Annotated in this window: 202 protein-coding genes, 5 tRNA genes, 2 other RNA genes and 6 pseudogenes (2 of these 215 cut by a window edge); 90 read left to right on the forward strand and 125 right to left on the reverse strand. The window is 65.3% G+C overall.

What is annotated here, in order from left to right; all coding sequences use genetic code 11:
- The 5 genes from ACCQ03_RS09090 to ACCQ03_RS09110 form a co-directional block, all read right to left on the reverse strand.
- Positions 1-1,230 carry the 5' portion of a sialate O-acetylesterase gene (locus ACCQ03_RS09090; RefSeq protein ID WP_209226297.1) on the reverse strand. Its footprint begins 687 nt before the window's first position, so only the first 1,230 of its 1,917 coding nucleotides appear in the window; its start codon is at positions 1,228-1,230; its stop codon lies off the left edge, out of view.
- A gap of 88 nt (positions 1,231-1,318) precedes the next feature.
- Positions 1,319-3,574 (reverse strand): hypothetical protein, encoded by a 2,256-nt coding sequence (locus ACCQ03_RS09095; protein WP_057679921.1) that lies wholly within the window; start codon positions 3,572-3,574, stop codon positions 1,319-1,321.
- A 111-nt stretch (positions 3,575-3,685) separates the two neighbouring features.
- The gene (locus tag ACCQ03_RS09100) at positions 3,686-6,406 is read right to left on the reverse strand and encodes a TonB-dependent receptor (RefSeq protein ID WP_057679920.1); all 2,721 of its coding nucleotides are present in this window, start codon (positions 6,404-6,406) and stop codon (positions 3,686-3,688) included.
- A gap of 338 nt (positions 6,407-6,744) precedes the next feature.
- Entirely contained in the window at positions 6,745-9,681 is a 2,937-nt protein-coding gene (locus ACCQ03_RS09105; protein ID WP_057679919.1) for a TonB-dependent receptor, read from the reverse strand.
- 255 nt (positions 9,682-9,936) lie between these two features.
- Positions 9,937-10,908 (reverse strand): LysR family transcriptional regulator, encoded by a 972-nt coding sequence (locus ACCQ03_RS09110; RefSeq protein WP_003481928.1) that lies wholly within the window; start codon positions 10,906-10,908, stop codon positions 9,937-9,939.
- A gap of 415 nt (positions 10,909-11,323) precedes the next feature.
- Between ACCQ03_RS09110 and ACCQ03_RS09115 the strand changes: the two genes are divergently transcribed.
- The 5 genes from ACCQ03_RS09115 (at position 11,324) to fdxA (ending at position 15,288) form a co-directional block, all read left to right on the forward strand.
- Positions 11,324-11,956 (forward strand): 2-dehydro-3-deoxy-6-phosphogalactonate aldolase, encoded by a 633-nt coding sequence (locus ACCQ03_RS09115; protein WP_057679917.1) that lies wholly within the window; start codon positions 11,324-11,326, stop codon positions 11,954-11,956.
- Entirely contained in the window at positions 11,953-13,101 is a 1,149-nt protein-coding gene (gene dgoD, locus ACCQ03_RS09120) for a galactonate dehydratase (protein ID WP_057679916.1), read from the forward strand. Before ACCQ03_RS09115 ends, dgoD begins: the two co-directional genes overlap by 4 nt.
- The gene (locus tag ACCQ03_RS09125; protein WP_209226303.1) at positions 13,095-14,006 is read left to right on the forward strand and encodes an SMP-30/gluconolactonase/LRE family protein; all 912 of its coding nucleotides are present in this window, start codon (positions 13,095-13,097) and stop codon (positions 14,004-14,006) included. The genes dgoD and ACCQ03_RS09125 overlap by 7 nt, the downstream gene beginning before the upstream one ends.
- Positions 14,003-14,881 carry a 2-dehydro-3-deoxygalactonokinase gene (locus ACCQ03_RS09130; protein WP_209226306.1) on the forward strand — a complete coding sequence of 293 codons (879 nt, stop codon included), beginning with the start codon at positions 14,003-14,005 and terminating at the stop codon, positions 14,879-14,881. The genes ACCQ03_RS09125 and ACCQ03_RS09130 overlap by 4 nt, the downstream gene beginning before the upstream one ends.
- An 83-nt stretch (positions 14,882-14,964) precedes the next feature.
- Positions 14,965-15,288, forward strand: a complete 324-nt coding sequence (fdxA, locus tag ACCQ03_RS09135) for a ferredoxin FdxA (RefSeq protein ID WP_003481917.1) — start codon at positions 14,965-14,967, stop codon at positions 15,286-15,288.
- 131 nt (positions 15,289-15,419) lie between these two features.
- On the opposite strand, the gene ACCQ03_RS09140 is transcribed toward fdxA, so the two are convergent.
- Together ACCQ03_RS09140 and dapA are read right to left on the reverse strand one after the other, a co-directional pair.
- On the reverse strand, positions 15,420-15,938 hold the full coding sequence (locus tag ACCQ03_RS09140; RefSeq protein WP_209226311.1) for a hypothetical protein: 519 nt from the start codon (positions 15,936-15,938) through the stop codon (positions 15,420-15,422).
- 16 nt (positions 15,939-15,954) lie between these two features.
- The gene (gene dapA, locus ACCQ03_RS09145) at positions 15,955-16,863 is read right to left on the reverse strand and encodes a 4-hydroxy-tetrahydrodipicolinate synthase (protein ID WP_209226315.1); all 909 of its coding nucleotides are present in this window, start codon (positions 16,861-16,863) and stop codon (positions 15,955-15,957) included.
- A gap of 93 nt (positions 16,864-16,956) precedes the next feature.
- On the opposite strand from dapA, the gene ACCQ03_RS09150 reads away from it, so the two are divergent.
- The 10 genes from ACCQ03_RS09150 (at position 16,957) to ACCQ03_RS09195 (ending at position 23,118) form a co-directional block, all read left to right on the forward strand.
- On the forward strand, positions 16,957-17,583 hold the full coding sequence (locus tag ACCQ03_RS09150) for a glycine cleavage system transcriptional repressor (protein WP_002813792.1): 627 nt from the start codon (positions 16,957-16,959) through the stop codon (positions 17,581-17,583).
- Between the two features lie 11 nt (positions 17,584-17,594).
- The gene (locus tag ACCQ03_RS09155; protein WP_003481909.1) at positions 17,595-17,945 is read left to right on the forward strand and encodes a ribonuclease E inhibitor RraB; all 351 of its coding nucleotides are present in this window, start codon (positions 17,595-17,597) and stop codon (positions 17,943-17,945) included.
- A 37-nt stretch (positions 17,946-17,982) separates the two neighbouring features.
- Positions 17,983-18,465, forward strand: a complete 483-nt coding sequence (locus ACCQ03_RS09160) for a peroxiredoxin (RefSeq protein ID WP_057679911.1) — start codon at positions 17,983-17,985, stop codon at positions 18,463-18,465.
- Positions 18,466-18,547: 82 nt separating this feature from the next.
- Positions 18,548-19,945, forward strand: a complete 1,398-nt coding sequence (locus ACCQ03_RS09165) for a PhoH family protein (RefSeq protein WP_017155124.1) — start codon at positions 18,548-18,550, stop codon at positions 19,943-19,945.
- Positions 19,945-20,427 (forward strand): hypothetical protein, encoded by a 483-nt coding sequence (locus ACCQ03_RS09170; protein ID WP_150145839.1) that lies wholly within the window; start codon positions 19,945-19,947, stop codon positions 20,425-20,427. The genes ACCQ03_RS09165 and ACCQ03_RS09170 overlap by 1 nt, the downstream gene beginning before the upstream one ends.
- Before the next feature lie 5 nt (positions 20,428-20,432).
- Positions 20,433-21,104 (forward strand): YoaK family protein, encoded by a 672-nt coding sequence (locus ACCQ03_RS09175; protein ID WP_209226318.1) that lies wholly within the window; start codon positions 20,433-20,435, stop codon positions 21,102-21,104.
- 37 nt (positions 21,105-21,141) lie between these two features.
- Entirely contained in the window at positions 21,142-21,951 is an 810-nt protein-coding gene (thiD, locus tag ACCQ03_RS09180) for a bifunctional hydroxymethylpyrimidine kinase/phosphomethylpyrimidine kinase (RefSeq protein ID WP_057679909.1), read from the forward strand.
- Positions 21,948-22,829: an alpha/beta hydrolase family protein gene (locus ACCQ03_RS09185; RefSeq protein ID WP_057679908.1), complete on the forward strand. Its 882-nt coding sequence runs from the start codon at positions 21,948-21,950 to the stop codon at positions 22,827-22,829. The genes thiD and ACCQ03_RS09185 overlap by 4 nt, the downstream gene beginning before the upstream one ends.
- 40 nt (positions 22,830-22,869) lie before the next feature.
- Positions 22,870-22,946: transfer RNA gene (locus ACCQ03_RS09190), tRNA-Arg, on the forward strand.
- A 95-nt stretch (positions 22,947-23,041) separates the two neighbouring features.
- Positions 23,042-23,118, forward strand: a tRNA-Arg gene (locus ACCQ03_RS09195).
- Between the two features lie 159 nt (positions 23,119-23,277).
- Here the strand turns inward: ACCQ03_RS09195 and ACCQ03_RS09200 are convergent.
- The gene (locus ACCQ03_RS09200) at positions 23,278-24,270 is read right to left on the reverse strand and encodes a DedA family protein/thiosulfate sulfurtransferase GlpE (RefSeq protein WP_150145836.1); all 993 of its coding nucleotides are present in this window, start codon (positions 24,268-24,270) and stop codon (positions 23,278-23,280) included.
- A gap of 44 nt (positions 24,271-24,314) precedes the next feature.
- Positions 24,315-25,259, reverse strand: a complete 945-nt coding sequence (locus ACCQ03_RS09205) for a LysR substrate-binding domain-containing protein (RefSeq protein ID WP_209226324.1) — start codon at positions 25,257-25,259, stop codon at positions 24,315-24,317.
- Between the two features lie 133 nt (positions 25,260-25,392).
- On the opposite strand from ACCQ03_RS09205, the gene ACCQ03_RS09210 reads away from it, so the two are divergent.
- Positions 25,393-26,094: a pirin family protein gene (locus ACCQ03_RS09210; protein WP_057678228.1), complete on the forward strand. Its 702-nt coding sequence runs from the start codon at positions 25,393-25,395 to the stop codon at positions 26,092-26,094.
- 414 nt (positions 26,095-26,508) lie between these two features.
- Here ACCQ03_RS09210 and ACCQ03_RS09215 read toward each other — a convergent pair whose 3' ends face one another.
- The 15 genes from ACCQ03_RS09215 to rlmE all read right to left on the reverse strand — a co-directional run bounded on the left by ACCQ03_RS09215 (position 26,509) and on the right by rlmE (position 45,052).
- On the reverse strand, positions 26,509-28,467 hold the full coding sequence (locus ACCQ03_RS09215) for a methyl-accepting chemotaxis protein (RefSeq protein WP_150147602.1): 1,959 nt from the start codon (positions 28,465-28,467) through the stop codon (positions 26,509-26,511).
- A 1,195-nt stretch (positions 28,468-29,662) separates the two neighbouring features.
- Positions 29,663-29,755: transfer RNA gene (locus ACCQ03_RS09220), tRNA-Ser, on the reverse strand.
- Positions 29,756-29,838: 83 nt separating this feature from the next.
- A complete protein-coding gene (gene csrA / locus ACCQ03_RS09225) occupies positions 29,839-30,051 on the reverse strand; it encodes a carbon storage regulator CsrA (protein ID WP_003481884.1) in 213 nt (70 codons plus the stop codon).
- A gap of 139 nt (positions 30,052-30,190) precedes the next feature.
- Positions 30,191-32,839, reverse strand: coding sequence for an alanine--tRNA ligase (alaS, locus tag ACCQ03_RS09230; RefSeq protein ID WP_209226329.1), 2,649 nt, complete (start codon positions 32,837-32,839; stop codon positions 30,191-30,193).
- 101 nt (positions 32,840-32,940) lie between these two features.
- Positions 32,941-33,429, reverse strand: coding sequence for a recombination regulator RecX (recX, locus tag ACCQ03_RS09235; RefSeq protein WP_017155113.1), 489 nt, complete (start codon positions 33,427-33,429; stop codon positions 32,941-32,943).
- Between the two features lie 293 nt (positions 33,430-33,722).
- Positions 33,723-34,757, reverse strand: a complete 1,035-nt coding sequence (recA, locus tag ACCQ03_RS09240; RefSeq protein WP_008574635.1) for a recombinase RecA — start codon at positions 34,755-34,757, stop codon at positions 33,723-33,725.
- A 172-nt stretch (positions 34,758-34,929) separates the two neighbouring features.
- Positions 34,930-35,571 (reverse strand): transcriptional repressor LexA, encoded by a 642-nt coding sequence (gene lexA / locus ACCQ03_RS09245; RefSeq protein WP_057678231.1) that lies wholly within the window; start codon positions 35,569-35,571, stop codon positions 34,930-34,932.
- Between the two features lie 63 nt (positions 35,572-35,634).
- Entirely contained in the window at positions 35,635-37,335 is a 1,701-nt protein-coding gene (gene ubiB, locus ACCQ03_RS09250; RefSeq protein WP_209226333.1) for a 2-polyprenylphenol 6-hydroxylase, read from the reverse strand.
- A gap of 464 nt (positions 37,336-37,799) precedes the next feature.
- On the reverse strand, positions 37,800-38,294 hold the full coding sequence (locus ACCQ03_RS09255; RefSeq protein WP_003481865.1) for a CinA family protein: 495 nt from the start codon (positions 38,292-38,294) through the stop codon (positions 37,800-37,802).
- Between the two features lie 425 nt (positions 38,295-38,719).
- Positions 38,720-40,039, reverse strand: a complete 1,320-nt coding sequence (gene hflX, locus ACCQ03_RS09260) for a ribosome rescue GTPase HflX (protein ID WP_209226338.1) — start codon at positions 40,037-40,039, stop codon at positions 38,720-38,722.
- Between the two features lie 11 nt (positions 40,040-40,050).
- On the reverse strand, positions 40,051-40,329 hold the full coding sequence (gene hfq, locus ACCQ03_RS09265) for an RNA chaperone Hfq (RefSeq protein ID WP_005915027.1): 279 nt from the start codon (positions 40,327-40,329) through the stop codon (positions 40,051-40,053).
- Between the two features lie 77 nt (positions 40,330-40,406).
- Positions 40,407-41,390, reverse strand: a complete 984-nt coding sequence (gene miaA, locus ACCQ03_RS09270) for a tRNA (adenosine(37)-N6)-dimethylallyltransferase MiaA (RefSeq protein ID WP_057678233.1) — start codon at positions 41,388-41,390, stop codon at positions 40,407-40,409.
- The gene (gene folP / locus ACCQ03_RS09275) at positions 41,390-42,292 is read right to left on the reverse strand and encodes a dihydropteroate synthase (RefSeq protein WP_057678234.1); all 903 of its coding nucleotides are present in this window, start codon (positions 42,290-42,292) and stop codon (positions 41,390-41,392) included. The genes miaA and folP overlap by 1 nt, the downstream gene beginning before the upstream one ends.
- Positions 42,293-42,418: 126 nt before the next feature.
- The gene (gene ftsH, locus ACCQ03_RS09280; protein ID WP_003481854.1) at positions 42,419-44,359 is read right to left on the reverse strand and encodes an ATP-dependent zinc metalloprotease FtsH; all 1,941 of its coding nucleotides are present in this window, start codon (positions 44,357-44,359) and stop codon (positions 42,419-42,421) included.
- Between the two features lie 60 nt (positions 44,360-44,419).
- Positions 44,420-45,052 carry a 23S rRNA (uridine(2552)-2'-O)-methyltransferase RlmE gene (gene rlmE, locus ACCQ03_RS09285; protein ID WP_057678235.1) on the reverse strand — a complete coding sequence of 211 codons (633 nt, stop codon included), beginning with the start codon at positions 45,050-45,052 and terminating at the stop codon, positions 44,420-44,422.
- A gap of 65 nt (positions 45,053-45,117) precedes the next feature.
- On the opposite strand from rlmE, the gene yhbY reads away from it, so the two are divergent.
- Entirely contained in the window at positions 45,118-45,423 is a 306-nt protein-coding gene (gene yhbY, locus ACCQ03_RS09290) for a ribosome assembly RNA-binding protein YhbY (protein WP_005915020.1), read from the forward strand.
- Positions 45,424-45,438: 15 nt separating this feature from the next.
- Positions 45,439-45,813, forward strand: coding sequence for an Mth938-like domain-containing protein (locus tag ACCQ03_RS09295; RefSeq protein ID WP_057678236.1), 375 nt, complete (start codon positions 45,439-45,441; stop codon positions 45,811-45,813).
- Positions 45,814-45,997: 184 nt separating this feature from the next.
- On the opposite strand, the gene ACCQ03_RS09300 is transcribed toward ACCQ03_RS09295, so the two are convergent.
- The 4 genes from ACCQ03_RS09300 to surE are packed head-to-tail and all read right to left on the reverse strand — an operon-like array spanning position 45,998 to position 48,860.
- Positions 45,998-46,777, reverse strand: a complete 780-nt coding sequence (locus ACCQ03_RS09300; protein ID WP_057678248.1) for a peptidoglycan DD-metalloendopeptidase family protein — start codon at positions 46,775-46,777, stop codon at positions 45,998-46,000.
- Complete coding sequence (locus ACCQ03_RS09305; protein ID WP_150145834.1) at positions 46,774-47,388, reverse strand: YqaA family protein; 615 nt, start codon at positions 47,386-47,388, stop codon at positions 46,774-46,776. Before ACCQ03_RS09305 ends, ACCQ03_RS09300 begins: the two co-directional genes overlap by 4 nt.
- Before the next feature lie 18 nt (positions 47,389-47,406).
- Positions 47,407-48,084 carry a protein-L-isoaspartate(D-aspartate) O-methyltransferase gene (locus tag ACCQ03_RS09310; protein WP_057678238.1) on the reverse strand — a complete coding sequence of 226 codons (678 nt, stop codon included), beginning with the start codon at positions 48,082-48,084 and terminating at the stop codon, positions 47,407-47,409.
- Entirely contained in the window at positions 48,081-48,860 is a 780-nt protein-coding gene (surE, locus tag ACCQ03_RS09315; protein ID WP_017155102.1) for a 5'/3'-nucleotidase SurE, read from the reverse strand. Before surE ends, ACCQ03_RS09310 begins: the two co-directional genes overlap by 4 nt.
- A 99-nt stretch (positions 48,861-48,959) precedes the next feature.
- On the opposite strand from surE, the gene ACCQ03_RS09320 reads away from it, so the two are divergent.
- The gene (locus tag ACCQ03_RS09320) at positions 48,960-49,499 is read left to right on the forward strand and encodes a Smr/MutS family protein (RefSeq protein ID WP_017155101.1); all 540 of its coding nucleotides are present in this window, start codon (positions 48,960-48,962) and stop codon (positions 49,497-49,499) included.
- 253 nt (positions 49,500-49,752) lie between these two features.
- Here ACCQ03_RS09320 and truD read toward each other — a convergent pair whose 3' ends face one another.
- The 9 genes from truD to ACCQ03_RS09365 all read right to left on the reverse strand — a co-directional run bounded on the left by truD (position 49,753) and on the right by ACCQ03_RS09365 (position 57,928).
- Positions 49,753-50,862 carry a tRNA pseudouridine(13) synthase TruD gene (gene truD, locus ACCQ03_RS09325; RefSeq protein WP_150145832.1) on the reverse strand — a complete coding sequence of 370 codons (1,110 nt, stop codon included), beginning with the start codon at positions 50,860-50,862 and terminating at the stop codon, positions 49,753-49,755.
- Positions 50,863-50,983: 121 nt separating this feature from the next.
- Positions 50,984-51,475 carry a 2-C-methyl-D-erythritol 2,4-cyclodiphosphate synthase gene (gene ispF, locus ACCQ03_RS09330; protein ID WP_017155098.1) on the reverse strand — a complete coding sequence of 164 codons (492 nt, stop codon included), beginning with the start codon at positions 51,473-51,475 and terminating at the stop codon, positions 50,984-50,986.
- A 149-nt stretch (positions 51,476-51,624) separates the two neighbouring features.
- Positions 51,625-52,437: a 2-C-methyl-D-erythritol 4-phosphate cytidylyltransferase gene (gene ispD / locus ACCQ03_RS09335; RefSeq protein WP_039570092.1), complete on the reverse strand. Its 813-nt coding sequence runs from the start codon at positions 52,435-52,437 to the stop codon at positions 51,625-51,627.
- Positions 52,434-52,799: a cell division protein FtsB gene (gene ftsB / locus ACCQ03_RS09340; RefSeq protein ID WP_209226342.1), complete on the reverse strand. Its 366-nt coding sequence runs from the start codon at positions 52,797-52,799 to the stop codon at positions 52,434-52,436. Before ftsB ends, ispD begins: the two co-directional genes overlap by 4 nt.
- A 3-nt stretch (positions 52,800-52,802) precedes the next feature.
- Positions 52,803-54,095, reverse strand: coding sequence for a phosphopyruvate hydratase (gene eno / locus ACCQ03_RS09345; protein WP_209226348.1), 1,293 nt, complete (start codon positions 54,093-54,095; stop codon positions 52,803-52,805).
- Positions 54,096-54,220: 125 nt separating this feature from the next.
- Positions 54,221-54,463, reverse strand: coding sequence for a hypothetical protein (locus tag ACCQ03_RS09350; RefSeq protein ID WP_057678249.1), 243 nt, complete (start codon positions 54,461-54,463; stop codon positions 54,221-54,223).
- A 116-nt stretch (positions 54,464-54,579) separates the two neighbouring features.
- The gene (kdsA, locus tag ACCQ03_RS09355; protein WP_003481823.1) at positions 54,580-55,410 is read right to left on the reverse strand and encodes a 3-deoxy-8-phosphooctulonate synthase; all 831 of its coding nucleotides are present in this window, start codon (positions 55,408-55,410) and stop codon (positions 54,580-54,582) included.
- A gap of 305 nt (positions 55,411-55,715) precedes the next feature.
- Positions 55,716-57,380: a CTP synthase gene (pyrG, locus tag ACCQ03_RS09360; protein WP_039570086.1), complete on the reverse strand. Its 1,665-nt coding sequence runs from the start codon at positions 57,378-57,380 to the stop codon at positions 55,716-55,718.
- Between the two features lie 305 nt (positions 57,381-57,685).
- On the reverse strand, positions 57,686-57,928 hold the full coding sequence (locus ACCQ03_RS09365) for a hypothetical protein (RefSeq protein WP_008571226.1): 243 nt from the start codon (positions 57,926-57,928) through the stop codon (positions 57,686-57,688).
- A gap of 164 nt (positions 57,929-58,092) precedes the next feature.
- Between ACCQ03_RS09365 and parE the strand changes: the two genes are divergently transcribed.
- A complete protein-coding gene (gene parE, locus ACCQ03_RS09370; RefSeq protein WP_057678241.1) occupies positions 58,093-59,982 on the forward strand; it encodes a DNA topoisomerase IV subunit B in 1,890 nt (629 codons plus the stop codon).
- 444 nt (positions 59,983-60,426) lie between these two features.
- The gene (locus ACCQ03_RS09375) at positions 60,427-61,926 is read left to right on the forward strand and encodes a S10 family peptidase (RefSeq protein WP_209226351.1); all 1,500 of its coding nucleotides are present in this window, start codon (positions 60,427-60,429) and stop codon (positions 61,924-61,926) included.
- 193 nt (positions 61,927-62,119) lie between these two features.
- On the opposite strand, the gene ACCQ03_RS09380 is transcribed toward ACCQ03_RS09375, so the two are convergent.
- The 3 genes from ACCQ03_RS09380 to ACCQ03_RS09390 all read right to left on the reverse strand — a co-directional run bounded on the left by ACCQ03_RS09380 (position 62,120) and on the right by ACCQ03_RS09390 (position 64,751).
- Positions 62,120-62,881 (reverse strand): YdcF family protein, encoded by a 762-nt coding sequence (locus tag ACCQ03_RS09380; protein WP_209226356.1) that lies wholly within the window; start codon positions 62,879-62,881, stop codon positions 62,120-62,122.
- 106 nt (positions 62,882-62,987) lie between these two features.
- Positions 62,988-64,115: an inorganic phosphate transporter gene (locus ACCQ03_RS09385; RefSeq protein ID WP_057678243.1), complete on the reverse strand. Its 1,128-nt coding sequence runs from the start codon at positions 64,113-64,115 to the stop codon at positions 62,988-62,990.
- Positions 64,116-64,124: 9 nt separating this feature from the next.
- Positions 64,125-64,751: a DUF47 domain-containing protein gene (locus ACCQ03_RS09390; protein ID WP_017155088.1), complete on the reverse strand. Its 627-nt coding sequence runs from the start codon at positions 64,749-64,751 to the stop codon at positions 64,125-64,127.
- A gap of 272 nt (positions 64,752-65,023) precedes the next feature.
- Here ACCQ03_RS09390 and ACCQ03_RS09395 point away from each other — a divergent pair, with 272 nt between their 5' ends.
- Both ACCQ03_RS09395 and ACCQ03_RS09400 read left to right on the forward strand, forming a co-directional pair.
- The gene (locus ACCQ03_RS09395) at positions 65,024-66,364 is read left to right on the forward strand and encodes a hemolysin family protein (RefSeq protein WP_017155087.1); all 1,341 of its coding nucleotides are present in this window, start codon (positions 65,024-65,026) and stop codon (positions 66,362-66,364) included.
- Complete coding sequence (locus ACCQ03_RS09400; protein WP_039569354.1) at positions 66,348-67,016, forward strand: exopolysaccharide biosynthesis protein; 669 nt, start codon at positions 66,348-66,350, stop codon at positions 67,014-67,016. Before ACCQ03_RS09395 ends, ACCQ03_RS09400 begins: the two co-directional genes overlap by 17 nt.
- Before the next feature lie 34 nt (positions 67,017-67,050).
- Here the strand turns inward: ACCQ03_RS09400 and ACCQ03_RS09405 are convergent, their stop codons facing one another.
- Together ACCQ03_RS09405 and ACCQ03_RS09410 are read right to left on the reverse strand one after the other, a co-directional pair.
- Positions 67,051-67,551 carry a pyridoxamine 5'-phosphate oxidase family protein gene (locus tag ACCQ03_RS09405; RefSeq protein ID WP_150145830.1) on the reverse strand — a complete coding sequence of 167 codons (501 nt, stop codon included), beginning with the start codon at positions 67,549-67,551 and terminating at the stop codon, positions 67,051-67,053.
- 60 nt (positions 67,552-67,611) lie between these two features.
- On the reverse strand, positions 67,612-68,613 hold the full coding sequence (locus ACCQ03_RS09410) for an LLM class flavin-dependent oxidoreductase (RefSeq protein WP_007972294.1): 1,002 nt from the start codon (positions 68,611-68,613) through the stop codon (positions 67,612-67,614).
- Between the two features lie 349 nt (positions 68,614-68,962).
- Here ACCQ03_RS09410 and ACCQ03_RS09415 point away from each other — a divergent pair, with 349 nt between their 5' ends.
- Complete coding sequence (locus ACCQ03_RS09415) at positions 68,963-70,387, forward strand: MFS transporter (RefSeq protein ID WP_057678246.1); 1,425 nt, start codon at positions 68,963-68,965, stop codon at positions 70,385-70,387.
- 216 nt (positions 70,388-70,603) lie between these two features.
- Here the strand turns inward: ACCQ03_RS09415 and ACCQ03_RS09420 are convergent, their stop codons facing one another.
- Positions 70,604-72,322: an ATP-binding cassette domain-containing protein gene (locus tag ACCQ03_RS09420; RefSeq protein ID WP_057678247.1), complete on the reverse strand. Its 1,719-nt coding sequence runs from the start codon at positions 72,320-72,322 to the stop codon at positions 70,604-70,606.
- 93 nt (positions 72,323-72,415) lie between these two features.
- The gene (locus ACCQ03_RS09425; protein WP_209226359.1) at positions 72,416-73,474 is read right to left on the reverse strand and encodes a phosphoenolpyruvate carboxykinase (ATP); all 1,059 of its coding nucleotides are present in this window, start codon (positions 73,472-73,474) and stop codon (positions 72,416-72,418) included.
- A 131-nt stretch (positions 73,475-73,605) separates the two neighbouring features.
- On the opposite strand from ACCQ03_RS09425, the gene ACCQ03_RS09430 reads away from it, so the two are divergent.
- Both ACCQ03_RS09430 and ACCQ03_RS09435 read left to right on the forward strand, forming a co-directional pair.
- The gene (locus ACCQ03_RS09430; RefSeq protein WP_209226674.1) at positions 73,606-75,159 is read left to right on the forward strand and encodes a B12-binding domain-containing radical SAM protein; all 1,554 of its coding nucleotides are present in this window, start codon (positions 73,606-73,608) and stop codon (positions 75,157-75,159) included.
- 55 nt (positions 75,160-75,214) lie between these two features.
- The gene (locus tag ACCQ03_RS09435) at positions 75,215-76,429 is read left to right on the forward strand and encodes a nucleotidyltransferase family protein (protein ID WP_057678597.1); all 1,215 of its coding nucleotides are present in this window, start codon (positions 75,215-75,217) and stop codon (positions 76,427-76,429) included.
- A gap of 94 nt (positions 76,430-76,523) precedes the next feature.
- Here ACCQ03_RS09435 and ACCQ03_RS09440 read toward each other — a convergent pair whose 3' ends face one another.
- The 14 genes from ACCQ03_RS09440 to ACCQ03_RS09505 form a co-directional block, all read right to left on the reverse strand.
- A complete protein-coding gene (locus ACCQ03_RS09440) occupies positions 76,524-77,645 on the reverse strand; it encodes a glycosyltransferase family 4 protein (protein ID WP_057678596.1) in 1,122 nt (373 codons plus the stop codon).
- On the reverse strand, positions 77,642-78,772 hold the full coding sequence (locus tag ACCQ03_RS09445) for a glycosyltransferase family 4 protein (RefSeq protein ID WP_150145824.1): 1,131 nt from the start codon (positions 78,770-78,772) through the stop codon (positions 77,642-77,644). The genes ACCQ03_RS09440 and ACCQ03_RS09445 overlap by 4 nt, the downstream gene beginning before the upstream one ends.
- Before the next feature lie 124 nt (positions 78,773-78,896).
- Positions 78,897-79,595, reverse strand: coding sequence for a class I SAM-dependent methyltransferase (locus ACCQ03_RS09450; RefSeq protein WP_209226361.1), 699 nt, complete (start codon positions 79,593-79,595; stop codon positions 78,897-78,899).
- The gene (locus ACCQ03_RS09455) at positions 79,592-80,827 is read right to left on the reverse strand and encodes an amidohydrolase family protein (RefSeq protein ID WP_209226364.1); all 1,236 of its coding nucleotides are present in this window, start codon (positions 80,825-80,827) and stop codon (positions 79,592-79,594) included. Before ACCQ03_RS09455 ends, ACCQ03_RS09450 begins: the two co-directional genes overlap by 4 nt.
- 12 nt (positions 80,828-80,839) lie before the next feature.
- Positions 80,840-81,682, reverse strand: coding sequence for a class I SAM-dependent methyltransferase (locus ACCQ03_RS09460; RefSeq protein WP_057678592.1), 843 nt, complete (start codon positions 81,680-81,682; stop codon positions 80,840-80,842).
- 280 nt (positions 81,683-81,962) lie between these two features.
- On the reverse strand, positions 81,963-82,814 hold the full coding sequence (locus ACCQ03_RS09465; RefSeq protein WP_057678591.1) for a Wzz/FepE/Etk N-terminal domain-containing protein: 852 nt from the start codon (positions 82,812-82,814) through the stop codon (positions 81,963-81,965).
- Positions 82,815-82,857: 43 nt separating this feature from the next.
- Positions 82,858-83,991, reverse strand: a complete 1,134-nt coding sequence (locus ACCQ03_RS09470) for a hypothetical protein (protein WP_057678590.1) — start codon at positions 83,989-83,991, stop codon at positions 82,858-82,860.
- On the reverse strand, positions 83,988-84,938 hold the full coding sequence (locus ACCQ03_RS09475; RefSeq protein ID WP_057678589.1) for a glycosyltransferase: 951 nt from the start codon (positions 84,936-84,938) through the stop codon (positions 83,988-83,990). The genes ACCQ03_RS09470 and ACCQ03_RS09475 overlap by 4 nt, the downstream gene beginning before the upstream one ends.
- Complete coding sequence (locus ACCQ03_RS09480) at positions 84,935-86,188, reverse strand: O-antigen translocase (RefSeq protein WP_057678588.1); 1,254 nt, start codon at positions 86,186-86,188, stop codon at positions 84,935-84,937. Before ACCQ03_RS09480 ends, ACCQ03_RS09475 begins: the two co-directional genes overlap by 4 nt.
- Positions 86,185-87,309 (reverse strand): DegT/DnrJ/EryC1/StrS family aminotransferase, encoded by a 1,125-nt coding sequence (locus ACCQ03_RS09485; protein WP_081022790.1) that lies wholly within the window; start codon positions 87,307-87,309, stop codon positions 86,185-86,187. Before ACCQ03_RS09485 ends, ACCQ03_RS09480 begins: the two co-directional genes overlap by 4 nt.
- The gene (locus tag ACCQ03_RS09490) at positions 87,297-88,208 is read right to left on the reverse strand and encodes a GNAT family N-acetyltransferase (protein WP_081022791.1); all 912 of its coding nucleotides are present in this window, start codon (positions 88,206-88,208) and stop codon (positions 87,297-87,299) included. Before ACCQ03_RS09490 ends, ACCQ03_RS09485 begins: the two co-directional genes overlap by 13 nt.
- Before the next feature lie 7 nt (positions 88,209-88,215).
- Positions 88,216-89,169, reverse strand: coding sequence for a glycoside hydrolase family protein (locus ACCQ03_RS09495; protein WP_057678585.1), 954 nt, complete (start codon positions 89,167-89,169; stop codon positions 88,216-88,218).
- 3 nt (positions 89,170-89,172) lie between these two features.
- Complete coding sequence (locus tag ACCQ03_RS09500; protein ID WP_057678584.1) at positions 89,173-89,844, reverse strand: acetyltransferase; 672 nt, start codon at positions 89,842-89,844, stop codon at positions 89,173-89,175.
- Entirely contained in the window at positions 89,841-90,278 is a 438-nt protein-coding gene (locus ACCQ03_RS09505; RefSeq protein WP_057678583.1) for a sugar 3,4-ketoisomerase, read from the reverse strand. Before ACCQ03_RS09505 ends, ACCQ03_RS09500 begins: the two co-directional genes overlap by 4 nt.
- 305 nt (positions 90,279-90,583) lie before the next feature.
- Between ACCQ03_RS09505 and ACCQ03_RS09510 the strand changes: the two genes are divergently transcribed.
- The 14 genes from ACCQ03_RS09510 (at position 90,584) to ACCQ03_RS09575 (ending at position 102,144) form a co-directional block, all read left to right on the forward strand.
- Positions 90,584-91,204 (forward strand): cytochrome b, encoded by a 621-nt coding sequence (locus ACCQ03_RS09510; RefSeq protein ID WP_244664067.1) that lies wholly within the window; start codon positions 90,584-90,586, stop codon positions 91,202-91,204.
- Between the two features lie 83 nt (positions 91,205-91,287).
- Positions 91,288-92,631, forward strand: coding sequence for a hypothetical protein (locus ACCQ03_RS09515; RefSeq protein WP_017155064.1), 1,344 nt, complete (start codon positions 91,288-91,290; stop codon positions 92,629-92,631).
- A gap of 26 nt (positions 92,632-92,657) precedes the next feature.
- Complete coding sequence (locus ACCQ03_RS09520; protein ID WP_057678581.1) at positions 92,658-93,050, forward strand: c-type cytochrome; 393 nt, start codon at positions 92,658-92,660, stop codon at positions 93,048-93,050.
- Positions 93,051-93,567: 517 nt separating this feature from the next.
- On the forward strand, positions 93,568-94,290 hold the full coding sequence (locus tag ACCQ03_RS09525; RefSeq protein ID WP_209226368.1) for a TorF family putative porin: 723 nt from the start codon (positions 93,568-93,570) through the stop codon (positions 94,288-94,290).
- A 51-nt stretch (positions 94,291-94,341) separates the two neighbouring features.
- On the forward strand, positions 94,342-94,935 hold the full coding sequence (locus ACCQ03_RS09530; RefSeq protein ID WP_209226372.1) for a sigma-70 family RNA polymerase sigma factor: 594 nt from the start codon (positions 94,342-94,344) through the stop codon (positions 94,933-94,935).
- Positions 94,932-95,594, forward strand: a complete 663-nt coding sequence (locus tag ACCQ03_RS09535) for a zf-HC2 domain-containing protein (RefSeq protein WP_057678578.1) — start codon at positions 94,932-94,934, stop codon at positions 95,592-95,594. Before ACCQ03_RS09530 ends, ACCQ03_RS09535 begins: the two co-directional genes overlap by 4 nt.
- Positions 95,591-96,916, forward strand: a complete 1,326-nt coding sequence (locus ACCQ03_RS09540; protein WP_209226374.1) for a S8 family peptidase — start codon at positions 95,591-95,593, stop codon at positions 96,914-96,916. Before ACCQ03_RS09535 ends, ACCQ03_RS09540 begins: the two co-directional genes overlap by 4 nt.
- A 10-nt stretch (positions 96,917-96,926) precedes the next feature.
- Positions 96,927-97,685 carry a heme ABC transporter permease gene (locus tag ACCQ03_RS09545; RefSeq protein WP_057678576.1) on the forward strand — a complete coding sequence of 253 codons (759 nt, stop codon included), beginning with the start codon at positions 96,927-96,929 and terminating at the stop codon, positions 97,683-97,685.
- Positions 97,682-97,888, forward strand: coding sequence for a heme exporter protein CcmD (gene ccmD, locus ACCQ03_RS09550; protein WP_057678575.1), 207 nt, complete (start codon positions 97,682-97,684; stop codon positions 97,886-97,888). Before ACCQ03_RS09545 ends, ccmD begins: the two co-directional genes overlap by 4 nt.
- The gene (gene ccmE / locus ACCQ03_RS09555) at positions 97,885-98,355 is read left to right on the forward strand and encodes a cytochrome c maturation protein CcmE (RefSeq protein WP_057678574.1); all 471 of its coding nucleotides are present in this window, start codon (positions 97,885-97,887) and stop codon (positions 98,353-98,355) included. Before ccmD ends, ccmE begins: the two co-directional genes overlap by 4 nt.
- Positions 98,356-98,418: 63 nt before the next feature.
- A complete protein-coding gene (locus tag ACCQ03_RS09560; RefSeq protein ID WP_057678573.1) occupies positions 98,419-100,407 on the forward strand; it encodes a heme lyase CcmF/NrfE family subunit in 1,989 nt (662 codons plus the stop codon).
- Positions 100,404-100,946 carry a DsbE family thiol:disulfide interchange protein gene (locus ACCQ03_RS09565; RefSeq protein WP_057678572.1) on the forward strand — a complete coding sequence of 181 codons (543 nt, stop codon included), beginning with the start codon at positions 100,404-100,406 and terminating at the stop codon, positions 100,944-100,946. The genes ACCQ03_RS09560 and ACCQ03_RS09565 overlap by 4 nt, the downstream gene beginning before the upstream one ends.
- A complete protein-coding gene (locus ACCQ03_RS09570) occupies positions 100,946-101,443 on the forward strand; it encodes a cytochrome c-type biogenesis protein (RefSeq protein ID WP_057678571.1) in 498 nt (165 codons plus the stop codon). Before ACCQ03_RS09565 ends, ACCQ03_RS09570 begins: the two co-directional genes overlap by 1 nt.
- Positions 101,437-102,144: a tetratricopeptide repeat protein gene (locus ACCQ03_RS09575; RefSeq protein WP_209226379.1), complete on the forward strand. Its 708-nt coding sequence runs from the start codon at positions 101,437-101,439 to the stop codon at positions 102,142-102,144. Before ACCQ03_RS09570 ends, ACCQ03_RS09575 begins: the two co-directional genes overlap by 7 nt.
- Before the next feature lie 353 nt (positions 102,145-102,497).
- Here ACCQ03_RS09575 and ACCQ03_RS09580 read toward each other — a convergent pair whose 3' ends face one another.
- Together ACCQ03_RS09580 and ACCQ03_RS09585 are read right to left on the reverse strand one after the other, a co-directional pair.
- Positions 102,498-104,558 (reverse strand): PAS domain-containing protein, encoded by a 2,061-nt coding sequence (locus ACCQ03_RS09580; RefSeq protein ID WP_372359844.1) that lies wholly within the window; start codon positions 104,556-104,558, stop codon positions 102,498-102,500.
- Positions 104,545-106,062 carry an ATPase domain-containing protein gene (locus ACCQ03_RS09585; RefSeq protein ID WP_057678599.1) on the reverse strand — a complete coding sequence of 506 codons (1,518 nt, stop codon included), beginning with the start codon at positions 106,060-106,062 and terminating at the stop codon, positions 104,545-104,547. The genes ACCQ03_RS09580 and ACCQ03_RS09585 overlap by 14 nt, the downstream gene beginning before the upstream one ends.
- Before the next feature lie 298 nt (positions 106,063-106,360).
- Between ACCQ03_RS09585 and ACCQ03_RS09590 the strand changes: the two genes are divergently transcribed.
- On the forward strand, positions 106,361-106,705 hold the full coding sequence (locus ACCQ03_RS09590; RefSeq protein WP_017155051.1) for a response regulator: 345 nt from the start codon (positions 106,361-106,363) through the stop codon (positions 106,703-106,705).
- Positions 106,706-106,814: 109 nt separating this feature from the next.
- Here the strand turns inward: ACCQ03_RS09590 and ACCQ03_RS09595 are convergent, their stop codons facing one another.
- Positions 106,815-109,670 carry a hybrid sensor histidine kinase/response regulator gene (locus ACCQ03_RS09595; protein WP_150145812.1) on the reverse strand — a complete coding sequence of 952 codons (2,856 nt, stop codon included), beginning with the start codon at positions 109,668-109,670 and terminating at the stop codon, positions 106,815-106,817.
- A gap of 471 nt (positions 109,671-110,141) precedes the next feature.
- On the opposite strand from ACCQ03_RS09595, the gene ACCQ03_RS09600 reads away from it, so the two are divergent.
- From ACCQ03_RS09600 to ACCQ03_RS09610, 3 genes are all read left to right on the forward strand, one after another.
- Entirely contained in the window at positions 110,142-110,606 is a 465-nt protein-coding gene (locus tag ACCQ03_RS09600) for a MarR family winged helix-turn-helix transcriptional regulator (RefSeq protein WP_017155047.1), read from the forward strand.
- A gap of 35 nt (positions 110,607-110,641) precedes the next feature.
- The gene (locus ACCQ03_RS09605) at positions 110,642-111,832 is read left to right on the forward strand and encodes an FAD-dependent monooxygenase (RefSeq protein WP_057678566.1); all 1,191 of its coding nucleotides are present in this window, start codon (positions 110,642-110,644) and stop codon (positions 111,830-111,832) included.
- Positions 111,833-112,104: 272 nt separating this feature from the next.
- Complete coding sequence (locus tag ACCQ03_RS09610; RefSeq protein WP_057678565.1) at positions 112,105-114,216, forward strand: methyl-accepting chemotaxis protein; 2,112 nt, start codon at positions 112,105-112,107, stop codon at positions 114,214-114,216.
- Between the two features lie 73 nt (positions 114,217-114,289).
- On the opposite strand, the gene ACCQ03_RS09615 is transcribed toward ACCQ03_RS09610, so the two are convergent.
- The 3 genes from ACCQ03_RS09615 to ACCQ03_RS09625 form a co-directional block, all read right to left on the reverse strand.
- Positions 114,290-114,895, reverse strand: coding sequence for a DUF488 domain-containing protein (locus ACCQ03_RS09615; protein WP_057678564.1), 606 nt, complete (start codon positions 114,893-114,895; stop codon positions 114,290-114,292).
- Between the two features lie 351 nt (positions 114,896-115,246).
- A tRNA-Ser gene (locus ACCQ03_RS09620) sits at positions 115,247-115,336 on the reverse strand.
- A 378-nt stretch (positions 115,337-115,714) separates the two neighbouring features.
- Positions 115,715-116,731, reverse strand: a complete 1,017-nt coding sequence (locus tag ACCQ03_RS09625; protein WP_003485786.1) for a LysR family transcriptional regulator — start codon at positions 116,729-116,731, stop codon at positions 115,715-115,717.
- 100 nt (positions 116,732-116,831) lie between these two features.
- Here ACCQ03_RS09625 and ACCQ03_RS09630 point away from each other — a divergent pair, with 100 nt between their 5' ends.
- Positions 116,832-117,416, forward strand: a complete 585-nt coding sequence (locus tag ACCQ03_RS09630; RefSeq protein WP_057678563.1) for an FMN-dependent NADH-azoreductase — start codon at positions 116,832-116,834, stop codon at positions 117,414-117,416.
- Positions 117,417-117,742: 326 nt separating this feature from the next.
- On the opposite strand, the gene serS is transcribed toward ACCQ03_RS09630, so the two are convergent.
- The gene (serS, locus tag ACCQ03_RS09635) at positions 117,743-119,023 is read right to left on the reverse strand and encodes a serine--tRNA ligase (protein WP_057678562.1); all 1,281 of its coding nucleotides are present in this window, start codon (positions 119,021-119,023) and stop codon (positions 117,743-117,745) included.
- Positions 119,024-119,134: 111 nt separating this feature from the next.
- Here serS and ACCQ03_RS09640 point away from each other — a divergent pair, with 111 nt between their 5' ends.
- Positions 119,135-119,806, forward strand: a complete 672-nt coding sequence (locus ACCQ03_RS09640; protein WP_057678561.1) for an energy transducer TonB — start codon at positions 119,135-119,137, stop codon at positions 119,804-119,806.
- 356 nt (positions 119,807-120,162) lie between these two features.
- Entirely contained in the window at positions 120,163-120,630 is a 468-nt protein-coding gene (locus ACCQ03_RS09645; RefSeq protein WP_039569248.1) for an energy transducer TonB, read from the forward strand.
- A gap of 321 nt (positions 120,631-120,951) precedes the next feature.
- On the opposite strand, the gene aroA is transcribed toward ACCQ03_RS09645, so the two are convergent.
- From aroA to serC, 3 genes are all read right to left on the reverse strand, one after another.
- The gene (gene aroA, locus ACCQ03_RS09650; protein ID WP_057678560.1) at positions 120,952-122,274 is read right to left on the reverse strand and encodes a 3-phosphoshikimate 1-carboxyvinyltransferase; all 1,323 of its coding nucleotides are present in this window, start codon (positions 122,272-122,274) and stop codon (positions 120,952-120,954) included.
- Positions 122,275-122,397: 123 nt separating this feature from the next.
- Positions 122,398-123,606 carry a prephenate dehydratase gene (gene pheA, locus ACCQ03_RS09655; RefSeq protein ID WP_057678559.1) on the reverse strand — a complete coding sequence of 403 codons (1,209 nt, stop codon included), beginning with the start codon at positions 123,604-123,606 and terminating at the stop codon, positions 122,398-122,400.
- An 83-nt stretch (positions 123,607-123,689) separates the two neighbouring features.
- Positions 123,690-124,775: a 3-phosphoserine/phosphohydroxythreonine transaminase gene (gene serC, locus ACCQ03_RS09660; RefSeq protein ID WP_017158179.1), complete on the reverse strand. Its 1,086-nt coding sequence runs from the start codon at positions 124,773-124,775 to the stop codon at positions 123,690-123,692.
- 176 nt (positions 124,776-124,951) lie between these two features.
- On the opposite strand from serC, the gene msrP reads away from it, so the two are divergent.
- Both msrP and msrQ read left to right on the forward strand, forming a co-directional pair.
- Entirely contained in the window at positions 124,952-125,920 is a 969-nt protein-coding gene (msrP, locus tag ACCQ03_RS09665; protein WP_209226383.1) for a protein-methionine-sulfoxide reductase catalytic subunit MsrP, read from the forward strand.
- A 125-nt stretch (positions 125,921-126,045) separates the two neighbouring features.
- The gene (msrQ, locus tag ACCQ03_RS09670; RefSeq protein WP_057678557.1) at positions 126,046-126,702 is read left to right on the forward strand and encodes a protein-methionine-sulfoxide reductase heme-binding subunit MsrQ; all 657 of its coding nucleotides are present in this window, start codon (positions 126,046-126,048) and stop codon (positions 126,700-126,702) included.
- Here msrQ and ACCQ03_RS09675 read toward each other — a convergent pair.
- Positions 126,644-127,453: an FHA domain-containing protein gene (locus ACCQ03_RS09675; RefSeq protein ID WP_017158176.1), complete on the reverse strand. Its 810-nt coding sequence runs from the start codon at positions 127,451-127,453 to the stop codon at positions 126,644-126,646. The two genes, msrQ and ACCQ03_RS09675, sit on opposite strands and share 59 nt — an antisense overlap.
- A 237-nt stretch (positions 127,454-127,690) precedes the next feature.
- Between ACCQ03_RS09675 and ACCQ03_RS09680 the strand changes: the two genes are divergently transcribed.
- The 3 genes from ACCQ03_RS09680 (at position 127,691) to ACCQ03_RS09690 (ending at position 130,240) form a co-directional block, all read left to right on the forward strand.
- Positions 127,691-127,966, forward strand: coding sequence for a polyhydroxyalkanoic acid system family protein (locus ACCQ03_RS09680; RefSeq protein WP_017158175.1), 276 nt, complete (start codon positions 127,691-127,693; stop codon positions 127,964-127,966).
- A 162-nt stretch (positions 127,967-128,128) separates the two neighbouring features.
- The gene (locus tag ACCQ03_RS09685; protein ID WP_209226388.1) at positions 128,129-128,689 is read left to right on the forward strand and encodes a phasin family protein; all 561 of its coding nucleotides are present in this window, start codon (positions 128,129-128,131) and stop codon (positions 128,687-128,689) included.
- Between the two features lie 540 nt (positions 128,690-129,229).
- Positions 129,230-130,240, forward strand: a complete 1,011-nt coding sequence (locus ACCQ03_RS09690; RefSeq protein ID WP_209226393.1) for a restriction endonuclease — start codon at positions 129,230-129,232, stop codon at positions 130,238-130,240.
- 186 nt (positions 130,241-130,426) lie between these two features.
- Here ACCQ03_RS09690 and hutC read toward each other — a convergent pair whose 3' ends face one another.
- Genes hutC through ACCQ03_RS09705 form a run of 3 tightly spaced genes read right to left on the reverse strand, consistent with a single transcriptional unit; the run spans position 130,427 to position 132,851 of the window.
- On the reverse strand, positions 130,427-131,203 hold the full coding sequence (gene hutC, locus ACCQ03_RS09695; RefSeq protein ID WP_017158172.1) for a histidine utilization transcriptional repressor HutC: 777 nt from the start codon (positions 131,201-131,203) through the stop codon (positions 130,427-130,429).
- On the reverse strand, positions 131,193-131,420 hold the full coding sequence (locus ACCQ03_RS09700; protein WP_057678554.1) for a hypothetical protein: 228 nt from the start codon (positions 131,418-131,420) through the stop codon (positions 131,193-131,195). Before ACCQ03_RS09700 ends, hutC begins: the two co-directional genes overlap by 11 nt.
- Before the next feature lie 60 nt (positions 131,421-131,480).
- The gene (locus ACCQ03_RS09705) at positions 131,481-132,851 is read right to left on the reverse strand and encodes a formimidoylglutamate deiminase (protein WP_150145808.1); all 1,371 of its coding nucleotides are present in this window, start codon (positions 132,849-132,851) and stop codon (positions 131,481-131,483) included.
- Between the two features lie 60 nt (positions 132,852-132,911).
- Here ACCQ03_RS09705 and hutI point away from each other — a divergent pair, with 60 nt between their 5' ends.
- From hutI to ACCQ03_RS09730, 5 genes are all read left to right on the forward strand, one after another.
- Positions 132,912-134,117 (forward strand): imidazolonepropionase, encoded by a 1,206-nt coding sequence (hutI, locus tag ACCQ03_RS09710; protein ID WP_057678552.1) that lies wholly within the window; start codon positions 132,912-132,914, stop codon positions 134,115-134,117.
- A 13-nt stretch (positions 134,118-134,130) separates the two neighbouring features.
- Positions 134,131-135,672, forward strand: a complete 1,542-nt coding sequence (gene hutH / locus ACCQ03_RS09715; RefSeq protein WP_057678551.1) for a histidine ammonia-lyase — start codon at positions 134,131-134,133, stop codon at positions 135,670-135,672.
- 181 nt (positions 135,673-135,853) lie between these two features.
- Positions 135,854-136,711: an N-formylglutamate deformylase gene (gene hutG / locus ACCQ03_RS09720; RefSeq protein ID WP_209226395.1), complete on the forward strand. Its 858-nt coding sequence runs from the start codon at positions 135,854-135,856 to the stop codon at positions 136,709-136,711.
- A gap of 16 nt (positions 136,712-136,727) precedes the next feature.
- Positions 136,728-138,395 (forward strand): urocanate hydratase, encoded by a 1,668-nt coding sequence (hutU, locus tag ACCQ03_RS09725; RefSeq protein ID WP_057678549.1) that lies wholly within the window; start codon positions 136,728-136,730, stop codon positions 138,393-138,395.
- Positions 138,396-138,659: 264 nt separating this feature from the next.
- A complete protein-coding gene (locus ACCQ03_RS09730; RefSeq protein WP_017158165.1) occupies positions 138,660-139,388 on the forward strand; it encodes a hypothetical protein in 729 nt (242 codons plus the stop codon).
- Between the two features lie 612 nt (positions 139,389-140,000).
- Here ACCQ03_RS09730 and ACCQ03_RS09735 read toward each other — a convergent pair.
- From ACCQ03_RS09735 to ligA, 6 genes are all read right to left on the reverse strand, one after another.
- Positions 140,001-142,481: a membrane-bound PQQ-dependent dehydrogenase, glucose/quinate/shikimate family gene (locus ACCQ03_RS09735; protein WP_209226400.1), complete on the reverse strand. Its 2,481-nt coding sequence runs from the start codon at positions 142,479-142,481 to the stop codon at positions 140,001-140,003.
- A 224-nt stretch (positions 142,482-142,705) separates the two neighbouring features.
- Positions 142,706-145,399 (reverse strand): DNA gyrase subunit A, encoded by a 2,694-nt coding sequence (gene gyrA, locus ACCQ03_RS09740; protein WP_209226403.1) that lies wholly within the window; start codon positions 145,397-145,399, stop codon positions 142,706-142,708.
- Between the two features lie 209 nt (positions 145,400-145,608).
- Positions 145,609-146,673 carry an S-methyl-5-thioribose-1-phosphate isomerase gene (gene mtnA / locus ACCQ03_RS09745; RefSeq protein WP_057679895.1) on the reverse strand — a complete coding sequence of 355 codons (1,065 nt, stop codon included), beginning with the start codon at positions 146,671-146,673 and terminating at the stop codon, positions 145,609-145,611.
- Between the two features lie 183 nt (positions 146,674-146,856).
- Entirely contained in the window at positions 146,857-147,543 is a 687-nt protein-coding gene (locus ACCQ03_RS09750; RefSeq protein WP_005914882.1) for a DUF3011 domain-containing protein, read from the reverse strand.
- Positions 147,544-147,651: 108 nt separating this feature from the next.
- A complete protein-coding gene (gene epmA, locus ACCQ03_RS09755) occupies positions 147,652-148,614 on the reverse strand; it encodes an EF-P lysine aminoacylase EpmA (protein ID WP_209226405.1) in 963 nt (320 codons plus the stop codon).
- On the reverse strand, positions 148,611-151,115 hold the full coding sequence (ligA, locus tag ACCQ03_RS09760) for an NAD-dependent DNA ligase LigA (protein ID WP_209226409.1): 2,505 nt from the start codon (positions 151,113-151,115) through the stop codon (positions 148,611-148,613). Before ligA ends, epmA begins: the two co-directional genes overlap by 4 nt.
- A gap of 334 nt (positions 151,116-151,449) precedes the next feature.
- On the opposite strand from ligA, the gene ACCQ03_RS09765 reads away from it, so the two are divergent.
- Entirely contained in the window at positions 151,450-152,574 is a 1,125-nt protein-coding gene (locus ACCQ03_RS09765; protein ID WP_057680175.1) for a pyridoxal phosphate-dependent aminotransferase, read from the forward strand.
- A gap of 180 nt (positions 152,575-152,754) precedes the next feature.
- On the opposite strand, the gene ACCQ03_RS09770 is transcribed toward ACCQ03_RS09765, so the two are convergent.
- The 7 genes from ACCQ03_RS09770 to ACCQ03_RS09800 form a co-directional block, all read right to left on the reverse strand.
- Positions 152,755-153,138: a hypothetical protein gene (locus ACCQ03_RS09770; RefSeq protein WP_017158159.1), complete on the reverse strand. Its 384-nt coding sequence runs from the start codon at positions 153,136-153,138 to the stop codon at positions 152,755-152,757.
- A 6-nt stretch (positions 153,139-153,144) separates the two neighbouring features.
- Positions 153,145-153,876 carry a cell division protein ZipA gene (zipA, locus tag ACCQ03_RS09775; protein WP_057677730.1) on the reverse strand — a complete coding sequence of 244 codons (732 nt, stop codon included), beginning with the start codon at positions 153,874-153,876 and terminating at the stop codon, positions 153,145-153,147.
- Positions 153,877-153,932: 56 nt separating this feature from the next.
- Positions 153,933-157,436 (reverse strand): chromosome segregation protein SMC, encoded by a 3,504-nt coding sequence (smc, locus tag ACCQ03_RS09780; RefSeq protein ID WP_209226412.1) that lies wholly within the window; start codon positions 157,434-157,436, stop codon positions 153,933-153,935.
- A gap of 209 nt (positions 157,437-157,645) precedes the next feature.
- A complete protein-coding gene (rplI, locus tag ACCQ03_RS09785; RefSeq protein WP_010379584.1) occupies positions 157,646-158,095 on the reverse strand; it encodes a 50S ribosomal protein L9 in 450 nt (149 codons plus the stop codon).
- Between the two features lie 188 nt (positions 158,096-158,283).
- Complete coding sequence (rpsR, locus tag ACCQ03_RS09790) at positions 158,284-158,514, reverse strand: 30S ribosomal protein S18 (protein ID WP_002804494.1); 231 nt, start codon at positions 158,512-158,514, stop codon at positions 158,284-158,286.
- A gap of 11 nt (positions 158,515-158,525) precedes the next feature.
- Complete coding sequence (gene rpsF, locus ACCQ03_RS09795) at positions 158,526-158,957, reverse strand: 30S ribosomal protein S6 (protein WP_003485869.1); 432 nt, start codon at positions 158,955-158,957, stop codon at positions 158,526-158,528.
- A 457-nt stretch (positions 158,958-159,414) separates the two neighbouring features.
- Complete coding sequence (locus ACCQ03_RS09800) at positions 159,415-159,753, reverse strand: HesB/IscA family protein (RefSeq protein WP_007966300.1); 339 nt, start codon at positions 159,751-159,753, stop codon at positions 159,415-159,417.
- Positions 159,754-159,957: 204 nt separating this feature from the next.
- Here ACCQ03_RS09800 and asnS point away from each other — a divergent pair, with 204 nt between their 5' ends.
- From asnS to ACCQ03_RS09825, 5 genes are read left to right on the forward strand one after another with little or no spacing between them, the layout of a single operon-like run.
- Positions 159,958-161,352: an asparagine--tRNA ligase gene (gene asnS, locus ACCQ03_RS09805; protein WP_209226415.1), complete on the forward strand. Its 1,395-nt coding sequence runs from the start codon at positions 159,958-159,960 to the stop codon at positions 161,350-161,352.
- Positions 161,353-161,380: 28 nt separating this feature from the next.
- On the forward strand, positions 161,381-161,731 hold the full coding sequence (locus tag ACCQ03_RS09810) for a hypothetical protein (RefSeq protein ID WP_057677733.1): 351 nt from the start codon (positions 161,381-161,383) through the stop codon (positions 161,729-161,731).
- Positions 161,728-162,033, forward strand: a complete 306-nt coding sequence (locus ACCQ03_RS09815) for a hypothetical protein (RefSeq protein WP_017158153.1) — start codon at positions 161,728-161,730, stop codon at positions 162,031-162,033. The genes ACCQ03_RS09810 and ACCQ03_RS09815 overlap by 4 nt, the downstream gene beginning before the upstream one ends.
- Positions 162,030-162,356 carry a type 2 periplasmic-binding domain-containing protein gene (locus ACCQ03_RS09820; RefSeq protein ID WP_209226418.1) on the forward strand — a complete coding sequence of 109 codons (327 nt, stop codon included), beginning with the start codon at positions 162,030-162,032 and terminating at the stop codon, positions 162,354-162,356. The genes ACCQ03_RS09815 and ACCQ03_RS09820 overlap by 4 nt, the downstream gene beginning before the upstream one ends.
- A 1-nt stretch (position 162,357) precedes the next feature.
- A complete protein-coding gene (locus ACCQ03_RS09825) occupies positions 162,358-162,993 on the forward strand; it encodes an FMN-binding negative transcriptional regulator (RefSeq protein WP_057677727.1) in 636 nt (211 codons plus the stop codon).
- Between the two features lie 345 nt (positions 162,994-163,338).
- On the opposite strand, the gene ACCQ03_RS09830 is transcribed toward ACCQ03_RS09825, so the two are convergent.
- The 5 genes and pseudogenes from ACCQ03_RS09830 to ACCQ03_RS09850 all read right to left on the reverse strand — a co-directional run bounded on the left by ACCQ03_RS09830 (position 163,339) and on the right by ACCQ03_RS09850 (position 166,520).
- Positions 163,339-163,414, reverse strand: a non-coding RNA gene (locus ACCQ03_RS09830) — sX9 sRNA.
- A 113-nt stretch (positions 163,415-163,527) separates the two neighbouring features.
- Positions 163,528-163,723: pseudogene (locus ACCQ03_RS09835) on the reverse strand (hypothetical protein).
- On the reverse strand, positions 163,690-164,403 hold the full coding sequence (locus tag ACCQ03_RS09840; protein ID WP_017155885.1) for a response regulator: 714 nt from the start codon (positions 164,401-164,403) through the stop codon (positions 163,690-163,692). Before ACCQ03_RS09840 ends, ACCQ03_RS09835 begins: the two are co-directional and overlap by 34 nt.
- 372 nt (positions 164,404-164,775) lie before the next feature.
- A pseudogene (locus tag ACCQ03_RS09845) lies at positions 164,776-165,641 on the reverse strand (hypothetical protein).
- A 168-nt stretch (positions 165,642-165,809) separates the two neighbouring features.
- Complete coding sequence (locus ACCQ03_RS09850; RefSeq protein ID WP_057677725.1) at positions 165,810-166,520, reverse strand: hypothetical protein; 711 nt, start codon at positions 166,518-166,520, stop codon at positions 165,810-165,812.
- Positions 166,521-166,551: 31 nt separating this feature from the next.
- Here ACCQ03_RS09850 and ACCQ03_RS09855 point away from each other — a divergent pair, with 31 nt between their 5' ends.
- Positions 166,552-166,764 carry a hypothetical protein gene (locus tag ACCQ03_RS09855; protein ID WP_057677724.1) on the forward strand — a complete coding sequence of 71 codons (213 nt, stop codon included), beginning with the start codon at positions 166,552-166,554 and terminating at the stop codon, positions 166,762-166,764.
- Between the two features lie 8 nt (positions 166,765-166,772).
- Here ACCQ03_RS09855 and ACCQ03_RS09860 read toward each other — a convergent pair whose 3' ends face one another.
- The 5 genes and pseudogenes from ACCQ03_RS09860 to ACCQ03_RS09880 all read right to left on the reverse strand — a co-directional run bounded on the left by ACCQ03_RS09860 (position 166,773) and on the right by ACCQ03_RS09880 (position 169,330).
- Positions 166,773-167,246, reverse strand: a complete 474-nt coding sequence (locus ACCQ03_RS09860) for a hypothetical protein (RefSeq protein ID WP_150147599.1) — start codon at positions 167,244-167,246, stop codon at positions 166,773-166,775.
- A 3-nt stretch (positions 167,247-167,249) separates the two neighbouring features.
- A pseudogene (locus tag ACCQ03_RS09865) lies at positions 167,250-167,507 on the reverse strand (hypothetical protein); the annotation flags it as partial.
- A 46-nt stretch (positions 167,508-167,553) separates the two neighbouring features.
- Positions 167,554-168,171, reverse strand: a complete 618-nt coding sequence (locus tag ACCQ03_RS09870) for a DUF2589 domain-containing protein (protein ID WP_003485902.1) — start codon at positions 168,169-168,171, stop codon at positions 167,554-167,556.
- Positions 168,172-168,220: 49 nt separating this feature from the next.
- Entirely contained in the window at positions 168,221-168,751 is a 531-nt protein-coding gene (locus ACCQ03_RS09875; protein ID WP_017155879.1) for a DUF2589 domain-containing protein, read from the reverse strand.
- Between the two features lie 42 nt (positions 168,752-168,793).
- The gene (locus ACCQ03_RS09880; RefSeq protein WP_057677723.1) at positions 168,794-169,330 is read right to left on the reverse strand and encodes a glycoside hydrolase family 108 protein; all 537 of its coding nucleotides are present in this window, start codon (positions 169,328-169,330) and stop codon (positions 168,794-168,796) included.
- 155 nt (positions 169,331-169,485) lie between these two features.
- Here ACCQ03_RS09880 and can point away from each other — a divergent pair, with 155 nt between their 5' ends.
- The 5 genes and pseudogenes from can to ACCQ03_RS09905 all read left to right on the forward strand — a co-directional run bounded on the left by can (position 169,486) and on the right by ACCQ03_RS09905 (position 175,800).
- On the forward strand, positions 169,486-170,148 hold the full coding sequence (gene can, locus ACCQ03_RS09885; protein WP_007966275.1) for a carbonate dehydratase: 663 nt from the start codon (positions 169,486-169,488) through the stop codon (positions 170,146-170,148).
- Positions 170,149-170,233: 85 nt separating this feature from the next.
- A complete protein-coding gene (locus ACCQ03_RS09890; protein ID WP_007966273.1) occupies positions 170,234-170,764 on the forward strand; it encodes a 3-hydroxyanthranilate 3,4-dioxygenase in 531 nt (176 codons plus the stop codon).
- A 12-nt stretch (positions 170,765-170,776) separates the two neighbouring features.
- Positions 170,777-172,956 (forward strand): annotated as a pseudogene (locus ACCQ03_RS09895) (FUSC family protein).
- Between the two features lie 33 nt (positions 172,957-172,989).
- Complete coding sequence (kynU, locus tag ACCQ03_RS09900) at positions 172,990-174,261, forward strand: kynureninase (protein WP_057677721.1); 1,272 nt, start codon at positions 172,990-172,992, stop codon at positions 174,259-174,261.
- A gap of 171 nt (positions 174,262-174,432) precedes the next feature.
- Positions 174,433-175,800, forward strand: a complete 1,368-nt coding sequence (locus tag ACCQ03_RS09905) for an FAD-dependent oxidoreductase (RefSeq protein WP_057677720.1) — start codon at positions 174,433-174,435, stop codon at positions 175,798-175,800.
- A 227-nt stretch (positions 175,801-176,027) separates the two neighbouring features.
- Here ACCQ03_RS09905 and ACCQ03_RS09910 read toward each other — a convergent pair.
- A non-coding RNA gene (locus tag ACCQ03_RS09910) (sX9 sRNA) lies at positions 176,028-176,104 on the reverse strand.
- Positions 176,105-176,251: 147 nt separating this feature from the next.
- Between ACCQ03_RS09910 and sbcB the strand changes: the two genes are divergently transcribed.
- From sbcB to ACCQ03_RS09930, 4 genes are read left to right on the forward strand one after another with little or no spacing between them, the layout of a single operon-like run.
- The gene (gene sbcB, locus ACCQ03_RS09915; RefSeq protein WP_057677719.1) at positions 176,252-177,697 is read left to right on the forward strand and encodes an exodeoxyribonuclease I; all 1,446 of its coding nucleotides are present in this window, start codon (positions 176,252-176,254) and stop codon (positions 177,695-177,697) included.
- Positions 177,694-178,380, forward strand: coding sequence for a DUF2461 domain-containing protein (locus ACCQ03_RS09920; protein ID WP_209226422.1), 687 nt, complete (start codon positions 177,694-177,696; stop codon positions 178,378-178,380). The genes sbcB and ACCQ03_RS09920 overlap by 4 nt, the downstream gene beginning before the upstream one ends.
- On the forward strand, positions 178,380-179,372 hold the full coding sequence (locus tag ACCQ03_RS09925; protein ID WP_057677717.1) for an aldo/keto reductase: 993 nt from the start codon (positions 178,380-178,382) through the stop codon (positions 179,370-179,372). Before ACCQ03_RS09920 ends, ACCQ03_RS09925 begins: the two co-directional genes overlap by 1 nt.
- A gap of 41 nt (positions 179,373-179,413) precedes the next feature.
- Entirely contained in the window at positions 179,414-179,965 is a 552-nt protein-coding gene (locus ACCQ03_RS09930) for a DUF2939 domain-containing protein (RefSeq protein ID WP_017155869.1), read from the forward strand.
- A 30-nt stretch (positions 179,966-179,995) separates the two neighbouring features.
- Here ACCQ03_RS09930 and ACCQ03_RS09935 read toward each other — a convergent pair whose 3' ends face one another.
- The 8 genes from ACCQ03_RS09935 to ACCQ03_RS09970 all read right to left on the reverse strand — a co-directional run bounded on the left by ACCQ03_RS09935 (position 179,996) and on the right by ACCQ03_RS09970 (position 187,792).
- On the reverse strand, positions 179,996-180,952 hold the full coding sequence (locus ACCQ03_RS09935; RefSeq protein WP_007966260.1) for a 5'-nucleotidase: 957 nt from the start codon (positions 180,950-180,952) through the stop codon (positions 179,996-179,998).
- Between the two features lie 180 nt (positions 180,953-181,132).
- Positions 181,133-181,909 (reverse strand): NAD kinase, encoded by a 777-nt coding sequence (locus tag ACCQ03_RS09940; protein ID WP_209226427.1) that lies wholly within the window; start codon positions 181,907-181,909, stop codon positions 181,133-181,135.
- Between the two features lie 219 nt (positions 181,910-182,128).
- On the reverse strand, positions 182,129-184,264 hold the full coding sequence (gene rlmKL, locus ACCQ03_RS09945) for a bifunctional 23S rRNA (guanine(2069)-N(7))-methyltransferase RlmK/23S rRNA (guanine(2445)-N(2))-methyltransferase RlmL (protein WP_209226435.1): 2,136 nt from the start codon (positions 184,262-184,264) through the stop codon (positions 182,129-182,131).
- Positions 184,261-184,452: a hypothetical protein gene (locus tag ACCQ03_RS09950; protein WP_057677715.1), complete on the reverse strand. Its 192-nt coding sequence runs from the start codon at positions 184,450-184,452 to the stop codon at positions 184,261-184,263. Before ACCQ03_RS09950 ends, rlmKL begins: the two co-directional genes overlap by 4 nt.
- Entirely contained in the window at positions 184,431-186,044 is a 1,614-nt protein-coding gene (locus tag ACCQ03_RS09955) for an ABC-F family ATP-binding cassette domain-containing protein (protein WP_209226436.1), read from the reverse strand. Before ACCQ03_RS09955 ends, ACCQ03_RS09950 begins: the two co-directional genes overlap by 22 nt.
- Before the next feature lie 185 nt (positions 186,045-186,229).
- On the reverse strand, positions 186,230-186,736 hold the full coding sequence (locus ACCQ03_RS09960; protein WP_209226437.1) for a GNAT family N-acetyltransferase: 507 nt from the start codon (positions 186,734-186,736) through the stop codon (positions 186,230-186,232).
- Between the two features lie 40 nt (positions 186,737-186,776).
- Complete coding sequence (locus ACCQ03_RS09965; RefSeq protein WP_017159140.1) at positions 186,777-187,304, reverse strand: alpha/beta hydrolase; 528 nt, start codon at positions 187,302-187,304, stop codon at positions 186,777-186,779.
- Positions 187,301-187,792: an MOSC domain-containing protein gene (locus tag ACCQ03_RS09970; RefSeq protein WP_057677712.1), complete on the reverse strand. Its 492-nt coding sequence runs from the start codon at positions 187,790-187,792 to the stop codon at positions 187,301-187,303. Before ACCQ03_RS09970 ends, ACCQ03_RS09965 begins: the two co-directional genes overlap by 4 nt.
- 23 nt (positions 187,793-187,815) lie before the next feature.
- Here ACCQ03_RS09970 and ACCQ03_RS09975 point away from each other — a divergent pair, with 23 nt between their 5' ends.
- Positions 187,816-188,391, forward strand: a complete 576-nt coding sequence (locus tag ACCQ03_RS09975) for an N-acetylmuramoyl-L-alanine amidase (RefSeq protein WP_017155861.1) — start codon at positions 187,816-187,818, stop codon at positions 188,389-188,391.
- A 481-nt stretch (positions 188,392-188,872) separates the two neighbouring features.
- Here ACCQ03_RS09975 and ACCQ03_RS09980 read toward each other — a convergent pair whose 3' ends face one another.
- From ACCQ03_RS09980 to ACCQ03_RS09995, 4 genes are all read right to left on the reverse strand, one after another.
- On the reverse strand, positions 188,873-189,826 hold the full coding sequence (locus ACCQ03_RS09980) for a DUF1684 domain-containing protein (protein ID WP_209226438.1): 954 nt from the start codon (positions 189,824-189,826) through the stop codon (positions 188,873-188,875).
- 88 nt (positions 189,827-189,914) lie between these two features.
- The gene (locus ACCQ03_RS09985; protein ID WP_057677710.1) at positions 189,915-190,787 is read right to left on the reverse strand and encodes a sulfurtransferase; all 873 of its coding nucleotides are present in this window, start codon (positions 190,785-190,787) and stop codon (positions 189,915-189,917) included.
- A complete protein-coding gene (locus ACCQ03_RS09990) occupies positions 190,784-191,605 on the reverse strand; it encodes a CoA pyrophosphatase (protein ID WP_209226441.1) in 822 nt (273 codons plus the stop codon). Before ACCQ03_RS09990 ends, ACCQ03_RS09985 begins: the two co-directional genes overlap by 4 nt.
- Positions 191,606-191,717: 112 nt before the next feature.
- Positions 191,718-192,416 carry an FKBP-type peptidyl-prolyl cis-trans isomerase gene (locus ACCQ03_RS09995; RefSeq protein WP_209226446.1) on the reverse strand — a complete coding sequence of 233 codons (699 nt, stop codon included), beginning with the start codon at positions 192,414-192,416 and terminating at the stop codon, positions 191,718-191,720.
- 163 nt (positions 192,417-192,579) lie between these two features.
- Between ACCQ03_RS09995 and ACCQ03_RS10000 the strand changes: the two genes are divergently transcribed.
- The 3 genes from ACCQ03_RS10000 to nth are packed head-to-tail and all read left to right on the forward strand — an operon-like array spanning position 192,580 to position 194,457.
- Positions 192,580-193,362, forward strand: a complete 783-nt coding sequence (locus tag ACCQ03_RS10000; protein ID WP_057677708.1) for an enoyl-CoA hydratase-related protein — start codon at positions 192,580-192,582, stop codon at positions 193,360-193,362.
- Positions 193,363-193,369: 7 nt separating this feature from the next.
- Positions 193,370-193,750 (forward strand): hypothetical protein, encoded by a 381-nt coding sequence (locus ACCQ03_RS10005; RefSeq protein WP_057677707.1) that lies wholly within the window; start codon positions 193,370-193,372, stop codon positions 193,748-193,750.
- Positions 193,747-194,457, forward strand: a complete 711-nt coding sequence (gene nth / locus ACCQ03_RS10010; protein ID WP_057677706.1) for an endonuclease III — start codon at positions 193,747-193,749, stop codon at positions 194,455-194,457. The genes ACCQ03_RS10005 and nth overlap by 4 nt, the downstream gene beginning before the upstream one ends.
- Before the next feature lie 211 nt (positions 194,458-194,668).
- Here the strand turns inward: nth and ACCQ03_RS10015 are convergent, their stop codons facing one another.
- From ACCQ03_RS10015 to ACCQ03_RS10025, 3 genes are all read right to left on the reverse strand, one after another.
- Positions 194,669-196,237, reverse strand: coding sequence for a SulP family inorganic anion transporter (locus ACCQ03_RS10015; RefSeq protein WP_017155854.1), 1,569 nt, complete (start codon positions 196,235-196,237; stop codon positions 194,669-194,671).
- 11 nt (positions 196,238-196,248) lie between these two features.
- Positions 196,249-196,929, reverse strand: coding sequence for a carbonic anhydrase (locus ACCQ03_RS10020; protein ID WP_017155853.1), 681 nt, complete (start codon positions 196,927-196,929; stop codon positions 196,249-196,251).
- A gap of 114 nt (positions 196,930-197,043) precedes the next feature.
- A complete protein-coding gene (locus tag ACCQ03_RS10025) occupies positions 197,044-197,364 on the reverse strand; it encodes a hypothetical protein (RefSeq protein ID WP_017155852.1) in 321 nt (106 codons plus the stop codon).
- A 336-nt stretch (positions 197,365-197,700) separates the two neighbouring features.
- Between ACCQ03_RS10025 and ACCQ03_RS10030 the strand changes: the two genes are divergently transcribed.
- The 9 genes from ACCQ03_RS10030 to rnt all read left to right on the forward strand — a co-directional run bounded on the left by ACCQ03_RS10030 (position 197,701) and on the right by rnt (position 206,673).
- The gene (locus tag ACCQ03_RS10030) at positions 197,701-198,951 is read left to right on the forward strand and encodes an OprO/OprP family phosphate-selective porin (protein WP_209226452.1); all 1,251 of its coding nucleotides are present in this window, start codon (positions 197,701-197,703) and stop codon (positions 198,949-198,951) included.
- A 188-nt stretch (positions 198,952-199,139) separates the two neighbouring features.
- A complete protein-coding gene (gene pstS, locus ACCQ03_RS10035; RefSeq protein ID WP_057677704.1) occupies positions 199,140-200,159 on the forward strand; it encodes a phosphate ABC transporter substrate-binding protein PstS in 1,020 nt (339 codons plus the stop codon).
- A gap of 351 nt (positions 200,160-200,510) precedes the next feature.
- On the forward strand, positions 200,511-201,602 hold the full coding sequence (gene pstS, locus ACCQ03_RS10040) for a phosphate ABC transporter substrate-binding protein PstS (RefSeq protein ID WP_017155849.1): 1,092 nt from the start codon (positions 200,511-200,513) through the stop codon (positions 201,600-201,602).
- Positions 201,603-201,714: 112 nt separating this feature from the next.
- Positions 201,715-202,689, forward strand: coding sequence for a phosphate ABC transporter permease subunit PstC (gene pstC / locus ACCQ03_RS10045; RefSeq protein ID WP_003487154.1), 975 nt, complete (start codon positions 201,715-201,717; stop codon positions 202,687-202,689).
- On the forward strand, positions 202,689-203,558 hold the full coding sequence (gene pstA, locus ACCQ03_RS10050; protein ID WP_209226457.1) for a phosphate ABC transporter permease PstA: 870 nt from the start codon (positions 202,689-202,691) through the stop codon (positions 203,556-203,558). The genes pstC and pstA overlap by 1 nt, the downstream gene beginning before the upstream one ends.
- A 22-nt stretch (positions 203,559-203,580) precedes the next feature.
- Positions 203,581-204,411 carry a phosphate ABC transporter ATP-binding protein PstB gene (gene pstB, locus ACCQ03_RS10055; protein ID WP_209226460.1) on the forward strand — a complete coding sequence of 277 codons (831 nt, stop codon included), beginning with the start codon at positions 203,581-203,583 and terminating at the stop codon, positions 204,409-204,411.
- 128 nt (positions 204,412-204,539) lie between these two features.
- The gene (gene phoU / locus ACCQ03_RS10060) at positions 204,540-205,250 is read left to right on the forward strand and encodes a phosphate signaling complex protein PhoU (RefSeq protein ID WP_209226461.1); all 711 of its coding nucleotides are present in this window, start codon (positions 204,540-204,542) and stop codon (positions 205,248-205,250) included.
- Positions 205,251-205,364: 114 nt separating this feature from the next.
- Positions 205,365-205,772 carry an RcnB family protein gene (locus ACCQ03_RS10065; RefSeq protein ID WP_209228335.1) on the forward strand — a complete coding sequence of 136 codons (408 nt, stop codon included), beginning with the start codon at positions 205,365-205,367 and terminating at the stop codon, positions 205,770-205,772.
- A gap of 259 nt (positions 205,773-206,031) precedes the next feature.
- On the forward strand, positions 206,032-206,673 hold the full coding sequence (gene rnt, locus ACCQ03_RS10070; RefSeq protein ID WP_104620487.1) for a ribonuclease T: 642 nt from the start codon (positions 206,032-206,034) through the stop codon (positions 206,671-206,673).
- 232 nt (positions 206,674-206,905) lie between these two features.
- Here rnt and ACCQ03_RS10075 read toward each other — a convergent pair whose 3' ends face one another.
- The 4 genes from ACCQ03_RS10075 to rnr all read right to left on the reverse strand — a co-directional run bounded on the left by ACCQ03_RS10075 (position 206,906) and on the right by rnr (position 214,550).
- Complete coding sequence (locus tag ACCQ03_RS10075; RefSeq protein ID WP_209226468.1) at positions 206,906-209,941, reverse strand: ligand-binding sensor domain-containing diguanylate cyclase; 3,036 nt, start codon at positions 209,939-209,941, stop codon at positions 206,906-206,908.
- A gap of 264 nt (positions 209,942-210,205) precedes the next feature.
- A complete protein-coding gene (gene rlmB / locus ACCQ03_RS10080; protein WP_057677697.1) occupies positions 210,206-210,955 on the reverse strand; it encodes a 23S rRNA (guanosine(2251)-2'-O)-methyltransferase RlmB in 750 nt (249 codons plus the stop codon).
- A gap of 312 nt (positions 210,956-211,267) precedes the next feature.
- Positions 211,268-211,741, reverse strand: coding sequence for a GFA family protein (locus ACCQ03_RS10085; RefSeq protein ID WP_057677696.1), 474 nt, complete (start codon positions 211,739-211,741; stop codon positions 211,268-211,270).
- Positions 211,742-212,021: 280 nt separating this feature from the next.
- Positions 212,022-214,550, reverse strand: a complete 2,529-nt coding sequence (gene rnr, locus ACCQ03_RS10090; RefSeq protein ID WP_057677695.1) for a ribonuclease R — start codon at positions 214,548-214,550, stop codon at positions 212,022-212,024.
- 121 nt (positions 214,551-214,671) lie between these two features.
- On the opposite strand from rnr, the gene ACCQ03_RS10095 reads away from it, so the two are divergent.
- Positions 214,672-214,758, forward strand: a tRNA-Leu gene (locus tag ACCQ03_RS10095).
- A 351-nt stretch (positions 214,759-215,109) separates the two neighbouring features.
- On the opposite strand, the gene ACCQ03_RS10100 is transcribed toward ACCQ03_RS10095, so the two are convergent.
- The 5 genes and pseudogenes from ACCQ03_RS10100 to ACCQ03_RS10120 form a co-directional block, all read right to left on the reverse strand.
- Complete coding sequence (locus ACCQ03_RS10100) at positions 215,110-216,630, reverse strand: platelet-activating factor acetylhydrolase IB subunit (RefSeq protein WP_170922367.1); 1,521 nt, start codon at positions 216,628-216,630, stop codon at positions 215,110-215,112.
- Positions 216,631-217,015: 385 nt separating this feature from the next.
- Positions 217,016-217,102, reverse strand: a pseudogene (locus ACCQ03_RS10105) (acyl-CoA dehydrogenase family protein); the annotation flags it as partial.
- A gap of 51 nt (positions 217,103-217,153) precedes the next feature.
- Positions 217,154-217,297 carry an acyl-CoA dehydrogenase family protein gene (locus tag ACCQ03_RS10110; RefSeq protein WP_150147597.1) on the reverse strand — a complete coding sequence of 48 codons (144 nt, stop codon included), beginning with the start codon at positions 217,295-217,297 and terminating at the stop codon, positions 217,154-217,156.
- Positions 217,294-217,380 (reverse strand): annotated as a pseudogene (locus tag ACCQ03_RS10115) (acyl-CoA dehydrogenase family protein); the annotation flags it as partial. The pseudogene ACCQ03_RS10115 and the gene ACCQ03_RS10110, both read right to left, overlap by 4 nt.
- A 53-nt stretch (positions 217,381-217,433) precedes the next feature.
- A complete protein-coding gene (locus ACCQ03_RS10120; RefSeq protein ID WP_057677694.1) occupies positions 217,434-218,615 on the reverse strand; it encodes an acyl-CoA dehydrogenase family protein in 1,182 nt (393 codons plus the stop codon).
- An 88-nt stretch (positions 218,616-218,703) separates the two neighbouring features.
- Between ACCQ03_RS10120 and ACCQ03_RS10125 the strand changes: the two genes are divergently transcribed.
- The 3 genes from ACCQ03_RS10125 to metH all read left to right on the forward strand — a co-directional run bounded on the left by ACCQ03_RS10125 (position 218,704) and on the right by metH (position 223,896).
- On the forward strand, positions 218,704-219,699 hold the full coding sequence (locus ACCQ03_RS10125) for an ArsR/SmtB family transcription factor (protein ID WP_057685053.1): 996 nt from the start codon (positions 218,704-218,706) through the stop codon (positions 219,697-219,699).
- Positions 219,696-220,826: a homocysteine S-methyltransferase family protein gene (locus ACCQ03_RS10130; protein ID WP_150145784.1), complete on the forward strand. Its 1,131-nt coding sequence runs from the start codon at positions 219,696-219,698 to the stop codon at positions 220,824-220,826. The genes ACCQ03_RS10125 and ACCQ03_RS10130 overlap by 4 nt, the downstream gene beginning before the upstream one ends.
- 316 nt (positions 220,827-221,142) lie before the next feature.
- On the forward strand, positions 221,143-223,896 hold the full coding sequence (gene metH / locus ACCQ03_RS10135) for a methionine synthase (RefSeq protein ID WP_209226472.1): 2,754 nt from the start codon (positions 221,143-221,145) through the stop codon (positions 223,894-223,896).
- A 140-nt stretch (positions 223,897-224,036) separates the two neighbouring features.
- Here metH and ACCQ03_RS10140 read toward each other — a convergent pair whose 3' ends face one another.
- From ACCQ03_RS10140 to ACCQ03_RS10160, 5 genes are all read right to left on the reverse strand, one after another.
- Positions 224,037-225,242: an AGE family epimerase/isomerase gene (locus tag ACCQ03_RS10140; RefSeq protein ID WP_209226474.1), complete on the reverse strand. Its 1,206-nt coding sequence runs from the start codon at positions 225,240-225,242 to the stop codon at positions 224,037-224,039.
- Positions 225,239-226,225, reverse strand: coding sequence for a carbohydrate kinase family protein (locus ACCQ03_RS10145; protein WP_209226476.1), 987 nt, complete (start codon positions 226,223-226,225; stop codon positions 225,239-225,241). Before ACCQ03_RS10145 ends, ACCQ03_RS10140 begins: the two co-directional genes overlap by 4 nt.
- Positions 226,222-227,532, reverse strand: a complete 1,311-nt coding sequence (gene fucP / locus ACCQ03_RS10150; protein ID WP_033474070.1) for an L-fucose:H+ symporter permease — start codon at positions 227,530-227,532, stop codon at positions 226,222-226,224. The genes ACCQ03_RS10145 and fucP overlap by 4 nt, the downstream gene beginning before the upstream one ends.
- Positions 227,533-227,545: 13 nt before the next feature.
- Positions 227,546-228,721 (reverse strand): LacI family DNA-binding transcriptional regulator, encoded by a 1,176-nt coding sequence (locus tag ACCQ03_RS10155; protein WP_209226679.1) that lies wholly within the window; start codon positions 228,719-228,721, stop codon positions 227,546-227,548.
- Positions 228,722-228,857: 136 nt separating this feature from the next.
- Positions 228,858-229,431, reverse strand: partial view of a transporter gene (locus tag ACCQ03_RS10160; protein ID WP_209226479.1) — the 3' portion only. It continues 272 nt past the right edge of the window; only the last 574 of its 846 coding nucleotides appear in the window; its start codon lies off the right edge, out of view; its stop codon occupies positions 228,858-228,860.

The following is a 229,431-nucleotide window of genomic DNA, read 5'->3' on the forward strand; positions in this document are numbered from 1 at the left end:
CATCTGGTTGTACAGCAGCGTGGGCAGCTGATTCTTGTTGTCGGCCAACGACACCCGCACCGCAGCCGGGCGGAATTTCCAACCGCCCAGCGCACGCTTGGCACCGGTGCTGGTCTGCACGAAGCGCTGCTCATCCGGGCCATGCATGCCGCCACCGCCGCTGAGGTCTTCCACGCGGACCGCAATGTGGTTGACGCCGGCCTTGAGCGCCGCAGCCGGCACCGGATACACGCGTGGCAGGTTCCATTGCTTTTCGGTGCTGCCGACCTGCTGGCCGTTGACGTAGGTGGTATCCGAATCGTCGATCTGGCCCACGCCCAAGGTGATGCCGGCCTTGGCCTCGGCAGCGCTGAGCGTCAAGGTGGTGCGATACCAGGCGATGCCGTCCATGCCGTCGTAGCCGCTGGATTCCCATTGCTTGGTGACCGGGATGCTGTCCCAATCGCTGTCGTCGAACGCCGCTTGGCGCCATTGCGGCATCTCGCCCTCCACCTTGGGCCAGCGCGCGATGCGCTTGCCGGTGGCCGCCTGCGCTGCGGCGTCGCGTTGCTTGATCGCCTCGATCGCGCCCTGGTTCTGATCGGCACTCAGGCCCAATGACGCAGCGTCCATCCACGCTTCGATCGCGCTGCCGCCCCAGGTGCTGTTGACGATGCCGATCGGCACGCCGGTGCTGGCGCGCAGCTCCTTGGCGAAGAAATAGCCAACCGCGGTGAACTCACCGGCGCTTGCAGGCGTTGCGGCCTTCCACTCGCCACCGGTCAGGCGCGCCTGCGGCTGCACCGACCACGACTTGGGCACCTTGAAATGCCGCAGCTGCGCATCGTTGGCCGCGGCCACCGCTTGCGGGCCGTCGCTGGCCTGGGCCAACGGCCATTCCATGTTCGATTGCCCGCTGGCCAGCCACACATCGCCAACCAGCACATCGCGCACCTGCAGCTCGCCCCCGTCGCCCTGCACACGCAGCATGTAGGGGCCACCGGCTGCGTGCGCAGGCAGCTTGACCTTCCATTGCCCTGTTGCGTCGGCCTTGGCGGAGGCGCGCTTGCCGTCGAAGCTGACCGTGATCGCGGCATTGGGCGAAGACCAGCCCCACACCGGCATCGGCTGATCGCGCTGCAGCACCGCGCCATCGGCAAACAGCAGCGGCAGCGTCGGCACCGCCCAGGCGCACGGACTTGCCAGCACCAGGCCCAGCAAGCAGCCACGACGAACGAAAGAAGCGGTCATGCAGTGATCTCCAAAGTCGGCGCAGCCAGGCGGCGCACAGCGCCGTACACGGTAAGACAGCGCGATGACACGCGCAGCGATGCGACGCTCATCGTGGATCGCCATAGAAGATGCCACGGCCACCGGTGGCAAAGTACACGCGGCCGGCAATACGCGGGTCGCCGGTCACGCTATACGGCTTGCCGAAGCGATGGGCATCGTCGTTGAGACGTCGCCAATGCGCGCCCTCGTCATCGGAGCGGAAGATGCCATCCACGCCGGCTACGCGTCCGGCCAGATACAGGGCTGGCGGCGCGCCGGCACGCAGCGCCTTGCCGATGCCCAACGAGCGCGCTTCATCGGGTCTGGAAAGCGTGCGCAACTGGCCGTTGTGCCAGCGCATCACGCCCAGCGTCGGGCTGGCCAGATACACCACACCCGCACGCCATGGGTCGGGCCGCAGCTGCGGGCGCGCACGTTCATCGCGGGCCGGGCTGCCGACCTGCTGCCCGGTATCGCGAAAGCTGGCCGCGCCATCGCGGCTCTCGTACAGCCGCCCACTCACCCGATCGGCCGCGTACCAGCGCTGTGCATCGACGCGGTCGGCCACCACGACCGCGGTGTCGGGCAAGCCCTGCACGCGCTGCCAGTGCTTGCCGACATCGCCGGTGCGCCATACCCCGCCCTGCTCCGGTGCCCACACCACCTGGGCTGCATCGGCGGCGATGGCAATGGTGCCGGCCCCCTGCCCGCGCGGTGGTTCGCTGGCGAACGCGCTCCAGTGCGTGCCACCGTCCTGCGAATACAGCGCGCGGATCTCGTTGTTGCGGCGATCGCGCACGGTGCCGCTGCGCACCACCCACTGCGGCGCCTGGCCGGCGGCATCGAGACTCTCGCCGTTGGTCAGGCGCGGGCCCAGATACTGCAATTGTGCGGTGTCCAACGCGTCATGCCGGAAGCCATCGATATCGCCCAGCGCACTGAGCAGATGCGCGCCGGCCATCGGGCTGAGCAGATCCAGCGGCACGGTTTCTTCCAGCCCTCGGTCCTGGAACCACCACTGCAACGGCTGCTGCGTTGAAAACGTCTGCAGATTGCGCGAGGCCCAGATGCCATAGCCGGTGACGAACAAGGCGTGGTTGCTGGCGAACGGATCGATCGCCAACGCGCCTATCCAGTGCGGTGTTGCGTGCGCGGTCCACGGCGCGGCGCTGTGATCGAACTGCGCACCGGCCAGCAGCGGCGCCCAGCTACGCCCGCCATCGCGGCTGCGAAATATCTCATCGCGCGGCGTGCGGCGGCGGAACGTGCTGGCCAGCAGCACCTGCGGATGCTGCGGATCCACCGCCACCGCGCCCCAGCCGAAGCCATCGCCGCTGGCGGGTTGCGGGATCGGGCTGATCTCGCGCCAGCGGCTCTGCGCCGCATCGTAGTTCCACAGCGCGCCACCGGCCATCAGGTCCGGGCCGGGGTGATCGCCATAACTCACATACCACTGCCCAGCCTTGCCACCGACCATGTGGTTGGGGCGCAACCCTTTGGGTTGCCCGGCCACGGGCGACCAGGTGCGCCCCGCATCTTCGGAGACGTACAGGCTGGTCTGCGCAGTGGAAACGCCCACATAGATGCGGGGTGTCGCAGCGCCGGTCCGGCCGCTGGCGGCATCGAAGACCACGAAGGCGATGCCCACGGCCTGTTCGCTTCCCACATGGTTGCGCGCGGTGGCGCCTGCCAATGCATCGGTCGGAAACGTCTCCACCCGCGCCCAGTGCGCGCCACGATCGTCACTGCGCCACAGGCCTGCATCCCGCGAACCCAGCAACAGCACACGGCCGTCGTGCGGGTCCACCGCCAGCCGCTCGCCGTTGGCGCGGCCCAATTGATTGCCACCGAGCTTGAACGGCAACTCGGCGCGTTCGAAATGCTTACCGCGATCGAACGAACGCAACACCGCCGCATTGCCGGCGCGTTCGTGCATGTAGGTGCCGGCAGCCAGATACAGCGCGTTCGGGTCGGCAGGATCGACCGCGAAGGCGTCGATTCCCATCAGGTTCCAGTCGTCGGCCCCCAACCAGTCGGTCAGCGCAACCCACTGCTGCGCCTGCGCGTCCCAGCGATAGGCACCACCGACATCGGTGCGTGCATAGGCGAGATCGCGTTCGGCGGGATGAAACAGCACGCCGGTGACGAAGCCGCCCCCGCCGATGGCCACGCTGCGCCACTGGTACGGTTCTGGCGTGCCGGGCTCGTCCGCAGCGACGCTGGACGTCATGAACAGCACCACCAGCGTCAGGCAGACCGCAGTCAGCCACGCACGTGCTGCAGAAAAACGGCGCTTAGTAGGCGGATCGATCACGGCGATCATTCCTCCGGCTCCCCTCGCGATCGATGGCCTGGCCATCGATAGGAAAAACACCGGCCCAACGAGCTGCCTGCACAGCTCGCCGGACCGGCGACGCACTTCCTACGGCGCGTTCTACAGGCTGGCCCGCAACGTCAGGCCATACCGACGATCGTTGATCACGAAATCGCGGTAGCGCGACTCGACACCCAGGTAGCTCTCGCGGCGGGTATCGAGCAGATTCACGCCATCGAGCGAAATCGACCACACATCATTGATGTTGAAACGCAGCGAGGCATCCAGCTGGCCGAAGCCCTTGTTGTAGACCGGCAGGTTGCCGGTACCGTTGCCCGCGGTGGTCACCAGCCAGTCGCTGCGCCAGTTGTAGGCCACACGGCCCTGGAAGCGCGACGTTTCGTAGCTGAGGATCGCGTTGTAGCTGTTCTTGGACAGGCCCTCCAGCGGCACCGTCAGCGACTGGCCGTTGGTGTCGGTGGCCGTGGGGCTCGGCGCCTCGCTGTCGACGTAGGTGTAGTTGGTCTGCAGGCCGAAGCCGCTCAACCAGCCCGGCAGGAAGTCGAAGAACTGCGTGTAACCCAGTTCCGCGCCGCGAATCTTGCCCGAATCGCCATTGACCGGCCGAGTGATCTGCCACACCTGGCCGTCGTACACCTCGTTGAAGACGGCATTGGCGATGAAGCCTTCCACCTTCTTGTAGAACACGGTGCCGTACATCATCGAGCCCTGGCCGAAGTACCACTCCAGCGCGGTGTCGAACTGGTCGGCCTTGACCGCTTCCAGGCTCGGGTTACCTGCGGTGCCGGTGAAGGTCGAAGCGCCGTTGGAGGTGCCGGTGCTCAGGCTCAGGTTCGGGTTGAGCTTGTCGAAGGTGGGACGCGAGATGCCACGCGAGGCGGCAAAGCGCCACTGCAGCTGATCGCTCAGCATCCAGCGCAGGTTCAAGCTCGGCAGCACGTCGGTGTAGGTCTGCTGTGCATCCACCGGAATCAGACCGCCGCCTTCAGCGTCGGTGCCGGTGCGCACGCCCTGCGAGCCCACTTCGGTACGCACCACGCGCACGCCGATGTTGCCGTCAAACGGAATGTCGCCATCCACGCCGAAGCGCAGCACGCCGTAGGCCGCGTAGGTCTTCTCGTTCTGCGTATTGATGTTGTTGGGCGCAAATTCCAACGGGCTGGCACCGAAGGCGGCCAAGGTCTGCTGATAGTTTGCCACTGCCGCATCGGATGCCGTCAGGGTCGGCCCGAAGGCGTGACTCTGGCCGCGGAAGAAATCGGTGATCGGATTGGTCATCACACCGATGCCCGGGTACTGCGAAAACGGCGCGCCATTGCAGTTGTTGATGCACATGAAGCGATAAATGTTGCCCTTGGTCTCGGCATCGCGGTCGGTGTAACGCACACCGGCCTTGAAGCTGCGCACGAAGTCGCTGTCGAAGGCCAGATCCATATCCGAACGCCAGGCGAATTCGGTGCCCTTGTTGTCGTCCTTGTTGTCCAGGTGATAGCGCCAACCGTTGTAGTTGTTGACGTCGGCCAGATAGCCTTCCGCACCGCTGGCGTCGGTCACCGACAAGCGCGGCAGATCGCCACGGAAATCGACGTTGAACTGCGGGCTGGTGACCTGACCGGTGGACAGGATGTAGCGCGTGCCGGTGGTGGTGGCATCGACATACTGGAAGTCGGTGCTCAGGGTCAGCTTTTCGTTGACCGTCCACTTGGCGCCCAACGAATAATCGGTGGTCACCGAATGCCGCTCGGTCAGGCTGGTATTGGATTCGGTCGGCACGTTCTGGAACGAGCCGTTGACGAACTCGTTGCGGCTGTTGACCTGGATGCCGGGCAAGCCCTGCATCGGGTTGGCGCCGGTAAGCGCGAAGAACGAATAATCGTGCCAGCTGAAGTCGTAGTCCGAACGCAGCACCTGCGTATAGACCTCCACCGCATCGTTCGGACGCCACTGCATCGCAAACGCGCCGGTCTTGCGCTCGCGCTCGCCGACGGTGGTGTTGATGCCGGCGCCGTGCGGTACCGACACGCCCTGCCCTTCGTAGCCCGGCAGATCGGCCTGGGTGTACCACGGCTCGATCGAAATGGTGTCCTGACGGAACGGGCTCTTCTGCTGCGAGTAGTTCACCAGGATGCCGATCTCGCCGATGCCGGTCTGCCAGCGATCGCTGAACAGGCCCGAGAACGCCGGCTTGCCGTCGTCGGCGAGGTCGTAATAGTTGTACTGCACGCTACCGGCGATCTTGCGGCCGTCGTAGTCGAACGGCAGACGCGTGCGCAGGTCGACCGTACCGCCCAGGCCACCTTCGATCATGTCGGCAGACGGATTCTTGTAGACGTTGACGCCGCCGAGCAATTCGGCAGACACGTCTTCGAAGCTCAGCCCACGGCCGTCGTTGGCGGTAAAGATGTCGCGGCCATTGAGCTCGGTGCGCACCTGGGTGAGGCCGCGAATGGCGATCGAGCTGCCTTCGCCGTAGTTGCGCGAAATCTGGATGCCGGAAATGCGCTGCAGCGCTTCGGCCACGTTGTTGTCGGGCAGCTTGCCGATGTCTTCGGCAACGATGGAATCGACGATCTGCTCTGCGTTCTGCTTGACCAGCTGCGCCTTGGTCACGCTGCTGCGGGTGCCGGTGACCTGCACGGTGTCCAGCTGTTGCGTCGTCGCGTCAGATGCCGGCGCGGCAGTGGTGGTCGCATCCTGCGCATAGGCCTGCGCGCTCAGCAGCGTGGCCACACTGATGGCCATCACGGAGCGGCGGAAATCGCGGATCGAACGCTGACCCACAGTCCGGCCTGCCGGAATGTGGCGATGTTGCACTGACATGGTGCTCCCTCCCAGGACGCATGTACTTCTAGTTTTTAGCGGGCCGGTGCGCGAGCGCCCTACCCGTCGTTGGTGCTGGCTTGGCATCTGCCGACGGCAAGGCCGTGGCTGCGAAGATGCGGTGTAAACCCGAGCGGGCTTACGTGCTAGCTGCGGCCGGAGCATAGGGCCCGGCCGTCATGCCGGACCAATGAAATATTCCTGGAAAGGTATTCGCTAAACCTATAACAACCCTGGAAAACGCGGCAACTCTGGCATCGCAAGGTCATAGCACGGATTTGAACGTGGCGGGCTCAACTCTGAGAGCCCGCGCACGTCGCCTGCGTGATCGCCCGCACTTACCAGTTCATGCGCAGCACCAGCGAGTAACGCCGGTCGTTGACGAACCAGCTGCGCGTGTACAGATGGTTGTCCACCTCACCGTCGGTGTAGGACGTCGGCCCCATCAACACCTTGGTCACCCTATTGGTCAGGTTGTTGGCCTGCACGCCGAGTTGCACATGCGGATTGAAGCGGTAGAACGCCGAGGCGTCGAGCTGGCCATAATCGTCCGACCAGGTCGGCAACTTGGTCGACACGTCGCTGGCGGTGAGCAGGTAGCGCGAACGCCAGTTGTAGGCCAGGCGCAACGAAAGCGGTCCTTTCTCGTATATGCCGGCCAGGTTGTAGCTGCGCCGCGACAGGCCTTCCAGCGGCAGGCTCACACCGGTGACGGTGGTCTGGGTGTACGGGTCGGTGGCGGTGTTCACGCCGCCGCTGCTGTCGACGAAGGTGAAGTTGGCATTGACGCCGAACCCGCTCAGCCAACCCGGCCATGAATCGAAGAACTGCGTGTAGCCGTATTCGAAACCGCGGATGCGCCCCTTGTCCATGTTGTACGGACGCGTCACCAGCCAGTCCTGCCCGCCGTAGTTTTCGGTGACGGTCTGGTTGGAGAAGTAGTCTTTGACGCTCTTGTAGAACAACGTCAGGTACATCATGTCGCTGGTGTCGAAGTACCACTCCAGCGCGGTGTCGTACTGATTGGCCTTCATCGGCTGCAGATTCGGATTGCCGGCAGTACCGGTCCACCTGGACACCGTGCCGTTGGATTCGGTGTTTGCCGCGAGCAGCAGGTACGGCTGCAATTGCGTGTAGTCCGGGCGCGCCATCGCCTTGGACGCGGCGATACGCCACTGCAGCGCGTCGGAGAACTTGAAGCGCATGTTGAAGCTCGGCAGCACGTTGGTGTAGCTGCCCTTGGCGTTGTTGGCGAAGTACTGCCCGGTGTATTGCTCGCGCAGCTCCTCCGAACCCGCGCTTCCCGACAGGTCGGGGAACTGGCCGTAGCCATTGGCCTCGGTCTTGGTCTGCACGATGCGCACGCCGATATTGCCGTCTACCGGCACGCCCAGCGCTTCGTCGTTGCCGAAGTACATCACTGCGTAGGCGGCCTGGGTGCGTTCGAACTGGCGATTGATGTCCTGCAGCTGGTACTTGTCCGGCGCCCAGCCCGAGCCGCGCAGCGCCACGATCTGCTCGATCATCTTCGAGGTACCGGCGTAGTCCTTGACCGCGGCGTCGCTCGGAAAATACAGGCTGTTGGGCACATCGATCTTGCCGCGGAACAGATTGGAATACGAATACAGCTGCGAGGTGCCGGTCATGTAGGTGGCCAGATCGGCCAGTCCGGTCCCATTGGCGGTCCCGGGAATCTGCGCCCAGTTGTCGCTGATCACCCCCCAGTTATAGCCGGAGTTCTTGTTGATCTGGGTGCGGTCGGTGGCGCGGATGCCGGCACGGAAGGTCCGCAGCCAGGAACTGTCGTCGAATGCATACTCCAGGTCGAAGCGCGTGGCCAGCTCGCGGCCGCGATTCTTCGCCAGGTGGTCCATCGCCGCACTCCAGAAATAGTTGGAGGGGTTGCTGGTGTAGGTAGTGTTGGCAATCGCGACCGATGGATATTTGCCGCTCAGATCGAAGGTCAGGCCCGGCAGGTAGATCGAATCGAACAGGGTGAAGTCCAGCGAATCGCTTTCCGAGCGCACCAGCTGCATATCGCCGCGCACGGTGAGGTTGCTGGTGAGCTTGTGGGTAAAGCCACCGGACAAATCCGAGGTGGTCGTGCTCTGCTGTGCGTAGCGGTTGTTGGTGTAGAAGCGCACGCCATCGTTGCCGGTGACGTTGCCGCGCCAGGAACTGGAGGCCGGCGAGCCGCTGACGAAGCGGCCGTCGGCATCGTAGGTGAATTGCGTGCCGGGCGCCGGACCAATCGCGTTGGTGTCGTCGTTGAAGAACGCTGCGCGCTCCTGCCAGTTCATGTCGTAACTGGAACGCATGTACTGCACGTAGATTTCGGTGTCGTCGCTAGGCCGCCACTGGAACGCGCCGGCCACGCCATTGCGCTTGCGCTCGAAATCGAGCTGCCGCCAGTTGACGCCGCCGGGCACGTAGACCTTGTCGAAGCTGGTGCCTTCCAGCAGCGCCGCATCGGTGCGACGCACGAACGGCTCGACCTGGATGCCGTCGCTGCGGGTGGCCAGTTCCGAATGCGCCACATCCACCATCAAGCCCATCTCGCCGAGGCCGGTGTTCCAGCGATCGCTGAAGAGAAACGAACCCGATGGCTTGTAGGTCTTGCTGAAGTCGCCGTAGTTCACGTCGGCGGTCGCACCGATGACCCGGCCCGGCTGGTCGAACGGCATTCGCGTGCGCAGGTTGACCGTGCCACCCAGGCCGCCTTCGATGATCTCCGCCGACGGATTCTTGTAGACGTCCACGCCCGCCATCAGTTCGGCCGGCACATCCTCAAAGCTCAGACCGCGGCCACTGGCGGCGCTGAAGCTGTCGCGGCCATTGAGCTCGCCGCGCACCTGGGTCATGCCGCGAATCATCACGCCGCTGCCTTCGGCCGAGAAGTGGTCCGGATCGTTACGCGCCATGAAGTGATCGATGGTCACGCCGCTCACCCGTTGCAGGGTTTCGGTGACACTGCGGTCAGGCAGCGCACCGATGTCCTCGGCACTGACCGAATCGACGATCTGTTCGGCATCGTGCTTGATCGACTGCGACTTGATCAGGCTGGCGCGCACACCGCGCACTTCCACGGCGTCCAGGTCGGTGGCCTTGCTCGGGTTGCTCGAGGAGGCATTCTGGGACGACTGCGCCTGCTGCGCGTAGACCGGCGCAGCGAGCAAGAGCCCGATACTGACGGCCATGGCGGAACGGCGCAACGAAGGCAAACGACGGGCAAGCACGCCCGTACCTGCCGAGGCATGGCTGGAACACTGATACATCTGAATCCCTCCCAGGACGCAAGACGATTGAATCGGGTTGTCGCCGCGCAGACGCGCGGCGTGATCACGCAAAAAACGGGCGATGTCGCCCGTCAATTCCCTCCAGCAAGGCGGCTCGGCCGCCGATCGCGTGCCCGACGTTACGTGCGCTTCAGCGTGCGATCTGGTTCACACGTATAGGCGCACCGCGCAGCGCCAGCCAATGAAAATTTCACAGGCTGCTATTCCGCTGCGGAATAGCGATGGACGCACCGGTCAGGCAAGGGAGTCCGGCACGCGTAGCGCGGGATACAGACGTCGCGCAGTGGTGCGCAACGCCTGCAGAATGCGCTCGGCACCAGGCGGCAGGACGTAATCGCGGCGACGGATGATGCCGAACGATTCCATCCGCACGCCCAGTTCGATCGGCAGCACGGTGAGCAATTTCGCCTGGATCAACGGCGCCACCGATTCCACCGGCAGGGCGGTCAGCATGTCGGTGCCGCGCAGCAGGGTCGAGGTGACTGGCAGCGACGAGGTTTCGATGGCATTGGTCGGCGTCTGCACGCCGTGCTCCATGAACATCGAATCCAGGCGCGCGCGCAATACGCTGTCGGCGGGCGGCAAGATCCAGCCATGCCGTACCAGGTCCGCATGCTGCAGGCCGGCGCGGCTGGCCAGGGGGTGCCCGGCACGCGCAATCACCGAATGCGGCTCGTCGGCCAGCGGTTCGAACTCCAGCTCGCCCACCCCTTCCGGCCCCAGGATGCGCCCGATCACGATGTCCAATTGCCCGTCCAGCAACTTGGCCACCAGCGGACGGCTGTAGTCCATTTCCACACGCACCAGGATGTCCGGGAACTCGCGCTTGACCTCGGCGATGGCCTGCGGCACCAGATTGGTACCCGGATTGACCACCGTGCCGATCGAAGCCTGGCCCATGCGCCCGGCGCGTAGCGCGGCGATTTCTTCCTGCGCCCGCCCGATCTCCGACATTGCCGCACGCGCGCGCCGGATCAGCACGTGGCCATACCAGGTGGGTTCCACGCCACGGGCGTGTCGCTCGAACAGTTTCACTCCCAGCATGTCTTCCATTTCTGCCAGCAATTTGGACGCGGCCGGTTGCGTCATGCTGGCGGCCTCAGCCGCGCGCAGCACCGAGCGCTGTTCGTGCAAATGCAGCAGTAGCAAGAGCTGGCGCGTCTTGAGGCGGGCTGCGTTGAACCAGGGAGTACCGGAATTTGCCATAGCGTGCGGTTGCGGCCGTGTATTCGTCGGAGGAATAGAATATGCCGAAAATTTCATTTGCAGCACATATCTCCCCGCGCGAGGCTATCGAACGCCGCAGCAGGAGCCCCTACCTCCCGGGCGCGGTGAGAACAGACGTGACCCGCCCGTCCCCGGGTGGCAACACGCACGCCCTACACGCGGAGGTGGACGACGATGACGGCATCATGCCCGCCGATTGCAGGCCGTAGGACGGCGCATGCATGTACAGGCGGCACTCCCCCACCGCCGGAATCCATCGCCTTCGTCGTCACGCGTTCTCCTGCGATGGTGCGCGTCGGCCGTCATGCCACGACCCGCCGTCGCGCAGCCTCCCCCGACATCGCCAGCCACCCGGCCGCCAACCGCCGCTTTCCGCTCTATCGCGAGTAACCGCATGACTTCAGATATCACCGCCAGCCCGTTCGTCCTGCCCCTGGTCGCCATCCTGCGCGGCATCACGCCGGAGGAGACGCTCGACCATGTCGGCGCACTGATCGACGCCGGCTTCGATGCGATCGAAATCCCGCTCAACTCGCCGCGCTGGGAGCAGAGCATCGCGCTGGCGCAACGGACCTATGGCGAGCGCGCCTGGATCGGTGCCGGCACCGTGTTGCGCAACGAAGATGTCGACACCCTGGCCGAGATCGGCGCGCGCTTCATCGTCACCCCCAACACGCGGCCGTCGCTGATCCGTCATGCGGTATCGCGCGGTCTGACCGTGGTGGCGGGTTTCGCCACCGCCAGCGAGGCGTTCGACGCCATCGACGCCGGCGCCACCATCCTCAAGCTGTTCCCGGCAGCGACCTATGGCGCGGCGCATGTGCGCGCGCTGCGCTCGGTGCTGCCCACGCACATCCCGGTCTACGTGGTGGGCGGCGTCAGCCCGCAGACCCTGGCCGGCTTCATTGCCCAGGGCGCGGCCGGTGCCGGCATCGGTGGCGAACTGTACAAACCAGCGCAATCCCTCCAAACAACCCAAACCCACGCACGCGCCTTCGTGCAGGCCTACCAGGAACTGCAAGGATGAAGATCACCCGCCTCACCACCTACCACGCCGCGCCACGCTGGCTGTTCCTCAAGGTCGAGACCGACGAGGGCATCACCGGGTGGGGAGAGCCGGTCATCGAAGGACGCGCACGTTCGGTGGAGGCCGCCGTGCACGAACTGGCCGGCTATGTGGTCGGCAAGGATCCGGCGCGCATCAACGACCTGTGGCAAACCCTGTACCGCGCCGGCTTCTATCGTGGCGGCGCGATCCTGATGAGCGCCATCGCCGGCATCGACCAGGCGTTATGGGACATCAAGGGCAAGACGCTGGGCGTGCCGGTGTACGAGCTGCTGGGCGGGCTGGTGCGCGATCGCATGAAGACCTACCGCTGGGTCGGCGGCGACCGCCCGGGCGCCATCATCCAGCAGATCACCGACTACCGCGCGCTGGGCTTTGACACCTTCAAGTTCAACGGTACCGAAGAAATGAAGCTGATCGACAGCGCGCGCGCCGTCGATGCGGCGGTGGTCAAGGTGGCCGAAATCCGCGAAACCTTCGGCAACAGCATCGACTTCGGCATCGACTTCCACGGCCGTGTCGGCGCGCCGATGGCCAAGGCACTGCTGCGCGAGCTGGAACCGTTCAAGCCGTTGTTCGTCGAAGAACCGGTGCTGGCCGAACAGGCCGAGTATTACCCGCGCCTGGCCGCAAGTACCTCCATTCCGCTGGCGGCCGGCGAGCGCATGTTCTCGCGCTTCGAATTCAAGAACGTGCTGTGCGCCGGCGGTATCGGCATGGTGCAGCCGGACCTGTCGCATGCCGGCGGCATCACCGAATGCGTCAAGATCGCCGCGATGGCCGAAGCCTACGACGTCGGCTTCGCCCCGCACTGCCCGCTCGGCCCGATCGCACTCGCCGCGTGTCTGCACGTGGACTTCGTTTCGCACAACGCGGTGCTGCAGGAACAGAGCATCGGCATCCACTACAACGAAGGCGCGGACCTGCTCGACTACGTCATCAACAAAGACGATTTTCACTGCGTGGATGGCAGCATTGCGGCGCTGCCCAAACCCGGGCTCGGTGTGGAGATCGACGAAGAGATGCTCAAGCGCGCAAACGAAAATCCGCCCGACTGGCGCAACCCGGTGTGGCGCCACAGCGATGGCAGCATCGCCGAATGGTGAGCACGCCCGAACACACCGCCGTGCTGGCGGTCGACAGCCGCTGCACGCATGGCGAAGGCGTGTTGTGGTGCGAGCAGCGCCAGGCGCTGTACTGGGTCGACATCAGCGAAAAACGCCTGTGGCGGCATCATCCGTCCAGCGCGCAGACGCGCTACTGGACGCTGCCCGACCGACCCGGCTGCATCGGCCTGATGGACGACGGCCGCGTGCTTGTCGCACTGGCCAAGGCAATCGGCATTGTCGATCCGGACACCATCGAAGCAGACGCGCTGCCCTTCGAAAAGCTGGCCGACGTGGAAGCGGACAACCCGCTCACGCGCAGCAACGATGGTCGCGTCGACCGGCATGGCAACCTGGTGTTCGGCACCATGGACGAGCACGACAGCAAGGCCGCACGCGGTGCGTTCTACCAATTTTCGCTGAAGCACGGCTTGCGTGCCCTGCCGTTGCCGGGCGTTTCGATCCCCAATTCGATCTGCTTCAGCCTCGACGGCCGCACCATGTATTACTGCGATTCGGTGCGCCCGCAGATCCTGTGCTGCGATTACGACCCGCAGACGGCACAAACCAGCAAAACACGTGTGTTCACCACCCTCGATCGCGATGACGCCGAGCCGGACGGCTCGGTCATCGACAGCGAAGGCCACCTGTGGAATGCGCAATGGCGTGCGTCGCGGGTGGTGCGTTATCGCCCCGACGGCAGCGTGGAGCGCATCGTGCAGCTGCCGATCAAGCATCCTACCTGCAGCGCCTTCGGCGGCGCGGCACTGGATCGCCTGCACGTGATCAGCTCGCGCCTGGACCATAGCGCCGATGAGCTGGCCCGCATGCCCGAGGCCGGCAGCCTGTTCGCCTGCGATCTGGCCGTCGCCGGCCTGCCCGAAAACCGGGTAGCGGGCGCGTGATCGCCATCGACTGGGGCACCAGCAGCCTGCGCGGCTATCTGCTCGATGCCGACGGCACGGTCCGTGAACAGCGCCGCGGTAGCGACGGCATCCTGGCCTGCCAGGGCCGCTTCGACGACGTGCTGGCTGGCCTGATCGACGGCTGGGACGGCCCGCTGCTGCTCTCGGGCATGATCGGCAGCCGCAATGGCTGGGTCGAGCAACCTTACCTGCCCTGCCCGGCCGACACCGCCGCGCTCGCCCAGGCGATGCGCTGCTACGACGCCTTGTTGCCGGGCCGCGCACTGTGGTTCGTGCCCGGCGTCAGCAGCGGCGAACAGGCCGGCGTGCCCGATGTGATGCGTGGCGAAGAAACCCAACTGGTCGGGCTGATCGCCGCACTCGGCGACGGCGCGCATGTCGCCTGCCTGCCTGGCACGCACAGCAAATGGGCGCGGATCGACAACGGTCAGCTGACAGGCTTTGCGACGGTCATGACCGGCGAGTTGTACGCCGTGCTGCGTCAGCACAGCATCCTCGGCAAGCTGATGGACGACGATCATGCCGGGCTGGACGCTGACGCATTCCTGCAAGGTGTCGACCGCAGCAACGACCCCGGCGGCCTCAGCCACCACCTGTTCGGCACCCGCACGCTCGGCCTGTTCGAACGCCTGTCCTCCGCGGCGCTGCCGTCCTACCTCTCGGGCGTGCTGATCGGCCACGAACTGCGCGAGCACCGCGGCGGTCACGCCATCGTGCACCTGGTCGGCAGCCCTTCCTTGGCGCAACGCTACGCGTTGGCGCTGCAGCATCTGGGCATCGAAAGCCGGCAGCATCCGGAAGATCTGGCCGCGGCCGGGTTGCTCGCGCTGGCCAGGCAACGCGGACTGGCCTGACAGCCCGGCACCAAAAACGCCGACAACTCCACACCCATCACGCGACTGCTTTAGAATTGGAAGGCTAAACGCCGGATTCCGCCATGCCTTTTGTTGTCACCGAAAACTGCATCAAGTGCAAATACACCGACTGCGTCGAGGTTTGTCCGGTGGATTGCTTCCACGTCGGCCCGAACTTCCTGGTCATCGACCCGGACGAGTGCATCGACTGCACCCTGTGCGAGCCGGAATGCCCGGCCAACGCGATCTATCCCGAAGACGATGTGCCGGCGGGCCAGGAGGCCTTCGTGGCACTCAACGCCGAACTCGCCAAGGCCTGGCCCGTGCTGACCGTGCGCCAGGAGCCGGCGCCGGATGCTGCCGAATGGGATGGCAAGCCTAACAAGTTGCCGCTGCTGCAGCGTTGAGTTACGCGACCGGGTGCGGCCCGGAGCCACACCGCTGCACGCACCTCGCAATGCAGTTGCCATCGACTCCGCACTAATGCGAAACGGGCGCCCAGGGCGCCCGTTTCGCTATCCATCAAACCGAACCGGCCTCAGCCGCCCAGCTTGCTCTTCAGCAAGGAGATCACCGCCACCGGCGCGGCCGCCGTGGCCGGCATGCCGCGCGGGTCCACTGCCGACACATAGCTGCCCGCGTCGACCTTGACCACGCGCACCAGGAAGCTGGAACCCTCGTAGCTCACGTCGTAGGAGCCCAGCATCTGCGCCTTGCTGGCAATGGTCAGGCCCGGGATATCGGCCAGTGCCGCGCCCACCTTGGCAAATACCTCGTCGCGCTCGCCCGGCACGGTGAAACCGCTGTTGGCGCTCGCCGACGGCGGCGTGTTGCTGTTCTGCTGCGTGGTGGAGGCCAGGGTCGGCACCTTCATCGCACCGGAGGTGTCGGGCAGGTTCAGATCCGGCGGCACTTCCAGCGGGCGGGCTTCCGGTGCCAGCGCATAGTCGCCGCGCGCGCCCTTGTGAAACCAGCTGCAACCGCTCGTGGCGGCGACGGTGGCGGTCGCCAGCAACGCGAGCGACAGCACGCGGACGGGGGAAACGGAATGACGCATCGATAGATCTCCTGGGTCAGGCCGCGAGCATTTCGCGGCTGGAAAGTGCTTCCAACGCAATGGCGTCGGCGGCAAGGCGGTCGGCGGCAGGCTGGTGCGCCGCAGAAAGAGGCAGCAGCGGCAAGCGCAGGCCGTGACCGATCCCGGCGCGCTGCAGCAGCGCCTTGACCGGGATGGGATTGGATTCGATGCCGCAGAAGCTGTGGTATTCGCTCAGCCGCGCGTCCCAGGCAGTGGCAGCATCGCGCTGGCCGTCGCGGGCCAGATCGCACAGGCGCCGGTACGCCGCCGGCAAGACGTTGGAGGCCACCGAGATCAGCCCGGCAGCGCCGGACAACATCGCGTGCGCCGCGCTGCCATCGTCGCCGCTGAGCACTGCAAAACTGTCGCTGCGCAGCGCCACCAGCGCGGCGACGCGCTCGGGCTCGCTACGCGCTTCCTTGATGGCGACGATGTTCGGATGACCCACCAGCTCGGCCACCGTCTCCGGCAACAAGTCGCAACCAGTACGGCCCAGCACGTTGTACAGCACCACCGGCAGGCCGCCTTCGTTGGCCACCGCCAGGAAGTGCGCCTTCAAGCCGGCCTGGGTCGGACGCACGTACGGCGGCGTGACCACCAGCGCGTACTGCGCGCCCAGCGCCGCAGCGCGACGGGTTTGCGCAATGGTCTTCGCCGTCCCGGACAAGCCGGTGCCGGCCAGCACCGGCACACGGCCGGCCACCTGTGCCACCGCCGCGCGCAGCAGCGTGTCGTATTCGTCGTCGCTCAATGCCGCCGCTTCGCCGGTGGAGCCGGCAACCACGATTCCCTGCACGCCACCGTGCAACTGCTGCTCCAGCAGCCGCCGCCAGGCATCCAGGTCGAGTGCGCCATCGGGACCGAAGGGGGTCGCCAGCGCGGTGATGATGCCGGAAAGGGACAAGATTCTGCTGCTCTTACGTGACAGGAAAAGGCCCGCGCGCACGCGGGTTGCGACCGCCTGCATGTTACTTGCGGCGCGAAACCACGGGCAAGTATGCTGGTCACCGCCAGGGCGCCTGCCCGGGCGGCCATTCAGCCTGATGCAATGCCGGAAGCCCCTTTGACCGACTCTACACCCCGGCCTTCGCCGACCGAAAATCACCTCCTGATCAACGCCTACACGACGCATCCGGAGTCCCCCCTGTTGCCCGTCACTCGCCGCATCGCCGACAGCGGCTGCAATCTCGTGGACGCCCGTCTGGCAACGGTGGGGCGCGACGTCTCGGTCACCGCACTGGCCACCGGCTCCTGGGATTCGGTCGCCAAGCTCGAAGCCATGCTGACCCGGCTCGAACGCGAAGAAGGACTGAAACTGGTGTGGTACCGCACCGGCCCCAAGCAGACCCAGTCCAACCTGCTGCCCTACATCGTCGAAGTGATCGCCGCCGACAAGCCGGGCATCCTGTTCCAGCTCGCCGATTTCTTCGACCGCCAGGGCATCACCATCGAAAACCTGCAGAGCACGCGCTACCGCGCCATGCAGACCGGTGCGGAGATGTTTTCGGCGCAGGTGACGATCGGCGTGCCGGCCAACATGCACATCGCCGCATTGCGCGATGATTTCCTGGAATTCTGTGATCACCTCAATCTCGACGCGATCATGGATCCGATGAAGTTCTAAGGCACCCATCAATGGCCATCGCGATCTCTGCGCTAAAACAGATGTTCGACCACATCCGCTCCGAGACCGATTGGAATCTCGACGGCCCGCTGCGCTGGGAATACTTCTTCGCCGATCCTGCGCAGGAGCCGCTGCAGAAGCTCGCCGAGCAACTGACCCAGGACGGCTATCGCGTCATCGACATCTTCCTCGGCGAACGCGACGAAGACGATGGCGATGACGAAGAGTCGTACTTCCTGCATGTGGACAAGAAGGAACACCACACCATCGAGTCGCTGAATCAGCGCAATGCGCAGTTCGACGCACTTGCCAAACGCTTCCATGTGGCTGCTTATGATGGGATGGACGTCGGCCCGGCATGACCGCGCCGTACGCCCCTCCACTTTGGGCTGAGCAACGATGACCGACGCTGTGCTGGAATTACCCGCTGCAACCTTCGATCTGCCGCTGGCGCTGTCCGGCGGCACCCAGACCACCCTGCGCGAGCATGCCGGCAAATGGCTGGTACTGTACTTCTACCCGAAGGACAGCACGCCCGGCTGCACCACCGAAGGCCTGGACTTCAACGCGCTGCTGCCGCAGTTCAAAAAGGCCGGTGCGATGGTGTTGGGGGTTTCGCGCGATTCGGTGAAGTCGCACGACAACTTCTGCGCCAAGCAAGGCTTCACCTTCCCGTTGATCAGCGACAGCGATGAAGCGCTATGCCGCGCCTTCGACGTGATCAAGGAAAAGAACATGTACGGCAAGCAGGTGCTCGGCATCGAGCGCAGCACCTTCCTGCTCTCGCCCGAGGGGCGCATCGTGCAGCAATGGCGCAAGGTCAAGGTGGCCGGCCATGCCGAGGCCGTGCTGGCCGCGTTGAAGGCGCACGCCAAACAGTGACACCCCTCGCTTCCCGCGTCCTCCATCACCCTGCCCCGGCAGGCGTGGTGGCTCGCCCCTGCTCCATCACTTGGAAGACCCAATGACCCGAGGCAAGCGCATCTACGTGCTGGACACCAACGTGCTGATGCACGATCCCACCGCGCTGTTCAAGTTCGAGGAACACGATGTGTTCCTGCCGATGCAGGTGATCGAGGAGCTCGACAACGCCAAGAAGGGCACCTCAGAAGTCAGCCGCAATGCACGCCAGGTCAGCCGGTTCCTGGACGAATTGCTGGAAAACACCAACGCCGAGCAGATCCAGGCCGGCATCCTGCTCAGCCATCCGCAGGGCATCCAGCTCAAGGGCCAGGCCGCGATCGGCCGGCTGTTTTTCCAGATCAAGCCGATCGATCCGGGCCGCACCTTCGGCGAAATGCTGCCGGACAACAAGATCCTGGCCTCGGTGCTGGCGCTGCGCGAAGAAAACCCGGATGTGCCGGTCATCCTGGTGTCCAAGGACATCAACCTGCGTATCAAGGCCTATATCAGCGGCCTGGTCGCCGAGGACTATCAGAACGACCGTGCGCTGGACGATTTCAGCCTGCTGTTCACCGGCGCCATCGAACTGCCGGAAGACTTCTGGCAGAAGCACAACGAAGATCTGCGCAGCTGGAACGAGCGCGGCCGCACCCATTACGAAATCGTCCTGGCCGAGGATGAAGACTGGTATCCGAACCAATACCTGTACCTGCCCGGCGAAGATGAAGTGGAGCTGCGCGTGGCCAAGGTGGGCGGCGGCAAGGCCACCTTGTGCCTGGTCGACGATTTCCGCAGCGGGCCGCATGCGGTCTGGGGCATCGTGGCACGCAACCGCGAGCAGAATTTCGCGCTCAACGCGCTGATGGACCCGGAAATCGACTTCGTGACCCTGCTCGGCACCGCCGGCACCGGCAAGACCCTGCTCGCACTGGCTGCCGGCCTGGCGCAGACCATGGACCAGCAGCGTTACCGGGAAATCATCATGACCCGCGCCACCGTCAGCGTGGGCGAAGACATCGGCTTCCTGCCCGGCACGGAAGAAGAAAAGATGACCCCGTGGATGGGCGCACTGACCGACAATCTGGAAGTGCTCACGCACAACCAGGAAGGCGGCTCGTGGGGCCGTGCGGCCACCAACGACCTGCTCGCCAGTCGCATCAAGATCCGCTCGATGAACTTCATGCGCGGCCGCACCTTCCTGTCGCGCTACCTGATCCTGGACGAGGCGCAGAACCTCACGCCCAAGCAGATGAAGACGCTGATCACCCGTGCCGGCCCCGGCACCAAGATCGTGTGCCTGGGCAACGTCGAACAGATCGACACCCCCTACCTCACCGAAACCACGTCGGGGCTGACCTACGCGGTGGATCGCTTCAAGGCCTGGCCGCACAGCGCGCATATCACGCTGCGTCGCGGCGAGCGCTCGCGTCTGGCCGACTTCGCGTCGGAGGTGTTGTGATGCGCGCATATCGCGGCGCGTTGGCGCTCGCGGTGATCGCGCTGGCCGGCTGCGCCAGCACGCAGGGGCCAGCCAGCGTGCCGACCAATCTCAAGAATGGCCAGTCCTGGATCATCACCCGGCAGAGCGTGGCCGAGCAGGTGTTGCAGACCTGCTCGCGCGACAGCCCGGCGCAGCATCCCGGCCAGATCAGCGGCTATTGGGCGCCGAGCCATCAGCAAATCGAACAGCTCGAAGCGCGGCAGGATGCGTTGACGCCCACCGTTGCCGAGCCGCGCGAGTTCGACCGCCAATACGTGGGTGTGGTGATCCAGGGCCAGCAGTTGATCTACATCAACGCGTTCAAGCTCCCCAACGACCCGCCGGTGAAACCGGCGCGGGAAGCGATCCAGGTCTGCGACGGCGGCAGCATGTTCTGGGGTGCGCTGTACGACCCGCAGACCGGCGCGTTTTCGCAGATCGCGATCAACGGCAGCCCCTGACCCGAGTGGGAATCCTGCTGCCGCGCTGGGTCTGGATTGGCGCGGTGGCATTGTCGGCCGTGGCCGGCATGGTCAACGTGGTGGGCTACCTGGGCTCCGAGCACCAGGTGGTCAGCCACCTCACCGGCACGACCAGCCTGCTTGGCGTGGCCCTGGCGCAAGACGCCGCCCCGGATATTGGCTTTCTCTGCGGCATCCTCATCGCCTTCTGCGCAGGCGCCATGCTCAGCGGACTGATCATCGAGGACGCTGTCTTGCGGCTTGGACAGCGCTACGGCGCGGCGCTGATGCTCGAGGCGCTGCTGTTGCTGGGCGCGACTGCGCTGTTCAAGTTGCATCATGTCGGCGGCGTCCTGTGTGCCGCCGGTGCCTGCGGCCTGCAGAATGCGATGGCGACCACCCTCAGCGGTGCAGCTGTGCGCACTACGCATTTGAGCGGCATGTTCACCGACCTGGGCATCGGCCTCGGGCACCTGCTGCGCGGGCGCCCGCTGCAGCTGCGCCGCCTCACGCTGAGCGCACTGATCATCAGCGGCTTTCTCGCTGGCAGCATCCTCGGTACCTTGCTGTTCCAGCGCTGGCAGTACGACGCGCTCTACCTGCCCGCCAGCCTCACCGGATTGACCGGCGCCGGTTATGTCACCTACCTGCGATGGCGCCGCTGGCGCACAGGATGATGCGCACATCCTCCGGCCAGCAGTGCAGAATCGCCACATGACTACGCCCAGTACGCTGTCTGCATTGAGCATCGCCGGCTCCGACTCCGGCGGGGGCGCCGGTATCCAGGCCGACCTCAAGACCTTCGCCGCGCACCGCGTGCACGGGTTGTCGGCGATTACCGCATTGACCGCGCAACACACCCGCGCCGTCACCGCCGTGCATCTTCCACCACTGCCCTTTCTGCAGGCGCAGGTGGACGCCTGCTTTGCCGATTTCCAGATCCAGGCGGTCAAACTCGGCATGCTGGCCAATGCCGAGGTCATTCATTGCGTGGCCGACCTGCTTGAGCGATATCGTCCGCCGTTCGTGGTGCTCGATCCGGTGATGGTGTCCACCAGCGGCGCGCGCCTGCTCGAAGATGCGGCACTGGATGCGCTACGCACGCGCTTGCTGCCGCTGACCACCCTGGTCACCCCCAACACGCCCGAAGCCGAGCTACTGACCGGCCGCCGCATCGACAGCGCCGACGCCGCCGAACATGCCACCGCCGCCTTGCTCGACCTGGGCGCCAACGCCGTGCTGCTCAAGGGCGGACACCTGCACGAAGGCGCACGCGTGCTCGACCGCTTCGATGACGGCGTGACCCAGGACGTGTTCATGCACCCGCGCCTGCAGGTCGATGCGCACGGCACCGGCTGCAGCCTGTCGGCAGCCATCGCCGCGCAGCTGTGCCAGGGCCTGTCGCTGCTCAATGCCTGCGAAGCGGCGATCGATTACGTTGCACGCGCTATCCGCCTGGGCCAACGCCCCGGCCACAGCGATGTGCTGGTGCTCGACCACTTCGGCGGCGCGCCCGGCGCATGAGCGTGCAGACCGATATCCTGCTCGCCAGCGCTGCGAATGGACATTGCTGGCAGGTTATCCGATGCGCGCCGCCGCACCCGACGACAACGCTGCTGTGGCTGCCTGCATTGGGCGTGGCAGCGCGGCATTACCAAGCCTTCGCACAGGCGCTCGCGTCCACCGGCGTTGCGGTGTATCTGCACGAATGGCGCGGCAATGGCAGCAGCACGCTGCGCCCGTCGCGGGAGCACGATTGGGGCTATCGCACGCTGCTTGCAGACGACCTTCCCGCCAGCCACGCCCTGCTCGCTATCCACGACCCGCAGCTGCCGCGCATGGTCGGTGGACACAGCCTCGGCGGCCAGCTCGCGTGCTGCTACGCGGCACTGCATCCGGCGCAATTCGCACAGCTCTGGCTGGTGGCCAGCGGCTCGCCGTACTGGCGCAATTTTCCCGTGCCGATGCGTTACGGCCTGCCCTTGGCGTTTTGGTTGTTGCCGTGGCTGGCGCGCAGGCAGGGCGTGCTGCACGGGCGCAAGCTCGGTTTTGGCGGCACGGAAGCACGCAGCCTGATTGCCGATTGGGCACAGGTCGGCCGCAGCAATCGCTATCGCGCGGCAGGCGCGCCGTGGGATCTGGAACAGGCACTGGGCCAACTGCGCGTGCCGATCCGCGCAGTGACCCTTGCGCGCGACACGTGGGGCCCGGCAGGTGCGCTGCACGCATTACTCGACAAGATGCCGCAGGCACACCCACACCATGTGCGATTGGACGATGTGCAACTCGGCACACGCAGCGATCATTTCGCCTGGATGAAAACGCCTGCGGCCGTGGTCGCTGCGCTGCGTAGCGCGCCTGACCACGGCCGCAACGACGCCGGAATTTCACAAAGGGATTGACGTGCCCGTCGCTCATCCGCATAATTCCGCTCCTGACGAGGCGCCCGTAGCTCAGTTGGATAGAGTACCTGGCTACGAACCAGGCGGTCGGGAGTTCGAATCTCTCCGGGCGCACCATCCTCAGAACAAGAAGAAGACAGCACGCACGCGCTGCTTTCCAGTTAAAAAGATCCGATCGCCCTGCGTCAGATCTGCGAGTCAAAACAAGATATGCGCCCGTAGCTCAGTTGGATAGAGTACCTGGCTACGAACCAGGCGGTCGGGAGTTCGAATCTCTCCGGGCGCACCAATCTTGAAGAAAAACGACCAGCTTGCTGGTCTTTTTTTTGCCCGTCGTTTTGCCGAAGCAGGCGATGGCGCGCATTGCGGTGTGTCATTCCATCGGGCGATGCCGATCTTTCAGCCAAACGCTCGCCGAGCGTCAGCACAGGCACCGCACCCAGTGCAATCAGGCCGTGGCAGCAGCCGCGTTCGTGTCGGCAACCACTGTCATCGGCACCAGCGATGTCACCGGATGCCCGGCATCGCGCCATGCATCCAGGCCACCCAATAGCGGCCGCACATCGCGGTACCCGTGCTCGCGCATCCGCGCGGCCAGCCATGCTGCAGACACTTCGTCCGGACACGCGCAGTAGATCACCACACTGCGATCGCGCGGCACGCTGGCGAGGATCTGCGCCAGCTGGCGCTCGTCGGCGAACACGGCGCCGGGAATCGTGTATGGCTGCAACTGGCGATAACCCGGGGCGCGGATATCCAGCACGGTCGGCCGCAGGCTTTCTTCGCCATCCAGCAACGGCACCAGCTCCTCTACCGCGATGCGCGCATGCTCCAGCGATCGCAACAGGCTCTGCCGTCGCCACCAGCGCCAACCGACATAGCCGGCCAGCAACGCGGCCAAGACCACGATCGCGCCCGAGCCAAGTTCGGACAGCAAGGCGAGCACGTCCTGCACCTGACGCGCGAACACAGCACCCACACTTAAGCCGACCAATGCCCACAACGATGCACCGAAGGCGTCGTATCGCAGGAACGCCGCAGGACGTACCCGCATTGCCCCGGCCATCGGCACCGAGACCATCGACAAGCCCGGCACGAACTTGGCCACTGCCAGCACGCGCACGCCCCAGCGCGAAAAGAAGCGCTCGGTCTGCTTCATGCAGCTGTCGCGCGACAGCGACAGCCGACACAGCGACTGCAAGGTGCGGTTACCGAAGCGGCGACCGGCCAGATACCAGACCAGATCGCCCAAAAGACTTGCCGCGACAGACACCGCCAACGCCGCAAGCCCGGCCAGCCAGGCATCGCCGCCCCCTTGCAACGCATAGCTGGCGCCGACCAGCACCAGGGTCGGCAATGCTGGCACCGGCAGCCCGAGCGACAACGCCAGCACGTTGGCGAACACCAGCGCCAATCCGTACTGTTCGATCAAGCCTTGCATGCGACAACCCTGCGCGACGGCGGGCCACCATTATCCGCCTTCCGTCACAGCGGCGACTGCCCGGCAGCGACGGAACGATACGTTGCGGCCAAGGCCTGCAACCAGCGCTCGAACAGGCCCTCGCTGCGCAAGGCGCGTCGCCACCAACTCAAGGCCTCTCCTTCTTCGCCCGGCCGCCACGCCAGATAAAAGGTTTCGTCGGGTTTGCGGGTGTCCACCTGCACCTCGCGTAGCCGTCCCTCCAGCAGCGCTCCGCGCGCATACGGTTCGGGCAGAAAGCCGTAGCCGGCGCCGGCCAGTTGCAGCAGCAGCTTGGTCTGCATGTCGGGCACGGTGAGCACATCGCGCCCGGAGAGCAGCCCGACCGTGCGCGGCAGCAGGCGCCGAGCCGAGTCCGCCACGGCGATCGCACGGTATTCGGCCAGCTCCGCCGCGCCCAACAGGCCGGCATCCGCTAGCGGGTACGTGGATGCCACGGCAAATACGAACCGCAACGTGCCGATCGGCTCGGCCACATAGCCGCCGCCACTGGGCCCCTCGCCCGCCGCCACGACCAGGTCCACGCGCCTGTCCAGCAGCGCCTCCCAACTGCCCGACAACGACTCGCTCAGCACGCGCAGCCGCGTGCTGTCGGCCACGGCGTAGAAGTCCAGGATCTGCGGCTGCAGCAGGGCCGCAGGCAGCACCGCATCCAGCCCGATCGCAAAATCCGATTCCCAGCCGGAGGCGACCCGCCGCACCCGCACCTCCAGCTCTTGCGCGGCACGCAGCAGGTGGCGCCCCTCGCGCAACAGCTCGCGGCCAGCCTGGGTCGGCGTGGCCTTGGGCCCCACCCGCTCGAACAGCTGCACACCCAGTTCCTCTTCCAGTTTGGACACCGTGTAGGAAATCGTCGAAGGCACCTTGAACAGCACCTTGGCTGCGCCAGCGAACGAGCCACGCCGGTCGATGGCATCCAGGATTTGCAGCGCTTCCAGGCTGATTTTCATTGTTCGAAATTTTCGATGATAGCGGCCAAATCTACTCGCTTTTCGCGCCGGATGCAGAGGCGGAGACTACGCATCAAGCCGCTGGACACCGAGTCGCCCAGCGCCAATTCCGAATCTTTCCAGGAGAAGCAGCATGTTGAATGTCCGCAAGAGCGAAACCCGTGGCCGCGCCGAACATGGCTGGCTGTCCTCGCGCCACACCTTCTCCTTTGCCAGCTATCACGATCCGCGCCATATGGGCGTTGGCCCACTGCGGGTGATCAACGAGGACAAGGTGCAACCGGGCGAAGGCTTCGGCACCCACGCACATCGCGACATGGAGATCATTTCCTATGTCCTGGGCGGCGCACTGGAACACAAGGACAGCATGGGCACCGGCTCGGTCCTGCATTATGGCGACGTGCAGCGGATGAGCGCCGGCAGCGGCGTGACGCACAGCGAGTTCAATCACTCGGCCAGCGAGCCCGTGCACTTCCTGCAGATCTGGGTGATGCCCGAGCGTGCCGGCATCGAGCCAAGCTACGAAGAAAAGCACTTCGATGCCGACAGCAAACGTAACCAGTTGCGCCTGATCGCCTCGCCAAGCGGTGACGACGGCTCCCTGCGCCTGCACCAGGACGCACGCCTGTATGCCTCGATCCTGGATGGCCAGGCGCGTCTGCAGCAGCCGCTGGCCGCAGGCCGCATCGGCTACGTGCAGGTGGCCCGCGGCAGCCTGAGCGTCAACGGGCAGGCGCTGTCGGCTGGCGACGCGGTGCAGATCGTCGGCGAGCCAGAAATCGTACTGGCCGATGCACGCGATGCCGAAGTCCTGGTGTTCGACCTGCCCAAGTAAGCATCCAAGACTGGATGGATGGCGTACCTGCGCGGGATTGGTGTGCGATGCGCTGGTCAGTGCCGAAACAGACAAAGCCCGCTCATGCGGGCTTTGTCTTGTGCATCGTCTCTTCGTCACTGACCCGCCGTGACGTGTCAGTTCATGCCACGTGGCCGACACCCTGCAGCTCGGCACCCAAGATCCGCGGCACGGAAGATGCGATTCGTAACTGCGCTCCGCACTCTGCGATATGTGAGTGCCACTCGTCGCTCGCCGCATCAATGCGAGCGCCTGTATGTCATCGCAGCGGCGCTGATGGCACCGAATGCCTCAGCACCGCAGGTTCGGCACTTGCGCCGAAATCCAGTACAAGAAAGTTGCAAGATCTGAGGGGATATCACGATGTCGCGTACGCGACGCCGTGAACCATCATCACGCCACCTTCGCTGTCGCGCGCCGCGCAGCCTGCGCATCGACCTGCACTGGCGCGCGATCTGCCCCGCCATCCGCATCGCCATTGACCAAGGCGAACAGCGCATCCGCATCGCCTTCCAGCACGCGCGCCGAACGCGCCAGGTCGCCTACCATCTGCGCCTGGTCGCGCGCCTGCACGCCGATCGACTGCAACGCGGTGTTGGCGCTGGAAATGTCCAGCGCCTGATCATGGCTGGCGGCGGCGATCTGCTCCACGGTCGCAGTGACGCGCAGGACCGACGTCACCATGTCCTGCATGACCACGCCGGCTTGCTCGGCCAGGCGCGAACCATCACCGACCTGATCGGTTGCGTTGTCGATCAAGGAGCGGATCTCCCTGGCCGACACGCTGCAGCGCTGCGCAAGGCTACGCACTTCGGTCGCCACCACCGCAAAACCGCGCCCCTGCTCGCCCGCACGCGCCGCCTCGACTGCAGCGTTCAGGGCCAGGATGTTGGTCTGAAACGCGATGCCGTCGATGACCTCGATGATCTGACCGATGCGATCGGTCGCCGAGCGGATGCCCGCGGTGGTCTTGACCACATCGGCAATGACGTCCGCGCCGCGCCGCGCCACCGTGGCCGAATCCTCGGCCATGCGCCGCGCCGAACCGGCATTCTCGGAATTGGCCCGCACCGTCGCGGCCAGTTGATCGATCGTGCTCGAGGTCTGCGCCACCGCAGCAGATTGCGTGGACACGCGACTGACCAGTTCCTGGTTGCTCACGGAAATATGGTGCGCCTCGCGCTGTACGTTCTGCGCGATGCTCATGGTCTGCAGCATCAAATCGCGCATCCGCTCGGCTGAACGCACCTGGTCGGTGACGTCGGTTGCGTATTTGACCACCTTGTACGGCCGCCCGGACACATCCAGGATCGGGTTATAGGACGCCTGGATCCACACCGCACTGCCATCCTTGCGCAGTCGGCGATAACGCCCCGCATCGAACTGGCCGCTTGCCAGCTTCGCCCAGAACTGCCGGTACTCACCGGATGCGCGGTAGGCCGCATCGATGAACACGCTGTGGTGTTGGCCGATTGCCTCGGCCGCCGAATACCCCATGATGTTCAGGAAGTTTTCGTTCGCACCGAGCACGTTGCCTTCCAGGTCGAACTCGATCACTCCCATGACCTTGTCGATCGCCCGGATACGCCCGTCCGCATCGGCCGAATCGATCACCTGGCGGGTCACGTCGGTGGCGTACTTGACCACCTTGTATGGGCGCCCGTGCTCGTCGAGCACGGGGTTGTAGGACGCCTGGATCCACACCACCCTGCCGTCCTTGCCGACGCGCCGATAGCGGCCCGCATCGAAGGCACCGCGCCCGAGCGAATCCCAGAATGCGCGATACGCAGCCGACTGGCGCGTGGCGGCATCGACGAACATGCCGTGGTGCTTGCCGCGAATCTCCTCGAGCCGATAGCCCATCACTTGCAAAAAGTTTTGGTTGGCTGCGAGCACCGTGCCGTCCAGCGAGAACTCGATGACGGCCATCACCTTGTCGATGGCATCGATACGCCCTTCGAAGTCGGCTGTCTGGCGGACCTGCGCAGTAATGTCGGTGGCGTACTTCACCACGCGATACGCCTTGCCGGATCGATCCAGCAACGGGTTGTAGGAGGCATTGATCCACACCTCGTTCCCGCGTTTATCCAGCCGGCAAAAGCGTCCGGCATTGAAGTCGCCGCGCCGCAGCCCCTCCCAGAAGTGCCGATAGCTTTCGCTGTCGCGATCTGCGGGCGTCACGAACATGCGGTGGTGCTGACCGACCACCTCGTCCAGCCGATACCCCATCAGGGCCAGGAAGTTCGAGTTTGCATCCAGAATGCGACCGTCCAGATCGAATTCGATCACCGCCATCACCCGGTCCACCGCTGCCACCTTGTGTTGCAGCCCGCGACCCCAAAAGGAGAACACACGTCCAAGCAGGTGCGATAGGCGCATCACGTCAACATCCGAGATATGGTTCACGTCCTTAGCGACCCATGCGCCGGTTACTTGACCCCCACCATGTGCCGCATCTAAAAGACGGTTCAGATGTAAGGCAGCGGCGACGCGCTCTAGCGCGAGGTGGTAATGGCATTCGCCCTGAATTCCTTCGCAGCATCCCGGGCAGACGGTCGAATGGGCGTAAGACCTCAATGGCTGCGCTGCCAACCTCGACTTACGAATAACGGCAGGTCTTTCACGCTGGCTCTTCGCCCCTGGTTCCGGTTCCTGGTGCTGGCTTTGACCCTTACGCCTTGAGGGTTCGCAGGAGTGGATTGGCGAAGCGAGGCTAGTGGCAGCAGCGACAGATCAATGCTCAATCTTGCGCGCGGAAACGCAGCACTTCCATTCGCCAGTCAACGCGCCCGTCAAGGCCGACAAGCATTACACCGTGCACCGCGGCGATCTGCGAGCGCAAACGGTGACAGCCCGGAGCGTCAAGATGCCATCCATACAAGGCTTTATCGCTCACGCCGATGCGCCTCGCTCGATACGTCATACGGCGCGCTGGCGTGCACGACAATTGCGTGCTGCCTCACCGCTTGCCTTGCGCACATACGTGCAAGCGCATGCCCACAACCATGCGAATGGAATGACACGCCGCAGAGATGCGCCGAGATCTGGGGACGGGCGGCGAGCAAACAAACAGGGCGCAACCTCGTCGCAACGCAACGCAACGCAACGCAACGCAACACAGAATCGCGCTACAGGCGCCCTAGCATGTCGCTATCGACGGTCGAGCGATGCGGGCAACACACGGACCTTCTCTCGCAACTCGCGTGCTTGAGATATGAGCTGGTGAGAGACGCGAAGATCGTGGCAAGCCTTCCGGCCCGCAGTCGAGCTCAGCGCCGCCCCTGCCTGAAGCGCTGTGGCCACTGACGACGCGCGCAGCGCGACACTTTCGCCGTACTCACTGCCGGCCTGAGCGCTGCCGGCCTGAGTGCGCCCACGGACGCGCTTGCATAGCCAGCTTCAGCACGTCCCGCGAATATCGCAGAAATCCGACCACGCTCCGAGCTGCTGTCCCAGCGGACGCGCTCAGGAAATATCGCCCTCTCGATAAATACAGACCACAAATAAAAACGCCCGCAAATCAAAGATTTGCGGGCGTCTAGAACACTGGCGGAGCGAGAGGGATTCGAACCCTCGATAGAGCTTTTGACCCTATACTCCCTTAGCAGGGGAGCCCCTTCAGCCGCTCGGGCATCGCTCCAGTTTTTGCTGCCTGCCGCGATATCCGTGGCAGGCCGCGAAGAATACCGGGTAAGAGGGGCTAACGTAAACCCTTGACAACGATCAATTCGAAGAATCGTCACCGTGATGTGCGCCGGAAGCGACCGGCTCATCCCCACGCTGGATGCGCTGATAGATTTCTTCGCGATGCACAGCCACATCCTTGGGTGCCGTGATACCGATACGCACCTGATTGCCCTTGACGCCGAGAACGGTCACGGTGACCGAGTCGCCGATCATCAAGGTTTCGCCTACCCGGCGAGTGAGGATCAACATTTTGCAAATCTCCTGGAACCGGTGGATTTCCCACCAGCATCGACGGCCTCCTGAGTGAGACGCGCCCTACGTAAAGGGAATAGACCAGAAATGGTAGCGGGACATCCTGCTAGCCAGCAAGGCATAGCAGGACAAGTGTTCAGCCCAAGTGTTGCTTGACCCAGAGGGGGACACCGTCGAGTACGGTCGCAAGGGCGGGCCCGTCCTCGCCACCACCCTGGGCGAGATCCGGACGGCCACCGCCCTTGCCGCCGATCTGACTGGCGATGTGGCCGAGGAGTTCCCCAGCCTTCACCTTGCCAGTTGGGCTGCCGTTCACACCAGCAACGAGCGCCACCTTGCCGCCCGAAGCGCCCGCCAGGACGATGACCGAATCGCCGAGCTGTTGTTTCAAGCGATCCATCGCATCGCGCAGCGCCTTGGCATCGAAGCCCTCCAGACGCACCGCGACAACCTTGACTCCAGCAACATCGATTGCGCCAGCGCCCAGATCGGCAGTCGCACCCGATGCCAACTTGGCCTTGAGCGATTCGAGCTCGCGCTCCAGCCGCTTTTGACGCTCGGTCAGTGCGCGCACCTTATCCACCACTTCGGTGGTGTTTCCGCCAAGCAGATTGGCCGCTTCGAGCAGGCGACGCTCCTCGTCAGCCACATAGTCCAGCGCGCCCTGCCCAGTCACCGCTTCGATACGACGCACGCCCGACGACACGCCGCCTTCGGAGGTGATCTTGAACAAGCCGATGTCGCCGGTGCGGGTGACGTGGGTACCGCCACACAGCTCGGTGGAATAACCGCCCATCTTGAGCACGCGGACGTTTTCCCCGTACTTCTCGCCGAACAGCGCCATCGCGCCGAAATCCAGCGCCTCCTGCATGGCCATGTTGTGCACTTCCACGCCATGGTTAGTACGGACTTCGGCGTTGACCTTGCGCTCGATCACAGCGAGCTCGTCAGCAGTGATCGGTTGGAAGTGCGAGAAGTCAAAGCGCAGGCGATCAGGCGCAACCAGCGAGCCCTTCTGTTGCACATGCGTTCCCAGGACTTCGCGCAGGGCGGCATGCAGCAGATGGGTTGCCGAGTGGTTGAGGATGGTCTTGCCGCGACGTTGCGTGTCGATCCCGCCGGCAAGCACATCGCCAAGCGCGAGCGCGCCTTCGCTGATGCGCCCCACATGCCCGTGGAACTGGCCGGCGAACTTCTGCGTATCGGTCACTTCGATCGATACGCCCGGGCCGCTCAGCTGGCCGCTGTCGCCGACCTGGCCACCCGACTCGGCATAGAACGGCGTGCGGTCGGTGAACACGATCACCTCATCACCCGCTTCCGCGCGTTCGACCGGGCGGCCCTGCTTGAGCAGTGCCACGACCTTGAGGTCATCGGCATCGTACGCTTCGTAACCCAGGAACACGGTCGGCGACATGCTGGCGACCAGGTCCGCCGGCAATGCGACACCGCCGCCGAACTTGCCAGCCGCACGTCCCGTCTCGCGCTGGCGCTCCATCGCGAACTCGAATCCCTCCATGTCCACGCGCATGCCGCGCTCGCGCGCGATGTCGGCGGTCAGGTCGACCGGGAAGCCGTAAGTGTCGTACAGCCGGAAGGCGTCGGCGCCTGGGATAATGTCCTGCGAGCGCGATGCAACCTCGTCGAAGATCTTCATGCCGGCGTCCAGCGTCTCGGCAAAACGCTCTTCTTCGGCCAACAGCGCGCGCGCCACGGTGTCCTGCGCCACCACCAACTCGGGATAGGCTTCGCCCATCAGCTCGACCAGCGTGGGCACCATCTTGCTGAAGAACGGCTGGCGCACGCCCAGCATCCAGCCATGCCGCAGCGCACGCCGGATGATCCGGCGCAGCACGTAGCCGCGGCCTTCGTTGGAGGGCAGCACGCCATCGACGATGAGGAAAGAACAGGCGCGGATGTGATCGGCGATCACCCGCAGCGATTTGTTCTCGAGATCGGTGATGCCGGTCAGCGCACTGGCCTTGCCGATCAGGGTCTGGAACAGGTCGATTTCGTAGTTGGTATGGACGTGCTGCAGGATCGCGGCCAGCCGCTCCAGCCCCATGCCGGTATCCACGCACGGCGCCGGCAACGGCACCAGGGTGCCGTCGGGCTGGCGATCGAACTGCATGAAGACCAGGTTCCAGATCTCGATGAAGCGGTCGCCATCTTCATCCGGCGACCCCGGCGGACCACCAGCAATGTGATCGCCGTGGTCGAAGAAGATTTCGGTACACGGGCCGCAGGGGCCGGTGTCGGCCATCTGCCAGAAATTATCCGAGGCGTAAGGCGCACCCTTGTTGTCGCCAATGCGCACGATGCGGCTTTCGGGAATGCCGATCATGTCGCGCCACAGCGCGAAGGCTTCTTCGTCGGTGTGGTAGACGGTGACCAGCAGGCGATCGGCCGGCAGCTTCCAGACCTGGGTCAACAGTTCCCAAGCCCAGGCGATGGCGTCCTTCTTGAAATAATCGCCGAACGACCAGTTGCCGAGCATTTCGAAGAAGGTGTGGTGGCGTGCGGTGTAGCCCACCGAGTCCAGATCGTTGTGCTTGCCACCGGCACGCAGGCAGCGCTGCACGTCTGCGGCGCGGACGTAGCTGCGCTTCTCCGCGCCAAGGAAGACGTCCTTGAACTGGACCATGCCGGAGTTGGTAAACAGCAAGGTGGGGTCGTTGCCCGGCACCAGCGGCGCGGACGGCACGATGGTGTGACCCTTGCCCTCGAAAAACGCAAGGAAGTCGCTACGGATCTGAGAAGTGCTGAATTTGGCAGGTGCGTTCATGTGCTGGCATTGGGCGGGCGGCAGTCCCGGTCACCCAATGACATGTGGGCGCAGATGAGCGGAACAACCTGAAACCACGAAGGGTAGCAGGCCTGACGCCCTCAGTCCTCAAGGTCGAAGCGCGTGGCGGCGCGAATGCTGTTGCCGTCGAAACCCCGCCGGGCCAGCAGATCGGCGGCCTTGCGCCGCTGCGGAAGGTCGGTTGGGCCTTGTTCGCCGAACCGACGGCGGATCAGGTCGCGCGCGTTTTCGGTCCAATCCCCTTCAAAGGTCGCCAAGGCGGTACTGATGGCCTCGCTATCCAGCCCATGGGTTCCGAGCTCGGCACGAATATGCAGCGGGCCGTAACCCGAACCGGCACGATTGCGCACGACTGCAGCAGCGAAGCGGGTGTCGTCCTGCCATCCCTCGTCCGTGAGCCGATCGACGGCTGCTTGCGCCGCATCTGGCTCGATTCCGCGGGCCAGCAGCTTGCGGTTCAATTCCTTGCGCGAATGTTCGCGCCGTACCAATAGGCCGAGTGCGCGCTGGACCGGTGTCTGTTCCTTGAACCGGCGCCCCCGCTTTGGTGCGGGCTCTTGCTCGTCCATCGTTGAGGGGTCCCGAATCGCCAAGATCAGTTACGACATCAATGCGCCATCCATGGCGCCTGCCCTCCTGGCCTTCGATAGATCTACCGCGAGAAGCGACAGCACTGACTCCGCCGTCCTCGCGATAGAAAAACTTCAAACACGCTCGAACCTGTTGCCCCAGCGCCGGGCGGACGTGGATGGCGCTGGAGCGTTCACGTACCGTGCGAGGTTCCGCCTACCGCTCACCAAAGCATCACCGTTACCCATTCGCGGCAAACCGCCTCCGGCGACCGGTGATGTTGTGCTGCAACTTATTCCTTGTCTTCGTCGTCGCCGGCTTCGCGGGGTGCTTCGGCCGGCTGGAACTTCTCACGCAGCTCGGCTTCCAGCCGGGTCGCAACCTGCGGGTTGTCGCGCAGGTAGGTCCGCGCATTGTCCTTGCCCTGACCGATACGCTCATCGCCGTAGCTGTACCAGGCGCCAGCCTTGTCGACCAGCTTGGCTTCCACGCCCATGTCGATCAATTCGCCCTCGCGGCTGATACCTTCGCCATACAGGATTTCGGTCACGACCTGCTTGAACGGAGGCGCCAGCTTGTTCTTGACCACCTTGATCTTGGTCTGGTTGCCGATGATCTCGTCGCCCTTCTTGATCGCACCGATACGGCGGATATCCAGACGCACCGAGGCATAGAACTTCAGCGCGTTGCCGCCGGTGGTCACTTCCGGGCTCTGGCCGGGCATCATGACGCCGATCTTCATGCGCAGCTGATTGATGAAGACCACCAGCGTGTTGGAGCGCTTGATATTGCCGGTGAGCTTGCGCAGCGCCTGGCTCATCAGGCGAGCCTGCAAACCGGGCAGCTGGTCGCCCATCTCGCCTTCGATTTCCGCCTTCGGCGTCAGTGCAGCAACCGAGTCGACCACTACGATATCGACCGAACCCGAGCGCACCAGCATGTCGGCAATTTCCAATGCCTGCTCACCGGTATCGGGCTGCGACAGCAGCAGGTCGTCGACGTTGACGCCCAGCTTGGCTGCATAAATCGGATCCAGTGCATGCTCCGCATCGATGAAGGCAGCGGTGCCGCCGTTCTTCTGGCACTGGGCGATGGCTTGCAGGGTCAAGGTGGTCTTGCCGGAGGATTCCGGGCCGTAGATTTCGACCACGCGGCCCTTCGGCAGGCCGCCGATCCCCAGGGCGATATCCAGCATCAGCGAGCCGGTCGGGATGACTTCGACCGCCTCAATGACGCGGTCGCCCATGCGCATGACCGAGCCCTTGCCGAATTGCTTTTCGATCTGGCTCAGTGCGGCGGAAAGGGCACGCTTCTTGTTCTCGTCCATCTGGGTGATCCTCGTCAGTGATTTCGGTATGGGGCTAATGTAGCGGCGGTGTATCGCACAGGCTGAGACTGCAGGCGACACACTCAGATTAAGTAGGCGGAAGGTCCGGTGGCAGCGGGAAATCCTGCGGCGCCAGCTCGGAGAAACGCCGGCACGGCCATCGGCACAGACCTCAACGGTTAGGCCTCAACAGTCCGCAATACAGACCTTCAATCGCGAAATCCTGATCCGGTAGCACCTCGATGGGCGCGTAGTCTGGATTGCGCGGCAGCAGCCGGATGCGGTCCTTGCCGATCTTCAGCAGCTTCACCGTAATTTCCTCATCGATCCGCGCCACCACGATCTGCCCCGAACGCGCGTCGCGAGTGCGGTGCACGCCGATCAGATCGCCGTTGAAGATGCCTTCGTCGCGCATCGAATCGCCTTGCACCTTGAGCAGGTAATCCGGCGAGGGCGAGAAGAACACCCGATCCAGTACAACGAAGTCGTCCGAGCCGATATCGGCGCCAATCGGCAGACCCGCGGCCACGCGGCCCAGCACCGGCAGACGCAAAACGTCATCGCGGGCCGCCTCGCTCACCGGAGCCGGGCGTGTCTGCGCACCCTGCCCGGCCAGCCGTATCCCGCGCGCCTGACCTGGGACGCGGCGGATCGCCCCCGCATGCTCCAGCGCTTCCAGGTGATATTGCGCCGCACGGACGCCCTTGAAGCCGAACGCGCGCGCGATTTCGGTCTGCGACGGCGGAACACCATCGGCATCGATGCGCTCGGCGATCAAGGCCAGGATTGCTTGCTGGGTATCGGTCAGGTCCATGGTTAGTAGTATTACTACTAACGAGCGCCTGCGCAAGTGTTCGCGGCGCCTCGCCCGCACCCATCAGGATGCGGCGCGCTGAGGGCGCTGTCGCCGGCTTCGCCAGATCGAAAACAGGATCCAGATGCCGCATAGCGCCGCGCCGATGAAACCGCCCACCCCTAGCGCGAGCAACCAGCGGCTGGCGCTCCCGCCGACGCTGTTCATGACGATCGAAGAGCCGATCACCAAGGCGGCAGTCACGATCCCCATCGTGAGGCGGTTGGCGGCGCGGTCGACCTGCTCGCCGAACTCGCGCAATGAGCGTGTTTCGATCTGAAGCTGCAGCTTGCCGCGGCGTGCGGCTTGCAACAGGCGCTTGAGGTCGCGCGGCAGATCGCCGATCAGATCGATCGCACCAGTCACGGTCCGCCGGCCGCGTCGCACCATGGCGCGCGGCGCATAGCGTTGCAACACCACGCGTTCCAGATATGGGCGCGCCTCGGTGGCCATGTCGAAGTCCGGATCGAGCTGGCGCCCCATGCCTTCCAGGGTGAGAAACGCCTTGATCATCAGTGCCAGATCCGACGGCAGCGTCAGCCCGTGATCGCGCAGGATGGAGGTGACATCGCCAAGCATTGCGCCGATACGCAATTCTTTCAGCGGCACGCCGCGATACTCGTCGACGAACGCGCCGATGTCCTGCTGCAAACGCGCCTCATCGACCTCCAGGCTGGTGCCCGCCCATTCCAGCAAGACATCGATCACCGCATCGGCGTCGTAGCTGACCATGCCGTGCAGCAGCTGTGCGACCTGAAACCGACGCTGCTCGGAGACGCGCCCGACCATGCCGAAATCGATGACCGCGATGCGCCCGTCGCGCAGGTAGAAAATATTTCCCGGATGCGGGTCGGCGTGGAAGCAGCCGTCCTGCAGCACCATCTTGAGCACGATGCCGGCACCGGCACGTGCGAGCGCCCTGCGATCCAGGCCGGCCGCGTCGACAGCGAGCAGATCACGGCCGGGAATCCCATCGATGAACTCCTGCACGTTGAGCGACTCGCAGGTCCACTCCCAGTACACCGCCGGCACCACTACGTGCGCGTCATGCGCGAAGTTGGCGGCGATGCGTTCGGCGTTGCGCCCCTCCGCAGCGAAGTCCAGTTCGCGTCGCAGCGAAACGGTAAATTGCTGCACCACCTCGGCAGGACGGTAGCGCTTGAGATCCGGTGCGCGGGTTTCGACGATTTCCGCAAGCCGGGCGAGCAGGCGCAGGTCCGCGTCGATGGTGTCACCGATATCGGGACGTCGGATCTTCAACACCACCGGCGTGCCATCGACCAGCCACGCGCGGTGGGTCTGTGCCAGCGATGCGGCCGCCAGCGGTTGTTCGTCCAGGCGCGCGAAGATGCTTTCCGGCTCCATGCCCAGCGCAGCAACCAGCTGTGGGCGGATCTGCCCGAACGGCAGCGCCGGCACCGCGTTCTGCAGCTCACTCAATTCTTCGATCCACTCCGGTGGCAGCAGATCCACGCGCGTGGCCAGCACCTGCCCGAGTTTGACGAAGGTGGGCCCAAGCTCTTCCAGTGCTCGCCGCACGCGCATCGCTGAGGACATGCGCAAACGACCCTCGGCGTTCTGCCAATGCAACAGCCTGCCGGCGCGCTCAAGCACATCGGCCATGCCGATACGACGCACCACATCCCCGAAGCCGTAGCGGATCAGGACCGAGGCGATTTCCTGCAGACGCCCAAGATCACGTACCGTGCCGAGCGCTTCCCACATCAGCGCACCGCCCGCGAGCGCGTTGCGCTCAGGCGCTGCGTGACGCTGCAGTACACGGCAGCCTGCAACGCGGCGACCGATGGGACAGGAGCAAGAAACGACGGCATTGGCACCCTGGGCGGTGAGGAGACCTTGTTTGTAGCCGATCTGCCCTCCGCTGTCGCGCCCTCGCCCCGTCCAAGCTCAGCGCAGGTTGCAAGGCGGTGCGCGATACGTACGCAACGGCAGCGTTCGCTGATTCGCTGCACTTCGGTTGCGCCGTCGTCACTTCGCAGCCTCGTTGCCGAATGTGCCAAGCGACGCATCCACTCAGCGTGCTGACGCGGCGTGTCGACAGCGAGCCGCAGCCAGTTCTTGGACTGCGCACGGCCACGGCGTTCGGGTTTCCATGCTGCGCGAGATTGCGCTGAAAAATGGGCGGCGCGGATCTGTTGCCGATCGCCCTCCAGTGAACCCGACCACCGCTACAGTAGCGCGCTCAGCCCACGCAGTGCCGCAGCGACGGTTTGACGACGCACCGCATCGCGGTCGCCATTGAACTGGAACAGTTGTGCGGTGGCGTAACCACCACGACGTTTCCAGCCGATCCAGACCGTGCCGACCGGCTTGTCCTCACTGCCACCGCCAGGCCCGGCAATGCCGGTCACCGCCACCGCGATGCTTGCGCCGGAATTCACCAGGGCGCCAGAGACCATTTCGATCACCGTTTCGCGACTGACCGCCCCATGCACTTCCAGGGTCTGTGGGCGGACGCCGAGCAGTGCCTGCTTGGCCTCGTAGCTATAGGCGGCCATCCCGCAATCGAACCAGTGCGAGGAGCCGGCGACATCGGTCACCGCCTTGGCGATCCAACCACCGGTGCAACTCTCGGCAGTGACCAGGCGCTCGCGCGCGGCAAGCAATTGCTGCCCGAGGGCTTCGGCCAGCTGCTGCAGTTCGGAATCGGCGGAAAAAGACATGGGCACGGCAAGGTGGGGGCAGCGGACGTTTTAGCCCAATTCGTCGCGCCTGTCTGCCGCTGGCGCCGCTTCCGGCTGGGCGCGAGGTGGCCAAGGTTCAGTGGCGATATGCGGCCGATGCGCACGCTGGGCCTGGACGGGCTTGTCTGTACGCCGACTTGCCGGCAGCACGAGTCAACGCGCAGCGCCGCCTTCAGGCCACCGAATCACCGCAGCTAGTGCGCCGGATCACTGATGACAGGCGTGACGTGCCGCATGAGCGCACGACCGCACCGTTCTGCAGTACGCACTACTCACACGGAATTTCTGTCGGTTCCCGCAGGCCAGGACGAGGCCTGGCAACTGCCGCACAGCGACCCGGTAGGCCGTTGCCCTAATCGTTTTGAAGCAGCGCACAGCCGTGCACTACCGACTGCGCGCGTCCATCACGCTTCCCAGTCTTCGCGACGATCCGGCAGCATCGCGCGCAGCGGCGCACCGTCCTGCCCGGCGGCCAACCGCTCGGCCTCGACCATCGGCAGATCGACATCGAGCAACCAACCCTCTTCGTCGATTTGCTCATTGCGCACCACTTCCAGCTGATGCAGCCTGGAACGCAGGCGGCCGGCAGACGGTGGGAGCCGTAGCTGGCCGGTGAGGTGGCGCAGGTCCAACCGCTGGCCGAGCGCATGCTGCAATTCTTCCAGCCCGCGCCTGTCGCGCGCCGACACCCAAACACGCTCGCGGCGTGCCGGGTCGGGAATGCCGTCCTGCGCATCGTGGCGCACTTCGGCGCCTTCGATCTTGTCGATCTTGTTAAATACCAGCAGCTGCGGCAGATCGCCGGCACCGACGGCCTGCAACACTTCGTCTACCTGCAGGATGCGTTCTTCGCGCAACGGGTCTGCTGCATCGACAACGTGCAGCAACAGATCGGCATCGCGCGCCTCCGAGAGCGTGGAGCGGAATGCGGCGACCAGCTCGTGCGGAAGATCGCGCACGAAGCCGACCGTGTCGGCAAGGATCGCGCTGCCACCCGGCAACGCAATGCGTCGCACGGTCGGGTCGAGCGTGGCGAACAATTGATCTGCCACGTAAGCCTCTGCACCGGTCAACACATTGAACAATGTCGACTTGCCGGCATTGGTGTAACCGACCAGTGCAATCCGTGGCAATTCGCTGCGCATCCGCGCACGACGCATCTGGGTGCGCTGCACCTCGACCTTTTCCAGCCGCTGCTGCAACTGTTCGACGCGTTTTTGCAGCAGGCGGCGGTCGGTTTCCAGCTGGGTTTCGCCCGGGCCGCGCAGGCCGATGGAGCCACCGCGCTGACGCTCCAAGTGGGTCCAGCCACGCACCAGCCGCGTGGCCATGTGACGCAACTGCGCCAGTTCCACCTGCAGCTTGCCTTCGTGGCTGCGCGCACGTTGCGCGAAGATGTCCAGGATCAACCCGGTGCGGTCGATCACACGCCGCTCCAGATACCGCTCCAGGTTGCGCTCCTGGCCGGGCGACAGGGTGTGATTGACCAGCACCAGGTCGGCGCCGGTGGCCTCGGCTGCGGCCTTGACCTCTTCCAGCTTGCCGCTACCGATCAAGGTCGACGGGCTGGGCTTATCGATGCGTGCGGTGAGCGTTGCGGCGACCGTGGCGCCCGCCGATTTTGCAAGGTCGGCGAACTCCTCCATCACATCGTCTTCGGCAGGCCCACCGGAGTGAGTCTGTATCAACAACGCGTGTTCACCCTTGCGGGACCGATCAAACACGCATTACTCCGTTACTGCTCGACGTCGTCATCTTCCGCCTGATTGCCTTCATTGGATTGCACATATCCACCACCAGGGCCCACGCGCACATTGCGCGCCGGCACCACCGTGGAAATGGCGTGCTTGTACACCATCTGACTCACGGTATTGCGCAGCAGGACCACGAATTGGTCGAACGACTCGATCGTGCCCTGCAGCTTGATGCCATTGACCAGATACACCGACACGGGCACCCGCTCGCGCCGCAGCGCATTGAGGAATGGGTCCTGTAAAGATTGCCCCTTAGCCATCGAAAAATCCTCTTCATTATTGTTCTTATTGTTCCGGTCGACACCTGCTATCCCCAGCCGGCCCCGGAAACGGGATGTTACACGCCCGAAGCCTGCCGTACACCGGGACGATGAGCGAGGAAGCCGACAATTGCGTCTTCCAATTGATGGCGGTCACGCTCCGGGTCGAACCAGCGCGCGTCGAGCTCGCCGCGCAGCCAGGTGAGCTGCCGCTTGGCCAGTTGCCGGGTCGCCTGGATCGCCTTGTCGCGGAACTCGGCCAGGTTGCCAGCCCCGTCCAGATACTGCCAGGCCTGGCGGTAGCCGACCGCGCGCACGGCTGGCAAATCCAGCGGCGCTGCCACCGCCTGCATCTGCGGCAGCGCCCGCAGACGCTGTACCTCTCCCAGAAAATCCTGCGCCAACATCGCATCCAGCCGGTGTGCGATACGTTCATGCAGCACCGCGCGCGCGCGCGGGGCCAAGACCAGCTTCAACACGCGCACCGGCAGGCGCGGCCCTGGCGGTAGCGCCTGCCACTCGCTGATCGGCCGCCCGCTGATGCGGTAGACCTCCAGCGCCCGCTGGATCCGCTGCGGGTCGGTTGCGTGGATGCGCGCTGCCGCAGCCGGGTCCACACGTGCCAGTTGTGCGTGCAAGCCGGCCCAACCGATCTGCTGCGCTTCGGCTGCGATGGAAGCGCGCACCGTTTGGTCGGCCTCGGGCAGCTGCGACAAGCCCTCCAGCAGCGCACGAAAATACAGCCCGGTGCCGCCGGCCAGAATCGGCAACCTGCCGCGCGCCACGATCTGCGCGATCGCCTGGCGGGCATCGGTGGCGAACTCCGCTGCCGAATACACCTGCCAGGGTTCGCGCAGGTCGAGCAGATGATGCGGAACCGCCGCGCGCATCGCCGCGTCCGGCTTGGCCGCACCGATCTCCAGGCCGCGATACACCAGCGCCGAATCGACGCTGACGATTTCTCCATTCCAGCGCTCTGCAGCTTCCAGCGCCAGCGCGGTCTTGCCGCTGGCAGTGGGGCCCATCACGGCGATCGCCAGCGGGCGTTGGTCGACAGGCATCAGTCCTCGTCCGGCCAACGAATCGTGGGCACGTCGGGCGCGCTGACACGCGGGACGGGAATCGCCGCCATCGCCTTCCATACCTTCAACGCATCCACGGTTGCCGCCACATCGTGCACGCGCAACAGCAGCGCGCCATGTTGCGCAGCGATCAGATGCGCGGCCACCGAGCCGTGCACCCGCTCGGCGGCGATCTGGCGCCCGGTCAGCTCGCCGATGCTGCGTTTGCGCGACAGCCCGGCCAGCACCGGCAAACCGAATTCCTGCAACCGCTGCAGCTGCGCAAGCAGGGTGAGGTTGTGCGTGGTGGTTTTATCGAAGCCAAAGCCCGGGTCCAGGACCAGCCGGCGCTTGTCGATGCCGGCCATTTCGGCGGCAAAGATGCGCTCAGCCAGAAACCGGTGCACGTCGCCCACGACATCATCGTAGTGCGGCGCATCCTGCATGGCATGCGGCGCGCTGCGCGCATGCATCAGCACCACCGGCACGCGCAGGTCCGACGCCGCTTCCAGCGCGCCGGGCGAACGCAGGGCATACACGTCGTTGATCATGCCGGCGCCGGCCGCGACCGCCGCGCGCATGACCTCCGGTTTGAACGTGTCCACGCTGATCGGCACGCGCGTGCGCTGCGCCAGCGCTTCGATCACCGGAATGACCCGCTGCATTTCTTCTTCCATCGAGACCGGCGTGGCGCCCGGGCGGGTGGATTCACCGCCGACATCCAGCACCGCAGCGCCCTGCTCCACCAGCGCCAGCCCATGCGCGATCGCCGCCTCGCAGGTCGCATGCTGGCCGCCGTCGGAGAACGAATCGGGTGTGACATTGACGATACCCATCACTTGCGGTGCATCCAGTCGCAGGCTGCGGCCGGCGCAATCCAGTGTGAGGGCGGTATCGAACATCGGCAGTGTCTCCTGGGATGGTGATGGTCGCCCACACGTGGGCATTGATGCAGCCCGACAATGCATCAAGGCCGGGAATCGCTCCCCGGCCTTGATGGATGCCTCGCAGATCAGTACATGGCCGGCTTAGAGTTGCTCGGCGGGTCCGGCGATCGGCGGCAATGGACGCGGGCTACCCTTGTCGTTGTTATTGCCACCGTCCTTGTCGGACTTGCCCCAACCCGCCGGCGGCGGCGGCTCGCGGCCTTCCATGATGGCGTCGATCTGCGGCACGTCGATGGTCTCGTACTGCAGCAACAACTGCGACATCGCGTGCAGCTTGTCCAGATTCTCGGTGAGGATGGTCTTGGTCTTGCTGTAGGCCTTGTCCAGGATCGAACGCACGACTTCGTCGATCTTGCGCGCGGTTTCGTCGGAGACGTTCTTGTGCTGGGTCACCGAACGGCCCAGGAACACCTCATCCTCCTCCTCGCCATAGGCTACCGGGCCAAGCTCGTCGGACAGGCCCCACTTGGTGACCATGTTGCGCGCCATCTTAGTAGCACGCTCGATGTCGTTGGACGCACCGGTGGTGACCTTGTCGCCGCCGAAGATCAACTCTTCGGCAACACGGCCGCCATATAGCGAGCACAGCTGAGACTCGATCGCCACGCGGTTCATCGAGTAGCGGTCGCCTTCCGGCAGGTACATCGTCACGCCCAGGGCGCGGCCGCGCGGAATGATGGTCACCTTGTAGACGGGGTCGTGCTCCGGCACCAGGCGGCCGACGATGGCGTGGCCTGCCTCGTGATACGCGGTGAGGGTCTTCTCGTCCTCGCTCATGGCCATCGAGCGGCGCTCGGCGCCCATCAGGATCTTGTCGCGGGCACGGTCGAAGTGGTCCATGCGGACCTCCTTCTCGCTGCCACGTGCCGCAAACAACGCGGCTTCGTTGCACAGGTTGGCCAAGTCGGCGCCGGAGAAACCCGGGGTACCGCGGGCGATGACCATCGGCACGACATCGTCGGCCAGCGGCAGCTTGCGCATGTGCACGCGCAGGATCTGTTCGCGGCCCTTGACGTCCGGCAGGCCGACCACGACCTGGCGGTCGAAACGGCCCGGGCGCAGCAATGCCGGATCCAGCACGTCGGGGCGGTTGGTCGCCGCGATCACGATCACGCCTTCGCCGCCCTCAAAACCGTCCATCTCGACCAGCAACTGGTTCAGGGTCTGCTCGCGCTCGTCATGCCCGCCACCAAGACCGGCGCCGCGATGACGGCCCACCGCATCGATTTCGTCGATGAAGATGATGCACGGCGCATGCTTCTTGGCCTGCTCGAACATGTCGCGCACACGGCTGGCGCCGACGCCGACGAACATTTCGACGAAGTCCGAACCGGAGATCGAGAAAAACGGCACCTTGGCCTCGCCGGCGATCGCCTTGGCGAGCAGGGTCTTGCCGGTACCCGGCGGGCCGACCATCAGCACGCCGCGTGGAATCTTGCCACCCAACTTGGTGAACTTGGTCGGGTCGCGCAGGAAGTCCACCAATTCGCCGACTTCTTCCTTCGCTTCGTCGCAACCGGCAACGTCGGCAAAGGTGATCTTGATCTGGTCTTCGCCCTGCAGCTTGGCGCGCGACTTGCCGAAGCTCATCGCACCCTTTGCGCCGCCGCCACCGCCCTGCATCTGGCGCATGATGAACAGCCAGAAGCCGATGATCAGGATGACGGGGAGGAAATTGAGCACCAGCGACCAGAAGCCCGGGCCGGTCGAGGGCTTCTGGCGAGTCATTTCGATGTTCTTGCTGTACAGCACGTCGACCAGCTTGTCGTCGCGCGGACCGTAGACGGTGGCTTCGCTGCCGTCGGTGCGCTTGAAGCGGATCGCGTTGACGGCCAGGTTGGTCTCATCGGTGTAATCCACCGATTTGACGCGCCCGGAGTCCACTTCCTTCAGGAACTGGGTGTAGGTGATCGAGTCGGCACCGACGCCGCCCGCCATCCGCGGCGAGAAGCTCTGGAAGACAACCATCAGCACAACTGCGACGACCACCCACAGCAGCAGATTCTTGGTCAAGTCGTTCATCCTCATTGGCTCCGGTGCCCTCTACTCTTCGATGCTTGAAATACGATGGTCATTGGCAGCTTACTTGATCTGGACACGCTTGCCCTGACCGAGCGCATAAACTTCCGGGGAGCGCTTGCGCGAGGCCGCCGGCTTGCGAATCGTCACCTTGTCATAGCGGCGGCGGAGCTCGCGAATGTAGTCGTCTGACCCGACACCCTGGAACAGCTTGATCAAAAATGCCCCGCCCGGCTTGAGATGGGTGTCGGCAAATTCCATGGCCAGCTCCGCCAGGTGCATCATCCGCGGTTGGTCGACCGCATCCATGCCACTCTTATTGGGGGCCATATCCGACAGCACAAGGTCCACCGGCACATCGCCCAGCATCGCTTCGAATTGGGATAGGACCGCCTGCTCCCTGAAGTCGCCGTGAAGGAACTCAACGCCCGCCAGGGCCGGCATGTCCAGGATATCCAGCGCCACCACCCGGCCGCTGTCGCCCATGGACTTGCGCACCTGTTGCGACCAGCCACCCGGCGCCGCGCCCAGATCGACCACCACCATGCCCGGCTTGAGCAGGCGGTCGCGCTGCAGCAATTCCTCCAGCTTGTAGGCCGCGCGCGAGCGCATGCCCTCGGCCTGGGCCTTCTTCACGTAAGGGTCGGCGAAGTGTTCCTTGAGCCAGCGCTGGCTGCTTTTACTGCGGGAAGGCATTGGCAAAGGGGTCCGAACGGGTCGCCATGATACCCTGAACACCCTTTGCTTCCCTTCGATCCTGCATGTCCATTGTTCTCACCTCCGCCCAGAACCGTTTCCTGCGCGGTCAGGCCCACGACCTCAAAGCCTTGCTGCAGACCGGCGGCAAAGGGGTCACGCCGGCATTTCTGGCAGAACTCGAGGAAGTGCTCGAGCGCCACGAACTGGTCAAGGTGAAGGTGGCATCGGAGGATCGCGAGACACGTGATGCGCTGATTGCCGAGCTGATCGAGCAGACCGGCAGTGCGCTAGTACAGCGCATCGGCCACGTCGCCATTCTGTACCGCCCCAGCAAGGAAAAGCGCCAGATCGTGCTGCCGCGCGGCTGAGCCAACGAGTTCGTCATGCCTTTAAGCCAGGAACATCCCGATTACACCTACGCGCTGCGCGCGGCCGATGGCCGCCATGCCAAGGTGAACGACCAGATCCTGCAGCAGAGCTTCATCCTGATGCCCGATGAGCTGGTGGAGCGCTGGCCGGTCCAGGCGCTGGAGCAGCTCCAGGCCAGCCACATGGAGGCGGTGCTGGCACTCAGCCCAGCCGTCATCCTGCTCGGCACCGGCGAACGCCAGTTATTTCCCAAGACCGACGTGCTGGCGGCCTGCCTGACCCGCGGCATCGGCCTGGAGGCGATGACCAATGCCGCCGCCGCACGCACCTACAACGTCCTGGCCAGCGAAGGCCGGCGGGTGGCGTTGGCGATGGTGCTGCCGGGCTGATTGGCTTGGGACGCGATTCGGGAATCGGGGTTGGGGATTTGTAAGAGCGGGCTTCAGCAAGCTGCGCTTCAATCGCCAAACCAGACTAAAGCGTCAATCGGTCACCAAGTGGTGAGTCCGAAGAACGCACACTCTGTCCGGATACGGACAGCCCAGGGCCGTTGCGAATCCCGACTCCCCAATCTCACTTCTTCGGCAAATACAGCAGCGGATCGACCGGCTTGCCGTTGTAGCGGATCTCGAAGTGCAACATGTCGCGGGAGGCACCGCTGCGGCCCATTTCGGCAATTTGCTGCCCCGCCTTGACGCTCTGGCCTTCGTTGAGCAGGCGCTTGCGGTTGTGACCGTACGCGGACAGCCACTGGTCGTTGTGCTTGATGATGATCAGCTCGCCATAGCCGACCAGGCCGGCGCCGGAATACACCACCACGCCGTCGGCCGCGGCACGCACGGCCTGGCCGCTGGTGCCGGCGATGTCTACGCCCTGCTTGGTGGTTTCGCCAGAGACGAAGGTACCCACCACGACGCCATCGGCCGGCCAACGCCAGGAAAATCCGCTGCTGACCGGTGCGGCGATCGGCGCAGCAGGACGCGGCGGCGCCACGGTACCGCCAGCCACCGGCGCGCTGCCACCCGGCTTGCTGGTACCGGACGGATACAACTTGAGCGTCTGGCCGGGATAGATGGTGTTCGGGGAAGACAGGCCATTCCAGGCGGCCAGATCCGCGGCGGTGATATTGGTCCGGCGCGAGATTGCGTACAGGGTATCGCCGCGCTGCACGGTGACCGTGGCACCCGGACGCGGCACCGAAGGGCGCGGCGCGGCGCTGGGGCGCGACGACGACCCGCCACCGCTTGCTCCGGGCGAACGCACCACGGTTGCGCTGCTACAGGCAGTCAGTCCGATGGCCACTGCGAGCATGACTGCTGTCTTGCGTGCCGAATTCATCTGCGTCTTGCTCATCCGTTCGTTGTCTTCCACACCAACCAGCCTGCGCCGACCGCCAAAACCGCCATTGCCACCCAGCCCAGCGGCTCGATCCAGCGGTGCAGCGCCGCTTCGGCCCGCGCCCCGCCCAGGCGGATCGCGCCGGCCACCAGATACACGCGCTTGCCGCGCCCGACCAACATGCTGGCAATGAATGGCAGGATCGGCACGCCGACCACGCCCGAGGCCCAGGTGAAGATCTTCAGCGGGATCGGGGTGAACCCGACCAGGACCAGCGCCCAGAACGCCTTCCACGGCGAATCGGCCACCAGTGCGCGCAGGGTTTCGATCTGCTGCTGGATCTTCGCGCTCCAGCCCAGCCATTCGATCAGCGGCTGCAGCGCGGCAAAGGCGAAATGGCCCAACAGATAACCGACCAGGGCGCCGCAGATCGAGCCGAGCAGGCTCAAGGTTGCAAACCAGAGCGAACGCTTGGGCTCGGCCAGCGACATCGGTGCCAACATCACTTCCGGCGGCACCGGGAAGATGAAGCCCTCAACGAAGCTGAGACCGGTCAGCAGAGCAGGTGCGCGGCGATGGCGCGACCAACGGATGGCCACGTCGTACAACGGCCCAAAAATCTTCATCGAGGAACTCTCATGGATTCAATCCAGCATGCCCGACAACAGCGGGACGAACGTGACCGGGGCCAGAACCTGTTGTTCGATCGCACCATCGGCCCCGCGGGTGAGTTGCACCAACGATTGCGAGGAAGCCCCCCCGACCGGCGCGACCAGGCGCCCGCCGACTGCCAGCTGATCGACCAGCGCATCGACCAACGCCGGCGCAGCAGCGGTCACCACGATGGCATCGTACGGGCCATGCTCGGGCCAGCCGATGCGGCCATCATCGTGCTTGCTGCGCACATTCATGCCCAGGTGCCGGAAGCGCTTGCGCGCCTGCCGCAGCAGGTCGCCGATGCGCTCGACCGTGTAGACCTCCAACCCCAGCGCCGCCAGGATTGCGCCCTGGTAGCCGGAGCCGGTGCCCACTTCGAGCACCTTGCTCGGGGTCACCTGCAGCACCGCTTCGGTCATGCGCGCCACTACCCACGGCTGGGAAATGGTCTGGCCATGGCCGATCGGCAACGCCGTGTCTTCGTAGGCGCGCGAGGCCAGCGCTTCATCGATGAACAGATGCCGCGGCACGGTACGCATCGCATTGAGCGTGGCTTCGTCCTGGATGCCGGCTTCGCGCAGGCGCTCGACCAGACGGTCGCGCACGCGTTGCGAGGTCATGCCGATCCCCACCGATTCCGGTTGCAGGCGCAGCCTGGACGTCATGCCGGGCCGTCCAGCGCGGCGGTCAGGCCGCCGACCCAGCCGGCCACGGTCTCCAGCGCCTGGTAACGGGTGAGATCGACATGGATCGGGGTGATCGAAATCCGCCCGGTGCGCACCGCGTGGAAGTCGGTACCGGCGCCGGCATCCTGCTCGGGACCGGCCGGGCCGATCCAGTACACGGTGCGGCCGCGCGGGTCGCGCTGCGGCACGCACGGCTCGGAGCGGTGGCGGTTGCCGAGCCGGGTGACCTCGAAACCGAGCACATCCGACCAGGGTAGATCCGGCACGTTGACGTTGAGGATGGTGTCGGCCGGCAACGGGTCGGCCTTCAACCGCGCAACGATTTCCACGGCTGCGCGTGCGGCGGTTTCGTAGTTGTGCGCTTGGTGATTCAGCGTGACCAGCGACACCGCCACTGCAGGCAAGCCCAGGAAGCGGCCCTCCATCGCGGCGGAGACGGTGCCGGAATAGATCACGTCGTCGCCCAGATTGGCGGAGTTGTTGATGCCGGAGACCACGATATCCGGGTCGTAATCCAGCATGCCGGTCAGCGCCAGATGCACGCAGTCGGTGGGCGTGCCGGCCACCGCGCAGGTCTGCGCGTCGATGCGGCGGGTGCGGATCGGCACATCCAGCGTCAGCGAATTGCTGGCGCCGGAGCGGTCGCGGTCGGGCGCGACCACCATCACTTCATGACCGGCATGGCGTAGCGCCTCGGCCAAAATCTGGATGCCGGGGGCGTCGACACCGTCGTCGTTGCTAACCAGTACGCGCATGGGACTCCTCGGAAAACCGGGCCATGATACCGGATGCGTCCCGCGCCTTCGCGCTTGATCTTCGCGTGCGTCTGCGCTTGGACGGGGTACGCTGTGCAGATGTCGCATCCTGAAGACGAAGACGACGGCGCCTTGTTCCGCGCAGCGATCGGCGCGGTCAAGCCGATTCGTGAAGTCGCCCCACCGGCCAACGCCAAGCCGCGCCCCAAGCCGCGCGCGCGCATGGCCGAGCGCGACGACGCCGAAGCGCACACCGAATTTGCGCGCCTGCTGCGCGACAGCGCGCCGCTGGAAGCGGGCGATACCGCCAGCTATCGGCGCGAGAATCTTCCCACCCGCCTGTTTCAACGGCTCAAACGCGGGCAATTCTCGGTGCAGGACGAACTGGATCTGCACGGCGCCACCGCAGCGCAGGCCGAATCGTTGCTGCGCCAGTTCCTGCTGGAAGCACACGCGCACGAACATGGTTGCGTGCGCATCATCCACGGCAAGGGACTGCAATCGGACAACGGTGCGCCTGTGCTGAAGAACCTCATGGACCGGCTGCTGCGTCAACGCAACGATGTGCTGGCGTTCCATTCGGCGCCACCGACGCAGGGCGGTACCGGGGCGCTGCTGGTATTGCTGGCGCGGCGATAGGCCGATGGTTGCGCGCGAGTGATGCCAAACGGCAGCGATTGCGCGTGGCGACGTACTGCCTGGAAGGTCTGTCGCGCATGGCTGGTCCGACGCGAGCTACTTCCTATTGTGCGCCGTGTGCAACTGGCTATCGTTTCGTGGTGCCGCGACCGGTCACTGTCGCCTCAGTGACCGCCGAGGCCGCTTCTGCGCACAGCTTGATTGGAGCGTCGTCCATGCTGCCGCGCGCGATTCGACCGGCGTTCGCGCGCGATCATGCGTCGGCGCGCACGCCGTCGTTGAAGCGACCGGCGTCGGTGATATCCCCCAATTCCCACAGCACTGCAGTGGCATAACAGCCAGGTGGCAGCGCGAACTCCAATTGCAGGGTCTGCGCCTCCAGCCATCGATACTCCAGACCCTGCGGGCACAAGCGCAGCGCGCGGCGCTCCTGCTTCAATCCCGCAGCTTCCAGGCCCTGGCGCAGCGCCGTGGAGAGCGGGTCGGACAACGCGCCCTGCTCCACCGCTGCGGCCTGATCGGCCGAGCGCAACTCGCCAGCGCCCCACAACGGCCCGCTGGGATGGATATCGAAACGCGCCAGTCGCTCTGCCAGGGCCTCGCTCCAAGGCTCCGGGCCGAACACGCTGCGCGAGCCGTCCAGCATCCACGCCTCGCCCTGCAGTGGGCTATCCCAACTGTCCTGCGCCACGCGTGCACCGAGCACGCGATTGAACAGGGCCGAACGCGCTGCCGACAGCAACATCGAGCGCTGATCGTTGCGCAGCCGCCGCCTGGATGCGGGCGCCGGCAGCAACGTTCCGTCGTCAGCCTGCACATGACCGAACATCGCCAGCGCAGCCGCCACATTTGCGCCATCGCGACCGAAGCGTTGTTCGCCGAACCAATTGGGGATGCCGCGCGCAGCAATCGCCTGCAGCCGTTGCTCGATCGCCTCGCGCTCGCCCTGCACCTGGCGCAGCGTCAGCACGAAACGGTTCCCGTGCAGCGCACCGCGTTGCAGCTTGCGGTTGTGCCAGGTGCTGTGGACCACCTGCATCTGTGCATCATCCAGCGCGGCGATATCCGGCGCGATGCGCTTGGGCAGATGCACGCTAAAGCGCTGGGTGGTCACTGCATGGCGATCCTTCAGGCCCGCATAGCTGACTCCCATCTCGGCGATGCCGGCCCAGTGCGCAAGCTTCTTGGCGATGTAGGCCGTGTTCTGGCCACGCTTGCGCACGGTGAGCAGCAGATGCTCGCCTTCGCCGGAGGGCTCGAATGCCGGCAGCTCGTCGACCTGAAAATCGTCCGGGGTGCTGCGCATCGCTGCGCTGAGCACGGCGGCGCCATGCGCACGCGGCAGCAAAGAGGTCTCGCTCATGGTGTGGTTCGCCTTCGCGCCGGAGCTGGCGCGCTATGCGCCGAGTGGTTCGGCGCGGTGATTGCGTCTGGCAGCATCGGCGCCGGCTTCGGCGCCAAGCGCTGCATGTGCGGGACAAAAATTATGCAGCGATCCTGCCCAGCAACACCGTGGCCTGTGCGGCGATGCCTTCGCCGCGGCCGGTGAAACCCAATTGTTCGCTAGTGGTGGCCTTGACGCTGACCGCATCGAGTTCGATCGCCAACAGGCCGGCAATGCGCTCGCGCATGGCCAGCGCATGCGGGCCGACCTTGGGGCGCTCGCAGATCACGGTAATGTCGGCATTGCCCACTCGCCAGCCGCGTTCGCGCAGCAAGCCATCGCAATGCTGCAGGAACTGCGCGCTATCGGCGTCTTTCCAACGCGCATCGGAAGGCGGGAAATGCCGGCCGATATCGCCCAGCGCCAGCGCGCCCAGCATCGCATCGCACAGGGCGTGCAACACCACATCGCCATCGCTATGGGCAAGCACGCCATGGCTGTGCGCCACGCGCACGCCACCCAGCATCACGTGGTCGCCAGGGCCGAACGCGTGCACGTCATAGCCTTGGCCGATTCGGAAATTGAAGGACATGCAGGGCCTGTGATGATTGAAGTGGAAAATAATACGTAGCGAGCGGTCGGCAGTTAGGTACGGGCAGCGCGCATGGAGCGGCAGCGAACGCGTCGTAGATGCCGTGCCGCCACAGCTCTCGCGCCTTCCTGGCTGTGAAAGCAGTGGCCTTATCCGCTCTCAGAGGCGTCGTTGCCGTTACCGACCGTAGCGGGCTGCGCTGCAGCTGCGCGCGGGTTGACCGATGCAGCGGCGACCTGCGCCGGCAGCGCATCGGCATCGACGGTCATGCCGCGGCGTGCCAATTCGAATTCGAAGCGCGCCAGATCCGCAGGGGTCGTCACCTTGAAGTTGTCTTCGGCGCCTTCCACCAGCAACGGGCGCAGCCCCATCCGCTCCATCGCCATCGCTTCATCGGTGACCTCGACACCGGCCGCCGCCGCTTCGGTGAGTCCACGGATCAGTTGATGGCGACGAAACAGCTGCGGGGTGAGTGCGCGCCACAGGCGTTCGCGCGGTTCGGTGCCGTCGATACCGCCATCGTCGCCAGCGCGCTTGAGCGTGTCGCGCACAGGTGCGGCCAGGATTGCGCCGACCGGATCGCCGCGACCGATTTCCAGCAATCGATCCAGATCGGCCAGAGCCAGGTTCGGCCGCGCGGCGTCGTGCACCAGTACGAAATCGTCGGCACGCACGCTTTCGGGCAGGGCCAGCACGCCAGCCAGCACCGAGGCTGCGCGGGTTCCCCCGCCCAGGCAGGTCAACACGGGCTTGGACTGTACCGCGGTCCAGCCGGGCCAATCGGCATCGCCGGGGGCAATTGCCACCATGATGCCGGCCAGCGCCGGATGCGCCGCCAGTGCCGCGAGCGTATACGCCATGAGCGGCTGACCGCCTGCCGGCAGATATTGCTTGGGAAGCGGCCCGCCAAAACGGGCGCCGCGCCCGGCGGCCGGCACGATGGCCCAGATGGACCCGGTCATGGGTGATCCACCGGATCGATCGGCTCAGGCGCTTGTTGTGCGGGGGGCGTCGCGTCAGGCGATGCAGGGGCCGGCAGCGGCGCATCCTCGACCACGCGATAGAACGTCTCGCCCGGCTTGATCATGCCCAGTTCGCTGCGCGCGCGTTCCTCGATTGCCGCCTCGCCGTCCTTCAAATCCTTCACCTCTGCTGCCAACGCCTGGTTGCGTTGGCGCAGACCTTCGTTGTCCTGTGTCTGATGCGCAACCTGGGCTTCCAGCATCATGACTTCACCGGAATTCCCAGACCCGAACCAGAAGCGGTACTGCAGCCAAGCCAGCAGTACCGCCAGCACTAGCAGTAGCCAGCGCCAGTTGCGCACGGCTTATCGCTTGATCGAAACGAACGCGTCGCGGCCGGCGTAACGCGCGCCGGACCCCAGCGCCTGCTCGATGCGCAGCAGCTGGTTGTACTTGGCGACGCGGTCGCTGCGGCACAGCGAGCCGGTCTTGATCTGCGTGGCGGTGGTGGCCACGGCGATGTCGGCGATGGTGGTGTCTTCGGTCTCGCCCGAACGGTGCGACACGATCGAGGCGTAGTTGGCCGCGTGCGCCATCGCGATGGCTTCCAGCGTTTCGGTCAGCGTGCCGATCTGGTTGACCTTGATCAGGATCGCGTTGGCGGTGCCCGAATCGATGCCCTGCTTGAAGATCTTCGGGTTGGTGACGAACAGGTCGTCACCCACCAGCTGCACCTTCTTGCCGACGCGTTCGGTCAGCAGCTTCCAGCCGGCCCAGTCGTCTTCGGCCAGGCCGTCTTCGATGCTGATGATCGGGTACTGCGCCACCCAGTCGGCCAGGAAATCGACGAACTGCTCGCTGGTCAGGCGCTTGTTCTCGCCAACCAGATTGTACTTGCCGTTGTCGTAGAACTCGCTGGAGGCTACGTCCAGGCCCAGCATGATGTCTTCGCCAGCGGTGTAACCGGCCTTGCCGATCGCTTCGAGAATGGTGTCCAGCGCTTCGACGTTGCTGCGGAAGTCTGGCGCAAAGCCGCCTTCGTCGCCCACCGCCGTGCTCAGGCCATGGCCCTTGAGCACCGACTTGAGGGAATGGAAGATTTCGGTCCCTGCGCGCAGCGCTTCGGAGAACGAGCTGCAGCCGACCGGCAGCACCATGAACTCCTGGAAATCGACGTTGTTGTCGGCATGCGCGCCGCCGTTGATGATGTTCATCATCGGCACCGGCAGCGCCACGTCGGATTCGGCAATGGTGGACAGGTACTGCCACAGCGGCTGCTTGCGCGAGGCGGCAACGGCATGCGCGGCAGCCAGCGACACACCCAGCAGCGCGTTGGCGCCCAGGCGGCCCTTGTTCTCGGTGCCATCCAGATCGATCAGGCGACGGTCCAGGCCCTGCTGGTCGGCCGCATCGAAGTTCTTCAGCGTCTCGGCGATGGTGCCGTTGACGTTGTCCACCGCGTGGCGCACGCCCTTGCCCAGGTAACGGGTCTTGTCGCCATCACGCAGCTCCACCGCTTCCTTGGTACCGGTCGAGGCACCCGACGGCACGGCCGCGCGGCCGAACGAACCGTCGTCCAGCGTGACTTCGGCCTCCAGCGTGGGATTGCCGCGAGAGTCGAGGATTTCGCGGGCGAGGATCTTGGCGATAGTGGTCATAGGTCCGTTCGGTTACCAGTAAGGGGGGGAAGTACACCGGAAACAAGCTGCCGGATTATCGCTGCACACCGGTCCATTGCCAAATCGCATGTCGCCGCTACACGCAGTACGTCGCAGGCGGACCGCTACGCCATCAAGCCCAGCAGCGACACACCAGACAGCAGCAGCAAGATCAACAGCAAGATCAGCGCGGCGATCGCTGCGCCCGGCTGGCGACCCAGCCGCAACGCAGCCGAGCCGGTGACCAGGCTCCCGATGGCGGCCGTCGTGGCCATGATCGCCGTGATGCGCAGCGGCAGCCGCGTGGCTTGCATGGCATGGTCGCCATCGCCCGGCATGCCGATGCTGGCGCTGAACAGAACGGCCATGACCGCCAGGCACGCCCACGCCGCGATCGACGTGGCCAGTGCCCACCAGCCCCACGGCCAGTGGCGCCATCGCCGATCCTGGCGGTGCGCTGCAGAAGCCACGCGTCGATCAGAACTCACGCAAAGCGCGCAAACCCATGCTTCTTGGTGACGGTGTCCAGCTCCATCAGGGTTTCGAGCAATTCTTCCATGCGATCCAGCGGCCACGCATTGGGACCATCGGACAGCGCCTTGGACGGATCCGGGTGGGTTTCGGCGAACAGGCCGGAAATCCCGACCGCCACCGCCGCGCGCGCCAGCACCGGCACGAACTCGCGCTGACCACCGGAACTGCTGCCCTGCCCGCCCGGCAATTGCACCGAGTGGGTGGCGTCGAACACCACCGGACAGCCGGTGTCGCGCATCACGCTCAGCGAGCGCATGTCGCTGACCAGATTGTTGTAGCCGAAGGACGCGCCACGCTCGCAGACCATGATCTGCTCGTTGCCGGTGGACTTGGCCTTGTCCACCACCGGCTTCATGTCCCACGGCGCCAGGAACTGGCCCTTCTTGATGTTCACCGGCTTGCCGGCGGCGCAGACGTTCTTGATGAAGTCGGTCTGGCGCACCAGAAACGCCGGGGTCTGCAGCACGTCGACAACGGCCGCGACCTCGTTCATCGGGGTGTATTCGTGCACGTCGGTGAGTACCGGCACGCCGATCTGCTTTTTCACCGCGTCCAGCACCTTCAAGCCTTCTTCCAGGCCCGGGCCACGGAAGCTGGTGCCGGAGGTGCGATTGGCCTTGTCGAAACTCGACTTGAAGATGAAGTTGACGCCGAGCTTGCCGGTGATCTCCTTGAGCTTGCCGGCCACGTCGAGCTGCAACTGCATCGACTCGATCACGCAGGGGCCGGCAATCAGGAACAACGGCTGATCCAGGCCGACTTCAAAGTCACACAATTTCATCAGGTCACCTAATTGAGTAAGCCCCTCTCCCGCCGGGCGAGGGGTCGTGGTGAGGGTACGGTTGCGAAGTGCTGGTGAAGCAAAATGGTTTGCCCTGGCTGGCGCGTAGCGACGCGCGCGTCATGGCTGCCATCTTCCGGTGCGTTGCGGCGCACCCTCATCCGGTGCTTCGCGCCACCTTCTCCCGATGGGAGAAGGGAGCTGCCTCGCGCTTTTTGATTTGAGCCCCTCTTCCACCGGAAGAGGGGTTGGGGTGAGGGTACGGTTGCGAAGTACTGCCTTCTCCCAACGGGAGAAGGAACAACTCACGCACGCGCTTCCTTCAACAACTTCCCGCCCGCCTTTTTCTCGCGCGCCGCACGCACGAAGCCGATGAACAGCGGGTGCCCATCGCGCGGGGTGGACAGGAATTCTGGATGCGCCTGGCAGGCCAAAAACCACGGGTGCGCATCGCGCGGCAGTTCCACCACTTCCACCAAGGTATCGTCCATCGACTTGCCGGAAATCACCAGGCCGGCATCTTCCAGCTGGGTGCGGTAGCGGTTGTTGAACTCGTAGCGGTGACGATGCCGCTCGGCCACCACGTCCTTGCCATACACCTCGCGCGCCAGCGTGCCCGGCTTCAGGCGCTGCTCCTGCAGGCCCAGGCGCATGGTGCCGCCCAGGTCGGATTTCTCGTCGCGCTTTTCGACTTCGCCGGTGGCGGTGCGCCATTCGGTGATCAGGCCGATCACCGGGTGCGGCGACTGGCGATCGTTCTCGGTGCTGTTGGCTGCATCCAGGTCGGCGACGTGGCGGGCATAGTCCACCACTGCCGCCTGCATGCCGTAGCAGATGCCGAAATACGGCACCTTGTGCTCGCGCGCAAACTTGGAGGTCTGCACCTTGCCTTCGAAACCGCGGTCGCCGAAACCGCCCGGCACCAGGATACCGTCGATATCCTGCAGGGCAGACATGTCGCTGCCCTCCAGATCCTGCGCTTCCAGCCACTTCAGGTTGACCTTGGTGCGCTGACGCAGGCCGCCGTGACGCAGCGCCTCGGCCACCGACTTGTAGGCGTCCTGGTGATCGACGTACTTGCCGACCACGGCGATGTTGACCTCGTCCAGCGGATGCTTGACCGCGTCCACCACTGCCGCCCACTCCGACAGATCCGCAGCGGCCACCTTGTCGCGCAACTTGAACTGGTCGATGACCAGTTCGTCCAGTCCCTGGCGCAGCAACTCCAGCGGCATGCCATACAGCACGTCGATATCCGGGCAGCTGATCACCGCGCGCTCGGAGACGTTGGTGAACAGCGCAATCTTGCGGCGCTCCGAATCCGGCACCGCCTGCTCGGACCGGCACAGCAGCACATCCGGCTGGATGCCGATCGAGCGCAGTTCCTTGACCGAATGCTGGGTCGGCTTGGTCTTCAACTCACCGGCCGCAGCAATGTACGGCACCAGCGTGAGATGCATGAACATGGCCTTTTCGGCGCCGCGCTCGGTGCGCACCTGGCGAATCGCCTCCAGGAACGGCAGCGATTCGATGTCGCCCACGGTGCCGCCGATTTCGATCAACGCGACATCGTACCCGGCCGTGGCCTCGTCGATGCAACGACGGATTTCGTCGGTGATATGCGGAATCACCTGCACGGTGGCGCCCAGATAATCGCCACGGCGCTCCTTGCGGATGACGTTCTCGTAGATGCGGCCGGTGGTCACCGAATTCTTGCGCGACAGGCGCGTGCGCACATAACGCTCGTAGTGACCCAGATCCAGGTCGGTTTCGGCACCGTCGTCGGTGACGTAGACCTCGCCATGCTGGAACGGGCTCATCGTGCCCGGGTCTACATTGATGTACGGGTCCAGCTTCATCATCGTGACCTTCAGGCCACGCGCTTCGAGAATGGACGCAAGCGAAGCGGCGGCAATGCCCTTGCCTAGCGAGGACACTACGCCGCCGGTAACGAAAATCAGGGGGGTCATGGGGCTTGAAGCCTCCCGGAAAGCCATAGTTTAGCGGGTGACGGGCGAATGCCCAAGGGTTGCGTGACGACGAGGTCATCACAGGTTGAAACAGTGCATGCCGCGCACGCCCTGAGCGGCTGACAGCCACCACGGGCAGTTGCTAGCTTCATGCAGGAACCGGAATGCACGCGCACCGCATGCCACTCCCGGTAGCGGCTACGACCAGCAGGGCCGCTGCTGAGTCGCCCTCCTTGGCCGATCCAAAAAGCAAACGCCCCGGCAATGCCGGGGCGTCGGTGGCACCTGGCCGCTAGACCGCGCGATCAGCGTGCAGGCTTTTCTTCTTCCTCTTCCTCGCGCGGCGCACTGTCGGCCTTGGGCTTCTGCGCGGCAGCGGCGGCACGGCGTTCGGCCTTGCGCTCGGCTTCGGTCTTGGCCTTGGCGTCGTCGGCCTTTTGGGCAGCCGCGCCCTGTCCGGTCTGCTGCGGAGCGGCCTGGGCCATGGCGGGAAGCGCTGCGACTGCGGCCGCACCAAGGGTGAGCATCAGGATGTGCTTGAACTTCATGGCGTCCTCTTTGGCTTCGGTGACATCCTCAGGTGGGGACGTTTGATTCCGAAACCAACGCCAGGGTAGCCAATGCTGCCCGGCCCTCCACTGAACGCCGGTCGCGTGCAAAAAATCGGCTCAGCCCCCACACTTGCGCGTCGTTTCACGTGCCGACGAGATGCATGAACACCCGTTATAACGCCGCCGATATTGAAGTGCTGTCGGGCCTGGACCCGGTCAAACGCCGCCCCGGCATGTATACCGACACTGCGCGCCCGAACCATCTGGCGCAGGAAGTGATCGACAACTCGGTCGACGAGGCGCTGGCCGGCCACGCCAAGCAGGTCGAAGTCACGCTGTACAAGGACGGTAGCTGCGAAGTGTCCGACGACGGCCGCGGCATGCCGGTGGACATCCATCCGGAAGAAAAGATTCCGGGCGTGGAACTGATCCTGACCCGGCTGCATGCCGGCGGCAAGTTCAGCAATCGCAACTACACCTTCTCCGGTGGTTTGCACGGCGTGGGCGTGAGCGTGGTCAATGCGCTGTCGACCAAGGTCGAGCTGTTCATCAAGCGCGAGGGCAGCGAGCATCGCATGGAGTTCCGCGATGGCAATGCCGCGTCCAAGCTGGAAGTGGTGGGCACCGTCGGCAAGAAACACACCGGCACGCGGCTGCGGTTCTGGGCCGACCCCAAGTATTTCGACACGCCCAAGTTCAATGTGCGTGCGTTGCGGCACCTGCTGCGCGCCAAGGCAGTGCTGTGCCCCGGGCTGACCGTCAAATTGCATGACGAGGCCACCGGCGAGCAGGACAGCTGGTATTTCGAAAACGGCCTGCGCGATTACCTGAAAGGCGAGATGGCCGAGCACGAACTGCTGCCGGCCGACCTATTCGTCGGTAGCTTGAAGAAAGACACCGAGATCGTCGACTGGGCTGCGGCCTGGGTGCCGGAAGGCGAGCTGGTGCAGGAAAGCTACGTCAACCTGATCCCCACGGCGCAGCATGGCACCCACGTCAACGGCCTGCGTTCGGGCCTGACCGATGCGCTGCGCGAGTTCTGCGATTTCCGCAACCTGCTGCCGCGCGGCGTCAAGCTGGCACCGGAAGATGTCTGGGACCGGGTGACCTTCGTGCTCAGCCTGAAGATGACCGATCCGCAGTTTTCCGGTCAGACCAAGGAGCGGTTGTCCTCGCGCCAAGCCGCCGGTTTCATCGAAGGCGCCGCGCACGACGCCTTCAGCCTGTATTTGAATCAGAACGTGGAGATCGGCGAGAAGATCGCGCAGATCGCCATCGACCGCGCCAGCGCACGGTTGAAGACCGAAAAGCAGATCGTCCGCAAGAAGGTCACCCAGGGCCCCGCCCTGCCCGGCAAGCTGGCCGATTGCATCAGCCAGGACCTGTCGCGTACCGAACTGTTCCTGGTCGAAGGCGATTCTGCCGGCGGCTCGGCCAAGCAGGCGCGCGACAAGGATTTCCAGGCGATCCTGCCGCTGCGCGGCAAGATCCTCAACACCTGGGAAGTCGCGTCGGGCAGCGTGCTGGCCTCCGAGGAAGTGCATAACCTGGCGATCGCGATCGGTTGCGACCCGGGCGAGGACGACATCACCGGGCTGCGCTACGGCAAGGTGGTGATCCTGGCCGACGCCGACTCCGATGGCCTGCATATCGCCACGCTGTTGACTGCGCTGTTCCTGCAGCATTTCCCCGCATTGGTCGCTGCCGGCCACGTGTTCGTGGCGATGCCGCCGTTGTTCCGTGTCGATGTGGGCAAGCAGGTGTTCTACGCGCTGGACGAAGAGGAAAAGACCACGCTGCTGGACAAGATCGCGCGCGAGAAGATGAAGGGCCAGATCAGCGTGACCCGCTTCAAGGGCCTGGGCGAAATGAATCCGCAGCAGCTGCGCGAATCCACCATCCACCCGGACACGCGCCGGCTGGTGCAGCTGACCATCGACGACGGCGAGCAAACGCGTTCGTTGATGGACATGCTGCTGGCCAAAAAGCGCGCAAGCGACCGCAAGCAGTGGCTGGAAACCAAGGGCGATCTGGCCTCGCTGGAAGTTTGAGGACACCGGAAGTTTCAGAAGCCCCAACAAGCGAAAGCCCCTCTGCCGTCGGCGAGGGGTTGGGGCGAGGATTGGCATGCGGGCGCGTGCAAGCGCGGGCGATCGGTCGCCGGCTTCGGCAAGGGGCAAGTGGGCCCCGGGACTTGCTATTTGACTCGGCAAACATCCTGTCCGATTCACCGTCGCGGAATATCGGCGCCCCTTGCCGTTAACTCCCAGCAGCGCTGCCGCCTCCGCACGTCGTTGCTGCAATGTCGAGCTGTATCGAGCGCGGCAACGAGTACACGGCCTAAAGCCCCTTTCCCGCCGGGAGAGGGGTTGGGGTGAGGTGGCGGGCGAAGCCCCTTGAGGCGGCAGTCCGCGCGACATCCATGCCTTCCTGCACATTCACCGGGCTCTGCAGCAGCCTAGCATCGGCGCTTCCCTGCTCCCACCCCGATGCCCATGCCCTTCTTTCTCCGTGCCGGCCTGCTGGCCTGCGTGCTATTCAGCGGGCCAGCGCTGGCCGATGCGCCAGACAAGGCCGATAAAAGCGATGCCAAACCCGATGCCGCTGCCGCCAAACAGGCGCCCTTGCCGGCCGACGCCAGCGTGCGCCAGAGCACACGGGTGGCCGGCCATAGCCTGAGCTACACCGCCACCGTCGGCACGTTGCCGGTACGCGATGCGCAGGGCAAGACCACGGGCGAGGTGGTGTTCACCGCCTACACCGTCGACGGCAAGGACCGCCCGGTGACCTTCGCATTGAATGGTGGGCCGGGCGCCGCATCGGTGTATCTCAACATGGGCGCGATCGGGCCGAAGATCGTCGGTTTCGGCGCCGAAGGCGACAGTGCCTCGGCACCGGCCACGCTGCGCGACAACCCGGGCACGTGGCTGGACTTCACCGACCTGGTCTTCATCGACCCGGTCGGCACCGGCTTCAGCCGCGCATTGATCGGCGACGACGATGCCAAGAAGCAGTTCTACAACCCGCAGGCGGATGTGGAATACCTCTCGCGGGTAATCTACGACTGGCTGCTCAAGAACCGCCGCCTGCAGGCGCGCAAGTACCTGGTCGGCGAAAGCTACGGCGGCTTCCGCGGTCCGCGCATCACCCACTACCTGCAGACGCAGCTGGGTGTGGCGATGAACGGCGTGGTGCTGGTGTCGCCGTATCTCAACCCGACCCTGGACGACAACGGCGATGTGTCGCCCCTGGCATGGATGCTGACGCTGCCCTCGATCGCTGCCGCGCACCTGGAGCGCCAGGGCCAGCTCAGCGACAGCGCGATGCGCCAGGTGATCGACTATACCCGCGGCGATTACGCGGTGGCGCTGATGAAAGGACGCACCGACCCGCAGGCGCATGAGGCGATGCTGCAGCAGGTCACCCGCATGACCGGGCTGGACCCAGCGTACGTGCGGCGCTCCGGCGGACGCCTGGAAACCCAGGCCTATTTGCGCGAGGTGTTTCGTGACAAGGGCGAATTGGGCAGCCGTTACGATTCCAACGTGACCGCCTTCGATCCGTTTCCCAACGATGCCGAACAACGCGCCAACGACCCGCTGCTGGACAGCATCATTGCGCCCACCACCACCGCAATGGTGGACTTCGTGACCCGCGTGGTCGGCTGGAAGATCGATGCGCAGTATCGCGCGCTCAACTACGACGTGAACAAGCTCTGGGACTGGAACGACGAACTCCGCAAGGGCGCAGTGACCCAGCTGCGTCAGTCGGTGGCGATCGATCCGAAGCTGCGCGTGTTGATCGCGCACGGCTGGAACGACCTCTCCTGCCCGTTCATGGGTTCGGTCCTGACGGTGGACCAGATGCCGGCCATGGGCAGCGACAGCAAGCGCGTGCAGGTGCGCGAATATCCCGGCGGCCACATGTTCTATAACCGCGCCGACAGCCAGGCCGCGTTCCGCAGCGACGTCAAGGCGATGTACCAAACGCGCTGAGCGCAGCCAGCGCCGGCCGCACACGCGGCCGGCGACCAGGCCATGGGCCAGACCCACCATTTCCGAGTGCTGCGCATCTGCGTTGCCAGCGTCAATCTGGAACTGGCAAGCACCGTCGCAAGTACATCAGCCAAGCAGATCCAGCAGCGCACCAGCTGTTACGAATCCCCAATCCGAAATCCCGGCTTCCCAATCACAACGCACCAGGCTCGCTAGCCTGCACATTCCATCCCAACCACTGGTAGACCTGATAGCGCGCAATGCCCAGGTATTCGTGCAGGGCCACATCGGCCAGGGTGAAGTTGTAGCTCTGCGGCAGGATCGACCACGTGGCGGTCAGCCAGTCGGCGCGCACCGGTGTGGCCTCGATGCCGAAATGGCGGAAATACAAGTCTGCGCGACGCAGGTGGGTAGCCGAGGACACCAGCGCAATGCGATCGGGCCGGTAGGCGCGCAGTAAGGGCTGGCTGAACTGCGCGTTCTGCCAGGTGTTCATGCTCGAGGGCTCCATGATCAGATCTGCCCGCGGAATGCCCAGGCCCAGCAAGACACGCTGGTAGACCACCGCTTCGGACAGGCCCAGGCCGCGTGCATCGCCGCCGCTGATCTCGATCTTGCAATCGCCCCCGCTGTGCCGGCATTGCCAGTACAGCCGTGCCGATTCGACGATGCGGCCGTAGGCGAACAGATTGGCTTCGGCCACCGCGTCGCGACCTTCCGGGCGCACGGTGCCGGCACCCAGCAGCACGATGACGTTGCGCGCGCCCCACGCGTTGAAGTCGTTGACCCCGGTGCGTTGCAGGTGCTGCAACATCCAGGAGGGCAACGGACCGCACCCCACCGCGAACACCAGCAGCAAGCTGACCAGGCCCAATCCGCGGGAAAACCGCCGCAGTCCGCGGCGGTCGATCAACCAGGCAAACCCGAACAACACGCACACCAGGGCCAGCATCATCGGGAAAGGGTCTCACTCATGGCATGCGGGCAACCTACCGGAAACAGGCCGATACGGCAACGGCAGTGCAGTCTGCCGACGGTGCGTGACCGCAGCGCGGCACCGCTCAGGTCCAGCCGAACAACTCGAACAGCATCAGGATCAGATACGCCACGCCGCCAGCAGCCGGGATGGTGAGAATCCAGGCCCAGACGATGCGCTCGATCACGCCCAGCCGCAGCGAACGCGGGTTCTTGGCAAAACCCACACCCATGATGGCGGTGGAAATGCTGTGCGTGGTGGACACCGGCATGCCGAAATGTGCCGCCACGGTGAGCACCGTCGCCGAGCTGGTTTCTGCGGCAAAGCCGTGGATGGGGTGCAGCTTGACCATCTTGTGGCCGAGCGTCTTGATGATCTTCCAGCCGCCCGACGCCGTCCCTGCGGCCATCACCACCGCGCAGGTCAGCACGATCCACATCGGGATACCGGCGCCGGCGGCCAGGCCGGTGCCCGGATGCAGGAACGACAGCCAGCCCGGCAGGTCGTCCAGCGCGCCGGTCGACTGCGCGCCGATCAGGGTCATGGCGATGATGCCCATGGTCTTCTGCGCGTCGTTGTGGCCGTGCGCGTAGCCCATGTACGCGGCCGAGGCGATCTGCGCCTTGCCGAAGAACGCATTGACCCAGCGCGGCCGCGCCAGCCGCCCGATCGGGCCGCCGAGCTTGGACATGCCGGCGATGATCGCCCACAGCAACACCATCACCACGATGCCGAGCACGAAACCGGCGATCGGCGAGGTGATCATCGGCACGAACACCTTCCACAACAGGCCCTTGTTCTTGGCCCAGTTGCCGATGTTTTCCGACCAGATCAGCGCGTCCCAGTTGTTGTGCGCCGCGGCCAGGCCGGCGCCGCACAGCCCACCGATCAAGGCATGCGAGGACGAAGACGGCAGGCCCTTCCACCAGGTGATCAGGTTCCAGATGATGCCGCCCAGCAGCGCGCACAGGATCACCTGCGGGGTGACCTCGACCACGTTGGTATTGAGCAGGCCCGAGGCGATCGTCAGCGCCACGGCGGTGCCGGTCAGCGCGCCGATCAGGTTCATGCCGGCGGCCAGCATCACCGCCCAACCGGGCGAGAGCACCTTGGTGGCGACCACGGTGGCGATGGAGTTGGCGGTGTCGTGGAAGCCGTTGATGAACTCGAACACCAACGCGGCCAGGATCACCACCAGAACTAAGGTAAGCACGCGGCGACCTCAGCTGTTCTTCAGCACGATCTGGTAGACCACCACACCGGCCTCGCGGCAGCGGTCGATGGCCTTTTCCAGAATCTCGAAGAACTCCTTGAGCAGGAACATCTGCAACGTGTCCAGGCGGCCGGAATAGATGTCGCGATACAGCTCCAGCATCAGCCGGTCGGCTTCGTTCTCGAGCATGCGCAGCTTGTCGTTGAGCGCGGTCATGCGGTCGATGTTCATGTGCGGCAGGTCGGCCACCATCTCCACCACCACCGCGGCGGCCTGCTCCAGCATCGCCGCGCGCGGGGCGAAGTCGATGTGTTCCAGGTGTTTGGTCGCCAGCGAGTAGCGGTCGGCGAACTTCTCCACCTGCTTGGGAATCTTGTACAGCGCCGACCCCAGCGCCTCGATGTCTTCGCGCTCGATCGGGGTCATGAAGCTGTCCACCAGCGCCTGGCCGATCTTGTCGGAGGCGGCGCGTTCGCGCAGGCGGGCCAGCTTGAAGGCGTCCAGCGCCGGTTGGCGGTCGGACTCGCGCATCATGGCGTGCAACGCCTTGGTGCTGTCGTAGGCGGCCTGCGCCGCTTCGTTCAGAAGCGCATAGAACTGCTTGCCGGAACCGAAGATGGTCTGCAACGAGAACATGGGTGGACAACTTCCTGCCGTCGAGGGAGAGACGGCGCCAGGCGCGAATTATGACCGTTCCATGACCTCTCTGGGTATCTCGCGCCGGGAGCGGCCTTCACATCGACATTTCCCGGCTCGAACCACCCTGGGGTTTGCTAACATGCCTGCGCGCCTTCGGGCGCACCCTATGGAAGACGACCCTATCCCCCCGTGTTGCCGCCCGGCCTGTGCGCCCGCCGGTAGCCCCAATGCTCTCCCGCCCTCCCCTTCACTGACCGGGGAAGACGCCCGTGGTTGAGTTTTTGATCGTCATCGCCCTGATCGTGCTGAACGGCTTCTTCGCCATGTCGGAGATGTCGTTGATGACCTCGCGCAAGAGCCGCCTGAAGCAGATGGCCGGTTCCAGCAAGCGCGCCGCGCGGGCCCTGGCACTGGCCGAAAGCCCGGAAAATTTCCTGTCCACGGTTCAGATCGGCATCACCCTAATCGGCATCCTGACCGGCGTGTTCGGCGGCGAGGCGATCGGCGAAGCCATTGCCAGCTGGCTGCAGGGGGTGTTCCCGGCCTTGGCGGGCACGTTCGAACTGGTCGGCAAGCCGCGCCCGTATTCGGTGGTGATCGGCAGCACCCTGGCGGTGGCGCTGATCACGTTCCTGACGCTGATCTTCGGCGAGCTGGTGCCCAAGCGGCTGGCGCTGCGCAATTCCGAAGACATCGCAGGCGTTGTCGCGGTGCCGATGGCCTGGCTGGCCAAGATCGCCGCGCCCGGTGTATGGGTGCTGGCGCGCTCCACCCGGCTGGTGCTGCGCATGTTGGGCATGGGCAAGGACGAGTCGGCCTCGGTCACCGAAGAAGAGATCCGCATGCTGGTGGCCGAAAGCCACGAGGCCGGCGTGATCGACGCGCACGAGCGCGACATGATGAATCGGGTGATGCGGTTGGGCGATCGCACCGCCGACAGCCTGATGACCCCGCGCAACCGCATCGCCTGGCTGGACGCCAACGCCGAGCCGGAACGCAATCTCCAGGTCATGCGCGAACACGAATTTTCGCGCTACCCGGTATACCGCGGCAGTGATCAGGACATTGCCGGCGTACTGGAAGTCAAATCGCTGGTCACGCGCATGGATGGCCACGGCGCGCACCTGTTCCAGGCGCTGCGCGACACCTTGTTCGTGTCCGAATCCACGCACGCAATGAAGCTGCTGGAAATCTTTCGCGAAGAACAGCAGTCGATGGCGCTGGTGGTGGACGAGTACGGCGAGATCCGTGGCCTGGTGACCATCAGCGACCTGATGGGCGCGGTGGTCGGCCGTCTACAGGCGGTGGAAAATACCGACGAAGACGCGCTGGTAGTCACGCGCGCGGACGGTTCGCTGTTGATCGACGGTTCGCTGCCGGTGGAAGAACTGCGCGAAGTGCTCGGTGCCGAACTGCCCGACGCCGACGAAGGCGATTACCACACTCTCGCGGGCCTGTGCATTTACTATTTCGGGCGCATTCCGCAGGCCGGCGAATTCTTCGATTGGGCCGGCTGGCGCATCGAGATCGTCGACCTGGACGGTGCGCGCGTGGACAAGTTGCTGCTGCGCCGGGTGGGCGACGAGGACAGCGATGACATCGTCGGGTGACGGCAGTGCGCCGCGCGATGATGCCAGCGAGCAGATGCGCTACCGCAACGAAGGCATCCGCAGCTTGCTGGCAGCCTTCAGCGAAGGCGATCCGGACCAGGTGTTGCGCGTTCGCGAAATCTTGGCCGACCTGCAGCAAAGCGCCTTCGGCGTGTTCCTGTTTCTTGCGATCCTGCCCTCGTTCATTCCGATCCCTGGCGTCGCCGGTGGCATCAGCGGGCCACTGACCATCCTGATCGGGTTGCAGATGATGTGCTGCCTGCGCAAGCCGTGGGTACCGCGCTTCATCGGTGAACGTGGGCCGCGCCGTCGGACCAGCCAACGCTTCGTGGCCAAACTGGGACCGACGCTGCAACGCCTGGATCGCCTGCTCAAACCGCGGTTGCACGGCATGCTGGACCGGATGCCGGCGCAGCTCCTCACCGGATTGCTACTGGTGTTGGTCGGCATCCTGCTGACGCTGCCGATTCCCTTCACCAACTATATTTTCGGCCTGATCCTGCTGCTGTTCGCGTTGGCCCTGCTCGAGCGCGACGGTGCGCTGATGCTGGTGGGTTGGGCAGCTGCGCTGATCTCGGTGGCGGTGTTCGGCGTCACCTCCGATCAGCTGGTGGACCTGGTTCGCGATTGGTGGCCGGACGCCTGGCGCTGAGCGCAGCGCGTCCGGCGCGTCGTCTTCGACGCAGTTACTTCAGATCGACCACGCGGTTGTCCGACAGGCTTCCGGTATCGTCGGTGACCGCCGTCATCACGAAATACAGCGCCTTGCCGAGCAGGCCGCTGGGGCCGTCCCAGTATTCGGCCGATTCGGCACGCACGTGGATCAAGCGCAGGTTCGGGTCGTCCTTGCCGCCCGGGAAGAACACCTTCATCGCCGGTGACCACAGCTCATCGATCCTGGTGCGGTCGTGGACCACGCGCGCGGTGCCGGCCACCGAGACATACGTGTTCTTCGAGGCCGACGCATAGGCCACGTTGACACGCGGATCGGCGGCGATTTCCGCGACTTTCGGGCTGTCGGCGGCGGTGGCGAACCACAAGTCGCCGTCGAACTCGACTTCCTGCGTGCCCAGTGGGCGGCTCACCAGTTTGCCGTCGGCCGAGACGGTGGTGAACATCGCGATGTCCACCCCGCGAATCAATTCGGCCAACTGCCTGATGCTCTCGCTGCGTTCCTGAAATTGCATGCCGGTCTTCCCAATGGATGTGCATGCATCACAGCGGATCGCCGCGCAAAGCGACGTGAATCACACCAAGGTCACGTCCAGCTCGCGGCACGCGGCAGCGGCGATTTCGAAGGAGCGCAGACGCGCGGCGTGGTCGTAGATGTTGGCGGTGAACAACAGCTCGTCGGGCGTGTGGCGCTCGATGAACTCGGCCACGCCGCGCGCAATCTGCTCGGCATCGCCAAGCACCGTGCAGGCCAGTGCACGCTCCACGCCGGCACGCTCATGCGGCTGCCAGAAGCTGCCGATATCGTCGATGGGCGGCGGTATCTTGCCCGGCTTGCCGCGCCGCAGATTGACGAAGCTTTGCTGCTGGGTGGTGAACAGACGCTGCGCCTGCGCATGCGTCTCGGCCGCCACCACATTCAGGGCCAGCATCACGTGCGGCTTGGCGAGCTGTGCGGACGGGCGGAATTCGCGCCGATAGATCGCCACCGCTTCGTCCATCGCGTCGGGCGCGAAATGCGAGGCGAACGCGAACGACAAGCCCATCGCGGCGGCCAGGCGTGCGCTGAACAGGCTCGATCCCAATAGCCACACCGGCACCTCCAGCCCGGCGCCGGGCACGGCCTGTACCAGCTGCCCCGGCACCGCCGGCGCGAAATAGCGCATCAATTCGGCCACGTCCTGTGGAAAGTGATCGGCGCTGTCGAAATAGCGACGCAATGCGCGGGCGGTGGGCTGATCGGTGCCCGGCGCGCGGCCCAGGCCCAGGTCGATACGCTGCGGATAGAGCGATGCCAGCGTGCCGAATTGTTCGGCCACCTGCAGCGGCGCGTGGTTGGGCAACATGATGCCGCCGGCACCCACGCGAATGGTCTTGGTGCCGCCGGCGACGTGACCGATCAGCACTGCGGTGGCGGCGCTGGCGATGCCCGGCATGTTGTGGTGTTCGGCCAGCCAGTAGCGCTGATAGCCCCAACGCTCGGCGTGCTGGGCCAGATCGAGCATGTTGGCGAAGGCGTGGGTGGTGTCGCTGCCTTCGCAGACCGGCGCCAGATCAAGCACGGAAATGGGGGTCATCGAATGACTCCGGGAAGAGTGATATGCCAGAGATGGGGCTGGCCCGGCGGCATTGCCAGCGGCTCGTTGGGTGCCGTGAGGGATTACAGCATTCCAGCAGTCGGACAACGCATCGGGCGTACGGCCCTGCCCGACTCGCGACTGCGGCGTTGTTGAGCTTGCTGTCGGCAGGGGCGCTGCGCTTGCGGCTGCGGTGCAGCGCGCTGCTCCTTGGTCGGCGGGGCGCACCTTGAATACCCAATGCCCTCCCGCCACAGACGAACGCATCGACTGCGCGACGAAGCGCGCCCGCTGTGGCATCCGGACGCTGGCTATGATGACGCCGCCCTGTTTGCGCCTTTGCCTGCCCATGTCTTCGAGTCCTTTAGCGTCCCCCGAACAGCCCTCGGCTTCGGCGCAGATCGCCGCCCGGATCGAGCGGCTGCCGGCCAGCGCCACGCTGTGGCGGTTGGTGGGGTTGCTGGCGCTGGGCGGGTTCTTCGAGTTGTACGACCTGTTCCAGACCGCCTACATCAGCCCCGGCCTGATTGGCGACGGCATTTTTGCCAGTGGCGCGGACGGGGCGTTCGGCATGTCCGATCAGGCCGCATTTGCGGCGGCCACCTTCCTTGGGTTGTTTGTCGGTGCCGCGCTATTGAGCCCGTTTGCCGACCGGTTCGGGCGTCGCCCGGTGTTTACCTTCGCCTTGATCTGGTACACCGCGGCGACCGTGGCGATGGGTCTGCAGAGCACTGCCAGCAGTGTGATCGTGCTGCGCTTTGTGGTCGGCATCGGGTTGGGAATCGAACTGGTCACCATCGATACGTATCTGTCCGAACTGGTACCGCGGCACATGCGCAGTGCGGCGTTTGCATTTGCATTTTTCGTGCAATTTCTGGCGGTACCGACGGTCGCGCTGACCGCGTGGATGTTGGTGCCGTCTGCGCCGCTGGGGGTGAGCGGCTGGCGCTGGGTGGTATTGCTCAGCGGCGCGTTTGCGCTGGCGATCTGGTGGCTGCGCAGCCGCTTGCCGGAATCGGCGCGCTGGCTGGCCGCACACGGCCGCCATGCGGAAGCCGATGCAGTGGTGACCAAACTGGAAGCGCGCTGCACGCGCGATGTGGGTGCGCCACTGCCCGCACCGCAGGCGGCCACACCCGCGCCGGCCGGTGTGATGCCCAGCACGCCACTGTGGCGTGCGCCGTATCGCGGGCGCATCGGCATGTTGATCGTCTTCCATGTATTTCAGGCGATCGGCTTCTTCGGTTTCGGCAACTGGTTGCCTGCGCTGATCTCGGCGCAAGGCGCCGGGGCCGGGGTGACCAAAAGCCTGGCCTACGCGTTTGCGATCTCGTTGGCCTACCCGCTGGCGCCGTTGCTGCTGCTGCGTTTTGCGCAGCGCTGGGAAAACAAATGGCAGATCACCGCATCGGCGCTGGGCGCTGTTCTGTTTGGCGGGCTGTTCGCGTTGCAGCATCAGGCCGTCGGCATGGTGCTGTGCGGGGCGATGGTCGCGTTCTGCAACGCGTGGATGAGCTTTGCCTATCACGGCTATCAGGCCGAGCTGTTCCCGACCGGCTTGCGCGCCCGTGCCGTGGGCTTTTGCTATTCCTTCAGTCGCCTGTCCACGGCGGTGAGCAGCGTGCTGATCGGCTGGTTGCTGACGCAGGTTGGCAGCCATGGGGTGCTGGCCTTCATCGCGCTCAGCATGTCGATCGTGGCAAGCGTGATTGCCGCATTCGGGCCGCGCACGCGCAATCGGACACTGGAAGACATTGCAGGTGAGTGCGGATGACGAAACGCCTGCGCAACCGCCAGGTGTGTACGCCACTGTGTTGGGTGGGAATTGGCGCACCTCGGTGCGTGCCTGGCAACGGCCGCGGTCCTGTCAGCAATAGCGGATCAGGCAGCAGCCGGCGGATCTGATCCGCCACCGCTCCATCGCCACAAGCCGCTGCGTCACCCTCTACCCCGGGGTGATCGCCCCGACTGGTTGCCAGCCGATAACGCGTCATCGTGCGCCGTGCTGTGCCAGTTCCCTCGTCCCGGCATGTCCCGGTTCGAGAGGTGCGCTGCCCAGTGTCACCGTGCGGTCTGCCACCGCGGCCAGGCTGGTGCGATGCGACACCACCACCAGCGCGCTTTGCGGCAGGCGTGCGCGCAGGGTGCTCAGCACCTGATGTTCGGCATCGGCATCCAGGGCGCTGGTTGCTTCATCCAGGACGGCCAGCGTCGGCCGACGCAGCAACACCTGCGCCAGCAGCAGGCGTTGCAACTCGCCGCCGGACAGGCGCCCGCCCTGCGCATGAATCGGCGTGTCCAGACCGTGCGCATCGCGCTGCAGCCGTGCACACAGGCCGACATCCGCAAGCGTCTCCCACATGCGTGCATCAGAGGCACCGGGCAGCGCCCACTGCAGGCACTCGCGCACTGTGTGCTGCCAAGGCCGCACGCCCTGGCCGATGTAGGCGCTGTGCCGCACCAGATGCCGATACGCGGAGAACGTCAGCCGACGTCCGCCCATGTGCGCCACGAACTGCGCCGGCGGCGTCTGGCCGGAGAGCACATCCATCAGACTGCTCTTGCCCACGCCGGAAGCACCGACCACCAGGGTCATCCGGCCTGGAACCAGCAATATCGATTCGATCGCGCGTTGGGGCAGCGGCAACGCCAGCCCGATGTGTTCGATATGCAGCGCAGCCGGCAGTGGTTCGGCCATTGTTTCCGGAACATGTACCCGCGCAGCGCCCAGGTCGACATAGCGGCGCCACAGCTGCAGCGCCGGCCACGCCGAACGCAACTGCTGAAGACTCTGCCGCGTGGTGACCAGGTACGGCAACAAACGGCCGAGCAACAGACTGACGGTGATCAGCGCAGCACGATCGCCCCCCTGCCATCGATTGGCCAGCACCAAAATGCCGGCGATGACGATCACCACGGTGAGTTCAAGCAGCAGGCGGCTACCGGCGACCAGTGCTTGCTGTTGCGCATACCCGTGCCCCAGTCGCTCGGAAATGCGCTCGTAATGGCGGGTTTCGAGGTCTTCGCGCTGAAACGAGCGCACGTGGCGCAGGCGACGCGGAAAATCTTCGCTCAGCCAGAACAGCTGGGTCATGTCCGCCACGTACGCGCGGCTAATGCGTGCCTGTGCGCGACTGCTGGAGAAGCGCAGACCCAACCAGGCCAGCACCGCCAGCAATGGGGCGGCGATCAACAGCGCAGGTGCGATCAGCACCGCGATGCACACGCTCACCAGTGCAGTGATGGCCGCGACCAGCAGCTGCAGCACGGCGCTGAAGCCTTGCGTGGCGATCTCGATGTTGTACGTGAGCACGTTGGCGATTTCTGCCGAGCTTGCCCCGGACAAGGCCGGCAATGGTGCATCGATCAATGCCGCATGCACACGTGCGCGCAGACCGATGGCATAGCGGCTGGTCAGCTGCGCGGCCAGCCGTGCGCTGTGCCAGCGCAACACGGCAAACAGCAGGCTCACCGCAATGAACACGCACGCCTGCATCGCAAGCCCGCCTGGCAAGGCCAGGCGATAGCCCGCCAGTTGCACGCTGTGGCCTGGCTGCACCAGCGGCAGTAGACACACCGCCACCACGCTTCCGGCCAACGCGGCAGCCAGCGACAAGGCGACGTAAAGTGCAATTGTCGGCATGTCTGCCGGCACCAGAGTGCTCGCGAACTGGTGCAATGCCGCGCGCATGCGCCGGCCGTCGGTCATCGCCGGCTGCTCATTCGTGCGCAACCTGCAGGCGCTGGTGCGCGATGAGGATCTGCCGGCCGATGGCGTTCCAGCACGCTTGCAGATAACCACTCATTGCAACAGCTGCAGCAGCGCATCCACCGATGCCTGCGGATGCGTGCCGCGGTGCAAGGTGAACATGCCGATGCGCTGCACCTGTTCGACAAAGCGCTGCCAGCCGGGCTGACCGGCGGCGTAGGGTTGATCGTGGGCCAGGCAGGCGGCGACGTGCTCGCCAGGTACCGCGACCAGGCGCTGTGTCGATGCGATGGCCGGCATCCTGGACACCATCACGACCGCATGCAACTGCATGGGCTTGGGCGCGAGATGCGCGTGGCGATGGCGGAGATCGACCTCGAATTTTTCTACGCCGCTGCGGCGCCGGATCACCGGCGATGCGCTGATCCACGCACGCGTGGGCGCATCGACCAGGCCCAGCGCTTCGGCACGCAGGTGCAGGAAATTGGCCACACCGGTGGTGAGCAGGCTATCGGGCGCCACAAAGACACCGTCTTCGGCGACAACGTCCAGGCCATGCAACAGGCTGTGCAAGACCAAGGTCGATTTGCCCGCACCGCTGGCGCCAAGCAGCAACGCGCTGCGTCCGCGGTGCCCCACACAAGCACCATGCAGCGGCACCAGCCCAATGCCGCGCGCAGCCAGCAGGAACACGGCGAATTCGATCAATTCGTAACGCACGTGATACGCGTGGGCAAGCATGTCCTCGGACACCATCAGCATCGCGCGGCGCTGTGGCACCGAGAGCATCAGGTAATTGCAGGCATCCATGACACCGCACAGCAGGCCACCGCTGGCGTGCGTGCGCACAGGAGGCGGCTCGGCATCGGTGCGGCCCGGCGCACGTGGCAGCAGGTCCAGCGTGACATGAAATTCCGGAGCGCCCGGCAACCGATGCGCAGGCAAACCCGCGTAGGCGGCATCGACAAGCCCCAACAATGCTTGGCTATCGCTCTGGAAATGGAACAGCGCCCCGAGAATCTGCCGGCGCACGCCCAACCGCCGCGGACGATGTTCGCCGAACGGATCTGCCGCTACGGCTGCCTGTGTGGCGATGGCAGCGGAGCCATCGCTCAACGACGTGTGTTGCGCCCGTGCAGCCGACTGCGGCATGCCTTCATCCGATGCATTGAATCAGCCGATGGGTGCCGCGTTTCAGCAGAAAGGTTGCCTCGCCCAAGCCATGCCCGCATGCAACGCGACGCAACCAAAGCCCCATGCATGCGCACCTACTGCCGAGCCGAATGCCGGTGCCTGCGCACGCCGCTGCTGCGCCCGCCTGGCGAGAGAACGAGAGCCTTGTGCAGATGGTAAAGATCCAGGTCAGTCATTCGTATTTCCTGCGTTACGACCCCAAGCAATGGGAGCGCGGCAAGCCGTATCCGCCATTGGCGACGCTGCAGATCGCAGCGCTGCTGCGCGAACGTGGGCATGCAGTGAGCCTGTTCGATGCCATGCTGGCCGACGATGTAGAGGACTACACCGCTGCGCTGCACGCTGCGCGGCCGGAGCTGGTGGTGTTCTACGAAGACAACTTCAACTTCCTCACCAAGATGTGCCTGAGCCGGATGCGCGAGGCTGCCTGCCGCATGATCGCGCAGGCCCGTGCCGCCGGCTGCCGCGTGCTGGTGGCCGGCTCGGATGCGTCCGACAACCCGGACGCGTTCCTGGCCGCAGGCGCGCATGCGGTGTTGATCGGCGAAGGCATCGCCCCGTTGATCTCGTTGCTCGAACGCATCGAAGCGACGCCGGATATCGACACCGAGCATTGGCTGGCAGGGGTTGCGCAAATTGCCACCAGCCAGCCGGCGGCAACGCGCGTGCACCCCGGCGCGCAACCACCGGACGCACGCCTGAGCGGCCTGCCGGCATGGGACCTGGTCGACATGCCGCGCTACCGGCACTTCTGGCAACAACGGCATGGCCATTTCAGCTTGAACATGGCCGCCTCGCGCGGTTGCCCATTCCGTTGCAACTGGTGCGCCAAGCCGATCTGGGGCAATCACTACAAGCGGCGTGGCGCCGAAGAGGTGGCCGCCGAAATGATTCACCTCAAACGCAGCTTTCGCCCCGACCATATCTGGATGGCCGACGACATCTTCGGCTTCCATATCGATTGGGTGGAGACCTTTGCGCAGCACTTGTGCGATGCCGATGGCGCGGTTCCCTTCACCATCCAGACCCGCGCCGACCTTACCAGCGAACGCATGGCCGCAGCCTTGGCGCGCGCCGGTTGCGTGGAGGCCTGGATCGGCGCGGAAAGCGGCAGCCAGCGCATTCTCGACAAGATGACCAAGGGCACCCAGGTCGGCGAGGTCATTGCCGCGCGCGAGCGCCTGGGAACGCACGGCATCCGCGTGGGCTTCTTCATCCAGCTGGGCTATCTGGGCGAGGAGCTCGACGACATCCTGGCCACGCGCGCACTGGTGACGCAGGCCAATCCGGACATCATCGGAGTCAGCGTGTCGTATCCCCTGCCCGGCACCAAGTTCTACGAGGAAGTGAAGAATCAGCTGGGCAGCAAGACGCATTGGCAGGATAGCGACGACCTGGCGATGATGTTCCGTGGCGCGTACGACTCCGAGTTCTATCGCAGCGTCCGCGATCTGCTGCACACACAGGTCGATCTGCAACAGGCGCGTGCTGCGATGACGGCGGACGCGTTCACGCAGGCGTCGGAGCAACTGGAAGCACGCTGGTCTGCCTTGATCGCCGGTGAAAGCCGGCACCGCAGCGAGCCGATGCCCCCCGGTGCTGCGCGTCAGCCACGGCAACAGAGCACCGTCCTGGTGGGCTAGCGCTCGATCGTTCCCACACGCTTCCTTCGACACTTTGTCTGACCGGACCACGCGCATGCCCCCTTCCCTTCGCACCATCAAGCACCGCCTGCACACGGCGACCGAACGGCTGGCTGTGGAGCTCGCCCAGCCGGGCGATGCAGTGCCGCAATGGGACCGGCTGCAGTGGCAGCTGGCGGCAGCGGCGGCGGCCGCGCACGGCATTTCGCCACTGTTGCAGCGCCGCTCGTTGTGGCAGAACGCCGAATGGAATGCCTTCCTGGGCGAACAGCGCAGCCATGTCGAGGACCGCCATCGGCGTATTGCGCTGCTGCTGACGCGTATCGATGCCGCTGCCCGCAACGAGGGCATTGCGCTGGTGGGTCTGAAGGGCGCCGCCTTGCATCGATTGGGGGTGTATCTGCCTGGCGACCGCCCAATGGCCGATCTCGATTTGCTGGTGGAACCCGACGACGCGCCTGCAGCGGCGGCGTTGTTGTGCGCACTCGGCTATGTCGCTTCCTTCCAGCAGTGGAAGCACCAGGTCTTCAAGCCGCAGCACGGCGAGGCAGTGGCCGGACTGGGCGAACACCGAGATGCGCCGATCAATATCGAGCTGCACACGCGCATCCAGGAGCGCTTGCCGGTGCGGACTGTGGAAATCACTGCAAGAATCCAGCCGGAGCGGCCGCAACCGGGCTTGAACCCCTATCCATCGATCGGCGCATTGATGTGTCATCTGCTGCTGCATGCGGCCGGCGGCATCTGCCACCGCACCATTCGCCTGATGCATCTGCATGACCTTGCCTTGCTGGCAACGCGCATGGGCCCGCGCGATTGGGAGCACTTGTGGGAAGACAGCGCCATGCCGCCATGGTGGGCGTTGCCGCCACTGTTGTTGCTGCAGCGTTATTACCGCGCCGTGGTGCCGGCCGCGGTGATGGCGCGCCTGCATGCCGACTGTCCTGCGCTGCTGCGCATGCTAGCAGCCCGGCAAACGCTCACTGCCGCATCGTGCTCGAATCTTTGGTTATCGGCGCTGCCTGGTATCGAATGGTCGCGTTCGTTGGCCGAAGCCCGGCAGTATCTGCACAGCCGTGTGGTGCCTTCGGCAGAAAGCCGCAGGGAGCGCGCCGACATGCTGCAGACCCAACTATGGCTGCAGGATCAGCCGTGGGTGCGCCACACCCAGGCGCGGCGCCTGGTGACGCGCCTGACCAGACCGGTACCGCGCACGGACATGTTGTACGTGGTGCGTGCGGCACTGGATGGCTATCTGCAACCGGCGTGAGCCTGCACCAAGGACTGTTGTCACCAGCACGCTCCTCACTCGAAGCACGGGCGCACGGGATCACCGACGATAGCGCCCTGCCTTGCCGCGCACATCAGCGCAGGTGAGGCAGCGGCCGCTGCTCGCACAGCTGGCGATACACCTGCTCGAACAGGCGTGTGGTCAATGCAGCATCTTCGCGCACGGCGCGGCACTGCGCCGCCCAGGCTAGGCGCAAGCGCAGTTCGTCGTCGCCGAGGACCTGGCGGATGGCCTCTGCCATTCCGGCCCAGTCGCCCGGCGGCACCGCCAATGCGCAGGCAGGAGCCCATTCGACCAGATGCCCCACCGCAGTTCCTACCGTAGGAATCCCCGCAACGGCAGCCTCCAGCAGCACCAGCGGCCCGGCTTCGTGCAGCGAGGACAGCACCAGCAGATCGGCCGACAGCATGATCGGACGCAACGCGCGCTGGGTCTTGAAGCCGAGGAAACGCACCTGTTGCTGCAGGCCGAGCTGCTGCACCAGGCGCTGCATGGCACCGTCCAAGGTGTCGACGCCCACCATGTCCAGGGTGAAGGCAACGCCGGCGCGCTTGAGCGCGGCCATTGCCTGCAACAAGGTGGCCTGATCCTTGACCGGATTGAGGCTTGCCACATGCAGCAGGCGCGCGGTCGGCCCGGTGCGGGCGCGCGGCGCTGCCGGTGGCCAGGCGCGCAGATCCACGCCCAGCGGCACGCGTTGCGCAGCGATGCCCAGTGCCTGCAGCGAATCGATGATGGGCGCGCTGGCCGCCGTTACCTGGTCGGCAAGCCGCAGGATCACCGCCTCGCGCAGACGCCCGCGCCATTTGCGGCGGCCGCCATAACCGATGCGATGCAGGGCAACCAGCTCGCCGCCGGCGATATGCACCATGCTCGGACGGCGCAACAGCTTGGCGGCGGTCACCGCGATCAAGCTGCAGTAGCCGGAGAAAATCGTCTGAATCACGGCGAACGGTGCGCGCCGGTGCTCATCGCAGATGGCGGCAATCGCGCGCAGCCGCGTGCGGCGCGCGCCGATGTTATGCACCGTGGCACCGCGCAGGTGCCAGGTGCCCGGTTGCGGCTCTTGATGCAGCACGAACACGTGTACGTCATGGCTGCGTGCCAGCCACTCGATCAAGGTCAGGAACACCGGGATCACGCGGACTTCCCCGCTCCGATCCACGCCACCTGGCACCACCAATGCCAGCTTCATGCGGTGCACTCCGGCTGGGTCGTGCGTAATTGCGCATAAGCCTGCGCCCAGCGCCGGCCCACCGCGGCAAACGACAGGCGCGCGTCGAAATGGGCGCGTACCAGTGCACGCGAGGGGCGTTGCCGACTGACGCGCAGCAACAGTTCCGACAATGCCGATGCATCGCCGACCGGCCACAACTCGCCCACTGCGCCGTCATCGCTGAGCGCACGAAACGATGGAATGGCCGTCAGCAGCGGCAGGCAGCCGCAGGCGTAGGCTTCCAGTGCGGCATAACCGCAACTTTCTGCATGGCTGGCAGACACGAATACATCCGCCGCACGCAGCAGTTCCTGAACGCGTGCGTGCTCGACCTTGCCGAGCAAGTGGACGCATCCGGCAAGCCGTGGGTCGGCGCGCAGGCGCTGCTGCACCTGCGCCAGCAGTGGCGCCTGGTCGAACACGCACCATAACCGCAGACCGGGCAACAGACGCGCCGCCATGGCCACCGCGTCGAGTACGCAGAGCGGATCCTTGGCTGGACTGAAATGGCCGATCCACACCACACATGGGTCGCCGTGCACGCGCGTTTGCTCGCGTGCCTGCAATCGGTCGCCAGCGGTAAAGCGGCTGCTGGATTCGGGGATGGCAAACAGCTGCGTGCTGCGGCCAAACAGGCGCGCACGCACGAACGGCTGCGCCAGCTCCAGCGAAGTAAACGCGATGCCAGCTGCGGCCGCGTAGCGTGCGCGCCACACGCGCCTGGCCCACCAGCGTGGTGGCCGGTTGGCATGATCCTGCAGCAGGATCGGCAACTGCGGCAGCAGGCGCGCCAGGCGCCGCGCGTCGCCGGCAAATTCCAGACCATGCACATGCAGCACATCGGCAGCGATCTCGTGCAGCAAGGCGGCAAGCGTACGCGCGCGGACTGCGCTGCCACGCTGGTGCAGATCGGCGAAGCGATAGTCCACGCCCGCGCGGCGCAGCCGGATGTCCAAGGCAGAGGCCTGGATCACCGACACCTGCACGCCAGCACTGGCGACAGCTTCGGCGATATCTGCCAACGATGGCCATTGGGCGAATACCTGCTCCGCGCTCAGGCCATCGGGCGTGGGAACCAGGTTCAGGTGTGCGACGTGCAGGCTCATTGGGCCGGCAGTGTATGAACGCAGATCGACGCAACGTCGCTGCCGTGTACCGCTGCGGCCGCAGCGTGCCCCTGACGGGTCGTACCCAACGCACAGGACGCCACTGCGGTGTTCAAGATCTTGCTCACGCGACCCGTCTCAGCCTTAGCACCAGCGCAACCGGCACCTGCAACGCCATCTGGTCGAAACGCGCACCGGCCGGGATGTCCGCGGGGTCCAGCATCGGCTCGGAGACGGCTTCGATCGCGAACCCGAGCGCGGTGCATGCCCAATGCCAGTGGCTGTAGAGATGCTGGGTATGGCGGACCGCATAGCGTTGCCCATCGGCCTTGAAGTCGCGCCGCCAGCCCAGCGCGTGGCCGATCGGATGGACGTCGCTGCACAACACGATGCCGCCGACACGGGTGACGCGATGCAGTTCTTCCAGCGCCGGCCACAACTGTTGCAGGTGACCCACCACCAGACCGCACACGCTCAGGTCGGCCACCGTATCGGCCAGCGGCAGATGATCCAGGCTGCCTTGTTGCAAAGCGATGCGTGCGGCCGGCCAGTCCTGTGCGAGCTCGGCACCGGCACGGTGCAGCATCTGCGGCGACAGATCGACCCCGGTCACTCGCCGGGCGCCACGGCGCAACACATGCAGCATGTAGCGGCCGCTGCCGCAGCCGGCGTCCAGCACGTGCTGGCCCTGCAGGCTGGCCGGCATCAATGCGAGCATGGCGCGCTCTTCGGCCAGCATCACCGGGTTGTGCGCGTGCGGTGGATACGCCTGCGCCCACAGCGCGTAAGCGGCAGCTGGCTCGAGCACCGGCACTGCGCTCATGCAAGCGCCCCGTTGGCAGCCAGCGCGTGAGTCGCCTGCGCGGTGGTCTGCGCCGGCTGTTCCTGCGTTAACAGCTGAAGACCAGGTTCGAGCGCCAGCACCGCCGGATCGGCCAGCGCGGCGTCGAGCAATTTTGGCCGTCCATCCAGCAACACCGGCACCGTCTGGATGCCGGCTGCGTCGAACCACGGTGCAAAATCCGGATCGGCGATGCGCGGCTTGCCATCGCGAATCACCGCACGCAGGTCGCTGCGCGTGCAACCAATGATGCTGCTGGCAGGCTCGCCGCCGCGGTCGCGCGCAATCAACACATCCGCAGTGGCTCCAGGCGCAAGGCGCCCACGTGTCGGCATGCGCAGGATACGCGCGGCGTCACCGGTGGCCATGCCAAGCAGTTGGTCCGGTGCCAGCCCGCTCGCGCTGGCGATCCGCAGTTCTTCCAGCAGGTCGCGCGCGCCGCTGACGCGCGAATCGTTGCCCAGCGCCAACCGGCCGGCCATGCACAAGCGCCACGGATCGAGCGTGCGGCCGAGCAGCGCCTGGTTGCTGGAAGGACACCACACCACGGCTGCGCCACGCGCGATCACCCGCTCGATATCTTGTTCACCCATGCCCACGCCGTGGATCACCACCGTGTTGGCGGCCAGGCAGCCGAGCCGGTCGAGTTCGTCGAGCTCGGCACGCGCCACCGCATCGGTGCCTTCGGCCAGATGGATCATCCAGGGGTGCGCTGGCAGGGTCGCGGCAAAGCTGTGTTGTACGGGCGGGCCATAGCCTGTCCAGCCCAATGCGTAGCTCCAGCCGAAGTCGCGCAACAGGCTCACCGGGAAGTTGCCTTCATCCAGCGCGGCGTGCCATGGATCGTGCTGGGCCACGCAGGTGACGCCGGCCAACAGGTTCTTCAGACCACCATGGCGCAGCCGTACCGCCTTGGGCACACGCAGTGCGGCGGCCACGTCCGGATGCTGAAAATGCGCTTGAAATGCCTCGATCCACGCATAGCTGTTGCGGAACGGTGCGGCCTGCGGCAGCGGCGGTACGCAGTTGACCTGCAGATGTTCGTGCGCATTGATCAGGCCTGGCGCCAACACATGCCCTTGCAGATCCATGCGCACGGTACCGGTGCCGAGCGTGCCGCCGAAGCGCCCCGCACGGATGGTCACTGCGGCACGCGAGAGACCCGCCTCGGTGATCGCGCGTGCGCCGTGCAGGCAGACATCGGCCATGGCCATCGACCGCTCCCCTCAGCGCTTGCGCATCACGATCAGGAAGTGATCGCCCATGTCGCGCAGCAATGGCAGCCCGCCCCAGCGGTCGTCGCAGCGTCCCAGGCGCTCGGACAGGCGTGGATTGCGTTCGCAAAACTCCACCAGATACGGCGGCGGCAGGAACAGGCTCAAGGCGCGGTAGCTGTCCAGCACGAAATGCGTTTCGAATGCGCGGTAGAACTCGCGCGGCAGGTGGTACCAGGTCCAGATGGTGTGGCCGTTCATGCCCACCGCAATTGCTCCTTTGGCGGCACGCACCGCCGCGCGCCTGAAGCGCCCGCGCAAGGCGTAATGGCCGATTTCCCACGGGCAGATCCGTCCGATCACCGAAAACACCAGGCAGCCGTCCGGGCGCAGCAGGCGCGCGCATTGCGCGGCGACGGCCGGCAGATCCGGCGCGCAATTGAGCGGGCCGAAGTTGGAGTACATGCCATCGAAGCTGCCTTCCAGCCGATCGAGTTGCTGGATGCCGACATGTGCGGCGGTGAGGCGTTCTTGCAGCCCGTGCGTGGCAGCGCGCTGGCGGGTGCGCTCGACCATTGCCGGCGACCAGTCGGTGGCCAGCACGGAATATCCGCGGCGTGCGAATTCGCCAGCATCCAGGCCAGTACCGCAGCCCAGATCGACCAGCCGCGACCCCACCGGCAACTCGCTCGCGACCGTGTCCCACAGCGTGGTGCGCATGCGCTGGATCAGCGCGTTGTTGCCGCGGGGACCATCGTAGTCTGGAGCAACGCTGTCGAACGCACGTTGCGTTTCCAGCAGTTGCTCCGGCGCGACCGTGCCGCCCCGCGCCGCATGCTCACTGAGTGACGACATGCACAGCCTCCCAGACCCGTCCTGATGTTTTCACCACGCTCTCCGGTCGCAACGCCCAACGCGGCATCGTTTTGATAGACCCGTGAGTGCGCGATGGTGCCGGTTTGGTTGCAGCGCGGTGGATGGTGGCCGAGCTGGCTCAGGCAATCACACCCGACATGCCGGCATTGGCTACCGCGACACATGCGATGCACGGCTTCACCTTCGCTCTCATATCGCCCGGGGCCTGCTGCTTGCGCAGACCCATTCGCCACGGTTGCGCCAAGGTCCCACTGCAGCGTCACGCACCAGTCGGTGCACGAGTCCGCGCACGACGACGCACCGCATTGCGCAGCAGCGCGACCAGCACGCTCAGTCCCGCCCCGGCAAGCAGGCCCGCTGCCCAAACCGTGCTCGCGTTCGGAAATGCCTGGCGGTCGGGCACATACAGCGGCCACGCCAGCGAGGTCTGGTAGGTGTAACGCGTGGTGAGCCGGGCAACAAGGTCGTCGCGCTCGCTCTTCAAGGCGCGAATCGTGGTGTTGCTGTCGGTCAGCAACACGCCCGCCAGTACCTGCGTGGGTGTGGCCGAAGCCGCTCCCTGCCCGGCCTGCAACTGCCGCTGCAGCTGCTCGCGATTGCTGGTGGCCGCGCGTAGATCCTCGCTCAAGCCTTGCAGGCGCGCGCGCGCAAGCTCCAGCGCAGCTGCGTTGGTGTCGCCGTGCAGCATCCGCAGCTGGGTGACGGTGGCCATGGCCAGCGTGCGTGCCTGCTGCGCCGACTCGGCGCGGATGGTCACACCGATCAGATTGGCGTACGGGTCGGGGTCCGGCTTCAGGCTGCCGCGATACAGCTGCGCGGCGCGGCCATCGAGCGGCACCTGCGCCTGACGCAGCACCGCATCCTGAAACAGCCGCGTTTTCATGCGATCGATCACGCGCTGAAACGGTTCGACCTTGGGGTCGCGGCCAGCAGGGGTCGGGCCGATTTCGCCCACCTGGATCCACGCGGTGGCCTCCCATTGCGGTTTGGCCAAGCGGGTAAAGGCGAACGTCAGGCCCAGCACCACGAGCAGCGCTGCCGCTGCCCAACGCCATTCCCGGCGCAGGATGCGCCACAGGTCGATCAGGTAGATTTCGTCGTGTTGATGCATGGGCGCGGCTCTGCAACGGGGCGATGGATGGCGTGCTGCACGCTTACGCGGCAGACGGGTGTGGGGACAGGCGGCTGGGCAACAGCACCGTGCAGGCATGCAGCACCAGGCACAGCGCGATGAAGCCGAAGTTGGTCCAGGTGAACGCCTGTGGCGCAAAGGGCGACATCAGGCAGGCATAGGCGATGCGCAGGAAGATCAGCACGTGAAAGATCGACAGCGAGCCATGGAGCCGGCGCACGCTCCAGACCAGCCCGGCGTACAAGGCCAATAGCGCAAGCAAGGCACCGGCAGCGCCCCACGCCATCAGGAACGGGAAGAACTCGGTGCCGACATTGATATTGGGCGCATCCAGCGGAATGCTGGTGCCGGCAGTGGCGATCGAACCACTGAACGGCACCAGTTGATTGACCAGGAAGCTGGCGTTGACGTAGCCCTTGGCCAACATCGCACCGAAGTTATAAGGCCCTGCGCTGATGTAGAGCAGCAACCATTGCAGGCCCTGCGGCATGGCACGGTAGAACGCACTGAACGGCAACGCCACGGTGGCCAGGGAACCGGAGCGCAACGCGCCGAGCATCGAAAACACGCCACCACCGGCCAGCACCAGCAGGCCGATGGTCTTCCACGGCAGCCGACGCGCCGGGTCGCGCCGCAACAGCATCACCAGCACGAAGGAGAACAGGCCAGCGAAGATGCGGTTGCGATCGATCACCACGATGGGAAATACAAACCCCAACGTCACCATCGCCGCACGCAAGCCACGATGGCGCACGCACAGCAGGGCGATCGGTGGCAGGATCCAGCACATATTGGAGATGTGCCGCACATGCGCACGCGCAGGGCTCAAGGTGGCGTACGACGCTGGATCGCTGAACAACGGAATGGGAAACAGCAGCACGTCGGCGATACAGAACACCGTCACCGCCGCGGCCAGCCCCATCGCCAGGAATGCATCGCGGGTACCGGCGTACCGGTAGTGGCGAAAGCGCTCGACCGACGGCAGCTGTGTGCGCAGCAGCGCGTCGAGCGCGAAGGTGGCCGCTGCCGCAAGCGCCAGCAGCACGATGCCTGCCAGGTAGCCGTCGGGTAGCGCATAGGTCAGCCACGTCAACGCGCAGCTGAGCAACATGGGCAATGCCAGATAGGTCGCCGGGCGGCGCAACAGTGCGATCATGCAAGCTCCACCGCACGCACGGCACGTTTCGGACGCCATCTGGCAGACAGCGACAACCATGCATAGACCACTAGATGCGCGGCTACACGGTGCGGCCGGCGCCGCAGGAATTCCACCTTGGCTGCGATGTAGCGCGCCTGCGCATACAGCAGTGTGCGATAGGGCGCATCGAACAATGGTGCGCAACGCAACGCCACTTGCCGCGACTCGCTCAGGTTGGCGATGCGTGCCGGCACGTTTGCGGTCTTGCTGAGGTTGCCGCCATGCAGGCGGTAGGCGCATACCGGCAGATCGATGAAGCCCAGTGCATCGCCTGCAACCAGGCGCAGGAAGAAATCCCAGTCTTCGATTCGTAGCGACTCGTCCCAGCCGCTGCGCGCGTCGAACGCACTGCGCCGTAGCAGCGCCACCGCGCCGCTGACAGCCCACTGCCGTATCACCGCATGCCGGATGCCGGATTCGGAGCAGTACAGGCTCTTGTCGACCCGATGCAGATCGCGCATGGCGCTGCCATGCAGCAATTGGCCATGCGCATCGACCACGCGGGCATCGCCGATCACCGCAAGCTTTTGCGGATGTCCGCGCAGATAGCGTACCTGCGCGTCCAGCCCGCCGGGCAACAAGTAATCGTCGCTTGCACCAAGCCGCAGATACTCTCCCCGCGCGCGCAATGCCAGTTCGTTGAGGGTGGCGGCAACTCCCCGATTCTCGCGTTGCACGAAGTGCACCGGTAGCCGATGCCCATGCTCGCTGATCCACTGGCTGATCTTTTCGCCAGTGGCATCGCTGGAGCCATCGTCGATGATCACGATCTCCTTGCATGGGTACGGGTCTTCCAGGACGCTGTCCAGGCAACGTTGCACGAAACGCGCATGGTTGAACGCCGGAATCAGCACCGACACCAACGGCCAGCGTGCACGTGCCGATACCGGCGCCTGATCGTTCATGCCGCCCGCTCCAGATAGCGTCGCACCACCACGATGTTGAACAACAGATACAGCACGTAGTTGGCGGCGAAGGCGTACATCGCACCGATCAGCCCGAACCACGCGGTGAACACGTACACCAGCGCCAGATAGCTCGCTGCGAACACGCATTCGGAGATCACGAACAGCCGCGTCATCGCCTTGGCCAGCATCACGTACGACAGCACGAACGCCGCAACCTTGATGACATCGCCCAGCAGCTGCGGGCCGTACAAGGGCGCTGCAGCGGCAAATTGCATATCGAACAGTAGCCAGGTCACCCAATCGCGGCCTACATACACGCCCAGCGCCACCACGATCACCGCCGGCATGACGTAGCGATACGCGCTGCGCAGCTCGCTGCCCAGACCCGCGCCGTCTTGCAGCGATGCCAGCTTGGGCAGGTAGTACACGTTGATGGCGGTGGTGAAGAACAGCAGATAGGCATCGGAGACCCGGCTGACCGCCTGCCAGTAGCCCACCTGCTCCCAACCGAACCGCGCCGCGAGATGATGGCGCACCACGATGGTCACCAGCTGCGGCACCAGTGTCGAGGTGAGCGTCATCAGCGAAAATGCCGCCAGCCGATGGGTCATCTGCGCGTCAAAGCGCATCCGCCACATTGCAGGTTGAAAATAGGGGCTACGCCGCAGCGCAGGGACCGCCGCCAGCAGCCACAGCACCTGCCCCAGGACCAGCGCCAACAGCGCCCCGTGCAATTGCGCCCGGCTGGAGAGCCACGCCACCAAGGCAACGCTCAGCATGGCGCCTGTCGTCTGCACGAAGGCGAGCCGCCGTACATCCATGAAGCCGTTGATCAGCGCCAGCAGGTAATTGAGCAGTGCGATTCCCAGCTGCGCGATTGCCAATACGCAGATCAGCGGGCGGTAGCTCGCATCGCCCAGCAGGCGCTCGGCAATCGCTCCACTGAAGACCACCGCCAGCAGTGCGATCACGCAGGCCGCGCAGAATGCGTATAAGAGCGCCGCACTCAGCAAGCGCGCCAACGCGGGCGCATCGTCGCGGTACTGCGCTACATACTTGACGATGCCGGCACTGATGCCGCCACCGGCCAATACCGCCAGCACCGACATCAGGTTGAGGAACTGGCCAAGCCGGCCCACGCCCTGCGGACCGGCGTCGACGGCGACCAGCTTGACCACCACCAATGCCGCCAGCAGCTTGGCCAGCGTCGCAACGCCGGTGTAGGCGCTGCTGCGCACGAGATTCATGTGTTGCTGCCGAACGATTGACAGGCCGCGATCACCTGCGCAACTGCTGCATCGTCCAACGCCGGCCCCATCGGCAGGCTCAGTACTTCCCGGTGCAGCTGTTCGCTCAGCGGCAGGCAGGCCTCGCCCAGCGAGGCATATGCAGGCTGCCGGTGCGGCGGCACCGGGTAATGGATCTGCGTGTGGATGCCCTGCCGCAACAGATGTGCCTGCAAGGCATCGCGCTGCGGGCTGCGTACCACGAACAGATGCCAGACGTGCTGCTGCTCGGCCACCGGCGCGGGCAGCATGACCAGCGGGTTGCAGATACCGTGCAGATACCGCTGCGCCACTGCGCGCCGCAGCGCGATCTCGTCCTCCAGATAGCCCAGCTTGACGCGCAGGAACGCAGCCTGCATTTCATCCAGACGCGAATTCACCCCCTGGCAGAGATGGTGATACTTCACTTCCGAGCCGTAGTTGCGCAGCGCGCGAATGCACTCGGCCAGACGTGCATCCGAGGTCGTGACTGCGCCGCCATCGCCCAGTGCACCCAGGTTCTTGGTCGGGAAGAAACTGAAGGCCGCCGCATCGCCGAACGCACCGGCGCGCCGCCCGTGTGCGCGTGCACCATGCGCTTGAGCGGCATCCTCGATCAGCAGCAGGCCGTAGCGATGGGCCAGGGTCTGCAGGGCCTGCATCTCAGCCAACTGCCCATACAGGTGCACTGCCATGATCGCGCGCGTGCGGGGCCCGATCGCCTTCTCCACCCTTGCCGGGTCGATGTTGAACGTGACCGGGTCCGGCTCGACCGGCACCAGCACAAGATGGTTCTGGCTGATCGCCAGGAATGTCGCGATGAAGGTGTTGGCGGGCACGATGATTTCGTCGCCTTCGCGCAAGACCCCCAGCTCACGGTAGCCCCGCAGGATCAACGCCAACGCATCCAGCCCATTGCCCACGCCGATTGCCTGCGTGGTGCCGCAATAACTGGCGAATTCGTCCTCGAACGCGGCCAGCTCTTGGCCGAGCACATACCAGCCGGCATCGATGACACGCGCCGCTGCGGTCTTGAGCGCATCGGCATAGCGTGCATTGACTGCACGCAAATCCAGGAAAGGCACATCCATTACATCAACCATCGATAGACATCCTGCACCACGGCACGCGCGCCGAAGCGTTCCTTTTGTTCCACCAAACCTTCGTTGAGCACCTGCCCGCCCTGTTCGGTGGAGATACCGAAACTGAAATAGGCGCGCTGCGCGTAGACATCGGTGATGAGGTCGGCCAGCAGCAAGCTCAACGCATCCAGCCGGCGGCCCTGTTCGGAGACCGCCAGGTATTGGGTATGCACACAGCGACCGAAGTCGAAGACCAACGCGGCTGCGACCAATTGCCCATCAGCGCGCGCTTCATGCAACACGATCTGCTGCGCGAACCGGCGTTGCAGCAGTTGAAGCTCATCCAGCCGATGCGTCGGTGCCACGCCATGCCGCTGCAGGACCTGGGTCAGCAGCGCATGGAATTCGACGAGCTGGGTCCCGCGCTGGACCTGCACCCCAGCCTTGCGCGCCTTGGCAATGGAACGCTGCCGCTCGGCACTGAATGCAGGCCGCTCGCGTAGCGCAATCACCGACGACAAATCGCGCCGGCACAGCTGCGCGCCCAGCCGATGCAGCGCGTACAGCTGTTCTTCGGCCGGGTAGGCATGAAAGATATGCGGCACCGGCTTGTAGATGACCTCGCGCACGCCTAGCGCGCGGTAGTGCGCGGCAATCTGCTCGAACACCTGCAAGGTGGCGCCGGCACGCAGCGCCATCGACGACAGCAGCCCGGCATAGGTGAGCCCGGCGTGGCTGCTGACGCAACTGCCCTGCACATTGGCCGGGAGCACCGCCACCACCGCGCCCCCACGTTCAACCAACACGGACGCATCCACGAAGCGCTCGGCGTGATAGTCCATATAGTCACGCCGATGCAGCAGATTGCCATTGCGCGATGACGCCACCAGGGCGTCCCACGCCGGCGCATCGCCCGGCACGTAAGACCTAACCGAAAACATCGCAGTCCTGCAACGCAACCGGCAACGCCGCCTCTGCCAGGCCGAAGCCCGCCTGCCCCATCGCGTTGCCGTTATAGAACATCAACACGCGCTCGCCGCGCCGAATCAAGGCGGGGTAGCACAGCGTCTGCGCATCCCAGCCTTCATTGGACAATGCAAGCCCCAATCGACGGTCGTCGCGCTCCCAGTGCACCCCGTCGCCACTGAAGGCGATGCCGGGAAAGTAGCCGCCCTTCAGGTCGCCACGGGTGAAATACATCACGTAGCGCTCGCCGAACCGATACACGCGCGGACGCCCGATGCGGTATTCGTCGCCGCGTGGGCGCAGGCACACAACATCGTCGGTGGGAATGCAACGCAGGTCGTCGGTCTGTGCGTAGCGGATGTGGTAACGCGGATAGGGGTGGCCGCCAATCGTTTCCCAGTCATCGCCCACCGCGTACCACAACCGCCAGCGGCCATCGTCGTAGCGTGCCGAATGCACCGCGGCAATCGTGCTGCGCCCAGGGGCGCGATCGAGCAGCGGCGTTTCCTGCCGGCGCTGGAAGCTCTCGCCACCATCGCAGGACACCGCCAGCCCGGTAAAGGCGAGGAACTTGGCCTTGGCCACGCGCTGGAACCCGACATAGAACAGGTACAGCCCGTCCGGCCCGGCGACCACATCGCCCAGGATCATGCCGTTGTCGTCGAAACACCCATCACGGCCAATGTCGAGCACAGGCTGCTTGCTGACGCCGACGATCTGCGTTGGCGCATCGGCGCGCACATCCACGTAGCCGATCCGGCTCACGCCCTGCGCATCGCGAAAGCCGGCGTACACACGCAGCACCTGAGCAGACAAGCGATGCGGTGTTGGCGTCAGTGCGGCATGGTGCATCCAGCCGCCCACCCCATGGCGGGCGACATCGAACACAAGCCCGCGTTTTTTCCAGGCAAACACCGCTCAGAGCTCCACATCGAAGCTGGATCTGCCCGCCACCGCGCGTGCCGGCGAGCCCACGTACACGCGCTCGGCTTCGGTATGTCGCGTCACCAGCGCGCCGGCACCGATGACGTTGTCTGCGGCAATGCGCACCTTGTCGCTGAGCGTGGCGTTGACCCCGATAAAGCTGCCCTGCCCGATCTCGCAATAGCCGGAAATCACCGCATGCGAGGCAATGAAGACATGATCCTGCACCACCGTGCGGTGGCCGATATGGTTACCGCTCCACAATACGCAGTTGTCGCCGATGCGGGTGAACGGCTGCACGACATTGCCCTCGAAGATGAAGCAGTTGGCGCCGATCTGCGCGTTTTGCCAGACGAATGCGCGCGAGCTCACATACGTCGCGCAGCGATAGCCGCGCCGCAGCACATCCTGGAAGAAACGGGTGCGCAGGCGATTGAGTTGCGTTGCAGGAATCGCCACGAACACCGCGTAGTCTTGCGGCGGGTAGCGTTGCTCCAGTTCTTCGTACGCCACCACCGGCAACCCGGCCACTGAGGGCTGCAGCAGAAAAGCGCGCTCCACGCTGAAGGCCGCCACCGTGTAGTGGCTGTCGTGCTGGAAGTACTCGCAGGCGATCTGCGCGAACTCGCCCGCGCCGACAATCACCAGTTGCTTCGGTGCGCTCATGCTTCCAGCCTGCGGGCTTGCAGCACGGTGCCATTGCGCACTTCGCTCACGAACTGGTCGTAATCCAGAATGTAGTCGCCAGGATCGTAAAGCTGGTCGGCCAGCACCATCAGCACGCAGTCGGCACTGAAGCGGTACAGGTCGCGCCACACCATGCGGCCGAGCAGCAGGCCTTGCGATGGGTCGTCCAGCACCACTTCGCTGGGGCCATTGCCGTGGCCTTCGTCGAGCAGGATCGTCACCGAGCCGTGCAAGGCCACGGCGAATTGATTGAGCTGGCGATGCGCGTGCTGGCCGCGGTGCACGTCGTGGCGCGTGCCGAACAGGTAATACACGCGGCGGATCTCGAACGGAACATTGCGCTGCTGCTCCAATGAAATGAGCAGCCCGCGATCGTCACCGTGGGTATGCAACTGGATGCGTTCGATAGCCATGATTAGAGAGGCGTAACCGCTGACTGCACGTAGTGCGACATGCCTGAGTGCGTCGGGTGACGCGAAAGGTTGCGCGCGGCCGCGGCCCTGCGAAGCGCTGTGCGCGCAAGCGCAGCCGACCCTGGCGCAGCGCTTCGGTGTGCGGCACGTGCGAACCAATCGCCATCACGACGCAACCTTTTTCCGACATCGCCGCACCCATCGGTGCACGTTCACCTGGCCGCCGTTCGGCCGGCGTGGGGAGCCAGGCCTGGCCGCGCGGTGCGCAGCCGGAAACCAACCACCACCACCGGAAGACAGATCAGATGCGTTCCTCCCCCCCGGCGCCCGCCAGCGCTCCCGTCAACGGTACAGACACCGTGCCCCTGGCAGAACAGGCGCCCGCAGCTGCGCGCGTGCTGCCCTTGCCCAAAGCGATGCGCGTGCTGCACTGGCTCACCGTGCTGTGCCTGGCCATGGCCGCCACGCTGATCCTGCTGCGCGCCGAGCTGGATGGCCGCGCACTGCGTCAGTGGCTGCTGGAAGGCCATCGCCACTTTGGCTTGCTGGTGCTGGTGCTGTTTGCATTACGCATCGGGTTGCGCCTGCGTTTGCGCAGATTGCCGCCCGGCCCGCCCGCGTCGCTGCCGATGCGCCTGGCCGCTGGCGCCACGCATCTGGCGATGTACGGCCTGATGCTCGCATTGCCCTTGCTGGGCTGGTCGCTGAGCAGCGCCTACGGCAAGCAAGTGTCTTTCTTCGGCGCTCCCTTGCCCGCGTTGGTCGCGCCGGATGGCGACCTCGGCGACACCCTGGGCACCTGGCACTTGAATGCGGCCTGGGCGCTGCTGGCGCTGGTGCTGCTGCATATCGGCGCCGCGCTCTGGCATCACCTGGTCCTGCGCGACGGCCTGCTGCGTCGCGTCTTGCCGGGCAAGCACGCATGAACCGCCATGCCCGGCCGCCTGCGATCCGTCTCTTCGCCCATTCCCGCACTGCTGCATCCCGCACCGTCGAACAAGGACTTTCCATGCCCGCTTTCCAGCCCGCCCCGCGTTGCACCGCGACGCGTACCGCCCGCCTGACGTCCTTGTTGTGCGTGTCCGGCCCCTTGTTGCTACTGGCCAGTACGCAGGCGCAGGCGATTCCCTCGTTCGCGCGCCAGACCGGCTCGTCCTGCGCCGATTGCCATGTCGGTTCGTATGGCCCCTCGCTCACGCCCTACGGCATGCGCTTCAAGCTCGGCGGTTTTACCGATACCGATGGCGAAGGCACCAAGATCCCGGTGTCCGGCCAGCTCACCTGGTCGCGCAACAACCCCAGCCGCGGCGACAGCACCTCGCGCCTGCGCGAGGCCGATCTGTATCTGGGCGGCCGCCTCAACGACAACATCGGTGGCTATTCGAAGATCCGCTCCAACAACAGCGGCAATGCGACCTTCGACACGCGCCTGGACGACGTCGATCTGCGCTTTGTCAGCAAGCCGTTCCAGATGGCGGGCAAGGACACCATGATCGGCGTCAGCGTCAACAACAACCCGGGCATTTCCGACCCGGTGCACGTATTGCCGAATGCCTCCACGCTCACCCCCGCCTCCAATGGCGGCGCCTCCACCATGCTCAGCTCCTCGGCGTTGTCCAACCGCGTCATCGGCGCCAGCGTCTACGGCCTGTACGACCGCAATTGGTACGGCGAAGTGGGCAGCTACAGCGCGCTGTCGCCGTCTGCGCAGGACCGCCTCGGCTGGCCGGTCAATGGCGACCCGGGCAAGCTCAGCGGCACCAGTTACGCGCGTCTTGCCTACATGAAGGACATGAAGCGCCAGTTCTTCTCGGTGGGCCTGACCGCGCTCAATACGCGCCGCCAGCCCTTGCGAACCGGGCCCAGCGACGACCTCACCGATTTCGGCTACGACCTGACCTACCAGTTCCTCGGCACCCGCGAGCACGTGCTGTCGCTGGCCTACGTCAACATCTACGAGCGTCGCAAATACGGCAGCCCGCTGATGTCGACCGACCCGACCATGCCGGCGCTGGACCGGGGCAGCGTGCGCGATCAGACCCTCAGCATGAACTACGCCTTCAAGCAGAGCTACGGCGTGCTGGCCGCGCACATGATCAACAGCGGCTCGTTCGATGCGGCGCGCTATTCGCCAGTGGGTATCCCGGACACCACCAGCAATTTGATCCTGCTGTACTGGACCCCATTCGGCAAGGACGGCACCTACACCTCGATGGCCAACCTGCGCGTGTCCGCCGGCTGGTTCCGTTTCGACAAGTTCAACGGCAGTACCTCCAACGTCTTCCGTGGCCCGCCGATCACCAATCCGCGCGATCTCGACAGCTTCACCTTGTCGGTCAACCTGGCCTTCTGATCCCTCCCGCACCTGTACGGATCCACATGAACCCACCCCGCAAACTCTCCGCGTTGTGCGCCCCGTTGGCCGGCCTGATGCTGGCGGGCGCACTGACCGTGCCCTCGGCATACGCCGCCGACGGCGCCGGCGTCTTCCTCACCGAATGCGGTGAGTGCCACAGCGTCAAACCGGGCAAGAACAAGAAAGGCCCATCGCTGTTCGGCGTGGCAGGACGCCCAGCCGGGACCGTCGCCGACTTTGCCGGCTATTCCGACGTGCTCAAGAACAGCAAGTGGACCTGGACCCCGGCCCAGCTCAAGACCTATCTGTCGCAGTCCTCGTCCAAGGCGCTGCCGGGCACCAAGATGAAGTACGACGGCCTGGACGACCCGAAGGAGCTCGACGCACTGATCGCCTACCTCAACACCTTGAAGTAGGCGCGGCCAACGCGGCATGGTGCGTCGCCGCCCGAGGGGGCGGACGGATGGCGCGCCACCTGCTCCCTGCTTGCATGCCCACGGTGTCGGTCGCCTGCCCTGCGGGCACCACCCTGCATCGCTTGCTCCGCCGGTCGCGTGGCTGCGTCGGTCGCCAACGCGTCCGGCCGTGGCAGCCTGCCAGCCGGCCGCATGCACCGCCAGGCGTCGCAGGCGGTCGCTGCCCGGCAGGCCAGGATGGAGTCGCGTTGCCCGCTGCGGTGCCTTCGCGTATACGGACGCAATCGCCGCCGGAGCGGTGGTCTCGTCCGCCGACCTGGGGCACCATCGCGTCCCTGTTTGACACCCGCCCACGCCATTGCCCACCGTTCCAGCTTCCAAGCCGCTCCCCTCCCGACCGCGACGCGACTGCGCCCGCGCGGGTTTCTGCGTGGGCGCACTGTTGGACAGTGCCGCACGCCACCCATGGTGCGAAGCGCGACCGGCCGCGTCCGCCCAGCAACCATGCCGACCGCGGGTGCGTCGCCAACCACGCCGGCACCGCACGCTGGTGCAGTGGCTGTTGCTCACCCTGGCAGCCGGCGCCTGCGGTGGCGCCCTGGCCAAGGACTTCGGCGGTGCAGTGGCCCTGACCTCCAGCCTGATCGACCGAGGCATCTCGATCGCGCCCAACAAGGTCACCGTGCAGGCCGCCGGCTACTGGCTGCCCGCCCCCGGCTGGTCGGTGTCCACCTCGGTGGCGCTGCAGTCCCCGGCCTGGAGCGATCCGGTTGCGGTCACCGCCCAGGTCGGGCGCGCCTGGATGCTGGACGACCGCTGGCAGATGCAGGCCAGCCTGCTCTACTACGGCTACCCAACCGACCGCGCCACCCGCACCTTCGACCGCCAGGAAGCCAGCCTGGCCTGGTCCTACCGCGACCTGCTGACGTTTTCGCTGTCCACCTTCAATTTCCCGCGGGCCGACCGCTCGCCGTGGAACGTGGCGTTCGACGTCACTGCCAACGTCCCGCTGCGCAACGACGTCAGCCTGTCGCTCGGTGCCGGCTCGTCGCGTTTTCCGGCCATGGCCTACGGTGCAGCACGCTCGGGCCGCTATCAGTACGGTCAAGTGGGCCTGAAGTGGAACCGCGACGGATGGACGCTGAAAGCCGAGCGCATCCTGACCAGCGGCAACACCCCGCGCATGCAGGGCGGCCCCGGCGACATGCCGTGGCTGGGCACGGTCGCCAGAACCTTCTGATCCACACGCAACCTTTTGCCTGCCTGCGCGCACTGACGTGGGTTACCTGCCATGCCTGCACCGATGAATGACACCGACACCCTGGGCGATGCCACCGACCGCATGCTGTTGCGCCGCATGGCCGGGGGCGATCGCGACGCGCTGGCCAGCATGTACCACAGCTATCACGGCCGGCTGTGCCGCTTCCTGTCGCGGCTGACCCGCCGCCCGGACATCATCGAAGAGGCCATCAACGATTGCTTCTGGATCGCCTGGCAAAAGGCCGGCGACTTCCGCGGCGACTCGCAGGTGTCCACCTGGATCATGGGCATCGCCTACCGCTGCGGACTCAAATGCCTGCGCCAGCATGACGGCGAAGCCATCGACGACACCGCCCTGGTGGAAGACCACGCCCCCAGCGCCGACGACAACGACGACCGCGAACTGCGCGACTGGCTGGACAAGGGCATGGAACGGCTGTCGCCGGACCAGCGCCTGGTGGTCGAACTGGTCTACGGCGTCGGCCACAAGCTCGAAGAAGTGGCCGACATCATGCAGTGCCCGGTTGGCACCATCAAAGCCCGGCTGTTCCACGCCCGGGTCAAATTACGCAATGTGCTGCCCGGCCTGGCCGGCGGCGCCCCTTGCACGGAGACCATGCAATGAAGACGTTTTTCATCGCGCCTGGCAAGGAATGCTCGCACGCCTGGGAATTGATGCCGGCGGTGCTGCTGGACAGTGCCACCGAAGAAGAAAACACCTGGCTGATCGCGCACGTGGCCAAGTGCGCCTCGTGTAGCGCCGAATTCGCCCAACAGAATCGCCTGCGCCAGGCCCTGGCGCTGCCATCGACAGTGAAGCTGGACCCGAACGCCGGTCTGCAACGCCTGCTCGGCCGCCTGGATGCACCGGAGCAGCACAGCGCACCTGCGCGCGCGCCCGCCGCACGCCGCTCCGGCAGTTGGACGGTCCGCGCCCTGGCCGCCGCCGCGCTGGTCCAGGCCATCGGGCTGGGCGTGATGGGCGTCAAGCTGGCCTCGCCCGCGCCATCGCCATCGCACGACTACCGCACGCTCAGCAGCGTCGCGGCCTTGCCGGTGCCGCAGGGCGCCATCCGCGTGGTGCCGGACGCAAGGATGACCGTGGCCGACTGGGACCGGCTGCTGCATGCGCAGCAGTTGCAGGTGGTCGGCGGCCCCAACGACATGGGCGCCTACACCGTGGTGCCGGCCGCACCGCGGCCCCCGGCGCAGCCGCAGCAGACCGTGCAGCAACTACGCGCCACCCCGGGCATCCGGCTGGCGGAGATCGTCTCGGCCCCATGAATCGCCTGTTCGCCATTGGCCTGATCGCCGCGTTCGCCGGCCTGGGCGCGCCCTCCAACGCGCACGCTGCCGCAGCCCTCCAGGAGCCGGTGACGGACGTTGCCGGCACCCCCACGCCGCTGGCCGATGCGCAAACGCCCGACAGCAGCCGCGACATCCTGCTGGCGGTGGCCAACCCGCTCGCCGCACCGCCGGCCCGCGCCGGCTCCAGCCTTATCGGCTACGCATCCAGCTATTACGGCGCCGGCCAGAAGGCTGCCGCGCGCATGGACAGCATCAAGCAGCGCTACAAATTACGCGAGGTCTCGGCCTGGCCGATCACCTCGCTGGGCCTGTATTGCGCTGTGCTGCAACCGCCGCCGGGCGTGTCGCGCGATGCACTGGTCAGTGCATTGGCCGACGACGAAGGCGTGGAGCTGGTGCAGCCAGTGCAGGACTTTTCGGTGTTCTCCGCCGATGCGTCGGAAAAGACGACCTCGCTGTCCAGCTACAACGACCCGTACGTGGACATGCAACGCGGCTTTATCGACACCGATGCCGCCAGCGCACAGACCGTGACCGAGGGCCGCGGCGTGCTGATCGCCGTCGTCGATACCGGCGTGGACACCAACCACCCCGACCTGAAGGCGCGCATCCGCGAGGTGCACGATCTGGTCGACGACACACCGGCGAAGACCAGTACCGATTCGCACGGTACCGAAGTGGCCGGCATCATTGCCGCCGGTAGCAACAATCACCAGGGCATCGTCGGCATGGCACCCAAGGCCATGTTGAGTATCTACAAGGCATGCTGGTACGCGCCTACGGTCGGCGCCACCGCACGTTGCAACACCTTCACCCTGGCCAAGGCGCTGGCGGCGATCGACAACAGCTCCGCGTGCGTGATCAACCTGAGCCTGGGCGGCCCCGCCGATCCGCTGCTGAGCAAGATGCTGCAGCAGCTGGTGCAACAGGGCCGCATCGTGGTGGCGGCAATGCCACCGAACGGGCGTCTGGATGGCTTTCCCAATGACGTCCCCGGCGTGCTGGTCGTGCGCAGCAGCAGCGCAACACCGGCCATGCCCGGCGTGCTCAGCGCGCCCGGCAAGGACATCCTGACCACGCAACCGAACGGCCGCTACGACTTCACCTCCGGCTCGTCGATGGCCGCCGCACATGTCAGCGGCATGGCCGCGCTGCTGTTGTCGCTGCAACCGTCGATGGATGCCAAGGCGTTGCGCGAGCTCATGCAGCGCACCAGCAAGGTCTCCGACGGGCAGTTGCAGGTCAACGCCGGCGCCGCAGTGCAGGCGCTGGCGCCTCACGCCAAACACTCCAACTGACGGCACCGGCATGGCCAAGTGGATTCCCTTGTGGCTGCATCGACTCAGCTCGCCGCCGACCTTCTATCGTGTCGCCGGCAGCGTGCGCCCGTGGGCGCTAGGGCTGGCCGCGTTGCTCGGCGCGGTCGCAGCCTACGGCGGCCTGGTCCTGGCACCGCCGGATTACCAGCAGCACGATGCATACCGCATCATCTTCATCCACGTGCCCAGTGCCTGGATGAGTCTTTTCATCTACGCGGCGATGGGCGTTTCGGCGTTCATTGCGCTGGTGTGGCGCATCAAGCTGGCCGAAGTGGCCGCCATGGCTTCGGCGCCGATCGGCGCAGCCTTCACCTTCATCACCCTGTGCACCGGCGCACTGTGGGGCAAGCCGATGTGGGGCACCTGGTGGACCTGGGATGCGCGGCTCACCTCCGAGTTGCTGCTGCTGTTCTTGTACCTCGGCGTGCTGGGCCTGTACCACGCGGTGGAAGACCGCCGCCAGGCAATGCGCGCCGCCGGCCTGCTCGCACTGGTGGGTCTGGTCAATCTGCCCATCGTGCATTACTCGGTGGTGTGGTGGAACACGCTGCACCAGGGTTCCACCGTGCGCCTGCTCGGCCCCTCCACGATGAGCGCAGACATGCTGTGGCCGCTGCTGACCATGATGCTGGCCACCAAGTGCTATTACGTCGCCAGCTTGTTTGGCCGCGTGCGGGTGGAATTGCTGGCATTGGAAAGCGGCAAGGACTGGGTCCGCCGCATCGTGTTGACGGAGCGCACCGCATGAGCACCTTTCTGGCGATGGGCGGTTACGGCCAGTACGTGTGGACCGCTTATGCCTTATTCGTGCTGGTGCTGCTGGCCGATCTTGCAGCGCCCTGGCTACGCCGTCGTCGGCTGCCGCGCGAGCTGCGCGGGCAGTTGCAGCGGCAGGCCCCGCGACATGCACGCGACCAACCGGTACCGGCACTGGAGCGCGACGCGCCATGAACGCCACGCGCAAACAACGCCTGTGGTTTGTGATCGGCGTACTCACCGCCGCCGCGCTGGCCGTCACGCTCATCGTGTTCGCTTTGCAGCGGAACATGAGCTACCTGTTCACCCCAAGCCAGGTACGCGCGGGGGAAGCGGCCGGTTACCATCAATTCCGCCTCGGTGGCATGGTCAAGGCCGGCTCGATCCAGCGCTCCAGCGATTCGCTGAAAGTCAGCTTCACTGTCATCGATAAAAACGCGGCGACCCAGGTGGAGTACACCGGCATTCTTCCGGACCTGTTTCGCGACAACCAGTCGGTCATCGCCAACGGGCGCATGCAGGCCGGGCGCTTTGTGGCCAACGAAGTATTGGCCAAGCACGACGAGACCTACATGCCGAAAGAGCTGAAGGATGCGATGGCCGAGGGCCACCTTGGCAAGCCGATTCCCGCCACCGCCGCACCGCTGGCCGCGCCGCGTTGAAGCGCGGCCAGTGGGCACCACGCACGTCGATGACTCCCTTCCGTTTCACTATGCGGTTCGACCATGACGCCTGAGCTCGGCCAGATCGCACTGATCCTGGCACTGCTGTTATCGCTCGCCCAGGGCGTACTGCCCTTGATCGGTGCCTGGCGCGGCAACACCGCATTGATGGGTATCGCGCGGCCTGCCGCCGTGGGCCAGGCGGTGTTCGTCTGGATGGCGTTCGGCCTGCTCGCCTGGTCGTTGTTGTCGCTGGATTTTTCGGTGGGCTATGTCGCCGCAAACGCCAATATCGCCCTGCCCTGGTATTACCGTTTCGCCGCGGTGTGGGGCGCCCACGAAGGCTCGCTGCTGTTATGGATTGCCATCCTGGCCACCTGGACGGTGCTGCTGGCCGCGTTCAGCCGGCACTTGCCGCAGCCTTTTGCCGTCCGCGTGCTGGCGGTGCTGGGGCTGATCTCGGTGGGCTTTCTGGCCTTCATCCTGCTGACCTCCAATCCGTTCGGGCGGCTGTCGCCGATTCCGCTGGATGGCAACGAGCTCAATCCGGTGTTGCAGGACCCGGGCATGACCTTCCACCCGCCAGTGCTGTACACCGGCTATGTCGGGTTTTCGGTGGCATTCGCATTCGCCGTGGCAGCATTGCTCGGCGGCGAGCTGGAACAGGCCTGGGTGCGCTGGGCGCGGCCGTGGACCAATGTGGCCTGGGCTTGTCTCACCGCCGGCATCGTCGCCGGCAGCTGGTGGGCCTATGCGGAACTGGGCTGGGGCGGCTGGTGGTTCTGGGACCCGGTGGAAAACGCCAGCTTCATGCCATGGCTTGTCGGCACTGCGTTGATCCATTCCCAGGCGGTCACCGAAAAACGCGGCAGCCTACGCGCGTGGACCATCCTGCTGTCGATCCTGGCGTTTTCGCTGTCGTTGCTGGGCACCTTCCTGGTGCGCTCGGGCGTGCTGACCTCGGTGCACGCGTTTGCGGCCGATCCGCGCCGCGGTCTGTACATCCTCATCTTTCTGGTTGCGGTAGTCGGCGGTTCGTTGCTGTTGTATGCACTGCGCGCGCCCAAGATCGCCAGCGGCAAACCGTTCGCCGCTGCCTCGCGCGAAACCGGCATTCTCGTGGGCAACCTGCTGCTCACCGTGGCTGCGGCCATGGTGTTGCTGGGCACCTTGTTCCCGCTGATCGCCGACGCGTTTGCGCTGGGCAAGGTCTCGGTCGGGCCGCCCTACTTCGGCCTGCTGTTTCCGTTGTTGATGTTGCCGGTGGTGCTGTTGCTGCCGTTCGGCCCATACCTGCGCTGGGGCAAGGCCGACGTCGCACCCTTGAAAGCACTCGGCACGCGCGCCGGCATCGCCGCAATTGCGTGTGCCCTGGTCGGCAGTGTGTTTGCCGATGGCCAGGCCAAGGCGATCGCCGGCATGGGCGTGGCCGCATGGGTGGCTGCGGGCACTGCGCTGTACATGGTCAAACGCTGGCGCGACATGCCGCGCGGGCGGCGCTTTCCGGCGGAAATGGCCGGCATGCTGATCGCACATGCGGGCGTGGCGGTGTTCGTTGCCGGCGTGCTGGTCTCCGAAAGCCTGTCGGTGGAACGCGATGTGCGGCTGTCGCCCGGCGAGTCGGCGCAGATCGCCGGCTACAGCTTCCGTTTCGATGGGGTGCAGTTGGTGGATGGGCCAAACTGGAAAGCCGAACAAGGCAGCGTGCAGGTCAGCCGCGACGGCCAGATCGTCGCGCAACTGCATCCGCAAAAACGCCTGTACAGCAGCGAGCGGATCCAGACCGAATCGGCGATCGATCCTGGCATCGCCCGCGACCTGTATGTGGCCCTGGGCGAGCCACTGGACGATGAGCACATCGAAGACGACTGGACGCTGCGGCTGTACTACAAACCCTTCATTCGCTGGATCTGGGCCGGCGGCCTGGTGATGATGCTCGGCGGTTTCGTCAGCGCCTGCGCACGCCGCTTTCGTGCGCCGGTGACTGCACACACCGCGGCCGCCTCTTCGGCGCAACCAGCGCTCGTCATCGCACAGGAATCGCACCCGTGAATCGTCTGCTGCCCTTGCTGGGCTTTGTGTTGCTGGCGGCGCTGTTCGGCGTCGGCATCCTGCGGACCATGCAGCACAATCCGCGCGAGGTTCCATCGCCATTGATCGGCAAACCGGCACCGGCGTTTTCGTTGCCGCGGCTGGATCTGCCCGCGCAACGCGTCAGCCGTGAGCAGTTGCTGGGCAAACCCTACGTGCTGAATGTGTTCGGCAGCTGGTGCGCCGAATGCGTGCACGAACACCCGGTGTTGATGGCCCAGGCCAGCCGGCTCGGCGTGCCGCTGATCGGCTACAACTACAAGGACGTGCCCGCCGATGCTACCGCCTGGCTCGCGCGCGTTGGCAACCCGTATGCTGTGGTGATCGCCGATGAAGCCGGCCAGACCGCCATCGACTTTGGCGTCTACGGTGCACCGGAGACGTTCCTGATCGATGCCCAAGGCATGATCCGCTACAAGCACATCGGCGTGCTGACCCCGGATGCCATCGACGACGAGTTGCTGCCGGCCATCGCCGCGCTGCGCAAGGACACGCCGTGATGGCCTCGGCGCTTCAAACACGCGTGTTGCATTGGCGCTGGCATTGGCGCGCGCAAGGCCGCCGCGTGCGGTTGTTGCTGGTGTTGCTGCTTGGCATGCTGCTGGCACCCTCGCTGGCGGCGCAGGCGGTGGACCCGCTGCCGTTCAAGAACCGCAGCGAAGAAGCGCGCTTCCAGCGCTTGACCGCGCAACTGCGCTGCCTGGTCTGCCAGAACGAAAACCTGGCCGATTCCAACGCCAGCCTGGCGCGCGATCTGCGGCATCAGGTGTTCGCGCAACTGCAGGCCGGAAAGAGCGATGCGCAGATCAAGCAGTACATGGTCGATCGCTATTCGGATTTCGTGTTGTACGACCCACCGGTCAAACGCGGCACCTGGCTGCTGTGGTTCGGGCCGGCGCTGATGTTGGCTGCAGGTGCCGGCGTGGTCGTCCACACCGTGCGTCACCGTGCGCGTGCCGGGACGCCGGTGGCGCCGCAGGCGGAGGAAGAATGGTGATGGCGGGTTTTTATATCGCAAGTGCCGTGCTGGTGGCGCTGGCCTTGCTGCTGTTGCTGGCACCACTGCTGCGCCGCCCCACCGGCAGCGGTGATGCGCGCCGCCGCTGGGCAATTCTGCTGGGACTGGGCCTGCCGCTGGCCACGGCCGGGTTGTATCGGCTGGTGGGCGCGCCGGAGGCGATCGTGACGCAGGTGTATGCAGCGCAGCCAGCCCACGTCGTCTCGCTGCCACCGTCTGCGGCTGCGGGGCAGGCGCAATCGGCACGCACCACTGCCGATGCGCAGGCGCAGGCGCTGGATCGCTTCATGCAGCAAGCCAAGACATTCGAGCAGAACGACCGACCCGCCGAAGCGCGCGAGGCGTATGCACAAGCGCTCAAGATCGCTCCCGATATCAGCGCCGCCATTGTGGGCTGGGTAGCGGCGGACATGGCCACGCACGACGATTTCGCCATCGACGCAGCATCGCGCACACGCTTGCAGCAGGTGATCGCACGCGAGCCGGACAACCAGCGTGGGCTCTGGTTGCTGGGCATCAGCGATTTTCAACAGCAGGACTTCGCCGCAGCCACTGCGCACTGGCGGCATCTGCACGGTTTGCTGGAAACCGGATCGCCGATGCAGAAGGCGGTGGCAGACAAGATCGCGGTGGCCGAATCGATGGCCAGCGCGCGGCAGTCCGCGCGTGGCACGCGCTGAGCAACGCCCCCTGCGTGATGCGGTCTGATTGCGATAGCTGCAACGCAGTGCAATTACACAGCGTGTGCAGCATGCCAAGCAGCTGGTCATCCGTTAGACGCGGCACCTGGCGAAAACACTCCGCCTCAGCGCATCGCACAATCAAGCGCGACGCATCGTGCCGTGCAGTGGCGGCAAATCGCCGTCATCGCATTGCAGTCTCTCGCGCAACCTTGCCAGCTGGAGTGCAGCCACCGAAAGACCGCGCAATCGCGAGACAAACAGCTCGTGACCCGAGAGCGAAAGCGGCCATTACACGTCGCTCCCATGCAGCATCCACGTTCAACTGGTTCGCCACATCGCGCCAGCCGTGCTCAGACCGAAGGCCCCAGCACATCGTGCAGCTTTCCGCTGAACTCGCCCAGCGTGAATGGCTTGGCGATCATGCTCATGCCTTCGCCGAGAAATTCGCCACGGTCGCGCGCCGTTTCCGCGTAGCCGGTCATGAAGATCACCGGCAGATCGCGCCGCGACTGCCGCGCGATCTCGGCCAATTGGCGTCCGTTGAGTCCCGGCAGGCCGACGTCGGTGACCAACAGGTCGATCCGGCGTGGCGAGGCAAGAATCGGCAGGGCCGCGTCCGCGTCGGCCACCACGTCGGCCTGGTAACCCAGCTCGCTGAGCAGCTCGGTGACCAGCAGCCGCACCTGCTCGTCGTCTTCCACCACCAGCACCTGCTGGCCCTGCCCTGCCAGCACCGCATCGCTCTGCGTCTGCGGCACTGCGGTTTGCGCCGCGACCCCGGCGGGCAGATACAGGCTGACCGTGGTGCCCGTGCCCGGCTGCGACTCCACCCACACCTGGCCGTTGGACTGCTGCATGAAGCCGTAGATCATCGACATGCCCAGGCCGGTGCCCTGGCCGATCGGCTTGGTGGTATAGAACGGTTCGAACACGCGTTCAAGCACGTCGGTCCCGGTGTCTGCGACCGACACCACCACGTAATTCCCCGGCGCCAGGGCGATGCCACGCCCGAGTTCCAGCGGCTGGTCTTCCACCTGCAGCTGCCGGGTTGCGATACGCAGCTGCCCACCGTCGGGCATGGCGTCGCGCGCGTTGATGGCCAGGTTGATCAGTGCGCTTTCCAGCTGGTTTTCGTCCACGTACGCCTGAGGCAGCTCCGCACAGAGATCGATCTCCAGACGCACCGATTCGCCCAGCGTGCGCGCCAGCAACTCCTGCAGCGACACCACCAGATCGTTCAACTGCAGATCCCGCGCCTGTAGCGACTGACGCCGCGAGAAGGCCAGCAGGCGCTGGGTAAGCGCAGCTGCGCGCAATGCCGAGGCGGAAGCCACATCCAGAAAGCGGCCCAGCCCTTCGGTGCGCCCCTGGTCGATACGCAGCCGTGCCAGATCCAGCGCAGACAAGATGCCGGTGAGCATGTTGTTGAAATCGTGTGCGATGCCGCCGGTGAGCTGGCCGACCGCTTCCATCTTCTGCGCCTGGCGCAGTGCAGCTTCGCTGGATTCGCGCGCCAGCATCTGCTGCTGCAACTCGGCGGTCCGTTCGGCCACCTTGGCTTCCAGCAGGTTGGCCTGTTGCTGGATCGATTCCAGCGCCAGCGCACGCGTGGTCACATCGGTGGCGAACACATGGAATCCATCCACCTTGCCGTCTGCATCGAAGCGCGGCATGTAGCGGATTTCCGCGTCGCGGCGCCGGCCATCGGCATGCGGCCAGCTGGTTTCGATGGTCAGGGTCTGCCCGGCCAACGCGGCCTCGATCCAGGCGCGGCGCTCCTGGACCACCGCAGGCCCCACCACATCCACCAGCGGACGCCCGATCACATTGGCAGGCGGCACCCCAATCCAGTCTTCGTAAGAACGGTTGGCAAAGCGGTACACCAGGTTCTTGTCGATGAACGCGATCAGCACCGGCAGCGCATCGGTCACGCGGCGCAGTTCGGCCTCGCTCTGCGCCAGCGCGGCGCGGCTTTCGGCCAAATGCGCCAGCTGGTCGCGGATGACGAACTGCTTCTGCCGTGCGCGCAACGCGGTGGAGATGGCGCTCAGCAACGAGGCCGAGCTCAGCGGCCGCTCCAACTCGATGACATTGGTCATGTCGGCCGGCAGCCGCACCTGCCGGCGGTTGTGCGTACCACGCGGCGTACGCAACAACACGAACGGAATGTCCGACCAGGCCTGCTGGCCTTGCAGGATGTGCGACAGCGCATGCAGGTCGCCACGGATGGCTTCTTCGGTCAGCACCACCACGCCGGAGCCATCGTGCAGGTCGCCTGCCAGCGCGCCCAGCGTGGCATGGACCCGGCATATCAGTCCGCGTTCGCCAACGATGCTGGCAATGCTGTGCGCATCGCGGCCGAACGGCGCGACGATATGGACGATGGAGCCGTCCGCGTCACAGATAGTCAAGGGGACGATCCAGCAATGGGCCGTCGTCTCCGACAAACTGCGGTGTACCGGTCAACACGCCGTGGAATTTCTCCAGCGGCTCGCTCAGCTGCAGACCGCTGTTGCCGATGCGCAGTTCGCGGATCGCATCTTCGTGTGCGCCGCTGCGATTCTTGATCACCGACAACGCCTTGCGAATGCGTCCTTTCGCCTCGAAAAAGCGCAGCAAGACGACGGTGTCGGCCATGTAGGAGACATTGAGGGTGCTGCTGGTGCCCATGCTGCCGACCAGCCCCTGCTGCGGGTTGATCAGGAACGTGGTCACACCGCTCTGGTTGAGATACGACAACAGCTCGTGCATCTGCAACATCAGCTGCTTTTCCTGCGGCATCGAGGCCAGATACCCGTTGAGGCTGTCGATCACCAGAATGCGGCACGCGCGCTCCTCCACGCTGCCGCGCACCGTCCAGGCAAACTCGCCCGGCGTGACTTCGGCCGGATCCATCTGATGCAACTCCAGCAGACCCGCATCCATATATTTGCGCAGATCCATGCCCAGGCCTTCGGCACGCTTCAACAAGGTGCCGGTGCGCTCGTCGAACTCCAGCACGCAGCAATGCTCGCCGCGCTCGCACGCGGCAACCACGAACTGCAGGGCCAGATTGGTCTTGCCCGAGCCGGCTGGCCCGGTCACCAGCGTGCTGGTCCCGCGTAACGGGCCGCCGTGCAGCAATGCATCGATGCGCTCCACGCCGCTCGGTACCGGCTCGCCGACAAATGGCCGGTGGTGGTCGGAGGCGATCAACCTTGGATAGATCCGCATGCCGCCGGTGACGATGGCCAGGTCGTGATAGCCGGCGATGAAATCCACGCCACGCAATTTCTGCACCTGCATGCGCCGCCTCGCCGCACCGAACTCCAGCGTCATGCGCTCCAGCGAAATCACCCCGTGACACAGGCTGTGCAGATGCGCGTCCCGCTCGCCGTTTTCGCCGGTGAGATCGTCGACCAGAAACACGGTGATGTTGCGCGGCGCGAAATACTGCTTGAGCGCCAGTACCTGGCGCCGATAGCGCAGCGAATCCTGCGCGAGCAAACGCAACTCGGACAACGAATCGAACACCACCCGCGTCGGCTTCACCCGGCCCACTTCGGCCTGGATGAGCTTGATGGTGCCATCCAGTTCCATTTCCCACGGATGCAGGATGGATTGCTGCCGCCCTTCGCCAAGGAACGCCTCTGCAGATGCCAGCTCAAAAATATGCAGGGACTCCAACGACCAATGGTGCGAGGCAGCCACTTCAGTGAGTTCGTCGATGGTTTCCGACAAGGTCACATACAGGCAACTCTCGCCCTTGGCCGCGCCATCCAGCAAGAACTGCAGTGCGAGCGTCGTCTTGCCGGCGCCAGGCTGGCCTTCAAGCAGGTACAAGCGGTTGGCAGGCAACCCACCTCGCAAGATAGTGTCGAGCCCGGTGCTGCCAGTGGTGATGCGGTTTGCGATCATCGGCGTCACGTTCTTCATAGAGCTGAATTTAACACGTGCGTGATAATCGCCGGTGGGCGCGACTGAACTGATCAGCTTGCTTTGCTTGACGCGATTCACGGCATCGCTGCTGCAGGTATCGCAAATCACCAGGGTTGCCGAGTCTTTTGATCATTCGCCGACGTGGCAAATGACGTTGGCAGCGATGATGAACGCAACGTAGCTCAGCATCCCACGCCGCCGTCACGCAGGCGCGCCTAACGTGCGTCTGGAAGCATCGCAGCATTGCGATCGCTCGAGGACCGCAGTGGCTCACGCATCACCCAACGCACGCATCCTGTTGGTCGAAGACGACGACGCAATCCGCGAAATGGCTGCAGATATCCTTGGCGACGAGGGCTACCACGTGGTGGCGTCCGCCGATGCCGAACATGCGCTCACGCAACTCACCAGGGCATGTCCGTTCGATCTGCTGCTATCGGACATCTGCCTGCCTGGCATGAACGGGCGCGACCTTGCCGACCAGGCGCGCAGGCTCTACCCCGCGCTGCCCATTGTCTTCATGACTGGCTACGCGGGCGAAATCGCCAGACGTGCCGACTTTCTGGATACCGGCATGCGTCTGTTAACCAAGCCATTTTCCCTGCGCGATCTGCTGGGCATCGTACACACGGCGCTCTAGGCAGGCCCAACCGCGCACGCACGCAACATCGTTGCGCCATGTTCGCCGCGACATGCAGGTTGCAGGCGTCGACGCCGGTGCAGCCGACGACCCGCAGCACCGGCACCGATTAGCGCGCGCGCCGCTCCAGCAACTGCGCCACCCGCCGCTCCAGCTCGATGGCCTGGAAGGGCTTGGTCAACACCTCCATGCCATCGTCCAGCTGGCCCGCGCCCACCGCGGCACTGGCCGCATAGCCGGTGACGAACAGCACCGGCAATGCAGGACGCGATTGCCGCCCGGCATCGGCAACCTGGCGCCCATTGAGGCCACCGGTGAGGCCGACGTCCGTCACCAGCACATCGATGTGCTCTTGCGAGCGCAAGCGCTCCACCGCCGCGCTGCCCTCGGCGGTTTCGATCACCCGGTAGCCGGCCTCGGTGAGCACTTCGGAGATCAAGACACGAATCGCGGTCTCGTCCTCCACCAACAGCACGGTGCGACTGTGCGCAGCACTGCGCTGCAGCGGCGCATCCGCAGGTGCCACCTCGCCCTGCGCCAGCACGCCGGTGAAGCGCGGCAGGTACAAGGCCATGGTGGTGCCTACACCCACTTCCGAATCGATGCGTACATGCCCGCCGGATTGGCGGGTGAACCCATAGATCATCGACAGGCCCAACCCGGTGCCCTGGCCGATGGGCTTGGTGGTGAAAAACGGTTCGAACACCTTGGACATGACCTCTGCGGTCATGCCGGTTCCGGTGTCCTGCACGCTCAGGCACACGTAATCGCCAGCCGGCAGATCCAGCTGCTGGGCGGCGGCGGCATCCAGCGCGCGGTTATGCAGACTGATGGTGAGCCGCCCACCATCGGGCATGGCATCGCGCGCGTTGATGCAGAGATTGAGCAGCGCGTTTTCCAGCTGCGGCGCATCCACCAGCACCTGCCACGCCTGGTCCGCCGGATGCAGCTGCAGCGCGATCGACGGCCCCAGCGTGCGCGCAATGATGTCGTGCATGCCGCGCACCAGCGCCTCCACATCCAGTGCGGTGGGCGCCAACGTCTGCCGGCGCGAAAACGCCAGCAGCCGCTGGGTCAGTGCGGTGGCGCGCGCGGCGCTGGATTGCGCCATTTCCACATAGCGCTCCAGCCGGTCGTACTTGCCCTGTTCGATGCGCGTCTGCAGCAGTTCCAGGCCGACACTGATGGCGGTGAGCAGATTGTTGAAATCGTGCGCCAGCCCGCCGGTCAGCTGCCCCACCGCCTCCATCTTCTGGCTTTGACGCAGCTTCTCTTCGGCCAGCAACAACGCCGCGCTGCGTTCGCGCACGCGCTCTTCCAGCGTCTCGGTGAGTTGCCGCAGCTGCTCTTCGGCCACGCGTTTGTCGGTGATGTCGGCAGAGGTGCCGAACCATTCGGCGATCTGCTCGCGCTCATCCAACAACGGAATCGCGCGCATCAAGGTCCAGCCCACCTGCCCATCTGCGCCGAGCACCCGGTATTCCACATCCACACCGGACTTGGCGGCAGTCGCCTGCGCAAGCGCTTGCGCCAACCGCGCGCGGTCGTCCGGGTGCACCATCGCCTGCCAGTCGGGCGTGGCCGATGCCGCGTCGCTCAGCACGCCGTCGCCCACCAATTGGCGCAATTCGCGCCAGTGGGCACTGGCGGAAAAAATCGATTGCGATGACGCGCGTACCAGTGCGTCCAGGCGCCGCTCGCTCTTTTGCAGCGCCTCGCTGGCCAGCCGCTCGGCGGTACGGTCGCGCAACACCTTGACGAACCCGATCGCCTCGCCGGTTTCTTCGCGCAACACCATCAGCGAGCCATTGGCCCAGAACCGCTCGCCGGATTTGCGCACGTGCCAACGCTCGTCCATGCCGCTGCCGCTTTCCAGTGCGGCAGCGGCCTCGATCAGCATCTGCCGCTGCTCGACGTCTTCCGGGGTAAAGGTACGTTGCAGTGTTTGCCCGAGCATCTCGGCCTCGCTCCAGCCCAGGATGCGCCGCGCGCCCTCGTTCCACGACGTCACCCGCCCGTGCATATCGGTGGCGATGATGGCGTAGTCCATCACGCTGTCCAGGATCTGCCGGTTGCGCACTTCGGCTTCGCGCACCGCGCGTTCCAGGCTGATGCGGTCGGTGATATCCAGGCCCTGCACGAAAATGCCGGAGATGGTGCCATCGGCGCCTGCGATCGGCTGATAGACCAGATCCAGCAAGCGTGGCTCGGTGGGACCACCGGGCACGGCTTGCACGTTGTACGGCAGCGCATTGGCCGAAAACGCGCGCCCGGACCGGTACACCTCGTCCAGGCGGCGCACATGTCCCTGTTCCACCGCATCCGGCAGCGCCTCGGCCAACGGCCGCCCGATGACGTCACGGTGGCCGATCAGACGCGAATAACACGGGTTGGCGAACTCCACCCGATGCTGCGGCCCGCTCAGGAAGGCCATGAACATCGGCGCCTGCTCGAACAGGCGGATCAGGCGCTCGTGTTCGTCGGCCAGCCGCGCCTGCGCCAGCTTGCGCGCGGTGACTTCGTTGGTGACGCAGAACGCGCCGCCCACCCGCCCATCGTCCAGATAGATCGGCGAGAACGAGAACGTCCACCAGGTCTGCTCCGGCACGCCGTAGCGATTCATGCCGATCGGCACTTCCTCAAAGCGCGATGCCTGGCCGACGAATGCCGCCTCGATCGGCTCGCGCACCGCCTCCCAGGCGTCGGCCCACAACACGCGCAACGGCGCACCCAGCGCCTGCGCCTGGCGCGGCCCAAGGATCGGCGTGTAGGCGTCGTTGTAGAAAAAGGTCAGCGCATCGCCCCACACCACATACATGCTTTCGGGCGAACCCAGCATCAGATCGACCGCGTTGCGCAATGGCGATGGCCACTGAGCGGTAGGTCCCAGCGGGCTGGCCGCCCAGTCGTGGCTGCGCACCGCCTGCGCCATGACGCTGTTGCCGTGCGGAAATTCCGCATTCATGCAGGACGTCCCTGCATTGCGTCCACACGCAGGTCGCCGTTCCAGCACGCACCGTGCACGACCGCGAGGTCGCCTGCTGCGTGCTTCTCCATCACCCATCCGTACATCATGTCCAACCGTTGAAAAGACCAGATCGCCGCAACCTATGACGCATCGGCAACACCGGAGCCGCGCGTCCTCGCCCATCATCTGGCCTATGGCAGGTGGCGTCCAGCCACTCCCGTATGCGGCGACTGAACCAGGCAGCTTCCACGCCTGCGTGTGCGGCAGCGCGCAGCCTACGCCACGGCCGGTACGGCCGTCGACCTGCGCGCATGGGGTCGTGCCGTCATCGGGCTGCACAGCAGCGCGGGATCGTCCTGGCAGCCAAGCCGCCGGGCGCGCGCGTTGCCGCGCAGCATCGAGCGCCATGCCGCACCGCAGGAGACGTAACATTGCCCGATGGCTCCAGGGCAACGCACGGTCTTACAGATGCTTGATCAGAATGAACTCATCCATCCGCAGGCTGCGGTCGCGCCGGGGTATCTGGCCAACCATGCAGCGCGGGTCTTCAACCGTCTGGTCGACGCCGAACTGCGGCCGCACGGCGTGTCGCTGGCGCTGATCGGTCCGATCATGCTACTGTCCTGGAAAGGCCCGATGCTGCAGCGCGACCTGGTCATCGCCTCGGCCGTGAAGCAGCCGGCCATGGTGGCACTGCTGGACAAGCTAGAGGGACTGAAGCTCATCAAGCGCACCCCGACTCCGCAGGATCGCCGCGCCGCGCTGGTGGCGCTCACCGCCCGCGGGCGTAAGATTGCCGAACTTGGCGGCCGTGCGCTGCTGGGTATGAACGCAGTGGCGCTGGAAGGCTTTTCCGCCGACGAGGTACAGCAGACCGTCGCACTGATGCATCGGCTGATCGCGAACATGGAGCGTCACGGCCAGGACGTGTAATATCACGCCTGATATTTAATGCCCTGGTGACTGCAATGCCGCGTCGCATCCTCATCACCGGCGCCAGCATCGCCGGCAACACTGCCGCTTGGACACTCGCCCATCGTGGCTTCGATGTCACCGTGGTGGAACGCGCCAGCCGGTTTCGCGATGGCGGCCAGAACATCGATGTGCGTGGTGTCGGCCGAGAGGTGCTGCAACGCATGGGCCTGGAACAGGCCGCGCTGGCCCAGGGAACCGGCGAAGAAGGCACCGCCTGGATCGATGCGCACGGCCAGGCCGTCGCCACCTTCAAGACCGAAGACGTCGATGGCGATGGCCCCACCGCCGAACTGGAGATCCTGCGCGGCGATCTGGCCCGCCTGCTCTACGATGCCGCGCGCAGCCATGTGGCATACCGCTTCGGCGACCGCATCGCCAGCATCCAAGACGCTGCCGGCAGCGATGCCGCAACCGTCACCTTCGAAAGCGGATGCAGCGAACGCTTCGACGCAGTGATCGTCGCCGAAGGCGTGGGCTCTTCGACGCGCGAACAGGTCTTCCCCGGGGAAAACGATCCGCGCTGGATGGATCTGACCATCGCCTACTTCACCATCCCGCGCAGCGCCGACGACGACCGGTTGTGGCGTTGGTACCACACCACCGGCGGGCGCAGCATCTCGTTGCGCCCCGACCGGCACGGCACCACGCGCGCCATGCTCTCGCTGCAGAAACCACCCGAAGGCGAACAGGACTGGAGCATCGACGCCCAGAAGGCCTACCTGCACGAGCGCTTTGCCGATGCCGGGTGGCAGGCGGCGCGCGTGCTCGATGGCATGCACGGCACCGACGATTTCTACTTCGATGCCCTGCGCCAGGTACGCATGCAACGCTGGCACAGCGGCCGCACCGTGCTTACCGGCGATGCGGCGTGGTGCGCGACGCCATTGGCCGGGATCGGCGCCACCCTGGCAGTGACCGGCGCGTATGTGCTGGCCAACGAAATCGCCCACGCAGACACTCTGGACGCAGCCTTCGCTGCCTACGCCAGCGCCATGCGCCCGATGGTCGACCAGGCACAGGGCGTGCCGAAGATCGGCCCGCGCCTGATGAACCCGCATAGCCGGCTCGGCATCCATCTGCTGCATGGCGCGCTCAAACTCGCCAGCCAGCCAAGCGTGCAGAACCTCGCTGCAAAGTGGATGACGCCGGCGATCAAGGCGCCGGATCTCTCGCGTTATTCCTAAGCGCCCTTGACAGGTACCGGCGCGCCAAGCGCGGCAGCACGGCCCGCGCGCGCGAAGAGATCGCGCGGCGCGCGTCGGAAGCTCCACGGCACCTGAACCGGCAGACGCTGCGGCTTCAGTTTCAAAGCTAGAGGTCGCTAACGAACACGTCGAGACACCACTGCAGGGGCGGGCGTTGCGCTGGCTCCTGCGGTGTCGCGTGCGTATTCGTCTCCCTGCAATTGCCGGGACTCCCCCGCTCTTCCGCCAGTCGGAACACCGATCGAACCCCTATGCATTTCTTCCCGAATCTGCGCATTGGACAGCGCCTGGCCCTTGGCTTTCTCGCGATCATCCTGTTGATGGTGATCCTGACCGTGGTCGGCATCCAACGCGTTCGCAGCATCGACCAGCAACTCACTGCCATCAACGAGGTCAACAGCGTCAAGCAACGCTATGCGATCAACTTCCGTGGCAGCGTCCACGACCGCGCGATCGCTCTGCGCGATGTCGTGCTGATGGACGACCCCGCGAACCGCCACGCCGCCGAACAATCGATCGACAAGCTCGCGGCCGATTACGCCCGCGCTGCGCAACCGCTGGACGACATGATCGCCAACTCGACCGATGCGAAAGAGAAAGACATTCTCCAGCAGATCAAGGCCATCGAGCAACGCACCCTGCCGCTGATCGCGCAAGTGCGCGCGTTCCGCGATGCGGCCGACAAGGCGCAGGCAGAACAGCACCTGCTGCAGCAAGCGCGCCCGGCCTTCATCGCCTGGCTGGCCAGCATCAATGCCTTCATCGACCTGCAGGAAACCAAAAATCGCCAAGCCGCGAGGCAAGCCGTTGCCACCGCGCGCGGTTTCGCGATGTTGATGGTGATGTCCACCGTCGTCGCCCTGCTGTTGGGCGCCGGCATCGCGTTCGTGCTCTCACGCAGTGTGGTGCTGCCGCTGCGCCAGTCGCTGCGCCTGGCCCAACGCATCAACGACGGCGACCTGCGCAGTCAGGACACCCCCACCAGTAGCGATGAATCCGGGCAACTGCTGCGCGCCATGCAGCAGATGCAGCGGCGCCTGCAGGAGGTGATCTCCGCGCAACGCAGCATGGCCGCGCGCCACGACGCCGGCGAAATCAGCTATCGCACCGACGCGCAGCTTTTTCCCGGCGAGTACGGCGACATGGTGCAAGACACCAACGCACTCGTGCACGCCCACGTGCAGACCCAGTTGCGCATGACCGAGGTCATGGGCAACTACGCGATCGGCGATCTTACCCAGGACATCGAGCAGTATCCCGGCGAAAAATCCGCCATCACCGCCACCATGCAGCAGGTCAAGCGCAACCTGCAGGCCATCAACGCGCAGATCCAGGAACTGACCCAGGCCGCCTGCGCCGGCGACTTCGCGCAACGCGGCCAGCCGGAAAAGTTCGAGCACGATTTTCGCCTGATGGTGGAAAACCTCAACACCATGATGGCCACCTCCGACACCAACCTGGCCAGCTTCTCCGAGCTGCTGCGTGCGATCGCCGAGGGCGACCTGACCGTGCGCATGTCCGGCAACTTCCACGGCGTGTTCGCCTCCATGCGTGACGATGCCAACAGCACCGTGCACCGCCTCACCGACATCGTCACCCGCATCCAGACAACCTCCAACAGCATCAGTTTCGCCGCAGAAGATATCGCCAGCGGCAATCAGGAGCTGGCGCAGCGTAGCGAACAACAGGCCGCCAGCCTCGAAGAAACTGCCGCCTCGATGGAAGAGCTGACTTCTACCGTCAGGCAGAATGCCGAGCACGCCACGCGCGCCAACCAGCTCGCGCGCGGCGCCGTCGCCATCGCCTCGGACGGTCGCGACGTGGTCGGCCAGGTGATCGAACAGATGTCCGGCATCGAGGCCTCGTCCAGGCGCATCGCCGACATCATTTCGGTCATCGACGGCATCGCCTTCCAGACCAACATCCTGGCCCTCAACGCCGCGGTCGAAGCTGCGCGCGCCGGCGAACAGGGCCGCGGCTTCGCCGTCGTCGCATCGGAAGTGCGCACGCTCTCGCACCGCTCCTCGGATGCAGCAAAAGAAATCAAGCGGCTCATCGACGACTCCGTACAACGCGTCGCCGAGGGCTCCACCCTCGTGCATACCGCCGGCACCACCATGGGCGAAGTCGTCACCAGCGTCCAACATGTCACCGACATCATGGCCCACATCTCCGCCGCCTCGCAGGAACAAGCCGGCGGTATCGAACAGGTCAATCGCACCATTGCGCAGATGGACGAGACCACACAACACAATGTGCGCCTGGTCGAAGCCGCCAGCACCGCTGCGCATGCGTTGGAGCAGCACTCCACGCAACTCACTCGCGCAGTGGAAGTCTTCAAGGTCAATGCAACGGTGCTGTGAGCCCGCGCGAATAGGGTTCGATGCACACGCAAAGGTTGCGGCGATCGTCTGGGCTTGGACTTAGCGCAGGCGCCTATTCGGCGGAAAACAGGCCATCCTGCCGCGGCGGATAGATCAGATCGCGCCCAGCCGGGCGCGCATCGGCATTCAACTGATGCGGCTGCACCGCGGTGTCGCCAAGAATGTGCAGCACCTGCCACCGGCGGTGCAGCAACAGATCCGCAATCAAGCGGCGATGGCACTGCCACCAGAGCGCTTCGGCACACATCAGCGCGGTACGCCGCTCCCGCGCCATGGCCATCGCCTGCTCCAGCCCGGCGCCGAAGTCGGCGCTGGCCATGTGGTCGGCATAGCCCTGAAACGCCGCGTTGCGCCACGCGCCATTGGGCGATCCGGGCTGCGCCTTGCGACGTCCACCCAGCACGGGCAGCCACAGATAGCGCACCGACGCTGCATCCAATGCCTGCGCCATCGTGTCGCTGGCAAACCACGGGTAGCGACGCGAGCCTGGAAAGCGCCGCACATCCACCAATGCCTCGATCCGATGCGCGCGCAACAGCGCAACGAACGCCTCCCAGGTCCTGGTGGAATGACCGATCGTCCAGAGCTTCCCGGCGTCATCGCCAGCGGCCTGCAGCGCAGGCGCGTCGGTGTTGATCAAAGCAGAGGGGTCATGCATTGCAGCAATCGCTAAACTGGGTGGCAGTACAGCACTATCACTGCCGGCGCCGACGGCAAGTGATGGACACGCGACAGCTGCCCGCACGCGGATCTGGCTCATCTGCTTTTAAGCGCGTGCAATTCCTGTCGCAAGGCGAGCGCTGCTTACACCAGATCGCCCTGAAAGCGGTGGCAGCGATGCAAACCTGCAGCGCGACCACCTGCTCTGCGGTCGACCGCATCGCTGAGCGACCAGCCCGATGACACATTGATCGGCAGGATGACATCGCGCTGAGGATGGAACAGGAGATGGGACCAGCTGTGTGCGTTGGCGGAACGTCACGGCGCCTATGCGATTTGCAACCACAAGTGGCGGAGAGAGTGGGATTCGAACCCACGGAAGGTTTGACCCTTCGCCGGTTTTCAAGACCGGTGCCTTAAACCGCTCGGCCATCTCTCCGATGCTGCTGCGCGTGACCGCCGAAGGGATCGATCGGATGTCACGCGGGCGCCCCCGCCTTGCGCTGGTGGCCCTGGCTATGGCCGCACGAACATCCTGTGCGGCTCATTCTTCCCGGGATCGCTCCCGGGCGCGCATTCTCGCATGCCCGGGCACGTTTTGCTCAGTGACGCCACCGCCGTTGGCTGGCGTAGCGTACCGGGCTGCTCGTGGTGCTCGGCCGCTACACGGTGCGGTCGGCCGAAGACGCCTGAGCACACAGGCAGCCTGCATAACATCTGCAGCGAACTGACTGCCCCGCAGCTGAGGGACTGCCGACGTACACGCCGGCCGGCCTCCGCGGCCAACCCGGGCCTTGGCAGGCTTCGCCGCAGACGCTCAGCCCGCTTCGGCCACCACCAAGCGCGGCGCTGTGCCGGCGGCACGCTTGAGCTTTTCCGCTAACTCGGCGCAATTGCCACCGCAATCCAGGCGTGAGCGCTCGATTTCCTGCGGCAGGTGTTCGGCCAGGAAGTCGATGAACACCCGCACCGCCGGCAGCAGGCCGCGACGCGAGGCGAACACGGCATGGCAGATGCCCTGCGGCAGCGACCAGTGCGGCAACACCACTTCCAGCTCGCCGCTACGCACCGCTTCGGCGCATACGGTTTCCGGCAGCATGGTGATGCCGAAGCCGTCGCGCGCCATCGACTGCAGCAGCGGGAAGTCGAAGCCGGCCAGGCGTGGCTGCAGGTCGACGCGGCGCATTTCGCCGTTCGGGCCGTGCAGCTCCCAGCGCTGGTGCGCTTCGTCTTCGCTGGTGCTCATGGTGGTGTGATTGGCCAGCTCGCTGGGGTCCTTGGGGCGCCCGGCGCGATCCAGGTATTTGGGGCTGGCAACCAGCAGTTCCTGCACCTGGCCGAAGCTGCGCATCACCAGGCTGCCATCGTCGTCCAGGCGCGAGCGCACGCGTAGCGCGATGTCGTAGCCCTCGTTGATGACATCGACGCGGCGATTGCTGATATTGAGCTGCAGCCGCACCTTGGGATACTTGGCCAGGAATTCCGGCAACAACTTGGGCAACTGGATCTGCGCAAGCGAGACAGGAACGCTCACACGTACAAGACCGCGCGGCTCGGCGCTGAGACGATCCACCACCTCGCGCGCGGCCTGGGCCTCGGCGAGCATGGTTTGCGCATGCCGGTGCACGCTGGTGCCGACGTCGGTCACGGCGAAACGGCGCGTGGAGCGCTGCAACAGGCGCACACCCAGGTCGGTCTCGAGCTGGCTGATGCGTCGGCTCAGGCGCGATTTGGGGATGCCAAGCGCACGCTCGGCAGCGGCAAAGCCGCCGTGATCCACCACCATCGCAAAGTAGTACAGGTCATTCAGGTCGTGCATGGCGCAGGTATCCATGGATAGAACGATACGTGATATTTAATCACCTTTATTCCAACAGAGCAACGACATAGCCTGCACACCTCCGCGGCGCTGCCGCTTGCCACAGGTCACTGCCATGAAACTGCTGCACCTCGATTCAAGCGCTCTGGGCGCCAATTCCGTCAGCCGCGTGCTCAGCGCCGCCGTCGTGGAGCAGCAGCGCCGGCTCCATCCCGAGGTGGACGTAGCGTATCGCGACCTCGACCGCCACCCGATTCCGCATCTGACCGCGCAGACGCTGGCGCAGGCCGATCCGGCAGAGGCCGCGGCCGCCGAAGCGGTGATGCAGCAGTTCCTGCAAGCCGACGTCATCGTGATTGGCGCACCGATGTACAACTTCGCCATCCCCTCCACACTCAAGGCCTGGATCGATCGCATCGCAGTCGCCGGGCGCACCTTCCATTACACCGCCAATGGCCCGGAAGGCCTGGCTGGCGGAAAGCGCGTCATCATCGCCAGCGCGCGTGGTGGCATCTATGCCGAGCCGACCAACGATTTTCAGGAGCCGTATCTGCGCCAGGTATTGGGCTTCCTGGGCATCGACGACATCAGCTTCGTGCGTGCAGAGGGCGTGGCGTATTCGCCACAGCATCGCGCCGATGCGCTGGCCTCGGCGCTGGCGGGGCTGGGTGAGGAAGAAGAAGCTGTTGTGAGCGCGTAAGCCTGGGGCTTGATGCGTTGACGCGTCGAAAGGTCGTCATGACTGCGACATGCCGGCAACGAAAAACGGGACCATCGCTGGCCCCGTTTTTTTCGCGTCGGTATCCAGTAGCCAGGGAGCTCGCACTCACACGCTCCCGAACGCTGTGCGCCAGACATCGCACACGGCACTCGACACTCGCATTTGGTGGCCGCTACCAACGCGTAGCGAGCGCGCGTCTGATGGGCGTGGATCTGGCCGGGCAGCCGCAGTGCCCGAATGCACTATGCACATCGAACACCGCCCACACCGCCTGGTGATGAGCGCCGTCTTCCCGTCAGCCGCACTCAGCCGATGCGCTCGAGCCCGCCCATGTACGGACGTAGCACCTGCGGCACGTCGATCGAGCCATCGGCGTTCTGGTAGTTCTCCATGACCGCGATCATCGCGCGGCCCACGGCAGTGCCGGAACCGTTGAGCGTGTGCAGCAACTCCGGCTTGCCGCTGACCGGGTTGCGCCAGCGCGCCTGCATGCGCCGCGCCTGGAAATCGCCGCAATTGGAACAGGACGAAATTTCGCGATAGGTATTCTGCGACGGCAACCAGACCTCCAGATCGTAAGTCTTGATCGCGGAAAAGCCCATGTCCCCGGTGCACAGCAACACCTTGCGATACGGCAGGCCGAGTTGTTCCAGCACCACTTCGGCGCAGCGCGTCATGCGCTGATGCTCGGCATCGCTGTCTTCCGGCGCGCAGGCGGTGACCAGCTCCACTTTCTCGAACTGGTGCTGGCGGATCATGCCGCGCGTATCGCGGCCACCGCTGCCGGCTTCGGCGCGGAAACACATCGAATGCGCGGTCATGCGCAATGGCAGACGCTCGGCATCGATGATCTCGTCGCGCACGATGTTGGTCAGCGGCACTTCGGAGGTGGGGATAAGATAACGGCGCGACTCGCCCACTTCGGTCTGGAACAGATCGTCTTCGAATTTCGGCAGCTGACCAGTGCCACGCATCGAATCGGCATTGACCAGCAGCGGCACGTTGGTTTCTTCGTAGCCGTGCTCGCCCAGATGCAGGTCCAGCATGAACTGCGCCAAGGCACGGTGCAGACGCGCGACCGGACCACGCAGCACGGTGAACCGCGCGCCCGACAGTTTGGCTGCCGTTTCGCCATCCAGCCAACCGTGCGGCGCGCCGAGTTCCACATGGTCCTTGACGGCGAAATCGAATTGACGCGGCGTGCCCCAACGCGATTGCTCGACGTTCTCGCTTTCGTCCTTGCCAAGCGGCACATCCTCGGCCGGCAGATTGGGCAGGCCAAGCGCGATGCCCTCGAGCTTGGCGCGAATCGCATCCAGCTTATCTTCGGACGCCTTGAGCTCATCGCCGAACCCAGCCACTTCGGCCATCAGCGCGGCCACATCTTCGCCCTTGGCCTTGGCCTGCCCGATCGCCTTGGACTTGGAATTGCGCTGACTCTGCAGTTCCTGCGTGCGCACCTGGATACGCTTGCGCTCGCTCTCCAGCGACTCCAGTTCCGCAGTGTCCAGGGAGAAACTGCGCGTGCTGCGCAGGCGCTCGGCAAGGTCGGCGGGGTGTTGGCGAAGCAGGGCCGGATCTAGCATCGGAATATGGGCGTCAGTGGAATAGCACGAGATTATCGCCTGTTCCGCCACCTGCTGCGATCGATTCACTACGGCTATGCCAGAATTGTGGCGATTCTTCAGGTGAGCCCTATGCCCGCGCCCCGTCCTGCGTCCGATCGCCCTATCGTGCTGCGTCTGCCCCGCCACACGCTGAAAATCGCCGGCATCGCCTTCGCTGCCGGCCTGCTGTTGTTCCTGCTGGTCTGGGCCACCGGCCGCAAGGACGACTTCTATAAAGCCTCGCCGGCACAGCCGACCGCAGGCGCGCAGGCCGACGACACCATCGCACCGCTGCCGGCGCCGTTGCCCGCGCAGGACGGTGCCAGCGACATGCCGCAGGCCAAGCCGCCAGCTGAAACACCCACCCTCGTGGACACCCCGCCACCTGCCCCACCCGCACCGACGCCGCTGCCGGAAAATGCGGCACCCGGTGCGCCAGGTGCCGCTGGCAGCGCCGCGGCGGTCAACGCGCCGGTCGCTGGCGGCGACCGCCCGGTACCGATCCAGGGCCAGATGCCGCCACCGCGCTACCCGCCGGCTGCGCTGCGTCGCGGCGATGCCGGTGATGTGGTGGTGCGGGTCGACGTGGATGCCGCCGGCAATCCCGGTGGCGTGACCCTGGTGCAGCGCAGCGGCTCGCGCGATCTGGACCGTGCGGCCATGGAAGCGGTGCGGCACTGGCGCTTCCACCCGGCGCAGCGCAATGGCCAGCCGGTGGCTGGCAGCATGGACATCCCATTCGAGTTCAAGCCTGCGCAGTAAGCGGAACTAACCCTCGGGCATGTTGCGTGTCGCCGAATCGCGAGTGCCCGAGCCTGGCGCAGCAAGCCTTGGTTAACGCTACGCAGCACAAACACCATGTGGTTTTAACTGCGCCGCAATGTCAGCTTGACTAAGCTGAACATCCAGCAAGCACTAGCGTTTCATCCGCTGGCCGCCTTAGCTGCCCCTCAGGTAGCGCCAACCAGACTGGTCACGTCATCCGCAGATGCGCCAGGAGGTCGGCCATGTCCGTCACTTCGAATCCTTCATCCGCTCACCCATCGTCGCTACCGCAACACGGCCGGCGCTCCGTGGAGCGGCCCCAGGACGTGGCGAGCGACGGCGCTTCGCCCTGGATGTGGGCAACGCTGGTTGCCTTGCTCATCGTGGTCCCCAGCTGGTGGTGGGCGCGCCATAGCGACGAGTCGTTCGCTACTGACACGCGGCCGCTGCCGGCGGCGAGTCGGCAAATCCTGCCGACGACCGATGGCCCGCGCGCGATGACGATGGTGGCGCACCAGCCTGCTCGCCCAGCCGTCAGCAGCGTTGAGGCCAAGCCGCTTCCGGGCAACGCAATGCCGAGCTACCCGGTTAGCGTGGCACGCGCCGGCATTCAAGGCAGCCGCACCGCACGTTTGCAATTGGATGTGCAGGGCCGAGTCAGCGATGTGACCATCGTCGACCGTAGCGGCAGCGACGACCCGCGGCTGGATGCAGCGGTGATGGAGAGCTTGCGTCGGTGGCGCTTCGAGCCCGCCACGCGCGACGGTCATGCAGTGGTGAGCACTGTGCAGGTGCCGGTGGAATTCACCGCGCAGCGTTGAAGATTTGTGCAGCGCGGCGGCTTCTTGACGGCAACGTGAGCGAAGTCGCGGCGCGTTTCTGGCTGCTGACTTGCCGGCAGAACGTTCTGCGCACCCTTGCGGATGGGCACGCGCTAGCCTGCAAATCACCGGCGGTCCTGGTTTCGACCCACGTCGCGCCTCCAAGCAAGCGTGCCGCTGATGGATGATGCAAGAGCGGCACATCACGCATGCAGTGGAAGCACTACACCGTGTGGGTCATCCCCAGCCCCACGAGCGGCTGCGTTCCTATGCCAGCCGTGCGAACCGTGAGATCCAAGCAATTCTGCGACGGATAAGGCGTTAGCGGTGCCCGGTGGTTTCCAGCCCGAACCCGGCGCCCTGTGCCAGGGTGTCGAAGCCCGGGAACGAGGTCGCCACATTCGCCACGTCGTTCACCTGCACCTGGCCCGTGGACAGCTGGCCGGCAATGGCGAACGCCATGGCGATGCGATGGTCGCCATGACTTTCGATCACGCCGCTGCCGATGCTGCCGCCGTGGATGGTGGCACCATCCGGCGTTTCGTCGACCCGCACGCCGAGCGTGCGCAAGCCGGTAGCCATCGCCGCCAAGCGGTCGGACTCCTTGACCCGCAATTCGGCAGCGCCGGTCACCACGGTCTGTCCGCTCGCCGCAGCGGCAGCGACGAACAAGGCCGGGAACTCGTCGATCATGTCCGGCACCAGCGCTTCGGGAATCTGCGCGCCACGCAATGGCGCGTAACGCACGCGCAGATCGGCGACCGACTCACCGCCGTGTTCGGCATGGTTTTCTTCGGCAATATCCGCGCCCATCAGGCGCAACGCGGCCAGCAGCCCGGTGCGGCGTGGATTCAGTCCGACCGCGCGCAGCACGACTTCCGAGCCAGGAACAACACTGGCTGCGACGATGAAGAACGCAGCCGACGAAAAATCCGCAGGTACCGCGATATCTTTCGCGCGCAGACGCTGTCCACCGCGCAAACGGGCCTGACCGGGCGAAAAATCGATCTCCACGCCGAACGCCGACAACATGCGCTCGGTGTAGTCGCGGGTGGGATGCGGCTCGGTCACCGAGGTCTCGCCCTGCGCATAGAGACCGGCCAGCAGCACCGCAGACTTGACCTGCGCACTGGCAACCGGCGAGACGAAATCGATGCCGTGCAGCGCCTGCCCACCGTGCACGTGCAATGGCGGCGTGCCGTCGTCCTGCGTCTGGATCCGCGCGCCCATCTGCGCCAGCGGGCCGGTCACGCGCCGCATCGGCCGCTTGGATAACGACTCGTCTCCCACCAGCACGCTGTCGAAGCGCTGCGCAGCCAACAGGCCGGCCAGCAGACGCATCCCGGTGCCGGCATTGCCGCAATCCAGTGCCTCGGTCGGCGGCTGCAGACCATCCACACCCACACCGTGCACGATGCGCCGCGACGCCGACGGCGTTTCGATGCGCACGCCCAGCTTGGCGAAAATGGCAGCGGTGGCGCGCGTGTCTTCGCCTTCCAGAAACCCATCGATCTGCGAAACGCCGTCGGCGAGCGCGGCGAACATGACCGCGCGGTGCGAAACCGATTTATCGCCCGGAATGGCCAGGCTGCCCTGCAGTGCGATGCCGCGTCGGGCAATCCAGTGATGCGTGCTGCTGCTCATGCATGTGATCCGATGGCTACGGCATCGCCAACGCTGACGATGCGCTTTGAAGAAGGTTGCGGCGCTGCAGCCAATACAAGGTTGCGGCGCGCCAGCATGGACTGTGGAAGCGAGCGTCGACGCTCAGGGAATGGCCACCGGATACGAACCCAGCACCTTGATCTGTGCCGAGTGCGCTTTCAGCTCGGCCAGCGCCTGCTTCATCGCATCGTCTTCGACATGGCCGATCAGATCGATGAAGAAGCCGTATTCCCACTTGGCCTGATGCGAGGGCCGCGACTCGATGCGGTTCATGCTGATGCCGTGGCGTGCGAACGGGCTGAGCACGTCGAACAACGCACCCGGCTTGTCGTGGATGAACACCAGCACCGAAGTGCGATCGTGTCCGGACGAAGGAAAGATCTGCCGCCCGATCACCAGGAAACGCGTGGTGTTGTCGTCGTCGTCCTCGATCGACTTCATGATGACTTTCTTCAAGCCATACACGTGCGCTGCGCTTTCGCCGCCGATGGCCGCGGCATCTTCGGCATTGCGTGCACGGCGAGCGCCCTCGGCGTTGCTGGACACCGCGATCTTCTCCACCTTGGGCAGATGCGAGCGCAACCAACCTGCAGTCTGCGCGAAGGATTGCGAATGCGCATAGATGCGTTCGATATCTTCCAGCCGACCGTTGCGCGAGAGCAGGTACTGATGCACGCGCAGCTCGACTTCGCCGCAGATTTTCAGGTTGGAGGTCAGGAACATGTCCAAGGTGACCTGGATGGTGCCCTGCCCCGAATTTTCCACCGGCACCACGCCGAAATCGGCATTGCCGGCTTCCACTTCCTGGAACACTTCTTCGATGGTCGCCATCGGCAAGCCCACCGCCGAGCGACCGAAATGCTTGAGCACCGCCTGCTGGCTGAAGGTGCCTTCCGGGCCGAGATAACCGATCTTCAGCGGCTCCTGCTGGGCCAGGCATGCCGACATGATTTCGCGATACACGTGCACCAGCACTTCGTCGCTGAGCGGGCCTTCGTTGCGGTCCACCACCATGCGCAGCACCTGCGCCTCGCGCTCGGGGCGGTAGTAATCCACCGCCGCTGCAAGCTTGCCCTTGGCCTTGCCGACCTGATGGGCGAAGTTGGCGCGCTCGGCAATCAGCGCCTGGATATTGCGGTCGATCTCGTCGATCTTGGCACGCACATCGGCCAGCACCGGTGCTGCGGTCTTGATCGCAGCCTTTTCAGCCGGCGTGTTTGCAGGCTTGCTGTCTGAAGCACGCACCGATGTCTTGGTCGGCTTTTTCTTGCCGCCTGTGGCGGCCGTGGGCTTGTTGGACTTGGGGGCCATCGCGGGGCATTCCTAAAAATGGCGGCACATGTGCGCTGTCAGCGCATGCGCCTGCGCGGCAGACGCCGCAGGTAGATAAAGACTCAGCCGTGACGCTGCTGGAAGTCGTGCATGAACGCGGCCAGCGCTTGCGCGCCGGCCACCGGCATCGCGTTGTACAGCGACGCCCGAATGCCACCGACCGCCTTGTGCCCCTTCAATGCGAGCAGCCCGGCTGCCTTGGATTCGCTGACGAACAGCGCATCCAGCTGCTCGTCCGGCAGAAAGAACGGGATGTTCATGCGCGAACGCACTGCCGGTTTGATCAGGTTGCGATAGAAGCCGCCGGAGCCGTCGATGGCGCCATACACTAGCGCGGCCTTCTCGGCATTGCGACGCGCGAACTCCTGCACCCCGCCCTGTTCCAGCATCCACTTCACGGTCAGCCCGAGCAGGTACCAATTCCAGGTCGGCGGCGTGTTGAGCATCGAATCGCGCGCGGCATGCGAGGCGTAATTGAAGATGTCCGCACGCGGCTGCCCCGCGCGCTCCAGCAGATCGCGCCGCACGATCACCACCGAAATGCCGACCGGACCGAGATTCTTCTGTGCGCCGGCGTAGATCAGCCCGTAGCGCGAAATATCCAGCGGCTCGGAGGCGATCGACGAACTGAAGTCGGCAAACAACGGTAACGTGCCCACGTCCGGCGTGTCGCGAAACTCCACGCCATGGATGGTTTCGTTGGCGGTGATGTGCACATAGGCCGAATGCGGCGACAGGGTCCAGCTGCCCGCAGGGGGAATGTCGACGAAGCCATCGGCCTGCGCGTCGGCCGCGATGCGCGCGTCCACGGACGTTGCCGCCTGCTTGATCGCGGTCTTGCCCCAATGCCCGGTGATCACGTAGTCGGCCGCCTGGCCGGGCGCGGCAAAATTCAGCGGCAGCAGCGCCTGGATGGTGGTGGCGCCACCGGCGGTGAACAGCACTGCATAGTCGTCGGGAATCGACAACAAACTGCGCAGATCGGCTTCGGCGGCAGCGGCCACCGCCATGAAATCGGCGCTGCGGTGGCTGATTTCCACGATCGAGGCGCCGACGCCGTTCCACTCGACCATCTCTGCCTGCGCCTGCCGCAGGACCGATTCCGGCAATGTCGCAGGGCCGGCACTGAAATTGAACGCGCGTGTCATGGCACACCTTGGTCGAGCTAGCCTTCTAGTATGCCGCAGCGCATCGGGCTTGGCAGCGGACAAAAAAGTTGCAGCTGCATCCTTTTGACTGAGCCTGACGTAACGTAGACAGGTGCCAAGGCGAACTTTTGTCCCGGTTCGTTACTCTCACGTTGCAGCCACTGCCGGAGCCTGCCATGTCGTTTCGCGATGCTTTCAACTTGCCGTCCAGCGAGATCACCGATGAGGCCGTTTACCGCGACCGCCGCCGGCTGCTGCAGTTATTTGCGTTGACCCCCGCGCTGGGCGTGGCCGGCTGTGCCGAGGCCGACCCGCCCCCGCCGCCCAAGACCGTGGTGACGCCGGCGCAGGCGCGCAGCGGGTTTCGCACGGCCGAGGAACTGACCCGGCTGGAAGACGTCACCAGCTACAACAACTTCTACGAGTTCGGTACCGACAAGACCGATCCGTCCAAGGCGGCCAAGACCCTGAAGCTGTCGCCTTGGACAGTGAAGGTGGGCGGCGAATGCGAGAAGCCCGGCAGCCTGTCGCTGGATGAGCTGCTCAAGGGCATCGCGCCGGAAGAACGGATCTACCGGCTGCGCTGCGTGGAAGGCTGGTCGATGGTGATCCCGTGGACGGGCGTGCCGCTCGGAGAGGTACTCAAGCGCTTCGCGCCGACCTCCAAGGCCAAGTACGTCGCATTCACCACCCTGGCCGACCCGCAACAGATGCCGGGCGTGCGCTACCGTTCGATCAACTGGCCGTATCGTGAAGGCCTGCGCATCGACGAGGCGATGCATCCGCTGACCCTGCTGGCCACCGGTTTGTACGGCAAGCCGCTGCCGCAACAGAACGGCGCGCCATTGCGCCTGGTGGTGCCGTGGAAGTACGGCTTCAAGAGCATCAAGTCGATCGTGGAAATCCGTTTCGTTGAAAAAATGCCCGAGACCGCCTGGCACGATCTGCAGCCGTCCGAATATGGCTTCTTTTCCAACGTCAATCCGGCCGTGGACCATCCGCGCTGGAGCCAGAAGACCGAGCGCCGCATCGCCAGTACCGCCAGCAAGCTGTTTGCCGAGCGGATTGCGACCAAGCCCTTCAATGGCTACGCCGAGCAGGTCGCCTCGCTGTATGCGGGGATGGACCTGAAGAAGTGGTTCTAGGCAACGCACACTCTGACATCGACCCGGCATAGGAGCGCGCCCGGGCGCGGCTGGCTTTATTGGTCATGCCAGTCGCGCCCGGGTGCGCTCCTACGCTTCAGCCTTGTTTCCTTCTTCGAGATCGCATGGCCAAGACATCCACTTCCGTGATTGCCGCCAAGGCCCTGGTGCATGCCGCGGCGCTGGCGCCGATCGCCCTGCTCGGCTGGCAATTCTGGCAGGTGTGGCAACGCGGCAGCGACGCGCTGGGCGCCGACCCGGTGGCCGAGATCGAACACCGCACCGGGCTGTGGGCACTGCGTTTCTTGCTGATCACGCTGGCGATCACGCCGTTGCGCCAACTCACCGGGCAGGCCGTGGTGATCCGCTTCCGCCGCATGCTGGGCCTGTACGCGTTCTTCTACGCCAGCGTGCATCTGGCGGCTTACCTCACGCTGGACCTGCGCGGCTTCTGGACGCAGATTTTCGAGGAGATCCTCAAGCGCCCCTACATCACGGTGGGGTTTGCGGCGTGGTTGTTGCTGATGCCGCTGGCGATCACCTCCACCCAGGGGTGGATGCGCCGGCTCAAGCGCAACTGGAGCCGCCTGCACATGCTGATCTACCCGATCGGCCTGCTGGCGGTGCTGCATTTCTGGTGGCTGGTGAAATCCGACATCCGCGAGCCGGCCCTGTACGCGGGCATTCTTGCGGTCTTGCTGGGCTGGCGCGTCTGGAAAAAACTCAGCGCGCGCCGAACCACAGCAAGGCGCTCAACGCCGCCGCCAGCAACACCGCGCTGAGCAGCAACCAGGGCCAGCGGGCCACCTTCACCGGTGCGCGCGTCGGCTCTGCAGCCGCACGCGGCGGCGGCAGGGGTTCGGTATCGGGCAGATCCCAGGTGGTGCTGTGGTGCGTCCGCGGCACCTCCACCACGAAGCGGTGGCGCGCATCGAACACGACCTGGTCGCCCGCCTGCAGCCAGCCGTCGCGCACCTGGACGCCATTGATCCAGCTCCCCTCTTCCGAGCCCAGATCGCGGATCAGCACACGGTCGCCGTGCCGCTCCAGACGCGCGTGCTGCGCCGCGAATGCCGGGTCGTCGATGACGATATCGGCGGCGGCATCGCTGCCGACCAGACGCGCGCGATCCAGGGTAAAGCTGCGCCCGTGATGGCGGCCGCCTATGCCGCGCAACAGCAGGCAGACCTCGCCGAGGCTGGCCGCGTCGTCGTGGATATCATTGGCCGGCGCACTGGACGGGGCACTGCGCAACAGCATTTCCACGCCATCGGCATAGATCGCATCGCCCGCACGCAGCAGCGCCATGCGGCGCACCGGGCGCCCATTGACGTGGATACCGCGGATTCCGTTGGCGACCTGCAGCCACAGGCCGCGTTGGTCCAGGCAAAACTGCGCCAACAGCAACGCGCCCTGCGCATCGCCGACCACCCGCACGCTGCCGGAGGCATGACGGACGATCCGGTGGACGCCGGGCTTGAGGGAATGATCCGGCTGCTGCCGGTGGGTGAAATGAACTTGCAGGTCGCGCACCGGCCGCAGCCTAGCAGGTTTGTCCCCATGCGCGGCCATCGTTCGTGATCGGAGCGTGCTGGATCGCTGGCGCGCGCGCCAGGGACGCGCTGCCGCCGGCTGAGCAGGCGCCAGGGCAGCGCAGCTCGCAGACCTGCATTTCCGACCTCGACAACACCACCACACACGGCCGCACTTGGAGCGGGGCCCTGGCATGCGCACAATGCGCCCTCACTTTTCGCATGACCCATCGCCCCCATGTCCAGCATCGATATCCGCCACGACCATTCCTTGACGCCGGCCCAGGCCCGCGCGGCCATCGACGAGGCGGCGCGCAAGCTGGCCGATCGCTACGGCGTCGCTTCGCATTGGGAAGGCGACACCTTGCGCATCGCACGTGCGGGCGTGGACGGAGCAATCGCGCTGCTCCCGCAGCAAGTGCACGTCACCGCCGAGCTCGGCTTTTTGCTGTCGGCGATGCAGCCGATGGTGGAATCGGAAATCCGTCGCTTGCTGGCCGAGAAACTGGCCTGATGGAGCGACTGGGTCTGCGCTGCTTCAGCGTCAAGTCACCTGCCCGGGCGCCTGCGGGTAGATGCTTTCAGCTCGCCTGATCGGGCACTGTTTCACCTGCCCGATGCAGGGTCGGCACTAGGGTGAATGCAATGTCACGTTGGCAACCTACAGGAGCATCGCATGACGACCGGATACGATCAGAACGGTAACCGCGGCAACGCGGCCCAGGGCTTCCAGGCGCAGGCGGAACAGATCTCGCGCCGGCTTGGCGAATCGGCTCAGACCGTGTGGCTTGCCGGCCTGGGCGCGCTCGGGCGCGTGCAGAACGAAGGCAGCAAGCTGTTCGACTCGTTGGTGCGCGAGGGCGCCGCCTATGAGCGCACCGGCCAGCGCAGGGCAGCCGAGAGCGTCGACGAATTGCGCGAAGAGGTGGAAACCCAGTTCGAGCAGGCACGCGATACCGCGGTGCGCGGCTGGGACAAACTGGGCAAGGCCTTCGACGAACGCGTGAAGGGTGTCCTGCGCACGCTCAACATTCCCAAGCAGGAAGAATTGGAAAACCTGCGGCGCGAGGTGGAGTCGCTAAAAGCCCAGGTCCGCGCCAATACGGCGGCCACCAAGCGTGCCAACCGTACCGCCAACCAGGCGGCGCAGGCCGCCAGCGAGACGACCGGCGCGGGCGGCGCGGGTGCCGGGGCGGCATCGTCGTCCGGCAATCCCACTGCGTTCGACCCGGAATAGGCACCACGGTGAAGCAGCCGCGCTGTCACGAGACGGCGCGGCTGTTGCCCGAGGCGATGAAGAGCGTCATCGCCGAGGTGCAGGTGCAAGTGCGCGCTACACGTCTGCCCGCCGGCCAGCGCGTAGCCCTCGCCACCTTGAGCGGTGTCACTGGCTGTTCCCCCTGCGCCGGTGCGTACAACGACCCTGAGTGGTGTGTTCGGCAGGCCGCAGCCAGGCACTGGCGATGGACCGGCATAAGGATGCGGCGTTGCTGAAGCGCGATTCGGACCCGTGCAGCCTTTGTGAATCAAGGCCTTAGCGCTTCAAAGCAGCCCCGCCTCCCGATGTTGCAAAGCAGCATGATTTTTTGGACAATCGGGGACGACCCGCCAGTCCTGCGTTACGAAGTCCGTTTGCTCCCCTCCCCTCACGGCTTCGGACTGGCGGGTCTTTCGCTATCTTGATCACGGCTCGCGATATCACCGCGCACGATCCATTGACGAATCTTTCGCGAAGGATTCTTCTACACGCACGATTCGTTATACGCGCCATTGCTTGATGCTCATGCCTTACTGGATTCTGGCGCCCTTGGCCGCACTGCTGCTCTGGCTGGCGGTGTCTGCCTACCTGTGGCTAGTGCGACGACGCGCCAATGAAGTGCATGAAGGCGTACGCGCCATGGCCATCATGCACTGGCGCGATTTTTCCGCCGTGGTGCTGCGCGTTCTGCAGGATCAACGCGGATGGCAGCCCACGCAGTTGCCGCAGGATGGCCTGCCCACCGCCGATTTCATGATGCAGACCGAGCATGGCACCCGGCTGGTGGCCTGCAAGCACGGGCGCGGTTATCGCATCGGCGTGGCGGCAGTGAACGAGCTGGGCGCGATGGCGCGGCTGGCCGGTGCCAACGGCGGCGTGATGGTGACCGAAGGCCGCATGGAGCGCGAAGGCATCGCCGCCGCGGAGAAGCAATCGATCGAAGTGCTGGACGGTGTGCGTCTGTGGCCGCTGCTCAAACCCTATCTGCCTGGCGATGTGGAAGCCGGCGTGGTCGGTGCGGCGCGCCGCCGCGCGATCCGCCACAGCATCATCGCCGGTGCCGCATTGGCGACGCTGGCAGTCATGGCGGTGCTGACGCTGCGCCCGCCGACGCCGACGCCGACGCCGACGCCGGCCACATCGCGCACCGCGGCGTCTTCGCCTGCTCCTGCACCGGCCCGCGTGGTCGCGGCACCTACCGCCTCCGCCAGTCCTGCCCAGCCGACGCCCTCACCCACTCCTGCGGCGCCGGCCGCGCCGGCAGCCGGCGCAGAACCGGATGCGGCCACCATCCAGGGCTATCAGCGGGAGGTTTCCAAGGCGTTGGCGCAGACACCGGGACTGGTGCGCGGCATCTGGCTGACCCAGGCAACCCTGGTAGTGGATCGGACGGTGGAAGACAGCGCGGCATGGCCGCTGATTTGCCGCGAGCTGCAACGCTACCCGTACCTGCGCACGGTGCGTGTGCAGCTCAACCCCCGCCCGGGAACCGCTGAGCCGGTACGCTGGCGTCAGTGCAGCACGATTTGATTCTGGGACGTTGGCTGCGGTCTTGGTGAAGCGTCGCTGCGCTTGCTCAACCGGACACATGCCTGCGAACGCGCAGTCGCCGCCATCGCGGCGTAAAGCGACTGCAACACGGCCGATGACAATTCAGCCAACAACCGCAGCGACTCGAGCGCTGCGGTACCGCGCCCTTCGCCTGCCGACATCAGCTCAGCGCAGTCCTGGCGCGAACCGCGCCACCAGATCGTACGAACCGCCTAAGAACATCTGGCGCACGTAGGTGACCGGCAGCTCGCCGCGCCAGGTGTGGCGGTCGATCACCAGGCACGCCGCACCATCGTCCGCCTGGAGCTGCTTGGCCTGCGCGGCGTCGGCACTGGCAGCGCTGATGCGGTGCTCGGCACGCGTCCATGGCACGTTGCGCAATAACCAGCTGCCCGGCGCCACCTCCGTGAACGGCTGGTCCAATGCGTCGGGCACGGTGGTGATGTCGATCACCCGGCGCTCCAGCGCAAACGGGCGGCCGTCGGCCAGGTGCACGCTTTGCAATTCCAGCACCTTGCCGGTACTGCCCAGCGCACGTTCCTGCGGCACGCGCTGCCGCACGTTGCGCAGCTGCCGCGACAACAAGGAGAACCGATACGCATGGCCGCGCGTGGTCATTTCCACTTCGATGTCCGGGATCGAAAGCGCCACCTGTTCCAGATGCGGGTGCTGCCGTGCCACGAACGAACCCGTACGGCGGCGGCGTTCGATCATGCCGGCATCGGCCAGCAAGCCGAGCACCTTGTTCACGGTCATGCGCGAACAGCCGTATTGCGCCATCAACTCGTGCTCGGGCGGCACGCGGTGCCCGGGCGGCCAGTCGCCGCTATGGATGCGTTGTTCCAGATCCTGGCGGATGCGCTGATGCAAGGTGCCAGGCACGATGGTGGTGGTGGCGGTCAAAGCACGGGTCTCCGGAAAGAGCGGCGATTCAATCGGCATGCCGCAGGGTCGGCAGCGTGCGCCAGCTGCACGTTGCGGCATGCACCATGCACGCCGCATGGACAAGGGCACTGCGTGCACCTGCTGTGGCGACGCAGCTGCGTCTGCGCCGGCTCCAGGAGCGAGGCTGCGCGCGCACCCGCTTGGCGCGGTTCAGGCGCAGCCACTGGCAGTTGCGGCCGGGGCCGGTAACCGGCGGGTGTGAAGCGTACACCACGACTCCGGCGCGCCGCTGGGCATCCACCTGACCGCTCTTGCCGCCGTGCGACGGCCAATGTCACTGGCCCAGCAGGCTGCGCAACACCGCGGCAAACCGTGTGGCGATACGGGCGCGGTCGACATGTTGCCCGTTGCGCACCACCCAGCGCCCGCCGCGCCAGACATTGCGCACCGCGTTGCCGCGCGCGGCAAACAGCCAGCTGTCCAGCCATGCGTCGTCGCTGCGCGCCTGCAGCGCCGGATGCGCGGTGTCCAATTCGATCAGATCGGCCGCTGCGCCGGCACGGATGCCGGTCTGTGCAAGGCCCAGCGCCTGCGCGGCACCCAGGCCGGCCTGGTCGTAGAGCCAGCGCCCGCTCGACACAGGCCCCTGCGCCAAGACATTGCGCGCCCGCAGCGTCAGGCGCTGGCCGTATTCGAGCAGGCGCAGTTCTTCGGCTGCATCGATCAGCACATTCGAATCCGAGCCCACGCCAAACCGCCCGCCCGCAGCAGCAAAGGCCTGCATCGGGAACACGCCATCGCCCAGGTTCGCCTCGGTGATCGGGCATAGACACACCACCGCGCCGCTGGCGACAATCGCATCCAGTTCGTGTGCATCCACATGCGTGGCGTGCACCAGGCACCAGCGCGCATCCACCGGCGCGTTGGCCAGCAGCCACTGCACCGGGCGCTGCTTGGACCAGGCCAGGCAGGCGTCCACTTCGCGCTGTTGCTCGGCGATATGCAGATGGATGGGGCCATCGGTAAGCGGCACCAGCGCTGCCAGTTGCTGCGGAGTCACCGCGCGCAGGCTGTGTGGCGCCAGCCCGAGCACCGCGTCCGGCAGCGCTTTCAGGCTGTGTCTGCAGTGGTCCAGCAAGCGCGCGAAGCCGTCGATGTCGTGAATCAGACGGCGCTGCGCCGGGCTGGGGGCAGCACCACCGAAATCCGAGTGCGCATAGAACACCGGCAACAGGCTGAGCCCGATGCCGGTGTTGGCGGCAGCGGCGGCAATGCGCTCGGACATTTCGCCGGCCTGCGCATACGGCGCACCGCTCGCCGCGTGATGCAGGTAATGGAATTCGCCGACCCGGGTGAAGCCGCTTTCGAGCATCTCCGCATAGGCCTGCTCGGCGATCGCCTGCAGGCTGTCCGGGTCGAGCCGGTCGACGAAGCGGTACATCAGCTCGCGCCAGCTCCAGAAGCTGTCGCCGCTGCGCCCGCCGACTTCGGTCAGCCCCGCCATGCCGCGCTGGAAGGCATGGCTATGCAGGTTGCCCAGGCCAGGCAGCACTACATCGCAACGCGTGTCGGCAGGGGCGGCAGGCGCATCGACATGCACCTCGCCGATGCGGCCCTGTGACAGCGTGATCCGCACGCCGCTCGCCCAGCCGTCGGGCAACAAGGCCCGGGCTGCCCAGAACACCTGCGCCTGTTGGTCTGCCACTGGACACCCTCGATCGCCGAATTTATTGTATATACATATCAGACACCACGAGCCTGCGCCATGCATTGCGACGTTTTGTGGCACAACGCGCAACTGATGACCCTGGATGCGGCCGATGGCGGCCTGGGCATCGTGGACGATGGCATCGTCGCCTGCCGGCACGGCCATATCGTCTACGCTGGCGCGGCCGCACAGGCGCCAGCGCTGCAGCCCGACAGTGCGCACGACTGCCAGCGCCGCTGGATCAGCCCCGGCCTGATCGATTGCCACACGCACCTGGTGTACGCCGGCAATCGCGCCAATGAGTTCGAGCAACGCCTGCGCGGCGCCAGCTATGCCGACATCGCCGCAGCCGGCGGCGGCATCGTGGCAACGGTGCGCGCCACCCGCGCCGCCGATGATGCGGCACTCCTGGCCGCCAGCCTGCCGCGCCTGGATGCGCTGCTCGCCGAAGGCGTGACCACGCTGGAAATCAAATCCGGCTACGGGCTCACGCTGGACGATGAAATCAAGCAGCTGCGCGTGGCACGCCAACTCGCCGCGCTGCGCAAGGTGGAAGTGGTGCCGACCTTCCTGGGCGCGCATGCCGTGCCGCCTGGCGGGCAGGCGCAGCACTACATCGACCAGGTCTGCACGCAGATGATTCCGGCGATCGCCGCGCAAGGGCTCGCCGAGGCGGTGGACGTGTTCTGCGAGCATCTGGCGTTCTCGCAGTCGCAGGCCGAACAGGTCTTCATTGCGGCGCAAGCGCATGGCTTGCGCATCAAGATCCACGCCGAACAATTGAGCAACCAGCATGGCGCGGAACTGGCCGCACGCTACGGCGCGTTGTCGGCCGACCACATCGAGTACCTGGACCCGGCCGGCGTTGCGGCGATGGCCGCTGCCGGCACGGTGGCAGTACTGTTGCCAGGCGCGTTCTACTTCACCCGCGATACCCAGCTGCCGCCGATTGCCGCGCTGCGCACGGCCGGCGTGCCGCTGGCGCTGGCCACCGACTGCAATCCGGGCACCTCGCCACTGACCAGCCCGCTGCTGGCGATGAACATGGCGGCGACGTTGTTCCGCATGACCGTGGACGAATGCATCGCCGGGTTTACCCGCCAGGCGGCGCGCGCGCTCGGGCGTAGCGAGCGCCTGGGCCAGTTGCGCGCCGGCATGGACTGCGACCTGGCGATCTGGAACATCGATGCGCCGGCCGATCTGGTCTACCGCATGGGCTTCAATCCTCTTCATGCCCGCGTCTGGCGCGGGCATCTGTGCTGAATCCGGAGTCGTCATGAGTGTTTCTGTTGTCTTGCAACCCGGCCAGGTCACGCTGGCGCAATGGCGTGCGCTGTACCGCGGTGCCGACGTCGCGTTGGACGATGCATGCGCTGCTGCGGTGTTGCGCAGTGCGCAAACGGTGGAAGCCATCGTCGCGCGTGGCGAGCCGGTGTATGGCGTCAACACCGGCTTCGGCAAGCTGGCCAGCGTGCGTATCGAGCGCGAGGATCTGCAGACCCTGCAGCGCAATATCGTGCTCTCGCACGCCGCTGGCGTCGGCGAGCCCACGCCGGTGCCGGTGGTGCGGCTGATGATGGCACTCAAGCTCACCAGCCTGGCCCAGGGTGCGTCCGGCGTGCAGCCGGACACGCTGGCGTTGCTGGAAGCGATGCTGCGCGCCGGCATCACGCCGGTGGTGCCGTGCCAGGGCTCGGTAGGCGCGTCCGGCGATCTGGCACCGCTGTCGCATCTGGCCGCGGTGATGATCGGCGTTGGCGAAGCCTTCGTCGGCGCGCAGCGCCTGCCTGCTGCCGACGCGCTTGCACGCGCGCAGCTGCAGCCGCGCGTGCTGGGCGCAAAGGAAGGCTTGGCCCTGCTCAACGGCACCCAGTTTTCCACCGCCTGCGCCCTGGCCGGTCTGTTTGAAATCGAAACCGTCCTCCAAGCCGCGCTGGTCACCGGTGCGTTGTCGGTGGAAGCGGCCAAGGGCTCGGACACGCCCTTCGATGCGCGCATCCACGCGCTGCGCGGGCAACCCGGGCAGATCGCCACTGCGGCGGCGTTGCGCGCCCTGATGGCCGATTCGGCCATTCGCGAATCGCATCGGCTGGGCGATGTGCGCGTGCAGGACCCGTACTGCCTGCGCTGCCAGCCGCAGGTGATGGGCGCGGCGCTGGATGTGATGCGTCAGGCCGCGCGCACCCTGGAGATCGAAGCCAATGGCGTGTCCGATAACCCGCTGGTCTTCAGCGATACCGGCGAAGCGCTGTCTGGCGGCAACTTCCACGCCGAGCCTGTGGCCTTTGCCGCGGACATGCTGGCGCTGGCGGTGTGCGAAATCGGCTCGATCAGCGAACGCCGCACCGCGATGCTGGTCGACCCCGCACTGTCCGGCCTGCCCGCCTTTCTCACCCCGCGCCCGGGCTTGAACTCCGGCTTCATGATTCCGCAGGTGACCGCTGCCGCGCTGGTATCGGAAAACAAGCAGCGCGCATATCCAGCCAGCGTGGATTCGATTCCGACCTCGGCCAATCAGGAAGATCACGTGTCGATGGCGGCGCACGGTGCGCGTCGCTTGCTGGCGATGGCCGAGAACGCCGCACACGTAATCGGCATCGAGCTGCTGGCCGCCGTGCAGGGCTGCGACTTCCATGCGCCGCTGCGCTCCAGCACCGCGCTGGAAGCGGCGCGTGCCCTGTTGCGCGCGCAGGTGCCGACACTGCAGGACGACCGCTATTTTCATCCGGATATGCTGGCTGCCAGCGCATTGGTGCGCTCGGGCGCGTTGGCGCAGGCGGTGGCGATCCCATTGCCGGGTGTGGAGCAGGACGTATGAGCCGGCAGCGCTTCTGCATCGAATCAATCGCTGCATCGTCGCGGCCGCAGCTGCAGTCTTTGGCGATCTTTTCGAACACACACACCAACGGTGACGCGGCAGCGCGCACGCGACGCATCCGCAATGCACAGCGGCGCAACGCATGCCGCACGCTCGCAGCACGTTTGCAGGGAGCGCAGCGATGAGCGCCCTGCCAGACTGGCTGGAACTGCACCGCGGCGACGCGCCGTTGATCATCAGTTTTCCGCATACCGGCACCGAGTTACCGGAGGACGTGGCCGACCAGTTCGTGTCGACGTGGCTGGCGCGCCGCGATACCGATTGGTGGGTACACCAGCTTTACGACTTCGCACAATCGCTGGGCGCCACCACGCTGCGGACTGCCATCTCGCGCTCGGTCATCGACGTCAATCGCGACCCGAGCGGGGCTTCACTGTATCCGGGCCAGAACACCACCGGCCTGTGCCCGCTCACCACCTTCGACAACCAGCCGCTGTATGCCGATGGCGCGGCACCGGATCAGGCGCAGATCGCGTTGCGTCGCACGCGCTGGTTCGACCCCTACCACGCCGCGCTTGCCGAGGAAATTGCGCGCCTGCGCGCGCAGCACGCCAAGATCGTGGTCTACGACGCGCATTCGATCCGCTCGTTCATCCCGCATCTGTTCGATGGCGAATTGCCGCAATTCAACATCGGCAGCAACGAGGACCGCAGCTGCGACCGGCGCCTGGTCGATGCGGTGGAAAGCCTGTGCCGCAGCAGCGGCTCCAGCACGGTGCGCAACGGGCGCTTCAAGGGCGGCTGGATCACCCGCCACTACGCGCAGCCCGAGCAGGGCGTGCACACCTTGCAGATGGAACTGGCCTGCCGCGGCTACATGCGCGAGCCGGACAGCCTGACTCCCGAAAACTGGCCAACGCCGTGGCAGCCGGTACACGCCGTGGTGCTGCGCGCAGTCCTGCGCCACGTGCTGCAGGCCTGCCTGCACTTCGCCAATGCGCCCTCTTCCGACACCGCGCCACCTGCGGCCAACCGTTGATTGCAAGGAACCTGGCATGACCCGTCACGATGCAACCCGCGTCATCCGCGCCGCCACCGGGACCACGCTCACCGCCAAGAGCTGGCTGACCGAAGCGCCGCTGCGCATGCTGCTGAACAACCTGGACCCGGACGTGGCCGAGCGCCCGCAGGAACTGGTGGTCTACGGCGGCATCGGCCGCGCCGCGCGCGACTGGGAATCCTTCGACGCCATCGTTGCTGCGCTCACGCGTCTGGACGAGGACCAGACCTTGCTGGTGCAGTCCGGCAAACCGGTGGGCGTGTTCCGCACCCATGCCGATGCGCCGCGCGTGCTGATCGCCAATTCCAACCTGGTGCCGCGCTGGGCCAACTGGGACCACTTCAACGAACTCGATCAAAAGGGCCTGGCCATGTACGGCCAGATGACCGCCGGCAGCTGGATCTACATCGGCGCGCAAGGCATCGTGCAGGGCACCTACGAAACCTTCGTGGAAATGGGCCGCCAGCACTACGCCGGCAACCTGGCCGGCAAGTGGCTGTTCACCGGCGGTCTCGGCGGCATGGGCGGCGCGCAACCGCTGGCGGCGGTAATGGCCGGCGCCTCCTGCCTGGCAGTGGAATGCCGCCGCTCCAGCATCGACATGCGCCTGCGCACCGGGTATCTGGATACGTGGACCGACTCACTGGACGAGGCGCTGCGCCTGATCGAGGAGTCGTGCACCGCGAAGAAGCCGCTGTCGGTCGGCCTGCTCGGCAATGTTGCCGACGTGCTGGACGAACTGCTGCTGCGCGGGATCAAGCCGGATCTGTTGACCGACCAGACCTCCGCACACGACCCGGTCAACGGCTACCTGCCGCAGGGCTGGAGCGTGGAAGACTGGGACGCAAAGCGCGTAAGTGCGCCCAAGGAAGTGGAAGCGGCGGCGCGCGAGTCGATGGCCAACCACATCCGCGCCATGCTCACCTTCCACGCACTGGGCGTGCCCACCGTGGATTACGGCAACAACCTGCGCCAGATGGCGCTGGAGGCCGGCATCGACAACGCATTCGATTTCCCTGGCTTCGTGCCCGCCTACATCCGCCCGCTGTTCTGTCGCGGCATCGGCCCGTTCCGCTGGGTCGCGCTCAGCGGCGACCCGGACGACATCGCCAAGACCGACGCCAAGGTCAAGGAGCTCATACCCGACGATGCGCACCTGCATCGCTGGCTCGACATGGCAGCCGAAAAGATCGCCTTCCAGGGCCTGCCTGCGCGCATCTGCTGGGTGGGCCTGGGCGATCGCCACCGGCTGGGCCTGGCCTTCAACGCCATGGTGCGTAGCGGCGAGCTGAAGGCGCCGGTGGTGATCGGCCGCGACCATCTGGATTCGGGCAGCGTGGCCTCGCCCAATCGCGAAACCGAAGCGATGGCCGACGGCTCGGACGCGGTCTCCGACTGGCCGCTGCTCAATGCCCTGCTCAACACCGCCAGCGGCGCCACCTGGGTGTCGCTGCACCACGGCGGCGGCGTCGGCATGGGCTTTTCGCAGCACGCCGGCATGGTCATCGTCTGCGACGGCAGCGAGGCCGCCGACAAGCGCATCGAACGCGTGCTCTGGAACGACCCGGCCACCGGCGTGATGCGCCACGCCGATGCCGGTTACGCCATTGCAACCGATTGCGCAAAGGAAAAAGGGCTGGATTTGCCGGGGATTCTGGGCTGATCCAGCCCAACGGCGTCACGCTTGGCAGCACCGCTGCAGCAGCAGGGCTGCCCCGCCCGAAACTCGCTTCGTGCAGTTGCCACCCGCAGGCGCCCGCTGTCGGGCCTCTGCCGGCTACCACTTCCCGCTTCAGATCGTGTGCGCCGGCGAGCAGGCAGTTGCGGTGTCTGAGTTCGATGTCGCGGATCAGGGCACGCACCAAGGATCAGCCTCAAGTCTGCGCGTTGCAGGCCGACAAGATATGCAACGTTTCGAGGAATCCCCATGGGCATCCTGATCTACCTGGTGCCTGCCTTCGCACTCTGGGCGCTGATCGCTACCGGGCTGGCGTTCGTGCGTGGCCGCCAGCTGCGTGCCGAATCCGGCGAGCTTGCCAGCACGCAGGACAGCCTTGGCCGCTACCAGGCGGCGCTGTCGCAACTGAAGGCGCGTGCGGCGGCCACCACGCTGGAACTGGAATCGCTGCAGCGCAGTTATGCCGTGCTCAAGCAATCGCTGGACCAGCATGAGCAGAACGCCTCCGAACAGCAGGCAGCCGCGGCCGGCCAGGTGATTCCCATGGTGCTGGTGCAGCGGCTGGATATCGCCAGCGAGATCGGCACGCTGTTCGCGCATGTGGCGCGCGTGGCACGCAGCCTGCGTCGCTACAGCGCCTACAGCCGCGGCCACAATGCACCCGAGCCTGCCACCGCGCGCTACGACCTGCACTGGCTTGCCGATTGCCTGCACAGCTTCGATCAGGTTGGCCATGCGCTGGTGCGTGGCAATGTCGCTGCGCTGATCACCGCCTGCCAGGATCTGCTGTCGATGTACGAGCATTACCTGAAGGATGGCTCCGGCTACAACAGCCGCGATACCTTCCAGCGCCTGAGCAACGATGTGCCGCTGTCCGAGGCCACCGACGCGATTCGCTCCATCATCGTCAAGGCGACGCTGGCGCAGGATGTGCGCGATGCGGTGCAGGATGATGAGGTGGCGGCGAACGTTGGATGATTCGGGATTCGGGATTCGGGATTCGAGATTCGGGAATCGGGATTCGGGATTCGGGAATCGGGAATCGGGATTCGGGAATCGGGAATCGGGATTCGGGATTCGGGATTCGGGATTCGGGATTCGGGATTCGGGATTCGGGATTCGGGATTCGGGATTCGGGATTCGGGATTCGGGATTCGGGATTCGGGATTCGGGATTCGGGATTCGGGATTCGGGATTCGGGATTCGAGATTCGGGAATCGGGAATCGGGAATCGGGAATCGGGAATCGGGAATCGGGAATCGGGAATCGGGAATCGGGAAAGCGTGCGGCCTGATGCATCATGTGGGCAAGCACTGGGCAGATCAGCATTGTCTTGCCGAGATAGCTGAGCGCTTGCCAGATGTGCTTCAAGAAAAAAGCGCACCGCTTGCGGTGCGCTTTTTCGTGCTTCAACGGTCCTGAGTCACTGACGAATGGTGCGATCCCTCGTTAGCTGCCGGCGGACGACGCGCGGGCGAAATCAGCATGTCTGCTTGCATTGCACACTCCGACTCTGGATACCAACCACGTGGCATGGCGTCTGCGTACGCGCCTGTCTTTAACAGCCGATCCCGCTCACCTCCGACATCATCATTGCGCTTTCTGCGGTAACGCGTAGGCGATCAATGCATCGCCTGCCGGGGTCTCCATGAAGTGGTGCCCGCCGGCCATGATGACCAGATACTCGCGGCCACCGTATTCGTACACCATCGGGTTGGCCTGGCCGCCGGCCGGCAACTTGGCGTGCCACAGCTCCTTGCCGGTAGCCAGATCGATCGCGCGGATCAGGTCGTCGGTGGCTGCGGCAATGAAGATCAAACCGCTTGCCGTCACCACCGCGCCACCATTGTTCGGTGTCCCGATTTCGATCGGCAGGCCGGAACGGATGCCGAACGGGCCGTTGCCGCGCGCACTGCCGAAGGGGCGGTCCCACAGCGTCTTGCCGCTGGCCAGATCGATGGCGCGGATGCCGCCGTACGGCGGTTCCTTGCACAACAGCTTGGTGAACGGCAGACGCCAGCCGGCATTGACGTTGACCGCATAGGGCGTGCCGGACTGCGGGTCGCCTGCGCCTTCTGCACCGCCCGCATCGCCACGCACCTCATCGCGCGGTGCCCAACCCAGCTTGTCGGCCTTGGCGCGCGGCACCAGCAGGTTGTAGTTGGGCATGTCATTGTAGTTGGCCACGATCACGCCGCGCCGCGGGTCCACTGCCACGCTGCCCCAATCCGAACCGCCGTTGTAGCCGGGGTACTCGATCGAATGCCGGTCCGCTTCCGGCGGCGTATAGATGCCCTTGTAGCTGGCGGTGCGGAACTGGATACGGCATACCAACTGATCGATCGGGGTCATGCCCCACATGTCGCGCTCGGTCAGATCCGGCTTGCGCAGCGTGTGATACAGCGAGAACGGCTGCGTCTTGGCACGCATCTGCGGCTCCACGCCACCGCCTGGCACCGCTCGCTCTTCCACGCCCACCAGCGGCTTGCCGGTGCGCCGATCCAGGACGTACAGCTCGCCCTGCTTGCTCGGCAACAGCACTGCCGGCACGCTGACGCCGTCCTTGGGGAAGTCGATCAGGCTCGGTTGCGAGCCCAGGTCGTAATCCCATGCATCGATGTGGGTGGTCTGGAAATTCCATACCGGCTTGCCGGTGGCGACATCCAGCGCCACCAGCGAGGTCGCGTAACGGTTCTCCTGCGGCGTGCGCGAGCTGCTCCAGTAATCGGCGGTGGAATTGCCCATCGGCAGATAGACATAACCCAACTGCTCATCGGCTGCGGCGGTGGTCCACATATTGGGTGTGCCGCGCGTCCAGCTCTGCCCCGGCGGCGGTGCGCCGTTCCATTCCGGATGGGTCATATCCCAGGCCCAGCGCAACTTGCCGGTCACCGCATCGAAGCCTTCGATCACACCGGAAGGCTCGTAACGCTTCTGCCCGTCCAGCACCTGATGCCCGGTGACCACCACGCCGCGCACGATGGCCGGCGGCGAATTGATCGACACATAGCCCGGCGGCGTCTCGCCCATACCGACAGTGATATCGACCTGACCGTTGCTGCCGAAATCCGGGCACGGCGTGCCGCTGCGTGCGTCCAGCGCGATCAAGCGCCCGTCGAGCGTGCCTTCGATCACGCGCGTGCGGCATAGCTGCGCCGATGACGTTGCAGCTGTTTCAGCATCCGCAGCGTTGGCAGCCGCCGGCACTTCGTAATACGAGACCCCACGGCATGCCGCCGTGTACGGAATCGCCTCGTCCTTGACCTTGGGGTCGTAGCGCCAGCGCTGCTTGCCGCTGGCGGCGTCCAGCGCAATCACCTGGTTGCGTGCAGTACACAGGTACAGGCTGTCGCCCACCTTCAGCGGCGTGGTTTCCGCACCCCAGCGCTTGTTCGGCAGATCGCCGGTGTGGAAAAGCCAGGCTTGCTGCAGCTGCGCCACGTTGTCGCGATTGATCTGCTGCAACGGCGAATAGCGCTGGCCAGCCTGGCTGCGTCCGTACGCGGCCCAATCGCCATCGGCAGGTGCGTTGGCCGGCTGTGCGCCGGACGCCGCGACCGGGGCGGATGTGTCGCGGGTGACCAGGCCACCGAGCACGCCTGCCGCATGCGCCAGCGCGCCGTCGGCTTCCATCACGCCATGCGGCAGGAACGCCAATGCAAACGCCACCACAAATACCACCGCCAGCGCACCGGCCAGGCTGCGCGATATGGTGCGCGACACGGGGCGCTGCAGTTTCGGCAGCAACAGCGCGAGCACCAATGCCAGGCCCACGATCAGGCCCAGACGCGGCACCCAGCGCCAGTAATCGCTGCCCGATTCCCACCACGTCCAAAGCAACGAAACCGCCACCACGCCGGCAAACCACCAGGCGCCCGCATTGCGGCCACGAAACAGCAGCGCGCCGGCAACGAGCATCGCCGCACCGGCCGGTGCGTAGTACCAGGAGCCCCCTAACGCAGCCAGCCACACGCCACCGGCAAGCAGTACCGCACCCAGTAATGCAATCACGCCTCCCAAGGTCGCCAGCGCCCAATGGCCGCGACCGGAAGGACGATCCAGAATCGTCATCAGTTGTTCCTCTTCGAACCAGCGGCGACGCAACGCCGCCGCACCACCCGCAACCTTCGACCCGTGCCAGTGAAAGAGCTGCGATCTTTGCGGCGAACGCATGAAGACACTGCGTTGCAGATGTCAGCGCACGCCATAAAGCCTGGCGCCCCAAAAACGTCGCGCATAAAAAACGCCGGTTTTCACCGGCGTTTCTGGTCAAGTGCATGGCAGCGGCAATGCGATCACGCGTCGGCTGGCGGCGCGTCGCTCACGCTTGCTTCGTCCACCACCTCATCCACTTCATCCAGCGACGCATCCAGGCGTTCGACCGCCTGCAACTTTTCGCCCTTGGACAAGCGGATCAGCGTGACGCCCTGCGTGTTACGGCCCACGCGCGAGATCTCCGAACCACGTGTCCGCACCAGCGTGCCGCCATCGGAAATCAGCAGCACTTCATCGGTGGCGCCCAGCAGCACCGCACGCACCAGCTTGCCGTTGCGCTCGGTGGTCTGGATGCCGATCACGCCCTGGGTGCCACGCCCCTTGCGTGGGTATTCGGTCAGCGGGGTGCGCTTGCCGTAGCCGTTCTCGGTGGCCGTCAGGATGTAGGCCACGTTGCCGTCGTCGGCGACCTCGATCACCGCAGACTCGCCGGCATCGGTGGCTTCCACCACGTCATCGACCTCCTCGCCTTCGATCTCTTCTTCCACGCCGCCGGCACGCTCGGCCACGATCAGGCTGACCACTTCCTCGCCCTTGGTCAGACGGATACCGCGCACGCCGGTGGCGGTACGGCCCATCGAACGCACGGTGGATTCGCCAAAGCGCACGGTCTTGCCGTTGGAGGCGAACAGCAACACGTCGCGGTCGCCATCGGTCAAGGCCACGCCGACCAGCGCATCGCCCTCGTCCAAATTGATGGCGATCTTGCCGCGCGCCAGACGGAAGGCGAATTCGCTCAACGGCGTCTTCTTGACCGTGCCGTTGCGCGTGGCGAAGAACACGTAGCGGTTGTCGGCGTATTCGCGCACCGGCAGCACCGCCTGCACACGCTCGCCGGCTTCCAGCGGAATCCAGTTGATGATCGGGCGGCCACGCGCATTGGAGCCGGCTTCCGGCAACTGGTGCACCGGCAGCCAGAACACCTTGCCGCTGCTGGTGAAGGTCAGCAGCGTGTCGTGCGTGTTGACCAGCCACAGCTGGTCGATGAAATCTTCTTCCTTGGTCGCTGCGGCAGAGCGACCACGGCCACCACGGCGCTGCGCGCGATACGCGCTCACCGGCTGGCGCTTGGCATAGCCGGCGTGCGACAACGTCACCACCACGTCTTCCGGCGCGATCAGATCCAGGATGTCCAGGTCTTCTTCGCTGTGACGGATTTCGGTGCGGCGTTCGTCGCCGTATTCTTCGCGGATATTGATCAGCTCGTCGCGGATCACCTGCAGCAGCACGTCCGGGTTCTCCAGGATGCGGATCAGGCCTTCGATGACGCCGAGCAATTGCTTGTACTCGTCGGTCAGCTTTTCCTGTTCCAGGCCGGTGAGGCGATGCAGACGCATTTCCAGGATCTGCGAGGCCTGCACTTCGCTGAGCTGGTAGAAGCCCTGGATCAGGCCCACGCCCGGCGGCAGATCTTCCGGCTTGGAGGCTTCGGCACCGGCCGCACCGAGCAGCGCACCCACCAGGCCCGGTTGCCAGGTCTTGGCGAGCATGCGCTCGCGCGCTTCCTGCGGATTGGCCGAGGTCTTGATCAACTCGATCATTTCATCGATGTTGGCCAACGCAACGGTCAGGCCTTCTAGCACGTGCGCACGCGCACGCGCCTTGCGCAGTTCGAAAATGGTGCGACGGGTGACCACCTCGCGGCGGTGGCGGATGAACGCCTCCAGCATCTGCTTGAGGTTCATCAACTGCGGGCGGCCGTCGATCAGCGCCACCATGTTGATGCCGAACACCGCCTCCATCTGGGTCTGCTGGTACAGGTTGTTGAGCACAACCTCGGCCGATTCGCCGCGCTTGACCTCGATGTAGATGCGCATGCCGTCCTTGTCGGACTCATCGCGCAGCTCGCTGATGCCTTCGAGCTTCTTTTCCTTGACCAGCTCGGCGATCTTCTCGATCAGCCGCGCCTTGTTGACCTGGTACGGGATCTCGGTAACGACGATCGCCTCGCGGCCGTTGTCGGCCACTTCCACATCGGCCTTGGCGCGGATGCGCACACGGCCACGGCCGGTGCGATAGCCGGCGGCGATGCCGGCGGTGCCGTTGATGATGCCGGCGGTGGGAAAGTCCGGGCCCGGGATGTATTCCATCAGGCCTTCGACATCCAGCTCGGGCGTGTCGATCAGCGCGATGCAGGCATTGATCGCTTCGGTCAGGTTGTGCGGCGGGATATTGGTGGCCATGCCCACCGCGATACCGGCCGAGCCATTGACCAGCAGGCTCGGGAACCGGGTCGGCATGACCGTCGGCTCCTGTTCCTTTTCGTCGTAATTGGGCTGGAAATCGACGGTTTCCTTGTCGATGTCGGCCATCAGCTCATGCGCCAGCCGCGACATGCGCGACTCGGTGTAACGCATTGCCGCAGCAGAGTCGCCGTCGACCGAACCGAAGTTACCCTGGCCGTCCACCATCATGTAGCGCAGCGAGAACGGCTGCGCCATGCGCACCAGCGTGTCGTACACCGACTGGTCGCCGTGCGGATGGTATTTACCGATGACGTCGCCGACGATACGCGCCGACTTGAAGTAGGCCTTGTTGCTGTGGGCGCCCAGCTCGTGCATCGCGTATAGCACGCGCCGGTGCACAGGCTTGAGGCCATCACGGGCATCGGGGAGTGCGCGGCCCACGATCACGCTCATCGCGTAATCGAGATAGCTCTTGCGCATCTCGTCTTCCAGGTTGACCTGGATGATTTCCTTGGCGGTTTCTGCCATTCGGGTTCCGTATGTGAGGTGGCGGGCGAGCCGGAAAGCCGCGTCGGGAGCGCCCTTGCATCAGGCTGCCGACCCCACGCTCCCGCCGATCGATTCAAGCGCCGGATTGTACCACGGCAGGGCCTCCCGACGCCTCCGCTTTACCAGCCAGAAACAAGCACTTGCAGGGAGTTTTGGCGGTGTTGGCAGCCGGGCGGCCGGCCCCGGGCTCAGCTGCCGAAGGCGGCCTGCATCCGCGCCAGGTCCGGCTGCGCGATCACGCCACGTTCGGTGACGATTGCGTCGATCAGCTCGCCCGGAGTGACGTCGAAGACCGGGTTCCAGGCATGGATGCCGTCGGCCACCGTCCTGACCCCGCCCACGCCGAACAGCTCGCCAGGATCGCGTTGCTCGATCTCGATCTGGTCCCCGCTGGCCGTTGCCATATCCACCGTGGACGAAGGCGCCACCACCATGAACTTCACGCCATGGTGGCGCGCGGCGATGGCCAGCTGGTAGGTGCCGATCTTGTTGGCGGTATCGCCATTGGCGCAGATCCGATCGGCGCCGACGATCACCCATTGCACCAGCCCGGATTTCATCAGATGCGAGGCCGCCGAATCGGCGATCAGGGTGGCGTCGATACCGTCCTGCTGCAGCTCCCACACGGTCAGGCGGGCGCCCTGCAGCCACGGCCGGGTCTCGCCGGCGAACACCTTGGCAATGCGCTGTTGCGCCATGCCGGCGCGGATCACGCCCAGTGCGGTGCCGAATCCGGCGGTGGCCAGCGAGCCCGTGTTGCAATGGGTGAGCACGCCGCTGCCTGGGGCGATCAGCGCGGCGCCAAGCGCGCCCATGTGGCGGTTGGCGGCCAAGTCTTCATCGGCGATGGCCTGCGCCTCGCGCGCTAGCACCTCGCGCCAGTCGGCGCCGGCCGCGCCCAGCACCCGGCGCATGCGCATCAGTGCCCAGGCCAGGTTGACGGCAGTCGGACGCGCCGCGTTGAGCCGCAGCAGCGCCGGCTCGAGCTTCTGCAGCGCAGCGCTGCCGTCGTCGGCAGCGATGTCGCGCGCGGCCAGCACCACGCCCCAACCTGCCGCAATGCCGATCGCCGGCGCACCGCGCACGGCCAGCGAATGGATCGCCTCGGCCACCGCATCGCTGCTGTCGCAACGCACATGCGCCACCTCGAAGGGCAGCTTGCGTTGGTCGAGCAGTTCAAGGGCATCGCCGGTCCACAACAGTGGCCGGATGTGGTCGTAGCGGGCGTAATCGATATGGGCGCTGTCGTTCATGCGTCCATTGTAAGGCGCGCGCAGCGCCTGCGCTGTTGCACGAACGCGCGGTCTTGGCGCGGCGAACAACACCACTGTACAGCCGGCAGGCGGGCGCGGCCGGTGCTCGTACCACGGGTACACCGGCGCTTGCTGCGCGTCGCCCCTGCCAACCGGACGACCGCGCGCGATGTCGTGCTGCTCTCAGTCGACGATGAACTCGGCGCGGCAGCCGTCGTTCACCCACACCCCATCGCGGCTCCAGCCCCAGGTCTGGCCTTCCACGCATGGCGTCTTGGACATCTGCCGGCCCAGGCGCACCGCGCGTTCCACCGACACGCCGCAGGTGCGCCGCGCGCTTTTCTTCGATTCGCAGGTGACCATGCGCGGCACCGCGACGAAGCCGGAGCCGTCTTCTGCGCCCACCTCGAATTCGCCATCGCATCCACGCGAGACCCAGATTTCGTTACGGCGAACGCCCCAGGTGCGCCCTTCCTTGCACGGCCACATCGAGCGTTGCCGCAGCAGCCGCACCGGCGCGCCACGCAGCACTACCGGGCATGCCACGGTGCCGCCATTGGAATCGCAGCGCACCACGCGGCGCATCACGGTTGCGGTCTGCGCACGGGTTGCGGCGAATTCGGCGCGGCAGCCTTGTTCGACCCACACGCCATCGCGTTCGACATCCCATTCGCTACCGCGGATGCAGCTGGTTTCGGAGAGCTGGCGCACCAGTTGCACGCCTTGGGCGGTCTCCATCGCGCAGTGCACGCGCGCCAGGTCCTTGGACTCGCAGCGCACCACGCCGGCTGCGCGGTCGGACGCGCGCGCATCGGCGAGCAGCAGCAGCGGCAAGCACCACAAACCGCATAAGCTGACCAGCCACTTCATGCCGACAATCCTCACCCCGAACGATCTTCGCCGCGCCCCCGTGGACGTGAAGATGAGAGCATCATCGATGTGAAGATAGCAATACGGCGCCGATGACAGCCAGATGAATCAGGCGTGGGCGAAGTCGAACGCCAGCACGTCGGCAATCTGCGTGGTGTCGCGCAAGGCCATCAACAGGCGATCCACGCCCACCGCCACACCGGCGCAGTCGGGCAACTGCGACAACACCGCCAGCAGGCGCTCGTCCAGTGGCAGCTGCGGCAATCCACGTGCCGCACGCACGGCGTTGTCGCGCTCAAACCGCGCACGCTGCTCCTGCGCATCGTTCAGTTCGTGATAGCCATTGGCCACCTCGAAACTGCCCAGATACAGCTCGAAGCGCTCGGCCACCGGCGGGTCATCGTGGCGGATCCTCGCCAACGCACATTGACTGGCCGGCCAATCGTGCACCACCGTCAGGGTGTCGCGGGCAAAGCCCGGCTGGATGCGATGGGTCATCAGCAGGTCCAGCCAATCGTCGCGGGTCAGGCCCACGGGATCGATGGCGACGTCATGCAAGCCAGCGCGTAGCCTTTCGACCGGGTCGCACACGGGGTCGATGCCCAACGTCTGCACAAAGAGCGCGCGATAGGTCAGCACCTGCACCCTCGCCTGGCGCCCGACCAGTGCCAGCGCGCGACGCACCAGTTCGATGGTCTCCTGCGCCAGACTGCGATCGTTCCAGCCCACCCGATACCATTCGAGCATGCTGAACTCGGGGTTGTGACGGCCACCGGCTTCGCCATTGCGAAACACCCGCCCCAGCTCGTAGCAATCGCCCACGCCGGCGGCAAGCAGGCGCTTGAGCGGATATTCCGGCGAGGTGCGCAGCCAGCGCAGCGGCGCGCCGGCATCGACATGGCCGGTGAAGCGCGTGCTGAAACTTTCGATATTCGGCTCGGTATTGCCGGCCTCCGAAAGCACCGGCGTTTCCACTTCCAGCACGCCGCGTTCGGCGAAAAACTCGCGGATCGTGGCGTTGAGCCGCGCCCGCAACTGCAGCGCGGCCAGATCCAACTGCGCCGTGTTCATGGCTGTTGGCCGTGCTCGCCCAGGAAGGCCAGCAGACGCGCTTCGTCCCAGATCTCCACGCCCAACGACTGCGCCTTGTCGAGCTTGGAACCGGCTTCTTCGCCGGCCACCAGGAACGCGGTCTTCTTCGACACGCTACCGGCAACCTTGGCGCCCAATGCTTCGAGCCGCTGCTTGGCCGCATCGCGGGTCAATGCAGCCAGGGTCCCGGTGATGACCACGGTCTGGCCATCGAGCGGGCCGGTCTTTTCCTCGCCGGCCTCCGGCAGCATCGCCAGCAGCTCGGAAAGCTTTTTCTGGGCATTAACCGCGAGCGTCTCGTTGGCCGGCACCAACAGCCAGGCCGCGAGCGACTCGGCCACTGACTGCGGTACACCCGCTTCGACGAGAGGCTCGGGACCGCCATTGCGCAGGGCATCGATGGAACCGAACGCAGTCGCGATCTGGGCGGCGCGGATCGGCGTCACCTTGGGAATCTCCAGGTCCTCCAGCAAATTGGCTAAGCTCAGCTCGCCGCGCAGCTTCGGCGAAGGCGGATGGGTGTCGCCAATGCGCACCTTGCGCGCCAGCAGATGATCGATGGCCTGCTGATTGCCGGCCTGATCGAAGAAGTGCCCAAGCGAGCGCGCCACTTCGCCGCCGATGTCCGGCACGCGCTTGAACAGCGGCCATGGCAGATGCCGGATCAATTCCAGATCGCCGAACCAAGCCGACAAGGCCTTGGCCGTGCTTTCGCCCACATGCTCGATGCCCAGCGCAAACAGGAAACGCTCCAGCGTGGTGTCGCGCGATGTTTTGATCGCCTCGATGAGGTTATCTGCCCACTTCGTCGCAATCTTTCTGCGATTCCAATCGAAGCCGACAAATCGTAGTCGCAGAACATTTGCCCGCCAATCTTCAGGCGCAGTGGTCTGCTCATCGACCAGATCCACGCCGTGCAACCCCATCAGAGTTTCCAGCTGCCGATAGTGGCTATCTGCCAAATGCTCACGCGCCTCGCGCAAGAACGCGTGCGGGCTCTCGGCGGTGCTGATCAGGCGCAATTGCAGCAGCTGATCCACGCTGAGCAGATACAGGTCGGCCACGCCTTTCACCAGGCCGCTATCCACCAGCACTTCGATGAATTTTTTGCCCAGGCCGTCCACATCCATCGCGCGCCGCGAGACGAAATGCCGGAACGCCTCCTTGCGCTGCGCCGGGCAGGTCAATTCGCCGGAACAGCGCCAGACTGCCTGGCCTTCTTCGCGCACGATCTGCGAACCGCACACCGGGCATTGCGACGGCATCTGCCAGGCCTGGGTACCGGGCGGGCGCTGGTCGGCCACCACAGCGGCCACTTCAGGAATGACATCGCCGGCGCGGCGCACGATCACCGTATCGCCCACGCGCACATCCAGCCGCGCGATCTGGTCGGCGTTGTGCAGCGTGGCGTTGGTGACGATCACCCCGGCTACATGCACCGGCTTCAGTCGCGCCACCGGCGTGGCCGCACCGGTGCGGCCGATCTGGATCTCGATCGCCTCCACCGTGGTGGACTGCTCCTGTGCGGGGAACTTGTGTGCAATCGCCCAACGCGGTGCGCGCGAGACGAAGCCCATTTCGCGCTGCCCGGCCAGATCGTCGAGCTTGTACACCACGCCATCGATATCGAAGGCCAGCCCGTCGCGCGCGGCACCGATGCGCTGGTAATACGCCAGCAAACCGTCGCTGCCCTGCACCACCTCCACCAGCGCGCTGACCGGAAAGCCCCACGCGCGCAACTGCGCCAGGATCGCCGAATGGGTCTGCGGCAATGCGCCTTCGCTCACTTCGCCAACGCCGTAGGCAAAGAAACTCAACGGGCGCTGCGCGGTGATGCGTGCATCCAGCTGCCGCAGCGAGCCGGCCGCGCCATTGCGCGGGTTGGCCAGCACCTTGCCGCCCTGCGCACGCATCTGTGCGTTGTAGGCTTCGAACGCGGCGCGCGGCATGTAGACCTCGCCGCGCACTTCCAGCACTTGCGGCCAGCCCTCGCCACGCAGCCGCAACGGAATCGCCTTGACGGTGCGCAGGTTGGCGCTGACATCCTCGCCGGTGGCGCCATCGCCACGCGTGGCGCCCTGCACGAACTCGCCATTCTCGTAGCGCAGGCTGATCGCCAGGCCATCGAGTTTGGGTTCGGCCGAAAACAGCGGTTGCTTGACCTCCAGCCGCTCGCTGATGCGCCGCACGAACTCAGTCACTTCCTCATCGCTGAAGGCATTGCCCAACGACAGCATCGGCAAGGCATGCCGCACTTCGGCAAACCGCGAGACAGCCAGATGGCCGACGCGCTGGGTTGGCGAATCGGCGCTGGCCAATTCCGGGTGCGCGCGCTCCAAGGCCTCCAGCTCGCGCATCAGCTTGTCGTAATCGGCATCGGCCATCTGCGGCTCGTCGAGCACGTGATACCGGTAGTTGGCGTCTTCGATGCGACGGCGCAGTGCATCGATGCGCTGAGCGGGATCCGGGCTGGCAGTCATACGATCGCAGGGCTGGCTCTGGGCCGCCCATTCTAACGGGCGATGTCGATGCCAAGGTCAGCGGCGCGGGTACCGTTCGTGATGATTGAGCGATGGATGAAGTCGTTTGCGTCGAGACGCACCAGGTGCGCCCGCACCCATCGGCATTCGGGCCGACAGCGAGCCCGGCAGGCGCCCGGTCATCGCCGCCAGCTGCCGTCGCGCCACCTGCCCTCTGCCCTCCAACGCCTGCAAGCGCGTGTCGAACCAGTTTTATGGCAATTCCCCGATAGGCAGACAGACACAAACCGGCTAGCGTGGCGCCCTCTTTGCCCGCCGCCTCTGGAGTTCGCCCGTGTCGTTGCCCGTCTCGCGCCGTTCGTTTCTCAGCCTCGCTACCACCGGCGTGGCGGTTTCCGCACTGGGGCTGGCACCCGCGGCCGGGGCGGCCCGCAAGCGCGCCGCGGCGCCGGCCACGCCGGGCGTGGCCGCGGCGGCCGGCACGGTCTACCTCAACCTCAACGAGCATCCGCTCGGGCCTGCCCCGGCCGCCTTGGACGCTGCCACGCGTTCGCTGGCACGCGCGGGCCGCTACCTGGTCGAGATGGAGCAGGATCTGCACAACCTGATGACCGGCGAGCTGCAGCTGCCCAACGATCATCTGTCGTTGTTCCCCGGTTCGCGGGACGCGCTGAACCGGGCCGGCAGCCTGTTGACGTCCGCGCGTGCAGGGCTGGTGGTGGCCGACCCGAGCTTCGACCCGCTGATCGAAAGCGCCACCGCCCGCGGCGTGGCCGTGCGCAAGGTGCCGCTGCGTGCCGATGGCGCGCACGACGTCAAGGCGATGGCCAAGGCCGATCCGACTGCCGGCATGCTGTATCTGTGCAACCCCGGCAACGCCACCGGCGCCATCACCCCGCGCGCCGACATCGAATGGTTGCTGGCCAACAAGCCGGCCAGCGCCGTGCTGGTGGTCGACGAGGCGTACATCCACTACAGCAACGAGCCCTCGGTGGCCGATCTGGTGCGTCAGCGCCAGGATCTGATCGTGCTGCGCAGCTTCTCCAAGCTCTACGGCCTGGCCGGCCTGCGCCTGGGTGCCGCCCTGGCCCCGCCCGGCTTGCAGACCAAACTTGCCGCCTTCGGCAGCAACCCGTTGTCGGTTCCGGCGATGGCCGCCGGCATCGCCAGCCTGCGCGACCCGCTGCTGGTGCAGACCCGCCGCGCCGAGAACGCCCGCGTACGCGAGGAGACCATCGCCTGGCTCAAGGGCAAGGGCTACACCTGCCTGCCCTCGCAAGCCAACTGCTTCCTGCTGGACGTCAAACGCGATGCGAGCGTGTTCGCCGATTCGATGCAAAAGCAGGGCGTCATCGTCGGCCGCAGCTGGCCGATCTGGCCCAAGCGCGTGCGCATCAGCGTGGGGACCGAAGCGGAAATGCTGCGCTTCCGTGAGGCATTCGGGAAAGCCAAGCGTTGAGCACCAAGCACTGAGCGGTAAATCCTTCTCCCCTCGGGACATTGTCCTCCTTCATGGGGGAGAAGGTGCCCCGAAGGTGGATGAGGGTGCGCGCGAAGCCGGGCGTTGTCCGGCTGCACGAGGGCTTCGCCCCGTACCCTCACCGCAACCGCTCTCGCGCAGGAGAGGGGCTTCAAGTTCCTAGCGATCCAACGCCTCAGGCTCCGGTGCGCGCAGCGTACGGCGGATCCAGAGATAGCTGATGACGAAGGTCAACGCCATCGAGCCCGCGTTCCACAGCAGCAGCTCGTGCAGCATCGGCGGGCCTTGCAGGATGTGCAGGTAATAGCGGCGATCCAGCAGTGCGATGGCGTGCGGCATGAACACGCTGACGAAAGGCGTTGGCACCGGCGCGACCAGCAGCGTGATCGCGGCAGCAAAGCCCACCACCAGCCAGGGCGAATGGCGCGGCCTTTTGCGCAGGCGCGCGGCGATCCGGGTGAAGATCCACAATAACGGCATCGCCAAGATCGCCCACAGCACCAGCAGCAACGCCACCGCCAACACGCCCTGCAGGCTCAACATCTCAACTCACCAGCGCGGCGACTTGGTCAGCGGCGGTGCCTGGTGCTGGCGGTCGTAGGCGCGGAGCTCGTCGCGGATATGCGCAACACGCTGGCGACCCAACGCATTGCGGCTGTCGTCCAACACCACGCCATCCAGCAGTTCGGCCATGCGCTGCACGGTGGGCAGCATTTTTTCCCAGGCATCCAACGCGGTCATCGGCGCCGGCAGCGTGAGGAAGAACGCAATCGCCGGCGTCTGCATCTCGCGGATATTGGCCATGTCGAAACTGCCGGGCTTGAGGATGCTGGCCATGCTGAAGATCGGTCCGCGCTCGGGGTGGCCTTCCACCAGGCGGTGAAACACGTTCATGTGACCGAACACCAGCCCGGTCTTCTCGGCGGCCACCACCACATCTTCGCCGCGCAGCACCTGGCCTGCCTTGGCGGCCACGAACAACGATACGATCTTGTCGAAATCCTGGTTCGGGCGCTTGCCCACCTCGTTGACGCCGGCCGCATCCTGCCCTTCCAGGTTGAGCTCGCTCTGCTCGACGCCTTCTGCGCGCTGCGCAGTTTCATCATCCACGCCGAACTCGCTGGAAATCACCGGTTCGCGCCGTTCGCGCGGCTGGCCCTCGTCCTTGTCGACCCGGCGCCCTTGCGGCGATTTCTTCGGGCGACCAAACAGGAAGATGGCCGCGACCAGCAGCAGTCCAGCGATCAGGATCCCGATCCGGATCATGGCCATGTCGGACATTCAGCGTGCCTCCGCATAAGAGTGACAGGTGTCGATATTCAAACAAGCATGGCACGTCATGCCGCACCCGCCAAACGTGCGGCCTCTTCCAGGTCCACGCTGACCAGGCGGCTGACGCCCGGCTCGCGCATGGTCACGCCGGAGAGCTGGCGCGCGGCTTCCATCGTGGCCTTGTTGTGGCTGACGAACAGGAACTGCACCTTCTCGCTCATCTCGCGCACCATGTTGGCAAGACGGCCGACATTGGCCTCGTCCAGCGGCGCGTCCACCTCGTCGAGCAGACAGAACGGCGCCGGGTTGAGCTGGAAGATCGCAAATACCAGCGCCACCGCAGTCATCGCCTTCTCGCCGCCGGACAGCAGCGAAATGCTCGACACGCGCTTGCCCGGCGGGCGCGCCATGATGGTGACGCCGGTGTCGAGCAGGTCTTCGCCGGTAAGTTCCAGATACGCATGGCCGCCGCCGAACAGGCGCGGGTACAGCGCCTGCACCCCGGAATTGACGCGATCGAAGGTGTCCTTGAAGCGGCCGCGGGTCTCGCGATCGATCTTGCGAATGGCCTCTTCCAGCGTTTCCAGCGCGGTATTGAGATCCAGGTTCTGCGCGTCCAGGTATTCCGAGCGTTGTGCGGCCTCGCCGTATTCCTGGATGGCGGCCAGGTTCACCGGCTCCAGGCGACGCATGCGCGCGTCGATCTGGCCAACGGCCGCTTCCCATTCGGCCACGTTGGCCGCCTCGGGCAACCCGTTGACGACGTCTTCCAGCACGAAGCCGGCCTTGACTACCGCCGCTTCCAGTTGCTCGGCGTTGAGCACCAGCGCCTGTTGATCGAGCTTGCGTTGGGAAATGCGCTCGCGCTGCGCCAGCGCCTGTTCGTCGCGCTGCTGGCGGGTCTGTTCGAAGCTGCGCAGCTCGCTGTCGATGCTGTCGAGCAGGGTGCGCGCTTCGCCCAGCGCGCGCTCGATGCGTACGCGTTCGCTCAACGCGGCCTGATGTTCGTGTTCCAGCGTTTCCACCGGCGAATCGCCTTCGCTCAGCTGGGCGACCAGATCTTCCAGGCGCGTATCGAGCTGCCCGCGCTGGCTGTCCATGCGTTCCAGGGTCTGGCTCAGCGATGCGATCTGGGTGCGCTGCGACTCCAGCGTCAGCGCCAAGGCATGCATTGCATCGCGCACGCCGCGCGCGGCATCGCGCGCCTGATCGCGTGCATCGGTGAGCTGGCGGCGCTCGCTCTCCAGCGCTTCGCGCGTGCCTTGCAGATCGCCCATCAAGGTGACCGCATCTTCGAGTTTGGCGCGCGCCTCGCGTGCCTGCTCGCGGCTGGTGTCGAGCGTTTCCAGCAGTTGCGCCAGCTCGGTCTCGATGCGCTCGATGCGCGTGCGCGCGGCATCGACCTTGCCCTGCTGACTCTGCAATTGCCCAGCCAGTTCGGAAACGCTGCGGTGCGCCATGTAGAGCTGGCGCTGCGCGTCTTCACGCTGCTGCTCTGCCGCCAGCAGCTGTTCGCGGAAGCTGGAGAGCTGGTGCTCAAGCTCGGCTTCGCGCTCCTGCAAGGTTTCGATCTGCGTACGGAGCTCTTGAATCTCGCGCTCGCGCAGCAACGCGCCCTGCTTGGCCGCGCCCGAGCGCGAGACGCGCACCCAGCCTTCGCCCAGCCGCTCGCCATTGCGGGTGATCACCGAATCGCCTTCGGGCAGGCTGCGTTGCAGCGTGCGCGCAGCGTCCAGGTCCTCGGCGGTGTGCAGACGCGCAAGCAGCCGACGGATCGCGATGGGCCCCTGCACTTTGGCAGCCAGCGAGGTCGGCGCGAAGCTCGCATCGTCAGTCGCACTGGACACCAGCGCGATGCGGCCATCGCCCAACTCGCCCAGCGCGTCGACCAATTGTTCCGGCGCTTCCACCAGCACGCCTTCGATCAACTGCCCCAAGGCGCCTTCGACCGCGTTTTCCCAGCCACTCTCGACGCTGATGCGCTCGCCCACGCGCGCGGCCGAATCCAGTCCGCGCGACTTCAACCACGCCACTGCGGCGCCCTGCTCCTGGCCAAGCGCGGCCTGTTGCAAGGTTTCCAGCGACGACAGCCGGCCACGCGCCGCCTGCGCCTGCTTGCGCACTTCGGCCAGCTCGCTCTGGCTGGCGCGTTGCTGTTCCTGCAGCCCGGCAAGCGCGTGCTTGCGCGCCTCGACCTGCTCGGTCAGGCCGTCCAGCGAGGTTTTCTGGGTTTCGTGGCGCAGTTCGATCTGCTCGAACGCCTCGGCCAATGCGTCCAGGTCCAGCCCGGCACGCTCGTTGACCAACGCTTCGCGGCGGCGGTCGGCTTCCAGCGCCTGGCGGTCCAGATAATCGACGCGCGTGCGCTCCACTTCACCGGCACGCGAGGCTTCGCCGGTGTCGCGGTTATGGGTTTCCCAGCGCTGCTGCCAGTCGGCCAGCCGCGCTTCTGCTTCGCGCAGCGACTCCTGGCGGAATTCGTGGTCTTTGCGCAGTTGCTCCAGTTGCGGTTCGGCAGACGCCACCGCTTCTCGCAGCACGCTCAATTTGGCCGAGTCGCCGCTGATGTGCTGGGTCAATTCCTGCAGCTGGCTCTGCGCCTCATCGCGCGCCTTGTGCAAGCGATGCGAGAGTTCGCGTTGGTGCTGGATCTGCTGCTCGATCCGTGCCAACGCGCCACCGAGCTGGTAGACATCGGCTTGTGCCTTGGCCACCGCTTCGGCGGCTTCTTCGCGGCGCACGCGGCCGGTTTCGATGCGTGCTTCGGCATCGCGTTGCTCGGCAATCAATTGCTGCAGGCGCGTCTCTTCCTGATTCAACTTCTCGCGCAGGCCCTGCAACCGACCATCCAGGCCACGGTATTCCAGCGCCTTCCACTCGGCATCCTTGATCCGGCGCTCTTCCTGCAATGCCTGGTACTGCTCTGCCTGCCGCGCCTGGCGCTGCAGATGCGCCAGTTGCTTGGTGATTTCTTCGCGCAGATCGCTCAGACGGTCGAGGTTTTCGCGCGTATGCCGAATACGCGTTTCGGTTTCCTTGCGGCGTTCCTTGTACTTGGAAATGCCGGCGGCTTCTTCCAGATACACGCGCAGGTCTTCCGGGCGCGCTTCGATGATCTGGCTGATCATGCCCTGCTCGATGATCGAGTAGCTGCGCGGCCCAAGGCCGGTGCCCAGGAACAGATCGGTGATGTCGCGGCGCCGGCACTTGGTGCCATTGAGGTAGTAGGCGCTATTGCCGTCGCGGCTGACCAGGCGCTTGACCGAGATCTCGTTGAACGAGGCGAACTCGCCGCTGATAGTGTGGTCGGAGTTGTCGAAGATCAGCTCCACCGTCGCCTGCGACACCGGCTTGCGTGCCGAAGAGCCGGAAAAGATCACGTCGGTCAACGAATCGCCACGCAGGCGGCTGGCCGAACTTTCGCCCATCACCCAGCGCACCGCGTCGATGATGTTGGACTTGCCGCAACCATTGGGGCCGACGATGCCGGTCATGTTGGTGGGCAGGTGCAACGTGGTCGGGTCGACGAACGACTTGAAACCGGACAGCTTGATCGTGGACAGGCGCATGGGGGCTGGAGATTCCGGGCACCGCGCGGACGAGGCCGGCAGGCACTTTTCCTGTGAAGCCAGCACCCAAGCCCTTGATCCATAAGATCTGCAGGCCGTGGAACCGGCAATGGGGCATGAGTATAACGGGCATGCCAGTGCTGGCGGCGGCGCCCCAAAAACGAAGGGCGCCTAACAAGGCGCCCTTCGGGTGACACATGCGGCCTGGATCAGGCGTCGGACTCGACGATGACCTTGACCGTGGTTTCCACATCGGCGTGCAGGTGCAGCACAACGTCGTATTCGCCGACATTGCGGAATGCGCCTTCGCCCAGGATCACTTCGCTCTTTTCCAGCGGCAGGCCGGCGGCGGTGAACGCCTCGGCGATGTCGCGCGGACCAACCGAGCCGTACAGCTTGCCTTCGGTCGACGCATGCGCACCGATGGTGACGCTAGCGCCTTCGAACTTGGTGGCGCGGCTCTGTGCGTCGGCCAGGATGCTGTTGGCCTTGGCTTCGTACTCGGCGCGCTTGGTTTCGAACGCTTCAACGTTGGCAGCGGTGGCCGGCACGGCCTTGCCCTGCGGCACGAGGAAGTTGCGGCCGTAACCCGGCTTGACGCTGACCTTGTCGCCCAGGTTGCCCAGGTTGGTCACTTTCTGCAGAAGAATCAGATCCATGGTGGTACTCCGTTATTCGTTAGCGCCGGCATGTGGCGGGCGCAACGGGTGCTGTCCGAAAAGACGGGATTCGGGAATCGGGATTTGGGAATCGCAAAAGCACGATCAACACCGCATCTCCAATCACCAGGCGTCTATCAATTTAATCACCCGCACATGGATGTGCGGGTTCTTCCGAGGGACTCGGATTAAACGTCGTGGTTGTCCGTGTACGGGATCAGCGCCAGGAAACGCGCGCGCTTGACGGCCGTGGCCAGCTGACGCTGGTACTTGGACTTGGTACCGGTCACGCGGCTCGGCACGATCTTGCCGTTCTCGGTGAGGTACTGACGCAGGGTGTTGAGATCCTTGTAGTCGATCTCTTTGACGCCCTCGGCGGTGAACTTGCAGAACTTGCGACGACGGAAGAACTTGGACATGACAGCGCTCCTTAAGCGGCTTCGGCGTTGTCGCCGTCGTTATCGTTGGCGGCGGGCGCTTCGCCCTCTTCGTCGTCACGACGACGACGCTCGCTACGCTCGGGCTTGTCGCCCTTCTCGTCCTTGCTCTTCATGATCAGCGACTGCTCGGTGTCGGCGCCATCGCGCTTGACGACCAGGTGACGCAGCACCGCATCGTTGAAGCGGAAGCTTTCCACTAGCTCGCTCAGCACGGCCTGGTCGACTTCGATATTGAGCAGCACGTAGTGCGCCTTCACCAGGTTCTGGATCGGATAGGCCAGCTGACGACGGCCCCAGTCTTCCAGACGGTGGATGGTGCCGTTACCGCCCTCGATCAGCGACTTGTAGCGCTCGATCATGGCCGGGACCTGCTCGCTCTGGTCCGGATGGACCAGGAACACGACTTCGTAATGACGACTCATGTTGTTTTACCTTTCGGATGTGGCCACGTGGGCCGGACAGCTCCCCGGTGGTCCGCGCAAGCGGCCGGTGGAGCAAGGGTTTCCGCCCGGAATCGGGCAGGAAGCAGGAAAGTATGGCAGTTCAGGCGTTTAGCCGCAACCAGCTGCCCGGCAAGGACATTCCAAAGCCCCTCTCCCGCCGTGGCGAGAAGGCACGGCTTACGCGCCACTGGGGCGTGTGCCTTGGGGCGCCCGCGCCTCGCGCGCGGGCCGGGCCGCGGAGGCGGGGGTTGGGGGGTGAGGGTCCGGGCGAGGCAGCGGAGCAGTCGGTGATTCAATTCTGACGGCGCGTGGCGACGCGTCTGCCATGACAGACGCTGGCAGGTTACGAGGCGCACCCTCATCCGCCCTTCGGGCACCTTCTCCCCATGAAGGGGGACAATGTCCGATGGGAGAAGGAATAACGCGCGCGGCCGGCTCAGCGATGCTCGTCTGCAGTCGTGAAGCTCTCACCGCAGCCGCATTCGGCCGTGGCGTTGGGGTTGCTGAAGGTGAAGGTTTCGCTCAGGCCGTGCTTGCCGAAGTCGATGCAGGTGCCATCCACCAGCGGCAGGCTGGCGGGGTCGACGAAGATGCGTACCCCGCCCTGCTCGAAGACCGCGTCGTCGTCACGCGCCTCGCGTGCCAGGTCGGTGACATGGCCCCAACCGGAACACCCGGTCTTGGTCACGCCAAAGCGCAGACCCAATGCACCCGGGGTCTGCTGCACGAAACGCTGCACGCGCTCCAGCGCGGCGGGGGTGAGGCTGACGGCCATGAGGGCACTCCAAGACGATGGTGGCAAGTATAGCGAGGCCGCAACAACCAGGCGGAACGCTGAGTGGCGGCGTGCGCAACAGATGGGGGCAGCACGCGCCTGCAACAAGCGCTGCGCTCGGCAAGCGGTTCAGATGCTCGCGCCGGCGCAGCCGCAGCCAGTAAACTCGCAGGCCATTCAAGGTCGCTACGGCGAGGAACAGTCATGACGGTGGTCAGCGTTGAACATGTGCTTGCGGGAAAGCTCCCGGAAGGCGGCGAAGTCACGGTACGGGGGTGGGTGCGCACCTTGCGCGGATCTGCCGGACTGGCCTTCATCAACGTGACCGACGGCTCGTGCTTCGCTCCGATCCAGGTGGTGGCCAACGACACCCTGCCCAATTTCGACGAGATCAAGCGGCTGACCAGCGGCTGCTCGCTGATCGCCAAGGGCGTGCTGGTCAAGTCGCAGGGCAAGGGCCAGTCGTTCGAGATCCAGGCCAGCGGCGTGGACATCGTCGGCTGGGTCGAAGACCCGCTGACCTACCCGATCCAGCCCAAGCCGATGACCCCGGAATTCCTGCGTGAAGTGGCGCACCTGCGCCCGCGCACCAACCTGTTCGGTGCGGTGACCCGCATCCGCAACTGCCTGGCGCAGGCGGTGCACCGCTTCTTCCAACAGAACGGCTTCAACTGGATCAGCACACCGATCATCACCACCTCCGATGCGGAAGGCGCCGGGCAGATGTTCCGCGTCTCCACGCTGGACATGGTCAACCTGCCACGCGATGCCAGCGGCAATGTGGATTTCAGCCGCGACTTCTTCGGCAAGGAAACCTTCCTCACCGTGTCCGGCCAGCTCAACGTGGAGGCGTATTGCCTGGCGCTGAGCAAGGTCTACACGTTCGGCCCGACCTTCCGTGCCGAGAACAGCCACACCACGCGCCACCTGGCCGAGTTCTGGATGATCGAACCGGAAATCGCCTTCGCCGACCTGGCCGAAGACGCGCGCCTGGCCGAACAGTTCCTCAAATACCTGTTCCGCGCGGTGCTCGATGAGCGCGGCGACGACCTGGCGTTCCTGGCCGAGCGCGTGGACAAGAACGCGATCACCAAGCTCGAAGCGTTCATCAATGCGCCGTTCGAGCAGATCGACTACACCGACGCAGTGAAGCTACTGCAGAACTCCGGCAAAAAGTTCGACTTCCCGGTCGAATGGGGCCTGGACCTGCAGACCGAGCACGAGCGCTGGCTCACCGAAGAACACATCGGCCGCCCTGTGGTGGTGACCAATTACCCCGAGCACATCAAGGCGTTTTATATGCGCTTGAACGACGACGGCAAGACCGTCGCTGCGATGGACGTGCTGGCGCCGGGCATCGGCGAAATCATCGGCGGCAGCCAGCGCGAAGAGCGCCTGGATGTGCTCGACGCGCGCATGGCGCAGTTCGGCCTGGATAAGGAGCACTACAGCTGGTACCGCGATTTCCGTCGCTACGGCTCGGTGCCGCACGCCGGCTTCGGCCTGGGCTTCGAGCGGCTGGTGGTGTACGTGTGCGGGTTGAGCAACATCCGCGACGCGATCCCCTACCCGCGCGCGCCAGGCAGCGCGGAGTTCTGAGGTGACGACCGCGCAGGCCACGGTCACGATGTACCGCCCGCTGGGGCCGGAGGAATACGCATTGGTGCGCGACTCCGGCTTCCGACGCTGGCCGCCGCGGTTGCCGGAGCAACCAATCTTCTATCCAGTCACCAACCAGCGCTACGCCGAGGAAATCGCGTCGCGCTGGAACGTCAAGGACAGCGGGGTTGGCTATGTTGCGCAGTTCGAGGTACGCGCAGCGTTTGTCGAACAGTACCCCATTCAAAAAGTCGGCGGCGCGCACCACACCGAGTGGTGGACTCCTGCCGAAGCGCTGGATGTGTTGAACGACAATATCGTCGGCCTCATCGACATCATCGGCCAATACGATGCCCCGCCTGCGGAGCACACTGCATGACGCTGTTTTTCGCACTGTGTTTTGTCGGTGTCGCCGTTGCAGGCCTCACCGCACTGCTGATCTTCTGGCCGCTGACCCTGGTGCACATGCGTGACCGCCACCCGGAAGCGTTGGCCAGCTTCGGCGAAACGGCCTTCATCAGTCCCGTGGCGTTGCGCTGGTTGTTGGCGCGCCGTTACCGCAGCTATCGCGACAGTGCACTGTCCGGTCTGGCCACACCCGCCTGGCTCTCGCTGCTCACCATCTTTTTCGGCTTGGGCATGGCGGCCCTGCTCGGCCTGCTTTCCAAGGTAATGCAATGACGAACTACGACGACACCCTGCAGGGCGCCCGCGACTCCTGGTGGCTGGCCACGATCGGCCGCACGCTGATCTGGGCACGCCTGCGCGTCAACGAAGCCGGCACCGCCGAGGTACTGGACAGCGACGGCAAGACGCTGCCCTACGACAGCGAAGACAGCGCACGCGCAGCCTTGTTCGATGCCGAATTCGTGGCACTGGACGGGCTGGACGAAGAAGACGCGCTCATCCGCGGTTTCTCGCTGCATGAAGTCTCGCCGCCCCAAGGTAACGACAATGCCGAGCTGCGTGCGCGCATGGTCGTGAACATGGGCGGCCGCGCCTGACATGTACGCCCCGCGCGCATTTGCGCAGACCGATCTGGCCCTGCTGGACTGGCTGTTCGCGCGCGATGCATTTGTCACCCTGATCAGCCAGGGCGAGGATGGGCAGCCGGTGATCTCGCACCTGCCGGTGCTGTATCGGCGCGATGACCAGGATGTCGTGATCGAAGGCCATTGGGCACGCCCCAATCCGCAGGCACGCACTTTCGGCGATGCGGTCATGGTGTTGCAGGGCCCGCATGCCTATGTCTCGCCTACCTGGTACTTGGACAAGGACGCAGCTGCGCGCGTGCCCACCTGGAATTACGCGGTTGCGCACCTGCATGGACGCTGCAGCCAGGTGAGCGATGAAGACGCGTTGGGCAGTTTGATTGCGCGCATGAGCGCGCACTTCGAGCAGCGCGTGGGCAGCGATTGGCAGTTCGAAATGGAGCGCGACAGTCATCGCCGACAATTGCGCGGGCTGGTCGGCTTCCGCTTCGTTCCAAGCCGCATCGAGCTCACCTTCAAGCTGAGCCAGAACCATCCGGCCGGCAATCAACGTAGTGTCGCCCAGTTTCTGACGCAGCAAGCCGACCAAGACGCGCATGCGATCGCAGCATTGATGCAGGCGGCGATGGACGCCGATACGACGCGCTGAGGCGGCCGCCTTTACACCTCGAACGGCTAGTCACCAAACGCTGGGGCGCGTCGGCCACACGGTCGGCCGACGCCTGCATCGTCGGCCCGCGCACAGGTCATTGCGGTGTCCCCCAACTTCGCCAGAAATCGTCCTTCGCGACGCTCATGGCATGAGCAGTAGTTTGCCGGTCCGGTCATGTCGAGCATTCGCTCCAGCCATCGACTCGGCTCCAGATTGCCGCCTTGCGCGCCGGCAACGGCATCTTTCGACATACTCATCAGCAGCGCCTGCAGTGCGCCTTTCGCGTTCGAATGGGAGCCTGTTCTCGTACATGTTCACCAAAACCGATAGCTCTCCAAGAGCAGCTAAAAAAACGTAGCGAGCAGCCGTCAGGTGGGAGCGGACGGCGCGCAGGAACCCCAGTGTACGAGTGGCACACGCCGATCCCGAGCACCGGCCGCGCCCGCCTGGTGGCTACGCAGTAGTTTTTTCAGCTGCTCTAAATCGACGTGCTTTTGCGCGAAGACTGCCTGCATCGCGCGTTCGATCGGCTCAGAACGCGCGGCCTCGCAGATCAGACATATCACCACGCTCAGCCAGTCGTTCATGGCGGCCTTGCCATTGCCGGCCCTGGAGAGCGCGCCAGCCGAATCGGCGCTTTTGGCGCTCAGAGTGTGTCCACGCCGATGTACCGCAGTGCATTGCCAGGACGCCTCAGCCAGCACGGCGCATGTGCTGCGCTACGCATCCCTCGGATGACTCGCCGCTACCGTCGATCGCTGCTTCAAGCGGAGAAAGGCCCTGCGCGATCGCATAACGGGTCAACTGCGCGATGCTTTGGATATTGAGCTTCAACATGCAGTTTTCGCGATGCGTCCCCACCGTCTTCACGCTCAGGTGCAAGCGGTTGGCGATCTGCCTGGTAGACAGGCCCTCCGAATAGAGCTGCACGATTTCCCGCTCGCGTGAGGTGAGTCGGGTATAGGCAGAATCGGCCTTGGCGGCTCGACGCAACCCGGCGATCAGCGAACGCGACATCTGCGGGCTGATGTAGGTCTGATCCTGGATGACGCATTGAATCGCCCGCAGCAATTCGGCGAAGCGGCTGGTTCGCGCCAGATACGCCTTGGCGCCAGCTTCGAAGACTGCGCTGGCCTGCGTACAGGCATCGGACGGAGCGATACAGATTGCCCGGCTATTGGGGCTGCGCTGCATCAAGCGCCGCGTCAGATCGATACCATTGAGGCCGGGCAGCAGCACATCCACCAGCACGATATCAGGCTGCTCTCTGGCGGCGATCTGAAGACATGCCAGGCCGTCTTCCGCATGCCCCACCACTTCGATACCGGGAACCTTTTGCAGCAAAGCGACCATCCCCTCCACAAGGATGGTGCGATCGGCAGCGACGACGATACGTGTCTTCATCATACCCTCTGGTGCACGAATGGGGACCGCGCTGTGCAGCGGCTTGCATGCGGCGCGCTGCAGCGAATCGGCAGATGCTCGGCAGGAGCACTTGAGCGAGCTTGTCACACGCTCATCTCCGGGCCATCGGTCTTGAACTGATTTGGCGAGCCTTGGATGCTGGTATCGACAGCGCTACAGATCTCGCTGAGGCACCATGACGGGTGCGCCTGCCTGAAGTGTGTTACGCAATCTGCGCAACCGCCGAAGCGAGCTATGCCGCACGACGCGAAAGCGTGCTGCCACTTGATGTCCGGCAGGCTGTGCCAAACCGCACTCCATGGACGGCCAGAAAAAGGCGCATGCGCGTGATCAGCGCACCTGATGCGCGAAAGATCACGAATCGTCTGACATCATCTGCCTGGCAAGGCCGGTCAGTTGCTGGCGCACCTGATCCAGGCGCGGGTCCGCCTGCATCTCACGCTGCAGGTCCAGCAGACCTGCGGCAAGTTCGCCACGCGCACGGATGCTCTCCGATTCGGCCGACACACGCTGCGACTGCATCGCGGCGGCTTGTTGGCCGGAATCGCCGCGCACGACCGTTTCCATGACCTCGACCATGCGTTGCAGCAGGCGATACACCGCGCTTGCCGAGAAACCGCCCATCATCGCCAATGCGGGCTTTCCGAATGCGCCCAGGCTGCTTTCGGCGAAGAGATTCTCCGGCAGCAACTCCACCAGGATCAGGCCAGCGATGAGACCGAGGATCATACGTGCGGCATAGGAGGAATCGAAGCGCGGGTCGTATGTTGCGTCGGCTACGTAACGATGGGCTGGAACAACGCGGAAAACGCTGCACCGAGTCCGGCACAGGCCAGGATGAACATCACATTCCAGCATAGCGTGCTCCCCGAGGAATCGAGGAAGCCCAACGTGATGTTGCGCTCGTTCACCAGGCTGGACATCGCCAGCCCGACCACTGAGGCCAGGCAACCGACCGAGGTCAAGGTCAAGGTGCGGATCAACGGAATCGGCCCCAGCCAGCGCAACCAACCGCCGCGCAGGCGCTCGCGCTCGATCAGCACCACCGCCTGCGGCGTTGCCGGCTGGATCGCACGCACCAGCTGTCGGTGCAGACCGGCCAATTCGCGCGCGCCGGCTTCGCCGTGCAAGGAAGCGCCAGGCATCACGCGCAGCTCTGCCAGCCGGCCAGGCAGATCGGGAGACATTGCCAGCCCTTGCTTCAGTGCGTAGGACACCATCGCCCGGCATTCGAGCTCCAGTTGCTCGAGCACGCTGGAAAATATCGGCCCGCCGACTTCCGCCGGCGGGACCGGACGGGCCACTGCGCGTTGTCGTAGGCCGCCGCGCCTATTGGCTCGCTTCCACATAAATGAGGTCCTTACTGGCAGCCGCGCAGCTGCGACACCTCAAGGCATCCGTTCGAACAGCGTCGTCTCTCGCTGCCCCTTCAACAGCAATGCAAGCTCGGCACTGCCATCTGCACGAACCTGCAGACTGGCCTGGGCATCACTGAGCTGGCGGCAATAGCCTCTATCGTTGGCCACGACCCAAGCATTCAACGCACCTGCGGCACGCCCGGCGTAGCGCACTTCCACCTGGCAATCCCGTGGCGCGCCATAACGCAGGCGACCGAGGACGTCTCCCGGACGGACGCTGGTGGCCACGATCTCCAGCTGTGCGGAAATCAGTCCCGCCGCGCGCCAGCGCCCGGCTTCGGCCAATCCGGCACTGCTCTGATTCAGGGCAACGACCAACGGCGAGGCGCTGCCAGGCAAGGTGAGCTGCACCCCGGGCACGCCACTCTCCGCTACCTGGAGTTGGGCAAGCCCGCCGGCCAGCGCGTCGCAGAATTTGCCGCCATTGCGCGACAGCAACGCGTACCCGTCCGGCTGCGCGCGTAACTCGAGCGCGCAATTGTAGGGAGGCCCGAATCGCAGATCCGCCACCTGGGCGCCCTCGACTCCGGGCGCGCGCGCGCTCAGACGGACGTAAACCGGGCCGGTACTGCCGCTGGCGGACAGGATGCCGCGCCAGTCACCCGCCGGAATCCCGCCCGCGGGAGCTGCCTGCGCCGCAGTCAGCGAAAGACACAGGGCAAGCGCCGAGGTGATGCGCAAAACGTGATGCCGATACCGATGTTGACCAGCCATGAAAAAGCTCCGAGAAAAAATTGGAAACAGCGGAAAGATCGATCACGCTGCCGCTCAGCACACCGAACGCAGCGATGACCAGCACAATAACCAGGCAAATGATGAAGATGGATCGCAGCTTGCGCCGGGACTGCCGACGGAGATCTGCGTGCAGGGTGGCCACATCGGTCCCCAGCCGCTCGGCGACCGCCCGGGCGTCGGCGTCCGATAGCAGCAGCCTCACCGCCGCGCTCCTGAATCGGATAGTGGCATGTCCATGAACGGATGCAGCGTCCACTCCTTCAATGCGACACCATCGAACCAAAGCACGCCATGCGGACGCTCGGTTCCTTGATAGCTGATCTTCAGCGTATGCCCAGGCGTACGGCCATCTGGCGGCGCAACACGCAATGCCAGCCCCGGAGCACCGTCGGTCTGCGTGACCGGCTCTATCTGCACTTGCAGCGTCAACGAAAACTCGCTGATTTGCTGCAGATGCAGCGCACGCAATTGGCAGACGGGAATGGAAAGCAGGGTTGCCGTTTCGGACTGCACCGTTTGCTCACCGTCCACGCACTGCACCCACAGGTCGCAGGCGGCCACCGCGGCGTTTACAACTGCGGCGTGCCGCTGGCGGCACCGCTGTTGCGCGCGTCGAACGGCCTGGTCGAGCAGCTCCACGAAAGCGTCAAGGCAATAGCTTGCACGTGCCATCCATGCCTCTGTCAGCCAGACCGGCTTGCGCTTGAACCCGACGTGGTAGCACAACCATTGCAGCACGACCTGGTGCTCGCCCAACTGCAGGATATTGAAGCTCTTCTCGACCCCGAGAATCGCTCCCCTGGGCGCTTCGCTGAGACAGCGATTGAGTAACTGCTGCGCGGCCTCGACTTGCTCGGCAGTCTGCATTTTTGCCGGGTTGTCGCTGCCGACGACGATGCGCTTGATGAAACTGACTTCTGACAAATCCATCATCGGCAACGACTCGAGTTAGGAAAAGTACGGGACGCAACAGCGACGCTTACGGAACCGGCACGGGCGCGGTGACTTTGCGTGGGGCCGCAGCGGTCTGCAGGATGTCGAGCACACGCGACAGGCCTTCGGGCGTGCCGCGATCTTCGGCGTGCAGCGCGACGTGATACTTGGCCGAGTTATCCGAAGAGCGGGTATTTTCCTTATGGCTGGACACAGAGCCCTGCACGTTGACCTTGGCCTTGAAGACGCCCCAGCCGACGCTGGCCTCCAGATCCACCTTAAGACTCTTGTCTTCGGCTTCCTTCTCCGAGAAAGAGGATTTGACTTCCATATCGAAGGTCACGTCCACGGTCTGAATGCTCAGGTTGGGGACGTTGACAAGGGTCAACAGCGGCACGACGATCTCGACTTCTTCCTCGGCCATCCCGGTGCCGCTAGGGTCTTCGACCGGGCGCTTGAATTTGAACTGCGCGGTGCGGGTGCCGCCGTTCCCGTTGGGATCTGCGGGGTCGGTCGGCGGCAGAAAGCCGATGACCTTGATGAAGTCGGCGGTGGCCCGTGCCAGCATGACCTGCGCATCGCAGGCTGCACGCAACGGGGCGCCGATCAGGTCTGCCATCGGCAGGCCCTTGAATTGGTCGGACATGTTGACGATATCGCTCATGGTGTTCTCCTGAAGAACGGTTGTTTAAGAAAAACGGTGACCGCGGGAGCTACTCCCCCTTGACCGTCTTGAACACACCTTGCGACTGCGCAAGGCGATTGATGAGACGTGCCACGCCCTCGGTCGGCTCGCTGCCTTCCACGCGCAACACGACGTGAACCGCGCTGTTTCGTGCATTTTTTGCGTTGGAGCCGAGGTCGATGCCGATCTGGCCCGGCAGCGCCGGCGGCTTGGGATGCCAGTCTTCGACGGCGGCGGGAACCGCCAGCGAGTCCGGCAATACGGCTTCGTCCAGCTCGCTGAGTTCGCCGAGCTGTGCATCGAAACTGATCTCTACATCCTTGATCCGCAGGACGTTGGACGACACCAGCGGCAACAGCGGGGCCCGATACAGGTCTTCGTCGTTCTCACCCGCTTCCGGGTGCTGCGACGGCAAGCGGATCAACACGCTTCTGGGGCGGTTGTCTTCGTCGAAGAACGCACCCAGGTTAGCCATCTGGTGTTGCTCGATCCGATCCTGGGCATCGATGACCGCGCCGGCCAGTGCTTCGATCAGATCATTGAGGGATATCTGCGCCATGTCGGGCTCGTCAGTCGGGAAGTGTCGCTGGCCGTTACCGGCTCAGACCGAATCGGGAAAGGAATCCACGCGCGCCAGCCAGCCCTTGAGAAACTTGCCAAGCGCCGGTCGCGCGGCGACGAGCCGGTGGTAGTAATCCTTGCGGCCGGCCTTGTAGCGTGCATACAGGTCTTGCTGGTTGCTGGATGCCAGCGCCGCGAAGGTGGCGGGCCCCATGCGGCCGTCGGCGACCAACCCGCCGCCGGTCTGGCTGTTGAGCACGGTCTGCAGCAATTTGATCGCGTTGTTGCCCGCGTTGACGTAGAAGTCGAACACGATGTTGGCTAACGGCTGCAGCGAGATCTGATCGGCGCGCAGCCGGTCCCAGTACTGCGCCTTGTAGATGACCCCAGCCTGGGCGTCGGTCAACGCGCGCAGGTTCGCCAGGCTTGGCTCGATGCCGAGCAGGTTCTGCGCGCAGGCCTTGAAGGTCAACAGGGTGATGCCCTTGTTGGTGGCACCGCCCGGATCGACGGGATCGTTGACGAAACCGCCTTCGTGTTTGAGCAAGGTCGGAAAGAACGCGTTGAAGTCGGCCATCGGCGCCACCTGTTGAGTTGATCGGTGGCGCCAGTTTCCCCAGGGGTGCACCGGCCGGACATCGGTCGTTCGCCGAGACTGGTAAGCCTGAAAGCTGATTCATCCTGGGGGCTCACAGAAGCCGCCACGACCACATTTTCTGGAATACTGCACGCATGAACGAGCTTAACCACTTGCTTGAAAACAACCGCGCCTGGTCCGAGCGTATCCGCCGCGAGGATCCGGAATTCTTTTCCAAGCTCTCGACCCAGCAGACCCCGGAATATCTGTGGATCGGCTGCTCCGATTCGCGCGTGCCTGCCAACCAGATCATCGACATGGCGCCGGGCGAGGTGTTCGTGCACCGCAATATCGCCAACGTGGTGGTGCATACCGATCTGAATTGCCTGTCGGTGATCCAGTTCGCGGTGGATGTGCTCAAGGTCAAGCATGTGCTGGTGGTCGGCCATTACGGCTGTGGCGGCGTGTTCGCCAGCCTGACCCAGAAGCGCATGGGCCTGGTCGACAACTGGATCCGCCATGTCACCGACGTGGCCGACAAGCACGAAGCCTGCCTGCACAACGCGGGCGAACTGTCGGTGCAGCACGCGCGCCTGTGCGAGCTCAACGTGCTCGAACAAGTGGTCAACGTGTGCCGCACCACCATCGTGCATGACGCCTGGGAGCGTGGCCAGCAATTGAGCGTGCATGGCTGGGTCTACAGCCTGCGCGATGGCCGCGCGCACGACCTGGGCATGTCGATCGACCGCCCCGAGCTGCTGCAGGAACGCTATGACGCAGCGCTGGCGCAGATCCGGGCAGATCACACCGAGCGCTGAGCCGTACGCACACGTGGCCGGCCGCAGCGTCCATCGGACATCGGCGGCCGGCTGAGCCGGATATCTTCTTTGCCGAGAAACGTCGATGCTGATCCCGCCAATCAACCTGCACGCCTGGATCGAGGAACACCGCCACCTGCTCAAACCGCCGGTGGGCAACAAGTGCATCCAGCAGGATGGCTTCATCATCATGGTTGTCGGCGGGCCGAACGCGCGCACCGACTATCACTACGACGAAGGCCCGGAGTGGTTCTTCCAGCTCGAGGGCGAAATGGTGTTGAAGGTGCAGGACGAGGGCGTGGCGCGCGACATCCCGATCCGTGCCGGCGAAGTCTTTCTGCTGCCACCCAAGGTGCCGCATTCGCCGCAACGCGCGGCCGGCTCGATCGGCCTGGTGATCGAGCGCGAGCGCCTGTCCACCGAGCAGGACGGCCTGCAATGGTATTGCCCGCAGTGCAATCACAAGTTGTATGAAGCGATGTTTCCGCTGAAAAACATCGAAACCGACTTCCCGCCGGTGTTCGATCGCTTCTACCGCTCGCTCGCGCTGCGCACCTGTTCGCAGTGCGGGCATCTGCATCCTGCGCCTGAGCGCTATGCCACCGTCGAGGATTGACAGCCTAATGGCATGCGATCGCGCACAGCAGGTGTGGCGCTCGCATGCTCTGAAACCGGCACCATGCTGCGCGCACTGATCGACCTCAAACCGCGCGACGTGCCCTTGCGCGTCGCGCTGCGCAACACCGCTGCAGTCGTCCTGCCGCTGGCGGTCGGCGTGGCGACCGGGCAGGTTGCTGCCGGTTTGGCGGTGTGCAGCGGCGCGCTCAATACCATGTTCTCCGACCAGCCCGGGCCGTATCGTGCGCGTCTGCAACGCATGTTGATGGCAGCCCTGGCGGCCGGCCTGGCTGCCTTGCTCGGCATCTGGGTCGGCCACAATACGCCGGCGCTGGTGCTGGCCGGCCTGTTGCTCGGCCTGGGCGGCGGCTTGCTGGTGGCGCTCGGTCCGGTGGCCGCGCGGGTGGGCCTGACCAGCATGATTCTGCTGGTGGTCAGCGCAGACATGCGGCTGCCGGTGCAGCAGGCACCCGGTGTGGCCGCGCTGATTTTCGCTGGCGGCCTGCTGCAGGTGGTGCTGGCGTTGGCGGCGTGGCCGCTGCAGCGTTATCGCCCGGAACGCTTTGCCTTGGCGGACCTGATGCGCCAGCTGGCCGGCATCGCGCGGCAGCGCCCGGATGCCAGTGCAGCGCCGCCGGCCACGCAGGAAGTGCTCGACGCGATGGTGATGCTGCACGGCGAGCATCGCTCGCGCGCGATCGCGGTGCAGAGCTTTCGCATCATCGCCGAGCTGTGCGATCGCGTGCGGCTGGAGCTGCTGTCGTTGGCCGATGCCGAGACGCGCCTGACCGACTCTCAGGCGCGCCCGGCGATCGAACGGGTGCTCGAGCGCAGCGCCATCGTGCTGGAACAGCTCGCGCACGCGATGACCATGGGCGAAGACCCGCAGGCAGCCAATGCCTCGATGACCGGGTTCGACGATCTGGTCGGCGCCTTGGCACAGTTTCAGCACGACAACGCCGACACGCGCGAACGCCGCCTGGTGCGTGTCGCCGTCGCGCGTGCGCAAGGCCTGGGCGGCCAGCTGCGCGCGCTGGTCCGCAACGCGCACTGGGCCAGCAGCCGTGGCGAAATCCAGGCGCAACTGGCCGAAGCGCGCCTGCCGTCGGCGCTGCGGCCGGCCGCGACCTGGGCCACATTGCGCGCGAATCTGGACCTGTCGTCGGTCGCCTTCCGCACGCGTTGCGTTGCGGCGTGTGCCTGGCATTGGCCATCGCTTTCCAGCGCTGGCAGCACATTCCGCACGGCTTCTGGATTCCGATGACCACCGCCATCGTGCTCAAGCCCGATTTCGGCGGCACCTTCAGCTTTGGCGCGTTGCGCGTGGCCGGCACCTTCGTCGGGCTATTGCTTGCCACCTTGCTCGCGCATCTGGCCATGGACGGCGCCAGCGTCCGCATGGCCCTGCTGGCGCTGTTTTGCCTCGGGTTTCGTTTGCTGACACAGGTGAACTACGGCATCGGCGTGGCGTTCTTGACCGGCATGCTGGTGCTGCTGCTGTCCTTCGAAGGGGTTGCACCGGGCGAAGCGGTCGGCGCGCGCCTGCAGGCGACAGTGGCCGGCAGCGCGCTGGCGCTGGTCGCCTACGCGATGTGGCCCACGCGCGAACGCCGGCAGATTCGCGCCTCGCTGGCGCAGTTGCTCAGCGCATATCGCGACCACCTGCGCCATGTGCTGCTCGGCCAGATGGAGGGCCTGAGCGATACGCGTGCCGCCGCGCGTGTTGCACGCACCAATGCGCAGGCCTCGATCGAGCGTTTGCGTGGCGAACCGCGCAGCCGCCGCAACCTGCAGGAGCTCAAGCTGGCCGAATCGCTGCTGGCCAATGGCAACCGGCTGATCCGCGCCAGCTTGTTGCTGGAAGCGGCGCTGCGCGATGGCCATCCGTTGCCCACGCTGGACGCGTTGCCCATCTTTGCGCAGCAGGCCGATGAGGCGCTGTCTGCGGTAATCGACTGCCTGCGCACTGGCGGCACCCCTGCCGCGGCGACCTTGCGCAACGCCGAGCGCCAGCTTTCCGATGCGTTGGCCGCATTGCCCGACAGTTCCCCGACCACCGCCGCGCTGGCCGACACCATCGACCGCGTCACCGACAGCATCGGCACGCTCACCCACCTGCTGCGCCCCGCCCGACCGGCCTCGGCCGATGCGCCGGCCGTGCATGACGGCGTGCACGATGCCGGCAGGTAAACTGCCGCCCTGATCCGTGTTGCGAGCCCGACGATGACCGACCTGCTGTCCCGCGCCCATGCTGCTGCACTGGATGCCGCCGACCCACTGCGCAACCTGCGCGATGCGTTCGTGTTCCCGCAACACGGCGATGGCGATCAGACCTATTTCGTCGGCAATTCGCTTGGCCTGCAACCGCGCGCAGCACGTGCGATGGTGGAGGAAGTGCTCGACCAGTGGGGCGCACTGGCGGTGGAAGGTCACTTCACCGGCCCGACCCAATGGCTGACCTACCACCAACTGGTGCGCGACGGCCTGGCGCGCGTGGTCGGTGCGCAACCCGGCGAAGTGGTGGCGATGAACACCCTCAGCGTCAATCTGCATCTGATGATGGCGAGCTTCTATCGCCCCACTGCCGAGCGCGGCGCGATCCTGATCGAAGCCGGCGCATTTCCATCCGACCGCCACGCGGTGGAATCGCAGTTGCGCCTGCACGGGTTGGACCCGGCCACGCATCTGATCGAAGTGGACGCCGACGAACCCAACGGCACCGTGTCGATGACGGCAATTGCCGAGGCCATCGCGCAGCATGGCCCGCGCCTTGCCCTGGTGCTGTGGCCGGGCATCCAGTACCGCACCGGGCAGGCCTTCGACCTGGCCGAGACCGTGCGGCTGGCGCGCGCGCAGGGCGCGGCGGTGGGTTTCGATCTGGCGCATGCGGTGGGCAATCTCCCGCTGACCCTGCACGACGACGGCGTGGATTTCGCGGTGTGGTGCCACTACAAATATCTCAACGCCGGTCCTGGCGCGGTGGGCGGTTGCTTCGTGCACGCGCGGCATGCAAAGAGCGACCTGCCGCGCATGGCCGGCTGGTGGGGACACGAGCAGCAGACCCGCTTCCGCATGGACCCGCAGTTCGTGCCCTCGCCCGGTGCCGAAGGCTGGCAGCTGAGCAATCCACCGGTGCTGGCGCTGGCACCGCTGCGCGCCTCGCTGGCAGTGTTCGACCAGGCCGGCATGGCTGCATTGCGCACCAAGTCCGAACAGCTCACCGGGCATCTGGAGCAGTTGATCCACGCGCGGGTGCCGCAGGTGCTGCAGATCGTCACCCCGGCCGAACCGGCACGACGCGGTTGCCAGCTCTCGCTGCGGGTGGCCGGCGGACGCGCACAGGGACGCGCGCTGTTCGAGCATCTGCACGCGGCCGGCGTGCTCGGCGACTGGCGCGAACCGGACGTGATCCGGATTGCGCCTGTGCCGCTGTACAACCGTTTCAGCGATCTGCACACCTTCGTGGAGCAGGTGGAAGCCTGGGCGGCTGCTTGAGCGCGGCAGTCTGACTGCAGTGCCACCAGCACGCCTGTACGGCACGCGCAATCGCCGCGCGCCCACGTACACTCCCAGCCCGCCCGGCGTTGCTGTCAGGGTCGCCGTCGTTGCCAGTCGCTGTCTTCCCCTTTTCGCCGGCGCTGCGTCCGGCTGCTTCCGGACATTGCATTGAGCCCAGTTTCTCCGCGTTCCCTGACCCTGATCGGCGCCGGCCTGGCCGGTTGTCTGCTGGCCATCCTGCTGTCGCGTCGCGGCTGGCAGGTCACCGTGTACGAACGGCGTGGCGACCCGCGCATCAAAGGCTACGAGTCCGGCCGCTCGATCAACCTGGCGCTGGCCGAACGCGGCCGGCATGCGCTGCGCCAGGCCGGTGCCGAAGATGCGGTGATGGCCAAGGCGGTGATGATGCGTGGACGCATGGTGCACCCACTGGTCGGGCAACCGCAGCTGCAACGCTACGGGCGCGACGACAGCGAGGTGATCTGGTCGATCCACCGCGCCGCGCTGAATGTCGCCCTGCTCGATCTGGCCGAACAGGCCGGCACGCGCGTGCATTTCTACCGCCGCCTGCATACCGTGGATTTCGACGCCGGCTATGCGCGCTTCATCGACGACCGCGACGACCAGCCGCACGAGATCCACTTCCAGAGCCTGATCGGCAGCGATGGCGCCGGCTCGGCCTTGCGTGCGGCGATGCAGCGCAAATCGCCGCTGGGCGAACGCACCGAATTCCTCGATCACTCGTACAAGGAACTGGAAATTCCACCGCAGCCGGGTGGCGGATTCCGGATCGAAGGCAACGCACTGCACATCTGGCCGCGCGGGCGCTACATGTGCATTGCGCTGCCCAACGATGGCGGTACGTTCACCGTCACCCTGTTTTTGCCCAACGCCGGCGAACCGAGCTTCGCCACCACGCGGACCGGCGATGAAGCATTCGCCTTGTTCGCACGCGATTTCCCGGACGCGTTGCCGCTGATTCCCCAGCTTAAGGAGCATTGGGAAGAGCATCCGCCTGGGCTGCTCGGCACCCTCACCCTGGATCGCTGGCATCTGGATGGCCGCGCATTGCTGATCGGCGACGCCGCCCATGCGATGGTGCCGTTCCATGGGCAAGGCATGAATTGCGCGTTCGAAGATTGCGTGGCGCTGGCAGATCAGCTGGACGCGCACGACGACCTCGCCAGCGCGTTCGCGGCGTTCGAAGCTGCGCGTCGCGACGATGCGGCCGCCATCCAGCAGATGGCGCTGGAGAACTACCTGGAAATGCGCGACCGCGTCGACGACCCCGACTTCCTGCTGCAGCGCGAGCTCGAACAACAATTGCAGGCGCGCTGGCCCACCCGCTTCGTGCCGCACTACACCATGGTGACGTTCCTGCGCACGCGCTATTCGATTGCGCTGGCGCGCAGCGAGATCCAGCGCGAGATCCTGGTGCAGGCCACGCGCGGGCACAGCGATCTGTCGCGCATCGACTGGGCCGCCCTGGAAGCGGTTGTGCACGCACGCCTGGAGCCGCTGGACGGCGCGCATTGACGCCTGCCAGGCGCGGACGGCATGAATGCTTGAGAGGGCGACGGTGACGCGCCGGCTTGCGATGGGCGCCCGGTCGAATGCCTTTTCGGCGCGATGCCTACCGCTGCCAGGCCCTTGCAACCGCTCCATGGGTGGTCGCTAGGACCGGGCAACGCCGCACCCGGCCCGCTTCGCGAATGCTTCGCCGCTGGAGGTGGCTCGCCTGCCGCACGGCCACGCCTTGGAGCGGCTAACACAACGTAGCGAGCAGTCGTCAGGTGTGCGCGGACGGTGCGCTCAGAACCGCAGTGTACGCGTGGTACATGCCGATTCCGAGCACCGGCCGCACCCGCCTGGCGGCTGCGCAGTGGTTTTGTTGGCTGCTCTTGGCGTGACGTTGCCGCGATGAGGGATACTGGGCGGCATCGGCAGCGCATACGCCGTGCGCTGCGCATCTGGATGTCGCACCCGCATGCCTGACAGCTTTCTGTTCTACGACCTGGAAACCTTCGGCCAGGATCCGCGCCGCACCCGCATCGCACAGTTCGCTGCGGTGCGCACCGATGCGCAGTTGCGCGTGATCGAAGAGCCCATCAGCTTTTTCGTGCAGCCGGCCGACGATCTGCTGCCCTCTCCGTACGCCACGATGGTCACCGGCATTACCCCACAGCACGCGCTGCGCGAGGGCGTCACCGAAGCCGAGGCGTTCGCCCGCATCGCCGAACAGATGGGCCGGCCGCAGACCTGCACGCTGGGCTACAACTCGATCCGCTTCGACGACGAATTCGTCCGCTGCGGCCTGTTCCGCAATTTCTACGACCCGTACGAGCGCGAGTGGCGTGGCGGCAATTCGCGCTGGGACCTGCTGGATGTGCTGCGAATGGTACATGCGCTGCGCCCGGACGGCATCGTCTGGCCACGGCGCGACGATGGCGCTACCTCGTTCAAGCTGGAGCATCTGGCCGATGCCAACGATGTGCGCGAAGGCGATGCGCACGAAGCCTTGTCGGACGTGTACGCCACCATCGGCATGGCGCGCAAATTCCAGCAGCACCAGCCAAAGTTGTGGGACTACGCGCTGCGCCTGCGCGACAAGCGCTTTGCCGCCACCTTGCTGGATGTCATCGCGATGCAACCGGTGCTGCATATCTCGCAGCGTTACCCCGCCTCGCGCCTGTGCGCTGCGGCGGTGTTGCCGCTGACGCGCCACCCGCGCATCGACAGCCGCGTGATCGTATTCGATCTGGAGGGCGACCCGGAGGTGCTGTTGCGGCTGAGCCCCGACGATATCGCCGACCGCCTGTACATCCGCGCCGCAGATCTACCGGAAGGCGAACAGCGCATTCCGTTGAAGGAAGTGCATCTGAACAAGTCGCCTGCGCTGGTGGCCTGGCAGCATCTGCGCGCTGCAGACTTCGAGCGCCTGGGCGTGGATCACGACGCGGTAGTGGCCAAGGCGGCACGCTTGCGTGCATTGGGCCCCGAACTTGCCGAGAAGGTGCGCCAGGTCTACGGCAGCGAACGCGCCGCGGCCACGGCGGTCAACGATGCCGATGCCTCGCTCTACGATGGATTTCTGGCCGAAGGCGACAAACGCCTGCTTGCGCAGGTCCGCGCCAGCGCGCCGGACGAACTGGGCGCGCTGGAAGCGCGCTTTCGCGATCCGCGCCTGATCGAACTGCTGTTTCGCTACCGCGCGCGCAACTGGCCGCAGACCCTCTCGTTCGAGGAACAGGAGCGCTGGAACGTGTATCGCCGCCAGCGCCTGCTCGAAGATCGCGGCCTGGGCGAAGTCACCCTGGAGCAATACCACGCGCAGATCGCGGATTTACGGCGTACTCACCCCGACGATGCTACCAAGCAAGCCCTACTCGACCAGCTCGCCGCCTGGGGTTCGGACCTCCAACGCACGCTATGACCACCTATTTTTCCGACGCCAGCTTTAAGTTCCTGCGCGCCCTGGCCCGCCACAACGACAAGACCTGGTTCAACGACCATCGGCATCAGTACGAGGCGCATGTGCGCCAGCCGTTCCTGCAGCTGATCACCGATCTGCAGCCGGCACTGGCACAGGTCAGCGAGCACTATCGCGCCGATCCCAAGACCCAGGGCGGCTCGCTGTTTCGCATCTATCGCGATGCGCGATTTTCCAACGACAAGTCGCCGTACAAGAACTGGCAAGGCGCGCGCCTGTTCCATGAGCGCCGCCGCCAGATGCCGGCGCCCTCGTTCTATATCCATCTGCAGCCGGGCGAAAGTTTTGTCGGCGCCGGCCTGTGGCATCCGGAGCCGGACACACAGCGCAAGCTGCGCCAGTTCATTTTCGACCGCCCCGGCAGCTGGAAGGCCGCCGCGCACAACCCGAAACTGCTGCGCAAATTCACCATGGACGACAGCGAAAAGCTGGTGCGCGCACCGCGAGGGTTCCCCAACGACTTCGAGTTCATCGACGATCTCAAGCACCGCAACTGGGCGTATCTGCGTCACCTGGGCGACAGCATCATGACCGGGCCGCGACTGCGCCAGACCATCGAGGCAGACCTGGCGATCCTGGCGCCGTTCGTCGATTACCTGTGTGCGGCCTTGGACCTGGAATTTTGATGACCCAGGATCTACCGCTTGGCCAGCAGCGCCGGACGCTGGGCCGTACCAAGCTATTGGTTTCGCCGATCGGTCTGGGGTGTTCCGGCTTTTGGGGTCACCGGCGCTTCGACGAAGGCGCCGCCGCACGGGTGGTCGAGCATGCGCTGGCGCAGGGCGTGAACCTGCTCGACACCGGCCACAACTACTCCGCTTTCCATGCGGAACCGCGTCTGGGACGGATCCTGCGGCCCATGCTGGCGCAGCGTTCACGGGATTCGCTTGTCGTGTCCAGCAAGGGCGGTACGTTGACCGGACAGGCCGGTATCAGTGGTGCCGAACAGCGTGACTTCTCTGCTGCGGCGATCACGGCCAGTTGCGAAGCATCGTTGCGCAATCTTGGCTTGGACTATCTCGACATCTACCAGCTGCATGGCGCCAGCGAGCACGACATCAACGACGACCTGCTGCTGGCCATGCAGCGCCTGCGCGAACGTGGCCTGATCCGCCACACCGGCATCAATACGCATTCGGCATCGACCCTGCGCTGGATGATCGCCAACCCTGACGTCTTCGATGTGGTGCTGCTGGACTACAACGCGCTGCAGCAGGACCGTGAACCGCTGATCGATCAGCTGCACAGCGCGGGCATCGGTGTACTGGCCGGTACCGTGCTTGCACAGGGCCACCTCTTGCCCGCGCGTGCGCGCCTGCCGCGTCTGGCCGACGCCTGGTATCTGGCGCGCGCCTGGCTCAAGCCCAGCAGCCGTACGTTGATGCACTGCGCGCGGGCCATGCGCCGCGCAGTGGCGTCGATCGATAGCCAGCGCCCCGCGCAAACGGCATTCGCTTACGTCCTGCAGCACCCGGGCGTGTCCAGCGGCATCCTGGGCACCACGCGCATCGGCAATCTGGATGAAGTGCTTCAGACCCGCACACACGCGCTGGACGCCGCCCAACGGCAACGTCTGGTCACCGCCTTCGGCGATGGCCGCGGCTCTCCCAGCCACTGACCTTCACCTGCGGCGATCACGATTGCGGCAGTCTGGGCGCCATGAAAAAAGCCATCGGCATCCTCATCGCTGTCTTGCTGACCGTCACTGCATGGTGGTTCGGCGGGCCTTACATGACCATGCATGGCCTGTCCAAGGCCATCGAGCAACGCGACACCGCTGCACTGGAACGGTATGTCGACTTCCCGCGGGTGCGCAGTAGCCTGCGCGCCCAGCTCGACGACTATCTGGTGCGGCAAGCCGGTCCAGACGTCGCCGCCAGTCCGTGGGGCACGTTGCTGTATGGCCTGGGGAACCAGCTCGGTGGTGCAGCGGTGGATGCGCTGGTGACGCCGATCGGCATCGGCGCGCTGTTGCAGGGGCATGTGCTGTGGAAGCGCGGTCGCAATGAACTGCAGGGCGGCGATCCCTTCGGCCCTACCGAGCCAGCGCGACCGCTGAAAGACGCCAGACACCGCTTCGAGGCGCTGGACCGCTTCGTGATCGACGTCGAACGCGCGCCCGGCGAACCACCGCTGAAGGTGGTGCTGGAACCACAGGGGCTGCGCTGGAAGGTGGTGGACCTGCAGCTGGGGATGTCACCGACGCCATGATGCAGGTCCAGTGATGCGGCCGCCTTCGCTTTACCCTTCGTTGGCCACGCCGTGCGGCACATGCCCGGCGGCCACGTGCTGATGCTGACGCGCACTGTCGATGTTGTGCTGCGAGTCGTCGAAGAAGATGTCCGCACCAAATGCCTGCAGGAACGGGCCCTTATGACGCCCGCCCAGGAACAGCGCCTCGTCCAGGCGCACGCCCCACTCGCGCAAGGTGCGGATCACCCGCTCATGCGCCGGCGCCGAGCGTGCGGTGACCAGCGCCGTGCGGATCGGCGAGGCCTGACCCGGTGGAAAGGCCGCCTGCAAGGTGTGCAGCGCCGACAGGAAATTACGGAACGGCCCCACCGACAGCGGCTCGCGTGCGCGTTCGCGCTCGTGACGTCCGAAGGCTTCCACGCCCTGCTCGCGCGAGATGCGTTCGCTCTCGTCGCCGAAAATCACCGCATCGCCGTCGAAGGCGATCCGCAGCTGCGTCGACAAACGGCTTTCGTCGTTGTCCACAATTGCCGCCGCGGCCTCGGCGCGTTCTCCCAGTGCGCGCGGCATGATGGTCGCCGCCGCGATGCCATGGCTCAGGGCACGCCGCACCGATTCCGGATTGGCCGAGAGAAACAGATCGGTCCCGAATGGCTTGACGTACGGCCAGGTCGGCTCGCCCGAGGTGAAGGTCGCACGCACGATGCCCAGGTTGTAATGCTGGATCGAGTTGAAGATGCGCAGACCGGTATCGGCGGAATTGCGTGACAGCAGGATGACTTCCACCCGCGGCGCGTCCTCGGGCACATCGTGATTGAGCGCCAGCAGCTTGCGCACCACCGGGAACGCAACGCCAGGTTGCAGGATGTCGTCCTCATGCTCGCGCTGGAACGCCGAATACGCCTCCACTCCATCGGCCTCGAACAGTGCATGGCCTTCTTCGAGATCGAACAGGGCGCGCGAGGTCACCGCGACGGTCAATAACCTTGGGGAGTTGTCGGGCATTGGGGGGCCGGGATTCGTGATTGGGGATTCGGGATTGGTTTGGAGCGGCGATCGAGAAGGTGAGATCAGGCGTTGAACGACGTGCGCTGCATCGTAGCGGGTCGGCCCGCTCATAGGCGGGTGGCAAGACATGCCGTTGACGTTACCAATCCCGAATCCCCACTGCCCAATCCCCGCCCCTCACACCGCAAACTGCTCGCTGAAGATGCGCTCTTCCAGATTGTGTTCGGGATCGAACAACAGCGTGACCTGGCGCTGCGTGGATTCGCGGATGGTCACTTCGACCACATCGCGGATTTCGTGCGAGTCGGCGGTGACGCTGACCGGGCGCTTGTACGGGTCGAGCACGCGGAAGCGCACTTCGGTATCTGCCTTGAGAATGGCGCCGCGCCAGCGCCGCGGGCGGTACGGCGCGATCGGCGTCAGCGCCAGCGTATGCGAGCTCAGCGGCAGGATCGGCCCGTGTGCGGAATAGTTGTACGCCGTGCTGCCGGCCGGCGTGGCCACCATCACGCCATCGCCGATCAGCTCGGCGATGCGGGTCTGGCCGTTGAGATCCACGCTCAGATGCGCGGCCTGCCGGGTCTGCCGCAGCAGCGAGACCTCGTTGTAGGCCAGCGAGCCGGCACTGGCACCGGATTCGGTCTGCACCTGCATCTCCAGCGGCCGTAGATACGCCGGTTCGGCGCGCTGCAGGCGCTCGAGCAGGTCGTCCTCGTTGTCGCGGTACTGGTTCATCAAAAAGCCGACCGAGCCCAGCTTCATGCCGAACACCGGCTTGTCGGAGGCGCCATGGCGGTGCAGCGTCTGCAGCATGAACCCGTCGCCGCCCAGCGCACAGACGATGTCGGCGCTGTCCAGGGCATGGTCGCCATAGCGCTGCGTAAGGCGCGCGCGCGCGGCCACCGCCGGCTCGGCGGGGCTGGCAAGAAAAGCGATGCGAGGTGATGCGGTCATCGTTGACTCCAGAACGTGCGAATCAGCATACCGCAGCCCTGTGCCGGGCTTGTTGTGGGTGCGTTGCGATCATGCCCGCCGGTTCTCCGCGTGCACGGCAGCGGTCGCGTCGTCGCGAGCACGCGCTGCTGAGCCTGTACGCATGGCACCTTGGCAACTGCGTGCGCTGGCGCCTAGGCGAGCCAAGCCGGCGCGCCGTCGGACGCAAACGGCGCGAACTCAGGCGGTCAACCGCCAGGCGCGATGAATGCGCGCATGCCGCTCGAAATCCGGGTCGATGGTGCGCGGGCTGATTTCTTCGCACTGCGCGAATTCCGCCACCGCTTCCTCGTCCAGCTTGAAGCGACGGAAGTTATTGGAGAAATACAGCACGCCACCCGGCGCCAACCGCGCCACCGCCGCGCGCAAAAGACGTACGTGCTCGCGCTGGATATCGAAATCTTCCGCGCGTGCAGAGTTGGAGAAGGTCGGTGGGTCGCAGAAGATCACATCGAAGTGCGCACGCTCGGCTTCCAGCCAGGCCAGTGCATCGGCCTGCACCAGCTTGTGCTTGCTGCCGGCCAGCCCGTTCAATGCAAGATTGTCGGCGCACCACTGCAGGTACGTTGCCGACAGATCCACGCTGGTGGTGGACGCTGCACCGGCCACTGCCGCTTCCACGCTGGCCACGCCGGTGTAGCAGAACAGGTTGAGGAAACGGCGCCCCCTGGACTGCTGCGCCATGGTGCCGCGCAGTGGGCGATGGTCCAGGAACAGCCCGGTATCCAGATAATCGAACAGGTTCACGCGCAGCAGCGCGCCGTGTTCGCGCACGTGGACGATTTCGTTGCGCTGTTCGAAGCGGCCATACTTGCTGCCGCCCTTGCCGCGCTCGCGCGACTTCAGCGCCACGCGCTCGGCAGGCACCTCGAAGACCTCGCGTGCGGCGGCCAGCAATTCGTTGAGACGACGGCGCACATCGGCCTCGGGAATCGTCGCCGGCGCTGCGTATTCCTGCACATGCAGGAAGATGCGCCGGTCGCCGTCGGCCTGCTGGTACACGTCGATGGCGGCCGAATATTCCGGCAGGTCGGCGTCGTAGGCGCGGAAACATTCGATGCCTTCGCGCGCGCGCCACTTCTTGAATTTCTGCAGATTCTTGCGCAGCCGGTTGGCCACCATCTGCGCGCCTTCGCTGAGCGCGGTGGGCGCTGCCAGCGGGGTGCGTCGCGGCACCGCGATCGGGTCGCAGACGATCAACGCGCATTCGATCGCGCCGTTGAACAGCTGGTATTTCTTGCCGGCGCGCAGGCCGGTGGCATACGCCAGCTCGGCATTGCCGCACAGCAGGCTGGCACGCCACTGCGGCACGACGCGCTGCAAGGTGTCGCCCAGGCGGCGATACAGCGCCGCATCGGCGGCCAGGCGCTCGTCGTAGGGCGGATTGCACACCACCACGCCGGTGGCCTGCGGCGGCGTCTGCAACTCACCGACCTCGCGCACGCCGAACCAGATCGCCTCGGCCACGCCGGCCACTTGCGCGTTCTCTTTCGCGGCGCGGATGGCATGCGGATCCATGTCGCTGCCGTGGATCACCTGCTTGAGCGCAGCACGGCCGACGCTTTCGCGTTCGCGCGCCTCAGTGACCAGCTGCTGCCAGGTCTCGCGGTCGAAACCGCGCCAGCGGCTGGGTATATCGCTGCCGTAGCGCTGCAGACCCGGCGCGACGTCGGCGGCCATCAGCGCGCCTTCGATCAGCAGCGTGCCGCTGCCGCACATCGGGTCGAGCAAGCCGCCGCCATCGGCATGGGCGCGCGGCCAGCCGCCACGCATCAAGACCGCTGCGGCCAGATTTTCCTTCAACGGCGCTTCGTTTTGCGCCATGCGCCAGCCGCGGCGATGCAGCGGGCCGCCGCCCAGGTCCACCGAAAGGGTGGCGCGGCCTTTGCGCAGCGACAGGTTCAGGCGCAGGTCCGGGTGTTCCACGTCTACCGACGGGCGCTCCAGGCCCTGCCGGCGCATGGTGTCCACCACTGCGTCCTTGATGCGCTGCGCCGCGTAGCGGGCGTGGGTGATGGCGGTCCCGGACACGTGCGCGTCCACCGACAGCGTATGCCCCACCGACAGATGCGCCTCCCACGGCAGTTCGGCCACGCCGGCGTACAGCGCGTCTTCGTCCGGGCAATCGAATTCGGTCAGCGGCCACAGCACGCGGCTGGCCAGGCGCGACCACAGCACGGCGCGCTGCGCATCGCGCAGTTCCCCTTCGACGTTGACGCCGGAAATAGTGGCGGTGGCCTTGCTGGCGCCGAGCGCGAGCAGCTCGTCGGCAAGCAGGTATTCCAGGCCCTTGGCGCAGGATGCGAAGAATTTCACGTAGGCAGGTATCGATAAAGACGCTGGCCGCGGCGGCGAGCGTGAAAGCAGGACAGCGGGCCGGCGCCTGGGTAGGCAATGCCGCGGCCGCCGTGGACGGGCCGCAAATGGTCGGCCATCGCGGCCGGCATTACCAGCCCGGCGCCCGGATCGCCCGCCGCACGGTTCACCAGGGCGCCAGCCGCCACTGCGCCTGCGCGGTGTCCAGGCGCTGCTGCAGGCCCAACCGTTGCAGGAAGGCCGCATCGTGCGAGGCGACCACCAGCGCACCCTGGTGGCGACGCAGCAGCGCCTCGATCGCTTCCACCGAGGCCAGATCCAGGTGGTTGGTCGGCTCGTCCAGCAACAGCAGTTGCGCCGGCCGTGCCCGGTACAGCGCGCAGGCCAGCGCCGCCTTGAGTCGCTGGCCGCCACTGAGCTGGCCGCAGGGTAAGTCGGCGCGCGCCTGGTCCAGCCCCAGCAGCGCCAGGCGCAGCCGCTGCACGTGGGCTGGCGCAGCCGGGTTTGCCTCCTGCAGCTGCGCAACGGCCGAGCGCGCCGGGTCCAGCAGCGCCAGGTCCTGATCCAGATACGCCACCGGCACGTGCACCCGGCAATGCCCCGCGCTGGGCTGCAGGCGCCCGGCCAGCAGCTGCAACAATGTGGATTTGCCACTGCCGTTCGGGCCGACCAACCCAATCCGCGACCGTCCCTGCAGCAGCAGATCCACCCGCCGCCCGCCCAACCGCGCGTGCGCCACTTCCACCTGCCGCAGTGTCGCCAGGCGCCTTAGCGTGTTGGCCGGCAAGGTCGGCGCCAACACAGCGATCGCCGGATCGACCTGCACCTGCGCTGCAGCCTGCACTACTGCCTCGCGCAGCCGCGCCTGTTCGGCCCGACCTTGCTGTTGCAGCCGGCCTGCGCTGACTTCGCTGCGTTGCCTCTGCCCGCCAAGCAGGATCGCGGCCTGATTGGCCTGCCCCGCAGTACACGCGCCGCGTGCCTGGCGCTGCTGTTGACGCTGCAGCTGCGCGCGCAACACCTGCTCGCCGCGTGCGCGTGCATGTTTGCGCTGGGCCAGCAGATCGCTGGCGGCCTGCTGCTCGCTCGCGCGCTGCTGCGCATAGAACGTGTAATTGCCGCCGTAGCTGCGCAGCCCCTGTCCTGACAACTCCAGGATGCGCTGCATCGCCTCGAGCAAGCCGCGGTCGTGGCTGATCACCAGCAAGCCGCCGCGCCACGCCAGCAATTGATCCATCAGCCGCCGGCGTTGCGGACCATCCAGGTGATTGCCGGGCTCGTCCAGGATCAGAACATCCGGCTGGCTCATAAACGCACCGGCAAGCGCCACGCGCATCGCTTCGCCGCCGCTCAGTTGCGCGGCCGGTGCATGCGGATCGCGTCCACCCAGGCCTTGCCGTTCCAGTTCGGCGGCAAAGTGCGCGTGCGCAGTCCAGCGCTCGCCCACGCATTCAAAATCGGCGGGCGCCACACTGCCGGCGGCGATGCGGTCCAACGCATCCAGCAGCGGCGCGACACCGGCCAGGTCGGCAATGCGCTGGCCCGGCACAACGCTCACCCGTTGCGGCAGGTAATGCACGCTGCCACTGCGCACGCACCGTCCGGCACTGGGAAGCAGCTCGCCGGCCAGCAAGCGCGCAAGTACGCTCTTGCCCACGCCATTGCGCCCGACCAAGCCGGTCGCGCGTTGGTCGATATGGATGTTCAGATCGGAAAACAGCGGGCTGCCATCGGTCAGCGCATACGCAACGCCTTCCAGCGTCAGCGACGGACAGGTCATACGGGTCTCCATTGCATGCCAGCACACGTGCCGATCCAAGCGGACCAGCAGCGGGTCAGGCCGTCATCACGACGGCGGCATCAATGGCGCATCGGACCAATCCTCAAAAGATGAAGCGCGCCCAGTCTAACCCGCTGCGCTGGCAGCGACACCCGCGCAACAGGCCCGGCGCATGCAGCCGGCGCTCAACCCAGCCCGAACGCCGGGGGGTAAGAGACATCGGCCAGCGACAGCAGCCGGTCGCCGAAGGCCAGGGCTTGCAATTCCGATGCAGGCACTCCGGGCAACACCAGGCCAGGTTCGACCGCAAAGCCCAAGCGGCGAAAAAACGCCGGCTCGCCCAGCGCCAGGCAGCCTGCGGCGCCGCGCTCGCGCAACGTGGCAAGCGCGGCCTGTACCAGCCGCGTCCCCAGTCCTTGCCGTTGATGGCCAGGCCCCACGGCCAGCGGGCCAAGCGCGAACCAGCCGGGCGAATCGTCCGACAACGCCACCGGCGAGACGGCCAGATGCCCGACCACGTAGCCGTCGTGGTCGGCGACCAACGACAACGCCAGGGCGCCGTCCTGGCGCAAACCGGCAATCACCTGGTGCTCGTCATGCCGGCTGTGTTCGGCGCGCATGAAGGCCACCATGGTCAGCAGTTCGATGGCAGCGGCGTCGCCTTCGGTGGCTTCGCGGATCAACACGTTCATCGCTGGCACCGCGCGCGGCCATCGCTGGGAACCGTGCGCATCACAGGCTCTGCAACAACTCTGCGAACGCGCGTGCCGACGCGTCGACGTGCGAGGCCAGGCGATGGTCGTCGTCGACCAGCAGCAGGCGCGCATGCCTTGCCTGCGCCCAGGCGATCACGTCGGCGGCCGGAATCAGCTCGTCGCGCCAGGCATGCACGATCGAGATCGGCACCGGTGCGGCGTCCAGCACCGGCATCGGGCCCATCTTGGTCGGCGGCACCATCAAAAATAGGCCGCGCGTGGGCACCTGCAACGACACCATCCCGGCGATATACGAGCCCAGGCTGGAACCGACCAGCACCACCGGCCCCTTCTCGGCCGCCGCCCGCGCAATGTCCAGCAGGCGCTGCAGCCGGCCTCGCACGTCGCCCAGCGTACTCACCTCGCGGCGTGCATCCAGGTCGGTGTAATCGGGGCGCTCATGGGTCCAGCCCAACTGCTCGGCCACGTTGGCCAGCGCGGTCACCTTCAAGGCGTCCGGGCCACTTTCGAAGCCGTGCGAGAGGATGCAATGGCCGCGACTCATAACGCCTGCACCGTGTCGCCGATGCGCAGCACACCGCCGCGCAAGACGCGTGCGCACAGCCCACCGTGGCCGCGCATGGCGTTGTAGCCGCCCGCACCCAAGGCATCTTCCATGCGCGAACATGGGTCGCACGGGTCGGTGCCTTCCAATTCAATGTCACCGATTCGGAATCGCCGCCCTTTCAGCGCGATCAACGGAATGCCGGACACCACCAGGTTGCGCCGCAGCGTCGCCGGGGCCATGGTGGCCTGTCCTGACAGCGCCGCGATCACCGGTAAATGCTCGGCCTGGATCAGGGTCACGCCGCGCTTGCCGCTGCCACCCTTGTAGCGGTCTCCCACAAGGCCAATACCGGTGCTGACCTGCGCCACGTCCACCTCCAGCATCGCCACGTCACGCGCCGGACGCACGCCGATCCAGGTCACCTGACCGGTCTGTGGCAGCGTCGCCATCAATTTGCCCAGGGGGCTGTCGGGATTCAAAGCCATCGGGCAATGCTAGCATCCGCTCCATGTCCGATGCCGTCTTGCCGTCGCCGCCAATCACCTACGCGCCGCTGTGCTACGAATCGCGGTTGGCCAAGCGCGCGCTCACCCAGATCGACATGGTGGTCATCCATTGCACCGAATTGCCGGACATGGCGATGGCGCGCGAATACGGCGAACGCGTGCTTTATGACAGCGGCACCGGCAACAGCGGGCATTACTACCTCGATCGCAACGGCAGCATCCAGCAATACGTCGCGCTGGAGCGCGTCGCGCATCATGTGCGCGGCCACAACCCGCATACGCTGGGCATCGAACTGGTCAACCGCGGCCGTTATCCGCACTGGCTGGATTCGCGGTATCAGCAGATGACCGAACCGTATCCCGAAGCCCAGATCGCCGCGCTGATCACCTTGTTGCAATGGCTGCAGCAGCAGTTGCCTTCGGTGCGGCGCATCGCCGGCCATCAGGCGCTGGATACCACCCAGGAAGCCGCCAGCGACGACCCGGCCCGCAAAATCCGGCGCAAGCTCGATCCCGGCCCGCTGTTCCCGTGGCCGCGCATCGAAGCGGCGGTCAGCTGGTCGCACGCGCCGCGTTAGAAGGCGTTTTAGAAACCGGACCACGCGCCCCTCGCGGCATGTGTTTGCCGGTCTTCATCCAGCGATTACAAAAGCGTGCGCAACCCATTGCACAGGTATGACGGGAGCGGGATCGGCAGCCACTCGGCAAACCGCGCGTGCGGCCGCGCGCAGCCTGGATCTGCAGTCCTAGATCTGGCATGCCGATTTCAGCGTTGCGGTCTTGGCGAAGAACATCGGCCAGAAAACACTCCGGCTCATGCACCTTAGCTACAGCCAGTGACGAGGCACTGCGTTACGTCGGTCATGCCCGGTCATGCCCGGGCGCGCCCGACAGCGCAGACAGCGCAGACAGCAGCGACACGCGATTCAACCTGCGTGCCCGCCGCGCCCTCGAAAGACAGCGTCGCCCGGACAACACGCACGTGACAGCTCTCGGATGCTTGGGTGACCCATCGCAAACACCTCTTCCTTCGCACACCGTCCGCCCGTTGCCGCGCACTCAACGCTCGGTTGCACGGTAGGTCTTCTCGCCGGCATTCACTGCCACGTCCAAGCGGTTTTCAGGCGGCGCAATGGGGCAGACCACATGGGGCGTCAGTGCGCATGGCGGGTTTTCGGCCAGGTTGAAATCCAGGACCACCTGACCATCGCGGGGCGCTGCGGCAAACAGATAACGCGCGCCGCCATAGCTTTTCTTGCCGCTGGTGCGGTCGGCGAACAGGAAGAACAGGCCCTGGCCATCCTCCTGCAGCAGCGGCCGCAAGCGGTAGTGATGGCCGTTGCGCGAAAACACGGCTTCTCCCGGCACCTCCACGGTGAGCGGCGTACCGATCGAGGTCAGCAAGGTGGTCGTGCGCGGCGTGGGATAGGGTTGCCATTGCGCCTGGATGCGCCACTGCGGGTCGGTGGGGAAATATTCCAGCCCGTCGAACTGCGTCAGCGCCGGCGCTGCCGGGTCGCGGAAGCGCCAGCCGTACAAGGCGCCGGTTTGCACCAGGTAGAACTGCCGGCCGCCCACGTCCAGCCGGTCGCCGCGCTGCCCGGCCTGCTCTGGTTGCAGAGGTACGTCGCCGATGCGCTGCCCGTTGAGCGTCACCGCGGCGGAGCCATCTGCGCGAAAGCGTATTTGTCCCGCAGCATCCAGCGTCAGTTGCCCCAGCTGCGCAGGGCCGGCAGGCAGGACGATATCGCTGTGCGGATCGCTGCCCACACGGTACTGGCCGGCGCGCACGCGCCCCGAACCGGTATAGCTCAGCCACCCGTCGGGCGCACGCAGCTGCCTCAACCGCTCCGCACGCGCCTGTTCCAGCGCGACCTCGTACGCATCGTGCTGCGCCGCATTTCGATGCGCGGCAACAGGCGTATCGCTGACATCGGCGGAGGATTCCGCCGAACAGGCAGCCAGCGTCCACACCGCGACGCACAGCGCGCCAACCCGTAACTGCAACCGCATGGCTCACCCAGCACTGCAAGAAACTGCGCTCCGCGCAGCGAACCTGCGTCCCCACAGGTCACCGTTCCTGCCGCCATTGTGCCTGCAATCAGGCGCCGGTCGCGACCGGACGCGAGGCGTCTTGCAGCCAACCGCTCCAGGAACCGGCGTAGACGCGCGCTCCTGATAACCCGGCCACTTCCAGTGCCAGCAACAGATGGCATGCCGTCACGCCGGATCCGCACATCACCACCGCCTGCTCGGGCCGGTACGCACCCAACAATGCGGACAACTCGGCGCGCAGTTCGGCAGCTGGCTTGAAGCGGCCATCACGCAGGTTCAGCCCCAGCGGGCGACTCACCGCTCCGGGCACGTGCCCGGCCACCGGGTCGATCGGCTCGACTTCGCCACGGAAACGCTCGCCTGCGCGCGCGTCCAGCAACCAGCCCGGCGCCTGCTGCAGGCGCTGCACGATCTGCTCGGCATCCACCACCGCGGCGGCATCGAAATGGCCGGGATACGCGGCGCCGCTGCGCAAGGCGGGTGATTCGGTGCTTTCCGCAAAGCCAGCCGCGCGCCACGCGGACAGTCCGCCGTCCAGCACCGCCACCCGGCGATGGCCCATCAGCCGCAACATCCACCACGCGCGTGCCGCCGCCATGCTGCCATCGGCCGCGTCGTAGACAACGACCTGGCTCTGCGGATCGATGCCCCATTCGCCGAGGCGCCCTGCAAAGGCCTGGCTATGCGGCAACGGGTGCCGCCCCTGCGCCGGCCGCGACAGATCTGCAAGGTCGTGGTCAAGATCGGCATAGTGCGCGCCGGGCAGATGCCCCTGCGCGTACGCCTTGCGCGCTGCGTGCGGGTCTGGCGCGGTCGGTGGCGCGGCACGCGCATCCAGCAGACGCAGCTGTGGATGCTGCAACGCGGCCGAAAGCGTGGCGGCATCGACCAACGTGGTCCAGTTCGGATCGGCACTCATGCAACCTGCTCCAGGCGACGACGAAGATTGAGAAGAATGGCGGCGGTGGCGCCCCAGATGCGGTGGGCAGGCCAGTCGTATTCGAGCACGCGCCGCGGGGGTCCGCGGAACTCCAGTTCCACACTGCGCAAATTGTCCGGGTCCATCAGATAGGCCAGCGGCACTTCGAAGACATCGGCCACTTCATCCGGCTGCGGCACCGCCACGAACGCCGGGTCGATGACCGCCACCACCGGCGTCACCCGAAATCCGCTCACCGTCACAAACGGATCCAGATACCCGATCGCATGCACATGCTGCGCGCCCAGCGCGATTTCTTCGCAACTCTCGCGCAGCGCCGCGGCGGCAGCATCGGCATCGGACGGCTCCATCCGCCCGCCGGGGAAGCTGACCTGCCCGGCGTGATGGCGCAGGCTGTCGGTGCGCCGCGTCAGCAACACCGTCGTGCCCTGTTCGCGCGGCACCAGCCCGCACAGCACTGCCGCTTCGGCAGACGCGTCGCCGTCGGTCAGGTCGATCAGCTCGGCATGGTTCCAACCCGGCCCGGCCGGCGCGGTATCCAGCGGATACAGCGCCCGCCTCAGCTGCGCGTATTCGGGCAGCCGTGCCGTCAGCGCGCGTGCGGGCAGCACCGTGTGCAGATAGTCCTGGCGTTCGGCGTCGCTCATGCTCATCCAGCGTGCAATTTCATCCAGGCTGCGCAAGCAGCCGACGCAGTGCGACTGCGCGTCCAGCGAACATACACCGATACACGGACTGGGCAGAGGGCCGGCAGCCAAACCGGGATCCGCGTCGGATCCGACATCGTTGCCGCTCATCGCTGGGTCCTGCGGCCGCTGCATCGTTGCATCGTTCTCTTCAGACAATCGCCAGACCAAAACGACAACGCCGGCCTGGTGGCCGGCGTTGTCGCAGCAACATCACATGCAATTACTTGACGCTGACCAGCTTGATCTCGAACTGCACGGCCACGTTCGGCGGGAACGGGGTACGCGGGTCGGCACCGTAGGCCTTTTCCGGCGGCAGGGTCACTTCCCACTTCGAGCCGGCCGGCATCTGCAGCAGCGTGTCGCGCATGGCCTCCATTTCGACTTCGCTGACCTTGATGGCCGGGATCTGCTGCGCCGGACGTGCCTTCTCGCGGTCGCCGAACGGGAACGGACCGGCCACTTCCAGCTGCACGGTGCTGGCCTGGGTAGGCTTGGCGCCCTTGCCGGCTTCGATCACGCGGTACTGCACGCCGCTCGGCAGCGTCTGCACGCCGGCGGTGCTCTTGTTCTTGGCCAGGAACGCATCGCTCTTGGTCTTGTTGGCTGCAGCGGCCTTGTCGTACTCGGCCTTGGCCTGCTGGGCACGGCCCTGCTCGCGCTTCTGGAACGCTTCAACGGCCGGCTTCAGCTGGTCGGCAGTGATCGCCGGCTGCTTCTTGGCATAGGCGTCCTGCAGACCCTTGACCACCGAGTTGATGTCGAGCTGCTCGCCGCGACCGGTAAGCTCGGCAAGGTTGTTGCCGTAGTCGTAGCCGAAGTAATAGCTCAACTTGCCCTTCTCGGACGTCGTGTCCTGGGCCAGTGCATTGCCCGTCAGGGCCAGGGCCGCCACAGCGACCGCGATAGAACGCAACTTCATCAAACAATTCTCCAGGGTGGTGGCACAGGACGGGTCTGCCGCCTGAGATGACGCGCTAGGATAGCGGCCGCGATACCGAACCGCTACTTATCGCGAAAGCTAGGACCAGCAAGGCTTTTGGAAGTTCCGTGTTTACTATTTTTTTACGTTCGTAAGGGTTCACATGTCCAATCACGTCATTCTGATCGCCGATCACGCCAGCGTCCGGACGATTACGGTCAACCGGCCGGACAAACTGAACGCATTGAACCAGCAGACCATGCAGGCACTGGATCGGGCGTTCCAGGACGCAGCCGCTGCGGACGATGTCCGTGCCGTCATCCTCACCGGCGCCGGCCCAAAGGCCTTCGTGGCGGGCGCGGATATCGCGGAAATGAATGATCTGTCGGCGATTGAAGGCCGCGAATTCTCGTTGCTGGGCCAGCAGCTGATGCGCCGGATCGAGCGCATGCCCAAGCCGGTGATCGCGATGATCAATGGCTTTGCGCTGGGCGGCGGCCTGGAGCTGGCAATGGCGTGCCACCTGCGCATCGCCGCAGCAACAGCGCGCCTGGGGCAACCGGAAATCAATCTCGGCCTGATCCCCGGCTTTGGCGGCACCCAGCGCCTGCTGCGTCTGACCGGTCGCGCCGCAGCGTTGGAACTGTGCCTGCTCGGCCTGCCGATCGACGCAGCCCGCGCACTCCAGCTTGGCCTGGTCAATCGCGTGGTCGAGGCCGATGCCCTGCACGAAGAAACCCTGGCGCTTGCGCAACGCCTGGCAACTGCAGCGCCGCTAGCACTGCGCGGCATTCTCGATGCGGTGGTATTCGGCGGCGAATGCGCCATCGAAGAGGGCCTGCAGCTGGAAACCGCGCAATTTGCGTTGTTGTTCGCCACCGACGACATGCGCGAGGGCACGCGCGCATTTCTAGAAAAACGCCCTGCCCAGTTCCGCAATCGTTGATATCGCCATGACGCTCGACCTCATTCCTGCATCGCGTCCGTTGCCGCTACTGTTGTTCGATTGTGTGCAGGCCGACGATCTGGGTCGCGCGCTGGCACTCGGCCTGATGGCGTATCTGCCCGACCCGCAGCACGATGCGCTGGACGCCAACTGCCCGCAGGTCTGCGCCACGTTGCTGAGTGCGCAACGCCGTTTACAAGACGCCTGGGCCGCGCGCGAACGCTATCGCGCGCGCGCGGCGCGCCTGCAACGCCGCGCCGCCGAACGCGATGCGCGCAGGGCTCCCGCCCCGATAACCAGCCAACCGGCAACGCCCGCGCTGCCGCCGCTGGCCGCTGCCATCCTGGCGCGCGCGAAGGCGAAGGCCGCTGGCGGAGCGCAGCCATGAACACCCCTCAGGCAACGGTACCGGCGCGTCGCGGCAGCAGCATGCGCAAGCCCGAAATACAGGAAATGTTCGAGCGCCTGCGCGAACTCAACCCGCACCCCACCACCGAGCTGGAATACACCACTCCATTCGAGTTACTGATCGCCGTGCTGCTGTCGGCGCAAGCCACCGATGTCGGCGTCAACAAGGCGACCCGCAAGCTATATCCGGTGGCCAACACCCCGCGCGACATTCTCGATCTCGGCGAGGAGGGCCTGAAGCGGTACATCTCCACCATCGGCTTGTTCAACGCCAAGGCCAAGAACGTCATCGCCACCTGCCGCATCCTGCTGGAGCGCTATGGCGGCGACGTGCCGCACGATCGCGCCGCGCTGGAAGCGCTGCCCGGCGTGGGCCGCAAGACCGCAAATGTGGTGCTCAACACCGCCTTCGGCGAGCCCGCCATGGCCGTGGACACGCATATCTTTCGCGTTTCCAACCGCACCGGTCTTGCGCCAGGCAAGGACGTACGCGCCGTCGAAGACAAGCTGGTCAAGGTGATTCCGGCCGAGTTTCTGCACGATGCGCATCACTGGTTGATCCTGCACGGACGCTACGTCTGCAAGGCACGCAAACCAGATTGCCCGGGCTGCGTCATCCACGATCTGTGCCGCTACCGCGACAAGACGCCACCGACGCCTGAGCGGCAGACAAAAACCAAGGGCTGATGCAGCAGTAGCGCCGAAGTAACGACGCAACCGCGGCCCGGATCCACACGCAGCAAACCACAAGGGCGCAGGCTTTCACGACTCCCGACTCCCGAATCCCCACTCCCCGCCCCAAAAAAAAATCGCGACCGGATGATGCGTCTTTCGGCGCCATGCATCACCCGATCACGATGGGGGTCACCCGGCGCGAACGCCGGGCGCTTACAACACGTTACGCAGCTTTCGCCTGCTCGACGCGCTGTTCCACCAGCACGCCATCCACCCTGGGCTGGCCTTCGACACGTCGATCCAGCTCGTTCCAGTCCACCACCAGTTCGCAGCCGCGCGAGGCCGCATTGCGGCTCCAGTCGCGCAACAACTCGATGCAGGCATGATCGACGTGGTGCAGCTTAGCCACATCCAGATGCAGCGCAGTGTTCGGCGGCACACTTTCCAGCGTCCGCGCCATCGCCGGCACCTTCAGGAAGGTGGCCGAACCCTGCAGGGTCAAATGCATTTCGTCCTTCTTGTCGGCGTGCTCGCGCACTTCGACTTTCAGACGCGACGAATGCAATGCCAGGCGGAACAGCGACAGACCGAAGCCGATCAGCACGCCGGTCAGCAGGTCGGTGGCCACGATCGCGAAGGTGGTCGCCAGGTAGATCGCGGCCGTTCCGCGGCCATAGGTCGCTAGTTCCTTGACCTGCCCGATCTTGATCATCTTCACGCCGGTATAGACCAGGATGCCGGCCAGACACGCCACCGGCGTCATCCGCAACAGCCACGGCAACAGCATGGCGAATACCAGCAGCCAGCTGCCGTGCAGGATGGTCGATGCACGCGTTGCGGCCCCGGCCTGCACGTTGGCCGCACTGCGCACGATCACGCCGGTCATCGGCAATGCACCCAGGAAACCGCAGAGCATATTGCCCACGCCCTGTGCCGCCAGCTCACGGTCGTACTGGGTCCGCGTGCCCTGATGCATGCGGTCCACCGCCGCCGCCGACAGCAAGGTTTCGGCGCTGGCGATGAAGGCGAAGGTCACTGCCGAGACCAGCAAGGTGTGGTTGAACACGCCAAAGATGTCGGAAATGCTGGGGATGCTGATCGCAGAGAACAGGTTGGTCGGGACATCGACCTTGTTGACGTTCAAGCCCTGCAACTGCACGGTCGCCGTGACCGCCACCACCGCGATCAATGCACCCGGCAGAAAGCGCAGACGCTGCGGGCGCAGCTTGTCCCAGGCCAGGATGATCCCGATCGTTGCCAGACCCACGAACAGCGCATTCCGGCCGGTTCCTTCGCTGATGGCCTGCCACAGCACGCCAGGCAATGCAGCGAAGTTTTCCAGACCGCGGGCCTTGGGCGCGGCATCCATCAACACGTGCGCCTGCGAGGCGACGATCAGGATGCCGATGCCCGACAACATGCCGGCCACCACGGCCGGCGATGTCATCCGGAACCAGACGCCTGCGCGGCACAGACCGGCAATCAGCTGAATCGCGCCGGCCACCAAGATCACCGGCCCGAGCGCGACAGCGCCATGCTCCCGGACCAGTTCGAACACCAACACAGCCAGGCCGGCGGCCGGCCCGCTCACCTGCAGCGGGGAACCCGCCAGAAAGCCGACGACCAGACCACCAACGATGCCGGTGATCAGGCCCGCGGCGGGCGGCATGCCGGATGCGATCGCGATACCCATGCACAGCGGCAGCGCGACAAGAAAGACCACTACAGACGCCAATAAATCACGCCCAAACAGTCCCTGACGGAAATATCCGCCGATACCTGATGTGTTCATGGCAGGCTCCGTCAGGCGAGTTCAGCGCGCACGACTTGCTGCAGTCGCGGGCGTGGGGTGGCTTCGGGGGTGCTTTCGGCCAGCAGTGGCCGGAAGCCACCCTTCTCGGCATCGAAGGCCCGGATCTCCCCATGGGCGATATCGTAGATCCAGCCGTGGATGCGCAAGGTGCCTGCCGCCAGGCGTGCTGCCACCACCGGCTGCGTGCGCAGGTGGTCCAGCTGCGAGACCACGTTTTCCTCGGTCATGCAGCTCAGCGCCTCCTGGCTCTGCGGATCGTGCCCGTGATGCGCGGTGACATGGCGCGCCGCATCGGTGTGCTTGAGCCACGCTGCCACGGAGGGCACGTCTTCCAGCGACTCCGGCTTGAGCACGGCCTTCATCGCGCCGCAGTCGGTGTGACCGCAGATCACGATATGGCGCACGCCCAGCACTGCGATCGCGTATTCGATCGCTGCCACCACGCCACTGACATGCTGCGAGTACGGCGGCACCACATTGCCGATGTTGCGGTAGACGAACAGCTCGCCTGGCTGCGCGGAGAAGATCAGCTCCGGCATGACGCGCGAATCTGCGCAGGTGATGAACAGCGTATGCGGGCTCTGGCCGCCTGCCAGTTCCTGAAAGCGCGCACTCTGGCGCGGATACACTTCCTTACGGAAATGACGAAAACCTTCTAGCAAACTTTCCATGGGAGATTCCTCTAGGCAACGAATGGCCATCCGCGGCAAAACCGCGAATTGCAAAGACAAACAAATCAATTGGGAATCCGGCGCGGAACGCACCGGGTGCAGCGACAGCGTGGATCAGCCAAGCAGTGCGTTTGGAGGGCGCAGCTGTGGGATCAGGTCGCGTTTTTGATTTGCCGGCGCGTGATGCGCGTGCCACGAGGGGGAATACCGCGCCAGCATCGGCCATGCTTGGGAGAGCAAGGGGATATCGTCTGCAGGCTGTGTGTCGACTTGGCTCTGTGCTTCGCCGTCGTCCTGCGGATCTTCTGCTGCATCGCGTTCTTCGCCAGCATCCACCATTACCGCCAGGCCGTCGCCCACGAACGCATCATGCATGCGCGCGTGCGCGTTGGCTGCCGACCACGCGGAGAGCGCGAGCAGGCAGACCAACAGCATTTGGAGGAATCGAGGAAACATGGCCTCGAAGCTAACAATTTTGACGCCGCGTATGCAAGTGGTGCGCCGCACAAACTGACGCAAGTGTTCATGCTGACTGGCTCCAGTTCAGGCCGTCAGCGGGCCAGCCCGGATATTCAAGGTTTTGAGGTCGCCGCCGGGCGCTGTCATAAACCGGCTCCGTTCAGCTTCTTGACACACAATGACATAGTTGAAACGCACGTAAACTCTTGTCTTTATTAGCAAAAATCACGTATTACGTTTCTGTTGTTTTGTCACATTAACGCAACCTTCACACCCTAGCCTGCGCCCACTTTCTCAGGTCGCAAGGCATCTATGAAACTCGCTCCCACCCTGCTTGGTTCCGCGCTGCTGCTGGCCTTGGCCGCCCCCGCAGCACACGCCGAGATCGCCATCGATGTGATCGGTGGTTCGGAAATCTCGCTGGAAGGCCTGGTCCAGGCCGACGGCAATTGGTTCCACAACGATGTGCAGGACCTCAATGGCCCGATCGGCGCCAATGGCGACAATTCCGAATTCAGCATCCGGCGCGCCGAGCTGGTCCTCAAGGGCAAGGGCCCGGGCAACTTCGAATGGGTCGCCGGCTATGACCCCAGCGTGCTGAAGGAAGTCACCATCCGTGGCACCACCATTCGCAGCACCGGCCGCTTCCTGGATAACAATATCAAGTACAAGTTCGGCGGCAACGCGAACAATTACCTGCAGATCGGCCAGTTCAAGCAGCCCAACAGCCTGGAAGAACTGTCCAGCACCAAGAACAACGACTTCGTCTCCAAGGCGTCGGTGACCAACACCTATGGCATCTCGCGCCGGCTGGGCGTGGCCTACGGCATGGGCGACAACAATTGGAGCCTGACCGCCAGTGCGTTCGGCCGCGAACTGACCCGTAACCAGGCACACGGCAGCGGCTACGGTGCGCGCGGCACCTGGGCGCCGATCAACGAGACCGGCAACGTGCTGCACTTCGGTCTCAGCTACCTGGCCTACGACACCGACGACGACACCCTGCGCCTGCGTGCCCGCCCGGACGCCGACCTGACCACCATTCGCCTGATCGACAGCGGCGCCATCACCAATGTGGACAACGTCGGCGTGGCCGGTGCCGAGGCGATGTGGATCACCGGGCCGTTCAAGCTGCAGAGCGAGTACTTCCAGGAAAACGCCAACCGTATCGGTGCCAATGCGCACGACTATAAGAGCGACGGCTGGTACGTGAGCGGCGTCTGGAACCTCACCGGCGAAACCTGGGGCTACAAGGCTGGCGTGCCGACCACCCCGCTGCCCAACGAGCCGGCATCGGGCATGTGGCAGCTGGCGGTGCGCTACGACACCCTGGACCTCAACGATGGCCACCTGGTCGCCAACGGCAATACCCCGTTCGTCGATGGCGTGCTGGGCGGCAAGATGAACATCTGGACGGTCGGCGCCAATTGGTACTGGCGCTCCAACTTCAAGCTGGCGCTCGACTACGCCAAGGTCGACAGCACGCGCTACAACAGCACCACGCGCGGCCTGGTCGACGATAACCCGTCGATCATCGAAGCACGCGCGCAGTTCTACTGGTAAGTGCGTCGCCACCACGTGCGCTCGGTCAAGCGCACGCGGTGGCAGCCGCCACTTCCTGCCGGCTTGAACATCCGACGGCGCAACGCCGTCATCGGCCTGTCATTTCCCAGACACCGCATGGTCATGCCGTTGCCCTGCAATGGCACCACGGCGGGACGTCCTCATCCCTTCGCTACAGGAGCTGTTCCGTGATCCACTCCTTCAAGACCCGTCTGGCCGTCGGCGTACTCGCCGTCTCGCTGGCACTGTGTGCCCAGGCTGCCGATGTCACCGGTGCCGGTGCGTCGTTCATCTACCCGGTGATGTCCAAGTGGTCTGCCGACTACAACGCCGCCACCAAGAAGCAGGTCAACTACCAATCGATCGGTTCGGGCGGCGGTATCGCCCAGATCAAGGCGGCCAGCGTGGACTTCGGCTCGTCCGATGCCCCGCTCAAGCCGGAAGAACTGGCCGCTGCCGGCCTGGCGCAGTTTCCCTCGGTGATCGGCGGCGTGGTGCCGGTGGTCAACGTGCCCGGTATCGCCGCCGGCACGCTCAAGCTCGATGGCAAGACCCTGGGCGACATCTTCCTGGGCAAGGTCAGCACCTGGAACGACCCGGCCATTGCCGCGCTGAACCCGGGCATGAAACTGCCGGAAGGCAAGATCACCGTGGTGCACCGCTCCGATGGTTCGGGCACCAGCTTCAACTTCACCAACTACCTGTCCAAGGTCAACCCGGACTGGAAGAGCAAGGTTGGCGAAGGGACTGCCGTGCAATGGCCGACCGGCATCGGCGGCAAGGGCAACGAGGGCGTGGCCGCCTACGTGAAGCAGATCAAGGGCGGCATCGGCTACGTGGAGCTGTCGTACGCGCTGCAGAACAAGATGGCCTACACCTCGATGAAGAACGCGGCCGGCAAGTTCGTGCAGCCGTCGGATGAAACCTTCGCCGCCGCTGCCAACAGCGCCGACTGGGGCACGGCCAAGGACTTCTACCTGGTGATGACCAACGCGGCCGGCGATAACGCCTGGCCAATCACGGCGACCAATTTCATTCTGGTGCAGAAAAAGCCGAAGAACCCGGCGGGCCTGAAGAACACGCTGGACTTCTTCCGCTGGGTCTACACCAAGGGCGATGCGCAGGCCAAGCAGTTGGACTACGTGCCGCTGCCGGACACGCTGGTGACCCAGATCGAGGCGTACTGGGCCAAGAATCTGCCGCACTAAGGACGGCGCAGGCCCCTGATATAGCGGCCAAGGTGGGGCAAGCCATGCTTTAAAACCGCATGGGCGGTTATCTGGTGCATGCCGGCGACCTGCATGGCCACCTGAAATGGCCACCAGGTGCCCTGCACTAAGGCCCGGCGGCAAGCACGAAAACGCGTAAAGGAACGACGCCGTCTCTCTCCCCGGCGTCGGCCCCGGGACGCGGATCCCGGAGGGCGCCACGCCCTCCGGGATCCGCGTCTTTTTTTTGTGATGCGTTGGCCAGAAGGCGCTGTCATGCAGGTGTAACAAAAACATCATTTCATAGTGTGGTCTGCCGGAGACACCGGCCAATCCAGCCTCGGAGCTTCCATGAAATTGCAGTCGGCCAGCCTGACCGCCCTGTCCCTCACCATCGCCCTCGCCCTGGCCGCGTGTTCGCCCGGCAAGGACGCGCCGTCCGCAGACGCCGCAAAGGGCGCGCCGACCGCAGGCGCCACCGCCAGCGACAGCAAGGGCGCTGAGATTTCCGGCGCCGGTGCTTCCTTCATCTACCCGCTAGTGTCCAAGTGGTCGGCCGACTACAACGCCGCCACCGGCAACAAGGTCAACTACCAGTCGATCGGCTCCGGCGGCGGCATTGCGCAGATCAAGGCCGGCACGGTGGATTTCGGGTCGACCGACAAGCCGCTGGACAGCACGGAACTGCAACAGGCTGGCCTGGGCCAGTTCCCGTCGGCCATCGGCGGCGTGGTGCCGGTCGTCAATCTGGAAGGCATCGCCCCGGGCAAGCTGCGCCTGACCGGCGCCCTGCTGGGCGACATCTTCCTGGGCAAGGTCACCATGTGGAACGACGCGGCCATTGTCGCGGCCAACCCGGGCGTGACCCTGCCCGCCACCAAGATCAACCTGGTGCATCGCTCGGATGGGTCGGGCACCACCTTCAACTTCTCCAACTACCTGTCCAAGGTCAGCCCGGAGTGGAAAAGCAAGGTCGGCGAAGGCACCTCGGTGCAGTGGCCGGGTGGCGTGGGCGGCAAGGGCAATGAGGGCGTTGCCTCGTACGTGCAGCAGATCAAGGGCTCGATCGGCTATGTCGAGCTGGCCTACGCGCTGCAGAACAAGATGCCGTACACCTCGCTGCAGAACGCGGCCGGCCAGTGGGTCGAGCCGAATGCGGAAAGCTTCGCCGCCGCCGCTGCCAGCGCCGACTGGGCCAACGCCCGTGACTTCAACCTGGTGATCACCAATGCACCGGGCGAGAAGGCCTGGCCGATCACCGCCACCAACTTCATGTTGATGCACAAGCAGCCCAAGGACGCCAAGCGCAGCAAGGCGACGCTGGACTTCTTCAAGTGGGCGCTGGAAAGCGGCCAGGCCCAGGCCAGCGAATTGCACTACGTGCCGCTGCCGCCGGAGCTGGTGAAGCAGATCGAAGCCTATTGGGGCAGCGAGTTCAAGTAATGCCCTGCACCTGCCCATGCGGCAGGCTGCGCTGCGGCGAGGTACCTGAAGGTGCCTCGCCGTTCCTGCTGTCTCACGCTCCCGCCGTTGCGCGGGTGACGAGTCCAATCGAATGAATGCCACCGCCATTCCCGAAGCGATGACCGCGCCCCGCGGCCGCGACCTGCGCGACGCACGCGCCGATCGCCTGTTCAAGCTTGCGCTGGCCGCCACGGTCGTTTTCGTCCTGTTGGCGCTCGGCAGCGCGGCACTGTCGATGCTGTGGGGCGGACGCCATGCCTTGCAGATGCAGGGCCTGAGTTTCTTCTATTCGGCCGACTGGAATCCGGTCGAAAACAAATACGGTGCGCTGGCACCGATCTACGGCACCCTGGTCACCGCAGTCATTGCGATGCTGATTGCGGTGCCGGTGAGTTTCGGTATCGCGTTCTTTCTAACCGAGGTGGCACCGCGTTGGTTGCGTGGCCCGGTGGGCACCGCCATCGAATTGCTGGCCGGCATCCCGTCGATCATCTACGGCATGTGGGGCCTGTTCGTGCTGGTGCCGGTGATGACCGAACACGTCACACCATGGCTCAACGATCATCTCGGCACGCTGCCGCTGATCGGCCCGTTGTTCCAGGGCCCGCCGTTGGGCATCGGCCTGCTGACGGCCGGCTTCGTGCTGGCAATCATGGTGATTCCCTTCATTTCCTCGGTGATGCGCGAAGTCTTTTTGACCGTGCCCACGCGCTTGAAGGAATCGGCGTACGCGCTGGGCTCGACCAAATGGGAAGTGAGCTGGGACATCGTGCTGCCCTACACCCGCTCGGCGGTGATCGGTGGCGTGTTCCTGGGGCTGGGGCGTGCGCTGGGCGAAACCATGGCGGTGGCCTTCGTGGTCGGCAACACGGTACGTCTGTCGCCGTCGCTGCTGGAGCCTGGCACCACCATCGCGGCGTTGATCGCCAACGATTTCGGCGAGGCCACCGAAACCTACCGGTCGGCATTGCTGCTGCTGGGCTTCGTGCTGTTCATCGTGACCTTCATCGTGCTGGCCATCGCGCGCTTCATGCTGATGCAGTTGTCGCGTCGGGAGGGTAACTGATGTCCGCCGCTTCGGTGTCGCAATCGCTGTACAACCGCCGCCGGGTCACCAACGCCATCGCGTTGCTGCTCTCGTGCGTCACTGCATTGTTTGGTCTGTTCTTCCTGGCCTGGATCCTGTGGACGCTGGTGTCCAAGGGCGTGCCGGGCATCGACCTCAACCTGTTTACCAAGATGACGCCGCCGCCGATGCAGGAAGGCGGCCTGCTCAACGCCTTCTTCGGCAGTGCGGTGATGTGCGGGCTGGCGCTGGCCATCGGCACGCCGCTGGGGATTGCAGCCGGCACCTGGCTGGCCGAGTACGGCAACGCGCGCAAGGCCGGCGTGGTGGTGCGCTTCGTCAACGACATCCTGTTGTCGGCGCCCTCGATCGTGCTGGGCCTGTTCGTCTACACCTTGTACGTGATGCAGACCGGCGGGCGCTTTTCGGCATTCGCCGGTGCGCTGTCGCTGGCCTTCATCGTGCTGCCGGTGGTGGTGCGCACCACCGACGAGATGCTGCGGTTGGTGCCGGCGCAGATGCGTGAAGCGGTATTGTCGTTGGGCATTCCCCAATGGAAAGTCACGGTGCAGGTGCTGTACCGCAGCGCCTCGGCAGGCATCGTCACCGGCGTGCTGCTGGCGCTGGCACGCATCAGTGGCGAAACCGCACCGCTGCTGTTCACCGCGTTCGGCAACCAGTACTGGAACAGCAACATCTTCCAGCCGATGGCCAGCGTGCCGGTGATCATGAACCAGTTTGCCGGCAGCCCGTACGACACCTGGCAAACGCTGGCCTGGGCCGGCGCGCTGGTACTGACCGTGTTCGTGTTGCTGGTCAGCCTGGGTGCGCGCGCCATGCTCTTGCGCAACAAGATCTCCAATGACTGACCTTTCCTTCCGGACACCCGACATGGACGATCTCCAAAACGCCAAGCCGATGCATCGCATCGCTGTTCCGGCCGCCACTGGGGCGCCGACGGCGCAGGCGCCGGTGAAGGTGGCCGCACGCAATCTGGATTTCTATTACGACAAATACCACGCGCTCAAGAGCATCAACATCGAGATCCCCGAAAAGCGCGTCACCGCGTTGATCGGTCCCTCCGGCTGCGGCAAGTCGACCTTGCTGCGCATCTTCAACCGCATCTATGCGCTCTACCCGAAGATGGAAGCGCGCGGCGAGGTCTTGCTGGACAACGAAAACATCCTGTCGCCGAAGTACCCGATGAACCGCCTGCGCAGCAAGGTGGGCATGGTGTTCCAGAAGCCGGTGCCGTTTCCGATGACCATCTTCGAAAACGTGGCTTACGGCATCCGTCACCACGAAAAACTGTCCAAGGCCGACATGCAGAACCGCGTCGAGCAGGCCTTGCGTCAGGGCGCGCTATGGGACGAGGTGAAGGACAAGCTGGGGCAGAGCGCGCTGGGGCTGTCCGGCGGCCAGCAGCAGCGCCTGTGCATCGCACGTGCGGTGGCGCTGCGCCCGGATGTGTTGTTGCTGGACGAACCGACGTCCGCGCTGGACCCGATCTCCACCAGCCGTATCGAGCAACTGGTAGAAGAGCTCAAGCGCGACTACACCATCGTGATCGTGACCCACAACATGCAGCAGGCCGCCCGCGTCTCCGACTACACCGCCTTCATGTACCTGGGCGACCTGATCGAGCACGACCGCACCGAAACCATTTTTTCCCAGCCATCCAAGCAGCAGACCGAGGACTACATCACCGGCCGCTTCGGTTGATGTAAGGCGCGCCAGCGCAACGCCGCATTGACGCAGTTCCGCCGCACCGCCCGGCACGACATTTGCATCGTCTGCCATGTCGCCAAGGTAACGGCGGACATCCACCACTGCCACGAATCGAGATCACGATGAACCAGCACCTCAACGACCATATCGTCAAAAGCTACGACGAGGAGCAGTACCGTCTTGTCGCCGAGATCGTGCGCATGGGCGAGACGGCGGTGGCGCAGCTGGAAGCCGCACTGGATGTGGTGGAGCGTCGCGACGACAATGCCGCGCACCGCATCGTGGTCAACGACGAGGCGATCGACGCGCTGGAGCATGCAATCAGCCACGACGTGATGCGGCTGGCATTGCGCGGGCCGATGGCGCGCGATCTGCGCGAAATTCTTGCAGGCCTGCGGATTCCGGCCGATATCGAACGTATCGGCGATTACGCGGCCAACGTGGCCAAGCGCTCGATCGCGCTCAATTCCGCACCGCCGCTGCCGCAGACCGTGGGCCTGCGCGCGCTTGGCCAGATGGCGGCCGATGCGGTGCGCGAAGCCGTACAGGCGTATCGCAACAAGGATGCCGATGCGGCGATCCGCGTCCGCGACGAAGACGCACGCCTGGATGCGCAATACACCGCGTTGTTCCGCGAGCTGCTCACCTACATGATGGAAGACCCGCGCAATATCACCCCGTGTACGCATCTGCTGTTCATGGCAAAGAATCTGGAACGCATTGGCGACCACGCCACCAACATCGCCGAGAACGTCTGGTTCCTGGTGCATGGCGAGCAGCCCTTGCCTCCGCGGGTGAAGCGCGACGACACCAGCAGCACCGGCGTCATCTAGACCGCGGCGACGGTCGTGCCGGCGAGGTGTCGGAAGGCCTTCTCATTACGTATTCAGCTTGGAACTTCTAGGGTGCAGGTGCACAGGCATTTCCTGCGACGCAGGAGTCCGCTGATGAAACGCTTCATTGGATCTTTCATGGCCTTGACGCTGCTGACCTCTGGCGCAGCGTTTGCAGCGCCGCAGCAGCACGACCTCGATCACGACCGTGACCGCGATGCGCAGCGTCACGACGAACATGGCCCTGATCGCCGTGACGACCATCGTGACGACCATCGCGACGACCGGCACGACGACCGCCGCAACGCACATCACGACGATCATCGCAACGACCGGCGCGGCCCGCCGTATCGCCGCGGCGAGCGGCTGGCGCCGTACCATCGTGGCAGCCGCGTTGCCGACTACCACAAGCATCATCTCAAGCCGCCGCCGCGCGGGCACGAATGGCGTCGGGTGGACAACACGTATGTGCTGATCGCAGTCGCCACCGGGCTGATTGCCAGCGTCGTCGCGGCTCGCTAAGCGCTCGCTCACCGTGTCGTTAGGCAGGCCCGGTCCGTGGCAACGCGGATCGGGCCTCTTCGTTTCGGTATGGGGCGACGGCCGCTGCGTGGTCTGCAGTCGCCCGGCTCGAGAAACACGCTTGCAGACAGTGGGGCGGCAATGCATGCCAAGGCCAGTGGCGTTAGGTCATGCACCGGATCGCGTGGGTCTGCGCTGCCGCCGGTGTGAGCGTGCCAGCTGCAGCCAGGGCAGAGCCCGGCGTGCGACCTGCTAGGCTATGCGGATGAACGAACCGGTCGATGCACAGCCTGCCCCCTCCTTTTTGCCGATGTCGCGCCGCTTTCGTGGCTATCTGCCCGTGGTGGTGGATGTGGAAACCGGCGGGTTCGACTGGAACAGGCACGCACTGCTGGAGATCGCCTGCGTGCCGATCGAAATGGATGCCGATGGACGCTTCTTTCCCGGCGAGACCGCCAGCGCCCACCTGGTACCGGCGCCCGGGCTGGAGATCGACCCGAAGTCGCTGGAAATCACCGGAATCGTGCTCGACCACCCGTTCCGCTTCGCGAAACAGGAAAAGGACGCGCTGGATCATGTGTTCGCGCCGGTGCGCGCGGCAGTGAAGAAATACGGCTGCCAGCGCGCAATCCTGGTCGGCCACAACGCCCATTTCGACCTGAATTTTCTCAACGCGGCCGTGGCGCGCGTGGGCCACAAACGCAACCCGTTTCATCCTTTCAGCGTGTTCGACACGGTGACGTTGGCTGGCGTGGCCTACGGCCAGACCGTGCTGGCACGCGCCGCCCAGGCCGCAGGACTGGACTGGAATGCCGCCGACGCCCACAGCGCGGTCTACGACACCGAACAAACCGCACGCCTGTTCTGCAAGATCGCCAACGCCTGGCCCGGGCCGGTGTGAGGGCGGGATGCGGGAGTGGGCATTCGGGATTGGTAGAAGCGTCGTGGTTTCTGGATTGAGGCGGCCAATCGCGTACGTTTACCAAACACGAGCCGCAACCGTCTGATCACGACGCAGCACGGCTGCTTGCTGCCGTAGCCTCATCCGCCCTTCTGGGCACTTTCTCGTGCAGGAGAAGGAACACCTGCACTGCCGTTGCGAATCCCAAATCCCGATTCCCGAATCCCGGCGTCTAACCCACACAGATCCGATCGCGGCCGGCGCTCTTGGCCTCGTACAAGGCATGATCGGCACGCTGCATCAGCGACGAGCCGGTCTCGTCGTCGCGCAGCGCGGCAACACCGGCGCTGAAGGTCACCTGCAAGCCCTCGACGCTGGCCCAGTTGTGGCGGGCATGGAAGAGCGCGCGGATGCGCAGGCAGAGCGCCTGTGCCTCGTCCAACGTGGTGTCGGCCAATAGCAGCGCGAATTCTTCGCCGCCCAGGCGGGCCGGCAGATCCGAGGCGCGCGCGGCCGCGGTCAGGAGCACTCCCACCTCGTGCAGAACCGCATCGCCGCTGGCGTGCGAATAATGGTCGTTGATGCGCTTGAAGTGATCGATATCCAGAATCGCCAGCACCAGCGGCCGCGCACTGCGCCTTGCACGGCTGATATCGCGCGCCAGCGCTTCGTCGAAATGGCGACGGTTTGGCAGCCCGGTCAACGCATCTTCGTGCGCCTGGCGCTCGAACACATCGGACTTGATGCGCAAACGCGTCAAGAGTTCGCTCTTTTCCTGGTTGGCCTGCAGCAAACGCTGCGCCTGCCGTTGCAGGTCTTCGGTGCGCTTGCGCACCAGCTCGGCCAGGCGCGCGTTATGGGTCTGGTAGCGATGCAGCAACACGCGATACAGCAAGGCCAGCAGCAAGAGCGCCCCCAGCGCCGCGGCAAAGCGCACATCCTGGCGTTGCCACCACAGCGGCAATACCTCGAACGCCCACACCGCTTCGTGCGGGCTCCATGCCCCGCCCGGATGGCGCGCAGCCACGTGTAGACGATATCGGCCCGGCGGCAGGCCGATGAATTCCACGCTGCGCTGCCGGCCGCGTTCTGTCCAGGTATTGTCCAGGCCTTCCAGTCGGGTGCGGTATTCGATTCGCTCCGGCAGCAGAAAGCTCATGCCGACGTAGGACACGTTCAAGCGATGCCCGCCAGGCAATTGTGCGCGCTGGCGCCACACCAACGGGTTGCCATCTTGCTGCACGTTCTCGATCACTGCCGGCGGCGGGCGACGTTCGCGAAAGCGCTGCAGACGCGAGGGATCGACCATGCTCACCCCGCCAGCTGTCACCACCCACACCGTGCCGTCGGCACGCCGCAACAGGCTGGGGCCGGAACTACCGTTGGCCTGCGCATTGCCCATGCCGTCGATCTCGCCATAGCGTTCGATCGCGAGCGTGCCGCGCCCATCGGCCACTGCATCGAGCGTCTTGAATTCGGTACGCAGCACGCCGCGGTTGCTGCTGATCCACGCATTGCCAAGCCGGTCTTCGACAAGCTGGAACACCGTGTCAACCGGCATGCCCTGCTCCAGCCCGACGCGGGCGAGCACGCCATTGCGCTCGCGATACAGACCGCGGTCGGTCGCAATCCACATGGCATCGCCGATGGCCTGAAACCCGAACACGCTGCGCGCGCCGCCCAGTTGCTCCAGATTCAACTGGCGCAGCTTGCCGTTGCGCAGCACTGCCGCACCATCGACCGAACCGATCCACACCGCGCCATCGACGCTGGCCAATGCGGTCACCACGCTGACAGGCAAGCCTGCGATCGCCAACGGCGCGCGCTTGCCATCCACCAGCTGCACCACGCCACGCTGGGTTGCCAGCCATACCGCATCGCGGTCGTCGATCACGATCGCGCGGATATGCCCGCCGGGAATGCCCTCGGCCTCGCCGTAGTGGCGCAGCACGCGCCCAGCGCGCAATACGAACACGCCATCGGCATAGGTGCCCACCCAGAGATCGCCGCGCCGGTCCAACGCCAGACTGAGCACCGAAAGGCGTCGCCGGGAGGGTGTGACCACCGGCACCGGCACGATGCGCCCGTCCGGCAGCATCCGGTCCAGGCCGGCGGTTCCGGCGATCCACAGGCTGCCATCGCGGTCTTCCAACATGGCACGGCTGTAGTCGCCGCTTAATCCATCGCGCTGGCTGTAGCTGCTGAACAAGGTCTCGCGTAGCCGGAACAGACCGCCGTTGGCGCCGACCCAGATACTGCCTTCGGCGTCCTCTCGCAGGCTGACGATGCGCCCGGTCGGCAGGCTGCGACCGGCCGGCAGATGCTCCACGCCGTAAGGCCCGATCCGCAGCAGCCCCTGGTTTTCGCTGCCCAGCCACAGGTCGCCGTGGCGATCCTGCAGCATCGCGGTGAAGTGGCCCTGCCCCGGCACCCGATGCACCAGCTCGGCGCGCTCGCCCTGCAGGCGATACAGCTGATCGCCCGCAACCACCCACACCGTGCCGTCCGTTGCGCGATACGGCCATGCCAACCCCGGTGGAAACCCGAACGCGGCCGGCGCGCGGTGCATGCGCCCATCCGGTTCGCGATAGATCAATCCATCGAAGGTACCGATCAACAAGCGCCCCTGCGCATCGACCGCCATGCGCGGAAAGCTGCTCTGCAGCGGTGCGTCATCGTGCGGCGGGAAATAGTCGAAGCGCCCATCCGGCCACAGGCAACCCAGCCCGTGCCCTTCGAACAACAGCCACATGCGGCCTTCGGCATCCATGGTCATGGCATGGATCAACGCCTGCGGCCACTGCCCTTGCCGCTGCCACTGTCGCCATTGTCCGTCGGCACCATGCCGGACCAGATTGCCGCGCGCATCGCTCAGCCACAGCGCGCCATCGCGATCTACATACAGCGCACCGACGCCGTTATCGGGCAGCCCCGGGCACGTGCTGCGGTCGATCACGCTGAATTCCAGCCCGTTGTAGCGCACCAGGCCTTCCCAGGTCGCGAACCACAGATACCCGTCGCGGGTCTGGGCGATGTCGCGCAAGGAGTTGTGCGGGAGCCCGTTGCGCGAACTCCAGCTGTCGATGGCGTAATCGCGCAAGCGCGCCGTTCCGGCCGGCGAGGCAGCCGCAACAAGCGAACACAGCGCCAGCAGCAGGCAGGCGCCGACACCGAGCCAGCGCTGCTGGCGTCTGTTGTTTCGTCGTGCTGACGCCTGGACGCCGCAACTGCTCTCGCCTGTTTGCCAGGCGCCCACCCCATCGTTCATCACACACAACGCGCCGTTCGCTGGCGATATGGTAGGCAAAAACGTCGCACTGCGTTCGACGATGTCTGCGCAGGTCTGGAAAGCCTTGCTGCAACTCCCTGCGCGTGCGCCTGGCAGCGCCCCGCGACCTGCATCTGCGCGGAACATTGCGCAGTTGCCCATCGGCAATGCAACGATCAAGCGTTGGCGCTGCGGTGCATCGCCTAACGCGCGTGCGATACGCAGGCCGGCACGCCTGCGCCCGCACCTGATGCATGCAGGCCGTTAGGTGCCCAGGCGCTGGCGCACGGCCTCGAACAAGGTCACACCGGTCGCGACCGACACATTGAGGCTTTCGATTTCGCCGGGCATTGGGATCTTGACCAGGCCATCGCAGTGCTCGCGGGTGAGACGGCGCAGGCCATCGGCCTCGCCACCCAGCACCAGCCCGACATTGCCGCGCAGATCCACGCTATACAACGAAGCCTGTGCTTCGCCGGCCAAGCCATACAACCACACCCCCTGCTTCTGCAGGTCGCGCAGGCAGCGCGCCAGGTTGGTCACCGCCACCACCGGAATGCGGTCGGCCGCACCGGCGGAGGTCTTGCGCACGGTGGCGTTCACCGTGGCCGACTTGTCCTTGGGAATCACCACCGCGGTGACGCCCGCTGCTGCCGCACTGCGCAGGCATGCGCCAAGGTTGTGCGGGTCCTGCACGCCATCGAGGATCAGCACCAACGCGCGTCCTTCGGCGGCCTCGACCAACCCTTCCAGCTCGTTCTCGGCCCATAGCCGCGCGGCGGCATAGCGTGCGGCCACGCCCTGGTGGCGCACCTGCCCGCCCACGCCGTCCAGCGCCTGCGTGTTGACCCGGCGTACGTCGATGCCCTTGCGGCGCGCCTGTTCCTCGATCTCGGTCAGGCGCGGGTTCTTGCTGCCGGCCTCGATCAACACCTCGCGCACGTTGTCGGCGTCGTTCTCGACGGACGAGGCGACAGCATTGACGCCGACGATCCACTGGTTCTGCTTGCTCATTGCGCGGGCATACGAAAAGGTAAAGGGGAATGGTAGGGCTTGCGGCCTGTCACGTCACGGCCGGGGCATGCAGCCCGGCGATGCCAACGACGCGATGCGGCGATGGCACTGGTACTGGACGCGCAGCGCCCGAGGTCGAGGGCGCATGCCTGCATTGGACCGCATGCTGGCCGCGCACCCCCTTGTGCCGATGGATGCCTGCCAGTCGGTGCACCGGCGCGTCTTGCCGCGGCGAGTGGCAGCCGCGAGCGAGGTTTCGCCGTTACTGCTCGCATGCCGCGATCAGCAGCACACTCCAACCAGGGCGATGTCTCACGCAGGCCAATGCGCAGTGTCGTGATCCGGATGCTGCCGCGACACCACGCTGGCCAAAAAAGCCTCCGCGGCGGCATCGTCTTCGGGTGGACGCGTGGGCAGCTGCGCCAGGCCATCGACGAAGGGCAGCTTGCGATCCAAACCATATTGGATATGCGGCGGCAGCCGCTCCGGCATATCGAAGGCACCTGCCGCAACTGCCACGCCGTCGGGTGCCTCATACGTCAATGGCGTGCCGCAGTCGGCGCAAAAACCGCGCTGCACGACGTTCGACGATGCGAAGCGCCTGGGCTCGCCACGGGTCCAGCGAAACTCGGTGCCTCGTACTGACACCAGCGGCGCGTAATACGCGCCGAATGCCTTCTGGCACATGCGGCAATGGCAGATCGAAGCGTCCATCAACGCACCACGCACATGAAACCGCACCGCCCCGCACTGGCAGCCACCGCTATATTCGCTTGAAGTGTCCATGCCCTGCTCCGCGTCAGTCTATTACGGACACCATTGCAGACCCGCTTCCCTGCAATGGCCCCACCTGCTTTGCTAACAGCTAATAACACGACTGCGCTCATCACCAAGCGGACGCGGCTGGCAGTGGGAGTGGGACCTGGCCGGAAGCGCCGGCACGCTGCGGTTCATCAGCGTCGTCTACACCTACCCGACCACCCGCACTCAATTGTTAGTGGCTGCTCTTGTCACCACCTCGCGTGGCGGGCTGCCGTTTCGGCGGCCCGCAGCGGCGTTCTGCATCTCAGTACGATTTCTTTTTGCGCTTGGTCGGCTTCTCGCGTGGCGGCAGCGGCGCTTCGGGCGCTGCGCCATTTTCTTCGGCCAGGCGGAAGTCGATCTTGCGCTCCTCCATGCTGGCCTTGAGCACCAGCACGCGCACCGGGTCGCCAAGGCGGAACTCGCGACCACGGCGCTCGCCGCTGAGCGTCTTGCGAATCGGATCGAACTGGTAATAGTCCTGCGGCAGCTGCGTGACATGCACCAGTCCGTTGACCTTGGACTGCGTCAACTCCACGAACAAACCAAATCCTGTCACACCGCTGATCACGCCATCGAACTGGCCACCGACGTGCTTTTCCATCCACGCTGCGCGGTAGCGCTCGTCCACTTCGCGCTCGGCTTCATCGGCACGCCGTCCACGCTCGGAGCATTGCAGCGCCAGTGCCGCCATCTGCCGCGGCGTGTAGATGAATTTTTCCCGGCTGGCGCCGGTCAGCGCGTGCTTGATCGCGCGGTGCACCAGCAGGTCCGGATAACGGCGGATCGGCGAGGTGAAATGCGCGTATGCCTCCAACGCCAGACCGAAATGGCCGTTGTTCTCCGGCGAATACACCGCCAGGCTCTGGCTGCGCAGCAACACCGATTCCAGCAACGCCGCATCCGGGCGGGCGCGCACTTTTTTCAGCAACTTGGTGTAGTCGCCGGGGCGCACCTTGCTCCATGCCGGCAAGCTCAGCTGGAACTCCTTGAGGAACTCCAGCAGGTCTTCGTACTTGCTCTCCGGCGGGCGCTCATGCACACGGTAAGGCGCGGGCACGTGCACGCTCAGCAGGTAGCGCGCCGCCTCGACGTTGGCGGCGATCATGCATTCTTCGATGAGCTTGTGGGCATCGTTGCGCACCAGCATGCCGGCCTGGGTGACTTCGCCGGTGTTGTCGAGCACGAAGCGCACTTCGGAGGTTTCGAACTCAATCGCCCCGCGCTGCGTGCGCGCCTTCGACAGCACGTGATACAGCTGATGCAGGCGCTGCACCTGCGGCAACAGCGGGCCGATGAAGGCCTTGGTGTCGGCATCGTCCTCGCCCACCGCCTTCCAGACCTGGTTATAGGTCAGGCGTGCGTGCGAATTCATCACCGCTTCGTAGAAGCGCGAGCCGGTCACTTCGCCATCGCGGCCCACCTGCATATCGCAGACGAAACACATGCGGTCGACCTTGGGCATCAGCGAGCAGATGCCGTTGGACAGCGTTTCCGGCAGCATCGGCACCACGAAGCCGGGGAAATACACCGAGGTGGCACGCTTTTGCGCCTCGTCGTCCAGCGGCGTCCCGGGACGCACGTAGTTGGACACATCGGCGATTGCCACCACCAGACGGAAGCCGTCGGCGTTGGGCTCGCAATACACTGCGTCATCGAAATCCTTGGCGTCTTCGCCATCGATGGTGACCAGTGGCATCTGCCGCAGGTCCACGCGCCCACCGATCATCTGTGGCTCGACCACCAGCGGCACGGCCGCGGCTTCGTCCAGCACTTCCTGCGGGAATTCGTGCGGCAGTTCGTGGCCGTGGATGGCCATTTCAACCACCAGCGACGGCGTCAGCTTGTCACCCAGCACCGCGATGATCTTGCCGATCGCCGGGCGACGCGCGTCCGGCGGCGCGATCAGTTCGCAAACCACCAATTGGCCTTCGCGTGCCTCGCCGATACCGTCCGGGGCGATCTGCACATTGCGCTGGATGCGCTTGTCGTCGGGGTCGACGTAAGCCACACCGTGCTCATAGAAAAAACGCCCCAGCATGCGCGACATGCCACGCTCGAGCACGCGCGCGATGGCGCCTTCGCGACGGCCGCGGCGGTCGATGCCGGTGACATTGGCCAGCGCGCGGTCGCCATGCATGACTTTGCGCATTTCGAACGGCGGCAGGAACAGGTCATCGCCGCCCTCGTCGGGCTTGAGGAAACCGAAGCCCTCCGGATTGGCGATGACCACACCGGCGATCAGGCTGGTCTGCTGCACCGGCGCGTAGCCGCCGCGGCGGTTCTGCACCAGTTGCGCTTCGCGCACCATTGCGGCCAGACGCTTGCCCAGCGCATCGATGCGGCCACTCAGATTGAGCTGCTCGGCAATTTCTTCGGCGGTCTGCGGACCGTCGCAGGCTTCAAGCAATTGCAGGATGGCCTCGCGGCTGGCAATCGGCTCGGCATACCGAAGCGCCTCGCGCTCGGCATGCGGATCCTTGAATTCGGCAGTCGCAGGCGCAGCGGTCTGGAAGCGTTCCGGCGGCGGCGCAGACGGACCACTCTTGCGCGGATGCGGGGCGCGCGGCGCAGGCGGCGCGGCCGCCGGCTGGGGCGAGGCTTTGGAGGGGTTGGATGCTTTGTCGGCAGCGCGCTTGTCGGCTGACTTGGTCGATGCGCCGGCTGCGGCGCGGACCAGGAAGTCTGGCATCCAGCCCGGCAACTTCTGCTGTTCGGCAGTGCTGGAATCGCCTGCGCCGGTGGATTTGCGGCGACTCGGCCGATCGGAATCTGGGGTTTTTTTCTTTGTCATTGCCTACATGGTACTGCGTGGCGCGGCGAGATGGGCGGCAAGGCCGGCGCGACCGCCGAGGATTGCCGTATAGAAACCATTGACAAGACTTCCAGGAGCCTGCAAAATTCGCGGCTCACCTGCCCAGGTGGCGGAATTGGTAGACGCACTAGCTTCAGGTGCTAGCGGGGGCAACTTCGTGGAGGTTCGAGTCCTCTTCTGGGCACCAGTTTAAAAAGACCTCCGAGCAATCGGGGGGGTCTTCTGGTTTCTGGGGTTCGAACATGCAGTGCTCTGCACTCGATTGCCGCGCCAAGCCCTTGCCGGGAGCCCGGCCCCCGGCTCGGCCGTTCGGCGTTGGAACTGCAGACCAGGCCATGCCCGGCCGTACCTGAGACGCAGAAGGCCCGGCTTGAGCCGGTTGGCCGTTACCAGCTCCATGCAGGAATGCGGGCCCGCGCAATGCTAAAAATCAAGCGCGACTGTCGGCCCGCACGATGCAGCGGCGCGCGGGCGGCCGCACTGCACCACTTACCAGCCGCGCTCGCCTTTCCATGAACACCCCGGCGTGCCGCCCCCGTTACGGCGCAGCGGTAATCCCCGCGTCGCGCAGCGCCTGCGCCCAGATGCGGTAGCCGGACTCGCTGGGATGTGTGCCATCGGGCATCAACGCGTCGGGCAGCGTGCCGTCGGGCTGCAGCATCTTCGGGCCGATATCGACCAACTGCACCGCTGGATCCTTGGCATAGCGCGCAACCAGCAGTCGGTTTGTCTCGGCGATCGGCGCGCGCCGCGCATCGTCGGCGTTGCGGCCACGCGGCATGATCGCCATCAGGATCAGCTTGCTGTTGGGCAAGCGGCGACGCAGCTCGGCGACCACCGCCTCCACGCCCTGGGCAGTCTCGGCCGGGGTGCTGGCGCGCGACTGGGCGGTGCCGGTGAGATTGTTGGTGCCGATATGCAACACCACCCATTGCGGATCCAGGCCGTCGAGTTCGCCCTGGCGGATGCGCCACAGCACATTTTGCGTGCGATCCCAGCCGAAGCCCAGATTCAGCACCGGTCGCGTGCCATACAGCCATTGCCACGATTCCGGGCCACTGACACGGGTGGCCTGCGGCGGCCCGGACCAGAAATGGGTGATCGAGTCGCCGATCATCACCACCTCCGGCTTCAGGCTGCGCGCAACGGCTAGCGCCGCGTGGTGGCGTGCGTACCAGTCGTAGGAATCCTGCTCCAGCCAGTCGACCGGCATCAGCGAGGTCGCCGCGTCACGGCCGAGTTCGGCCACCGGCTTGACCGGTGGCTCGCCCAGCAGCCGCGCCAGCGTGGGCTCGATCGCTTCGGCCAGCATGCGCTGCCCCCGCGTGTCCGGATGCAAGGCACCGGCCGCCGGACGGAACCGGGTGTCGTAAAACAGCTCGGTGCGCAGCTTGCCGTCGCACTGGAAAACCGAGCTCACATCCAGATAGGTCACGCGCGGATTGTCGCCGTAACGCACGGCCAGGCCCTGATTGATCTGTACATCGCGACGCGATTTTTCGCTGGAGAGATCGCTGGGCAACACGCTCAGCAGGAGGATGTGCGTGCGCGGCAGCTTCTGTTCGATCGTCGCGACCACCGCATCGATACCCAGTTGGGTCTGTTCGGCAGTTTGACTGAGATGGCCGGTGTTGTTGGTGCCGATCAGCACCAGCGCGACCTTCGGCTGCAGCCCGTCGACTTCGCCATTGGCCAGCCGCCACAGCACGTTTTCGGTGCCGTCGCCACTGAAACCCAGATTGAGCGCACCGCGGCTGCCGTAGAAGGTTTGCCAGGTCGGTTGGAAGTCTTCGTCCGGCGCCTTGGCTTTTTCGTAGTTTTGAGTGATCGAATCGCCGATCAGCAGCAACTTGGTATCCGGGTGCTGCTTGACCTGTTCCAGCACCTGCGCATGCCGCTGCGCCCACCAGGACTCGCGCAGACGATCGGTTGGCACGATCGAAGGCGGCGTCTGCGCACCTGCCGTGGCGCAGACCAGCAATAGCGCGCAGCACACCAGCGCGGGCGCGACGGCAGACAGCAAAGGACGGGAAAGCACAGCGTGCAACGACCGGAACATGCGCGCACCAGCAGCGGGAAGAAGCGGCGATTGTGGTCCGCGGGCGCAGCGAACGACAAGCGTGCCCATGCAGCGCCCGTGCTCAGGCGCTGCGCGATAGCGAATGTGTGCGGGCGGCTCGGCGGCTCACGCAAGGCAACTGCATCCAGGCCACGCGCGCCAGCCGGTGCAGGAGCATGCCTGCGCGCGATGTGGACTGATCGACAACGCTTCGTCGCACGCGGGCACGCTCCTACCAAGCGATACCTGGCGATCGAGTACACACCGACGCCGGAGCGGTCACCACGGATTTCGGGAGCACCTTTGTGGATCTGGGCGATCGTGGCATCGCGGAGAGCGCTCCAGCGTTGCCACGTGTAGCGGCAGCGCTGGAGTGCGGTCGACCTCAGCGCAGGCCGGTCTCGCCGCGCGCAATCACCAGGCGTTGGATTTCCGAGGTGCCCTCGTAGATTTCGGTAATTTTGGCATCGCGGAGAGCGCTCCAGCGTTGCCGCGTAGCGGCAGCGCTGGAGCGCGGTCGACCTCAGCGCAGGCCGGTCTCGCCGCGCGCGATCACCAAGCGCTGGATCTCCGAGGTGCCCTCGTAGATTTCGGTGATCTTGGCGTCGCGGAGAGCGCTCCAGCGTTGCCGCGCGTAGCGGCAGCGCTGGAGCGCGGTCGACCTCAGCGCAGGCCGGTCTCGCCACGCGCGATCACCAGGCGCTGGATTTCCGAGGTGCCCTCGTAGATTTCGGTGATCTTGGCGTCGCGGAGAGCGCTCCAGCGTTGCCGCGCGTAGCGTCAGCGCTGGAGCGCGGTCGACCTCAGCGCAGGCCGGTCTCGCCGCGCGCGATCACCAGGCGCTGGATCTCCGAGGTGCCCTCGTAGATTTCGGTGATCTTGGCGTCGCGGAAGTAGCGCTCCAGCGGCATTTCTTTCGAATACCCCATGCCGCCATGAATTTGCACGGCCTGATGGGTGATCCACATCGCCGCCTCGGATGCGGTTAGCTTGGCCACGGCCGCTTCGGTACCGAACTTCTGCCCCTGCCCTTTCAACCACGCCGCGCGCAACGTCAGCAGCAGCGCTGCATCCAGCTTGCACTTCATGTCGGCGATCTTGGCCTGGGTCATCTGGAACGTGCCGATGGCCGCGCCAAATGCCTTGCGTTCCTTCACGTAGGCCAGCGTGGCCTCATACGCCGCGCGTGCAATCCCGACCGCCTGCGACGCAATGCCGATGCGCCCGGCATCCAGCACGCTCATCGCAGTCTTGAAGCCCTCGCCTTCTACGCCCAGCACGTCGTCGGGCTGCGCAACGTAATCGGCAAACTCGATTTCGCAAGTGGCCGAGGCGCGGATGCCGAGCTTGGGTTCGGTCTTGCCGCGGTGAAAACCGGCGCGGTCGGTGTCGACCATGAAGGCGGTGATGCCGCGCGAGCCCTTGTCCGGCTCGGTTACCGCAAATAAAACGATGTACTTGGCGACCGGGCCGGAGGTGATCCAGCTCTTCTTGCCATTGATGACGAAGCTGCCATCGGCCTGCTTGACCGCGCGGCAGCGCATTGCCGAGGCATCCGAGCCGGACTGCGGCTCGGTCAGCGCGAAGGCACCGATGTGGGTGCCTTCGGCAATCGCGCGCACATAGAGCTGCTTCTGCGCTTCGCTGCCGTTCTTCAAAATGCCGGTGCAAAACAGCGAATTGTTGACCGAGACGATGGTGGAATGCGCGCCGTCGGCCGCGGCGATTTCGATCATCGCCAACGCGTAACTGATCGGGTCCATGCCGGCGCCGCCGCAGTCGACCGGCACCTCGATGCCCATCAGGCCGTTTTCGCCCAGCAGGCGGATATTTTCCAGCGGGAACTCGCCGCTACGGTCGAAGTGCTCGGCGCTGGGCGCGATCTTTTCCTGGGCGATGCGGCGCGCCACATCCTGGATCATCAATTGTTCTTCGGTAAAGCTGAAATCCACGTCGCACCCCTTCAGGCCTGAGCTGAGCCCCATTGTAGCGCCAACCATTCGCATGCGTATGTAGTTGACCGCACCTGCCGCCGGACCGAAAATATCTCCATATCGCGATATAGAGATATTCATGGATCTGGAAGACTGGTCGGCCCGCCTGAAGGTGTTTGCCGACGCCACCCGAGTGCGCCTGCTGGCCTTGCTGGAGCAGGAAGAACTCACCGTGGCCGAGCTGTCGGCCATCACCCGCCTGGCGCAGCCGCGGGTGTCCACGCACCTGGCCAAACTCAAGGAAGCCGGGCTGGTCCGCGACCGCCGCGCCGGGGTGTCGGCGTATTACCGCTTCGACGAAGTGTCGCTGGACCCGGCCCAGCGGGCGCTCTGGCTGGCGCTGAGCACAGGCAGCGACGATCCGTTATTGCGCCAGGATGCCGAGCGCGTGGCCGCCGTGCTGGCCAACCGTGCCGCGGACCAGAACTGGGCCGATTCGGTGGCTGGCGACATGGAACGGCATTACTCGCCCGGACGCACCTGGGAAGCGCTGGCGCGCACCGCCCTGCCCCTGCTGGAAACCGGCGACGTACTCGATATCGCTTCCGGCGACGGCGTGCTGGCCGAGCTGGTGGCACCGCATGCCACCCGCTACATCTGCATCGACACCAGCGCGCGCGTGGTTGCGGCCGCCAGCGAGCGCCTGCGCAAACTCCGCAATGTGGAAGTGCGCGAAGGCGACATGCATGCGCTGCCATTCCCCGATGCCAGCTTCGACCTGGTGGTGCTGATGCATGCGCTGACCTATGCGGCCAAACCGGCGCAGGCGGTGGCCGAATCGGCGCGCGTGCTGCGCCCGGGCGGCCGCCTGCTGCTGTGCAGCCTGGCCAAGCACGAACACCGCGCCGCGGTGCATGCGTACGGTCACGTCAATCTGGGGTTTGCTGCCAAGGAGTTGCGCAAGTTCGTCGAAAAAGCCGGGCTGGACGTGTCCAGCCTGGAGACGGTGACGCGCGAAAAACGACCGCCGCATTTCGAGGTGATCTCGCTGATTGCGGTGAAGCCGGGAATTGGGAGTCGGGAATCGGGAATCGTCGAAAGCAGCACCACTGCCTCACGGAGCATCGCATCATGACGCCTGCAGCACTCCACTCCCCCCTTGTGCACGCGCTGCCCTGGTTGCACCCCGAGCGCGCGGCCAAGCTAACTGCCGCGTTGCGCGAGCGCATCCTCATCATCGATGGGGCGATGGGCACCATGATCCAGCGCCACAACCTGCAGGAACCGGATTACCGCGGCACCCGTTTTGCCGACGGCTACGACAGTGCGCACGTGCACGCGCCCGGTTGCGACCACGCACACGTACCGCAGGGCCACGACTTGAAGGGCAACAACGATCTGCTGCTGCTGACCCGGCCGCAGATCATTGCCGGCATTCATCGCGCCTATCTGGATGCAGGTGCCGATCTGCTGGAAACCAATACCTTCAACGCCACGTCGGTGAGCCAGGCCGACTATCACCTGGAACATCTGGTCTACGAGTTGAACAAGGCCGGCGCACAGGTCGCCCGCGCCTGTTGCGACGAAGTGGAGGCGTTGACCCCGCACAAACCGCGCTTTGTGATCGGCGTGCTCGGCCCCACCAGCCGTACCGCCTCCATCAGCCCGGACGTCAACGATCCCGGCTACCGCAACACCAGTTTCGACGCGCTGCGCGAAACCTATCGCGAAGCGATCGAAGGCTTGATCGATGGCGGCGCCGATACCCTGATGGTGGAAACCATCTTCGACACGCTCAATGCCAAGGCCGCGTTGTATGCGATCGAAGAGGTCTTCGAAGCGCGCGGCGGGCGTTTGCCGGTGATGGTCTCCGGCACCATTACCGACGCATCCGGTCGCACCTTGTCCGGACAGACCGCCGAAGCGTTTTATGCCTCCGTCGCGCACGGCCGGCCGTTGTCGATCGGCCTGAATTGCGCGCTCGGCGCCAAGGAGTTGCGCCCGCACGTGGAAACGTTGGCGCAGATCGCCGACGCCTATGTCAGCGCACATCCGAACGCCGGTTTGCCGAATGCCTTCGGCGAATACGACGAGACGCCGGAAGAAATGGCGGCCACGCTACGCGAATTCGCACAGGCCGGCCTGCTCAACCTGGTCGGCGGCTGCTGCGGTACCTCGCCCGACCATATCCGCGCCATCGCCGAAGCGGTCGCCGATCTTCCACCGCGCCAATTGCCCGGCACGCAGGAGTTGGCGGCGTGATGCGGCAAGTGAGCCCTCATCCGCCCTTCGGGCACCTTCTCCCGCTGGCGGGAGAAGGACAGCGCAGCGCTTGGGCTGCCACGAGGAAGCGCCATGCGCAGTACACACCCTGTCCTTCGCTGGAGGGAGAAGGGATCCGCATTGCTCGGCTTGCCACAAGGATGCTCCGTGCGCAGCGCACTGCCCTTCTCCCGCCTTCGGGAGAAGGTGGCGCGCAGCGCCGGATGAGGGCCGCATTCCATCGCGCCGCATCGTTCGGCCATGCGCACCACCCCACCAAGACCGTCCGCGCCGTCACCGTCCAGCAGAGCCTTGCATGAGCACTCCCCGCTACACCCGCCTGTCCGGCCTTGAGCCGCTGGTCATTACGCCAGACCTGTTGTTCGTCAACGTCGGCGAGCGCACCAACGTCACCGGCAGCGCGCAGTTCCGCAAGCTGATCAAGGAGGAGCGCTACGAGGAAGCAGTGGAGGTCGCGCGTCAGCAGGTGGACAGCGGTGCGCAGATCCTCGACGTCAACATGGACGAAGGCCTGATCGATTCGGAGAAGGCGATGACGCGCTTTCTCAACCTGATCATGTCCGAGCCGGATATCGCGCGCATTCCGGTGATGGTGGATTCGTCCAAGTGGAGCGTCATCGAAGCGGGATTGAAGTGCCTGCAAGGCAAGAGCGTGGTCAACTCCATTTCGCTCAAGGAAGGCGAGCCAGTGTTCATCGAACACGCCCGCAAGGTGTTGCGCTACGGTGCCGCAGCGGTAGTGATGGCCTTCGACGAACAAGGCCAGGCCGACACCTGTGCGCGCAAGGTCGAGATCTGCACGCGCGCCTACACGCTGCTGACCGAGCAGGTAGGCTTTCCGCCGGAAGACATCATCTTCGACCCAAACATCTTTGCCGTGGCCACCGGCATCGAAGAGCACGACAACTACGCGGTGGACTTTATCGAAGCCACCCGCATCATCAAGGACACGCTGCCGCACTGCCATGTCTCCGGCGGTGTTTCCAACGTCTCGTTCTCGTTCCGCGGCAACGAAACCGTGCGCCAGGCGATCCACTCGGTGTTCCTGCTCCATGCGATCAAGGCCGGCATGGACATGGGCATCGTCAACGCCAGCGGCATGCCGATCTACGACGAGCTGGATCCGGAACTGCGCGAACGCGTGGAGGACGTGATCCTCAACCGACGCCGCGACGGCACCGAACGCCTGCTGGAAATCGCCGAGCGCTACAAGGGCACCAAGGGGGCGGCGAAAGTCGAAGACCTGGCCTGGCGCGACAAGCCGGTGCGCGCGCGCCTGGCGCATGCGCTGGTGCACGGCATCGACGCATTCGTGGAAACCGACACCGAAGAAGCGCGCCAGCATTCCACACGCCCTCTGGAAGTGATCGAAGGCCCGCTGATGGACGGCATGAACGTGGTGGGCGATTTGTTCGGCGCCGGCAAGATGTTTTTGCCGCAGGTGGTCAAGTCCGCGCGCGTGATGAAAAAGGCGGTGGCCTATCTGCTGCCCTTCATCGAAGCGGAAAAACTGCGCACCGGCGATGTCGGCAAGTCCAACGGCAAGATCATCATGGCCACCGTCAAAGGCGACGTGCACGACATCGGCAAGAACATCGTCGGCGTGGTGTTGGCCTGCAACAACTTCGATGTGGTGGATCTGGGCGTGATGGTCTCGGCGCAGGTGATCCTGGATCGCGCACGCGAAGAAAACGCGGATCTGATCGGGCTGTCCGGCCTCATCACGCCATCTCTGGAAGAAATGTCGCACGTGGCGCGCGAGATGCAGCGGCAGGGCTTCGAGATTCCGTTGTTGATCGGCGGCGCAACGACCTCGCGCGCGCACACCGCGCTGAAGATCGACCCGCACTACAGCGCACCCACCGTGTGGGTGAAGGACGCCTCGCGTGCCGTGGGCGTGGCGCAATCGTTGATCTCGCGCGACCTGCGCCAGGCCTTCGTCGCCGCCAACGATGCCGATTACGCGGAAATCCGTGCACGCCACCGTAACCGCGGCGATGCCAAGCGCCTGGTGTCGCTCGAAAAAGCCCGTGCGCAGCGCTTCGATGGCGATTGGGACACTTACACCCCACCGGCCCCACGCCAGCCAGGCATCCGCGTATTCGGCGACTACCCGTTGCAGGAGCTGATCGAACTCATCGACTGGACGCCGTTCTTCCAGGCATGGGAACTGGCCGGCAAGTTCCCTGCGATTCTCAGCGACGACATCGTCGGCACCCAGGCCAGCGAGCTGTATCGCGACGCGCGCCGCATGCTCAAGCGCATCGTCGAAGAGAAGTGGCTGACGGCCAAGGCCGTGTTCGGGCTGTGGCCGGCAAATAGCGTCGGAGATGATGTCGAGGTGGTCCTGACGGACCACCGGGATTCGGAAGTGGAGATTGGAGATTGGCAGCGGCAGAGCCAATCCCGAATTTCCACTCCCCAATCCCGGCAACTCCTGCACTTCTTGCGCCAACAAGTCGACAAGCCCATCGACCGCCCCGACTTCTGCCTGGCCGATTTCATCGCTCCAAAGAGCAGCGGCAAGCAGGACTGGATCGGCGCCTTCGCGGTGACCGCCGGCATCGGTATCGATGCACATGTGGCGCGCTTCGAACCCGCGCACGACGACTACAACTCCATCCTGCTCAAGGCGTTGGCCGACCGTCTGGCAGAGGCGCTGGCCGAACGCCTGCATCAACGCGTGCGCACCGAGTTCTGGGGCTATGTCCAGGACGAAGCACTGGACAACGAAGCCTTGATCGCCGAGCGCTATCGCGGCATACGCCCGGCGCCCGGCTACCCGGCCTGCCCCGAACACAGCGAAAAACGCACCTTGTTCGATCTGCTCGATGCCGAGCGCAACGCCGATATGTCGCTGACCGAAAGCTTCGCGATGCTGCCCACTGCCGCGGTCTGCGGTTATTACTTCAGCCACCCCAAGAGCCAGTACTTCGTGGTCGGGCGACTGGGCAAGGAACAGGTGGCCGATTACGCAAAGCGCAAGGGCATCACGCTGGCATTGGCCGAGCGTTGGCTGGCATCGAACCTGGATTACGACCCGGAGTAAGGGGCATCTGCAGACCGCAGATATCGTCGCAGCGCACCCGGGCGCGACGAGGCTTCACAGGTAAAAGGCCATCGCGCCCGGCTGCGCTCCTACCCGGCAACGCCACCGCATTGCGCGGTGGCGCTTGGATCGGGCCAGCATCAAGCAGCCGGCCGCAGCACGTTCAAGACTTCGTAGCACGCGCCCATGGTGTGGTAATCGGTCTTACCCGCCGGGCTTTTCTCATCGCTGTACTTGCGGTTGTCCGCATCCAGGATGCGATACCACGCGCCATACCGATGATCGACCATGTGCGCCCACGAATAGGCCCATAGCTTGTCGTACCACTGCCAGTAGCGATCGTCGCCACTGCGCTGCGCCAGCAACGCAGCGGCGGCCAACGACTCGGCCTGCACCCAGAAATACTTGTCGTCGTCGCAGACGTTGCCGTCAGGGTCGAACCCGTAATACAGCCCACCGCGCTGCGCGTCCCATGAGCGCGCTACTGCGACATCGAACAGATGCTGCGCAGTGGGCAGCAACCAATCGGCTGGCGCATAGCGATCCAGCAGCATCAGCAGCTTGGCCCATTCGGTCTGATGGCCGGGCTGAAAACCCCAGGGGCGGAACAGGTGCTTGGGATTGTCGCGGTTGTAATCCCAGTCGATATTCCACTGCAGGTCGTAATGCTCCCACACCAACCCATCGGCCTTGGCTGCCTGGCGAAGGGTCATGTTCTCCGCGAGCACCAGCGCGCGATCGAGATAACGCTGCTCGCCGCTGGCCTCGTACGCCGCAATCATCGCCTCGCACATATGCATGTTGGCGTTCTGGCCGCGGTAGCTGGTGAAATTGAACTGCGCGTCGGCCTCGTCGCGATACAGCCCGAACTGCGCGTCCCAGAAGTACTTTTCCAGCAGCTGCCAGGTCTCGTCCATCCACGCACGCGCCTCATCGACACCGGCCTTCAAACCACACGCATACGCCAGCAGCACGAAGGCCACGCCATAGCAGTGATTCATGTCGTCTTCGACCACGCCGTCGCGCAGCGTCCACGCATAACCACCGGTTTGCGGGTTGCGATGCACGTTGCGCAGATAATCCAGCCCGTGACGCACCGCCTGCAGGTACGCCGCATCGCCGAACTCGCGGTAGGCCATCGCGTAGTTGAAGACAAAGCGCGTACTGCTGACCAGGTGCCGATGCCCAGCGTCGTAGATCGAACCGTCATTGCGGAAATACTGGAAAAACCCGCCTGCCGGATCGATCGCGCGCGGATGGTAGAACGCCATGGTGTCGGCGATGTGCTGGCGCAAGACGTCAGCCAAACGGAAATCGGGTGCGGGTATTGCAGGCAAACGGCTCATGATTGTTCCTGGATCAAGGAATGGACTTCATCGATGCTCGGCATTGCCGCGAACGCGCCCTTGCGCGTCACCGCCAGCGCGCCGACCGCGGCAGCAAACCGAATCACCTCATTGACTGCCGCAGGATCGCCGCATAGCTGCTCCAGCGATGCAGCACGCGTTGCCAGCTGATACAGCAGCCCGCCGACGAACGCATCGCCAGCGGCGGTGCTATCGCGCACCTGCACCTGGAACGCCGGCACCTGGCCAGAATCGGTGCGTGTCTGCCAATGCACCGGCCCGCCGCCATCGGTGACCAGCAACCAACTGGCCTTGCCCTGCCACAGCTTTTGCGTGACCGCACTGGCATCGCTGTCGAGCGTTCCCGCCAGATACTCAAGTTCCTCGCGCGACAGCTTGACCACATCGGCCAACGCCAACGCCTCCCATAGCAGCGGCGCCGGGTTCACATCCTGCGGCCACAGCATCGGGCGCAGGTTGAGGTCCAGGCTGACGATGGCGCCATCGGCGCGCGCACGGCGCATGCCGTCGAGCGTGCACTGGGCAATCTCCGGCTCGGTCATGCTGTTGGAGCACACATGCAAGACCGCTGCCTGCTTAAACCCGTCCGCAGCGAAGTGCTCGGGACGGAACAACAAGTCCGCTGCCGGCGGACGGTAGAAACTGAAACTGCGCTCGCCGGCTTCGTCCAGCGCAACGAACGCCAACGCAGTCTTGGCCTGATCGGTGCGCACGATGCCGTCGGTCGCCACGCCGGATTGCTGCAGGCTTTGCAGCAGGAAATCGCCGAATATGTCGCGCCCGAGCATGCCGACAAAATGCGCAGCGCCCCCCAGGCGCGCCACCGCAACGGCGACATTGGCCGGCGCACCGCCGGCATATTGCGCGAAGGTACGCGCCTGGTCCGGTTGGGTCTGCGGTAATGCCAGCATGTCGATCAGCGCTTCGCCGAAACACACCACCTGATGCTTGGTCGCACTCATGCGCGTGCCTCCGCCAGTGCACCGCGCAACCGCGAGCCCCAGATACCGTAGAACACGATGTACAGGTAGCACAGCAACGGCAGCACGAACGACTCATGCAGGCCGATGCCATCGGCGAGCAACCCTTGCAGATACGGCACGATGGCGCCGCCGACGATGGCCATGATCAGCAGGCTCGACGCGCGCCCGGTCAGCGGACCAAGCCGCTCGATGCCCAAGGTGAAGATGGTCGGGAACATGATCGAATTGAACAGGCCGATCGCCACCAGTGCATACACCGCCAACATGCCGCCGCTGGCCATGGTCAGGCCCAGCAACAGCGCATTGATTGCCGCGAACACCGACAACAACACGCGCGGCGACAGCTTGGCCAGCAGCGCCGAGCCGATGAAGCGGCCGATCATCGCCAGCGTCCAGTAGGCCGACACATACTTGGTCGCCTCGCGCTCGGTGAACCCACCGATCTGCGGCAACGAGAAGTAGTTGACCATCAGGCTGCCGATCGCCACTTCTGCGCCCACATAGAAGAAGATCGCCAACACACCGAATCGCACATGCGGGTGTTGCAAGGCATCGAGCAAGGAATGCGTGCTGTCGTCTTTCTGTGCACTGGCGTCGGTCAGTGCCGGCAGACGGAACAAGAACACGAAAACCGCCAGCAAGAACAGCACGATACCCAGCCCGATGTACGGGCCTTGCACAGCCTGCGCTTCCTGCACGCGGTAAGCCAGTTGCTCGGCTTCCGGCAGGGCCTTCAGCTGGTCGCCGCTCATCACCGTGTTGGACAGGATCAACCAGCCGCCCAACAGTGGCGCGATGGCGGTGCCGAGCGAATTCAGTGCCTGGGCCAGGGTCAGGCGACTGGAGGCGCTGCGCTCGGGACCCAGCAAGGCGACGTAGGGATTGGCCGCCACCTGCAAGATGGTGATGCCGGTGGCCAGCACGAACAATGCGCCGAGAAATGCGCCGTATACGCGCAATTCCGCCGCCGGCCAGAAACCCAGCGCGCCGACCGCCGCCACCGCCAACCCCGCCACGATGCCCTGCTTATAGCCCAACCGATTCACCAGCCAACCAGCCGGCAGCGACATCAGGAAGTACGCGCCGAAGAAGGTGAACTGCACCAGCATCGCCTGCGCGAAGTTGAGCTCGAACACCGCCTTCAGGTGCGGAATCAGGATGTCGTTGAGGCAGGTCAGAAAGCCCCACATGAAAAAGATCGTGGTGACCACCGACAGCGCGACGCCGTTATTGACAGGCGCCTTGCTGCCGCTAGGCACGGAGGATTGCGTGGAAAGGGAAACCATAGGAGTTGCCTGGTCAGCGGCCTGAGGCCTTGGTGGGGGAATGGGCGGATGGACCGCTCGGGGGAGGTGATGACAGCTGCGTTGTCGGTCCGCAGGCGCTGCTCGCACGAATATTCAAGGCGACTGCAGCGGTCAGCTGTTGTGCGGCGAGCCCCGGGCTACCGATGCGTTGCAGTACCAGTTGCGCAGCCTGCCTGCCACGCGCACGCGGGTCTGCAGCCAGGGTGGTCAATGCAGGCGTGAACAGCGCCGCTTCGGCGATATCGTCGAAGCCGGTCACCGCAAAGTGGCGGCCAGGTACGATGCCGTGCTTGGCCAACGCCGCCATTAAACCGAGCGCAACGCTGTCGTTGTAGCAGACCGCTGCAGTCGCCGCGTGCGCCGCACTGCTCAGCAAGCGCGCCCCGCACACTGCTGCGTCCTGGCGGTTTGGGGCCGACTCGACGTAATGCGTTTGCAGGTCCGCCGCCTGCATCGCGCGCGCGTAACCGGCGCGACGCTGCCGGCAGGAACTGGATGCGGCATGACCACCGAAAAACACGATACGCCGATGACCTTGCGCGATCAGATGCGAGCAGGCCACGAACGCGCCTTGTGCGTTATCCAGCGCCAGCAGATCCCATTGCGCGCCTTCCACCTCGCGATTGAACAGCACCACGTTGCGTTGGCGGCCGAGCACCTGGGTCAGCGCCTGCGCCTGGCTGCCTTCGGCCGGCGACAGGATGATGCCCGCTGGCGTGTGCTCCATCAGCGAGGTCAGCACTGCTTGTTGACGCTGCGTCGATTCGCCGGTGCTACCGAGCAACGTGACATAACCGGCTGCGCCCAGCGCCTCGTCCACACCGGCGGCGAACTCGGCAAAAAACGGGTTGGACAAATCGTTGATGACCAGCGCGACGCTGGACGAGGTGCGTTGGCGCAGATTCGCCGCGGCGCGGTTGTAGACGTAGTTCTGCCGTTCCAATTCGGCCTCCACGCGCGCGCGCGTACTTGCATGCACAAGCGGGCTTCCGCGCAGCACCAGCGACACCGTTGCGCGCGAGACACCGATGGCGCTGGCGATATCGCGTAACGTCACCGCACCGCGCCGCACGCCCGGCGTATCGCCGTCCGCAGTCATCTCGGGTGTCGGCTTGGCTGGCGTCACGTGGCAAGCCTGGCGGAGGAACAAAGACGCATGCAATGGCATCAAATTGGATCGATCCAATTAGGCCTCTTCCGCGCAGCCAATGCATGCGGCAGTGCAACATAGACACTCGCACAGCCCTAGAGCCCGGAGCAGTACACCGACCGGCCAGCGCCCCGAACAGAGCGGTTCGCGCCACTCACTCAAACGCGATCGACAACCCGATGCCACCTTGCCAGTCCGGGCTTTCCGAGGTCAGTCCCCGCAACACCGACACATCCAGCTGCATCGCATGCGGCAGCTGCCAGGCGCCACCCGCGCCGGCCACGCGCGAATGCGCGCTGCCGGTATCTACGCCCGCTTCCACATAGCTGCTGAAATGGTCGCCGGAGAAAAACGTGTAATTGGGCGCGAAGGTCCAGGTGTGCCCGTCGTCATCGCGCGCGTAATTGACGTACAACGCGATGGCACGCTGCTGCGCCAGATCCCAGGATGCAGTCACGCCTAGTTCGCGCGAGTAGCCGTCGCTGAAGGCCGGGCTGCCAGTCGGGATGCTGTAGGTGCCCAACGCAGCCCAATGGAAGCTCGCCGAACGCGATGGCAAGGCCACCTTCAACCCGACACTGCTGTCGCCGCCGCCACGTACCCGCGCACCAGCGCCATGCTGCCAGTTGTAACTGTCGCTCCCGAGTTGCAGCTCTACATTCTGGAACAGCCCCAGACGCAGCAGCGTGTCGGCAGTGTATTGCGTCGTGCGCTGACCGGCGCTGCGA

The sequence above is a fragment of the Xanthomonas sp. NCPPB 3569 genome (assembly GCF_041475645.2).
Classification (GTDB): Bacteria; Pseudomonadota; Gammaproteobacteria; order Xanthomonadales; family Xanthomonadaceae; genus Xanthomonas; species Xanthomonas phaseoli.

Coding starts and splice junctions, on each gene's coding strand:
- ACCQ03_RS09095 (WP_057679921.1), bottom strand. CDS start 3,574: ATGATCGCCGTGATCGATCCGCCTACTAAGCGCCGTTTTTCTGCAGCA.
- ACCQ03_RS09100 (WP_057679920.1), bottom strand. CDS start 6,406: ATGTCAGTGCAACATCGCCACATTCCGGCAGGCCGGACTGTGGGTCAG.
- ACCQ03_RS09105 (WP_057679919.1), bottom strand. CDS start 9,681: ATGTATCAGTGTTCCAGCCATGCCTCGGCAGGTACGGGCGTGCTTGCC.
- ACCQ03_RS09110 (WP_003481928.1), bottom strand. CDS start 10,908: ATGGCAAATTCCGGTACTCCCTGGTTCAACGCAGCCCGCCTCAAGACG.
- ACCQ03_RS09115 (WP_057679917.1), top strand. CDS start 11,324: ATGACTTCAGATATCACCGCCAGCCCGTTCGTCCTGCCCCTGGTCGCC.
- dgoD (WP_057679916.1), top strand. CDS start 11,953: ATGAAGATCACCCGCCTCACCACCTACCACGCCGCGCCACGCTGGCTG.
- ACCQ03_RS09125 (WP_209226303.1), top strand. CDS start 13,095: ATGGTGAGCACGCCCGAACACACCGCCGTGCTGGCGGTCGACAGCCGC.
- fdxA (WP_003481917.1), top strand. CDS start 14,965: ATGCCTTTTGTTGTCACCGAAAACTGCATCAAGTGCAAATACACCGAC.
- ACCQ03_RS09140 (WP_209226311.1), bottom strand. CDS start 15,938: ATGCGTCATTCCGTTTCCCCCGTCCGCGTGCTGTCGCTCGCGTTGCTG.
- ACCQ03_RS09150 (WP_002813792.1), top strand. CDS start 16,957: ATGCTGGTCACCGCCAGGGCGCCTGCCCGGGCGGCCATTCAGCCTGAT.
- ACCQ03_RS09155 (WP_003481909.1), top strand. CDS start 17,595: ATGGCCATCGCGATCTCTGCGCTAAAACAGATGTTCGACCACATCCGC.
- ACCQ03_RS09160 (WP_057679911.1), top strand. CDS start 17,983: ATGACCGACGCTGTGCTGGAATTACCCGCTGCAACCTTCGATCTGCCG.
- ACCQ03_RS09165 (WP_017155124.1), top strand. CDS start 18,548: ATGACCCGAGGCAAGCGCATCTACGTGCTGGACACCAACGTGCTGATG.
- ACCQ03_RS09170 (WP_150145839.1), top strand. CDS start 19,945: ATGCGCGCATATCGCGGCGCGTTGGCGCTCGCGGTGATCGCGCTGGCC.
- thiD (WP_057679909.1), top strand. CDS start 21,142: ATGACTACGCCCAGTACGCTGTCTGCATTGAGCATCGCCGGCTCCGAC.
- ACCQ03_RS09185 (WP_057679908.1), top strand. CDS start 21,948: ATGAGCGTGCAGACCGATATCCTGCTCGCCAGCGCTGCGAATGGACAT.
- ACCQ03_RS09200 (WP_150145836.1), bottom strand. CDS start 24,270: ATGCAAGGCTTGATCGAACAGTACGGATTGGCGCTGGTGTTCGCCAAC.
- ACCQ03_RS09205 (WP_209226324.1), bottom strand. CDS start 25,259: ATGAAAATCAGCCTGGAAGCGCTGCAAATCCTGGATGCCATCGACCGG.
- ACCQ03_RS09210 (WP_057678228.1), top strand. CDS start 25,393: ATGTTGAATGTCCGCAAGAGCGAAACCCGTGGCCGCGCCGAACATGGC.
- csrA (WP_003481884.1), bottom strand. CDS start 30,051: ATGTTGATCCTCACTCGCCGGGTAGGCGAAACCTTGATGATCGGCGAC.
- alaS (WP_209226329.1), bottom strand. CDS start 32,839: ATGAACGCACCTGCCAAATTCAGCACTTCTCAGATCCGTAGCGACTTC.
- recX (WP_017155113.1), bottom strand. CDS start 33,429: ATGGACGAGCAAGAGCCCGCACCAAAGCGGGGGCGCCGGTTCAAGGAA.
- recA (WP_008574635.1), bottom strand. CDS start 34,757: ATGGACGAGAACAAGAAGCGTGCCCTTTCCGCCGCACTGAGCCAGATC.
- lexA (WP_057678231.1), bottom strand. CDS start 35,571: ATGGACCTGACCGATACCCAGCAAGCAATCCTGGCCTTGATCGCCGAG.
- ubiB (WP_209226333.1), bottom strand. CDS start 37,335: ATGTGGGAAGCGCTCGGCACGGTACGTGATCTTGGGCGTCTGCAGGAA.
- ACCQ03_RS09255 (WP_003481865.1), bottom strand. CDS start 38,294: ATGTCTTTTTCCGCCGATTCCGAACTGCAGCAGCTGGCCGAAGCCCTC.
- hfq (WP_005915027.1), bottom strand. CDS start 40,329: ATGGCTAAGGGGCAATCTTTACAGGACCCATTCCTCAATGCGCTGCGG.
- miaA (WP_057678233.1), bottom strand. CDS start 41,390: ATGCCTGTCGACCAACGCCCGCTGGCGATCGCCGTGATGGGCCCCACT.
- folP (WP_057678234.1), bottom strand. CDS start 42,292: ATGTTCGATACCGCCCTCACACTGGATTGCGCCGGCCGCAGCCTGCGA.
- ftsH (WP_003481854.1), bottom strand. CDS start 44,359: ATGAACGACTTGACCAAGAATCTGCTGCTGTGGGTGGTCGTCGCAGTT.
- rlmE (WP_057678235.1), bottom strand. CDS start 45,052: ATGCCTTCCCGCAGTAAAAGCAGCCAGCGCTGGCTCAAGGAACACTTC.
- yhbY (WP_005915020.1), top strand. CDS start 45,118: ATGTCCATTGTTCTCACCTCCGCCCAGAACCGTTTCCTGCGCGGTCAG.
- ACCQ03_RS09295 (WP_057678236.1), top strand. CDS start 45,439: ATGCCTTTAAGCCAGGAACATCCCGATTACACCTACGCGCTGCGCGCG.
- ACCQ03_RS09300 (WP_057678248.1), bottom strand. CDS start 46,777: ATGAGCAAGACGCAGATGAATTCGGCACGCAAGACAGCAGTCATGCTC.
- ACCQ03_RS09305 (WP_150145834.1), bottom strand. CDS start 47,388: ATGAAGATTTTTGGGCCGTTGTACGACGTGGCCATCCGTTGGTCGCGC.
- ACCQ03_RS09310 (WP_057678238.1), bottom strand. CDS start 48,084: ATGACGTCCAGGCTGCGCCTGCAACCGGAATCGGTGGGGATCGGCATG.
- surE (WP_017155102.1), bottom strand. CDS start 48,860: ATGCGCGTACTGGTTAGCAACGACGACGGTGTCGACGCCCCCGGCATC.
- ACCQ03_RS09320 (WP_017155101.1), top strand. CDS start 48,960: ATGTCGCATCCTGAAGACGAAGACGACGGCGCCTTGTTCCGCGCAGCG.
- truD (WP_150145832.1), bottom strand. CDS start 50,862: ATGAGCGAGACCTCTTTGCTGCCGCGTGCGCATGGCGCCGCCGTGCTC.
- ispF (WP_017155098.1), bottom strand. CDS start 51,475: ATGTCCTTCAATTTCCGAATCGGCCAAGGCTATGACGTGCACGCGTTC.
- ispD (WP_039570092.1), bottom strand. CDS start 52,437: ATGACCGGGTCCATCTGGGCCATCGTGCCGGCCGCCGGGCGCGGCGCC.
- eno (WP_209226348.1), bottom strand. CDS start 54,095: ATGACCACTATCGCCAAGATCCTCGCCCGCGAAATCCTCGACTCTCGC.
- ACCQ03_RS09350 (WP_057678249.1), bottom strand. CDS start 54,463: ATGGCCGTTCTGTTCAGCGCCAGCATCGGCATGCCGGGCGATGGCGAC.
- kdsA (WP_003481823.1), bottom strand. CDS start 55,410: ATGAAATTGTGTGACTTTGAAGTCGGCCTGGATCAGCCGTTGTTCCTG.
- pyrG (WP_039570086.1), bottom strand. CDS start 57,380: ATGACCCCCCTGATTTTCGTTACCGGCGGCGTAGTGTCCTCGCTAGGC.
- ACCQ03_RS09365 (WP_008571226.1), bottom strand. CDS start 57,928: ATGAAGTTCAAGCACATCCTGATGCTCACCCTTGGTGCGGCCGCAGTC.
- parE (WP_057678241.1), top strand. CDS start 58,093: ATGAACACCCGTTATAACGCCGCCGATATTGAAGTGCTGTCGGGCCTG.
- ACCQ03_RS09375 (WP_209226351.1), top strand. CDS start 60,427: ATGCCCTTCTTTCTCCGTGCCGGCCTGCTGGCCTGCGTGCTATTCAGC.
- ACCQ03_RS09380 (WP_209226356.1), bottom strand. CDS start 62,881: ATGATGCTGGCCCTGGTGTGCGTGTTGTTCGGGTTTGCCTGGTTGATC.
- ACCQ03_RS09390 (WP_017155088.1), bottom strand. CDS start 64,751: ATGTTCTCGTTGCAGACCATCTTCGGTTCCGGCAAGCAGTTCTATGCG.
- ACCQ03_RS09400 (WP_039569354.1), top strand. CDS start 66,348: ATGACATCGTCGGGTGACGGCAGTGCGCCGCGCGATGATGCCAGCGAG.
- ACCQ03_RS09405 (WP_150145830.1), bottom strand. CDS start 67,551: ATGCAATTTCAGGAACGCAGCGAGAGCATCAGGCAGTTGGCCGAATTG.
- ACCQ03_RS09410 (WP_007972294.1), bottom strand. CDS start 68,613: ATGACCCCCATTTCCGTGCTTGATCTGGCGCCGGTCTGCGAAGGCAGC.
- ACCQ03_RS09415 (WP_057678246.1), top strand. CDS start 68,963: ATGTCTTCGAGTCCTTTAGCGTCCCCCGAACAGCCCTCGGCTTCGGCG.
- ACCQ03_RS09420 (WP_057678247.1), bottom strand. CDS start 72,322: ATGACCGACGGCCGGCGCATGCGCGCGGCATTGCACCAGTTCGCGAGC.
- ACCQ03_RS09425 (WP_209226359.1), bottom strand. CDS start 73,474: ATGCCGCAGTCGGCTGCACGGGCGCAACACACGTCGTTGAGCGATGGC.
- ACCQ03_RS09430 (WP_209226674.1), top strand. CDS start 73,606: ATGCCGGTGCCTGCGCACGCCGCTGCTGCGCCCGCCTGGCGAGAGAAC.
- ACCQ03_RS09435 (WP_057678597.1), top strand. CDS start 75,215: ATGCCCCCTTCCCTTCGCACCATCAAGCACCGCCTGCACACGGCGACC.
- ACCQ03_RS09440 (WP_057678596.1), bottom strand. CDS start 77,645: ATGAAGCTGGCATTGGTGGTGCCAGGTGGCGTGGATCGGAGCGGGGAA.
- ACCQ03_RS09445 (WP_150145824.1), bottom strand. CDS start 78,772: ATGAGCCTGCACGTCGCACACCTGAACCTGGTTCCCACGCCCGATGGC.
- ACCQ03_RS09450 (WP_209226361.1), bottom strand. CDS start 79,595: ATGAGCGCAGTGCCGGTGCTCGAGCCAGCTGCCGCTTACGCGCTGTGG.
- ACCQ03_RS09455 (WP_209226364.1), bottom strand. CDS start 80,827: ATGGCCATGGCCGATGTCTGCCTGCACGGCGCACGCGCGATCACCGAG.
- ACCQ03_RS09460 (WP_057678592.1), bottom strand. CDS start 81,682: ATGTCGTCACTCAGTGAGCATGCGGCGCGGGGCGGCACGGTCGCGCCG.
- ACCQ03_RS09465 (WP_057678591.1), bottom strand. CDS start 82,814: ATGCATCAACACGACGAAATCTACCTGATCGACCTGTGGCGCATCCTG.
- ACCQ03_RS09470 (WP_057678590.1), bottom strand. CDS start 83,991: ATGATCGCACTGTTGCGCCGCCCGGCGACCTATCTGGCATTGCCCATG.
- ACCQ03_RS09475 (WP_057678589.1), bottom strand. CDS start 84,938: ATGAACGATCAGGCGCCGGTATCGGCACGTGCACGCTGGCCGTTGGTG.
- ACCQ03_RS09480 (WP_057678588.1), bottom strand. CDS start 86,188: ATGAATCTCGTGCGCAGCAGCGCCTACACCGGCGTTGCGACGCTGGCC.
- ACCQ03_RS09485 (WP_081022790.1), bottom strand. CDS start 87,309: ATGGTTGATGTAATGGATGTGCCTTTCCTGGATTTGCGTGCAGTCAAT.
- ACCQ03_RS09500 (WP_057678584.1), bottom strand. CDS start 89,844: ATGAGCGCACCGAAGCAACTGGTGATTGTCGGCGCGGGCGAGTTCGCG.
- ACCQ03_RS09505 (WP_057678583.1), bottom strand. CDS start 90,278: ATGGCTATCGAACGCATCCAGTTGCATACCCACGGTGACGATCGCGGG.
- ACCQ03_RS09510 (WP_244664067.1), top strand. CDS start 90,584: ATGCGTTCCTCCCCCCCGGCGCCCGCCAGCGCTCCCGTCAACGGTACA.
- ACCQ03_RS09515 (WP_017155064.1), top strand. CDS start 91,288: ATGCCCGCTTTCCAGCCCGCCCCGCGTTGCACCGCGACGCGTACCGCC.
- ACCQ03_RS09520 (WP_057678581.1), top strand. CDS start 92,658: ATGAACCCACCCCGCAAACTCTCCGCGTTGTGCGCCCCGTTGGCCGGC.
- ACCQ03_RS09530 (WP_209226372.1), top strand. CDS start 94,342: ATGCCTGCACCGATGAATGACACCGACACCCTGGGCGATGCCACCGAC.
- ACCQ03_RS09535 (WP_057678578.1), top strand. CDS start 94,932: ATGAAGACGTTTTTCATCGCGCCTGGCAAGGAATGCTCGCACGCCTGG.
- ACCQ03_RS09540 (WP_209226374.1), top strand. CDS start 95,591: ATGAATCGCCTGTTCGCCATTGGCCTGATCGCCGCGTTCGCCGGCCTG.
- ACCQ03_RS09545 (WP_057678576.1), top strand. CDS start 96,927: ATGGCCAAGTGGATTCCCTTGTGGCTGCATCGACTCAGCTCGCCGCCG.
- ccmD (WP_057678575.1), top strand. CDS start 97,682: ATGAGCACCTTTCTGGCGATGGGCGGTTACGGCCAGTACGTGTGGACC.
- ccmE (WP_057678574.1), top strand. CDS start 97,885: ATGAACGCCACGCGCAAACAACGCCTGTGGTTTGTGATCGGCGTACTC.
- ACCQ03_RS09560 (WP_057678573.1), top strand. CDS start 98,419: ATGACGCCTGAGCTCGGCCAGATCGCACTGATCCTGGCACTGCTGTTA.
- ACCQ03_RS09570 (WP_057678571.1), top strand. CDS start 100,946: ATGGCCTCGGCGCTTCAAACACGCGTGTTGCATTGGCGCTGGCATTGG.
- ACCQ03_RS09575 (WP_209226379.1), top strand. CDS start 101,437: ATGGTGATGGCGGGTTTTTATATCGCAAGTGCCGTGCTGGTGGCGCTG.
- ACCQ03_RS09585 (WP_057678599.1), bottom strand. CDS start 106,062: ATGAAGAACGTGACGCCGATGATCGCAAACCGCATCACCACTGGCAGC.
- ACCQ03_RS09595 (WP_150145812.1), bottom strand. CDS start 109,670: ATGAATGCGGAATTTCCGCACGGCAACAGCGTCATGGCGCAGGCGGTG.
- ACCQ03_RS09600 (WP_017155047.1), top strand. CDS start 110,142: ATGCTTGATCAGAATGAACTCATCCATCCGCAGGCTGCGGTCGCGCCG.
- ACCQ03_RS09605 (WP_057678566.1), top strand. CDS start 110,642: ATGCCGCGTCGCATCCTCATCACCGGCGCCAGCATCGCCGGCAACACT.
- ACCQ03_RS09610 (WP_057678565.1), top strand. CDS start 112,105: ATGCATTTCTTCCCGAATCTGCGCATTGGACAGCGCCTGGCCCTTGGC.
- ACCQ03_RS09615 (WP_057678564.1), bottom strand. CDS start 114,895: ATGCATGACCCCTCTGCTTTGATCAACACCGACGCGCCTGCGCTGCAG.
- ACCQ03_RS09625 (WP_003485786.1), bottom strand. CDS start 116,731: ATGGATACCTGCGCCATGCACGACCTGAATGACCTGTACTACTTTGCG.
- ACCQ03_RS09630 (WP_057678563.1), top strand. CDS start 116,832: ATGAAACTGCTGCACCTCGATTCAAGCGCTCTGGGCGCCAATTCCGTC.
- serS (WP_057678562.1), bottom strand. CDS start 119,023: ATGCTAGATCCGGCCCTGCTTCGCCAACACCCCGCCGACCTTGCCGAG.
- ACCQ03_RS09640 (WP_057678561.1), top strand. CDS start 119,135: ATGCCCGCGCCCCGTCCTGCGTCCGATCGCCCTATCGTGCTGCGTCTG.
- ACCQ03_RS09645 (WP_039569248.1), top strand. CDS start 120,163: ATGTGGGCAACGCTGGTTGCCTTGCTCATCGTGGTCCCCAGCTGGTGG.
- aroA (WP_057678560.1), bottom strand. CDS start 122,274: ATGAGCAGCAGCACGCATCACTGGATTGCCCGACGCGGCATCGCACTG.
- pheA (WP_057678559.1), bottom strand. CDS start 123,606: ATGGCCCCCAAGTCCAACAAGCCCACGGCCGCCACAGGCGGCAAGAAA.
- serC (WP_017158179.1), bottom strand. CDS start 124,775: ATGACACGCGCGTTCAATTTCAGTGCCGGCCCTGCGACATTGCCGGAA.
- msrP (WP_209226383.1), top strand. CDS start 124,952: ATGTCGTTTCGCGATGCTTTCAACTTGCCGTCCAGCGAGATCACCGAT.
- msrQ (WP_057678557.1), top strand. CDS start 126,046: ATGGCCAAGACATCCACTTCCGTGATTGCCGCCAAGGCCCTGGTGCAT.
- ACCQ03_RS09680 (WP_017158175.1), top strand. CDS start 127,691: ATGTCCAGCATCGATATCCGCCACGACCATTCCTTGACGCCGGCCCAG.
- ACCQ03_RS09685 (WP_209226388.1), top strand. CDS start 128,129: ATGACGACCGGATACGATCAGAACGGTAACCGCGGCAACGCGGCCCAG.
- ACCQ03_RS09690 (WP_209226393.1), top strand. CDS start 129,230: ATGCTCATGCCTTACTGGATTCTGGCGCCCTTGGCCGCACTGCTGCTC.
- hutC (WP_017158172.1), bottom strand. CDS start 131,203: ATGCCGATTGAATCGCCGCTCTTTCCGGAGACCCGTGCTTTGACCGCC.
- hutI (WP_057678552.1), top strand. CDS start 132,912: ATGCATTGCGACGTTTTGTGGCACAACGCGCAACTGATGACCCTGGAT.
- hutH (WP_057678551.1), top strand. CDS start 134,131: ATGAGTGTTTCTGTTGTCTTGCAACCCGGCCAGGTCACGCTGGCGCAA.
- hutG (WP_209226395.1), top strand. CDS start 135,854: ATGAGCGCCCTGCCAGACTGGCTGGAACTGCACCGCGGCGACGCGCCG.
- hutU (WP_057678549.1), top strand. CDS start 136,728: ATGACCCGTCACGATGCAACCCGCGTCATCCGCGCCGCCACCGGGACC.
- ACCQ03_RS09730 (WP_017158165.1), top strand. CDS start 138,660: ATGGGCATCCTGATCTACCTGGTGCCTGCCTTCGCACTCTGGGCGCTG.
- ACCQ03_RS09735 (WP_209226400.1), bottom strand. CDS start 142,481: ATGACGATTCTGGATCGTCCTTCCGGTCGCGGCCATTGGGCGCTGGCG.
- gyrA (WP_209226403.1), bottom strand. CDS start 145,399: ATGGCAGAAACCGCCAAGGAAATCATCCAGGTCAACCTGGAAGACGAG.
- mtnA (WP_057679895.1), bottom strand. CDS start 146,673: ATGAACGACAGCGCCCATATCGATTACGCCCGCTACGACCACATCCGG.
- ACCQ03_RS09750 (WP_005914882.1), bottom strand. CDS start 147,543: ATGAAGTGGCTGGTCAGCTTATGCGGTTTGTGGTGCTTGCCGCTGCTG.
- epmA (WP_209226405.1), bottom strand. CDS start 148,614: ATGAACACGGCGCAGTTGGATCTGGCCGCGCTGCAGTTGCGGGCGCGG.
- ligA (WP_209226409.1), bottom strand. CDS start 151,115: ATGACTGCCAGCCCGGATCCCGCTCAGCGCATCGATGCACTGCGCCGT.
- ACCQ03_RS09770 (WP_017158159.1), bottom strand. CDS start 153,138: ATGTTGAGCCTGCAGGGCGTGTTGGCGGTGGCGTTGCTGCTGGTGCTG.
- zipA (WP_057677730.1), bottom strand. CDS start 153,876: ATGTCCGACATGGCCATGATCCGGATCGGGATCCTGATCGCTGGACTG.
- smc (WP_209226412.1), bottom strand. CDS start 157,436: ATGCGCCTGTCCACGATCAAGCTGTCCGGTTTCAAGTCGTTCGTCGAC.
- rplI (WP_010379584.1), bottom strand. CDS start 158,095: ATGGATCTGATTCTTCTGCAGAAAGTGACCAACCTGGGCAACCTGGGC.
- rpsR (WP_002804494.1), bottom strand. CDS start 158,514: ATGTCCAAGTTCTTCCGTCGTCGCAAGTTCTGCAAGTTCACCGCCGAG.
- rpsF (WP_003485869.1), bottom strand. CDS start 158,957: ATGAGTCGTCATTACGAAGTCGTGTTCCTGGTCCATCCGGACCAGAGC.
- ACCQ03_RS09800 (WP_007966300.1), bottom strand. CDS start 159,753: ATGGCCGTCAGCCTCACCCCCGCCGCGCTGGAGCGCGTGCAGCGTTTC.
- asnS (WP_209226415.1), top strand. CDS start 159,958: ATGACGGTGGTCAGCGTTGAACATGTGCTTGCGGGAAAGCTCCCGGAA.
- ACCQ03_RS09810 (WP_057677733.1), top strand. CDS start 161,381: ATGTACCGCCCGCTGGGGCCGGAGGAATACGCATTGGTGCGCGACTCC.
- ACCQ03_RS09815 (WP_017158153.1), top strand. CDS start 161,728: ATGACGCTGTTTTTCGCACTGTGTTTTGTCGGTGTCGCCGTTGCAGGC.
- ACCQ03_RS09820 (WP_209226418.1), top strand. CDS start 162,030: ATGACGAACTACGACGACACCCTGCAGGGCGCCCGCGACTCCTGGTGG.
- ACCQ03_RS09825 (WP_057677727.1), top strand. CDS start 162,358: ATGTACGCCCCGCGCGCATTTGCGCAGACCGATCTGGCCCTGCTGGAC.
- ACCQ03_RS09840 (WP_017155885.1), bottom strand. CDS start 164,403: ATGATGAAGACACGTATCGTCGTCGCTGCCGATCGCACCATCCTTGTG.
- ACCQ03_RS09855 (WP_057677724.1), top strand. CDS start 166,552: ATGAAAAAGCTCCGAGAAAAAATTGGAAACAGCGGAAAGATCGATCAC.
- ACCQ03_RS09860 (WP_150147599.1), bottom strand. CDS start 167,246: ATGGCACGTGCAAGCTATTGCCTTGACGCTTTCGTGGAGCTGCTCGAC.
- ACCQ03_RS09870 (WP_003485902.1), bottom strand. CDS start 168,171: ATGAGCGATATCGTCAACATGTCCGACCAATTCAAGGGCCTGCCGATG.
- ACCQ03_RS09875 (WP_017155879.1), bottom strand. CDS start 168,751: ATGGCGCAGATATCCCTCAATGATCTGATCGAAGCACTGGCCGGCGCG.
- ACCQ03_RS09880 (WP_057677723.1), bottom strand. CDS start 169,330: ATGGCCGACTTCAACGCGTTCTTTCCGACCTTGCTCAAACACGAAGGC.
- can (WP_007966275.1), top strand. CDS start 169,486: ATGAACGAGCTTAACCACTTGCTTGAAAACAACCGCGCCTGGTCCGAG.
- ACCQ03_RS09890 (WP_007966273.1), top strand. CDS start 170,234: ATGCTGATCCCGCCAATCAACCTGCACGCCTGGATCGAGGAACACCGC.
- kynU (WP_057677721.1), top strand. CDS start 172,990: ATGACCGACCTGCTGTCCCGCGCCCATGCTGCTGCACTGGATGCCGCC.
- sbcB (WP_057677719.1), top strand. CDS start 176,252: ATGCCTGACAGCTTTCTGTTCTACGACCTGGAAACCTTCGGCCAGGAT.
- ACCQ03_RS09920 (WP_209226422.1), top strand. CDS start 177,694: ATGACCACCTATTTTTCCGACGCCAGCTTTAAGTTCCTGCGCGCCCTG.
- ACCQ03_RS09925 (WP_057677717.1), top strand. CDS start 178,380: ATGACCCAGGATCTACCGCTTGGCCAGCAGCGCCGGACGCTGGGCCGT.
- ACCQ03_RS09930 (WP_017155869.1), top strand. CDS start 179,414: ATGAAAAAAGCCATCGGCATCCTCATCGCTGTCTTGCTGACCGTCACT.
- ACCQ03_RS09935 (WP_007966260.1), bottom strand. CDS start 180,952: ATGCCCGACAACTCCCCAAGGTTATTGACCGTCGCGGTGACCTCGCGC.
- ACCQ03_RS09940 (WP_209226427.1), bottom strand. CDS start 181,909: ATGACCGCATCACCTCGCATCGCTTTTCTTGCCAGCCCCGCCGAGCCG.
- ACCQ03_RS09955 (WP_209226436.1), bottom strand. CDS start 186,044: ATGACCTGTCCGTCGCTGACGCTGGAAGGCGTTGCGTATGCGCTGACC.
- ACCQ03_RS09960 (WP_209226437.1), bottom strand. CDS start 186,736: ATGAACGTGTTGATCCGCGAAGCCACCGAAGGCGACGCCGCTGCCATC.
- ACCQ03_RS09965 (WP_017159140.1), bottom strand. CDS start 187,304: ATGAGTCGCGGCCATTGCATCCTCTCGCACGGCTTCGAAAGTGGCCCG.
- ACCQ03_RS09970 (WP_057677712.1), bottom strand. CDS start 187,792: ATGGCTTTGAATCCCGACAGCCCCCTGGGCAAATTGATGGCGACGCTG.
- ACCQ03_RS09975 (WP_017155861.1), top strand. CDS start 187,816: ATGTCCGATGCCGTCTTGCCGTCGCCGCCAATCACCTACGCGCCGCTG.
- ACCQ03_RS09980 (WP_209226438.1), bottom strand. CDS start 189,826: ATGCGGTTGCAGTTACGGGTTGGCGCGCTGTGCGTCGCGGTGTGGACG.
- ACCQ03_RS09985 (WP_057677710.1), bottom strand. CDS start 190,787: ATGAGTGCCGATCCGAACTGGACCACGTTGGTCGATGCCGCCACGCTT.
- ACCQ03_RS09990 (WP_209226441.1), bottom strand. CDS start 191,605: ATGAGCGGCAACGATGTCGGATCCGACGCGGATCCCGGTTTGGCTGCC.
- ACCQ03_RS09995 (WP_209226446.1), bottom strand. CDS start 192,416: ATGAAGTTGCGTTCTATCGCGGTCGCTGTGGCGGCCCTGGCCCTGACG.
- ACCQ03_RS10000 (WP_057677708.1), top strand. CDS start 192,580: ATGTCCAATCACGTCATTCTGATCGCCGATCACGCCAGCGTCCGGACG.
- ACCQ03_RS10005 (WP_057677707.1), top strand. CDS start 193,370: ATGACGCTCGACCTCATTCCTGCATCGCGTCCGTTGCCGCTACTGTTG.
- nth (WP_057677706.1), top strand. CDS start 193,747: ATGAACACCCCTCAGGCAACGGTACCGGCGCGTCGCGGCAGCAGCATG.
- ACCQ03_RS10015 (WP_017155854.1), bottom strand. CDS start 196,237: ATGAACACATCAGGTATCGGCGGATATTTCCGTCAGGGACTGTTTGGG.
- ACCQ03_RS10020 (WP_017155853.1), bottom strand. CDS start 196,929: ATGGAAAGTTTGCTAGAAGGTTTTCGTCATTTCCGTAAGGAAGTGTAT.
- ACCQ03_RS10025 (WP_017155852.1), bottom strand. CDS start 197,364: ATGCTGTTGGTCTGCCTGCTCGCGCTCTCCGCGTGGTCGGCAGCCAAC.
- ACCQ03_RS10030 (WP_209226452.1), top strand. CDS start 197,701: ATGAAACTCGCTCCCACCCTGCTTGGTTCCGCGCTGCTGCTGGCCTTG.
- pstS (WP_017155849.1), top strand. CDS start 200,511: ATGAAATTGCAGTCGGCCAGCCTGACCGCCCTGTCCCTCACCATCGCC.
- pstC (WP_003487154.1), top strand. CDS start 201,715: ATGAATGCCACCGCCATTCCCGAAGCGATGACCGCGCCCCGCGGCCGC.
- pstA (WP_209226457.1), top strand. CDS start 202,689: ATGTCCGCCGCTTCGGTGTCGCAATCGCTGTACAACCGCCGCCGGGTC.
- pstB (WP_209226460.1), top strand. CDS start 203,581: ATGGACGATCTCCAAAACGCCAAGCCGATGCATCGCATCGCTGTTCCG.
- phoU (WP_209226461.1), top strand. CDS start 204,540: ATGAACCAGCACCTCAACGACCATATCGTCAAAAGCTACGACGAGGAG.
- ACCQ03_RS10065 (WP_209228335.1), top strand. CDS start 205,365: ATGAAACGCTTCATTGGATCTTTCATGGCCTTGACGCTGCTGACCTCT.
- rnt (WP_104620487.1), top strand. CDS start 206,032: ATGCGGATGAACGAACCGGTCGATGCACAGCCTGCCCCCTCCTTTTTG.
- ACCQ03_RS10075 (WP_209226468.1), bottom strand. CDS start 209,941: ATGAACGATGGGGTGGGCGCCTGGCAAACAGGCGAGAGCAGTTGCGGC.
- rlmB (WP_057677697.1), bottom strand. CDS start 210,955: ATGAGCAAGCAGAACCAGTGGATCGTCGGCGTCAATGCTGTCGCCTCG.
- ACCQ03_RS10085 (WP_057677696.1), bottom strand. CDS start 211,741: ATGGACACTTCAAGCGAATATAGCGGTGGCTGCCAGTGCGGGGCGGTG.
- rnr (WP_057677695.1), bottom strand. CDS start 214,550: ATGACAAAGAAAAAAACCCCAGATTCCGATCGGCCGAGTCGCCGCAAA.
- ACCQ03_RS10100 (WP_170922367.1), bottom strand. CDS start 216,630: ATGTTCCGGTCGTTGCACGCTGTGCTTTCCCGTCCTTTGCTGTCTGCC.
- ACCQ03_RS10120 (WP_057677694.1), bottom strand. CDS start 218,615: ATGGGGCTCAGCTCAGGCCTGAAGGGGTGCGACGTGGATTTCAGCTTT.
- ACCQ03_RS10125 (WP_057685053.1), top strand. CDS start 218,704: ATGGATCTGGAAGACTGGTCGGCCCGCCTGAAGGTGTTTGCCGACGCC.
- ACCQ03_RS10130 (WP_150145784.1), top strand. CDS start 219,696: ATGACGCCTGCAGCACTCCACTCCCCCCTTGTGCACGCGCTGCCCTGG.
- metH (WP_209226472.1), top strand. CDS start 221,143: ATGAGCACTCCCCGCTACACCCGCCTGTCCGGCCTTGAGCCGCTGGTC.
- ACCQ03_RS10140 (WP_209226474.1), bottom strand. CDS start 225,242: ATGAGCCGTTTGCCTGCAATACCCGCACCCGATTTCCGTTTGGCTGAC.
- ACCQ03_RS10145 (WP_209226476.1), bottom strand. CDS start 226,225: ATGAGTGCGACCAAGCATCAGGTGGTGTGTTTCGGCGAAGCGCTGATC.
- fucP (WP_033474070.1), bottom strand. CDS start 227,532: ATGGTTTCCCTTTCCACGCAATCCTCCGTGCCTAGCGGCAGCAAGGCG.
- ACCQ03_RS10155 (WP_209226679.1), bottom strand. CDS start 228,721: ATGCCATTGCATGCGTCTTTGTTCCTCCGCCAGGCTTGCCACGTGACG.